This is a genomic window from Secundilactobacillus angelensis (assembly GCF_012641075.1).
Lineage (GTDB): Bacteria > Bacillota > Bacilli > Lactobacillales > Lactobacillaceae > Secundilactobacillus > Secundilactobacillus angelensis.
The window spans coordinates 1-211,974 of record NZ_JAAXLJ010000002.1; the positions used below are offsets into that span (position 1 = coordinate 1).

Genomic DNA, 211,974 nt, shown 5'->3' on the forward strand with positions numbered 1-211,974 from the left:
CTTTTAGCGTAAAAAATAGCCTTAGCAGTCGCATCTGCTAAGGCTATTGGTGTTCACAGTGTTCAACTTTTTACAATATTAATTATATCATCTTTCCCAACTATAGCAAGCAGCCACATGCTACTTTACCGGATGCTTAAAGTACCGTTCTTCGGCTTCCTTACGCAACCGCACCGCTTCTTCAAAGTCGGGCGTCATATGGTTCAGCACGTATCTACCATGAAACATGAGCCGGGCGACGAACCGCTGAGCGTTGTTATCAAATGATACGCCGATCACGCCCGTTCGATTCCGCTTCCCCTTATACAAGCTGGAATAGGCAATGCCATCTTCGTTGTACATAGGATTGCCCTGATTGGCCACAAAAGCTTCATTACACTTCGCGGCTTGACTGGACATTTCTCGCCGTAAGCAGCCGCAACTTCGAGTAATGCCGTGGCGCAGGGAGTAACCATCCGCAACAATGTGTTTACCGCAATCGCATACGCAGTTCCAACGAGCGTTACCATTCGCCCCCTTGTCGTAAGCCCGGGTAACCACTAACAAACGACCAAATTTTTGGTTTACCATATTAATCACTTTACTCATGCCAATCAAGTCCCCTCAAGATAGTAATGAACGGGTCTGGTGTTATTGGTAGCAGATCCTTCCCTCCAGAACAAAAAAGCGATTAAAGATAATCGTTTTTTTGCCGGCTGAATATAAAGCGTTAGTTACTGTCTGATCACTTCGCCGCCACTTGCAAGAGCTTGATCTGATCCACCAAGAAGGCCATCAGACTAGCTTTCGTCAATCCCTTATAGGCTGGCTCAGTGGCGAGTAAATGATCGATCTGATTCCCCACCAAAGCACTGACGTTGGGCCAGATGCTGGCAAACTCCCGAACTAGCTGGGCGTGTTCCCGCTGAAAAGTTTCCTGGTCCGCTGCAGGAAAGCGTTGCGCGCGAAGGTAAATGTCGGCGAAATACGCCACCGCGCGAGGCACCAGCTGTTCAGGCCGCTGATCACGAATCTTCTCTAACAGATAACGGTTGACTTCGACCCACTGATCAAGCTGACCAGCAAGCGCCCGTTTAATGGCATCCTCGTGCCACAGCCAGATATAGACCACTTTATCCAGGTACGAAATATCGGTGGCCATGGCACACGCCAGCCCCACAAAGTAGGTGTCTTCATTGAATTGCAGATCTTCCCGCCACGTGAGCGACAGGCTGGAAATATACTTCCGGTTAAACCATTTAGCGGCAACCGTCTGCCAGTTATGCTCAGGATGAGTGACGTACTGGTACGTGCCGTCAGCATCGCGGATTTCCTCTACATAGCGCGCGATAATGACTTGATGGTCCCCCGCTTTGACTGCGTTGAAGAACGACCACAGTGCTTGGGTATTTTGCAGCTCATCGTCGGCGTCCACGAACATATAGTAATCCCCACTAGATATGTCCATACCGACCTGCCGAGCCACGCCAGCACCTAGGCTGTCTTCATAGCCGTAATAGCGGGCGTCTAAGTTTTCAAATTCCTCAAACAGCGCGTCCCCATCGATGGCTTCAGCCCCATCACCAATAAGGATGACTTCCACCTGGGTAAAATCGATCCCCGTTTGATTGTTGATCGACGATAATACCCGTCTGAGCTGGTTTAACGTCTCGTTGTGATACGGGATAATAATTGATACTAGCTTACTCATCGTCCATATCCCCCTTAATTTTGCGCGACGTTAAAGGAAAAGCCCAACTGTTTCAAATAAACCGTGAAGCCGTCCAGATACTGATTGAACTGAGCGGTCTCAGCGTTCCAGGGTGCCTTTGGTGACTGGTCTTGACGCTTCAAATCACCGATAAACCCAAGGACGTACCCCCAAGTCAGCGCGTTCTTCCCTACTAGCGACTGCATCAGCTGCTGCATGGTTCCCTTAGCCGTTTCTGGCAGCTGTTTGATCTGGCTGTAGAAACGAACCACGAAGCGGGCAAATTCATTCGCGTAGGTCTGCTGATTCAAGTTCTTGAGTTTCTCAAAATATTGTTCCTTCATGGTCAGCCATTGGGGGTCGACCGGCCGCTTGAAGCCAGCTAAGACACCGGCTGGTAAGTGGCGGTTCGTGAACTTAGTGTAGCCGATTTCGTTGACCGCCACATCTTCGTTAGCAAATAGATGAACGAGGTTGCAGAAATATTCTTCTGCGTGTTCAGGTACGCCAACGGGGAAATTAATCTGCTGTTCACTGAGAAAGCCCCGTCGAAACAGTCGGCCACGAACCGTTCGCGTGTTTTGGCCAACTTTATAATCAAACTGCAGATCAGGTGAAAACGCCTGTTCCAGCAGTAACGGTGAAATGACATCGGCTCCCGCATGCGCCTTCATCTGCCGCAGGAAGGTCTGCAAAATATCGGTCTGGTTCAGCTGACCATTGACCCCCATAAACATCACGTATGTGCCTGTGGCCTGGCCCAAGCCAAACTGCAACGCTGCCACCCAATCCAAAGCTTGATTCGTTTTGAGGTAGGTCATTTCAATATTGGCAAACAGTTCCAGTAGTTTGGGCTGCTTCAGCTTGTACGTGCCGTTATCCACCAAGATCACTTCGATCTGGGCTAAATCCACCCCGATTTGATTGTTAATGGATGATAACGGGACTGCCAAATCGCTCTCCTGTGCGTTGTTAACTGGGATGATAATACTGATCTGCTTTTCCATTGCGCCTACCTCCTAAAATATTAGTGTTGCTATGTATCCCCAGCGGTCAGGCTCCGCCGGGGAATCGAGATGAACTCATCTCGATGAGTGCTGATTATGATTAGCAGTCAAGAAACGTTGGGGGCCGCCGTGACCGCTATGAGGAAGAATCAGCTATGGGAAATCTTGGTTCAATTCGTGACTTTCGGAGAATGAATTAACCGGTTTCAATTAATACAGAGCATCCTCGTCATCATCGTGACGTTTCTTACGCTTCAATGCACCGTAGACCATTGCGGCCTCCAGAACACTTGCGCCGATACCTAACATGACTGCTGCTTCGCCATCGTTGGTCTCGCTGGTTTGTGGCAACGTCTTAGCAGCTACACTAGCCTGCTTAGTGTTGCTGGTGCCAGAGAGAACTTGCGTGGTGGCGGTTGGGGCAGCCTTGCCGCCTTCAGTATCGTAACCCGTTTCAGTCACCACACCGCCGTTGTCGGTATCAGTACCGTTGTCGCCGATCAGGCTGTCACCATCGACACCGGTAGAATCGCCATCAGTCGTCGTGGTTTGACCGTTATCGCCGCCTGGAACAACCGTATTGTCACCAGTTGTCGTCGTGGTATTGTCACCTGTTGGTGTGTTGCCCGTTGGGGTGTTACCGCCTGGGGTATTGTTACCTGTTGGTGTGTTACCAGTTGGGGTATTACCATCTGGTACATTGCCATTTGGTACGTTGCCGTCTGGTGTATTACCACCTGGCTTGTTACCATCCGGTGTGTTGCCATCTGGGGTATTGCCATTTGGTGTTACACCGCCAGGAACCTTTTCAATCGTGTCCGTGGTGGTCGTTGACTTAGAACCGTCTGGGTTGGTAATCGTGGTAATGATAACCGTCTCAGTCGTCTTCGAACCATCTGGGCCATTGGTGATCGTGACCGTCTTATTCGTGGTGGTGTTAGAGTTATTGCCACCATTGTTATCCGTGTTGTCTTTACCCGGAGTCGTCACAATTTCGGTCGTGGTCGTCGTGGTCTTATTGCCGCTAGGATCCGTAACGATCGTGACAATAACCGTCTTGGTGGTCGTTGAACCATCCGTGTTATTAGTGATCGTCACCGTCTTAGTGGTGTTCGTTGAAGACCCGTCAGTACCAGTATTGCCGCCATTGTTATCACTTGGCTTCGTGTTATCAGCAGGTGTCGTTACGATGTTGATCGTGGTCGTAGAATCGGCACCATCTTCACCTGGCGTCGTCGTGGTGGTTGTCTTAGTCGTCTTCGAGCCATCTGGATTAATAATAATCTCAACGGTCTTAACGGTCTTTGAACCATCAGGATTAGTCGTGGTGTTGGTGGTCGTCGACGTATTCGAAGTCGTCGAACTATCGGTTCCTTGACCATCACTACCGCCGCCGTTGTTGATATTGTTGTTGGTAATGTTAATGCCACCGTTACCAGTACCCGTACCATCACCAGTGGTGCTGCCACCACCGTTTGGCACCGTGATTGAACCAGCATTGCTGCCGTCTGGGTAAGTGAAGTAGTAAGTGGTTGTGCCGGCTTCTTTATTGACTACCGTCTTGGAAGGATCGATTTGTGGTGTTTGACCATCTTTACCGTCAGCACCATCTTTGCCGTCTTTACCATCCTTAAGGGTGTAATCAATACCGTTCAGGGTGAAGGTCCACCCATCGACATTGCCGTCAGCATCGTAGTGTGGCGCAACCGTTGGCGTTTGACCATCTTTACCATCCACACCATTCTTCGGTGCGTCTACGCGACCAACGGAAACCTTGTCGCCGTCAGCGTTAGTGTAGTAGAAGTTGTAAGCAACGATGTTACCGTCGCCATCTTTGATAGCTTCAACGTGCGGTGTCTTACCATCCACACCATCTTTTGGTGCGTTAACCTTACCAACAGTAGTGGTTGAGCCGTCTGGGTTAAGGACGTAGAACTCGTATGAAGTCGTGCCGTCAGTGTTCTCAACGGCTTTGACTTGAGGCGTTTGACCGTTCTTACCGTCTTTGCCGTTAGGAATCTTAACTTGACTGCCATCGCTGAAGGTAACAACCGTATTACCATCTGCATCAGGTGCTTGGCTAACAACGGTGATGCTTTGACCATCTGCACCGTCTTGACCATTCTTAACGGTGTAATCCTTACCATTCAAGGTAAAGGTCCAGCCGTCAACGTTGCCATCACCATCAGTGTGCGGTGTAACTGTTGGGGTTTGGCCATCCTTAGGTGCAGGAACCATCCCAAGTGTGACTTTCTCGCCCTTATCGTTGGTGTAGTAGAAGTTGTAGCTAACTGTATTGCCGTTAGCGTCAGTGATTGGTTCGACTGATGGGGTCTTGCCATCTTGACCATCCTTAGGTGCGGTGATCAAGCCAACCGGCGTCTCAGAGCCATCTGGGTTGTTGACGTAGAACTCGTATGAAGTCGTGCCGTCTTCGCCCTTAACCACTTTCATTTGAGGCGTGAGACCATCTTTACCATCCACACCATCTTTACCATTCAAAACGGTGTAGTCCTTACCGCCGATCGTGAAGGTAAAGCCGGTTTGACCATCTTTATCGTATGGTGTAACCGTTGGCGTCTCGCCATCTTGACCGTCCTTAGGTGCCGGTACATTACCAACCGTCTTTTCGGAGCCATCTGGATTAGTGATGTAGAAGACGTATGACTTCGAACCATCATTATTCGTGACTTCCTTAACCTGTGGTGTTTGTGCATCTTGACCGTCTTTAGGTGCGTCAACCGTACCGACGTCAACTTCCTTGCCATCTTCACCAATGGTGTAGAAGACGTATGAAGTCTTGCCGTCTTGGCCAACAACCGCTTTCACTTGAGGCGTCTCACCTGGTTCACCTTGATCACCTTTGTCGCCTTTATCACCCTTAGCACCTTTATCAACTGTGACGGTTGAGCCATCGCTGAAGATAATGACAGTGTTGCCATCCTTATCAGTAGTTGAACTCTTGATCGTCAAATCTTTACCGTCTTCACCATTCTTAACGGTGTAGTCGTGACCGTCGATAGTAAATGTGTAACCATCAACATTGCCTTCGCCGTCAGTGTGTGGTGTTACTGTAGGCGTTTCACCATCTTTACCATCCTTAGGCGCTGGAACGTTACCCATATCGGTGGTAGAACCATCTGGGTTGGTGATGTAGAACTCGTATGACTTCGAGCCATCTGAGTTCGTTACTTCCTTAACCTGAGGTGTTTGAGCATCCTTACCATCGACACCGTTAGTCCCGTTGATACCATCTTTAGGTGCCTTAACTGTACCAATTGTCGTGGTTGAACCGTCTGGGTTAACAACGTAGAACTCGTAAGCATTCGTGCCGTCTTCACCCTTCACAGTTCTAACTTGAGGTGTTGGCGCATCCTTACCATCAGTACCGTTAGTGCCATCTTTACCTTTGTTAACAATGATTTGTGAACCATCGCTGAAGGTAACGACCGTGTTGCCGTCGGAATTGATAAGTTGGCTCTTAACGGTTAATGCTGCGCCGTCTTTACCATCCTTAGGTGCCGGAACGATGCCCATGATCTTGTCGTCAGAACCATCACCAGTAGGACCTGGAATGTAGAATTCGTATGAAATGGTGTTGCCGTCAGCATCCTTAATTGGTTTAACTGTTGGCGTCTGACCATCTTTACCATCCGTACCGTTAGTCCCATCCTTAGGTGCATCAACCTTGCCGAGAACTGTATCATCGGAACCATCACCTGCAGGACCTGGAATGTAGAATACCAGTGACTTAGTCCCATCAGGGTTAGGAACTTCCTTAACCCGTGGTGTTTGACCATCCTTACCAGCAGCGCCGGCAGGAATCTTGACGTTATGGCCATCGGAGAAGGTAACAATGGTGTTGCCATCCTGATCAATGGTTGAGCCGGTGACGGTTAAGTCTTTACCATCGGTACCGTCTTCACCATCTTGACCATCAACACCGTTAGTAACGTTGTAATCAACGCCGTTCAGCGTGAAGGTGTAGCCAGTCTTACCATCAGTACCAGTGTAAGGTTTAACCGTTGGCGTAGAACCGTCCTTAGGTGCCGGAACAATACCAGTTGAAACCTTTTCACCCTGGTCGTTAGTGTAGTAGAACTGGTAATTTGTAACGTTGCCATTATCATCCTTGAGTGGTTCAACCAATGGTGTGTGCCCGTCTTTAGGAGCAGGAACGTTGCCAACGACCTGGTCGTCAGAACCGTTTTGACCTGGAATGTAGAAGACCAGCGTCTTGTTACCATCACCATCGGTAACTTCCTTAACTCTAGGCGTCTGAGCATCCTTACCATCAGCACCCTTATCGATCGTTGCTTTAGTACCATCAGAGAAGGTGACAACCGTGTTACCTTGATCATCTTTCGAAGTGTCGGTAACGGTGATTGACTTCCCATCCTTAGGTGCGTCAATGGTACCAAAGTCGTGTTCCGTACCATCCGGGTCAATCGTGTAGAAGACGTACGATGTCTTGCCATCAGCGCCCGGAACGGCTTTAACCTGTGGTGTCTTACCATCGGTACCATCTTTACCGTTAGAAATGTTAATGGTTTGAGCTGGTTGATCAGAACCTGGCGTGGTAATGGTGATGGTTGTGCCAATAGTCTTGCCGTCAGTATCCTTTTCAGGCGTCTGGGTAATCACTGGTGTCTTACCATCAACACCGTTCTTGATGCTGCCGACCGTCTTGCCGTCAATGGTAATGTTGTAGCTGATGATATTGCCCTGATCGTCTTTAACTGGCGTGAAGTCAGGGGTCTTACCATCTACACCATTGTGCAGTGTGCCGACAGTCTTACCATCGATAACGATATCAAGCGTCCCAGTTGGGTTGCCGTTAGGATCTTTTTCAGGCGTGATAACTGGTGAAGCACCATCTTTACCATTCAGGATCGTATCGCCGTCTTTGCCATCGATCACAATGGTGACACCAATTTGGTTGCCGTCCTTGTCAAGCGCTGGCTTAGTCGTGACAACAGAACCATCCTTACCATTCTTAAGCTCACCGGCTGGGTTGCCGTTGATGGTAATTGCGTAACCAATAATGTTGCCATTATCGTCTTTTTCAGGCGTCAGTACAGGCGTTGAGCCGTCTTTACCATTAGTAACGTTGATGGTTTGAGTCTTATCAGAACCTGGCGTGGTAATGGTAATTGTGGTCCCAGTAACGTTGCCATCGCCATCCGTTGTCGGCGTCTGGGTAATGACTGGTGTAGCACCATCTTTACCATTGGTGATAGAGCCAACCTTGGTGTTGTTAACCAGAATGTCGTAGCCAGTGACGTTGCCGTCATTGTCCTTGACTGGGTTGAACTGTGGTGTTGCACCATCTTTACCACTGCGCAAGGTTCCAACCGTTTGCTCGCCTACCGTAATGGTAAAGTTGCCAGTTGGTTGACCATTTTCATCAACTTCTGGTGTGATGACTGGTGAAGAACCTGGATCACCCTTATCACCTTTTTCACCTTGGGGACCATTCAAGATGGTACCGGAGTCTTTACCATCAATGACCAGCGTAACGCCGATTTGTTTATCGCCATCCATTAATGGCTTAGTGGTTACAACTGAACCATCTTTACCATTGGTAATGGTACCGACCGTCTTGCCATCAATCGTAATGGTGTAACCGAGAACTTTACCATCAGTATCCTTGTTTTCAGTAAATTCAGGTGTCTTACCGTCTTTACCGTTTTGCAGGGTACCAACCGTCTTGTCGCCAACTTTAATGACGAAGTTGCCAGTTGGGTTGCCACTGTCATCAAGTTCTGGCGTGATGACTGGTGAATCACCCGTGTCACCCTTAGGACCGTTCAAGATCGTACCGGAGTCCTGACCATTGATAACCAGTGTGGTTCCGATTGGCTTGCCATTTTCATCAGTAGCTGGCTTAGTTGTAACCGTTGGCGTCTTACCGTCTTCACCATCCTTAAGTTCACCGACCTTGGTACCATTCAGCATGATATCGTAGCCAGTTTCAGTCTTGGTAAATGTTGGTGTTGCACCGTTAGAAATGGTTACAGTTTGTGGTGCGTCAGTTGAACCTGGAGTAGTGATCGTTAGTGTGTTGCTAATGACGTTACCCGCGTCATCTTTGTTAGGCGTTACGGTAATCTCTGGTGTCTTACCATCTTCACCATTCTTGATTGTCGCCACATCTTTGCCACCGATTGAAATGGTAAAGCTCTTACCGTCTTGAGATGGTGTAATCTCTGGTGTAGCACCGTCATAGATGTAGGAAATGGTATCCGGATCGCCATTGGCATGGGTAACCGTAATCTTAACACCGCTTACACCTGGCTTATCAGTATCGGTTACCCGTTCGCTGGTGATCGTGTCACCCGTATTTGGAACTGGCAAAGTGCTGATATCAGTATCATCCGTGCCATCGCCCTTTGGACCTGGAATGTAGAAGACCAACGTTGGTTTCCCATCTTTATCCGTACCAGGTTTAACTGAAAGTGGCGTACCATCCTTGCCATCATTACCGTTCTTGACGGTAAATGAACCGGCTGGCTGACCGTTGACAGTCATGTTGTAAGTGGTTGTGCCGTCGCCGTTATCAATCCCCTTTGGATCAACAACTGGTGAAGCACCATCGTTACCATTCCAGATGGTTTGGGTCGTATCATCACTGCCATCACCATGTTTGATGGTCAACAGCGTACCGCCGTTTGGATGATCAGCGTCGCCATCGATTGGTGTTGCTGTGATGGTGTCACCATCTTTTGGTTGAGGAATCGTAACCATATCGTTTTCAGGTATATCATCATGAGCAGGCGTAAAGAAGATGATGACTGGGTTACCATTAATATCCATCCCAGTCTTAGCTTGAACCGCTTGTCCATCAGCACCATCTTTACCATCCTTAACGGTGAATGAACCAGTTGGTTTGCCGTTAACAGTGAACTGGTACGTGGTCGTGCCATCACCGTTATCCGTCCCCTTTGGATCAACGACTGGTGTAGCACCGTCGTTACCATTCCAAATGGTCTCGGTGGTATCTTTGCTGCCATCACCGTGTTTGATCGTGATCAAAATGCCGCCGTTTGGATGGTCAGCATCGCCATCAATTGCACTTGTGGTGATCGTGTCGCCATCCTTTGGTGCAGGAATGTTGCCTAAGTCTTGTTCAGGTGTGTCGCCGTTAGCTGGAATAAAGAAGGTCAAAACTTTATTACCTTTTTCATCCGTCCCAGGCTTGACACTTGGCGTTTGGGCATTCTTCCCATTTTCACCATCGTAGAGATAAGTGATGGTTGGGTCGCCTGTAGCGTGGGTAACCGTGATCTTAACACCACCGATACCTGGCTTATCAGTATCCTTGACCCGTTCGGCAGTAATCGTGTCACCGGCACCAGGTAGTGGAACTGTGCCAAGGTCTTTTTCAGGAACATCGTTGCCATCAGCATCTTTACCAGCAGGGATAAACAGGATTAAGTTGCCACCCTCTTCTTTGATATGAGGGTCGCCGTTGGTGTTGCTGCTGCCATCCGTACCATTCTTAATCGTGAAGTTTTCTTTCGTTGGATTACCATCATTGTCGTAACTGGTAATGGTGATCTCTTCGCCAGTAACTTTGTCCTTGTTGGTTGGATCATCTTTGACATCAGCGTGAGTGATAATCGGTGGATTCAACACAACGAAGGTTTGAACATCTGGTGTCCCATCATCCTTAAATGAGTTAACTGTAATCGTCTTACCAATAACAGTCGTACCATCCTTGGCATACTTATCAGCCGTCTGAATCGTTGGTGTTTGACCATCCTTAGGAATTGGAATCGTCCCAACTGATTGATGGTGGCCATCAGGTCCAGTGACATAGAAGCTGTAAACGTTCTTGGTTGAATCATCAGGATCCGGAATCGTTTCGATTTGTGGTGAAACCCCATCAGAAACAGTCACTTCACCTACTTTAGCTCCTGCTGGAATATCAGCTGGTGTCAGCGCATCTTCACCTTCTGCAGGTTTGAGTACATCACCGGTGTAGAAGTAAGTCGTGTGCTGAGTTGGTGTACCAGTAGTAGCATCGCCTAACTTATCGACTGTAAATGAGTGAATAGCTTCCGGTGTTGGTTCTTCAACCGTACCGATTGACTGGTGTGAATTATTAGGGCCAGGAATATAGAAGTTATAAACGTTCTTGCTTGGATCGTCAGGATCCGGAATCGTTTCAACTTGCGGTGTCTGACCGTCTTCACCATCATGAGTCTCCACATCCCCAATGATTGGGTTCTTAGCATTTTGAACATCTTCATAGGTTAATGGCGATTCAGGCGTAATCGCTGTACCGTCTGTATGAGTTGCTGGCACATCACCCGTGTAGAAGTAAGTGGTGTGGGTACCCTTATCAGTATCATTAACAGTGACGGAGTGAATGGTTGGGGCTTTGGTTGGAAGAGTGATCGGTGTACCAGTACCTACCCCGTTAATTGTAAGTTCAAATGTACCGTCATGATTATCTTGAAGATCCAGATCTGGTAAATTACCGGCTGGTGCATCCGGAATATCAACTTCTGTTCTATTGCCACCAGCAGTGTTCGTCGTATCACCATCAGCAAAGATATAGATTGGCGTGTAACCATTGGCTGTGTCAGTCTTGTCAACGTGGTCACCAGCTACAAACGCTGGAATATTTCCCTTTGGCATTGCGACCGCAGTACCACTCGGTTGACCGTTAACAGTGAGTGTAAAGGTCCCGTCATGGTTATCCTGAGCGCCAATCAGCGGATCATCAACAGTAACATGGCCGATTTCTGTATCCTTATTCTTTTCGATATCAGCTTGTGTCAGCTGAGTACCTTGAGCGGGATCTGGAATCTTGTCACCAGTGTAGAAATAAGTTGTGTGACTTGCTGCTTGGGTGATTGTACCGTCTTGGCCTTTAGTAGCTGGTGTGTCCACAGTAAATGAGTAGATATTTGGTGCTTTACCATCTTCACCATTCTGAGCATCGAAAGTACCAACCTCGGTTGTACCGTTATAGATAGTGTAAGTGGTCTTATTATCTTTAGGGTCAGTATCGGTATTCTTGACATTCAAATCAAGTTTTGGCGTTTCACCATTCTTAACAATAACTTGACCAATCATATCGTCTGCTGGAATGTCCTTAAGATCTGTGACTTTAGGACCCTTGTAGAAGTATACCGTGTTGCCAGTGCCAGTTTCATTACCCTGATCATCTTTGTCAGGAACCGTCAATGATTGAATAGCACTTGCACTTGGTGTGTACGTTACCGTAGTCTCCAAATCTTCAGGGTTACCTTCGACATCCAAAGGTACATTTTGGTCATCAACCATTGCGTTGTCTGGTGTTAAGTCAGCGACTGTAGGTGATGCAAGTGATGTGAAGATCTTCTTGACTGTAGTATCAGCAGTCCCTTTGCCATCTTCGGAAGAACCGGTAACAACATAAGATACAGTCTTAATAACATTACCTTTTTCATCCTTAATGACCTTTGGCGTTAACGTCAAAGTTTGAACAGCATCAGGAGCCACACTAACGGCCTTAGGATTACCATCCGACTGTACTTCATTCTTCACATAGTGAATCGTCCGCTTAACTGTAACTGGCGTGCCATCCTCTACCTTGGAGTTATCAATACCTGGCTTAGCTGTGTAGATTACCCAGATATCTTGACCATCCGTTTTGTACTGAGAATCTGGACCAATATTATCAGGCAAAGCGTTGAACTGACCGCCGTTAACATCAGCAGTTGCATAGTAGTACAGGGTACTGGTATCTAATGTACCGTTGCCGTTATCCAGCGCGGTACCGTCAGTGCCTTTGCCATCTGTTGTTTTAATGGTCGGCGGTACGGTGATTTGACTAGTGTAGTCATCACCAACATCACCGCTGATAGGCTTATCAGGTGCGACTTCTGGACCGTCAACATTCTGGTAAACGTAGTGAACGGTTCCGGCTGCCTTTTCTTTCGTGTAGTTAACCGCCCGATCAATCTCAATCGGCGAGTTATTCGCGTCCTTAGCAATCTTCAGCGAAACATCAACGTTAGCTGCCTTCTGATCATCCGTCAGCGTAGCGCCGGTTGCAGTGTTCGCGAAGGATTCCGTGTAGCCGGGCTGCTTTTGCAGTTCGTTCGTGGTGAGCTTTGCGACGTTGATCGTATCAGTCCCATCAGAAACGTTACCGTCAGCATCAAGCTTTACATCACCGTTAGTGTTGGTTGTCCATGGACTGTAAGTGATGGTTGGATCTGTCTTACCCTCTGTATAGGTAACCGTTGCCGTCCGATAAAGGTCGTAATCCTTCAATTCTTCCTTAGTCGTCCCATCACCAACTGGAGCGCCATATGTGACGTATTCGGTGACTGCCTTAGTCAGCGCATCGTGATTAGTTTGATCCGTATCGCCAGGATTGTCTGGAGTATACGTCGTGTTAGCCTTGCGCAGATAAGTGTAGAATTCTGCAGGTGTCGTAGCGTCATATGTTTTATCAGTAAGATCAGCTTTTTGTACAGCAACGTAACCGTCTTTAGCGTAATCATACAGCTTGGCACCATCAGTTGAAATCTTGGCACCAGTGTCACCATCCAGAACAACTGAAGCAACCTGATTACCATCGTTAGGTGCAAAGCCTGACGTCTTCTTGGTGTTGGAAACATCAATATAGTGAATTTCAGCACCGGCTGACTTAGTCGCACTCAACGTGATGGTTACTGTTTGATTTGCTTTGCTTGCGATGTCTTTAACGTCAACGCTACCATCAACAGTAACGTCACTGGCACCAACAGTAGCATCAACTGGCGTTGCGCCGGCCTTTGAAGCACTTAAGGTAGCACCGTTATTCGCAGTTGCCTGGTGGTTTTCTGGAATTGCAAATGTACCTGAATCACCGTAACCAGCGGCAAGTAGTTTCGCAGCATCAGTATCGTTGTCTGGATTGGTATCAGACATATCAGTAACGTAGGTCTTAGCGTTATCTTCGCTGGCAAATGCTAACCACGTGCTGCTTGGCGTAATGCCTGTGACCTTACCACTAGCATCTGTCGTAGCCTTGTTCGTTGTTTGCTTTACCCAGTAAAGGGTTTGGTTATCCAATTTAAGCCCAGTTGAACCATCACCTGTAAAGGTAAATGAACGTGTAGACTGGTGTTCTGCATCGCTAGGATCAGTAGTATCAAATGCAGTCTTCTTAACCAGGTATACATAACCATTAGCACTCTTATGATCAAGCTGATCCTGTGTGAACTTGCCACTTGGCAGGTTTTCCTGAACAACAAAGTAGTCAGGATACTTCGCTAAAACAGTAGGTTCATCTGTATAGGTGATTGGATCGTCAACGTTACCAATTGGCACTGGATCAGTTGTTAATACATTTGTTTTACCTGTTGATGAATCTTTTTTAATATCATCTGGAGTAAATCCTGATGTTTTACCAGAATCAGTCACATCAACATAACTGACTTCACCAGCATTCAACGTTGGGTCATTCAGCTGGAAAGTAACATCAACTGTATCAGTTGCTTTATCCAACTTATAGTTAATCTTGGCAGTAACTACACCAGTTGCCGCACCTGAACTATCCTTTGCAATGTCAATTGATGCCGGCTGACCACCCACACCTTCGTCATAGACTGAAGGTGTGATTAGTTTATTAGGATCAGCAGCTTCTGGATTACCAGCAGACGGGAAACCAATTATCGGCTGCTTATTCGGATTTGCCCAAGTGTATGTGGTCTTCGCAGCATTGATTGTCTTAGTAATCGTCTTTGTTGCATCATCTGGGTCTGGAACGGTGTACGAGTATGATTGCCCACTCAAAAGAGCGTTCAAAGCTTGTGAAACGTCAATACTGGGAATATCAGCTGTTTCTGCTGTTAACGTCTTATCATAAGGTGCTTGAGAAGTATACGTTACATTTCCCGTACCCTCTTGTGAGTACACCGTTTGATTATTCTGATTAACGATTGATACTTGCACATTAGCTGAAGTTGTATTTTGAGCCAACAAACTATTCCAAGTGACTTGGTGACCGGTAATTCCCGTAGTGGAATCATCAGTAAAACCAACTGTCTTCCCGTTTGTTTTAGCGTCAGCAAGCATATTCAACAGCATATCACGTTGAGCATCAGTAAAGTGATACGTATAAACTGATTCCCTACCAGTATTATTACCATATAGCGGTGCGGTCGTTGCACTTACTTGCCCCGTCATTGTTGCTGTTGACTTATCAGCGTCAGTTAGCGGCTTATTGGGATCACTTATGGCAACATAGAAGTGTTCATTGGGTTTAGGCAAAGCGACCCAAACCTCTGTATCGGGATATGCTTGGTTATCTGTACCGATTCTAACCGAGGATGTCAAGAATAATCCGAAGGCATTGCCGTTGTCACCGTCTGGAAAGTCACCACCTATATTTTCCATATCAATATGGTTATACACTAGAGGATCACTCGAAATAGAGATTCTGTTACCCAAACCATCCTTACTATTCGAAATGAAGAACGATTGCCCGGTAATTGTCATTGGAGCGGTGGTATTACTGCCAGTCCCTGACCAGCCGGCAAATTGTTTGATTGCAGCAACTTGGCTTTGTGTTAACTCATAGTCGTTAGCCAGATTAATAGTCAACGTATTAGTTGCTTGATCATAGGTAACAGATCCTTTAGCAGGAGTGTCTACCTTAGTTGGGTCAGTCTTATCATAAACCGCCTGTGGTATCCCAAATTGGTTATCCAGATTAAACTCTGAAGTATCCGTCGAACCTGATTCAGCTGGATCTAAAGCCGTAATCTCTTGGGCTTTACCGGTTTTAGCAAACTCAGCAGCTGCAGCAGTCTTAACCGCATCAATAAGTTGCGTGTCTGTACTGCCTAAGTCAGTCTTTTGGATATCCGCACTCTTGGCTGAAGCATCCGTCTTGGTATCCGTTGCGGATTGCTGTGCGCTTGCGTCAGCAGTCTTGCTACTGTCGGTAGTAGGTGTCTGCATTGCGTCCGTCTTAGCGGCAGTTTGGGCAGCGACCTTAGTATCAGTTGCTGCTGGTGCAGCAGTCTTTGAACTGTCTGTTGTAGCCGCCTTAGTCGTTGTCTGCGTTGCAGTCTTACTATCAGTAGTAGGAGTTGCAGTACCTTGAGTCGTTGTTGCTTGAGCGGTACTGTCAGCTGAAGTACTCTTTACGGCTGTCCCCTGTTGAGTCTGGGTTGTAGCTGGAGTACTGGTCGCAGTACTTGTATTGTGTAACGTGACCTGCTTAAGCGCGGTCGCTGATTGATCGATGGTAGTAGTGTTGCTGTTACTACCATCCGTAGCTACTGTGTCCGCTTTAACTTCTTGCGGTAAAGCAAACGCAGAGATTCCAAAAGTCAGTGTTGCCATTCCAGCAACTAGCCAACGTGTTCCCGCTTTATAGAGCTTGTAATGTACTTTTCGATCAGCGGAATCACGTTGCAACTTCTGCCTGTTGAACTTATATTTTTCCAATGAAATTTCCCCCCTCGTAAATTTTCGATGTACCTTTTCGGGTACACCCCAAAAAGTATAAAATTTGAAGTGAGGCCATTGGGTCTCACTTCATTTTTTGTAGGAGGATTTTTCATGATATACGGTTATGCGCGCGTCAGTACTAAAGACCAAAACCTTGCTCGGCAGATCCAAGCATTGTCCGATTTGGGCGTTGATAGAATATTCAAAGAAAAGGCTTCAGGGTCTAATCTATCCCGGCCAATCTTAAAGAAACTGCTAGCGTTATTAAAGCCAGATGATGTGATCAAAGTCCTTAGTCTGGATCGACTAGGCCGCAATGCAAATGACGTGACCAATGTGATCATCGAAATCCGAAGTAAAGGCGCCAACATTGACTTTCTGGACATCCCATCATACGAAGATGTTCGAGATGAAAACACCCGCAACTTACTCAGTTCAATTACCATTGAACTGCAGAAATACCTGGCAGCTGAGGAGCGCAAAAAGATCCTTGAGCGCCAACGTCAAGGTATCGCACTCGCTAAGCTAAGGGGCGTCTATCAAGGACGGCCTATTCTTTATGGGCCAAACGTCTCAAACTCGGATAGAAGGAAAACTTACTTTGAAATCAAACGTTTATTAAAAGCTGACACCCCCGTCCGCAGGATTCAACAGCTCACGGGAAGAAGTATCACCCTGATTCAGCGCATCAAGAGAGAGTTGTAATTCGCTTTGTAAGAGTTAAAAAATTATAAATATTGTTTATGGGGTTAATCTTTCTATGATTCATATTTGTAATTATGTTTATATAAGTGTTTTAAATATCCACTTTGCTTTATAAATAATCATATTTTCAGATGTGTCCCATCTGGCGCGGGTTGTACATTTATGTATCCGGTGCTATATTGCTATTGAGTTTAGCGAACTAGAAATTCTATCTCGGGGGAGGAAGAAATTGCTAGGAAAACTGCTAGTTTACTGAACAACTTGCAAAGAAGTTTTTGTATGTTTATGGGTGTACCCTAAAAAGTTATGCGCTTATTTTGCCCTTAATCAAATCTTAATATTTATACAATCGAAAAAAGTTTCACCATTTTTTTCAATTTTTACTAAATTTTTGGGATTTGTAGAGTTCTCCCGGCTTATACGTCAGTAATTTCGCTGTGGATGTCAATTACTAGACAGGTAAAATTTGACTGTTGATAATGACTTGCCCAGAGATATACATTAATCAGAACTCGGTTTCCGGAATCTGATCATATTGTTGCTTGTTGAGTTCCTTATCGACCTGCTCGTGGAACTCCAGGAAACCGACTTTTTGTAACACTTGTGCCCGCTTCAGCCGATCTTCTTCCACGATGGCTTTCTTCAAGTCTGCTGGGCTGAGTCGGAACTCCTTGTCGTCTAGGATGGGACACATGAGGATTAGCTTCTGCCTGAAGTAACTGGCGATCTGCTTGCACCTCTTTTGCCGGTGTCGAATGGCAAATTCGGATAGTTGCCATTCCAGCACCATCTGATTAGCGACTACCACCCTGCTGACATTATCGAAGTGGTACCAAAAGTCGCGGCGGTGATGCCAGCGAAACCAGCTCCGATTCTCGGATATGCGCTGATTCATCGGCATGAGCCAAAAGTCTTGGCAGATGAACGGTACCGACTTTTTGATCCCCAGTGCCCGGCCGGCGGTGCGCCTGATATCGTTATAGAAGTCGACAGCGAAGGTTTCTCGCAGGCGCTTCATCATCTGGCAAGTGGTTGTCCTGGCCTTGATGATGCGCTGATTATCATAGATGACGATCGTGTTATGAATGTCTTGGGTTTCGATCTTGTTGATCAGGGCGACCACGTGGTGCCAGTCTGGTACGAAGATCAGGTCTTCATTGCTGACGACCACGTCTGCAAGTTCCAGCTTCTCTGGTACCAGGTACCCTTGCTCTTCGACTTTTGCGCGGCATTCCGGCGTAAGGTCCATATAGTGCATCTGTGTTGTTTCCTCCTACGGAAGTTTTATATTTGTTACTCGTGCATAGTAACCCACATTTGCCTGAATTGTAAGTGAAACGAATCGGGTGAGTTGGACGCTGGGTACCCTGTTACGTCGGCATTTATAAGGTGTGCGGTATGGCAGATTGGGCGGTGGTTTATACCCTTGGTTATGGTTGGCTAGTTAGTATTGGACTAGACCACATGGTGTGCCTGTTCGCCCTTTTGCTTACTGGTTAGTTGCCATTTAAAGACTCACATTTTACGACTTGGGTCTTTTGGTAGGCTTATTTTGGCTGTAATTTGTTAAAAGTTTTTTTAACTTTTTAATGTTTGGGACTGGATCGTGGCAGATGCCCCTTTATTTTCCTTGATGAGATATTTTGCGGCTTCCGAGTGATATAACTTGGGATATTATTGGTCACATGCTATACTGCCTGCGTAGTCGAAAGACTACTACTCGTTGATTGTCGAAAGACAACCTCTGTTTGACGTCGTTCTAGTGCTTGCTAGATACGAAAGCACTTCGGTCCATCTCACCGAGGCGTTTTTTTAGTGGGCTCATTTAGTGCTCGTTGCGTCTATCCTACGACCGTCAGGGCGTTTCCCCTCACTTGTCACCTAGGATGACTGGCATTGAAAGTCTGGTGGCTTTCGTCGATCGACTGAAATTGGACGGCCATCATGCTGCCAATTTGACGCGGTGTTTGACTGAAACCATTGGCCATTGATGAGTACGTTTCGTCTGGGCTGTTGCTTGACTTGGTTTATTTCTCTGGTAGAATAAGAGATGAATAAACGTTGTCATTGATGACACAAGAAAAGAGAGCCGGTGCTGGCTCTCTTTTTTGGTGCCTTTCGCTGGTTTTCATCGCCCGTTGCCTGCTAGTGTTTTCGGCCCAGCCAATTAGCGAATAACGCTACAAGGATGCCAGATATCACACTAGCAAGGATCGTTAGAATAAACGCTGTCATTAATAACACCCCCCTTCTCCGTAATCAGATGTGCATTGCTTTGAAAGTCGGGCAAGCGTAGTAGTCTATAGAACTTGGGTGGCTGATACAAGATTTGAGGGGAAATTGACACAATGGGGGTAATTATTGTGGAGAATACAAACATTACATTTAGTATTGAGCACGCAGATTTAAATATCCAACCTACTCATCTTTCGGAGGAGGAAAAGCAACGTATTATTGACGCATCAGCGGCTGAGATATTTGGGCAACCCGTCGTACGGGACATACTACGAGAACTTTCTAAGCTTTAATGTCGCCAAAATGCCGATGGTGAAAACGACCTCACTCCTTTGATAGGAATGAGGCCGTTTTTTAGTGTTTACGGTTATATTTAAACAATTCACTATCTTTGTCCCTATTTGGTGATTGGGGTATTTCAGGGGAACATATGTGCTAGAATGATAGCTGGAATAATACAAGGTTGAGGATATACTCCAACCAAGAGTAGTAACTTAAATTCAACCTAATCTATAAGAGTAAACAATTTGGGTGAAGAGCGTATGTAACTTACGAACTAAAGTACTACATTACACTTTTATTTACTTACTTGGGAAAACATTCTTATAAAGTCTCCAAAAGCGGAAATTTTACCACATAAATCACTAAATCATAATATTACTTGAAAGTTCTTTTATTAATACTCAAAAGAATCTTCCATCGGAAAACTATTTCAATATGTAAGGAGAGTTTATTTTGTCACAAACACCATTCATTACTAATTACCCCAAAACTAGCATCGTTGAAATTAAATCACCCAATTATGGTCAAATTGACTGTTCAATTGAAGTTCCTAATTACTGTGCATTTGAAAATCTTCCTAGTAATTTTTCCGACATACACCACGGTACAATTGAGGAATTTGTCGATAACTATAGTCAATCAACATATCACTTCCCTATACTATATGAATGTAATTCGTGTCATGCATTTTTTGTATTAGACTACTTTTTCAATAGTTTAGATAGTTCTGTGACAACGAACATTGCACCGTATGATTATGATTTCGGCCATTATGAATACAACTTCGATGAATTAATTGCAGACGTATCCCCAAGGTTTAAAAGTATTTATTTACAAACTGAAATGGCTGAACAAAAGGACCTTTCCGAAATCGATGAGTTTGGTTATAGAAAGGCACTTGAATTTCTTGTAAAGGATTATTTAATAAAATACACTCATGAAACAGATGAGAATATTGGGGATCTCCCTTTGGGAGCATGCATAAAAAAATTAGATTCTAAAGACCTAGAAATAACTGCCACTATTGCATCATGGATAGGCAATGATGGCACGCATTATGTACAGAAGAATCCTGAGCTGACTATAAGCGATGAAAAGAACTACCTTGAGGCTGTGGTGGCTTTTATTACTTACAAAGTTCGAGCGCAGAAAGCTCGTGACTACAAAAAATCACATTCCTAGATTAGGAATTCACTCACAGCAGTCCGTTTAGGTAACCCATTGATTCAAATTACTATTACAACGACAAAGTAGATGAACTACCTCCACCTTGTATTACAATTAGCCTGTACATCATTGCAAATAATTCAGTAAGAAGTTTACAAAAGCGGGAACGCTACACCTGTACTTCTCGGAAACCTTTTGGTTGAAAGATAATTAAGCTGCTAAAAAAGTAAATAGCTCGACTCAATTCAATCGTGATCCGCATATTTTCTGGGTCTGAAAGGAAACTTACATTGACATTAAAAGAAATAAAGCCTATGTATTCAACCACCATGCTCATTGCACACATGAAACAAAAAGGAATTAAGTTCAACATTGCAAGTGAAGATGATGCTCGCTTAATGCTTGAACAAAAGAATTATTACTTTAAGCTCACTTCGTACCGTAAAAACTTCCCTAAAATCGATGATCAATATCAAAACTTGGACTTTGCCTATTTAACTGATCTTGCTTCAATTGATATGCAATTACGCGAATACCTACTAAATCTTTCACTAGATATTGAACACGGCATTAAAGTTAAATTAATGTCATTAATTTCAAATGATCCCTCAGAGGACGGTTACTCAATCGTTCAAGATTTTAAAGCAGCAAACGAGCAGAGCTACCAAAAAACTATTAGCTACTTAAAAAAGAATCGGTATCTTCACGATTTATATGAAAAGCATCATGCCGAACCGTCTATTTGGGTTTTTTTTGAAGTTATGACCTTGGGAACGTTGTCTATGTTCGTTGATTTCTACGTAAAACGTTCCCCTGTAAAAGCTGTTAAAAGGATTCATAAATTTCTGAAATTCACCAAAAACATCCGTAATGCGTGCGCACATAACAACCCCCTTTTAGTCAATTTATTCAGTGAACGTGAATTTCTCAGACAGCCATCGGCTCCAGTTAAAAGTGCTTCAAATACAATAGGAATCTCTTCACAATATTTGAATGATTTAAAGGTTAATGACTTAGTTTCTTTATTCTATTTACATCAAACATTACAAAGTCCTGCTTTAGGTAAACACCGTGTTCACCAAGGAAAACGACTGATAAACAGATTCCATCGACATAGTGATTGGTATGCAGACAATGTCAATATCACAACTTTTATTAAAATACTTACCGTTTTGGTTGACTACATTGATTGCAACTAGTAACATGTGAATTAAGGAAAAGACGGTTCGACCGTTTGCTAACTAAGGTACTGCTGAACGTTAGTTATTGAAAAGGCTAGCTGACGTATTTATACGTTGGCTGGTCTTTTAATTTACCCATAATTAAAAAGCCTGAAAAGTATTTTACATTTGTTGATCTTTTCGTGCTGAAAAACAAAAAGTCTTCTAACCTATGTAGGTCAGAAGACTTCATTATCAGATTATACTTTAATATGTGACTTTTCCCTCACTGCAGCTTTAGCAAGCTGGTGCTTCTTGCGCTCATTCAGCCAAAGCAAAATGAAGAATATTCCACTGCTGATGCCCCAAGCAATACCCGTTATCAGCGATAGCCAAAGCGGGTGAAAAAAGATGGTGATCATCATTAGAATAAACGCAACAGAATTAAATCTGTCATTAATTTTGTTCCATTTGTCGTATGGGGCAATCCATACCTTTGCAGTTTTCATTATTCGTCATCGGCTTTCAGAGATTTAGTGGTCGTCACGGTCTACATTAAATATGATCTTCCAACTGTTTAATGGCGTCAAATTGAGTCAAATTACGGATATGCAGTGCATCAGTACGGGCTTCATCAACATCGTCTGGAATCAGAGTCGACTTGTCGAGTGGCCATGAGTTGTTGATGACCGTTTGCGCTAAGAACATATTAACTGCCGTGCTCAGATCAAGCCCCAGCGCAGCATAGATTTTCTGAGCTTCTTCTTTTGTTTGCTTATCCACTCGTACGTCTATCCGAGCATTCTTATTCTTTGGTTTGAACATGTCAGCACCTCATGGATTATTTTAGTATATGTGCGCTTACTATACATAATATAAGCAAATTACTGGTGACATAAATTTCAGAAACTAAGTTAATTTGCAGTGATTCTGGATAGATGATGAATACTTAATTTAAAAATACAAAGGAGTCTCTTATATGATCAAGAATAATTAAAATAAGTTAAAATTTCAAATCCATGGGAAAACGGGTAATATGATAACTTTAATTTCATCAAAGATTTTGAGATGGTTGTTGGTATGGGTAATACATTCAGGTGTTAAGTTCTCATAATTTAATGCTAATTACAAAAAAACAACACTTTACAATCTGAAGTGCTGTTTTTAACTTAAGAAATTACGGAATTACAATCAATGATTTTATTATATTTGTGATCGTACTTTTTCCAGTGATTCTATCAAGTCTAGCCCCATGTCGCCATCAAATTCCCAATTAGTTCTTGAGACAGTCTGTTTGTCATTTGTTTTTAGCTCATTAATGCTTTCATCAAGCGAATTCACCGAATTATCAGCAACTTTTTGGTAGCTAATTGATTGATCCCAAATTGGTTTTTCAAAATGCTTTTGATTTCTTATTCGAAGATAATTTAACGTAAACAAATATTTTCGTAACAAAAATACACTTTCAGATTGTTCAGTCACAAATTGCCTATCAATTATCATTTCCCTAGTATCAAAATTTTGTCTTATACAGGCTTCTCTTATTCTAAGATTCAGTTGTCCACGAATAGTTTCTATCGCTTGCACGACGTCTGTAACTTTATCAATTTTGTTATCAAACTTTTCTTTTTTATTCCTTTTTTCCGCAAGTTTATTATTCATCCATGGTGCAAAAAGCCCAGTAACAGCTAGTGCTACTGTGAATGAAATACCCCCAGTAATAAAATAGTTCAATAAATTATTCATCTTTATTTTCCTTTCTTAAAAAAGTCACTCTACGTTGAACGGATAATGAGAAATTTCAATAAATTCAGTTTTCTTAGCGACTTTCAACTTCAAAAGAACATGAGAATTCACCCAGTACGATTTGCTGAAGTAACTTTTACTTTGTAACTGTTAATACATTTTATTACTGTCATATTCACTAAGCGCTGGAACTCCAGTAAAATTACCGAAGCGAGTAAATTCGTTATACTCCTTAGCTGCTTCTAACTCTTCTTTACTTAAACCAGTGAGTGATAACAATATATTCATATTTTCTGACATGTCTAAGTTATCGAGCAGTGGGAAGTCCGGAACTGGTACCCACACATCCCCAATTTGAATTTTAGGAATCCATGTCCTCGAAACCGAATCATCACGGTGAAAGCGTAACCTTCCAATATAAAATAGTAAGATATCTGCTGACCACAATTGATTATTATCCGATTTATTTCTTTGGGACAGTAGTTCGCCCTCAGGACTTAGAAATGGCTGTTTGAGACTCGAGTTATGATCATAGATACTCATCGACGGTTTGTTTAAGGCTTCAAAATTAACCTTATAATTCGAGCTCTTATACTTGATTTCAACTAAATACTTCAGCTTGTCCCATTGACGCTGTTTTATCAATTCACCGCAAACAATCAAGAATTGCTCTAATAAGATAAACTTAATAGCGTCAAATCTTTCTTCTGGGTTATGAGGTTTATCAATGAATTCATTTACCTTGCTAAAATATTCAGCCAGATAGGCAATATCCGCTTCACCACTTCTGATATATAGCCGCACGCATTCCTTAAACTTTTCTTCTACCGAATCAAAACTGGCTAACTTATCCATCACCATCTGGTAAATTTCTTCTTTTGAGTGCCATTCCTTAGTAATATCACACTGTTTTACCAGCTTAAGCAGTTCTGAAATAAATTCATTCTCAAATAAGTTGGCCAAACGGTGCGGTGTGTCAACGTAACTGTTGATTAACGTTGCGGCCCTTCTAAGTGGATAGTCATTTGCTTCATGGTTAAGAATTTTTTCTGGTACCGGTCCAAGCATGGGCTTTTCGATTACCGTTTGATCATAGATAACATTGACTAGCTCCTCGAACATTTCTGCATGTTTCTGGGGATTGGAAAAATCGAGGTAAAATTTTGAACTCAGAAAAGTTGGAATGCAAGCTTGTTGATTCTCATCGAGCTCCTTTAAGATTGGAATATACTTTCTTGGGGAAGTTCGCTTATATATCTCGGGGGTTAATATTTGCGTCTCTGTGCCCACACCACCTTGACGATTATTAGCTTTTTCTTTGTACTGTTTATCACACACAATTAACACTTTGTCTATGGATTTATCATTAACCTCCTTCTCCATATATACATACATATCATCGCCTTTCTGTAAATCCCAGAAGTCAACGGCTACATCAATTCCGTTATTTACCAGTTCTTTGGCAAGAGCATTGACCCATGCTTTACTTGACCAAGAATAGGAAATAAACACCTTTTTTCGAGGATATGCTTGTTTAGCTGGTTCAACTACATTTTCTTTTTCCATTTAATTCTCCTATCCAGTAAATTTAGCAACTATATATGCTCAAAACTGTTACTCCAAATCAATATCCTCTTCCGCCTGGTTATAAACTTCAACCCGGTTCTCAACATCGATGCGATTAACCAGCCAGCCTTTTAAGCTGGCTTGCTGAATAAAATCGTCAATGCGGTTTACCCCATTCATTTCCTTAAGTGTGATAACAATGCCGAATCGAGTGTGTTCACCATCGCGATTATCCAAACGTTCCTTAGTTTTTACACTAATTGCCCACATTGGGTTGTCATAAACTTTCTTGGGCCGTGGATTTGACTTCAATGTTTCACTGACATGTTTGACGTTATCCCATTTTCTGAAGAGTTTACGGGCATCTTCTTCTTTAATACGACTATTAATTTCAGTTTGGGTGTTTTGATTGATGTCGTTGATTGTAGATTTGTTATTAATTCGGCCAAATTTGAAATCAAACTCGGTATTGGTATAATCTACACCTTGATTGCGAGAGCACTTTGGAAAGTAACAAAGTGTGGCTTTCGCATTAAACGGTTGTTTATCGTTAACGACAGGCACAGGTAAATCATACGTATAGGTATCCCACATTTCCGAAACACCTTCGATGACAAATTTGATTTCATCGTCTTTACTATGCAGGACATCCTCAATTCTGACTGGAACCACGCCATTACCGCGTAGGCTGAGTGTCTCAAAATCCGTTTCATTTTCCCAGCCGATTGCTGCGTCAATCAACAGTGCTTTAGCAACTTCCCGGCTAAGACCTAATATATCGATCATATAGGCCATCTTTCTGGCAATCCACGGTGCTGAGAAAGAAGTTCCAGAAACCAAGGCCTCACCATAAGAGTTGACTGTCCGCATTGGGTTTATCTGATCACCACCGTAATAACTGGCATCCGGCTTGGTAAAGAACGACAATACAATGCCTTCTCGGGAATATTTTTCAGGTAACTTATCCATACCTACTGAATTAACCACTACTGAGTTGATTGAATCAGCTGGTGCACCAATTCGTCGCATCTCTTCTTCTGGATTTTTATTGGTTCCTGCAATGACGAAAATCACGTTATGTTCGTACTGGATTTTATCCAGAATAGCTCCTTCAGCTGAAATAAAGTTTTGATTGACCTCGGCATTGGACCCTAACGACAAATTCCAAACGTGAATTTCGGGATTCTCAATTACTGCGCTTTGAATGGCTTTGACTACCGAAAACGAGCTGAATTGACGGTGGGTTGAAACCCCGAAATGCTTAACTTTAAATCGGCCGCAACCATCATCCAGCTCTGGGTTTAAAGTCGGACCATCAACAATAATCGAACTGACTTCCGTACCATGTCGATAATCATCTGGCTCACGAGGAATACTAGGATCTAACAAGTCCTTATAACTAACCCACTGATTAAAGTAGACATTTTCATCGAATAATGTGTCGATAACACCAATTGTTGGTTCATCACTTGGTGCCGGAATCTGAGCCGTTGGCTGTTCATTTGTATCACTAAAATCACTAGGAGCTAGTTCAGACATATCCTCAGTGGACATCGAAATTAAATAAGGTGCCTGCTGCATCAAAACACTTAGTGAATCTCGATCTAAGAGCACGGTTTGGTCATCCAACATACGACTGTTGTAAACCTTGATTCCTAATTCCCCTAGCAGTGAAATAGCATTTTTACCTGTGTCGTACAATGTAATAATTGCACTTTGTTCAGTTGAAATATCGGCTTCTTCTACGTCAAAGCGTTCAACATAATAGGCGTCTACAACATAGTCCCGAAACTTCGATTTGGAGATATCGTACCGACTAAAATCAATCTGTTTGTAGGTATCATCTTTATTAAAAACGTCTGCAGTAGCTTTCCCGGCAAAGTGATCATCCAAAACTTTCACTGTTTCACGGGCGTAATCAATAGTCTGATTAACATCTTCAGCAGATACAAAGTATGTGATGATGTGTCTTTTATTTCCATCGGTATTTTTACCAAACTTAGCACCGACAATCTTAGAGTTAGCTGATATCCCTTGGCCAAAAAAAGCTTGAAGCCTATTTGATTTGGCAGCTATTTTAGTATAGTAGGCACTGATCAGCATCTTCGGTAGAACATCTTGTTTTGCCCAATATTCCTTCATCTGCTCCAAGTCGTTAATGAGTGATAAAATGCGTTTCGTGTCGACTGACTGTTTCGCCGGTAATTGTGAGGCTCCAGGACGACTATTATTTTTACGCTGCTTAAATTTTCCCTTTAGAGTTAAAACATCATTCATTTTCTGTTCCTCTTAATTCTCTAGCAACTTGGCTTTTTGAAGTGCCAGTCAATACTCCAATTTCTCTCACAGTAAAACCTTCATCTTTTAAGTCAACCATGCTAATTTGATCAACCTGATGAGTGTCCTTGTATATTCTGATAAGATAATCAAACGGCTTGCTAGGATCACTAAATGCTAGTGCCACTTTAATGATATTTTTTAATTCACCTGGATTGGGAAGCTTTTTAGCTGTATCAAGTATCTTTCTGAACAGTTTTGTATCTCTGCCAGCTTCCTTAAAGCTCTTAAGATCATTTGTGAGTAATACCTCTGCCACCTCTAGCAAATCTGATTTTGAGTAACGATCAAAACTGATGACTGTATCAAAACGGCGTCTAAACGCCCTATCCAGCTTATTGTACAAGTTAGTGGTGGCGATAATGACCACGTCACTATTGACGTTATCCAAGGCTTTCAACATGCTGGAAGTTGCCCGGCCCATTTCCCGGATATCGTTATTATTTACTCGATCCAATGCGATTGCATCAATTTCATCAAACAGAATTACGGCATTTGAAGGGTTAGGCATCCGATTGATTTCATTAAAGACAATTGCGATATTTTTAGCTGTCTGTCCCATCTTGCTATCGATCAATTGATTGAAATCAACCAAGTAAAGTGAACGGTTCAGCAATCTCGCAACCTGTTTGGCAGACTCAGTCTTACCAGTACCTGGTTCACCTTCAAAGAGAAATTTATTAATTCCAACACGATGATTTACAGCATTGATAATCCCCTTAATGTCCTCAGCAATTAAAGTCGGCAATGGTAAGGAAGAAGTCCCAACATCCACCGCGTTAACAAACTGACTTTCAAACGTAACCGATTGAGGCACAAAAGTATTCACATCAGACAGAAATGACATGACATATTCAGCTAGTTGATGATCGCCATTTTCATCAAAGCTTCTAGCAATATCATTGGCAGTTGCCCGAAACTGAATTTCGTCCTTGTCATAGTGATACTGGATTAATTTGATTATGTCCCTTTTCTTCATCTCCATCACCTCTCTAAAAGAGTAACACGGTCTGGGACAAAAAACAATAATTTGGGACAAAGGATACAAAAAAGCATCCAGAATGTTGAAAATTCTGGATGCCATTTTACGTAAAATCTCGTTATGAACCTGATACTTTTCTAAGCGAACTACTCAACCCAAAATTGGAGCCTATTGATTAAAGGTTCAGGCAGCCTTACTGGTACCCGTCCGATAATTCAGCCGAAAACCTGGTTGAACGTTAAAGATATAGACGTTGAACCGAATCGCACGGCTACCAATTGATTCAGCTTGCATCTCTACCCCGTTTGCTAACAAGTTATTACCAGCAAATACCGGTTTAACTTCGTAGCGGACGTAATGTGACCGGCTGCTTCGTAAATAGCTAGCCACCTGATTTTCATACTTTTCCATACCGGGAGCGTTCAGTGATCGGGTCCCCGTCATGAGATTTTTCAGATTGTTATTTTGACCCGTGAGTTGATAGCCAATTAAGTGACTTCGGTTGTAAAGCCAACCACCATGACCATGTTTATTGTGCCAGCCGGTAGGGTTAACGTATAACGGTTGCCGTTCAGTATGTGGCATCAGCCGTTTGTTCAACATCGCATCCGCCGTAGTCACCCTGTTTAACCGATCCAAATTACCATAATGTTGCCAAGCACCCTTCTTAATGCTCAATCGGTTTAACTTTGGCTGATTATGGTTAATGATCACGATCTGCTGCCCGTGATAGTTGAGCTTTTGCAGTCCTGAAGCACTGGCTTTAGCCTGCTTGATATGTTTAACGGATACTCGTTTAACAACTGGCCGACGCTTAACGTGACGATGATGCGTCGACTTATGGTGAGCAGTGGCTTGATCCGTTGCAGCTAGCGTCAAGCCCCTACGTTTAGCGGTTTGCAAACTAACCTTAAATACTTTTCGGGCTCGGTTTAGTCCACGGTTATGCCGATGATAAAAATAATGCTTACCTGTCCTTGTGACGTAAACCATCGTGGCTGCATTGGCATTGCTTGGTTCTCCAGTAACGCTTACTGGTACTGCTAAAATTGTGACGGCCACAATCAATGACAGTACCGTCTTGAACACTTTCGACATTTTATCTTCTCCCAAACAGACGAGTAATAATCCGTTATTATTAAATTAGTAACTGATTAATTATACAAGTCATGATATGTTGGGGTCAATCTTAAATGTGTTTAAACTATAACTATTTATCTATGCAAGTGTTTTAATTTTAGCGTACGCCAGATCAGTAACTTTACCTTTATGGAACCAAAGCCAAAATTTCCACAACAAAAAACCAGCCTGAGCCTCCGCCGCTCAAGCTGGTATTTGATTTCAGTTTCATTAATAGCGTATCTTAATTATATCACTTTTGACCTTATTGTCGAGTAACACGGCCAGACTGGGCTAGCCGGGCCTTAGACCAATTGAGCATCAACTACTTAACGATTAATTGGTTAAGATCGCCAAGGCGTAAGATCAAGTCAGACAGCTGGCTTAACTGGCTAAGACGGTTATTCTTAACGGCTTCATCATCCGCCATGACCATGGTTGCTTCAAAGTAATCATTGATCACTGGCTTCAGGGCTGCTAAGGCGTTGTAGTAAGCCGGAATATCTAATTCTGAGGCTTGCTTTGCAACTTGATCCACAGCATCGTGAAGCTTGGGTTCACTATCATTATCAAACAAGCTGGTATCAACCGCTGTTACTTTGGCCTTATCTGCCTTTTGAGCAATCCGCAGAACCCGAGTCAATGCTTCGATGGTGCCCTTGAAATCATCATCGTTTTGGTGATCAGTCAGCACTTGAGCAACCGTGAAGTTATCCAGTAAGTCGGTGTTGGGTCCGCCAATAACGGCGTCCACAATATCATGTTTAACCTTCTCACCGAGCAACGTCACTTTGATCCGGTCACGCAAGAAGTCACCAACCGCTTTGATTTGAGCCTTTTGATCCAAATCAGGGGCCACGTTAGCGCTCACTTCAGCGTCAATAGCGTCTGCCACCATTTCCTGATTGAAGTGCCACTTGTTGGTGCGGATAATCCGCACGATACCGGTAGCCTGACGACGCAGTGCGTAAGGATCGTTAGAACCGCTTGGAATCATCTCAGCTGCGAAGAACGTCAGAATACTGTCGATCTTATCAGCAATGGCTAAAACCGCACCAACGGTTGATTCTGGTAAATCACCATCGGCTGAAATTGGCATGTAATGTTCGCGGATTGCTTGAGCAACCACTGGGTTTTCGCCGTTTAATAAGGCGTACTTCTCACCCATGACCCCTTGTAATTCCGCAAATTCGCCGACCATCCCGGTCACTAAGTCGAACTTGTAGATGTGCGCTGCCCGGACGAGATCTTTGATCTGGGTATCATTCAAGCCAAGCTTTTGACCTAGATTAGCGGCGATCACAGCGACCCGCTGCATCTTGTCATACATGGTGCTGATCTTATCGTGGAAGCTAACTGTCTTCAGTCGTTCAACGTAGTCGTCAATCGTCTGCTTTTGATCTTCTTCATAGAAGAACATCGCATCAGACAAACGGGCAGCCAGCACACGTTCGTTACCAGCAATCACGTTTTGAATGTGATCAGCGTTCCCGTTACGAACGGAAACAAAGTGCGGCAATAATTTACCGTTTTGATCCAGCACGTAGAAGAACCGTTGGTGATCACGCATTGAAGTAATCAGCACTTCGTCTGGAATCTTGAGGTACTTTTCATCAAAACCGCCAGCAAAAGCAGTTGGCCATTCAACTAGGTTAGTCACTTCTTCCAGCAGATCTGGATTTAATTTGATCACCCAGTTATGATCCGCAGCCAGCTTTTCGATTTGCTTTTGAATCTCTGCCTTACGCTTCTTAGCGTCGGCAATCACAAATTCGCTGGTTAAAGCGGCTTCGTAATCGGCAGCTTGCGCTAATGTAATGGTCTTACCCAAGAACCGGTGACCGCGAGTTTCCCGGTCAGTCGTCACGTCCAAGATCTTAAATGGAATGACTTTGTCATCTAACAGTGCAACCAGCCACTTGATGGGACGGATATATTCAAAGTGATAACTGCCCCACTTCATCATCGTTGGGAAAGTCATGCCGGTAATGACGTCCTTCAAACCAGCTAAGACTGATTCCACGGGCTGACCAGCAATGTGTTTTTGAACGTAGACGTATTCGGTTCCCTTTAATTCCTTAAAGGTAATGTCGTCCACCGTGACCCCTTGGCCACGAGTAAATCCTTGAGCAGCTTTCGACCAATTACCCTCTTTATCCAAGGCAATTTTCTTAGCTGGTCCCTTGACTTCTTCATCGATATCAGGCTGCTTGTTAGCTAAACCGCTAATTTGAACGGCTAACCGGCGTGGCGTTGAAAACGACTTGATGTCATCAAAGCTAATCCGTTGTTCTTTGAGGTACTTCTTGGTTTTTTGAACTAATTGCTGGATGCTTGGCGTCACAACGTGAGCGGGCATCTCTTCCAAACCAATTTCAAGTAAAAATGTATGTGCCATTACTTCTTGTCCTCCCCGTCTGCTAATAATGCTTGCCGTTTTTCTTCATCCTTGATCAACGGGAAGCCAAATTCCTTCCGTTTAGCGACAAAGGCTCTGGCAACACTGTGCGCCATCCGACGAATCCGAGAAAGGTAACCGGCCCGTTCAGTAACGGAAACGGCACCCCGGGCATCTAACAGGTTAAAGGTGTGTGAACACTTCAAGATGTAGTCGTATGCTGGGTGAACCAGACCATTCGCAATCTGCTTTTTAGCTTCAGCTTCGTAGTCGTCAAACATCTGCAGCAGCATTTCTTGGTTGCTCTTTTCAAAACTGTAAGTTGAATGTTCGATTTCGGGTTCACGGAAAATATCGCCGTACATGACACCGTCGCCCCATTCCAAGTCGAAGACACTGTCAACGTCTTGGATGTATGAAGCTAGCCGTTCGAGACCATAGGTGATTTCTGAAGTGACGGGATCTACTTCTAGACCACCAACTATTTGGAAGTAAGTGAATTGTGAGACTTCCATCCCATCAAGCCATACTTCCCAACCAACACCGGCACAGCCCATTGATGGGTTTTCCCAGTTATCTTCAACGAAGCGAATATCGTGTTCCAAGGGATCAATACCCAATTCCTTTAAACTGTTTAAATATAAGTCCTGAATGTTTTCTGGTGACGGCTTCATGACCACTTGGAACTGGTGGTGTTGGTACAACCGGTTAGGGTTTTCAGCGTACCGGCCATCCGCTGGCCGCCGTGATGGTTCTACATAAGCCGCGTTCCAAGGTTCTGGGCCGATTGCCCGCAAAAAGGTGTAAGGGCTCATGGTCCCGGCACCCTTTTCGGTATCGTAAGCCTGCATCAGCATGCAGCCCTGTGCGGACCAATATTGCTGCAAGGTCAAGATAATTTGTTGCATTGACAATTTCTTGGTCAAAATGAATATCCTCCTATTGTGTGATGGCAATGACGAGGGACAAACGGCACAAAAAAACGTCCCAATGTAGTCTTGTAGACCTACATAGGGACGAAAGTTTATTTTCGCGGTTCCACCCTACTTCTGGGAATCTCCCAGCAGCTTCGTTTGCGCCAGCTCTAAAAGTGCCAATTGGTTCACGATTACTCCGGCTTTCACCTATCCCGAAGTCGCTGTTTAACCGTTGAACCAACCCTCTTTTTTCATTGCCGATCACTATTCAATTCCTCATTATTCTAAGCGTCTACAAAATAAAAGTCAATCGGGATTGCAGAATTACTTTAAGTCTAATTCGCCCTGCTTTAGCGAAAGCAAGATGGCCAGCACAATAAAAATGAACGATCCGGTAAACGCCACGTGCATCCCGGTAATAAATAGTTGTGGCTGACTCGGCAGATACGTGGTGACCTTAGTGTGAGCAATGAAGCTCATCACGCTGAACAGCACCGTGGTCGACAGCGCGGTCCCCGAAACCATGCCGACGTTTCGCGCCAGCGCATTAATACTACCAGCGCTGCCCAGCTGATCCTTATCCACCACTGACATGACAATATCACTGTTTGGTGACTGGAATAAACCGGTCCCCGTCGCCATGATCACCGTAATGATTCCGTAAACCCACAGCGAACTGTGGAGGTCCAAAAACCAGTATCCAAGCTGTGACAGCGCCACGGTACTGAGTCCCAGCGTGACAATTTTTGCTGGATTAAACCGGTCAGCTAGCACGCCGCCGATCGGTCCAGCAATCATCGTGACAACTGGGAAAATAATCATGAGTAATCCTGCCTGACCAGCACTTAATCCACGCGCGTCCTCAAGATAAAATGGCATGAGTACTACGGTGAAAAAATTGGATAAGAAAATTAAAACAGCAGCACCAACGCCATAGGAGAATGGTTTAATTTTGAAAATACTCAACGGCATCAATGGTGTCGTGCTGCGACGCTCCGCCCGAATGAACCAGATGATTGAAAGCAACGCAATCACGTAACCGGCCAGTGGTACGGGCTTGAAGTAGCCCACCTCTTGGCCCCAAAAAATTGCTAGAAATAAACTGACGATCAGTAGTGCAAAGGAAACCGAACCCGGCCAATCAATTTTTTTATCTGCTGATTCCGGTGTGGATTTGGGCAGTACAATTTGACCCAGAATAATCGCAAAGATTCCCAGTGGAACGTTGATCCAAAAGATATAGCCCCAACTAAAATGTGACAGGACTAATCCACCAACACCTGGACCAGCAACTGCACCAAAGGACACGAAAGTTCCAATCAACCCCATCGCTTTGCCCCGCTCCTTCAAATTAAAGGTCGCGGTGGTAATGCCATAAGTGTTTGATAAAGTCATTGCGGAGCCGATTCCTTGGATCACCCGACCTAAAATCAGGAACTCGAAGGTCCACTGAAGTCCTGAGATGAAGGAACCGAGAATAAAAATGGCAGTCCCAATACGAAAGATTTTAATTTTGCCGTACATATCACCTAATTTACCGAAAAATAGCAATAATGCGCTTACCACGATCAAATAAATGGACACTACCCATTCAATTTTATTCATGGGAATGACCAGCTGTTTTGCCATCACCGGCATGGCAACGTTAACGATACTGGAATCCAAATTGCTCATAAAGGCAAAGATTCCAATTGAAAGCAGTATCCACCACCGGCGTGGCTGAGTGTCACTCATTTTAACAACCCCCAATCTACTCTTATTGCGTTGATTATAACTGGTATTTGAGGTTGAGGGTGAATTAAAGCTCACCTTGAGACCGACATCTTCGTATGAACTATACCAATTAATTTCATTCTATCTATTGCTTGAGTAAACCATTTAACGTTGATTAGTTATATTGTGAAATATTTTTAGTGTGTTTTAATTGTCATAAAGCCATTTTGTATTTAAAATCACAAGCTAAAGAATTGTAAGCGACTACAATAAAGCGTATTTTTAAATCGTATCAAAGGCCTTATCCATGGATAACCAATTTTATTTATGACTAGTTTTCTTACGAACTAGAAGGAGGAATTTTCAAATGGCTTATGCAACTATTAATCCTTACAACAATGAAGTCGTCAAAGAATATCCTTATGCTACTGAAGACGAATTACAGGCTGCGTTAGCAACTGGCCACGCGCTTTATAAGCAAAACCGGAAACAGCCAGTCGCAGAGCGAGCCGCTATTTTACACAACGTTGCCGCTAAGTTACGTGAGCATTCCGCAGAATTGGCACGCGCCTGCACGATCGACATGGGTAAACTGCTTCGCGAATCCGAAGGTGAAGTTGAACTGGTTGCCATTATCGCCGACTGGTTTGCTGATCACGGTGAGGCAATCCTGACACCTGAAAAAATCGAGACTATCGCTACTGGTCAAGCTGAAATTCGCCATTCAGCAACCGGTATCGTCATGATGGTAGAACCGTGGAACTTCCCATACTACCAAATCATGCGGGTCTTCGCGCCAAACTTTATCGTAGGTAACCCAATGATTTTAAAGCACGCTGCTAACACACCAACTAGTGCTCAAATGTTTGCTGATATTGTGGCTGAAGCTGGCGCACCAGCAGGTTCATTGACTAACCTGTTTCTGTCATATGATCAAGTTACTGAAGCTATTGAAGATCCACGGGTTCAAGGTGTTGCTTTGACTGGTTCAGAACGTGGCGGTACTGCCGTTGCGGAAGCAGCTGGTAAGAACTTGAAAAAGAATACCATGGAACTTGGCGGGATGGATCCATTTATCGTTCTAGGTGATGCTAACATGGATGATGTCATTGATATTGCATGGCGCGCCCGTCTTTATAACACCGGTCAAGTATGTACGTCATCCAAACGGTTTATTGTGATGGACAACGTTTACGACCAGTTCGTGGACGGCTTAAAAGAGAAATTTAGTAAAGTGGTTCCTGGTGATCCACTAGACCCCGCAACTTCACTGGCCCCAATGAACCGCGAAAAGGCGAGAGTTAAACTACAGAAACAAGTTGACGACGCCATCGCTGCTGGTGCGACACTGGTTTATGGTAACGAACCAATCGACTTACCAGGCCAATTCTTCATGCCAACCATTTTGACCGACATCGACAAGAATAATCCTGCTTACTCAGAAGAAATGTTTGGTCCGGTTGCTGCCGTTTACAAAGTTCATTCAGAAGAAGAAGCCATTGAATTGGCTAACGACAACCCTTATGGTCTGGGTGGAATCGTCTTTGCTGGCGATGCTGACCACGGTGCAGAAGTTGCCGCCCAAATCGAAACTGGAATGGTCTTTGTTAACAACTTCATGGTGACGCTCCCAGAATTACCATTTGGTGGTGTTAAACTATCTGGTTACGGCCGCGAAATGAGTCACATCGGTGAAATGGCCTTCGTCAACGAGCAACTGATTGTTAAGACCGACAAGCCTAATATGGACAACGTCGCTGGTGGGTTAGTTGCAACTGACCCAGCTTAAAAAAGTATTTTGCCATTAAAAAACGCCTGCAGTTGAAAAATTGCAGGCGTTTTACTTTATTCATTTTTCGAGTTATCTAGCGGTTTCCACTTCATCATTTGATCAATAAACCGTTTAGACTTGGGATAAACACCAATGGTATCAGAATAAATCATGTCCAACGCACGGCGTAAATGCTGCTTAGTTTCCTCATGGACACTAATGTTCTTTAACTTGGTTAGATCAATTGCTGAAAATTGGCGCAAATAGTAAATCGTCCGCTGATCCAAATCCAAGCGATTAGGGTCTAAATGCCAATGAGCTTGACACAGCAAACCGCCATAAGACTCAGAGTAATCAAAGGGCAAGTCTGTCCGACCACAAATCACGCATTGCCGTAAATTAGGCTGAACGCCGAATAAACCCATGATTTGAACCTCAAAAATGTTGCAAATAATGGCTTCATCTAAGCCGTCGTTAATCAACGACAGCGCATGGAATAAGCGCTGATACCAGCCACCAAGTAACTGATCATCAGGGATTGCCATATCTAACAGTGACATGATGTATGTGGCGTAGGCGTTCTTAGAGATATCCTGGCCAATGTGAGTAAAGTTAGCAGTATCCTTGGCCGCATTGATGAAGGACAGTCCCGGTTGACGAATATCCCCCGCGTACACCCCATACGTAAACGGCAGCAAGTCAGCCGTCATTTTAAAGCCGCGCTTCTTGGCACCGCGAATAAAGAACATCCGCTTACCGGCTTCTTCAGTGAAAAATTTGATCAGCATATCTCTCTCGCGGTACGCTTTTTGATACATGACAATGCCATGAAAGTTCATGAGTTGTCCAGCCATTGGATCACCACATTCTAATAATCGTCTTTACGGTAACCGTAAGATTGTAAAGCTGACGACTTATCCTGCCAGTCTGGCACAACCTTGACCCAAAGTTCCAGGTAAACTTTATCACCTAGCAGGTTTTCAATGTCTTGCCGAGCTAACGTACCAATCTTTTTCAGCATCGAGCCGCCCTTACCAATCAAAATACCCTTTTGCGTTGGTCGGTCTACGATAATCGTCGCTTGGACGTGAATCTTCTGTTCGTTTTGCCGACTCATCTTATCGATGACAACCGCAACTGAGTGAGGAATTTCCTGACGGGTCAGCTGAAAGATTTTTTCGCGGATCAATTCAGAAACAATAAATCGTTCTGGGTGATCGGTCACCTGGTCTTCAGGATAATATTGAGGCCCTTTTGGTAGCTTACCAGTCAATTCGCTAAGAAGTTCTTCAACGTTGTTGCCTTCTAAGGCTGAAATTGGTAGCACTTCTTGCCAGTTTAAAGCATCTTTGTACTGATCAATGACCACTAACAAATCGTCTGGTGTAATCTGATCAATCTTATTAACCACTAAATAGACCGGTTTTTTAACGGTCTTCAACCGATCAATAATAAAGTTATCACCCGCACCACGCCGTTGCTCAGCGTTGACCATCATGATGACTGCATCAACCTCATTCAAGGAAGATAAAGCAGACTTCATCATATAGTCACCTAATTCGCTCTTGGGCTTGTGAATTCCTGGTGTATCAATGAACACAATCTGAGCATCGTCAGTCGTGTAGATACCTTGAATTTTGTTACGTGTTGTTTGTGGTTTATCTGACATGATGGCCACTTTTTGCCCCACCACCCGATTCAGCAAAGTTGATTTACCAACGTTAGGGCGACCAACAATGGCCACAAAACCACTACGGTAATTTGGATTATCCAAAATTTTCGTTCCTCCTATAAGTGAATATGAAATTCGTGCATCAGTTCCGGAATAAAAATCAAACAGCCGATCACCAAGGCAAAGATGGCTGCAATCAATACGCCACCAGCAGCAACGTCTTTAGCTTTCTTTGCTTCATCATGATAATGATGACCAACAATTAAATCAACGATAGACTCCACCACGGTATTTAAGACTTCGGCAACGACTACGACGAAAATAGCTAGGGTAATCCACAGCCATTCGTTAATGGTTAATTGGAGCCAAATACCCATGATAATTGCAATAACAGCTAAAGTAATATGCTTGCGGAAATTCCGCTCGGTGGACACTAAACTATAGACCCCACCTAAAGCATGCATGAGTGACTGAAAAAAATTGCGATTTTTATTCACTTGTTTATCGTTTAAGCCCATAAGCGTCGAGTATATCCCTTTGTAGTTTGAACATCACTTTTTCGTCTTCTGGCTCCATATGGTCATAGCCGTTAAGGTGCAGAAAGCCATGCACAACCAAAAAGCCTAGTTCCCGTTCATAGGAATGTTCAAGGTATTCTGCCTGTTCGCCAACTTTATCAACAGAAACAAAAATATCACCAATGTTTTCGGGAATTTCTTCTTCTAATGCTTCGTCCATGACAATTGGAAATTCATCATCTTCCGCACTATCCTCAATGGCAAAACTGATCACATCGGTAGCCCGGTCAACGCCACGATATTCACGATTAATTTCTTGAATTCGGTCGTTATTGACGAACGTAACTGACATTTCGGTGTTTTCTTTTAACTTAATATACTTACCGGCATATTCGAGAATATTTTTCACTAACTGAACGTGTTCTTCGGGAACCCCATTTTTAGTCTCATCATAAATTTCTAAATCCATATTTTATCTACTCGTCCTTATTTATTTTCCACGGCTTCATAAGCGTTAATGATTGCAGCAACAACTGGGTGACGAACAACATCATCCGAGGTAAATGTGACAAAGTTGATATGGTTAACGTTCTTCAATATCCCCATTGCTTGAACCAGTCCGCTTTGACTATGACGTGGTAAATCAATTTGGGTAATATCACCATTAACAATCATTTTTGAGCCAAAACCAAGTCGGGTCAAAAACATCTTCATCTGCATATTCGTCGTGTTTTGAGCCTCATCCAAAATCACAAACGCGCCGTCCAAAGTTCGGCCACGCATGTAGGCCAGCGGTGCGATTTCAATGACACCACGTTCCATCAAACGATTAGTGTGTTCAGCACCAAGAATTGCATACAAGGCATCATAGATTGGCCGCAAGTAAGGGTCAACCTTTTCCTTCAAATCGCCTGGCAAAAAGCCTAAGCTCTCGCCTGCTTCAACGGCCGGACGGGTTAAAATGATCTTTTCCACATCACCGCGTTTCAACGCAGCAATTGCCATCACCACCGCTAAATAAGTTTTACCGGTACCGGCTGGGCCGACGCCAAAAGTCACATCATTGTGTTTGATGGCATCAATATACTGTCGTTGACCGTAGTTTTTGACCCGAACTGCCCGACCTTTAGCATCTTTGATCAGCGTTTCGGTGTATAAATCTAAAAAGTACTCCAAAGTACCATTATCAGCCATTTTCATAGCACTAACCACATCGGCACTATTCAGCTGAATGCCTTGCTGGATGAGCTGATCCATATTTTTTAAAATGGCCATGGCCTTTTGAACCTGAAACGGCTCGCCGGTAACTTTAATGGAATTACCAAATGGATGAATCGTCACGTTTAACCCTTCTTCTAAGAGTGAAACGAAGTGATCTTGCGCACCCAAAATGGCGACTCCCTGTTCCGGATTGGCTAGGATATATTCTTTTTCAGTTTGCGTATTGTCAGCCAAAAACTATTGACCCCTTTACATTAAAATAGATTTCTTAGACCATTATACGACAAAGCAACCAGAAAAGCTCGAACAAGTGTTACATAAGCGATTGGACCGCTGTTAACTTCTTGATAAGCACTATTTCACTTATCACCATATAACAAAATTATCACACCAAATATAACATTTTTGAGTTATGATATTGCCTAGATAGGAGGGACTATTTTGAAAATACTTGGGATTCTTGGGGCTCACAAGCAAACCGGCTTAACTGCTCAAATGCTGTCGGCCGTTTTAGAGGGTGTGCCCGCACCCCACACAACCGAAACCATTTACTTGGAGGACTACGATTTTCACCCTGATCAAATTAATCACCGCGATCCCATATTGGATCAACTGACTGACAAGCTTCTGGAAAGTGACGTCTGGATCTTAGCAGCGCCCACTTATTGGGGTGGCCTGTCGGGTAGAATGAAAGATTTTCTAGATTGCATGCGGGGGCGCCTAGTCCGTTTTGATCACAAAGGTGGCACTCATCCTGATCGATTCGAAAATAAGCACTATATGAGCATTACCAGCTGTTATGCCGGAACATTTGAAAATTTTGTCTCTGGCATTACCGATAATAGCTTTCGGACCATAGACAAAATTATGTCTGCTGCAGGTCTAATCAAAATTAAAGAGTTGGTTCTACCAGGTACTCTGTTTATGAAACAAATTCCAGCTACTAAGTTAGCAGAATGTAAGCGTTTGGGCAGCAAACTAATCACTAAACCGAAACGAGATGATAATACATTGAAACGTTATATTGAACTTTTCTGCATGATTGCCGTAATGGCCTTTTTAACAATGGGTATCCAGTTTTTATTCCACTTGGTCTCCGCCAGTGAGTTTTGGGTCGTCTATGCTAGCTTTGTCCTGATTTTCTTTGTGTTGTTAGCCAGTATTTTACACTTCTTTACGGTTGTTAAACATCGCCGCCGCTAAGGATTATTGTATCTAGCAATTATACGTTTGTATATAGCAAATAGTCACTCATTATACTAGTTGAGTGACTATTTTTTAATGTGTAATTGCGGTTACTTTTTGTCGTAACTGTTGAGTGGCAGTCAATGGATCATCAGCCTTCATGATTGCCGAAACAACCGCCACTCCGTCAACACTAGCTGGCTTTACCGCTTCTACGTTGTTTACGTTTAACCCGCCAATGGCGTAAACCGGAATGTCGACCGCTTGTTTGATTGCTGCCAGCATAGTAACACTCGTTCGAACGGTTTCGACGTGAGTAGTCGTTGGAAAAATGGCACCGACTCCCAGATAATCAGCCCCCTGTTCAACTGCTGCATAGGCCTGATCGAGCGTCTTTGCTGTAGCGCCGATAATGGCATCCGGTCCCAAGATCTGTCGAGCTATTGCCACCGGCAAATCCTGTTGACCAAGGTGCACACCTGCCGCCTTGACTGCCTGTGCAATATCTAATCGATCATCGATGAGTAAAGGAATGTGATATTTGTCGGTAATCTGTTTGACAGCATATGCTCGCTGAAAATATTGCAAACTGGTTAAGTCTTTTTCACGCAGTTGGACAAGATCCACGCCACCCTGACAGGCTGCTTCAATTCGCTTTAAAAAATCACTCTCCGAATAGTTCAATGCATCTGTGACTAAATACAACGGTCGATTATTAATTGTCATGATGTCCTCCTGATTGACTGAATTTCGAATACTCGCAAACAGTCTAACCAAAAGTTACGTGCTTGTCACGTGAATATTTCTTGCTTGACTTCCACAACGTTCTAGCTTATAAATATAACCAACGGGTCGCAATCCGGCTCAAAACTTAAAATTAAATAACGTTAGTTCGTCTGGGGTGCCAATTGGCTGAGAATATACCCATCGAACCTGATGTAGTTTGTACTACCGAAGGAAGACAACTTTTACTGACTTATCAGTCCAAAGATCTTCCTGTGCGAAAGGTCTTTTTTCGTGCAGGAACGGACCATGAGCCTAAATTGATGAACCCCCTTCCTCGTAGACAAACGGAAAGGGGCTTTTTTATGGTTACTGTAAACGGCGAGCCATTAGCGGACGCTGCTGGCCAAAACCTACTCACCTTTTTACAACAACGTCAGACACCGGTAGATAACGTTGTTGTGGAGTTGAATGGGACGATTATTCATCGTCCAGAGTACGAGCAAACACTAATTCAGCCGAACGACAAACTGGAACTCATTTCGTTTGTCGGCGGCGGTCGTTAAAGGAGTGATGTGCATGCAGCCAACTATTCAAGGAATGTCCATCGATAGCGTTTATCAAGGGATGAAGGACCGCAACGTCGCAGATTCCACGGACCGCTTAACCGCAGCTCACGTTACCATTGCCGGTGCTGGTGGTTTAGGTTCCAACATCGCCATTGCACTGGCTCGAATTGGTGTTGGCCATTTGACCCTGATCGATTTTGATCAGGTCGAACTCAGCAACTTAAACCGCCAGCAATTTAAGCTTAGCCAGGTCGGTATGGATAAAGTCACCGCCCTTAAACAAAACTTGCAGGAGTTTAACCCATTTGTCACCATCAACGCACTGGTAAAAGAGGTCACTCATGATAACGTTGCTGAGCTCTTTTCCGACGCAGACATTATCTGTGAAGCCTTTGATAATCCCGGTGCTAAAGCGATGCTGTTAGATTCAGCCAGTGAATTTTTCCCCGACAAGCCGATGGTGATGGCTACTGGAATGGCTGGTACCCATAGTTCCAATACAATTACAACTAAGCAAGTTCGCCCCAACCTGTACATCACAGGCGACGGTACGACTACTGGTGCTGAAGGTCTCATGGCACCACGGGTCATGATTGCTGCTGGTCATGAAGCCAATATGATTACCCGTTTGATTTTAGGCGAAACAAATATTTAGGAGGAAAACACATGTCAGAAGAAGCAGATTTACTCACCATTGGTGGGCACACGTTCACCTCACGTTTTATCCTTGGATCCGGTAAGTATTCCTACGATTTGATTGATTCCGCCATTAACCAAGCTAAGGCGCAAATCATTACAATGGCCCTACGCCGGACAGACTCAGCAGAGGAGAACATCCTCAACTATATTCCTGATGGGATCACCATTTTACCCAACACCTCAGGATCAACTAATGCTGAAGAAGCCATTCGGACGGCTCGATTAGCTCGAGAGCTTAGCGGCAGCAATTTTATAAAATTAGAAGTTGTTCCAGATAAAAAATATTTGATGCCTGACAACCATGAAACCGTTAAAGCCACCGAAGTATTAGCTAACGAGGGCTTCATTGTGATGCCATATGTCTTACCTGACTTGAACATTGCTAGACAGTTAGTTGACGCGGGTGCTGCTACGGTAATGCCTTTGGCGGCCCCAATCGGCACGAACAAGGGGCTGGCTACTAAAGACTTGATTCAAATTTTGATTGACGAAATAGACGTTCCAGTGATCATCGATGCGGGAATCGGTCGACCAAGTGAAGCGGCTGAAGCGATGGAGATGGGAGCTGCTGCGATTATGGCTAATACTTCCATGGCGACTGCGGAAAACATTCCGCTGATGGCAGAAGCCTTTCGCCTTGGTGTTGAAGCTGGCCGTAAAGCTTATTTGGCGGGTCCTGGCCGGATTATTGAACGCGGAGCCGTTGCCTCATCCCCACTTACCGGCCTCAGCAAATGATTCGCGAAACCAACGACTGGCTGACGTTTAAACACCAGTTTCTGCAAATTATTCAACTTTCTGATGGTACAGAGGGGCAAAATCGCTTGGTCTATTCTCCAAATTGGATTGCTGCACAGTCGGAACTCATTGGATTTGGTCAGCAAATTGGCCTCACGTCGATGGTTGACACCTACGGAAATGTCTACCTGGATCTTCCTGGCAAGGATGACCAAGTAATTGCTGCCGGTTCACACATGGACACCGTGGTTAATGGTGGCAAATATGATGGCTTATACGGTGTTCTTGGTGGTCTGCAAGCAATCAGGACACTAAAAAAACAATTAGGAACGCCGCAACACACCCTTCGTCTCATTTCTTTTAGCGAGGAAGAAGGCAGCCGTTTCAACGCGACCTTCACTGGTTCCAAATTCTACGCATTGCATGAATCGGCGGGTTCATTGGAAGATGGTACTGGTTGGACCTTTGATGATGCTAGACAACAGGCCGTTACCAGGCTGCAATCTCTCAAAAATGTCCTTATCAAACACCCATCGCTTCCGAAAAGCTTTACCGAACTGCACATTGAACAAGGTCCAAGACTCATTAACAATCATGCACAAATTGGCTTAGTTGCCGGTATCGTCGGTCAGCGACGTTGGCTGATAACGATTCAAGGTGAGTCTAATCACGCGGGAACCACACCGATGAACAATCGCCACGATGCTCTGCAAACCACTGTGACGATGATTTCGAAATTAGCTGAGTTTGCACAGCAGATCGGCGATGGTTTAACCTTTACAGTTGGCCAATTAAACGTGATACCCAATGCCGCCAACGTTATCCCTGGCAAAACTCAGTTTACCATCGATGCTCGCCATGCTGACAATCAAGTCTTAGACCAATTTGAACAAGCTATTAACAAAACAAGTGACCAGCTTGAAGATGGCCAGATTACAGTGACTACTGAACAATATGTCAAGGATGAACCGGCAACCTTTGACGCAACCCTGCTTTCACAAAATGAGCAAATCGTTCAACGATTAGGACTCACATCACAGGTCATGGTTTCAGGTGCTGGCCATGATAGTTACGTTATGAATCAAGTGTCACCTACGACGATGATTTTCGTACCTAGTGAAGGCGGGATCAGTCACGCACCTAATGAATATACCTGTTCAGCCGATTTAAAGGCTGGCATTGAAGTACTAATGGCTAGTCTGCAAGCCCAGGCATACTAGTGATTAAAACACTTTCCGATTAATTAAAAAGGGACCAAGTAGTTGTGCTTAACAACCACTCGGTCCCTTTTTAGTATCGCTTATTTACTTAATAATGACTTAACGGTCTGATTCACTAGACTGCCATCGGCCTTACCCTTAAGTTTAGGCATCACAGCACCCATCACTTTACCGAAGTCGCCCATTGAACTGGCACCAACTTCGCTAACAGTATCTGCGACGATTTGCTTAACTTCATCTTCGCTCAACTGCTTTGGGGCATATTTCTCCACCAATTTAATTTCAGCATCCAAGCCATCCACTAAATCCTGACGACCTGCATCCGCAAATTCTTGGCGAGATTCCTTGCGTTGCTTAAGTTCACGAGACAGCACCGTTAATTCCTCGTCATCGCTTAAATCATGACCTAATTTGACCCGTTCGTTGGTCAGGGCTGCCTTGATCATTCGAATGACACTTAACGCAACCTTGTCGCGAGCCTTCATAGCTGTTTTTAAATCTTCAGTAAGCGTGTCTGATAATGACATGTGAAAAACCTCCTAATAATGATTAATTGGTTCTGAATCCTCAAAAAAAGACCCCTGTCAAGCAGGAGCCTCGATGCAACTTAGAAACGCTTCTTGTTCTTGCGCTTTCTTGCTGCTTCTGATTTTAATTTCTTTTTAACGCTTGGCTTTTCATAAAACTCACGTTTACGGTATTCTTGTAAAGTACCGCTTTTTGAAACGGTTCGTTTGAAGCGCCGAAGAGCATCGTCAAGAGACTCGTTTTTGCGAACGACTGTCTTTGTCATGTAAATCCCTCCCTCCGAGCTCTAGTAGTAACCGTTGAAATGAACAACAAAAGAAGCCCTTTCCAATAGTTCCTTTTAATTATACCTACCTAACGCCCACACGTCAATCATTTCAATTAACTTTTACCATATAAATTCAAATATCCGCTGGTGGTTCTGACCTGTGCTAAAATTAGACTAACTATTGAATAACGGAGGTCTTATTATGCCTGAAAATTCAGATATCGACATCTTTATTATCTCAGATTCATCTGGTGAAACTGCATTAACGGTAGCTCAAACTGCGGTGGCGCAATTCCCTGATATTCAAGTGAAGTACCAACGTTTTCCTTTCATTCAGACGGAGTCAATTCTAGCAGGCATTTTAAAAATGGCTGCCCGTAAAAATGCCGTTCTATATTATACCCTAGTTACACCTTCGTTGAGCGAACTGGTCAACCATTTTACAGATGAAAACCAACTTCAAGCTTTCGACTGCCTTCAACCAGCAATCAAAGCGCTAACTAACCGAACTGGTGTCCAGCCCGCTTCCATCCCAAGCATCAACCATAGTCTCACGGATACTTACTTTGACCGGATTGGTGCCATGGAGTTTGCCGTAGCCTATGACGATGGTAAGGATCCCACCGGGCTGTTGAAAGCTGACATTGTCATCCTTGGAGTTTCTCGAACCTCGAAAACACCCTTATCACTGTTTCTTGCAAACCGTGGCATCAAAGTGGCTAACCTGCCACTATCACCACAATCACAACTTCCTGATGAACTCTGGAAAGTTGACCCGGCAAAAATCATTGGTTTAACTAACAGTCCCAAGGTATTACGGCGGATTCGTCAACAACGAATGATTTCCTATGGTTTACCTGCAGAGAGTGCCTACTCAGACGCTGAGAAAATTAAGGCAGAACTTCAATACGCAGACGAAATCTATAAAAAGATTGGCTGTTTGGTGATCAATGTTTCTAACAAGTCGATTGAAGAAACTGCGACACTAATCCTGGAAAATCTGAATTTGCAACCAACTGAAATTGATACGATCAAAGATTAGCTCCCACAGTTTTCAACTAAAAAAACATGTTTGTCAAAACTCACGGTTCACACAAAGGAGTGATTGTCTTGACTCAGATTGGAATCATTGCTGGCAGTCTTCGCAAGGCGGCTTATTCTAAAAAAGTGGCAACCGAACTGACAAATTTACTACCAGTTCAGTTCGAACCCGTTTTTATTGATATCAGCCAATTACCGCTATATAACGCCGATTTAGATGAGTCAGTCGCGGTTCCCGCTTGGGAAACTTATCGTCGGCAGTTGGACAACGTAGCTGGTTTCATCATTGTCACACCAGAATATAATCGAGGTACCACAGGGGCGTTGAAAAACGCCTTAGACATCGGTTCTAAACGCCACAACCACTGGAAACACAAACCAGCCCTAGTGGTTTCTACCTCACCCGAAGCAACTGGCGGTTTTGGCGCAAATCAACAAATTAGACAGTCTCTGGTCACTTTGAATGTCACTCCAGTGCAACGACCCGAAATCTACTTAGGTCACGTTGATCATTTATTCGACGATCAAAACTTAATTACCAACCCTGACACGATTGCATTTCTGCAGACCGCAATCAACGCTTTCGTTAAATTGCAGGCTAAGTTTCAAATTGGGGAAACAGAAGCGCCAACTTCTCCATTAACCAGGTATGAGCCAGGTCGTTTTTATATTAATGATGAAACCGGCCAGCTGTTGGCAGAAATTATTTTCCGTGATCAGCAGAATAAACGAATTAAGATTACCGACACCCGGGTTAACGAACTACTGCGTGGCCAAGGGATTGCTAAACAACTGACGTTAAGAGTCATTCGCTTCGCACAGCTTCATCAACTGACTATCATACCGGAATGTACGTATGCACAACGCTTTGCTGATAAACACCCGGAATATCAGCACCTCTTTACTACCAATTGATTAATAAAAACAGCGTGAGCAATTTCACGCTGCTTTTTTAGATTAATCGTCAAACCCAAGACTAGCGTCGAAAGGCTTTTGAGCCAGTACATCCGCTTCGATATTTGGATTGAAGGTTTGCTGTTTGAGCATTTCAACTTCGTAGCCATAAGGAGCAAATTTATGCTTTTTGTCAACTACCACCCATGGCGTTTCCATGACTTTAGGCACATTGATCAAACTTGGATGATGAGCAACCGCGTTTAAGGCATCAAAGCCGATTGTCCCGTTACCCAGTAATTCATGCCGGTCTTTATGACTACCTTGAGGATTTTTCGAGTCGTTTAAATGAATCACCTGCAAACGATCAAGACCAATGACATCATCGAACTGCTTCAATACACCATCAAAGTCATCTTTAATCGCATAACCAGCGTCACTGGTATGGCAAGTATCAAAACAGACTGATAATTTATCATTATCGGTGACCTGATCAATAATGGCGGCCAACTGCTCAAAGGTGATTCCCACTTCAGTCCCTTTGCCAGCCATGGTCTCCAACGCAATTTTAACGTGTTGATCTGGCTCAATGATTTCGTTTAAGCCTTTAGCAATTTGCGCAATTGCGGCTTCTGGACCGGCACCCACGTGAGCTCCAGGATGCAGGACAATTTGAGTAGCGCCAATTGCTTCAGCTCGCTTAACTTCTTCTCGCAAGAATTGAACCGCAAAGGGATAATTTTCAGGCTTAACCGTGTTACCCAGGTTCACTACATAAGGTGCGTGAACCACAATTTGCTGTAAATGATGGTCCTTCATGAACGCATGTCCCGCGTCAATGTTTAACTCATCGATTGGCTTTCTTCTGGTATTTTGCGGTGCGCCTGTATAAACCATGAAGACATTTTCACCATAGCTGGCAGCTTCTTTAGCTGACCCCAGCAACATATCCTTACCCTTCATGCTAACGTGTGACCCGATTAAAAAAGTCATTATTTCTTTCCCCCTATAATAACCTGAACAACTTTGGTCGAGGCTGATCCATCTTCCCACTCACAATACTTTTGGTTGAATCCTGCCAACTGAGACTGGTAGCCAGAAAAACCGCCTTGCTGAGTAAACTGTTTTAAATACCCATCCAACTCAGCTTCGGTGGTGGCTAACGGCCCCGGAATTTCTGCTTGATAGTCAAAGTAAAACCCTCGCAATTGGTCTCGATAGTGTTCTAAATCATAAGCATAAAATAACATTGGCCGATTAAGATTGGCAAAATCAAACATCACTGATGAATAATCGGTTACCAATAAATCGGTGATCAAATACAGATTAGCGATGTCTTCGTCTGCGATGATTTTTACCCGATCTTCGAACCCGGTAATATCAATGTGATCCTTCACCAAATAATGCGGTCTCAAAACTAGGATGGTTTCTGCACTTACTTGCTCAAAAAAGCGATGCAGGTCAAACGGCAGTTCAAAATGATACTGGCCTGTTTTAATCGCATCATCATCGCGCCAAGTTGGCGCATAGGTGATCACTGTTGCATCGGAAGAGCCAACCAAACGCTGCTTCAACAGGCGAATCACCGCTGAATTATTTTCATGGTAAAGCACATCGTTTCTCGGGTAGCCAATATCTAAAAACTGATTGTGAAATTGAAAGGCTGATCGAAAAATTTGTTTGGAATAGTCATTCGGCGCAATTAAATAATCCCATCTGGCAGCTTCCCTAATAAACTGACAGTAGTAATCAGCAGTTTGGGTTCCCGGAATCGCCACGTGTTCAATATCAACACCCAAATGTTTCAAGGGTGTCCCATGCCAAGTCTGAATGTAAACTGTCCCCTTATTCTTTCGCCACCAATTTGGTAACCTAGAATTTAAGACCCAAAAACCGGCATGAGCCATCAACCAGACCCACTTAAACGAAAAGCGTTTAACGAGCTGAATGTCTGGATACTTGGCATGTAGCTCACGATATCGCCGGGGTTTAACGCCGAAGTATGCAGAAGTTTGAAACTCTGGTTGTTCAGCAACCAATTGACGGTAAATCGCTGCCGGATTATCGTTGATATCATTGCCGTTAAAGCTTTCAAACATGATCAGATCTTTTTTTGCCGGGATACAAATAAACCCATCGTTTAAAACGATGAGTCCATAGCGAATCACGATTTTTAGACCTTTTATGACTTGGTTTTTAAGTCCAGTCAATTTCATCGTAATTCCTCCTTGTTTATTTACTAAATTAAATCAACAAACCGTGAACGGAACTTATAATGCAAGTGTGAACCCACTAGCAAGAAGAACAGCACAATCAACCAGAATTCAATGGTCAACGTTGGCCGTTGCCAGAACCAGCCTTGTCCCAACATTGCTTCTCGGAAGCCAGAGACCACGTAGAAAAATGGGTTTAGCTGTAAGAGACGGGTTGCAACTGGCGGGAAACTACCGGTTTCAAAGTTAAACAGCACACCGGAAATGTAAAACAACATCCGCATCAGTGACTGCAATAAAACGTGATAATCCCGAATTAAAATCGATACCGCAGAGTTAAAGATCCCAAAGGCCAGCAAGAACATAATCATGCAGAAAAAGTAGTAGATCCACTCAATCCAATAGATGCTAGGGCGAATGCCATATATTAATCCCACAACGATTGATACAACCAACATCGTCCAAAACGAACTTAGATTCGACACAATTTTAATTGAAGGTAAGGCCGAGACCGGAAACTTCATCTTAGAAACCATGCTGACACGCTGATAAATACTCTTAGACGCGTCTAGCGTTGCCCGGTTCATGAAGAACCAAGGGGTGATCCCAATCACCATCCACGGCAGGTAATCGATACCACTACTTTGACCGTGCTTTAAACCAACACCAAAGACTAACCAGTAAATACTGATTTGAATCAGCGGGTATAAGTATTCCCAAACCAGCCCTAAATAATGACTTTGATAACTGGCACGATCTTCGTATTTTGAAATTCGGAAAATCATACCTAAACTCTCAAATTGTTCTTTAAATAAGGTAACGACCTCTTTCAAAGGTAACACTCCTTTACGCCAACTATTTTGCTAAATAGTGACAGTAATATTCCACAACCCGGTGGGTCGCATGACCATCATTATAGGTATTCCAATGATGGTTAAACCTAGTAAAATCAGTTTGGCTGTCCGCCAATATTGCTTGCTTTAATTCCGATGGTGTTCGCAAGGGTGCTGAAGGCAACCACTTTAAAAAGTGGGGTTGAATACCAGGATTTTGCTGGTATTCTTCTAAATCAGACATGTAAAAAAGCAAACTATGCGCGTGTGATAATAAACTATAATCAAACGCAATTGATGAATAATCTGTAATCAAAGTCTCCGTCACCATGAGTAGATCCGTTGTTGAAAGTTGCGGATAAAACCTGACTTGGTGAGTAGTTGACCGACTAAATCGCTGTTCGTACTTTTGAAGCAACGGGTGAAGTTTAATCACTACTACCGCATTAGGGTCAGCCACCAGCGCGTCTTTTAGTTCTGGTGTCAGCTCAAAAGTCATGGAATCTCGATAAGTTGGCGCGTATAAAATCACGCGGTGCTTAGTTAAGCCAGGAGCTAACCGGTTAATTCGATTCAAAGCCCCTTTTTGCCACTTATCTGAAAAGAAGCGGTCAGAACGCGGATAGCCCATAAGCTTCATCCGCGAGCGTGGCACGTGGTAACTATCTTGAAAAACGGTTCCCATGGCATCAGAAGCCACCACATAATCGTCAAACTGATTATAAACCCGCTGAAAACGTCGCTGATCAGCTTTCGACCGCCGACTGGTTGTGGGATCTCCCCACCCAAAGCGCTTAATAGCACCATTAGCATGCCATAACTGAACGATTTTAGCATGGCGCGGATGTATTAAGCCACCCAAAAAGGCATAGTAGTTATCACAGAAAATCAGGTGTGAACTCATGATAACTGGAATGTCCCAAAGGACAAAATGCAAGTTATCCTGAAATGGAATAACTTTTACACCATAAGCGGCAAGTTGAGTTGCTTCCACCTCAACATCAGGCCGATAAAAAACGACCAGTTGCTGATTTTCAGGTAATCTATCAGCCAGAGCAAGTATAAACTTCAAATTATTGCCAAAACTCATCAGGTAAATAACTGAATGAACCTTGCTTCGCTTAAAAAAGTTCAGCACAGATATCAACCGGACCAGCCAGATATATATGACTTTCACAGCAAACCACCAATTCTATTATTCTCCCGTGTTCCGCCACCATTCAACCAGTGTCGCAACGCACATCATGGTATTATACCACATTCAAATTTCAAGTAACTGGCTTTTATGAGAATTTAAGAATTTGTCCCGAAAGAGCTTGTGCTGTAAATCGATACTGGTAATTGTTTCTTGAGCGAAAGACAACCAATAATTGGTGTTCGTTCACTGTCTTAATTTGTTCCAGAACTCAAATTCTCGTCCGTAATACTAAACAACGCCACCCCGATGATTATCGGAATGACGCTATTTGGAGTTATTCTCTGAAAGTTACTCAGTTGTGTTAGACTTTCACAGCTTCGGCTCATAAAAATGACCTAACACTTTATAAATCTCTGAAACACTCACGAAAGCACTAGAGTCGGCTTCATCCATAGCTTCTTCTAAATCGGCCATTTCATAGCGTGAGATAACCGTGAACAAAATGGTTTTCGTATCATGATGATACGCACCTTCCGCATCGTGAACGATGGTAATCCCCCGCCGGATATGATTTTGAATCGAATCAATCACCGTTTTAGGCCGGTCAGTAATGATCATAACCTGCATCAACTGCTGGCGTGTGTAAGTCATGTCCATGACTCGTGCGTTGACCACTAACCCAATGGCGGAGTAGAACGCGTGCGGCCAACCGTAAAGAAAACCGGCAGCCAAAATAATTAACGAATTAAACGCAATGTTAATGGTGCCAATGGAACGTCCCGTTTTCCGGCGAATGACGATACCAAGAATGTCGAGACCACCAGTGGAAATCCCATTTTTAAGGGCCAAACCAGTCCCAAAACCATTAACCGCCCCGCCAAAGAGTGCACAAATAATCGGATCAGTCGTCAAATGCACTGGATGCAACATCTTGATCATCAAACTGGCTAGAAAAACCGTGATGACCGTGTATACCGTGAAATTACGACTGATCTGCCGCCAAGCCAACACAAACAGCGGCACGTTGAGTAGGAATAAACCTAAGGCAGTCGAGACGACAAAGGTGAGGTGTCGTTCCGTCAAGGTTGTCACAATTTGAGCCAAGCCGGTAATTCCAGACGAATAAATGTGCCCTGGAGTCCAGAAAAAATTCATGGCCACAGAAACTAAAATACCATATATGAAAGCAGTGGAAATTTTGCCAATTGATTGATGGCGTTTGACTAACCGCTGTACATCATCCATAACAAACCCTCTTATCCAATCGTAGGTTACTATCCAGTATCTTAGCATAGCATATCTTTGACTGTCGTACAGTCTTCCTTTTACATTCTAAGTGATTGTTCATTTAGCTGTGGATTTACGCCAATGTTTGCCAACAAATTTTTCTCGACCGCCAGCTTCTTGCTCCTCATATCGTTCAGGGTTCTTCCGGTAAAAATCTTGGTGCTCTTCTTCGGCTTCATAGAATGGCTGGGCGTCCTCAATTTGAGTCACAATTGGTTCGTCAAATTGACCACTGTTAATCAGATCTTGACGTGATTTTTCCGCAATTTTTCGCTGATAGTCATCCTTGACAAAAATCACGGGACGGTAATTATCCCCGCGGTCTTGGAATTGCCCCATAGCATCCGTCGGGTCAGTCTGCTGCCAGTAAATCGAAACCAGTTTTTTATAGGACATTACTTTAGGATCAAAAGTAATCTTGACGGCTTCCGTATGCCCTGTAGTATGGCTTTTAACCTGTTCGTACGTTGGGTTGGCAACGTGCCCACCAGTATAACCAGAAACCACCTTTTCGATTCCGGGCTGAGTATCAAATGGCTTGACCATGCACCAAAAACAGCCACCGGCAAAAATGGCCGTTTCAAAGTGTTTTGTTTGTTCGCTCATTTATTTCACCTCTAAATTTAATGAAACTAGTATAGTGCAATCAGTAGTAGGAAACAAGCAAGTCGCACGTTATTAACTTAGCAAGCACAAACTTTTTTAAAAAAAGGACTTTACAAATGATAAATTAACCAGTAAGATTGCTTTAAATTAAAAAATGATTAAAGCAATGATGAGCAAGAGTAAATTTTTTATCACTTTTAGAGAGTCTGTGGCTGGTGCAAACAGACAGTGATTAAGGTTGAAAGTAGGCTCTGAGCTGTAGATGCGATGTCTGAGTGTCTACTGGGTGCCCCCGTTATCAAGGCCAGCGAATACGATTTAATCGTGCTCGTTAAGGTTACGTATGTAACGAAGACAAGGTGGTACCGCGCATTGTAAAGCGCCCTTCGAAGATTTAACTTCGAAGGGCGCTTTTCTCATTTTATTTTAATTTTACTATTTGATCAGGAGGAATGATATATGACAGCATCTTTGATTCACAAACTAGCTTCCATGGACCAGCCCATTATTCCAGCGGCTGGCGATGGCCAAACCATGACTTTATTAAGTCAATCAACGTTTCCCGCTCTTTTTTTGGATGGTACGTTAACTACCCAAACATTATTGGACGAGAACAATCAGGGCTTACTGACCTTATCAGAATACGCCAAGTTTTGCCGTGACATGGCCCTTAAGAAAACGACCCCACTGATTGGTGATCTCCAATCCGGCTTTGGTAGCCCACTGAATACCTACTACGCAGCTCAAGAGCTGGAACGGTCAGGCGCAGATACTATCATTTTAAATGATCAAACTTATCCATCCCATTCACTTAACCGACCAACAACGACCACGCCGGCTGATTTACTTGGAAAAACCAAAGCAGCACAGGATGGCTTAGAAAACGATGCCACCGAATTATGGATCAAGTTGGAGGGTATTTGGGATTATGGCACCGAGGGCTTCCAACAGCGACTGCATTACCTCGCTAATATCGGTGCGGATGCAATTATCATCGACCACTACACCGATGATCAATTAAACGCCATTATCGCCTCAACGCCAGAACTGCCTATTATCGCAACTTGGACGCCTAATACCCCACATAAATCAGGCATCACCGCTTGGTTAGATACGGGTTATCTGGCCCGTCAAGCTCAACAGGCTCGACAACAGGCTCTGACTGAACTCAAGAAAGGAGCAATTGAATATGCTGAAAAATGATCGCATGCGTCACCAATTTAAAACCGATGTCATGAGCGGCCACATTGTTCGAATGATGGTTGCACCAGATGCCCTAGCCGCTAAAATTGCTCAATCTTGTGGCGCCAAAGCAGTCTTTAGCGCCGGTTACGCCACCAGCGCATCCGCGCTAGCCATGCCAGACCGGGGCATCAGCGATTTTGGTTTTGCACTAGAACGCTGCCGAGAAATCATTAACGCCGTCGATATCCCCGTATTCGCCGATGCCGATACCGGCTATGGTGACCTAGACAACGTTAAACGAACCGTTGAATGTTACGAAGCCATCGGTGCCACCGGAATCTTCATCGAAGACCAGGTTTGGCCAAAACGTTGCGGCCATATGGATGGTAAAAAAGTTGAACCTACTGAAGTCCTTGAAGCAAAGATCAAGGCAGCTAAGGCAGCGCGCAAGCATGACGATTTCCTGATTATGTCACGAACGGATGCCCGAGCCGTTTACGGGTTGGACGATGCCATTGAACGCAGTAAGCGTTACAAGGCAGCTGGTGCAGACCTCATCTTCATTGAAGCACCCCAAAGCAGCGAGGAACTAGAAAAAATCCATGAAGCTTTCCCCGATACACCTATGATGGCCAATATGATTGAAGACGGTAAGACTCCCTTGACGAAGACAGAGGACCTGGAGCGTCTAGGTTTCAACATCGTGGTTCATCCGAACGCCATGACTTACACGCAAACCTACGCTGAAGAACAGCTGGTTAAAACACTGCAACGCGACGGCACCACCAAAGCTTATAAAGATCACATGATCACTTTTCCAAAGTTCAATGAATTTGTCGGCTTAGATAAAGTCAATGCTCGAGACGCGATGTACGCACCAGAAAAAATGGCCCAATTCATGACTGACTAACCCAGCATTTAAAATCATAGGAGGCAACGCCAATGGAAGCATCTGCAATGAATCTAGAAACTCAACTCAACACAGCAAAGGAGACCCCACTATTTTATAAAGTTTTCGGCTTAGCGGGTGCCGGCATCATGTTAGATGCCGCTGACGTTTACATAGCTGGCGCAATCAACGGTGCCATCACTAGTTCGGGATTTGCGAGTATTCAGCAAGGATCAATGTTCCTATCCAGTGGCTTTTTAGGCCTCTTCATTGGCTCATTGCTCGCTGGTTACATCGGCGACTTTTATGGCCGCAAGAAATCCTATCAGTATAACTTACTCTTATTCGGTGCCTTCACGCTACTGTCAGCCTTCGCACCGAATATCATTATCCTAACGATTTTCCGTTTACTAGCGGCAACTGGTCTAGGCGCAGAAATTGTTACCAGCTACGCCATTGTCAATGAGTTTGCACCGATCAAACGTCGTGGTCACTGGTCTGGTATGACGGCGATAGTTGCCAACAGTGGCGCACCATTTACGCTGTTGATTGCCACCTTCATGATTCCCAAGTTTGGCTGGCGCTCAATGTTCCTATTAATCGGTATTCTGGCACTCATCTTGTGGTTCGCCCGTCGTCATTTCCCCGAATCACCTCGTTGGCTGCTCTCTAAGGGACGTAACGAAGAAGCTAATGCCATCATCAAACAACTTACCACTCGCGGTTTGTACGAAGAAGGCGAACTTCAAGATAAAAACGAAGCCATCAGCCACATTAGTTTTGGCAAAGGTTTGTTTATTGCTATTATCGCGGTTAGTGCCACCCTGCTTTGTCAATACACCTTCACCACTTGGGTACCAACCTTACTGCTCAAACGTGGTATCAGTATCGTTAGCTCCATTGGTTTCTCAGCCATCATGATGATTGGTGCCCCAATCGGCTCGGCTATCGGTGCTGGTTTGGTTGACCGTGCCGGCCGCAAAAAGGTCATCATCCCCGGCTTCATTGCTGTAGCAATCCTCGGTATCGCTTATGCGTACGAGACCACAACCCTTGGTATTATCATTAACGGGTTCTTGCTGACAGTGACGTTGTACATTCTGGTTGCTACTGTGGTTAGTATTTATACCAACGAATTATTCGAGACCAGTCACCGTTTCCGCGGCGCCGGTATCGCTAATGGTATCTCAAAATTATTAAACGTTTTGATGCCAACCTTAGTGGCTTTTATCATCACCACTTCATCACCCTCGTTCCTGTACTACGGCATTGCAGCAATCGCCGTTGTTGCTGCCATCATCATCGCGGCCTTTGGTCCTGAAACAGATCAAAAAGCGATTAAATAACACTCAAAAAGCTGCATTTCCTTCAATCGGAAATGCAGCTTTTTTGATTTAAAGTAAAGGGTTATTTCTCATCCTTACCTTCATCGTCATCCTTAGTAACAAACAGGCTTAAATCTTGCAATTGTCTGTCTGAAACCGTGGTTGGTGCTGAAGTTAATGGTTCGATTGCCTTGGAGTTCTTAGGGAAGGCAATTACGTCTCGGATGTTGCCACGCTTAGCAAGCAAGCGGGCAAAGCGATCCAAGCCGATTGCCAGACCACCATGAGGCGGAAAACCGTAATCTAAAGCATTTAGCAGGTAACCAAATTGGTCTTCTGCCCGTTCTTTAGTGAAGCCTAATGCCTTAAACATCTTCATTTGGAGGTCACGGGTGTGGATACGAATCGATCCGCCACCTAATTCCAAACCGTTCAAGATAATATCATAGCTTTGAGCATAGGCTTTATGAGGATCTTCACCTTCGTCCAAGTAATGCTCGTCGCCGGCCTTTGGCATGGTGAATGGATGATGGGCTGGCACCCAACGCTTCAAATCCACATCGTAGTCAAACAGTGGCCAGTTAACGACCCAGAGAAAGGCAAACTTGGATTCGTCGATTAAACCGAGCTCTTCAGCAATCGTCCGACGCAGGTAATCCAAAGTCTGTGCGACTACTCGGCTAGAATCACAAGCAAATAACAGCATATCACCTGGTTTGGCACCAGTTCGTTCGGTAATTGCCTTGTATAATTCGGCATTATCCTTGAAGAACTTAGCAATTGGCCCGGTAAAGTTATCTTCAGTAACCTTCAACCAAGGTAAGCCCTTAGCACCGAAACGATCGATATGTTCAACAAACTTATCAATATCCTTCCGTGAGTACTTGTCAGCACCACCTGGAACGGCAATGGCTTTAACTTGGCCACCATCTTTAAGCACGTTATTGAAGACGTTAAAGCCTAAGTTATCGACTAAATCGCCTAAATCTTTCAGTTCCATGCCAAACCGGACATCTGGTTGGTCGGTACCAAAGCGAGCCATAGATTGATCCCAGTCTAACCGATCGAATGGTAATTTAACATCAACACCCAAAGTTTCCTTCATGACCTTAGCAATCAAGCCTTCAGTCAGATCCTGAATTTCTTCAGCATCTAAGAAAGAAGTTTCCATATCGATTTGGGTAAATTCAGGTTGACGGTCACCACGTAAATCTTCGTCACGGAAACAACGCGCGATTTGGTAGTATCGGTCAAAACCAGCACCCATCAGCAATTGCTTAAACAGTTGTGGGGATTGTGGTAAAGCGTAGAAATGACCTGGGTAAACCCGTGAAGGTACCAGATAATCCCGGGCTCCTTCTGGCGTTGACTTGGTCAAATCTGGGGTTTCAATATCGATGAACCCTTGTGAATCAAAGTAGCTGTGAACCGACTGAGTGATCCGGTTACGAATCATCAGCCCACGCTGCATCTCGGGCCGACGAAGATCCAAGTAACGGTACTTCAACCGCAGATCATCGGAAACGTTGATGTCGTCTTGAATGTAGAATGGCGGGTTTTTAGCCTTGTTTAACAGGTTGATTTGAGATACCCGAACTTCAATTTTACCAGTCCGCATCTTGTCATTAACTTCATGTTCCGCACGATGAACCACGTGGCCCTTTACTTCAATGACGTATTCGTTTCGTAACTGATCAGCAACAGCTAGTGCATCCTTGTCGAATTCCTCGCTGAATACTAATTGAACGATGCCTTCACGATCCCGTAAATCAATAAAAATTAAACCACCTAAATCACGACGCTTTTGAACCCAGCCCTTGAGGACGACATCTTGATCAAGATATTTTTCGTCCACTAGACCAGCGTATGTTGTTCGCTTCATCTTTTTCTCCTCTTATTCAATATTTGAAATCACACTGGCAAAGTTATTCATAACGTCTGCCATCGGCGCTGAAACTTCATTACCAGAGTCCATATTCTTAACGTGAATCGTCTTAGCAGCCAACTCGGCTTCACCAACGGTCAATGTATAAGCGGCACTTAGACGATCGGCCGTCTTAAACTGTGCCTTGGGTTTACGGGCCAGGTAATCTCGGTCCGCCGAATAATCCTGTGCACGTAAGGCTTGAACCACTTGTAAAGTCGTCGCATTGGCTTCATCACCGATGCCGACAACGTAAGCATCAAGATGATGTTCCTCTGGAAATTCAACACCCTCAGCTTCCATCAGTAAGATCAGTCGTTCCATTCCTAGACCAAAACCGACGCCAGAAACCTCCGGACCGCCTAACTCTTCAACCAGACCGTTGTACCGACCACCGGCACACACCGTAGTGTAACCGTGGCCTAACGCTTTGGAGTCGACCATGAATTCAAAAATGGTGTGGTTATAGTAATCCAGGCCACGAACCATCGTTGGATCAACCACGTAGTCGATGTTTAAAGCCGTTAGCAGACTTTTAACTTGGTCAAAATGATCCTTAGCCGCTGGCGTCAGATAATCCAGAATCGATGGTGCATCCGCCACAAACTGCTGATCCTTTTGATCTTTGCTGTCCAATACTCGTAACGGGTTCTTGTGCAGCCGAACTTGGGAATCTTCACTCAGCTCATCATAATGTGGCTCCAAATAATCGATCAAGGCTTGACGGTAATTATCCCGAGTTTCTTTATCACCAAGCGTGTTAATGGCCAAACGCAGGTTAGGAATCCCGAAATGCTTAAACAGATCCTTTCCCATAGCAATAACTTCAACATCGAGTGCCGGTTCATCCGAACCAAAAGCCTCCACACCGATTTGATGAAATTCCCGTTGCCGACCAGACTGTGGCCGTTCATAGCGGTACATCTGACCCATGTAGTAGGTCTTGAATGGCTTTTGAACTTCCGGACCATAGAGCTTGTTTTCTACGAACGCCCGAACAACTCCAGCTGTTCCTTCTGGCCGCAAGCTAATGTGACGGTCACCCTTGTCTTTAAAATCATACATTTCTTTGGTGACAATATCTGAAGTGTCCCCAGAAGTTCTAGAAAAAACTTCAAAATTTTCAAATAACGGTGTCCGGATTTCTTCGAACCGATATTTTTTGAATACTTGACGCGCAACGGTTTCCACGTATTGCCAGTGCTGACTCTCACCGGGCAAAATATCCGCAGTACCTTTAGGTCGCTGATAACGCATAGTATCTTCCTTTCCGATTTTCGTTCTCGTGCAAAAAAATAAAAAGCACCCTTGTTTTCACAAGGGTGCTTCGCACGGTACCACCTTAAATTAACTCATCCATAACGTTGGACACGAATAATCACTTATTCACCTCAAAAGTGTCTTCAACTTCCCGCCTGCTATATCTTCTCATCAACCAGATATTTTCTGAAAGTCACGGGTTATTTACTCATCTTTTTCATCGGTGTTTCATTTATTTAACTAACAATAAGACTACTCAGTTCACATCCAAAAGTCAAGGACGTTTTGGCTAGAGACTGTATCTTTAACAAAAAATATCCTATAATTAAAATCAAAAAACTAATCGAGGAAACCAATTTGAACTACCTTAAACAACACTGGCAACAAATCGCAATATCGTTTGCTGTGCTACTGACCCTCGGCATTGCCGTCTTTCAAACAGTGCGTCAAGACCGATTAACGACACCGATTGCAAATATCAATGTCCGAACGGGCCCTAACATTAATTACCAAACGAAGGCAATCTTGAAAAAAGGTCAAGCCGTTTACATTGTTCAAAAAAAGAATAACTGGTACAAAGTCCGCTATGATGATCATCAGTTCGGCTGGGTAGCCAGTTGGCTGATCAACCAATCGGGCAAAATTCAAACGGCAACCAACCTTTCTGAAGCCACCATCGTTTTGGATCCTGGCCACGGTGGCAGCGACTCTGGCGCACTATCAATTGATCAGCATCACGATGAGAAGACTTACACTCTGCAACTAGCAAAAAAGGTCCGCGCACAGCTCACCGCTCGTGGGGCTCACGTTATCATGACACGTACTGGCGACCAAACCGTGTCGCTGGGCGCTCGACCAGAAATGGCAACGGATAATCATGCGGATGCCTTCATCAGTTTTCATTATGACTCTAGCCCTAGCAATAACCTAGGCTCTGGCTTCACCACGTACTATTACCATGCCAATACCTCATTAAAACTAGCTCACACAATTAATCAGCATTTAACTGGCTTGCCGCTGGAAAATAAGGGTGTCGAAGTTGGCAATTTTGAAGTCATTCGTGACAATTTAAGACCCGCGCTACTCCTCGAGATGGGTTACATCAATACTGCCAAAGACTTCAAAGAAATCGAAAATCCAGCTTATCAAAACCAGGTTGCCAAGGATGTTACAAACGGTTTAGCGGCCTACTTTAACAATAAATAATTTAAAGAAAGGATCGATGATATATGGATCATACATGGCTTCAGCAATTGCCAATTAAGTCAATTACCAGCGTCACACCAGTATCCGGGGGTGACATTAATCAAGCTTATCGCCTGGAAACAGCTTCTAAACCCTATTTCCTACTGGTCCAACCAAACCGAGAACAAACTTTTTATCAACACGAAATCGAGGGCCTCAAGTTATTGGCTCAAGCAGCTCTTGTCCCAGAAGTCATCGCCTCAGGTCAAATCAATGGCGATGCTTACCTGATTTTGTCTTGGCTGGATGCTGGAAACGGCAACCAGTATGACCTTGGTCAGCTGGTTGCTCATGTGCACCAGATTCATCATGATCAGTTCGGGTTCGACCACGATGTGACAGGTAAATTACCAAAGATCAATACTTGGCAAGCCAATTGGGGTGATTTTTACGTCCATCAACGGCTTGAAGTGCTTGCGAAACGGGCAGCTGAACACGGCCTGTGGAATCAAAATAGACAGGGCCACTTACAGCGGCTCTGCCAAATCATTCTTGATTATTATCAAACTCACGAAAGCATGCCAAGTTTATTGCATGGTGATCTCTGGTTTGGCAACGTCATGTTTACCGCAGATGGTAAACCCGCGTTAATCGATCCAGACGTCCTTTACGGTGAGCGAGAATTCGATCTGGCAATGACAACCGTTTTTGGTGGTTTCAATGACCAGTTCTACAAGGGATATAATGATACTTACCCACTAGAAGCCGATTTTCAGCAGCGATTGCCATGGTATCAACTTTACTATCTCATGGCTCACCTGAATTTATTTGGCGAAAGCTATGGTGGATCTGTAGACCGAATCCTCAGTGCTTACTGAAGTAACGCCTGCTGTAATCCCACTACGTTAGTTACATCAATTTTCGGGTGACTGGCACGCGCATCAATTAACCGACCGGGGTCAAATAAAGCGCCAGCAATACCAGCGTTGTGCCCTGCATCGATGTCTAACGTCCGGTCACCAATCATAATTGCAGATCCTCGTTGAATATTATGGCGTTCAATTAAAGCATTCAGAGAAGCCGGATCCGGCTTCCTGGGAAATGGCTGTTCACTGGTGACTGCATCAGTGAACAGCTTTTTGATACCTGCTGTCTGCAATAACTGCATGGCACTTTGATTACGGTGAGTCAATAAGTAGTGTTGCCCACCTTGATCTGCCAGTCGTTGCAGCAATGCTAACATCCCGTCAAAAGGCTGGGCCTGGGCAATATGTCGTGGTTCAATCTGACGGTAATCTTTTTCTAAACGGCCTGCATCAATACTAAACAACGCACTGAATTTCTGTAAAGCAGTTCCCATTGAATGCTGACGCATGGTCTCGTAAATTTCCTGTTCGTCCAGCTCAATTTCGGATACCCGTTGTTGAATTAGCGCCTGCATGAAGGCTCGGACCATAATGGGATACGTGTCGAAAATTGTGCCATCAAAGTCCCAGAAAAATGTTTGGTATGTCATCTTACACTCCTTATAAGTCTGCACTGTCAAAAATAATCGTCACGGGGCCATCGTTAACCAAGCTGACTTGCATATCAGCGCCAAATTCACCGGTTTCAACTTGAATACCGGCTTGCCGTAATTTTTGATTAAACCGTTCGTAGATTTCTTTCGCGTGATCCGGTGCCCCCGCTTTAGTAAAACTTGGCCGGTTACCCTTCTTGGTATCCGCGTACAAGGTAAACTGGGACACCGACAGAATAGCGCCACCGATATCTTCAATGGATAGATTCATTTTCCCAGCATCGTCAGAAAACACGCGTAACTTTGAGATCTTATGGACGTAGTAATCAATCTCGTCTTCGCCATCAGTATCTGATGCGCCAAATAATATGAGGTACCCCTGCTTGATTTTTCCAACTACTTGATCTTCAATTGCGACCTGTGCTGAGGTCACCCGTTGTAATACAATTCGCAAATTAAAACCTCCCTACTGACATCAAAACGACACGGCTGACCGTGTCGTTTTTAAACTGTTATCTAAATGGTCGCTTAACAACGTAAACATCCTGAACATTCTTCAGATTATCCATCAGCCGTTCCAGTTGCTCAGCATTTCTGATTCCCAGAGAAATGGAAACGGTGACCATCTTATCATGATCGACCCGACCATTGACGAGATTCAGCTGCTTGGTGGTGCCGTTGACGATTCGTAAGACATCATTCAACAAGCCCTCACGGTTATAGCCTTGAATTTCAAGGTCAGCGTTATACATGGTCGTCGTTTCATTAGGATTGTCCCAATAAACTTCAACAATCCGTTCGCCATTAGCTTCGGCGTGTGCCACGTTCGGACAATCTGAACGGTGGACTGAAACGCCCCGGCCCTTGGTAATATAACCAACGATCTTGTCACCGGGTACTGGTGCACAACAGTGGCTTAAACGAACGAGCAGGTTATCAACACCTTCAATGATGACCCCTTCTGACGGTTTCAGCTTCCGCTTACGCTGCGAATCGGTCTCAGACTCGGTGTTATCGATGGTTTGATGTTCTTCAAGCAGTTCGTGTTCTTCTTGTCGCTGACGTTGTTCTTCGCGCTCTTGACGAACATCTTCAGTCAACCGGTTGGCAACCCCAACCGGTTGGAGATCACCAAAACCAACAGCAGCAAACAAATCATCGATGTGCTGATAGTGCATTTTATCAACAACTTTTTGTAGTTGATCCTTAGTCATTAATTCCTTAGGGTCAAACTTGAAGTCGCGCAACTGCTGGGCGATAATTTGCCGACCAGCTTCAATGTTTTTCTCACGGTCTTTTTGGCGGAAAAACTGCTTGATTTTATTGCGCGCCCGCCTTGTTGAAACCAACTTCATCCAGTCACGGTTCGGCCCAGCTGAGTTAGATGACGTTTTGATATCGACAATATCGCCGTTTTTAACTTCATAATCTAGGGGCACAATTTTCCCATTAACTGTGGCGCCAGTGGTATGGTTACCAACTTCGGTGTGAATTTGGTACGCCATGTCCAATGGTCCGGCACCCTTTGGCAGTTCCAGCACATCGCCCTTTGGTGTAAAGGCATACACGTGGTCGCCAAAGAGTTCGCCTTTGACACTGTCCATAAAGTCAGCGGCGTCATCAGTGTCTTCTTGCAGTTCAATGATCTGCTTGAACCAGTTCAGCTTATTGCCAGTATTGGTAGTTTCAACCTTATCCGTCTTACCTTCCTTATATGCCCAGTGAGCGGCCACACCAAATTCAGCCACCCGGTGCATCTCCTCGGTCCGAATTTGGACTTCTAGCGGCCGTCCTTCTGGGCCGATCACTGTCGTATGTAAGGATTGGTACATGTTGGGCTTTGGCATCGCAATGTAATCTTTAAACCGTCCGGGCATTGGCTTCCACTTTGTATGAATGGCGCCAAGCACGGCATAACAATCACGAATGTTATCGACAATCACCCGGATAGCCAACAAATCATAAATCTGGCTAAACTGTTTATGCTGATCACGCATCTTGCGGTAGATTGAATAAATGTGTTTTGGTCGACCATAGATTTCAGGGTCGATATGCAAATCACCAATGGCGTTTTTAATATCTTGAATCGCTTCAGCAATATAGCTTTCCCGTTGATCACGACGAGAGTTCATCAAGTGAACGATCCGGTAATACTGTTGTGGATTCAGATAACGTAAAGAAATATCTTCTAGTTCCCACTTAATTGCACTAATACCAAGTCGATCAGCTAATGGCGCGTATATTTCCAACGTTTCATTAGCGATGCGTCGTTGTTTATCAGGCCGTAAATGCTGCAGAGTCCGCATATTGTGCAGCCGATCCGCTAACTTCACGATCATGACACGGATATCCTTAGACATAGCTAACAGTAGTTTCCGGTGGTTTTCAGCCAACCGCTGCTTATTAGACTTGTACTTGATCTTGCCAAGCTTAGTCACACCATCGACGATCATAGCGACATCGTCACCAAATAATTCCCGTACGTCATCTAAGGTGACACCAGTATCCTCAACGATATCGTGCAGGAAACCAGACGCCACCGTAGTCGGATCCATTTTTAAGTTGGCTAAAATCCCCGCAACTTGAATCGGGTGCATAATGTAGGGTTCACCCGATTGACGAATTTGATCCTTATGTGCAACAGCCGCGAACTTGTAGGCCCGCTGAACAATCGCAACGTGATCCTTATTCATATATTCTGATACAGCGTCGATCACGCCTTGAGCAGTCCAAGTTTGATCTCTAGACATCCGATCACTTCCCCTCTGTGGCACTAAGACCATAGGCTAAATAACTAATACATAGATAAACCAGAGCAAAATAGATGACATATTCGGGACCTGATAGTTGAATGCCTAACGCAAACAAGACCGGGAAAAGGAACAATTGCCACCAGTTATCGTCGCGGCGTTTAATAAAAGAACCAATCAATCCCGCCGCAACGGAATAAATCAAACCGTAGATGACACCGGATCGCCACATTTCGCTAATTGGAACGATACTTAAAATCATCGGTAAAACCGCTCCCAAAATAATGCTGAGTACCCAATAAGGCCAGCCAATTCGTTTTAAAATTGTCGTCATTTGCTTCACTCTCTTATTCAATGAATGACTTACATTTTAGCATTATTTTACACCAATGGATAGCATTCAATCATTGTAATTCTAATATCGTCGAAACAGCGGCAAGAAAGTACAAGGGCGCCGTTTCAGTTCTTAAAATTCGTGGGCCAAGACCCGCAACTGTAGCCTGATTTTGTGCCAGCAATTCCATTTCGGCAGGTGAGATGCCACCCTCTGGACCAAATACAGCTACTAGGCGTTCATGGGGCTTCACTTGATTCAATAATTTCACCAACCGTGCTTGCTCGCCTTGTTTAGCGGCTTCTTCGTAGGCGACCAGTAAATGGTCAAAGCTTAGCTCGGCTATTGCTTGTTTTAACGTGTTAAAGTAGTTCACCGTCGGAATATGGGTTCGGTGGGCCTGCTCAGCAGCACCCTGGGCAATTTTTTGCAGCCGAGTCAGCTTTTTACCCAATTTATTAGGCTGCCATTTGGCCACCGACCAGTCAGCGCCAAAAAAGCAGATGCTATTAGCGCCCATTTCGGTGGCTTTTTGAACGATCCATTCGGCCTTGTCCTGTTTCGGCAGACCAGACAAAATAGTCACCTCTACCGGCAATTCAACGTGTGACTCCAACGCTTTGACCACCGTCACTGAATGATCGTCGTTGAGTTGACCGAGATAAAGCGCTTCTTGACTGTCCACAAACTCCGCTTGATCGCCCGCAGCACCACGCATCACTTGCAGCCAATGTTTCGATACATTACTATCTAACTGGAATTGGTCGCCCGTCTTTAAAACTGATTTGATAAAATACCGTTGCATCTATTCATCGTCCCCTGGCTTTTGAGCAATGACACCATACCAATCGCCCATCTTTAGTGTTTGCCGAATCTTAAAACCTTGCTTGCGTTGGGCATCAAGAATTTGGTCAACTTTTTCTGAAATGATTCCCGAAGTGATAAAGTAACCGTGAACTGGTAGTAACCCCCAGGCTTGCGGAATCAACGGGATAATAACCTCAGCCAAAATATTAGCCACGATGATGTCTGCCTCGCCAGAAATTCCCTCAAGCAGGTTGTTCGCCGCAACCTTAACATCAGCTGCAACTGGATTTAACGCCAAGTTTTTCTTGGCTGAATCCACTGCCACTTGATCCAGGTCATAAGCTCGAATACTGCCTGCCCCCAATTGTTTAGCCGTAATGCTTAGCACACCGGACCCGGTTCCAACGTCGATCAACCGTTCGCCACCATGAACGACTAGTTCCAAAGCCTGCATCGACAGCTTAGTTGTGGGATGCGTGCCAGTTCCAAAAGCCATTCCCGGATCCAGCTTAACAATGCATTCATCTGAGTTTTGAGGCTGATAATCCTCCCAGCTCGGAACCACCGTCAAAAAGCGGGTAACCTGCACTGGATGGTAGTATTTCTGCCACTCAGTTGCCCAATTGGCCTCGTCAACCTTATTTGTGGTAACTTCTGCTGGTGCAACTTCCAGGTTAAAAGCGGTTAACCCATCGACCTGACGTTTGATTTCTGGGACAATCTCCGGCACGTAAATTGTTGCCGGAAAATAGGCGGTCACTTTTGCGCCACTTTGAACGTGCGGAATCTCATCCACGTTCAAAATTTCGCCCTGCTGAGCCCAATCAACTTGACTTAATTGCTCATAATCTTTTTCGTCATCAATTTGAACCCCTGAAGCACCGTGTTCCATTAAAATATTACTAACGGCTTCTACCGCTTCGTTCGTTGTTGTCACTGTCACTGCTGTCCAATCCATATGATGCGCCCTCCATTTTCAGATCAAGTTTCAAAAAAAGAACGCCAAAGTTACTTAGCGTTCTCCTCATCAGTCTGATGTTCCTGTTCCTCTTTTTGTTCCCGTTGCGGCAAACGAGATTCAAGATAGTCTAATAAATCTTTTTCAGTTCGGAAGATCCGTGGATGCTTTTGTTTATGCAGTCGAAGATCAATCTCATTGATCTTTCGACGACCAGTCCACGTGTGACTGTATCGGATGATTACCCGATTATTCAACGCCCCCCGACCAAACTTGAATACATAAACACTCTCAGGAGTCATCAGTGGCCGAATGTATGATTTTTCATACTGATAATTTCGGCTCTTCAAATACTGCTTAGTTTGATTTAGCACGGTAATCACCTCCCAACGATTTTTTTAATAACCCGCTAACATACTATTATTCATATCATATCATATTTCGCCCGCATGCAACAGACAACGGGGTTATTCCGCTCTTTAAAGTGAATATACTACTGGACTTTGATAAAAAAGTCAATACAATTATTAAATTATTCACATAGAAGTCTGGTTCTATTTTCATCATACTTCTGGCGCTTGCTTTTATAGGTAGAAATAGTATTCTGGAATCATAACAGCTTTAAAATTAGAAAACATAGAGGAACTCATTTCATGATTAAACCAACCAAACATCTAACTGGCTTTGATTGGGTTGAAACTACGGCCTTAACAGAAGCCGAGCAACAAACACTCATGGCAGAATACGGCATCACCGATGACATCATCACTTATGTTACTGATAAAGATGAAACCGCCAATTATGTCTATGATCCGGCCAACAATCAGCAATTGATGATCGTTTTGGTCCCTTACCAGTTGAAAAATACGGCAACTCCACGATACATTACGCGACCAGTCGGTTTTTTGATCCATCAAGGCGTGTTATTTACCTTTAACGAAAGCCGCTTGAATTTTGTCGACCAAGCATTTCAAAAATCAGCAAACGATACTGACATTGAAACAACCTCTGCTTTCATTTTGGAATCCATGTTCGATTTAGTGGATAGCTACATTCCAATCGTCAAGTTCGTCACCAAACAACGTAATCAACTGGATAAAATGTTAAATAAAGACGCTAAAAATTCCAATTTGATGGCACTTTCGTATTTAGGTCAAACTCTGACCTTCTTCAATAGCGGCGTGGAATCTAACAACGATCTGTTCACCCGGATTCCGCGAACTTACTTCGGTGTCAATAATTCCAGTGTCGAAAATGATTTACTGGAAGACGTTTCCATTGAATCTGATCAGGTTCAACACATGATTGAAAACGAGGAACAGGTGGTCAACCGGATCACCGATACTTTCGACAGTATTATCAATAATAACTTGAACGACACGATGAAGTTCTTAACGATTTGGTCGCTAACCATGGCAGTACCAACGATTGTGACCGGATTCTTTGGGATGAACGTTAGCCTACCATTCGAACACTTTAACCTTGCGTGGATCATGGTGATTGCCTTGTCGACTGGTTTAATCGCCTGGTTATTGTTGATTTTCAAGATGCATCATCGCTTATAGTGGGCTAACGTCCTCATGATTGATAAGCTGACAAGTCTTTGGTATGCTCAAAACAATTTAATGGTCTAAAAAGCTAAGGAGCGTGACTTAATGAAAATTGCCGTTGTAACTGACTCAGCCAGTTATTTAACGCCTGAACAGGTAGCGGATAATGATATTCACGTGGTGCCCATCACCGTTATCTTTGGAAAAGAAACCTATTTAGATAACGTCGAAATCACCACTAGTGAATTCTACCAGCGGTTAAAAGCCGATCCTCAGATGCCCTCAACTACTCAAGTAACCCTTGGCCAGATGCAAACGATGTACGATCAGTTAGCTGATGAAGGTTACGATGCTGTGATTAGCATTCACTTGTCATCTGGGATCACAACTTTTTACAGTAACCTCGTTAATTATCTGCCAAACGTGACTAACATCAAGGTCTACCCATTTGACTCACGGATTGCCTCAGCTGGCGAAGCCGACTTAGTCATGCTGGCCGCGAGATTAGTCCACGCTGGCCGCTCACCCGAAGAAATTATTCAAGCGCTCACTCAACTGCGCGAAACAATTCAGGCCTACTTTGTGGTGGATGATCTCTCCCACCTCGTCCGAACTGGGCGCTTATCCAACGCTTCTAACTTTGTTGGCAGCCTATTACGCATTAAACCGATTTTAACCTTCAATGATCAGGCTCAGATTGTTGCGATTGAAAAGGAACGAACCATGCGCCGGGCCTATCTGCGAATTAAACAAAAATTTCAATCAGCTTATGAGCAATCTGATTATCCTCTACGTCTAACCATCATTGACGCTAACAATGCGGAACTACAAAGGGAATGGTCAGCTGATTTGGAACAGCAATTTCCTAACCTATCAATCGCTCATAGTGAAATTGGCCCAGTGCTCGGCGTTCACGTTGGTGCGGGGACCATGGCGCTACTCTGGGACTATGATTGGGAACAACTACCGGATTCAGCGTTTAAGTAAGGAGCACGCAAAATGAACTTCTTTTCTATTGGTGGCAAAGGTGACACAACCTATATTTCCCGGCATGATTTTATTGCCCGTTTGAATCAAGATCTTGACCACCCTGACTTTGATTTTTCACAGCTGCCAACCCCTAAAAGCCAAGCGGAGTATCAGCAATTATTACTTTTTATACAAAAACAAATTCTACCCCGTCTATAAGACACATTCAAAGAGAAACCAGCACGCCAATTCGGCAGCTAGCTTCTCTTTTTGCAACCCTATAAATATTTTTTGATCAGTATTTCAAATTCCGTCGCTGATCGCGGTCCAATCACTGCATCGACAATTTGGCCATTCTTTTTCAAAATAACCGTTGGTGTGCTTTGAACTCCCAATGCTTGAGCAATCAACGGTTGTTGGTTGACCGTTAGTGATATAAATTTAACCTGCTGAGCGAAGGGTGTCACAGTTGCTAGATAATTTAACGTGCGATCCACAGCCGTACACGGTGGGCACCAATCAGAACGAAAATCAATCAGTACCAAACCATCCTGAGTTTCTACAGCATAAGCTGTGTCTTTAATTGGTTTAACTGATCCCATCGATGCTCACCTCCATTTACACACATTATATAGTAAATTCTCTGGGTTGTTATCTTTTTCGCATCAACGTTGCAGCTAGCTAAATATTAAGCCTTATCATTTAGACTCTTTAGTTATTACCCAGTGTTTTCCTCGTAATACATAAAATGCTATGAATTTATGTTGGTAAAGGCCCTTCAGACTTGATATATTGGAATCAGGATAACGCGTCACTTATTCTAGTATATTTATTTGGGAGGATACATACTATGTCTTCACTGGGAACTGTCATACTGCTCCTTAGCATCATCTTGTTCGTTTATTGGGGAATCCGCCGATTTAAACGGCATCCCATTAAACATTTAGGCCTCATGACACTAATTCTATTTATTGCCGGCTTCGTGATGGTTAGTTCATCTGGAAATAGTTCGGCCAGTAAATCGGCCAATGATCAATCCAACAGCCGATCTGAATTTAAGAATTCCAGCTCTGCTTCTAGCCACCACGTCAAAACCAAACACCATCGTGTTAAGCCGAAAGCACAACCAGTGGCTAGTCAAAGTCACTCCAGTGTCTTGAAAAAGTTGGTCAGCTATACGGATAAACAATCAGCTGGGCCCACTGGTGATTACTACTGGCACGTGGGGAAGGCCTGTTTAACCGGGTTTAGTCATCTTAAGGCTGGCGATTATCACTTCGCCAGTGATTCACAACAGCGTCCAGCCATGGCTCGGGCGAAACTCACCTATCAGGAATACGCTGCTTCAAAGGGTGGCCGCCAAGGTGATCCGCTAGAGCCGTATGCTTGGCCAAGTAACAACCCAATCGTGGCAATTTCATACACCGCCACGGGTCGCACTTATCATGGTTACCTCTGGAACCGCAGTCACTCCATCGGCGATAGCCTGTTAGGCGCCAAATCATACACATCGAGCAACAACTTCACCACTGGCACCCGACCACAAAACGTTGGCGCTGATCAGGACGGCGGTATGCGGTATGGTGAAGAAACGGTGGAAGATTACTGGGCAAGTCATCCCGGCACCCGTCACACCGTTGAGTATCAAACTACCCCGATTTATAAGGGCAACGAAAGTATCCCCCGTGGGTCACTAGTAGATATTAAATCTTCAGATGGGGCAATCAACACCGAAATTGCCGTAATTAACGATGCTGAAGGGATTAAAATCGACTATAGTACCGGCGATAACAACGCCAAGCCATACCACCGTGCCGCCACCACAAGTTATCCAAAACACACGACAACTCAGCCAGAAAAGACAGCCCCTGCTAGCACTAAGGGCACGACTTCTGGCAAATGGCATGTTGCCAAATCTGGATACGTCTACGTTTCGGACAGTCATAAATTTTATACTCGGGTAGTTAATCCCGGAAATTATACTTACGAATCTAGATCCAAAGCGGAAAGTTCAGGTGCTACTGAGGCCCTTCGTGGTAACCAATACGCACAACCTTAATGACGTAGCGATTACACGAATGCATTCAAAGAAGGCTCATTCCATTTACGGAATGAGCCTTCTTTACTTCGCCTGCTTAGATCATTTATTCGGCATCCTGACTTAGACGTAGGATATTGGTAGGATAACAGCAGAGGCACTACTGCATAAATGCCTATTTACCGGTATTTTCTTCCTCGTCCGTTTGCAATACCGCCATAAAGGCTTCTTGGGGGATGTCAACTGTTCCAACAGACTTCATCCGCTCTTTCCCACGCTTTTGCTTTTCCAGCAACTTTGCACGCCGGTCAGGGTCACCAGTATGGATTCTAGCAGTCACGTCTTTACGATAAGCCTTGATCGTTGTCCGAGCAATAATCTTAGCACCAATGGCCGCTTGAATTGGAATTTCAAAGTTTTGACGAGGAATAATGTTCTTCAGTTTAACTGCAATGTCGCGACCACGCTTCTCAGCAAACTGACGGTGAGAAATAAAACTCAGCGCATCGACTTTATCGCCATTTAGTAAGATATCAATCTTAACCAGGTCACTTTCACGATAACCATCCAGTTCGTAATCCAATGAAGCATAGCCCTTTGTAGATGACTTCAATTTATCGAAGAAATCAAAGATGATCTCAGAAAGCGGCATCTTATAGATCACATTAACCCGATAGTCGTCCAAATATTCCATTGTAACGAACTGGCCGCGCTTTCTTTGGCAAAGTTCCATGACTGCTCCAACATAGTCGTTAGGGGTCATAATGGTTGCCTTGACGTACGGTTCTTCAATCGTTTTAATCGCAGCAACATCAGGCATCTCTGAGGGATTCTCCACTTCCTTGACCGTGCCATCAGCTAAATTAGCATGGTACGTTACGGAAGGCGCCGTGGTGATCAAATCAAGGTTGAATTCACGCTCCAGCCGTTCTTGAACCACGTCCATGTGCAGCATGCCCAAGAAACCACACCGAAACCCAAAGCCCAGTGCTTGTGAAGTTTCTGGCTCGAACTCCAATGCGGCATCGTTCAACTTCAGTTTTTCCAGGGCTTCACGTAGATCCTGATATTTGGCGTTGTCAGTGGGATACAGTCCTGCGTAAACCATTGGCGCCATCTCCCGGTACCCAGGCAGGGCCTTTTCTGCTGGATTAGCCGCGTTAGTCACTGTATCACCAACTCGAGTATCCTCAATGTCTTTAATGCTAGCGGTGATATAACCAACTTCGCCGGCAATCAGCTGATCGCGCTTGATTGGTTTAGGCGAGTTAACCCCAACTTCGGTGACTTCGTATTCCGCGCCGGAGTTCATCAGACGAATCTTATCGCCAGGTTTAACGGTACCTTCGAACAGGCGAACACTTAACACAACTCCGCGATAATCATCGTAAATTGAGTCGAAGATCAATGCTCGCAATGGTGCTTCAAGGTCGCCATCTGGTGCAGGCACTTTGTTGACGATCTGCTCCAAAAGGTCCTCAATCCCAATACCCTTCTTGGCACTGGCCATGACGGCATCAGAAGCATCAATACCGATGACATCTTCAATTTCTTTGCGGACTTTCTCTGGTTCAGCAGACGGTAAATCAATTTTATTGATCACTGGTAAAATTTCCAGATTATCATCGATTGCCAAATAAACGTTGGCTAGCGTTTGGGCTTCAACACCCTGAGCTGCATCAACAACCAGCACTGCCCCTTCACAGGCAGCCAGACTCCGTGAGACTTCATACGAAAAGTCCACGTGTCCTGGCGTATCGATGAGGTGAAACTCATATGTGCGGCCGTCTTTGGCATCGTAAGTCAGTTCAACAGCATTCAACTTGATCGTGATCCCGCGTTCTCGTTCCAGGTCCATATTATCGAGGATTTGGTCTTGCATATCACGCTTAGCAACGGTATCCGTCATTTCCAAAATGCGGTCAGCTAAAGTCGACTTACCGTGATCAATATGAGCGACAATTGAAAAATTCCGGATATCTCGTTGGTGCGCCTTCATTTGTTCAAGATCCATTTGTATTCTCCTACCTTTTAATTTCAAACATATTAGCTATTATAACAGAAACAGACCATCCCTACTCAAACTGGTTGAAATTCACTCTGCAACATCAAAAAGTCGCCTGGTCAATGATCGACCATGCGGCTTTTTTTGTCCGTTGAACTAATTATCAAATGCATCTTTCATCTTGTCAAAAAAATTACCTTTGCCATTCCCAACTTGTTCACCGCTGGCTTCAGCGTAAGCTTTAAGAGCCACCTTTTGCTTCTTATTAAGGTTCTTTGGCGTCACAATTTTAACGGTCACCCGTTGGTCACCATTACCATTGCCACGAAGCCGTGGTGCGCCTTTACCTTTCAGACGGAACACTGAACCCGTCTGTGTACCGGCTGGAATTTTCAACTTGACGTCACCATGAACAGTTTGAACCTTAATCTCGTCACCGAGAGCAGCTTGCGTAAAACTGATATCTTTGTCCAAATAAATGTCTGCGCCATCACGCTGAAAGACCTTGCTTGGCGTCACTCGGAACAAAATGAACAAATCACCGTAAGAGCCGCCGTTCTCACCAGCTTCGCCCTGGCCCTGAAGCCGCATTTGTTGACCATCATCCACCCCAGCAGGGACGTTGACTTCAACCTCATGCCGCTCTTCTTCGTGACCTGAGCCACCACAGGTTGGGCACTTTTCCTTAATTTCTTTACCAGTACCATGACATACTGGGCAGACTTGCTGGCTGCGCATCCGGCCCAGTGGAGTATTGGTTTCAGTTGTCACATAGCCAGAACCGCCACAGTTATGGCAGGTCTCTGGGCTAGTGCCTGGCTTGGCACCACTACCATGACACGTATGACATTGTGCTTGACGATTATACTTAATTTTCGTTTTCTTACCGAAAATAGCTTCCTCAAATTTCAGTGTCATCTCATACTGCAAATCACGTCCTGGTTGTGGTGCATTGGGGTTGCGACGACGACCGCCGCCAGCTCCGCCGAAGAACGAATTGAAAATATCTTCGAAACCGCCACCACCAAAACCACCAGCATCGCCGAAACCACCGAAGCCACCACCGGCTCCGCCAGCACCACCGCCGAAGCCTTGAGGGCCATCAGCTGAACCGTACTGATCATAGTTGGCACGCTTTTGTTCATCGCTTAGAACTTCATAAGCTTCAGTGATTTCCTTGAATTTCTCTTCTGCACCAGGTGCTTTATTGATGTCGGGATGGTACTTCTTTGATAATTGGCGGTAGGCCTTTTTAATTTCAGCTTGGGAAGCATCTTTTGAAACTCCCAGCACTTCATAATAATCTTTACCAGCCATGTAATTCCTCCTAAAAGTAAGCATTGCATCTGTCTGCTGTCTGTTTAACATTGCAAGGCCGTTACAATGTATGTGGCCTATAAGAAATGATCATTAAACTGTCATTGACCATTCAAGCCAAAAATCGTTCACTCAAGTAGAATAGCATAATTCCACCAAAACAAAAAGCCAAAGCCCGCGTTTGAGCCTTGACTTCCTGTCTACTATCCTAGTTAATCATTACTTTTTATCGTCATCATTAACTTCTGAGAAGTCACCGTCAAAGGTCTTACCGTCACCCTTGCCGTCATCGGTCTTGCCTGAGTCATCAGTTGCTTTTGCACCATCAGCACCGGCAGCACCCTGTTGGTCTTGAGCTTGTTGATAAAGTTTAACTGAAAGGTCTTGAACAATCTTGTTCAAGTCGTCCTTCTTAGTCTTCATTTCTTCAACGTTGTTATCATCTTGGGCCTTCTTCAGAGCATCGCGTGCGTCCTTGGCCTTTTGAATTTCATCGTCAGAAACCTTACCCTTAACTTCATCCAAAGTCTTGTCTACCGTGAAGAGTAATTGGTCAACTTCGTTCTTCAAGTCGGCTTCTTCCTTACGCTTCTTGTCGGCAGCTTCGTTTTCTTGAGCTTCCTTCATCATCTTGTCGACTTCTTCGTCTGACAGACCACCTGAACTCTTGATGGTAATCTTCTGTTCCTTACCAGTCCCTTTATCCTTGGCAGAAACGTTAACGATACCGTTACGGTCAATATCAAAGGTAACTTCAATCTGAGGAACCCCACGTGGTGCAGCTGGAATGTCAGTCAGTTGGAAATTACCCAAGGTCTTGTTATCAGCAGCCATTGGCCGTTCACCTTGCAGCACGTGAATATCAACGGCTGGTTGGTTGTCAGCGGCAGTACTGAAGACTTGTGACTTGCTGGTTGGGATGGTCGTGTTACGATCAATCAACTTAGTGAAGACACCACCCATGGTTTCAATACCAAGTGAAAGTGGGGTAACATCAAGCAAAACAACGTCCTTAACATCACCAGTTAAGACACCACCTTGAACAGCGGCACCCAAAGCAACGGCTTCGTCAGGGTTGATTGAGTGGTTAGGTTCCTTACCTGTCCACTTCTTTACAGCTTCTTGAACGGCTGGAATTCGAGTAGAACCACCGTTTAAAATAACAACATCCAAGTCATCAGCTGACAACTTAGCATCCTTCAAGGCGTTTTCAACGGGGATCCGGGTCTTTTCAACTAAGTCAGATGTTAATTCATTGAACTTAGCACGGCTCAAAGTGGTCTCCAAGTGAAGTGGGCCATTGTCGCCGGCTGAGATGAATGGCAGGCTGATTTGAGTCTCAGTCACACCCGACAAGTCCATCTTGGCTTTTTCTGAAGCTTCCTTCAGACGTTGCATTGCCATCTTATCTTTAGAAAGATCGATACCGTTATCAGCTTTGAATTGTTCGATCAACCAGTTCATGATGCGCTTATCGAAGTCATCACCACCAAGGTGAGTATCACCGTTAGTAGAAAGAACATCAAACACACCATCACCTAAATCAAGGATGGAAACATCAAAAGTACCACCACCAAGATCGTAAACCAGGATCTTTTCATCAGCATCCTGCTTGTCAAGACCATAGGCTAATGAAGAAGCGGTTGGTTCGTTGATGATCCGCTTAACATCCAAGCCAGCAATCTTACCGGCATCCTTAGTTGCTTGACGCTGAGAATCATTGAAGTAGGCTGGCACGGTGATAACCGCTTGGGTAACCTTGTCACCAATGTAATCTTCAGCGAAGTCTTTGATGTACTGCAAAATGTAAGCAGAAATTTGTTCTGGTGTATAATCCTTGCCTTCGATGTTAACCTTGTAGCCTGCTTCACCCATGTGGCTCTTAATAGATGAAACCGTGTTAGGGTTGGTGATTGCCTGACGCTTAGCGACGGCACCAACGGATGGTTTACCGTCTTTGAACGCTACAACTGAAGGCGTTGTACGGCCACCTTCAGGGTTTGGAATAATTTTAGGTTCTTTACCTTCAAGAACAGCAACTGCTGAGTTTGTAGTCCCTAAGTCAATACCAATAATTTTATTACTTGCCATGAATAATATACCTTCTTTATTTTAAGTTTGATTCAAGCGATGACGTTATTGCGCGACCATTACCATTGCTGGACGTAAAACCCGATCCTTCAAGCGATAACCCTTTTGGAGAACCTTAGTCACATGATCTTTTTGATCATCCGACTCTGCCGGTACCGTTTGAACAGCTTGATGAATATTCGGATCGAATCGTTCGCCCTCAGCCTTAATTTCAGTCACACCATTGCTGGTAAGTGCGTCCATTAAGTGCTTTTGGACCATTTCAATTCCCTTTTTTAAGGATTCGGCCTGCTCACCTTCAACTGGTGTGCTCAATGCACGTTCCAGGTTATCCAGTGCCGGTAAAATATCATGAGCTAATTGCTGTCCATCATATTTGATCAATGCAGCCTGATCCTTCTTGTTGCGATTTTGAATGTTTTGAATCTCAGCTTCAGCTCGTAGATATTGATCAGAAGTCTTGTCCAACTGCTTTTGCAAGCTGTCGACCTGTGCTAACGCCTTTGCTAAAGCATCTTTACCTGAAGCCTTCTGATCTCCTGCTGGAGCTGCTTGATCTGCTGACTTAACTGCGTCAGTATTTGGTTGTTGCTTGTCAGTCTTTGCGTTTTGCTCAGCGGACTGCTGCGTGTCTTTTTGCTTGTCCGCGTCGTTGTTTACTGCTTTGTTTTTCTTATCTTCAGCCACTGTAACACCCCTTTACTACTGATCAAAATAGCGATAATAATCGATGAGCCGTTGCGCTAGTTCTTGCCGAAACGCACCAACCAAGCCAATCATCCGCGAATACGGCATCCGGGTCGGTCCCAACAGAGCAATAACTCCTTTGCCATGATCACCAGCCTCATAGGTTGCAGTAATTAAACTGTAGTCCTTTAAGATATCGTTAGTCATCTCGCTACCAATCTTCACCTGAATGTGATCAGATGGCTGGCCTAAAACGTCCGCCATATCATCACTATGATCCATTAAGGTATACAACGACTTTAATTCATCAACGTCATTACTATCAGAAAAGCTCAACAGATTGAGACGACCACCAACGTAAAACCGTTCTTGCGCGGCTTGCGTCAACACATCGCCAAACACCTTTAAGAATCCCTCGGGCTGTTGCAGATAGTTAGTAATTTGCATCGGAATCTCTGACTTCAATGCATCGAGCACTTCATCCAATGGTTTGCCGATCAACTGATCATTGATCAAACGAACAACAGCTTCGAGTTGGTCACCAGTAATCTTGGGAGTGATATTAAAAGTCTGAGACTCAACATCCCCATTATCGGTTACCAGTACGGCCATCACTTGACGCTTTCCCAACGGTACTAACCTAAAGCCACTCAGCCGGCTCTGTTTATGCTCCGGCTTCAGCGAAAAGGCAGTGTAAGACGTTAAATTAGATAAAATTTTCGCCGATGTTTCAATAATCTCGTCAATTTTTAGAAATTGACCTTCAAGTGAAGATTTGATGATATCAATGTCGTTGGCTTTGATTGGATCTGGCTGAACCAAATGATCCACGTAGTAACGATATCCCTTTACTGAAGGGATCCGGCCCGATGAAGAATGGGTCTTGGCAATCAAGCCCAACTCTTCCAAAGCGGCCATTTCGTTACGCACCGTCGCGGAACTGACGTGCATCGGCAACTGTGCTGCTAGCGCTTTGGAGCCCACGGGGACACCACTGCTCGTATAATCACGAACAATCGCCTTTAAAATCATATTCTGTCTGTCCGTTAACGTGATCATCACCTCTTTTTAGCACTCAAACAGTTCAAGTGCTAAGACACATATATAATGTATCAAACGCAGATTTTTAAGTCAAGCATTCAGCTAACATTTTTAGCAATTAATTCATTCGAGTGCTAATTTGGTGATTGGATGTGCTTCAAAATAGTTTTTGGTGTCTTCTGCATCCTGATTTAATTGTTGAATTAAGCCCTCAACGGTATCAAATTTTACTTCGCCACGCAAACGATAATCCCATTCAACGGTGACAACTTCGCCATAAATAGCTTCGTGAAAATCCAATAAAAAGGCTTCAACTGTCACTGGACGACCCTCACCAAACGTCACGTTACGACCAATCGATGTCATGGCTTGATGCCACTTCCCGTTAACTTTAACACGGGTGACGTAAACACCGATTCCTGGCAACCAGTATTTTGCATCATGACTAATATTGGCAGTAGGAAATCCCAGTGTTCGGCCACGCGCTTCACCATGCATCACCGTACCAGTGGTCTGATAGCGATAACCCAACAGGCTGTTTACCGTTTTAATATCACCTTGGTTAAGGTTGTGACGAATTCTTGAGGACCCAATTTTTTGTGATTGTGATTCTTTCTCGCCCACCGTCACGATCTCAAAACGATCTTTCGCATACTTAGGAAGGTTAGCCATTGTGGCAATGTTTTTTGGCCCGTATGTATGATCATAACCCGCCACAACGACCTTGGCGTGGAGCCCGATAAGATAACGATCCACAAACTGCTGTGGTGTTTGTGCAGCAAATTGACTGGCAAAATTAATTTCGTAGACAATATCTACTCCAAGCTGCTCAAAAAGTGCCATCTTTCGATCACCAACAGTTAAATAACGGTTTCGTTCTGGACTCAACTTTTCATAAACCAAGGCTGGATGATGATCATACGTCAGTACTGCCAGTGCCAAATCCCGTTCATTTGCAATGCTGCGAGCACGGTTGATCACCGCCTGATGGCCTAGATGGACACCATCAAAGAAGCCCATGGCTAAAACAACCGGCATGTCAACCACGTCGGCCGTTGTTAATGGATGATGAATTTTAATTACTCGCATTTTACTGCCCCAACTTTCTACTTAGTACTAAACATTTTTAACGGTTTATAGCGATTTTCAACCCGTTGATACAAACACTTGATTTGATTTTGATATTTTAACGCAATAATCGGCGCGTCTGTGTTGACTTCATCTGGCAGCAACCAGACACCATTCTTCACCACTGCCCAAATCTCATCTGAGATGACGATGGTGGGATATTGGCTCAAAACTCGGTCAATGGGGTAAAGAAAGTCTTCTGAGCCACTGTCGACTTGTTGCCTAAGCGTTGCCAAAGACACCGTTTCATCCATGGTAAAGCCCCCGCTTTCAATACGCGTTAAGGAAGACATCACTGCTGGCAACCCCAATTCCGTTCCAATTTGGACGGCTAAGGTTCGCACGTAAGTTCCTTTAGAGCAAACCACCTCAAAATCAAAGCGCTGAGTACCCGTTTCAACATCAAATTGACTGGCATGGGTGCGCTTAAATGACTTGATTGTCACGGTTCGAACCGGACGATCAACAGTTTGACCAGCACGAGCGTACTCATAGAGTTTACGGCCATTGACTTTTACCGCAGAATACATGGGCGGTACCTGCGATAATTCACCTTCCATGCCTGCCATGATCGTGTCAATCTTATCATCGACAACCGGCTCATGCATGATCACTCGCTTAACTTCAGCGCCGTCTAAATCTTCGGTCTCAGTGGCAAATCCTAACGTCACGCTACCACGGTAAACCTTTTTATGGGTCATCAAATAATCAACGACCTTGGTAGCACTGCCCACACAAATTGGCAGCACACCGTCAACGTTTGGATCCAATGTACCCGAATGACCAACTTTTTTCATATGGAGAATCTGACGTACATGGTTCACACAGTCATGACTCGTCATGCCGCGCTCTTTATATAGTGGAATAATGCCATCCATTACGATCGCTCCGTTTCGTATAAACTGTCTAACTTTGCTATTATATCACGTGTTACCACGATATCGACACCCCAAAAAGCCGTCTGCAGAAATTTCTGCAGACGGCTTTTTTAAACTTACAGATTAGAATCATCACGATGAAGCTTATTTAGCAACTCATCGATATGACTTCCATATTGGACGGATTCATCACGTACAAATGTCAGTTCTGGCACCTTGAAAATATTCAAGCGAGAACCTAACTCACTACGGATCAACCCGGTTGCTTTTGTTAATCCCTGAGCGGTCTTTTCACCATCAGATGCCTTATCAGACAAGATACTGTAATAAATCGTTGCTTGTTGATAATCACCCGTAACTTCAACACCCGTCACGGTAACATCTTGTACTCGTGGATCACGAACGCGTTTCAGCAAGATGTCGTTAACTTCTCGCTGGATTTCTTGTTCAAGCCGTCCTTGACGATAATGTGCCATCTATCTAACACCTCGTTAGCTCTTTATTCTATTGGAACTTCCTTCATGATGTAAGCCTCGATCACATCACCGACTTTGACATCGTTGTAGTTCTCAATGGTCAATCCTAATTCGTGACCTTGCTTAACATCATTAACGTCATCTTTAAAGCGTTTCAAACTGCCTAATTTGCCTTCATAAACAACGACTGAATCACGAAGTAAACGAACATCACTGGTACTGGAAATGTGACCTTCAGTCACCATTCCACCAGCAATGGTACCAATCTTAGAAGCTTTGAAGATCTCACGAACTTCAACTTCACCGATCACTTCTTCTTTATAAGTTGGTTCAAGCTTACCCTTCATAGCGTGTTCAATCTCATCGATAGCATTGTAAATGACCCGGTGCAAACGAATGTCCACGTTATCTTGATCAGCTTGGGCTTTCGCTTGCGGTGTCGGCCGAACGTTAAACCCGATGATGATGGCGTTACTTGCTTCTGCCAGTGTAACATCACTTTCATTAATGGCACCAACGGCCGTATGAATGATGTTAACCCGAACGCCTTCAACTTCGATCTTCTTCAATGAGTTAGCCAGTGCTTCAACAGAACCTTGAACGTCAGCCTTGATGATCACATCTACTTCCTTCATTTCCCCTTCTTTCATTGTATCAAAGAGGTTATCCAGAGTAACTGTGTTCTTGGTACGACGTTCTTCCATTAAAGCATTCTTGGCCCGTTCCTCACCAGCAGCACGCGCGGTCTTCTCGTCATCAAAGACGACGAACCGGTCGCCGGCTTCAGGGACATCGTTTAAACCAGTGATTTCAACTGGTGTCGATGGCAAGGCCTTTTTGATTTCCTTGCCATGTTCGTTTTCCATTGTCCGAACCCGACCAAAGGTATTACCAACAACGATTGGATCACCAACGTGCATTGTCCCTTGCTGAATCAGTAAAGTGGCAACGGAACCCTTACCTTGATCCAACTTAGCTTCAATAACGGAACCAGCAGCGTGTTGTTGTGGGTTAGCCTTTAATTCCATCACTTCGGACTGTAACAGGATCATGTCCAATAAGTCATCAATGTTCTTACCAAACTTAGCTGAGATTTGAACAAAAATGGTATCGCCGCCCCAGTCTTCAGGAATCAGACCATATTCGGTCAGTTGTTCCATGACGTGGTTCGGGTTAGCACCTGGCTTATCAATCTTGTTAACTGCCACAATAATTGGTGTTTTAGCTGCTTGAGCATGGTGAATAGCTTCAATGGTTTGAGGCATAACCCCATCATCAGCTGCAACCACTAAGATGGTGATATCAGTGATATCAGCACCACGCGCCCGCATTTCAGTAAAGGCCGCATGTCCTGGAGTATCCAAGAAAGTAATGGTCTTGCCTTGATGTTTTACTTGGTAAGCACCGATTGCTTGAGTAATCCCACCAGCTTCACCAGCAGTAATATGCGAATGGCGTAAGTGGTCAAGTAAAGTGGTCTTACCATGGTCAACGTGTCCCATGATAGTCACAACTGGAGGCCGTGATTCAAGGTGATCCGTATTGTTGGCTTCCTCTTCAAAAGTCTTATCGATATCAGCAACATCGACTTCAACCTTTTCTTGAGCCTCGATACCATAATCAGCAGCTAAGATTTCGATGGTGTCCTTATCCAATGACTGGTTTTGGTTGGCCATTACACCAAGCATGAATAACTTCTTGACGATTTCTGATGGTTCACGGTGAAGAATTTTACCAAGGTCTTGGGCGTTCATCCCAACTTGATAAATCAACGTATCTGGCAAAGCCTTATTCTTACGTTCAGGCGTTCCCTTTTGATGATTGGTTTCTTTGATCCGTTGGTTCTTCTTACTGTACTTCTTAGTGAAGTTGTTGCGACGCCGGTTATTATTCCGGTTATTACGGCTGTTTCGACCGTTACCACTATTCAAGCTACCACCGAAACGACCCGATCCACCGCGGTTGGAATTGTTGTTATTGCCTTGTGAACGATTACTATTTTGGCTACGGTTGTTCGACTGGGAACGATTATTGTTGCTTGATTGTGAACGGTTATTTGAGTTATTAGACTGTCCACGATTGCTCGACTGACTGTGGTTAGCCGATTGGTTACGGTTGTTCGACTGACTGCGATTAGTCGACTGATTATGCGTCGTTGACTGGCTGCGGTTAGCTGTCGAATGAGCCTGACCACTTGAATGGTTCCCATTACTAGTCGATTGTGACCGTGGATGTGCACTGTTAGTTTGGTTATTACGACTGTGTGTCGCCTGACCGTTACTGGTGTTTTGATGCTGATCACGGTTCTGAGCTGGTTTAGCAGGTTGCGCTTTTGGAGCTGACTTAGTCTGACTCGTCGAGCTCTTACTTGGCGCCTTACCCTTACTTGAGAAACTTTCTCGCAGTTGTCGTTCCTCGTTACTGCCTAATGATGACATATGATTTTTTACGTCGAAGCCTTTTTCTTGAGCTTTATCAAGAATAGCCTTACTTGAGACGTTGAGTTCTTTAGCTAATTCATAAATTCGCTTTTTGCCCATATCTTCACTCTCCTTTGGTATTAACTAGTTCATTTAATTTCCTAGCAAATCCAGGATCCTTTACGCCGTAAGCTGACCGATTCATACCAGTCGCTTGGCTTAGTTGTTCCTTTGTAAATGCGGTAATTAAGTCAACGTGGTAAAACGTGGCCTTATCACTTAACTTTTTCATGCTGCTGGGACCAGCGTCACTGGCTAAAATCACCAGTGAAATACTCTGATTCCGAATCGCTTTTAAAACAAATCCTTCTCCTGTCACTAACTGATTAGCCCGGCGAACGAGTCCTAAAAGCTGTAGAAAAGGGTTAGGCTTTTCCATTTTTAAATAATTCACGACGAGCTTGTTGATGGTCCACGTATGCCACCAAATCATCGTAAAATTGAGAATCGACTTTGGTTTCAAAGACCTTATCGAAAGTTCGTTCCTTTTGAGCCCGTTTAGCAATTTCAACGTTCAGTGAAATGTAGGCACCACGGCCTGATTTCTTTCCCGTTGGATCAACCGACACGTTATTATCCTTATCACGAACGATGCGGACCAAGTCTTTTTTCGGCGCCATTTCACCGGTCACAATGTCTTTTCTCATTGGTACCTTACGTTTCTTCATGTACGCTTACCTCCTTAGTCTTCAGTACCGTCATCCTCAGAAGTTTCTGGGGCATCTTGGGCTTCTGAATCTGCGGCTGAATCAGCATCTTCAATAGGTGCATCAACTGGTTCACTGGATTCTTCCGCTTGCGGTTCTTCACTATCATCGCTGTCAGTCGTGTTAAAAATCGTCTCAGCCTCAGTTTCAGACTTAATATCGATCTTATAACCCGTTAACTTAGCAGCTAACCGTGCGTTTTGACCACGCTTACCGATTGCCAGTGATAACTGATAATCTGGCACAATAACGGTACATGCCCGCTCATTGTTTTCATCAAAAACGACGTCGATCACTTCAGCTGGGTTCAAAGCGTTCGCAATAAACTTAGCTTCGTCATCCGTCCATTCAACAATGTCCATGTTCTCGCCATCAAGTTCTGACACAATGGACTGAACCCGTTGTCCACGGGGGCCAACTGAGGTCCCAACTGGATCAACATCTGGATTATTTGAACGAACAGCCACTTTAGCTCGGTCACCCGCTTCACGAGCAATCGACATGATTTCAACGGTGCCATCGTAGATTTCCGGAATTTCTTCTTCAAATAACCGTTTAAGCAGGCCTGAATCAGTTCGACTGACGAACACTTGGGGTCCCTTAGCGGCATTCTCAACTCTGGTCACATACACTTTAATCCGGTCGTGCATCCGGTATGTTTCGTTAGGCATCTGATCCTGACGACTCATTACGGCTTCAACGTTACCTAGATTAACGTAAACAAACCGGTTATCCTGACGTTCAACTTCACCAGTAATAATTTCGTTTTCATACTGGCTATATTGATCAAAGATCAGTGACCGTTCTGCTTCACGAACCCGTTGCATAATGACCTGTTTAGCTGTTTGGGCAGCAATTCGGCCGAAGTTTTTGGGGGTGACTTCAAACTTGATGTCATCGCCTAGTTCATAACCGCGACTAACTTGCAGTGCGTCATCCAGACTAACTTCCAAACGGGAGTCATAGACTTGGTCGACAATCTTTTTAACCGCGAAAACGTGCACGTCACCCTTTTTTTCGTCGAAATTAACTTCAACGTTTTGTGCTTGACCATAGTTCCGCTTGTATGCAGAAGTCAATGCGGCTTCAAGCGCATCGATCACGATTTCCTTTTTGATACCCTTTTCTTTTTCCAGTGTATCAAGAGCACCTAATAGTTCTTTACTCATTACGTATAGTCTCCTTTAGCTGTTAAAACTTAATTGCTAATCTTGCTTTGGCAACGTTTGTTCTTGGTATGACCAAATCTTTCATGCGACCCTTTAGGTTGATTTTCAAACCTAACTCATCGTCATTAACCGAGGTCAACGTGCCTTCGAATGCTTTTTCACCGTTCATTTTCTGATAAAGAGAAACGTGAATGTAATGGTCGACCGCCCGTTCATAGTCAGCTTCTTTTTTCAACGGCCGTTCAGCACCCGGTGAGGACACTTCCAAGAAATATGCTTGGGGAATTGGATCGGGATCGATATTATCCAGTTTTTCGCTTAACTCATCGCTCACTAATGCGCATTCATCAATCGTAATGCCACCAGGTTTGTCGATGTAAAGCCGTAAATACCAACTTTTACCCTCGCGAACAAACTCAACGTCCACCAGTTCAAAATGATGAGCATCCACAATCGGTTTCGCTAGAGCCGAAACAATGTCTACGACGTTATCCAATCTTTTACCTCCAATACCATTTTTCCAATAAAAAGAGCGAGCATCGCTGCTCACTCCTTTCCGAAATATCTACAAAATGTATGATAGCACAAAGTCAATACAATAGCAAACTTGAAAGCCCGTTGCAGTGCTGGCTCAGCATCATTTTACTACATCATATCAAATAGGCTCAGTTGATTTTCGTCCGGTAAACCATCAAGAACACCATTATCAGTCATAAATTCAATCAACGTTTTAGAAACTTTACCACGTTTAGCCAGATCTTCCTTCGATAGAAACGGCTTGTCTTCACGGGCAGCAACGATTTGTTTGGCCACGTTCAAACCTAGCCCGGGGGCGGCATCAAATGGTGCAATTAAGGTGTCACCATCAATCAACCATTCACTGGCGGCCGATTTATCGATATCAATCATCTTAAACTTAAAGCCGCGCTCCAGCATCTCATTAGCTAATTCTAGGACAGTTAATAAATTCTTGTCCTTCGCTGAGGCATCCATACCTTCATCGTTAATTTCCTTCATTTTGGCTTTCACGGAGTCCTTGCCACGAGACATCGCAACAACATCGAAATCGTCAGCCCGAACTGAGAAGTAAGCTGAGTAGTACACCAGTGGAAAGTAGACTTTGAAGTAGGCAACCCGCAAGGCCATCAAATCATAGGCAGCCGCATGGGCACGGGGGAACATGTACTTGATTTTTAGACAAGAATCAATGTACCAGTCCGGCACCTCAGCTTCCTTCATCTTCGCTTGCCATTCATCTGGAATCCCACGGCCTTTACGAACGTGTTCCATAATCTGAAAGGCAATTTCAGAATCCATTCCCCAGTTGATTAAGTCGGTCATGATGTTATCACGACAACCGATAACGTTAGAAATGGTTGCAGTGCCGTTTTTAATTAACTCTTCAGCATTGCCCAACCACACGTCAGTCCCGTGTGATAATCCGGAAATTTGCAGCAGTTCTGAGTAGTTTTTAGGGTGGGTTTCTTCCAGCATGCCGCGAACAAACCGCGTTCCGAATTCTGGCACACCCAGTGTCCCAGTCTTGGATTGAATTTGTTCCGGCGTAACATGCAAAGACTCAGTTCCGGAGAACAGCGCCATGACACCGGGATCATCCATCGGAATGGTCTTGGGATCGATACCACTCAAATCTTGCAGCATCCGAATCATAGTGGGATCATCATGTCCCAGGATATCGATTTTTAAAATGTTGTCATGAATTGAATGGAAATCAAAGTGGGTGGTCTGCCAGGCGGCATTTTGATCATCTGCTGGGTATTGAATCGGTGTGAAATCATATATATCCATATAATCTGGCACAACGATGATTCCGGCAGGATGTTGTCCGGTAGTCCGCTTGACGCCAGTGGCACCCTTCGCTAGCCGATCGATCTCAGCGTTTCGGAAATGTTCTTCCTTATCACGTTCATAGGCTTTTACGTACCCATAAGCCGTCTTGTCAGCGACGGTCCCAATCGTTCCAGCTCGGTAAACATTCTTTTCGCCGAACAGCACTTTGGTATAGTTATGGGCAATTGGTTGATAGTCCCCGGAGAAGTTTAAATCGATATCGGGAACCTTATTCCCAGTAAAGCCTAAGAAGGTTTCAAACGGAATGTTGTGGCCATCGCCAATCATTAACGTCCCGCACTTTGGACAATTCTGTTCCGGTAAATCAAATCCTGAACTGTATTCACCCTTTGTGTAAAACTTTGAATACTGACAATTTGGGCAACGGTAGTGTGGTGGTAACGGATTAACTTCTGTGATTCCCGTCATAGTCGCCACTAAACTGGAACCGACAGAACCACGGGAACCAACCAAATAACCATCTTTATTACTTTTTGCCACCAATCGTTGGGCAATCAGATAAATCACGGAGAACCCATTACCGATAATACTCTTCAATTCGCGGTCTAATCGGTGCTGAACCAGCTCTGGTAACGGATCACCATACCATTCGTGAGCCGTATTCATGGTTCGTTCGCGAATTTCGTCCTCTGCGCCTTCCATCCGTGGCGTGTAAAGTTTATCTTTCAACGGGTGCACATCATCAATTTGATCGGCAATGGCATTACTGTTGGTCACCACGATTTCCTTAGCTTTGTCTTCTCCAAGAAAATTGTAATCAGCCAACAGCTCATCGGTCGTCCGGAAATGCACGTCCGGTAGTTCTTGACGGTTCAGTGGATTTGCGCCACCTTGCGAGTTAATTAAAATCTTTCGGTAAATGGCATCTTCGGGATTTAAGTAGTGAGTATCACCGGTGACCACCACCGGCTTGTCGAGTTCTTCACCCAGCTTCACCATATTTGTCAGGATCTCTTCGAGGTTTTTACGGTTTTGAATCAACCCAGAATCAATCAGTGGCTTATAAGCTGCCAATGGCTGAACTTCAAGGTAGTCATAGAACTTGGCCTTACTGCGAGCCTCAACATACCCCTTTTGCATCATGGCGGTAAAGACTTCACCAGAATCACAGGCCGAGCCAATCATCAAACCCTCTCGCAGTGCCTCAATTCGGCTTCTTGGCATTCGTGGAACCCGGTAAAAGTAATCCACGTTTGACTCCGACACTAACTTGAACAGATTCTTCAAACCCGTTTGTGTTTGAGCCAGAATAATCGCGTGAGATGGCCGAGCATGTTTATAGGCATCGTTTTCGCTCATATGATCATTTAACTGATCATGAAACTGGATATCATAACGATCTTCGGCATCCTTTAAGAAGAGGTAGTTCAAATGTCCCGTGGATTCAGCATCGTAAATTGCCCGGTGATGATGTTCCAGAGAAACGTGAAACTTCTTAGCCAGTGTATTCAGCCGATACCCTTTTAGGTTTGGATACAAGAATCGTGCCAGGGTTAAAGTGTCGATGATGGGATTGGTGATTTCGGGTAAATCATGCCGCTGATAACCAGCATTCATGAACCCAATATCAAACGTGACGTTGTGCCCAACAATGATGGCGTCTCCATAAAATTTTCTGAATAATTCAAAAACTTCTTTTTCAGACTTTGACCCATGAACCATTTCGTCGGTAATACTGGTCAAATTAGTGGTTTGGTCGGACAAATGAAACCCAGGGTCAATAAATTCTTCAAACTGATCAATGACTTCTTTACCCTGCATCTTAACAGCCGAAAGTTCGATCACGCGATCATAGATGGCGGATAGGCCCGTTGTTTCAGTATCAAAGACAACGTAAGTGGCGTCCTTGAGTGGTCGGTGTTCATTGTTATAGCCAATTGGCACACCATCGTCAACCAAGTTTGCTTCCACACCGTAAATCATTTTGATTTCACTTGCCGATGCAGCTCTAAAAGCTTCAGGGAAACCCTGAACCCCAGAGTGATCAGTGATGGCAATCGCTTTATGTCCCCATTTTTTGGCCTGCTTAACGTAATCCGTGATGGAATTAGTGGCATCCATGGTACTCATATTGGTGTGCAGGTGCAGTTCCACCCGTTTTTCACCCTCTGGCGCTTTATCCTTACGGCCTGGAACGGTTACCTGATTGATATCATAGGCATTCAGCACCAGATCACGCATAAAGTTGTCTTCTTGAATGCTACCACGAACCCGAATCCAGTCACCTTCGTTTAGACCTTCAAACTGGGCTTCATCACTCTCATCACGAGAAAACTTTTTGACGGCAATTGAAGAGGTATAGTCCGTAATTTCCAAAATCATGAGTTTCCGACCCGAACGCAGGTCACGAATTTCTTTGTTAAAGACGTAACCCTGCACGATGACTGACTTTTCTTCATCTTCAATTGATGCAAGTTGAACTGGTTCTTCATCAGCCTTAATTTTCCGGCCAATGACGGTTGGTCCACTAGCAGCTGCCACCCCTTGCTTTTCTCGTTTCTGATTGGCAACTTTAATCGCTGCAACCGCCTTTTGAGCCAGCTCAGCATCCGACTGTGCCTTCTTCTGTTTAAATTCCTGGATTTTCGCCTGAGATGCTGACTCATCAATCATGGTATGAATCGCAAACTTCGGGAAACCAACTGACTGGTAGCTATCCTCAATTGGACCAAGAGCTTGATCCACTAAGAAATTTTTCACGACTTCGTTTTCGGCCATGAAGATGACCCGGTTATCCTCAACTTTTGGGACTTGATCACGGCAAAGTTCCTGTAACAATGGCGAGGTCACGCCACTGTGCTGAACGACCCAATTCCAATAATCCCCAATCAGCCGATTATCAAGGTCGTTTTGCCCTGTATGAATTTCGAAATCAACCTTGGCAATTGACTGAAACGCTTTTTCAAGCTGTCCCTGAAACGTAGTAAAAGTTTCAAAAGGCAAGATTGTTGGTAACTCAAAGTTAAAGTGCCAACGCTTAGACTTTTCGTGTACCGTCAGTTTTTCAAGTGCTGCCCCCTTAAAGAATGGCTGGTCAGCTAAATCTGATAATTGCAGTTGCTGTAATAATTTTTCAAATAATGCCTGATGATCTAAGGCCACACCAAACTGCCCCCTTTTTTTATGCTTAATGCCACTATTTTAACGTAAAACGGGCTCGAGACAAAACAAAAGTTGTTTTGTTTTCTCGAGCCCGTCCCACACTTAAATTTAGTCGTTAGTGGATGCTGGATCAGTTGGTTCAGCATCTGTTTCTTTCAATAAAATGGCTACCGTGTTGCCGACTTCATCAGCTTTGACTTCGACGGTTTCACCAGTTTTACGAATCTTGATCTCAACGATGCCATCACTGGCTTTCTTACCAACCGTAATTCGAATTGGTAACCCGATTAGATCAGAATCAGCGAACTTAACACCGGCACGTTCCTTACGGTCATCAATGAGGACGCGGTAACCTGCAGCTGTCAAATCAGCCGTTAACTGATTTGCTAAATCGACTTGGGTGTCGTTCTTCATATTAACGGGAATAACGTGCAGATCATACGGTGCAATTGCCCGTGGCCAAACTAGGCCATGTTCATCAGATTGCTGTTCGCTAATTGCTGATAATAAGCGGCTAACACCGATCCCATATGACCCCATGATAACGGGTACCGAACGGCCATTTTCGTCAAGAACCTTGGCGTTCAACGCCTCTGAATAACGGGTTCCAAGCTTGAAAATATGCCCGATTTCAATTCCACGAGTGAACTTCAGCTTACCAGCGCCATCAGGTGAAATGTCGCCTTCCTTAACCGTCCGAATATCGGTAAAATCATCCACACGGAAATCACGTTCAACGTTAGCATTAATGTAATGATAGCCATCTTCATCAGCGCCAACGACAGCGTTGACCATGTCTTGAACATAGCGGTCAGCCACGATGGTCACATCTTCACCAACGCCTACTGGGCCTAAAGCGCCAAACGATGCGCCAAGATATTTTTCGGCATCATCATTAGTTGCAGGGGCTAAGAAGTCAGCATGCAAGAAGTTCTTGAGCTTAACTTCGTTTAATTCATCATCACCACGAAGCAATGCCATTACTGGCTTTTCATCAGCAATGTAGAGCATGCTCTTGATCAAGTTATCCGTATCCACGTTTAGTTTTGCAGCAACGTCATCGATGGTTTTTGCATCATCCGTCGCAATCTTTTCCAAATCTTGCTGAGCGGCATGGGACTTCTTTGGCGTGTATAAATTAGTCGCCATTTCAATATTGGCAGCGTAGTCGGATTCGTCAACGTAAACAATTGTATCTTCACCAATTGGCGCGATGGCAGAAAATTCTTTTGAATCTTTACCACCCATGGCGCCGGCATCACCGATGATTGTCCGGTACTTCAAACCAATTCGATCGAAGACCCGTTTGTAAGCACCTTCCATCTGGCGATAAACTTTGTCCAGATCATCATAATTAGTTGAAAATGAATAAGCGTCTTTCATAATAAATTCACGGCCACGTAACAACCCATAACGAGGGCGCTCCTCATCCCGGTACTTAGCTTGAATTTGATATAAAGTCAGTGGTAATCGCTTATATGATTTAATGCTATCACGAATAAGCGTCGTAAAAGTTTCTTCATGAGTTGGCCCGAGAATAAAGTCTGTGTCATGACGATTTTTGAACTTAAATAGTGTCGGGCCGTATGTATCATAACGACCGGAATCCTTCCAAAGCTGGGCTGGCAACACCGTTGGAACAACCATTTCAACGGCGTCAATCTTTGCCATTTCTTCGCGAATAATTGTTTCAATATTAGTCAGCACTTGAAATGCCAATGGTAAATAAGCGTACATTCCTGCAGTTACCTGGCGAATATAACCCGCTCTAAGCATCATCTGATGACTTAGCGCTTCGGCGTCACTAGGCACCTCTTTCAGTGTTGGAATCAGTAATCTTGACTGTTTCATACTCATTTAAACCCCTTTTACCGTTTTAATTTAACTTATCTGATGAAGTAACGCTCGATATCATTCCATGTTACCAGCAGCATTAAGACGACTAAGAAGACAACCCCAATAAGGGTAATCACCGTTTCAACGTTTTCCGAGAGCGGTTTTCGTCGAATGCCTTCGATCACATTAATTAATATTTTACCACCATCTAAAGCTGGAATTGGCAATAAATTAACAATCCCTAAGTTTAACGACAAAAATGCCAGAAAACTGAGCACCCCAAGTACCCCTTCAGACGCAGCGGTTGATGTAGTCGCAAAGATTGCTACGGGACCACCTAGATCATTCAAGCTAAAATGTCCTGAAACCATGGACCAGATTGCGGCTAGAAGCTGAACCGTCATTTGCCAGGTCTGAGTGAAGCCGGAAACTAACATTGCACCGATATCATGATTACGGTATTGCGTAATTCCGATGACACCGATTGTTTTATTGTTGGTTTTATTCGCCGCAGGAGTCATTTTGATGGTCTTCGTCTGACTGCCGCTTTTAACTTTGAACGCCGTTGGTTTATGAGCGCGATCTTGAATCTGGGTGGCAATTTGGTTCCAATCACTCACTTTTTTACCGTTCACGGCGGTTATGTAGTCGCCGTTCTTAATCCCAGCTGAACGAGCAACCGTCACATCCGTAGTTGTGGGGCTGACCCGATTACTGTTATTGGTCACGCCACCAGCCACAAACGTCAAAATTGTATAAACAATGATCGCCAAAATAAAGTTATTCATTGGACCAGCAAAGTTGGTCATCAAACGATGGCCTAGACTAGCAGACTGAAATTGAACGTCTCGCGGCGCGATTCTGACTTCAGTGCCATCATTTTCAATGATGGTGGCATCATGCGCAACATGATAGCGTTTAACTTCACTTTCATCGCCATTTTCGTATCCTTCAATCCAGAGTTCATCCTCCAGATCGGTAGCCGTAACAGCCATGGGAATCCCATTAAACAACGTGGACTTCTTACTCGTATTGATTCGGGTCACCTGATCATTATTACCAACATACAGGCTTACTGGTGTTCCTGGTTTCAGTTCATCTTCATCGTCTTCGGCTCCAGCCATCCGGACATAACCCCCAACCGGTAGGAGTCGAATCGTATAGGTCGTGTCAGTTGTCCGATAATTAAACAGTTTTGGTCCCATACCAATCGAAAATTCACGAACGAGAATTCCCGCCCGTTTCGCAAAGAAGAAATGACCAAATTCGTGGATAAAGACAATCAGGCCAAATACGATAATAAAGGTAATAATGGTCGTAATCACAGACGTCGATCCTTTCGTAATAGACTAATTTACTAGTCTTAGATAAAGCCTAGTAAATGTAGAGCAGGTAACACCAACAAGAGACTATCAAAACGGTCTAAAATACCACCGTGTCCCGGTAGAATCCGACCCGAATCCTTCACACCATAGTAACGCTTCAAAGCTGACTCCACTAAATCACCAATTTGGCCAATGACTGATAGAACAATGGTCAAGAGAACCGTGACTAGCCAACTGTAATCGCCTTGTGGATAGAAATGAACGTAGATAGCAACAATAATCGTCGCAACGATTGTACCGCCGATTGACCCTTCCCAGGTTTTGTTGGGACTGATATGTGGTGCCAGTTTATGGCGACCAAGCTTTCTGCCAATCATGTAGGCACCACTATCCGTGATCCAAACGATGAAAAGGGCGAAGAAAATCGTTGAAAGACTAGCTGCATCAGCCAAAATAAAGTAGTGGAAACCTGACCCAATATAGATTGCGCCTGCAGTTAGTACCGCAGCGTCATCGAAAGAGAACCGGTTTTTTGAAAAAACAGTGTACATCAAAAGTAACACGATCAGACAGTAAATCACAAATCTGACATCTAATTTTCCTGGTAGAATATCATGCCAAAAATCAGGCAAGATAATCAGTAACACAGTAATTCCTGATAACAAAGCTTCCCAAGATACCACCAGTTTTTTTCTCATAACTAAAATTTCAGAAAGTGCAATCAAGCCAAGAACTGCAGCCGCGATATCAACCCAGATACCCCCGGCAATAATAATTGGAATGAAGATGATCAAAGCGATCACCGCCGTAATAACCCGTTGTCTCATTTATAAACTCCTTTTCATGAAACTATTTCGTTAAACCACCAAAGCGACGTTTACGATGTTGGTACTCATAAACTGCCTGATTCAATAAATCAGCTGTAAATTCAGGCCAGTGTGGCGCCATGAAGACAAATTCTGAATAAGCGATTTGCCATAGTAAAAAGTTAGAAATCCGTTCCTCGCCTGAGGTTCTAATCACCAAATCAGGATCCTGATATTGACCCAATGGTGCCGTCATCAAATGCGCGCTAATCATTTCAGAAGAAATATCTTCTGGCTTCAATTCTCCCTGTTGCACAGACTTAGCAATTGTCTGCACAGCGGTAGTAATTTCGGCACGACTCCCGTAATTTAAGGCAAAGTTTAACACCATGCCATCACAATCTTGAGTATCTTTAATGGCATTAGCAACAGCTGTCTGAGTCTTTTGTGGTAGCTGATCAGTGTAACCCATGACGTTTACGCGCACATTGTTAGCAATTAGTTCTGGCACAAAATCATCAAAAAAATCCACTGGCAATTTCATCAGATAATTGACTTCATCTTCCGGACGCTTCCAGTTTTCAGTGGAAAACGCGTAAAGTGTCAATACCTTAATACCTAGATTACTCGCAGCTTTTGTGATGGTCTTGACAGTATTCATTCCCTGCTTATGACCAGCAACTCTTGGTAAATGACGTTTTTGAGCCCAGCGACCATTACCATCCATGATAATCGCAACGTGTGCTGGAATATTATCAGGATCCAGTTCTTTTTTTTCAGGCATCTCTGACTGATTGTTATTATTGAGCCAAGAAAACAAAGTGGCACCTCCAATTAAGCTTTCAAACTCTAATCATACCAAAAAACAGAGTTGTCGACTATCCCAACTCTGCTTAAAGCGATTATTTAACAGAATCTAAATCAGCTACTGAAGTAAACGCCATTCACCGCGATTAGCGTCAGATAACGTATTAAAATACTGTAGTAAATTATTAGCATCATCCGGACTCACTTCACCAAGCATGTTTAACCCTTCACCCGTTGGGATGGGTTCACTTAGATCGGTAATTTCAGAGTCGTTTTCGATGGTCGCTTTTGAAAAGGCGATAATCCAATCTTCTTCAATCAACTGCGTGATGACAAAGAATAAATTAAAATCGTCATTTACAAAAGCTGGCTGAGCGTAAACACCTTCGTCAATTTGTGTCAGCTCATTGCCGTTATAATTCAAAACCGCTAAGTTTTCATCGGTCACTGCATCATTAAGTTTGAAAACCATTTTGGCAAATTGTGGAGTGCCAGGCGTGATTTCAACTGTTTCGTCGTCATTTGCCATGTTTAATAATATCCTTTCATTCAAACGTGACTAGCCAGAAATAATTTCCTGTTCCTTGTCATCCGTCAACTTATCGATTTGCTTAACTGCTTCGTCAGTCACATTTTGGACTTGCTTTTCAAGATCATGAATTTCATCATCGGTGAAATCGCCGTTCTTATGGCCTTTCTTCAACGCATCCATGGCTTCACGACGGACGTTACGGACAGCAACTTTCCCCTGTTCAGCAACACCTTTAACCTGTTTAGCAAGTTCTTTACGTCGTTCTTCAGTTAATTGGGGAACCACCAACCGAAGCGCCGAACCATCGTTAGCTGGTGTGATACCTAAGTCTGATTCCAAAATTCCCTTTTCAACATCTTCCAGAGAAGACTTATCAAAAGGAGTCACCAAGATAACCCGTGGTTCTGGAACAGAGATAGCAGCCACCTGATTGATGGGTGTCTCTACACCATAATACTGAACGGTGACCCGGCTTAACAAACTAGCGTTAGCACGACCGGCACGAATTGTACCGAACTCGCGGCTTAACACCTCTTCAGCCTTCTTCATTTTTGTTTTTGCTTCATCAATAATTGGGTTTGCCAATACTATTTCCCCCTTACCGTTGTCCCGATGTTTTCACCGAGTACAACCTTCTTAATATTCCCAGGATGATTGAGATTAAATACAACCAGCGGAATGTCATTATCCATTGACAGTGTGCTTGCTGTTGAATCCATCACGTGGAGACCCTTATTAATAATATCCATATGGGTCAAGTGGTCGAATTTAACGGCACTCTGGTCAACGTTTGGATCGGCCGAATAAACACCGTCAACACCATTCTTAGCCATTAAAATGGCGTCCGCATTGATTTCAGCTGCACGTAACGCTGCGGTGGTGTCCGTCGAAAAGTATGGACTACCTGTACCACCAGCGAATATCACAACGCGATCTTTCTCTAAATGACGAATCGCTTTGCGCCGAATATAAGGTTCAGCAATGGCGCGCATTTCAATCGAAGTTTGAACCCGGGTTGGCACGCCAATGTCTTCAAGATTATCTTGGAGGGCAAGACCATTCATAATGGTTGCCAGCATACCGATATAATCGGCCTGGGCACGTTCCATACCCATCTGGGCACCTGATTCGCCCCGCCACATGTTACCGCCACCAACGACGATACCAATCTGAAGGCCTAAATCAAATACTTCCTTAACTTCCTTTGCCACAGTTTTGATGACTGGCGGGTGAATACCAAATCCTTGATCGCCTGCCAGAGCTTCACCACTCAGCTTCAAAACGATGCGCTTATACTTTAAATCGGTCATCATGAACCTCCTATTAGTTTCCTCAGGTAATTCTATCATAAACCGGTATCGACCAACAGTCGTATCACCGTTAAATTCCATAAAAAAAGGATGTACGCTACACGTACACCCCCCTTTTTAAAGTTAGTTTAGCCGTTAATTTGACTATTTACTTCATCTTCAAAGTTCTTGGTTTCAACTTCGATACCTTCACCAACTTCATAACGAACAAAGCTCTTCAGCTTGCCGCCTTTTGAAGCAACGTATTGGCTAACGGTTTGGTCGGAATCCATGACGAATTCTTGGTCTGCAAGACTGATTTCAGACAAGAACTTACGGAGACGGCCTTCAACCATTTTCTCCACGATGTTTTCAGGCTTGCCTTCGTTTAAGGCTTCCTTCTTCAAAACTTCGCGTTCGTGGTCTAAACGATCTGCTGGAATATCGTCACGAGAAACAAATTCTGGGTTAACAGCAGCAACGTGCATGGCAACATTCTTAGCAACGCTTGCATCGGCACCATCAAGAACCACCAAGGCACCAATTTGACCACCATTATGCAGGTAGGCACCAAATACTTCACTGTCGCTCTTTTCAACAACTTGGAAACGACGAAGTGTCGTGTGCTCTGAAGTAACTTGTGTCTGTTCGATGATCATTTCTTGAATCGTCTGACCAGCATCGTTCTTCAGTGCTAATGCAGCATCCATGTCAGCAGGCTTGTTAGCAGCAATCAAATCAGAGATCGTCTGAACCAGGTTTTTAAACCGGTCGTTGGAAGCAACGAAGTCAGTTTCTGAGTTAACTTCAACGATTGCAGCCACGTTACCGTTTTCGGAGATGTGTGCTAAACCGTTAGCAGCAACGTTGCCGCTCTTCTTTTCTGCCTTAGCAATTCCTTTTTCACGCAGAAAATCGATTGCCTTGCTCATGTCACCTTCAGTGGCAACAAGCGCCTTCTTAGCGTCCATCATACCAACGCTAGTCTTATCACGAAGTTCTTTAACCATTTTTGCAGTAATGCTTGCCATTTTATGGCCTCCTTAATATTAATACAGATAAGTCGCTTAACACCAACACAAAAGGCTGACCTGAAAATAATCAGGCCTCGCGGGTCCACATTTTCAAGCCAGCCTAAGCACTGATGGTTTTTAACAAATATTAGCTACTTATTCAGCAGCGTTTTCTGAAGCATCCTTGTCATCAGCGGCGTCCTTAGCATCTGCCTTGGCGGCTTCAGCTTCGTCTTCGCCTTGACGGCCTTCGATAACGGCATCGGCCATCTTGCTTGTAATCAAGCGAACGGCACGAATAGCATCATCGTTAGAAGGAATAATCACGTCAACGTCATCTGGGTCAGTGTTAGTATCAACCATAGCGACGATCGGAATGTTCAACTTTTGAGCTTCCTTAACGGCGATTTGTTCCTTACGAGGATCAACAACAAACATAACGTCAGGCAACTTAGGCATATCTTCGATACCACCTAAGAAACGTTCCAACTTGTCAGTTTGCTTCTTCAGTAAAGAAACTTCCTTCTTTGGTAAACGGTCAAAAGTACCGTCTTCAGCCATCTTCTTAAGATCTTTCAAACGCTTGATACGAGTTTGAATAGTGTTCCAGTTGGTTAAAGTTCCACCCAACCAACGGTGGTTAACGTAAAATTGACCAGCGCGAGTAGCTTCTTCTTCAATAGAATCTTGGGCTTGCTTCTTAGTACCAACGAAAAGCACTACAGCACCCTTAGATGCTTCATCCTTAACGAAGTTGTAGGCGGTGTCGATCAACTTAACCGTCTTTTGTAAGTCGATGATGTAGATCCCGTTACGTTCAGTGAAGATATAATCCTTCATCTTAGGGTTCCAACGACGAGTTTGGTGACCGAAGTGGACACCTGCTTCAAGTAATTGTTTCATTGTAATAACAGCCATGAAATAGCCTCCATCAAAGTTTTTTCCTCCCCTGAGATCATCTATACTAAGAACTCTCCCGAGCACTGCTTAATATATCACCCAGAGTGTGAATTGTGGCAATCAGCCGAAATTTAGTATACCCGTTTTAAGCGTCCATAGCAACCCTTAGAGCGCGAGAAAGTAAAAAATATTTGAAATAAATGTTACATTCATGTTACACTACATTTCACGGAACTCCGAGGAGGAATCAATTATGCTCAAAGCAATCGTTTTTGATCTTGACGATACGCTCTACGATCAACAACGACCGTTTCAGCAAGCACTATTTTCCGTTTGGAACGACCCGGCCGTTTCTGGTCACGTGCTAACCGATCTTTTTAAGACCTTTAAACACATGAATGACCGAGTCGCAAAACTTGAAACATTGACGATGAACCACGTTTTTAGTCACCTTAATGACGTGTTAACAAAATATAACCTGCCAACCTTGGCAAATTCGGTCTGGCTTGCCTTTTGGGATCGTTATCAAGCAGAAGCACAAACAATCAGTTTATTCTCTGATATTCAAACTCAATTGCCACTGTTGAAAGATCATTACGAATTAGGTGTGATCACTAACGGCGAAAGCAATACGCAATCCGAAAAACTATCACATCTCGATCTTCATCGTTGGGTGAATCACGACAACGTCGTTATTTCTGACGAAGTTGGTATCCGAAAACCAGACCCGAGAATCTTTACCCATTTTAACCGTAAACTAAGCTTACAGGCTAACGAAGTGGTTTACATTGGCGATAATTTTGAGAAGGACATGGTCGGTGCAAAAAAAGCCGGCTGGCACGCATTCTGGTTTAACCATCGCCACTTAGAAATGCCTAAGTCCGATTTTATTCCGGATCAAACGGTAGAATCATCAACTGAGCTAGCAGAACTTTTACAAGCCATGTCGGTGACTAACTATTAGTAGATTCACAATGAATTATGAAAGCAGCTCATTTGGTTTTAATCAGATGAGCTGCTTTTTTAGTGTGAAATTTTTCCAAGGTGACTGGCCGTTCATTTTCGATAACCAACGACTAATGAACCAACAGAATCAAGTAACATAATGACCGCCATCATCCACATTGCAGCCATATTGTTCATGGTAATCAGAAACCCAATTAAGATAATATTTAAAAGTAACAGTAGCCACAGCAACCATTTTGGCATCGTATTCATGTAATCATCCCTTCCCCAATTACATAGTATAATACAAATTGTTTAGGTATCCCTTAATAAAGTTTCATTTTTTGAAAAAGGGGTATAATTAAATTGATTATGAGAGGAGAAAAACTTATGAGTGAAGAAATCTATCATGACTATTTTTTTGACGAACCTGCTTTTAATACTCATGACGGTGGCTATGTACCACTTGAGGTAGCTGACACACCGGAAAAGCCGCTGGCAGTTCCGCCCTTGCTAAAACCCGATAAGGAAACTGATACCGATATCTGGTATACGGTAACCGCTCAGGCGGGTGAAACTCAAATCTTACCAGGCGAAAAGACTAAAACCTGGGGCTACAATGCCACGATTTTGGGACAAACTATCAAGTACCCAGTTGGCAAACACATCCACGTGGCACTAGAAAATCATTTACCTGAACTAACCACTTTTCATTGGCACGGTCTGATTGTTTCTGGACCTTACGTTGACGGTGGCTGTCACGCACCCGTCTATCCCGGTGAAACCAAACACATTGATTTCACCTTGGACCAACCCGCAGCAACCACTTGGCTGCACGCCCACCCTTGCCCATCAACGGCAGAACAAGTTTGGCACGGCTTAGCTACTATGGTGCTGGTGACTGACGATCACATCAATAGTTTGCCGCTGCCGCACAACTACGGCGTGGACGATATTCCATTGGTCTTACAGGATCGCCGTTTCCATGAAGGCAACCAATTGGATTATCACGCGGACTACGATCCAGATGGTGTTCAGGGACCCACAGCACTCATTAATGGCACCGTTAATCCCGTCTTCGATGTGACCACTCAAAAATTGCGGTTGCGGATCTTGGATGGCGCAAACCGTCGAGAATGGCGCTTGCACTTTTCAGACGACTTAAAGTTCGCTCAAATTGCTGGCGATTCTAGCTTGTTACCAGAACCCGTTTACATGGATCACCTGATGTTAACCTGTGCAGAACGGGCAGAAATCGTGGTTGACTTTGCTGGCTATCATGACGGGCAGACAGTCACCTTATTCAGCGACGATGTTCCAATCGTTAAATTCAAAATTCATCAATTCGCCGCTGATAACACAACCCTACCGAATCATCTGCTGACGATTAATAAACCTGAAGTGGATCCTAAAACACCGGTTCGCAAAATTGAAATGAGTGGCATGGACGAAGCGGTCATGTTAGACGGCAAGAAATTTAGCATGCAACGAATCGATGCCACGCAACCAGTTGGTCAAAGTCAGTATTGGGATATCACCAACTCAAACATGAAGGATTCCGGGATGGTTCACCCCTTCCACGTACATGGAACTGAATTCCTGGTTATTTCCCGTAACGGTCACGCGCCCTATCCCAACGAACACGGCTTTAAGGATACCGTTGGGGTCAACCCAGGAGAAACCGTCCGGCTACTGGTTCGTTTTGATTTGCCTGGCGTTTATATGTATCACTGCCACATTATTGAACACGAAGACGGCGGCATGATGGCTCAGATTCAAACTTATGATCCTGGAAAGCCAATGCCAAAATACAAATTAATGGACATGGATACTTTAATGAATGCATTTGCAAAAGAACGCGGTATCGATCCAAAAGATTTATGGATGGCAGGAATGGATTCCTATAGCAAATATGGAATGGAAATGTAACGATTCTCTGGTACTACCATTTAAATAGCCAATATTAAAAGCTCTCGAATTTTTCGGGAGCTTTAATATTGGCTATTTAATTTTCGACCAATCAATCTCGCGACCCTGATGATAATAGTGACGATCGCGTTCGTTGATATTTCTCATCACGTGACACGGTGTTCCCACGGCAACGACATTAGCTGGGATGTCCCTGGTGACAACACTGCCCGCACCAATGACTGAATTATCACCAATGGTCACACCTGGCAAAACGATGACACCGGCGCCTAACCAACAATTACGGCCCACTCTAATAGGAAGATTATATTGGTACACTTTCTCCCTCAACTCTGGCAAAATCGGATGGGTAGCCGAATCCAAAGTGACATTGGGGCCAAACATCGTGTAATCCCCCACAAAAATATGAGTGTCATCAACCGCCGTCAAATTATAGTTAGCGTAAACATGGCTGCCAAAGTGCAAGTGTTTACCGCCAAAGTTTGCGTGCAACGTTGGTTCAATATACGTATCCACCCCAACCTCAGCAAACATTTGTTTAAGCAACTGTTGACGTTTGTCATGGTCACCCGGGCGTGTTTGATTATAGTCGTAAAGCAATTCCTGAGCGGCTTCTTGCTCCTTTAAAATGGCCTTGTCCATCGGTAGGTAAAGGTTTCCATTGTGCATATCTTCTGTCATATGAATGTTATCCTCCTTACATTCGGCCATCTCATTATAACAAACCTGAAAGCGTTTAACACGCTGTAATAGCAGTGCTTTTGTCTGAACTAAAGTTGTGGTGAAATTGCAAGCCAATTACATGTCATAGTCAAGCAAACGTGCTATTATGTCCTTGCTTTGAGAGAGTGTTTCATTTATGAGAGAAAGGATTGATTACAATGACAAAATACCATTTAAACCATTCATTTAACCGATTCCCCAGTCATTATTTTTACGTTGTTGCATTAGTTTCAACTGGCCTTTTTTTCGGTCACACGGTCACCACCGCAAAAGCCGCAACGCCAGAAAATGCCACACCAACTTCCGATACCACGGATTCAACTGATCAATCAGCCAGCAGTACTATATTACGAACAGCTGGCACTGTTCAGACGGAAAGTACAAAACAGCAAAGCGCTGGTAATGAGTTTTCTGAAGTTAGCACGAATTCTTCTGTTGATAATACTAGCCAAGCATCAGCAGCAAATCCAGAAACAGTTACAGCAACTGAAGATACAACTGCATCTGGGACTGATGACCCGAGTCATTCTGACACTGATATCCCGGAAACAACGGCTAATTCTGACCCTTCAACAAGCACTTCAACCGCTACTTTAACAATCACACCTGCCAGCGGGACAATCCCGTTAGACAATGACGCAACAACGCCGACTATTGATGAAAACGGCAATCTGACTACTACCGCAGCAACCACGGAACCCGTCACAGACATCACTATTGATCCACAAAATGCTACGGTGGTTGCACCCGATGCCTTGGGCGTCAAACCGGTTGGCGGCATTAAGTTAAACGTCCCCGTTCCCACCGATGGTAAGGACGCTATTAAGGCAACGAATGCATATTACTACACCATTGATGGTGACATTAACATTTACAACCAGATGGCAAACTATCATGGCAGCTTAAAAGACGCTTCCGATGGCGCTTGGCAAGGTAGTGACTATGCAGCGAAAATACCGACAACCGCTAATGGTGTCGATCCAGCAACAAAGCAGTATTATATTGATGAATGGATGCCTGATATTTGGTTTCAGTACCTCCTTTGGACCACACAATACTCAACTCAGTACCAAAGTTGGGGAACGTTTAAAACCACATTTTCAAAATCAAGTTTGAGTAACCTAACCAATTTCACGGTAACCGAAGCCTCACAGCAAACCAGTTCAACAGACTTAACTGCCACACCTATTTACACAGCATTGGTTCAGACTCAATCTTTGGAAGGACTTCAGTATGCTCAAAATTTAAATACCATTAATTTTACAGTGAATTCTGACGTTTCTGAATCCCTTTATGGCGGCGACATACAAAGTCACCTATGGGACATTAGTGCCTTAGGAGAAATTTCCAGTCTAAGAAGTGTTCGGTTTATAGATACTTCTATACAAGATATTTCTGCATTGAGAGCTAACTCTCTCTTAAACAATCTCGAATTAAGTTTTAATCAAATTAGTGACATCAGTGGCTTTACTGCCCCCTGGACACACGTTAACTCACCAGGAAACCCGCTTGGTAGTGCACGCTATAGTAGCATCAGTATGCCATTGCTGGTTCTTCAGCCTGGGACCACAAGTGTGGAAGTCAGTTATAACGTCAAAGGAGTTGATGGCTCCTTTAGCCATATGATTCCCTCAGATGGTAATGACTTCGGTAATGAAGTATGGGGACAGTTTAAAGCGAGTACAGCAGATGCAGTGAGTGAAGATAACCACACCATCGTTTTTTATAATTTACTTACACCACCAGCAGGTAACGTTGGTTGGCTTTCGGCGGCCCATACCTTCTACATGGATGGTGATGATGGGTCAGCTTTCGACGTTTGGGTATTCATCCCCTACATTATCAGTAACAATTACGGCACAACAAAAGTGAATTATGAGAATTTACTACCAAATGGTCAACAAGAAGAAATCGCCACTTCGACACCATTAAGCGGCCCTGTTAACAATCCGTTTGACGTTTCCACCGATCCCAACACGACTTACCCATTGGAATGGCTGACGGATAAATATGGTAGTAACTATCTCGTACTGGATGGCACCGGGAACTACTCTGACTTTGTAGCGAATAATGGTCTTGCTAAAGCGGTGCCAGTTTCTGGCAGCTACACAGCGGATCCGCAAACTTTAACTGTTTTATTTGCGCCCACCACTCAACTCACCGTGCAACGCGGCTATTACCAGTCAGATGGCCAGTTCATCACAATTAGTCCAGATACACAAGTGGACCAAACACTGACTACTAATTTGGTGGTATCCGATCAAGTGACAACAATACCCAATTTCCACTTTAAGTCAGCAGAGTTGGTTGCCACTAATGGTACGTCAACCCCCGTTACCACGCCGACATTACCATACCTGACGGCAGACAATCAGTTACGACTCGTTTATGATCCAGATCAGGTGACCATCCCAATCACCTATGTTGATAACCTTAATCACGTCATTCATCCCGCTGCAACGTTCTCTGGCACAGTTATTGATACTGTTTCGCCATCAAGCACGACTTCACAGTTACCGATTCCAGACTATACTTTTGACCACTACGCACTCAACGATGGCACGCCGATCACGTCAGCCGTAACCTTGGCAGAGTTAAAGGCCGGCCTGAAGCTTGTTTACACAGGCAACAGCCTAAGCATCACCGTCAATTACGTTGATGATCTTGGTCAGCCACTCCAAACATCGCAGATATCTGGTGCGGTTAACACCACGTTACCGGACACCTTCACGACTGATCAGCAAATCAATATTCCGGACTACACCTTTAGCCGAATTGAAACTCTCAATCATCAACCGATTCCAGCAGATGCTACCTATAATACGATTCGTGAAGGTATCACCGTGGTCTATCAGGGCAACGAAATTTCAGTACCAATCGATTATAAGGACGCGAACGGAAATTCAATCGCTGATGAGTCTACATTCAATCACGCTATCAACTCCCCGCTCACGGCAGCACAGCTGGCTGATCTCGTACCAACTATCAAATACTATTCTTTCGTGGAAGCCCAAGATAAAGCTAGCAACACATTAAACTTACCCGTTACTATTGCATCAATCAGGGACGGCATTCAGCTGATTTACAGTGAAAACAGCACCTCGGTCACCATCGAATACGTCGATCCTGCTGGTAACCCTATTCAGCAACCTACTTTCATTGAAGGTAAGCCAAGTGAACAGCTGACTGGCGAGCAAATTGCGGTGCCCGAGTTACCAGGTTATACCTTTGATCATTTTGAAGACAACAATGGTAATGTACTCACATTACCGATTACCATCAGTCAAGTCATCGATAACGGTTTTCAAGTTGTTTATCAGCCAGTAAAAGTCAGCATTCCCGTTTTCTACGTTGATACTTCTGGTCAAACGATTGCTGCTACCCTGCAAGTTCCCGGAAACTATCAAGATCCGTTCACTGGTGATAGTTTGACCGCACTCCAGCAAGCCATCCCCGGGTATACTTTCTCAAGAATGCAAGGCGCCAATGGTGCAGCGATTTCATTACCAAATATTCTTGGTGAGCTTCAAAATGGTATTTACCTGATTTACACGTTAAACAGTATCAACGTGATTCCACCGGTCACCCCGCCAATTGAAACTCCTGCTGACAACAATCACGAGGTCGTCCCACCAAAAGTGATTTATGCGATGAAACAGTTGAGCCTGCACAGCGAGGTTAACTTCACTGCAGATAACATCATCATGACTTACGTGAAGAAACCACGGATTTACCGACCACGTTTTATCGTCTTGGGTACTGCTCGTGACAGTCAAAATCGGCTCCGCTACCTGGTTCGCGATATTAACCCCAAGAGCGATACTTTCGGGTTAGTCGGTTACGTCACCGCGAACCCCGAATACGTTCGTAGTGCCTATTACCATATCGTTCCAACCACGATTACCGTCATTAATTCCAAGGGAATCAACGGTTATTCGACTCCAAATCTCACAGGAAAATTAGCCCATTATCGTCAAGGCACTGTGTTACAAGTAGCAAGCATTATTCAAGATCGCACTGCCACCCGCTTCGTGCTCAACAATGGGCAAATCGTGACAGCTAGCAAGCTATTGGTTAAAATGGGCACTATTCCACAGCCAACAAATGCTACTAAACTTAACGCTTTAAATCGGTACAGTGACCTCAATTTAACCGTTCGAACGGCACATTTCAAAGCAGCAACAGCAAAATCCTTTCCTATTATCAGTTGGGACTACAGTAACGGAAGCAACTACCACGTTAAATCACTGAAACGCTATCAGATCAACGGTGGCTACATTACCGCTTATAGTAAACTGGTTAAAACCAATTACTGATGAATAGAACTTTAGCAACAGTTTTAATTAACGACACTATTTTATAGAAAAAAGAACCTCAGACAATCAATAATTGATTGCCTGAGGTTCTTCATTGTTACCAATTACCCATGAATCCCTAAAGCCACTTTAGCGAACCGGCTCATACGATCCATGCTCCAAGCGGGTTCCCAAACGAGATTGATATCGCAGGCAGTAACACCATCCACCGACAAAACCGCGTCGTTGATCTGATCTGCCAAGAGATTACCCAGTGGACAGCCCATGGTGGTCAGCGTCATGGTCACCACGCACTGACCCTGATCATCCACGTTGATATCATAGATCAACCCCAGATTAACCATATCAATACCCAGCTCTGGGTCGATCACGTCTTCCAGTGAAGTCATGACTTTGTTTTCAATTGGTGAAAATGCTGCTCCAGCTTCTTCTGACATACTTGCTTCCTCCTCGTTACTGTGCGAGAACGCCATGGACCACCATGACTTCGCCAGCCTCATCTGGTGCTTCCAGCCAATGGAATTCGCCAGGTTGCATCACAACAGCCTTTCCCGGTACCAGTGTGGTAACATCGTCATCCGTATGAAACTGAATCGATCCTTTGATGGCCACCACCGTAACGGTCATCAACGATCGGTGCCGTTTAATGGTCTTACCCTTTGGCAAAACTAACCGGACGATCGACAAATGACGCTCCGACAGCATCCGATCCGGTCCTTCTGAAACTGTTGTATCTGGTGTTAAAACCTTCATAACCTAGTGACCTCCAACGACAAAATTTTATTTAACAATGTGCACGTCGCCCTTAATGAAACGGCGACGGAGAACGTACCAGCAAATTAGCGCGGTCAATACCAGCAACGCGATACCCAACTGATAACTGCCTGTCCAGCCTTTGATCCAGCCAACGACCAGCGGCGGGAAGAAACCACCAAGACCACCCACTGCACCAACGAAACCAGTAACAGCACCAGTGTTACCCTTTGAAACGTAAGGAACCATTTTAAAGACAACACCGTTGCCCCAACCAGCAGCCAAGCCGGTTCCCACAATCCCCGTCACAAACAGGATCTGGGAATCAAATGAGAACATGATGACTAATGAGAATACCGCAATGAGGATGAAAATCCACTGCAGCATCGACATTGGCCTAAACTTATCCGCAGCGGCACCACCGATTGGCCGGATGATTGTACACAGAAACGCGAACAAGGCCGCGTATAGACCCGCAGTCACCGCGTTGACCCCAAAAATATCACCCAAAAACATTGGCGTCAAATTGGTAAATGAAACAAACAGCCCGAAAGTTAAGAAGTAAAACAATGACAGGTACCATGTACTGCTTTCCTTAGCAACGGAAAGTGCACCGCTGACAGACTTCGTTTTATCCGTCGGCATTTCCTTACAGAAAATCGCGAATAACACCATAATGATCACGGTTAAAATCATCAGAAAGTGATAAACACTGTTAAATCCGCTGGAAGCAGATATTCGTGGCAACGTCAAGGCTGCTACGGCATTCCCCATGTTACCCATGGCAACGATTCCTAACGCGAATCCCTGCTTTTCTGGCGGGAACCAAACCGAGGCGTACGAAACACCCACAGCAAATGACGTGCCGGCCATCCCGACTAACAACGCAGCGAACAGTAACATACCGAACGTATGAACTTGAGTGATCATAAACAGTGGAATGAGAATAAAAATCATTAAAATAATGTATACTTTCTTGCCACCGTATTTATCACTTAAAATACCAACTGGAATCCGCATAATCGATCCCAGTAAAACGGGTGTTGCCAGTAACAGCGTCTTTTGGCCAACTGATAAATGGAACATCGTTGCCACTTGAGCAGCTAGCGGCGCAAAGTTAGACCAAGACATGAAACAAACAATCATTGCAATAGTGGACAAGGTCAACGCCATGTACGCGTTGTACCGTGATCCATGTGCGACATCTTCTTGAGTAGCCATAACATTATCCTCCTATCTGACTCATGTGACGCCAAGTCGGCGCCTTATCGATGATGCGATCAGTTTCAGCCATTGCCATTTCATGATTCAGCGGCTTATTATCCAATGCTTTTTGAATTAATGCTCGAAAGGCTGCTTTATCAGGTATCGCTTTTCGAATATCGATTTCTTCATTCCAGTACAGACAGGCTTTAACGTAGCCATCCGCGGTGATTCGCAACCGGTTACAATTCTCGCAGAACTTTGAACTGATTGGATGAATCAAACCAAAACTACCCTCGTACCCTTCAATTTGGTAGTTGTCTGAGGGTCCGTTACCCTTCAACTCAATGGGATGATAAACCATCCCTGCTTCGTCGGCAGTTTCGAAAACGTTCTTGAGCCCTACATATTCTTTTTTCCAAGTTCGCATGGAATTGCCAATCGGCATAAATTCGATAAAGCGTACATTAACGTCATGGTCTTTAGTATAACGTAGAAAATCCAGGACTTCATCATCGTTTTGCCCACGAATCAGGACAATATTCAGTTTAATCTTCTTAAAATGAAGCTTACTGGCAGCAGCAATGCCTTCCAGCACCTGATTGATGTTACCGCCACGAGTAATTTTCTTGTAACGGTCGGGTTTGAAAGTGTCCAGACTGATATTTAACCGATCCAGTCCCGCGTCTTTCAAGTCCTTAGCTAACTTAGCCAGAAACAAACCGTTAGTCGTGATAGAAACGTCATTGATGCCATCGATTGCTTTGATACGCCGAACGATTTCAACAACATCCGTACGCAGCAGTGGTTCGCCACCCGTGATCCGGACCTTTGAAACACCCATGTCAGCGAAGTTCTGAATCAATTGAACAATTTCATCCTGTGAAAGCACCCGATCCGTGGGGAAAAACGGTAATCCCTCTTTTGGCATGCAGTACACACACCTCAAGTTGCAGCGGTCTGTGATTGATAATCGTACATAATCGTGCAATCGATCGTACCTATCATAAAGTTTCTCCATACTTACTTCCTCCTACTCGTCAACTTAAAAATCAACCTAGCCGCCACTTACCGGTGGAATCAATGCAACTTCATCTGTCGGACTCACATCAAGTGAACCGCTGGAAGTAAACTCCTGATTCACAGCTAGCCGAGAAGTCCCAATAAGTTGCTGCAAATTCGGTGAACTGACTGAGACTGCCTGCTTAATTTGATCAGCAGTTGGCTTTTCGGGCACGTCCACCGTAACCACATTGCCAAGCTGCTCCTGGAGCATTGCAAATAATTTGACGTTCAGTTTCATTTTCAGTCCCCCCATCTTACAGCATCCGTGTCAGTTTCCTTTTTCCAAATCGGGACGTCTTTTTTCAGAGTGTCTATTAAGTACTCGCACCAACGAAAAGCATCGCCACGATGTGCAGCTGCCACACCAACAAAAACGGCTTCGTCGGTTAATTCAAGATGGCCAGTCCGATGTTCAATAACGACTCGGGCACCTTGGGCCTCAATTGGTGCAGCTAACTTTTCAAGCTGTCTTTCAGCCATCGGATGATACGCCGAGTAATCAATAAAACGCGTCTCAATATTACCCGTCCATTGACGAACCGTACCAATAAAGGTCACGATACCGCCATACTGAGGATCCTTTAATTTTTGATAGAGCGCGTTCACATCAATTGGTGAATCGCTGATATTAAGGTAATACATACTGACCACCCGTTTTTCATAATGTTGATTACAGTCCCTATTATTTCAAAAGAATATTCCTAATTGAATTAGTCAAATCCCTAATTAATTCCAAAATTCACAAAATGGTATACTAATATTAGTAAGAAAGGCGGAGAATACCGCCATTTACGTGGGTTTCCATTCTGGAATGGCCGTACAGTAGCATCTGGTTATATCCTAAAGTAATCAGTCGTCTTGATTGAATCTAGCGAAGGGAGTTGAACACTATTTCGAGATCAAAGCATCAGTATCAAATTATCTTTCTGGCATCCATTAGTCTCATTTTACTGGCACTTATTTCGCTTTGTTTTGGTAACTACCAAATTTCAATCAACCATTTGTATAATGCAATCATTGGTCAGATCAGTCAACGGACGCTAGTGAGCCCAATCGAATCAAACATCATTTTTAGTTTGCGACTGCCCCGTATGCTGGCTGCTATTGGTATTGGCGCAGCATTGGCAATTTCGGGAACGGCATATCAAAGTATTTTTCAAAATCCGCTAGTTTCGCCAGACCTACTCGGTGTCTCGAACGGTGCTGCCGTTGGCGCTGCACTAGCAATTTTACTCAATTTACATAGTTTTGGTACTCAGGTGCTCGCACTGATTTTTGGGCTAATTGCAGTCATGTTAAGTGTCACGATTCCCCGAATGATGGGCCGTTCAACCAATCTGACATTGGTCTTGGCTGGTGTGGTCGTGAGTGGCTTGATGCAGGCCATCCTCGGATTGATGAAGTACTTAGCTGACCCTGATTCACAACTGCAAAGTATCGTTTACTGGCAGTTAGGCAGCTTGGCTAAAGTCACCGTGGGTAATCTGGTATCGGTACTGCCAATGTTGCTCGTAGGAATGGTAATTCTATTAGTCATGCGCTGGCGACTAACGGTGCTTGGGCTGGGTGATGCTGTCGCTCAGACTATGGGGATTAACGTTGCTCGAGAACGGCGCTTAGTTGTTTTATGTGCAACTTTATTAACCGCTGCCTCCGTCTGTCTCAGTGGCCCGATTGGGTGGATTGGACTAGTGGTACCGCACATGGCACGCATGGTCATTGGACCTAACACGCGGTACTCTCTACCACTCTCAGGACTAATTGGTGCCATCTTTTTGTTGTTAGTCGACACCTTAGCCAGAACCCTCTCAGCGGGTGAAATTCCACTCAGCATTTTAACAGTCTTCATCGGCACACCAATCTTCATTTATATTTTGGCAACTAAGAAGGTGACTTTACGATGAATTTACTGAAAATTAATCAGCTAAGTTTCCACTATCCTGATCAACCAAATCTTTTTAACCATCTTAGCTGTAGTCTACAAGAAGGCGAGATTCTAACAATTCTTGGCCCTAATGGAATCGGTAAGTCAACTTTACTAAAATGCCTGATGGGCTTATTGAAGCCTACTGCTGGCAGTGTCACCGTTAATGATCAACCACTATCTAAGCTGTCACCTCGACAGTTAGCACAATGGATTGCCTACGTTCCACAACACGTGCCCGACCCTGGTAGTCTCACGGTTAGTGATTATTTAGTCACTGGTCGTACACCCTATCTGGAATTTACACAAACACCAGGTGATAGCGATTATGAGTTAGTCCAGGATGCGCTTGCCAAACTTAGTTTAACCGCGCTGAAGGATCAGGAAGTTAACACCTTAAGCGGCGGGCAATTTCAGATGGTCACTATTGCTAAAGCCTTAGTTCAAAGTCCAAAACTGATCATTTTAGACGAACCAACCGCCGCTCTTGACTTTGGTCGACAAAAACAAGTCATTGAACTGATTCAGTCGCTGGCAAAGCACCACTTTGCCGTGCTGCACACCACACACAATCCCAATCACGCGTTCATGTTGGGTCACCAAGTTGGTTTATTTTCACCGGATGGCCACTTTGAATCAGGTGAAGCTGATCAACTGTTGACAGAAGAGCGGCTGAAACAGACGTATGGGACCGATTTAAAGCTGATCTATGAAGCTGAGTTGGGACGTTATGTTTGCGAACTGGTTTGAAAGAGCTCCCACCAGAAACCCAGGGTCGGGACTGTTCACTTTTATATTGCCTAATCGGGCTACAGAAGGCAGTGACCTGCATACAACAAGCTCCCACCAGAAACCCAAGTTCAGGGTTTCCAGTGGGAGCTTATTGTATTACGGTCGCTTAGCGCCTTCCTTGCGCACCTTGCTTATCCAATTGACCCCTCCATCTCAAAACTAATCAACCGGTTCAACTCAACCGCATATTCCATTGGTAACTGCTTCGTAAATGGTTCCACGAAGCCCATAATAATCATTTCCGTCGCCTTTGATTCCGAGATTCCTCGCGACATCAGATAATACAACTGCTCCTCTGAAATCTTGGAAACTTTGGCTTCATGTTCCATGGCGACGTTGCCATTATAAATCTCGTTGTACGGAATTGTATTTGACGATGACTGATCATCCATGATGATCGTGTCACATTCAACGTGGGCCTTTGAACCATCCGATTTCTTCGTAAACCGAACCGTCCCACGATAATCGGTAGCGCCACCCGTCTTTGCAATTGACTTTGAAACAATTGAACTCGACGTATTAGGTGCGTTATGAATCATCCGAGCACCCGAATCTTGATGAATACCGTTCGAGGCAACAGCGATGGATAACATCGTCCCACGGGCATTTTCACCATCCAAATAAACACTAGGATACTTCATGGTAACCTTGGAGCCTAAGTTGCCATCAACCCACTCCATCGTGGCATTTTCTTGTGCAGCAGCCCGCTTGGTTTCCAAACTATACACGTTATTAGACCAGTTTTGAATGGTGGTGTAACGGCAATAAGCATCCTTTTCAACGTTAACTTCCACTACCGCCGCGTGCAGGCTGTCTGATGAATAGTTTGGTGCCGTACAGCCTTCCACGTAGTCGACCCGGGCACCCTCATCCACAATAATCAAAGTCCGTTCGAACTGACCGGAGTTTTCGGCGTTCAACCGGAAATATGACTGAATTGGGGTCTTTGTTTGAACACCCTTTGGCACGTAAATAAATGACCCGCCGGACCAAACAGCGCCGTTTAAAGCGGCAAATTTATTATCCGTTGGCTTAACCAACTTACCAAACCACTTCTTGAAGAGTTCGGGATATTCACGTAGCGCAGTATCCGTATCGGTGAAAATAATCCCCAACTTTTCGAAGTCGTTGCGCATGTTGTGGTAGACCACTTCGGATTCATACTGGGCTGATGACCCAGCCAGATAACTTCGTTCCGCTTCCGGAACACCCAACCGGTCAAAAGTTTTTTTCAAGTCTTCTGGGACGTCATTCCAATCCCGGTATTTTTTATCGGTCATTTTTTGGTAATACAACATATTCTTTAAATCAAGGTCACTCAAATCTGGACCATAATCCGGCATGGGTAACTTTTTATAAGCTTCATAAGACTTCAGCCGATAATCCAGCATCCACTTTGGTTCCTTTTTTTCTGCTGAAATTTGACGAACCGTTTCTTCTGTCAGACCCCGACCAGTTGAATAGGCTGGTTGGATATCATCATGAAAACCATATTCATAATCTCGATCGTCAGCAACAATGTCTGGGACGCCTTGTGCGCCAGTTCCTTCTGCCATTTGCTACTCCTCCTTTTCGGAATCAATATCGCCATCTGGTTGTTTCAGTAATGCTCGTTGCAACGCCCACCAAGCCAATGTCGCACATTTAATTCGGGCTGGAAACGTCATGATATTGCTTAAAATCGCTGCGTCTTGCAGTTCATCCAAGTCCTTTTGCGGGTGCTTTTTACCCATGACCATATCTGAAAAGGTCTTTGCCATGTGTAAGGCTTCATCCTTGGACTTGCCCATGACGGCATCCGTCATCATGCTGGCACTTGATTGGCTGATCGTGCAGCCGTCACCAGTGAAACCAATATCACTGATATGATCTTGATTATCCAGTTCAATATCCAGATTAATGACGTCACCGCAAGTTGGGTTTTTCAAGGTAATTTTGTGAGTGGCATCCGGTAACGCATGCTTATGATGAGGATGATCCGAATGATCCAAAATCACTTCTCGGTATAAACTATTTAGCTTCTCTAGACCCATGATTGAAGAACTCCTTTGTTTCCTGAAGTGCCGTCAGCAGACGATCAGCATCTGCTTGGGTGTTATACAGATAGAAACTCGCACGAGCTGTGGCAGTCAAGCCCAGGTACTCCATAAGCGGTTGCGCACAATGATGACCAGCTCGAACGGCTACACCCTCCATATCCAAAGCTGTTGCCACGTCATGTGGGTGTAGCTCTTCCAGGTTAAATGCAATTACACCCGTATGCTTGGCAGGATCTTGCGGTCCGTAAACTGTCAGACCATCCATCGCCTCTAACTTAGGTAACAGATAGTTCACAATTGCTTGCTCATGAGCTTGAACCGCTGTCATACCAATCTGAGTTAAGTAATCAGCAGCGGCGCCTAAGCCAACTGCACCAGCAATGTTTTGCGTCCCAGCTTCAAACTTGTAAGGTAATTCGGCCCAGGTACTTTCCTGCTGGTGAACAAAGCCAATCATTTCACCACCGAATTGATACGGTGGCATGGCTTCTAGCAACTCGCGTTTACCATATAAAATGCCAATTCCAGTTGGACCCATCATTTTATGCCCGGAAAAAGCGTAGAAATCGACGTCTAAATCTTGCACGTCAACTGGCATGTGAGGGACGGCCTGCGCACCATCACCAACAAAAATAGCACCGTGTTGATGAGCTAATTTTGCCAACTGCTTGATGGGATTAACCGTCCCCATCACATTAGAAGCATGCGCTACAGCAACGATTTTCGTCTTATCAGTAATTAGCTGGGTGGCTTCGTCTAAGTCCAATTCACCGTCATCAGTCAGGTGAATGTACTTCAGTGTTGCGCCTTTTCGAATGGCCAACTGCTGCCAGGGAATTAAATTACTGTGGTGTTCCATGATTGAAATCACGATTTCATCACCAGCAGATACATTGGCTTCACCATAAGTGCTGGCAACTAAGTTCAAGCCATCCGTACAACCCTTAGTAAAAATGACTTCCTCGGGCTCAGCGGCATTGATGAACTTCTGCATCTTCCGTCGAGCAGCTTCGTAATCAGCGGTTGCCCGTTCAGCCAGTGTGTGCACACCACGATGCACGTTAGCGTTATCGGTTTGATAGAAATGGGTTAGCGCTTCAATTACTTGATTTGGGCGCTGTGCAGTGGCGGCGTTATCTAAATACACCAGATGCTCGTCGTTCACTTTTTGATCTAAAATTGGAAAATCACGCATCAATTTAGTTAAAGTGCTGTCCATCTTCAAGCTTCCTTTCAATCACATCAATCATTTCCTGTCGAACTTCCGGAAGCGGAATTTCTTCAAGCACTGGTCCTAGGAAGCCACGAATCACTAACCGTTGGGCTAATTCTTTATCAATCCCACGACTCATCAGGTAATACAACTGATTTTGATCAACTTGGCCAACACTGGCTGCATGACCTGCAATCACGTCGTTTTCATCAATCAACAAGATTGGATTAGCATCACCATGCGCTTGATCTGACATCATCAAGACCCGATTTTCTTGTTCGGCGTTAGCACCAGAAGCACCATGGATAATATCGCCAATCCCATTGAAAATCAGTTCCGATTTTTCGAGTAACACCCCACGTTGAGAAATATTAGCGGTGGTATGTTTACCACGGTTGACCACCCGGTTGTTTATACCGTTGCTTTGCTTCCCGGTAGTCACCGCAATCACCTTTGATTCTGAGTGGGCGCCTTCACCGACTAGTTCGCTGGTGATATCACCTAACGTATTTTGAGCGTTAACGATTCCAACTGCCCAATCAAAACGGGCGTTGCGACTGAGGTTAGCCCGGCGATGAAGGACTGAATAAGTATGTTCACCCAATTCATCAACACTGGAGAAATGAACGTGACTATTAGCACGACTCAAAACTTCAACCATGCAATGAGCAGCATTTTCGACGACGCCTTTAGTATTCAAATGTTGAATGAAGGAAAACTGACTGCCCTCTTCGGCAATAATCAAAACGTGTGAGACCATCGCCTGTTTAACGGTACTATCCTGAATCAAATAAGCCTCAATTGGTTGTTTAATGACCACATTTTTAGGCACGTACAAGAACACGCCCGAATTAAGGAACGCTTGTTGATAGGCGGTTAATTTATTTTCGTTGTACTTTGTCACTTTGTCCATAAAATACTTTTCGGTTAAACGTGGATGTTCCCGAAAGGCACTAAAAATATCGGTTAAGATAACCCCTTGATCTGCGAGTTCATCTGGTAAATTTACAGCAACGGTAGTTTGACCCACTTGAACAAACCGGATGCGGCCATCAGCATCAGGCAAGTCATCCGCAAGACTTTTATCGCTGCGTCTAAAATTCAACTCCAAATTATCCATCAACGGCCAGCGGTGAAAATCATAGCGCTGCATCTCTGGTAACTGGAGATCCTGCATCGCGTCGATTGCTGCGAGGCGGCGTTCCACGAACCAGTGTGGCTCGCCGTGCTCGTTGGCAGCAGTCTCCACTGCAGTTTTTATTGCTTCATAATCCTGAACGGCACTAATCAAAACGACCCCTCCTTAACGATTATCATCAACTAAGCTAACATCCAGCCCTAATTCGTCACGTAAGCCAGCATAGCCTTCGTTTTCCAACTTCTTTGCAAGGTCTGCGTCCCCGCTTTTAACGATTCGGCCATCCATCATAACGTGAACAACGTCTGGCACGATGTAGTTCAACAGTCGTTGATAGTGAGTGATGATCAATGAGCCAAAGTTGTCGCCACGCATTGAGTTGACACCCTTTGAAACCACTTGTAAAGCATCGATATCCAAGCCAGAATCAATTTCATCCAGCAAGGCAAAAGACGGCTTGATCATGAGTAGTTGCAAAATTTCGTTACGCTTTTTCTCACCACCGGAGAAACCTTCATTTAGATAACGCTCAGTCATTTCTTCGCTCATATCCAGAAGTGCTAAATTCTTATCAAGCTCCTTTAAGAAATCCATGACTGAAATTTGATCATCTTCTGGGCGACGTGCATTGATTGCCGCACGCAGGAATTCAGCGTTGGTGACTCCTTGAATTTCAGCGGGATACTGCATGGCTAAAAATAGGCCCTTACGTGCACGTTCGTCGACGGGCATGTCCAAAATACTTTCACCATTGAGCAAAATATCACCCTGAGTAACGTGATAGGCACTATTGCCCATAATCGTCTGTGACAGTGTTGATTTACCGGTCCCATTTGGTCCCATGATGGCGTGAATCTCGCCCGTATTCATGGTGAGGTTTACACCCTTTAAGATTTCTCGGGTCTGTTCTTTTTCTTCTTTGATCTCAACGTGCAGATCCTTCACTTCAAGTGTCGCCATATAAATCATCCTCCATTGATTAGTTATCGCTGGAATATCGTCTTGACTGAATTCACCAATTATTCCGACGCGAATATTGTTCATTACATCTCTAGATTATAGTTGTTTTCTCATGCTATTCAAAGTAGGCATTTCCCTTATACCTAAAAATTTCATATTATGTGATACTATATGGTAAAAGATATTCTTTGTCGACCATGAATAATTAACTGATATTCGAATATTATTGGGGAAACTTGAAAGGTAGGTTGAGCCATCATGAATCACTTTATGATTAAGCAGTTTAACGGTCTCGATACTGCCACTTTGCAGCGACTGCACAGTTTGGGCTTGCAAGTGGGCAGCGATGTACAGGCTGTGCGCTTTTATCCATTTCATGGACCAGTCATCATTCAAGTAGATCACCAAAGAATTGGTATTCGATATCAGGTATTCAAACTGCTGACGGGAGGCGATCCATCGTGACAACCGTTGCCCTACTTGGTAATCCGAATACTGGTAAAACCACTCTTTTCAATGAGTTGACCGATAAATACGCCTACGTTGGTAACTGGACTGGTGTGACCGTTGAAAAAAAGGTCGGTCAAATTCGTCATTCTCATACTGAAGTGATTGATTTACCAGGGGTTTATTCCCTAAATCCGATTACTAAAGATGAATCGGTGGTGACCAATTATTTGTTGGGAAACTCGCCGGATTTAATTTTAAACGTAACAAATGCCAGTCAACTAAAGCGCAATTTATTATTGTCTGTGGAAGTCCTAGAATTAGGCGTTCCAGTCATTATCACCCTGAATATGATTGATGATTTAAAGCGTAGCGGTCATTACTACAACTTGGACACGCTATCAAGCAAATTAGGCTGCCCCGTTCGCACCACTAATGCCCGAAATAAAGAGGGCTTGACTGAACTCAGAGCGGATTTAGTTTGCGAGCAAAGTGAAATAAAACCCAATTCACCGTTAAAACTCAATTATCCGATGATGGTGAATCAGGCCATTCGTCAGGCAGCCGATTCATTAACAAAAGATTATAAAATTGACGCTAAGTTTGCTCACTGGATTGCAATTCAATACATTAATCATAATAAAGTGGTCCGAAAATACGCGACAATCCATCAACTCAAACCACTATTATCTCAGAAAGCCTATTACGATGCCCAAAAGTTTGAAGACCAAATCTTTGAAACTCGGCTCTCTTTCATTGAAAATACTTTAACGACTGCAACGGAACAGCTGCAATCAACGAAACACGTTGCGCTGACTTCCAAAATCGATAAAGTGGTCACTCATCCGATCCTTGGTCTTCCCATCTTTGTGGGGATCTTTTACTTGATGTTCAAGCTTTCCTTCGACTGGATCGGGACACCATTATCAGGCTACCTTGATGGCTTTTTATCGGGTCCCGTTTCCACCTGGGCCAACCAGTTTTTAACACAAGTTGGGGCACTGCCCATGCTTCGCTCATTGATCGTCAATGGCCTGATTGCTGGTGTTGGTGGCGTTCTAGTTTTTATCCCTCAAATTTTTGTCTTGTTTGCATGTATCACCATTTTGGAAGATTCCGGCTACATGTCTCGAGCGGCCTTAGTCACCGACCGGATCATGGAGATGATCGGTCTGAATGGGAAGGCTTTTATCCCGTTGATCATCGGTTTTGGTTGCAACGTCACTGGTATTATGGCGGCTCGAACGATTGAACAGCCTAAAGAACGCTTGATTACCACCCTCATTTCACCCTTCATGAGCTGTTCGGCTCGGTTACCGATTTACAGTTTGTTTGTGGCTGCACTGTTTCCTCGTCATCAGGCGCTAATCGTGCTATCACTTTATTTTCTGGGCATTGTGGTCGCTTTACTAATGGCCAAGGTCTATCACATTATTTTCCAAGCTGAAGAGCACTCAGTCTTTATTGTCGAATTACCGCAGTACCACATTCCTCGTCTAGACATTGTTTGGCATGGTACTTGGGATAAGGGTAAGGGCTTTATCAAAAAAGCCGGCACAATTATTTTTGCGGGTACCGTTCTGATTTGGTTGCTCTCTAACTTCGGTGTCAGCGGCTACGTTACACAAATTGACCAGAGTTTTGCCGCTAATTTGGGTCAAATCTTATTACCGATTTTTAAGCCGATGGGTATTTCAACTTGGCAACCAATTAGTGCGCTGTTGACTGGGGTTTTAGCTAAAGAAGTGATCAGTTCCAGCATGATGGTTCTATTCCACACGAGTAATCAAGGTGCCTTAATTGCCATGATTGGCGGCAGCTTTACCACCCTTTCTGCATATGCTTTGCTGGTCTTTATCTTGCTATATATCCCATGTTTCGCTACAATTGGGACAATTAAATCCGAGACCGGCTCAGCTAAATGGGCGGCATATTCCGTCGTGTCAGGCTTAGTCATTAGTTATACGTTAGCTTTCTTGATTTTTCAGATTGGTTCACTGTTAATGTGAAAAGAGGTCATGAGCAATGGGATTACTCATTAATATTTTTGTTTTAGCCCTGATATTCGGTTTTGCAGGCTACCAAATTTACCGTGCTGTAAAGCGTTCTAAACAAGGTAAGTGTGCGGCCTGTGATTACGATTGCGAAGCAAAGAAAATGTTAAATCAATCAAAGAAACACCCAGTTTAAACTGAAAAGAGCCCTGAACCTTCGCCATAGCGTTCAAGGCCCTCTTTGATTAGCATTAACGCTTTAGAAGGAGAACTTTTTATGAAACGTGGAAATTACGTCATAACTGCCTTAATTGGCTTGCTGTCAGTCACCCTAATTGCCTCAGGCTGCAGCAATTCCCACCAGTCTGCAAGATCCACAGCCAAACCGGCAACCAGGACAGTCACGGACATGAGTGGTACCAAGGTTACGATTCCAAAGAAGGTCAATCGAGTCGCTGATCTTTGGCACGCCAACAACCAAACCGTCATGCTTTTAGGTGGTCAAAATAAACTAGTGGCAACTACGCAAATGATTAAAAAACAGCCGTGGTTCAACACCATCTATCCCAGTATTAAACAGGTTAAAGCGCCCTTTTCTGGTGATACCATGCAGGTTGAGTCCTTGTTGAAAGTCAAGCCGGACGTGGTTATCTCCGCAGATCCTGGTCAAATCAAGCAAGCACGCAACGCTAAAGTTCCCGTGGTTAATGCGATGTATCAAAACTTTGACGGTTTACGCCGATCAGTCAACTTAACGGCAAATGTTCTGGGTGGCAATGCTCCCGCCGTAGCCAAGACTTATCAAAAGGAACTTAGCGCCAACTTAGACCAAGTTAAAACCCAGCTCAACGGCGTATCGTCACGACCAAGCGTGCTGCATATCGTTAACGACACTAATTTAAACGTTGTTGACGGTAGACAAACCATTGTTGATGAATGGATCAAAGCCGCCGGTGGACAAAACGCTCTTTCTCAGAAGGGAAATATGATTTCCGTCACGACTGAAAAACTAGCTAAGTCAAATCCAGATATCATCATCGTCGGCAATACTACTTCAAAGGAAGCGTTGAAAGCACTACAAAAAGATCCCGTATTAAGCAAACTTTCCGCCGTTAAAAAAGGCCGGGTATACGGCAATCCACAGGGCACTTTTCCGTGGGACCGGTACAGTGCAGAAGAAGCGCTGCAAGTACTCTGGGCAGCTCAAAAATTACACCCGGCACAATTTAAGCATCTCAACATGACCAAAAAGACACAGGCATTTTATCAAAAATACTATCACTATCAATTAACAGCTAAACAAGCCAATTTAATTTTGACAGGATCAACGGCAACTCAGTAAAAAAGAGCGGCAACTATCAAGTGTTTCAGAGATAGTTACCGCTCTTATTTTACTTTCAAACTTGTTTCCACAAATTTTCATCAAAGTGTCCAAGTCCATTGGCTGCTAGTGTTTTGAAATAAGCCAATAATTCAATCGCCCCACTCTTACTAATTGAAGCAATGGCGTTCAGTCCCGTTCCGGTCGGTACCACGTTACTCATGTGGGTGATTTCATTCCCATTAACAATCTCAACTTGTGCACAAGTGATCGTCCATCTATCCAACACGTTGGGTGCAAATATCAAAAAAATATTATAATCATCCGATAAATAGCCTGGCATCGCCCAAGCGACGTCATCGAATGGCTCTGGATTGAGGTTTCCCTGCATGGCAAACGCGTCAATATTGTCTTGGGTAGGAACTTTATCCAGCACAAACAACGTGTTCTCAAATGCTGACGTCCCCATCTTAGCTTCTGGACCACTAAGCGGTTCTTGATTCATCATGTTTGTTCACCTCCTATGCAAAGTTTTCCCGGTAATATCGATACTTATTTTTGATCTCTTCAAGTGGTCGATCCATCACGTGTTCTCGACCCTGGTCATCTAGTTTGAAATGTTCTGCTATTTTGGCAGCAAATCGAATCTTTAGTCCAGGATGCTGCGTCACCAGTGGACGCAGATCCGTTGACATAATTTCAAATGACGGCACAATATCGGACACCAAAATTTTGGTGAAATCTTGAAAGTTATCAGCCAACACTTCTGAGTAAATATGGTCGGCATACTTGAGCTCAATCGCCTCTAATTTATCAAAGTAATCCGACTGTGAAAGCCCCTTTTGATTCTTCACAATGTGTTGTTCATCATATTCATGGGTCAGATACGCATCCCAATCCCGGTAAGCGTATGTAGTCATGCGAACTACCAGCTGGCGCCCTTCCTTCGTAACATTAGCCGGTACCATCCCACCTGCAGGATCAATTAAGTACGGCTTAACGAGCTGTTCGGTAACATAATGATAATAAGTTCCAGGAATCAACTCCTGATCCTGATCGGCACGATAGAGTTCACCTTCACCAGCTAACTCTGGCAACCCAATTAAACTTAACCGAGTCTGGTTGATGGCATAGATCATATCCTCCAACTCTTCATCAATCTCGTCAGTTCGACTGATCACTTGCAGAATTTGAGTAAAAAGGCGAACTAATTCGTTACGTTCACCCTTTTGATTATCATGAATGCCAAGCTGACGGGCATACTTACGTGTTTCACGTTCTAATTGTTCTTCAAGGCTGGTCGTCATCCGCTCCACCTTAACTGGCAGAACTGGTTGATCAAACGCCTCGCGGGCTACAGTTCGCACAGCCTCCCGTAATTTTGGCCGCATTTCTATAAAATCAGGAAACTCGAATACGTTTTGAAAATCATAGTGCCCGCTAGCATCTAACCGGGCTGCATTCACGTTAAAATTAAATTTGCCCAATGGTGGCCCCTCCATTCTTGCACTTTATTTCAGTGTAAGTTTTCCCGTATAAAAAAGCTATTAGGGAAAGGGCGCAGTTCGGAAATCCTTCCCCCAAAAAAATAAAGGGCACATCAACAATAAGAAGCATTGCTGATGTGCCCTTTATTTGTATACCACAAAATAGGATTAAATTTAACCCTGTAACAACAAACTACTGGACATGATACTGTTTCAGATAAGCACTTAAGGGTGCCAGTTTTTCTGCATAATACCGTTTCTTGAAGGCGTCAATCGTAGCTTCATCGAACTTATCCGGGTCAAGCGCCAACTTTTCAACTGGAATTGGCCGTTCATTTGTCATTCGGATGTCGATTAAGACGGGCTTACCAGACTGAGAAATCTTTAGTGCTTGGTCAAAAGCATTCGGTACTTCGCTAATTTTAGTGACGGTCATACCAGTTAACCCCTGGGCTTCCGCAACTTGAGCAAAATCAGTCTTTGGCAGATCGATACCGAACCATTCCTGCCCATCATCTTCCTGTTCATCTTCAATATAGCCTAATGCTAGATTGGTAAAGACCACGTTGATCACCGGCAAGCCATAGGTCACTTCTGTTGCCAGGTCTTGCATCACCATGGCAGCAGCCCCGTCACCCACTAAATTAAACACCTGCCGTTGCGGGTAATCCAACTGAGCAGCAATAGCACCAGGTAAGCCAACACCCATGGTTGCAAACAAACCCGATGTAATCCAAGGCTGCTTACCATTGACTTTTAATAATCGAACCGCGTTTTGAGTAACGTCCCCAACGTCAATTGAGAAGATCGCATCGTCTGTTGCAATCCGGTTAATTTCCTTAAAGGCCGGTTCAAACCGAAGATCACCGCTAGTACGATTCATCATATCATCATTGTATTGATGCCAGTTGGCAACGTTTGCGACGTTGGCAGCATACCAAGGAGACACCGGTGCATCTTTCCCTAAGTCCAATAAGCGCTGCAGGGTCTGTTTTGCATCTGCCAAAATGGCGACGTCAGTATGGTGTCGCTTGCCCAAAATTTGAGGATTAGTATCCACCTGGACGAATTTAATATTTGGTTTAAACATTGCCTCAGCAAACGGGTAATTGGACCCAACGAAGAGAATTAAATCGGTTTCTTGCAGTGCTTCGTTAGCCGGTTTAGAAGCAACCCGAGCCGCAGACCCGAGTAACGCTTCGAAATCATACGGAATGATTTCCTTTCCTAACGCCGTTGTGATAATGGGCACTTGGAATTTTTGGGCGAAAGCCATCACTTCAGAGGCGGCATTGATTGTTCCCTGGCCAACGTAGATCAGCGGTTTTTTAGCTTGCTTCAATAGTGCCAATACTTGTTTGACCTGATCATCAGCCGGTGGTGCCAATTGTGGCCGGGCAAAGTTTGCCGCTGAACTATAATACCCATCGGCCGGAATTGGCTTATTCGCTAAATCATTAGGGATCGTCACAAAGGCTGGTCCATGTTGGGCAAACGCCCGCCGAATAGCTTCGTCAATCACGTGAGGTAAACTTTCTGCAGTGGTTACCGTGCGGGCATAGACCCCAGGATCGTTAAACCACGGATCTTCATCAAATTCCTGAAAGAAGTCCTGGTTCATGAGTCCCTGCGGATTTTGACCAATCAGGAATAACACGGGCACCTTATCTGCCATGGCATCATAAGCCCCCTGGTATAAATGGGTTGCACCTGGCCCGGCTGAACCAAAGGCCACCCCAATATGCCCGGTTAACTTTGTGTCAGCCACCGCCGCCAAAGCCCCCACTTCTTCGTGGCGAACGTGGATGTACTTGATTCGTTCCTGCTCTTTGTCTAACGCATACATCAAATTATTGATCGTACCACCAGGAATCCCGTAAATATGATCAACGTGCCAACTTTCCAATGTCTTAAGGGCTGCAACACCCGAATTAATTGTCTCTGCCATTGCTCTTTCCTCCTCCAAAGCAAACTGTAATTGCATCACTTATTGCTTACCAATTAAGCGCCATTATCATAAAAGATTTGTGATTTAATAGCAATTAACTTGACTTGGTAAAGTAGTTTTGACGAAATTTATCCAAAACACAATGATTAGATAACGAATACTTCACGTTAAAGCCTTTCATGGCAACAAATAAAGCGTGTAAGTTGCGCCATAAGTCAATATTGGTAAGTATTTCGACCGTATCACACAAACTAGCACCATCCCGACAAAGGCCATCGGAATGGTGCTAGTTTGTGTAATATTTTAGAATCTACCAAGTTGCGTCACAGCTGCACGCTTTAAGCGATTCAATATTTTAATACCTCGGTTTTCTCCGATAAACAATGTAACGACGGAAAATGTACTGCCATGGTAAGGTTAACGCGTGAATCAACCGGGTATACGGGAAGAACCCGAAGATGGCAAAACCACAGATAACGTGAACTTTATAGATCCACGGTACATCAGCCATCAGATGCCACTGTGGTTGCAAGTAAAACAGTGACCGGGCCCAGACAGATAAGGTTGACCGGTAATCGAAATCTGGTAAAAACGGACTGGACAAGGTGGACGCCAACCCTAAAATAATGGTGATCAAAAGCGCCACGTTAACAATCAGATCACTCCAGGAACTGGTGAGAAACACCCGAGCGTTGGTAAATCGACGATAGGTCAGAATGGTCATTCCGGCTAGCGCCAGTAACCCGGCACCAGTCCCCATCATCAGAGAACCAAACAAGTGATACATTTCATCCGAAATCCCGAAAAAAGCGGTCCAGGTTTTGGGAATCAAGATCCCTAGGATATGCCCAAAGAAGGCTAAAATAATCCCCACGTGGAAGAGCAGACTTCCCACCATCAGCTTACGTTTTTCCAGCATTTCACTGGAAACAGCAGTGATTCCCGCTCTAAACCAGCCAAACCGAATGATTGTCCCGAACACGAACGACAACAGCATCACGTATGGGTAAATCACCCACAACAGGATCGAGCCAAAATTACTCATTTGGAGGTCACCTCCATCTCAACACAACTGCGTAATTCTTCACGAATCACTTGAATCATCCGGAAGTACGGATCTTCAATATCGCCAGCCGCGTTTTTCAATAATTCATAGGTGCCGTCTTCAATCACTTGAAAAGCCAACTTCAGATCCTGGCGGCGCTCATCGCCGTCAAAGCTGCCAAAGGCTAAGAATTCTAGCAGCATCGGCAGAAAATCAGCCAGCTCGTTACCGTCGATGGTCACACCAAACATTTCATAGAGCATCTTGAGCTTTGCCAAAATCGTGCCCCGCTCCCGGGAATCAGTCATCTTGTAATAGCTCATGTATAAGGTGTAACGCTTGTTCATTTCAAATAAATTCGAATAGTGAGCCTGTTGCTGCAGCAAATCTTCTCGCCGCATTTCGTCCACGGCTGCCAACAGTTTTTGCTTCTGCGCGGTTTCCGGATAGTTCTTGACGAAGTCCACATAGGCTTCATCGCTGAAGGTGTCTGCATCTGGATAATCGATGAACCGGGAAAGATCCACGAAGGCATCGGAAAGCGCATGTAATTGTTTAAAATTAATCACGCCAAATCCCCCCATAGAAACTTTCTGCGTAAATCTGGTTAGTCGATTCGCCAGCTTCCGCCTTCTTGAACATCGAACCGTGTTGAGGTGCTAATGAGCAGCCTTCGCATTCGTCGTAGCCCAAACCACCCTGTTCACTTTGAACGTCTTCGAACTGCTCCTTGTGACTCTTTGGAATCACGAAGCGGTCTTCGTACTTGGCAATGGCCAGTAAACGATAAAGACTGGTAGCAGTGTTTTCAGTCAACCCAACTCGTTCAAGCTTAGAAGTATCGAATTCTTTGCCGCTAGTTTGCGCGCGCATGTATAATCTCATCATCGCTAATTTGTATAAGGCATACTTGATAGCATCGACATTACCGCCAGTCAGCAGACTAGCCAAGTAATCAACAGGTACCCGCATTTCATCAATTCCTGGGAAAATCATGTCAGGATTTTTGATGGAATCACGGCCTTCAAAGTAGCTCATGATTGGTGACAGCGGTGGAATGTACCAAACCATTGGCATCGTCCGGTATTCAGGGTGCAGTGGGAAAGCAATCTTCTCCTCTACGGCCATCCGGTAAATTGGTGATTTCTGAGCGGCATCGATCATTTCTTCGGTGATGCCATCCGCTAACGCCTGTTCAACCACTTCTGGATCGTTCGGATCAAGGAAGAGACCTAATTGGGCTTCATAGAGTTTGCTTTCATCCTCGGTTTCGGCTGCTGCTTCAACCTTGTCAGCATCGTATAGCATAGCGCCAATGTAACGAATTCGGCCAACACAGGTTTCGGAGCAGACAGTTGGTTCGCCTTCTTCAATCCGTGGATAACAGAACGTGCATTTTTCGGCTTTGTTAGTCTTCCAGTTAAAGTAAACCTTCTTGTAAGGGCAGCCGGTCATGCAAAAACGCCAGCCACGACAGCGTTCTTGATCAACCAGCACAATACCGTCTTCATCACGTTTATACATGGCACCTGATGGACATGATGCCACACACGGTGCATTCAAACAGTGCTCACAAAGACGGGGTAAATACATCATGAAAGCTGACTCAAAGTTGGCCTTAATATCCGTTTCAATTTTGTCCATGTTAGGATCTTTTTTGAAATATTCAGGCGAACCAGCCAAATCATCATCCCAGTTAGGCCCCGTTTTCAGGTCCATATTCAGGCCGGTGATCTGTGACTTGGCGCGGGCAACTGGCTGATGTTTGCGTTCCTTACCAAACAGGGTTTGATAATCATAAGTCCAAGGTTCGTAGTAATCATCCAACTCCGGCATATCAGGATTCCAGAAAATCTTACCGAGGCCGACCTTGTTGATCTTGTTACCGGCTTTTAGCTGCAATTTTCCTTTGCTGTTGAGCTCCCAGCCGCCTTTGTAGTGACCTTCGTCTTCCCAGCGTTTAGGAAAACCAACACCAGGCTTGGTTTCAACGTTGTTAAACCACATATATTCAGCTCCTGGACGATTGGTCCAAGTATTTTTACAGGTTACGGAACAGGTGTGGCACCCGATACATTTATCCAGGTTTAACACCATTCCGATTTGGGCTTTAATCTTCATTCCAGTTCACCTTCTTTAACTTGCGAACGTTCACGTACAGATCCCGTTGATTCCCAATTGGACCGTAATAGTTGAACCCGTAACTCAGTTGTGCGTAACCACCAACCATTTGAGTTGGCTTGATGTGAATCTGAGTTGGTGCGTTGTGTGACCCACCACGATTACCCGTAATGTTTGAGAGCGGTTCTTGAATTTCCATATCCTGCGCGTGATACATGTACATCGAACCTTCCGGCATCCGGTGAGAAACAACGGCACGGCAGGTCACAACCCCGTTCCGGTTGTAGATTTCCAGCCAGTCATTATCTTTGATGCCGATCTTGTCCGCGTCTACCGGGCTCAGCCAAACGTTTGGCCCACCACGGAACAGTGTCAGCATTTCCAGATTATCGTAGTACATCGTATGGATATTCCACTTCCCATGGGGCGTCATGTACCGCAACGTCAGTTCTTGATCGTCTTCAGCTGGGGCGATCTTGGTATCAGCTGGCCCCATGACTTGCGGTGGCAAGGTTGGCTTGTAGCTGGCCAGTGATTCGCCGTATTCTTGGAAAATCTCGTGATCCAAGAAGAACTGCTGGCGGCCAGTTAGGGTTCTAAATGGTACCAAACGCTCGATATTCACCGTAAATGGTGAGTAGCGATCGCCGTCATGTTTTGATGACGTGAAGATTGGCGTTGGGATAGCTTCGGCAGGTTGAACGGTGATGCTCTTGAAGGTCATCTGCTTTTCAGCTTGCCCCGCCGGAATATCACTGAGCTTTTGGCCGGTAACTTCTTCAGCATTCTGCCATGCCTTCACGGCTACGTGACCGTTGGACGTACTTGAGAGGTGCAAGATAGCTTCGCAAACCTTCTTGTCCTCATCCAATCGTGGGCAACCTTCGTTCAAGCCGCGATCAAAGGTGCCGTTCATATCTTTGAGTTCGTCATACTCGGGCGAAACATCGTATGAGTAACCTAAACCACCCACTTTACCTCGAGCGTTAGGCCCTAAAGCGACGTACTTGTCGTAAACGGCGGTGTAGTCCCGTTTGATTAACGCTAATGACGGCATGGTCTTACCTGGGATCGGTTCAACCTCACCCTTCTTCCAGTCCTTGATGACGCCCATTGGCTGGGTGATTTCACCCTTAGAATCGTGGCCTAGAGGCTGGGTCTTCAAGTCATATTGTGGTTCGGCGTAATACTTCTTGGCCATGTTGGAGAAGGTCTTAGCCAAAGTCTTGAACTGCTGCCAATCACTCTTTGATTCCCACATTGGACTGATCGCCGCGTTAAATGGGTGAATGAATGGGTGCATATCAGTTGATGATAAGTCTTCTTTTTCATACCAAGTTGCTGCTGGCAAAATCACATCGGAGTACATCGGTGTTGCCACCATCCGGAAATCCATGTCGATAACAAGATCTAATTTACCGGTAATCGTATCGTCGTTCCAAACCATTTCTTCCGGCTTATTGCGTTCATTAGTCTTCGCCAGTAAGCCGTTTTCGGTGCCCAGTAAGTGCTTCATAAAGTATTCTTGGCCCTTCCCTGATGAGGTGAAGAGGTTTGACCGCCAGATGAATAAACTCTTTGGTGAGTTCTGCTTAGCGTCAGGATTTTCAGCGGCAAAATGCAATGTTCCCGCTTTCAGTTCTGCAACGACTTTCTTAGCAATTTCAGTCACATCAGTAGTGCCGTACTGTTCGCTAAAGGACAGGTTGCTGCGGTCGAATTGCGGATATGATGGCAGCCAGCCCAGCCGAATGGCCAGCTCGTTGTAATCAGCCGTGTGATCGTAGCTGTGAGACGACTTGGCAACCGGTGACTTCAAAGCTTTGTTATCCAGTTCGTCGTACTTCCATTGATCCGAAGCAAAGTAGAAGAAGGAGGTTCCGTTCTGTTGACGGGCACCACCCTTTTGCCAGTCATTAGCAAAGGCAATCGTTGCCCAGCCCTCTTGCGGCCGCAGCTTTTCTTGACCAACATAGTGGGCCCAGCCGCCACCTTGAACCCCTTCGCAGCCGCACAGCATCAAGTTGTTGATGATAGAACGGTAGGTCATATCGGAGTTGAACCAGTGGTTGATCCCGGCACCCATGATAACCATGGTTTTACCGCCGGATTCCAAGGCGTTTTGGGCAAATTCACGGGCGATTTGAACCACTTGGCTTTGCTTAACGCCGGTGACTTTTTCCTGCCAGGCCGGAGTGTAGAAGCTATCGGCATCGTCGTAACCCTTGGCAGCCAGTTCGTCATTGTCATCCCGTTTGATCCCATACTGACTCATCATGAGATCAAAGACGGTGGTGACGAGATGTTCGCTGCCATCCGCGAAGGTCAACTTCTTGGCGTTGATGTGGCGTTTCAGTACGCCGTTCCCCTGGTTATTAAAGGTTGGAAAATCAACGGTGACCTGCTGTTCGGCATCGATGGATAATTGTGGATCAATATCGTGACCATCAGCGTCCTTCAGCGTTAAGTTCCACTGTTTGCCAGCTTCCCAGCGCTGACCCATGGTCCCGTTTGGCACCACGATCTTTTGCTGGTTGGCATCGAAGACGACTGGTTTCCACTCAGCGTTTTCAATCGTCTCGGCAGTTAAATCTGAGATCCGCACGAAACGGTCTGACGTGTAATCGTCACTGTTAGCAGCACTGGGCTGTAACGTGATCAAGAATGGTAAATCAGTGTACTGTTTGACATAATTGCGGAATTCCGGCACGTTCTTTTCCTGATAGTACTCATTTAAAATGACGTGAGTCATCCCTTGCGCTAAAGCGGCATCGGTACCAGGATTTGGTGCGAGCCAGTTATCAGCAAACTTGACGTTTTCAGCGTAATCTGGGCTAACTGCCACGATCTTAGCACCGTGGTAGCGGGCTTCGGTCATGAAATGAGCATCAGGCGTCCGGGTCAATGGCACGTTTGAGCCCCACATCATGATGTACTGGCTGTTGTACCAGTCGGCTGATTCTGGAACGTCGGTTTGCTCACCCCAAATTTGCGGTGAAGCAGGCGGTAAGTCAGCATACCAGTCGTAGAAACTGAGCATTTCGCCACCCAGCAATGAAATGAACCTCGCGCCAGACGCATAGCTCATCATGGACATGGCTGGAATTGGTGTAAAACCAGCAATCCGGTCGGGACCATATGTTTTAATGGTATACAGCAGTTGTGCTGAAACCAGCTCTAAGGCTTCTGGTCGGTGGACCCGAACCATGCCGCCATGACCACGAGCGGATTTATAGGCCGCACTCTTTTCTGGATCTTCAACAATACTGCCCCAAGCATCGATGGGATTGTCATGCTGCTGTTTAGCTTCGACCCATAACCGCCATAATTTACCGCGAACATACGGATACTTAATACGAACTGGGCTATATTCATACCACGAAAAACTAGCCCCTCTAGGACACCCACGAGGTTCATAACCGGGCATGTTGGCACCACACTCAGGATAGTCAGTTGCCTGATGTTCCCAAGTAATGACGCCTTGCTTCACGTACACATTCCAGCTACAAGAACCCGTACAATTTACACCGTGAGTTGTCCGAACAACTTTGTCATGAGCCCAACGTTGACGGTATAACTTCTCCCAGCGACGGTTGTGTTCTTCTAACTGGGTGAAGGTCCCGTTAAATTTCTCAACGCGGTTAAAAAAGCGGGATTTTTTCACTTTTTACTACCTCCTTGTGTTCGAATTCAATGGTGCATTACTTTCGCGAGAACTGGTGAATTTAAAAGTAAGCCATTTCCCTAATACCAACATTAGCATGTGAATTGTTATACTTCGACTAGGGAAAGTCCTATATTTCATAGCGTGAGTCCAAGCGTTTAGAGACTGGAGTATAGGGGGCTTCTCCCGTAATAACGCGGTTTTGGCGGTGTTGCGGGAGAAGTCCCCTATATGCAAGTCTCTGCTTGGGTGAACGCGTTTAGGCTATGTTGCACAATAACCGCAAGTCTCTGCTTAAACGAACTCATTTAAACGATGTCGTCAAAAAAGTGACCACAACCCCAATTAAAAAATAATTTATATTAAACAAAATCACTGAAAGGAGTCCTCCACATGAACCGTTACGATCGCCAAGAACGCGTCAAAGTCATCGGCAAAGCTGGTCAGCAAAAAATTGCTAAGGTGACCATCCTAATTGCTGGGGTCGGTGCCTTGGGCAGTTACACTGCCAGTCAACTCGTGAGAGCCGGTGTGGCGCACCTGATTCTAATTGATCCAGATGTGGTTTCGATGACGAATTTACAGCGCCAAGCTCTTTTCACGGAACAGGATGTAGCCGATGGTGTGTTTAAAGTCGACGCTGCCAAGAAACATTTACTTGCCATTAATCATGCCGTGACAATCGACGTCTATCCAGAACCACTGAACGAATCCCATTTGACAGATCTCAAATTTGACCTTGTATTGGACTGTTTGGATAATTTTCGAACCCGCGATTTTCTCAATAAAATGGCATTGAAACAACACTTTGACTACATTTTTGCCAGTTGTGCTGGGACCTTTGGCAGCGTCATGCCCGTTTCTCCATCTAGTCACGCTTGTTTAAGCTGTCTGTACCCGAATTTGGAAGAACTCAAACAAACTGATTGTGATTTGATTGGCGTCAACACCGCATTAGTACCATTGGTTTCCGGACTCCAAGTTTCATTGGCAATTCACTATTTAGTTGATAAAGTATCCGTAAACTTCGAACAACTTTCAACAATAGATAACTGGCAAATGACTTTCCAGAATTTCAGAGTCAAGAAAAATGCTAATTGTCCAATTTGCCAGCAAAACAATTGGTCAATTTCAACAGCCGAAAACTCGAATCAAGTGACCGTGCTTTGCGGCACCAAAACCTACGCCGTACAAATGAGTTCTTCACCGACTCTAGAAAACCTTAACGGCTGGCTGACGCAACACGGCATCGCTTTTCGCCAGTTCAAAAGCTTTTCCGCTTTTACGTGGAGCGGCTACTCAGTAAGTGTCTTCAAAACGGGTAAAGTGCTGATGTATGGCGTTCCCAACCTTAAAGACGCCACTGCAATCTATCAGAGTCTAACGCAGGCATTACGGCCCGGCGCAACCCAGGAGGCGACGTCGCTATGACAACAGCAATGATTTTAACTATAAGTGATACCCGTGACTTAACCTCTGATAAATCGGGTCAATACTTAGAAACAACGCTCCGAGCACATGGTGTCTCCGTCACAGATCGACAAGTAGTCATTGACGACACGGTTGATATTCAGTCACAATTTTTACAATTTGAACAGCAATCACCGGATTTAATTATTACTAACGGTGGTACTGGAATTGCTCAAAGAGACGTGACAATTCCTGCCTTGACACCATTATTACCTACCCTAGTTGAGGGCTTTGGGGAGACTTTTCGTCAACTCTCATTTGCCGAAATCGGCACCCGCGCCTTGGCTTCACGGGCTGTGGCTGCGTTTAACCAGCGCAACCAGCTTGTTTATTGCCTTCCAGGTTCAACTAACGCGTGTCAGACTGCGATGGAAGAACTCATCCTACCTGAATTTGAACATCTCATATTTGAACGACATAAATAAAGGAGAACCACTATGCTAACCAAAAGAAACCCCATTTCAATTGATGAAGCTCAAGAAAAAATAAACCAAGTTAAATTACCCATTCAAACCGAAACGATTCCCGTGGAAGAAGCGAACCACCGGGTGCTGGCAACAGCTATCACGTCACCTTACGCTTACCCTCATTTTCGACGGTCAGGCGTTGATGGTTTCGCCATTCGTGACTCGGATGATCACGACTACCCCAAAACGTTTAAAGTCGTGGGTAACATTCCAGCCGGTGAGACTTTTGATGGGCCACTAGGCGAAAACGAAACAGCACGAATCATGACGGGTGCTTTCGTTCCAGACAACGCTGATAAAGTCATCATGTTGGAAAAAACGACCGCAGTTGATAATAATGAACAGCTCATCAAAATAATGGGCACTGAAAAGCACAGCAATATCTCTGAAATTGGGAGTGAGTTTGTGCAAGGCCAAGAACTCATTGCAGCTGACACAGAACTGAACCCAGGCGGACTTGCGATTCTGTCCGCATTTGGTATTCGTGAGGTCACCGTATTCAAACGACCAACCGTGGCTATCATTACCACTGGCAGTGAATTAATACAGCCCGATGAACCCTTACAAGCAGGTAAAATCTATAACAGCAACGGTCCCATGATCAAGAACTTAGTTGCTGAAAGTGGCGGTGAAGTCACTCGTTACGAGCAGTTGGTGGATGATTCAGACTTGCTGAAAGCCTCGTTACAAAAAGCCATCGCTGAAAACGATATTGTGATCACGGACGGTGCGGTTTCGGTTGGCGACTTCGATTTCGTGGGTGACGCCGCGAGAAGTGCTGATATCCTGCTATTCAACAAAATAAAGATGCGGCCAGGCAGTGTCACCACCGCTTTCGTAGAAAATAAGACGCTAGTAATGGCTCTTTCTGGCAATCCTGGTGCCTGCTTCACCGGTTTTTACCTCTACGTCGAACCAGTCCTACGTCGATTTGTCCACCAAAAGACCCGCATCCAACAGACCACGGCAATATTAGCCGCACCCTACCATAAAACCAATAATTTTGACCGAGTTCTTCGCTGCCAATTCCAAATGAATTCTGATGGGCTAAAAGTCTATCCCAATGGTTCAGATCAATCAGGTGCACTGGGAAACTTACAGACCACGACTTGCCTAGTTAAAATCCCACATTCAAAAACACCCATCGAAGTAGACACAGAGGTGACAACATGGCTGCTACCCTTCAAATAATCGGTTATAAAAACAGTGGTAAAACAACAGTGACTGAAGCGCTCATTAAAGCGTTAAGCCCTGACTACCAAGTGGCTGCGATCAAGCACGATGCACACGTTGCCGCCATGGACAAAAAGGGCACTGATACTGACCGGTTCGCACGAGCTGGTGCACACAGTGTTGTTTTACAGTCAGATGATGATTTGTTTCTCCACCAAACAAAAGACGCCCCAACTTCTGCAACTAAAATTGCTAACTGGTTGCCAGACGCGACGGATATTTTACTCATTGAAGGGTTTAAACCGGACCCATTTCCCAAAATTGCAATGCTTCGAGCCTCTGACTCCCGAACTGACTTCAATGATTACAAACAAATTCAAGCCTTCGCGAGTTTGACCCCACATGCTGAAGCTGAACTCGTTGGTTTGCGAGCTATTATTGACTGGGTAGCTGCCAACATTTTGAAAGGAACTGATCACATGACAGTCGAATTGACCCACTTTAACGATCAAAACCGCGCTAAGATGGTGGACGTCACAGACAAAGAAATTACCCACCGAGTTGCGATAGCCACGGGGGAAATCACGATGCAACCTGCCACTTTAGAGCGAATTCACCAAGGTCAAATCAAAAAGGGAGATGTATTGGCGGTTGCTCAAGTCGCCGGGATTATGGCTGCCAAACAAACCAGCAGTCTAATTCCCATGTGTCATCTGATTCCGCTGACTGGCGTGGACATTCATTTTGAAGATAATGATCAAGACACGATCACGGTGACCGCACAGGTGAAGACCAAACACGTGACGGGGGTGGAAATTGAAGCCCTTCAGGCCGTTCAAACCACCCTCTTAACCATTTATGATATGTGTAAAGCCATTGACCGCGGGATGCTCATTTCTAACGTCCACTTAGTTGAAAAGGACGGCGGCAAGAGCGGGCACTTTATTTATCAAGGCTGAAGAAGGGGACAGTATGATGATTGGCGTGGTGTTAGCTGGCGGTGAATCCCGCCGATTCAAACAAGATAAAGCCTTGTATCGGCTACCTGGTCAGTGTGTGAATAATGCCCAACTGGCAGTCGACAAACTCAGTCTGTTGTGTGACCGCGTTTTAGTGAGTGCAAACGCAAAAAACGTATCGACACTGACCAGACAATTTGCTCATTCTCAAAATGTCGAGGTAATCTCAGACCTGCCACCATTTGATAAACGCGGTCCGCTCAGTGGCATCTACGCTGCTGCCTGTCAGTTCAACACGCCAACTGACCTGCTAATTCTGGCGGTGGACTACCCCTACGTTTCAATTGAGGTCCTATCCCGCCTCGCGGATCATGATAACTGCTACGCCCGGACACCCGATGCCGATCACTACACCCTTGCCCATTTCTCAACGACTTCACAAATTCTGCACGATTTTTTAATGCTGGATGACTATCGTTTACGCCATTTCATTACTGAAGTTCAGCAGTGTGACCCAATTTCATTTGCTAACGCTGAGCTTTTTATTAATTTCAATACTCCGGAGGCTGATTTCCATGCTCACTAAAAACCAAATGTCCGATTCAGATTTTCAAAAGTTGCTGCAAGTTGCGCTCACCGACCTCACCATTAGACGAACCCTAGTCGAAAATACCGTGGCCGAAGTCAACGAGGAAATGCGGTCGTTGGAAAAAGATGACCGCCTGGATAAACTAGATATGCAAATTCAAGCCATCGCCCACGACTACGATCATTACAAACAATTTGTGAACCCAAATTTCAAGCTTGATATCAATCAGGAATATTCAGAATAGTAAAAATATTCCGTTTTTATGTGAATAATATGAATTTTTAGAGTCAAAGCGCTTCCAATTAGGGACAAAAATGTTATCATAGGAGGTAATCAACTTGAGTCTGGAAAACGTGGATACACAGCACGATTATCAACACTTGGTTAACCATATTTACCAGGTTGATGACTTCGATTTCGTCGGCGTTGCACTGTATGCTACCGATCAATCAACCATCAAATGGTACTTCGTTGCTGGAAACCAGAACGAGCAATTTCGAAAAATCGTACTTCGAAGTGGTATTGGTATTGCCGGATTAGTCGTTAGAACAGGTAAGCCCTTTTGGAAGAACAGCCTCCAAGATTACGAGTATACTGACAAGATGTATACGCCAATCGCGCGAGTGGAGTCGCTGCAAAACGCGGCTGCTGTTCCCATTTATCTGTCTGCGGTAAAGTTAGTCGGTGGTGTGCTTCTTGCCGGCTACCGGTCAAATCACCCCGTCTCAAACGAAACAACCAGTCGGCTTTCCCAATACCTGGACACTTTTTAAAGTGCGGCGTTGGGAGGTCGGCTTTTTTGTTAGAAACACTCAATTGGATTGAACGTTACTTCGATGAGGTTACGGATGCAGTCTTTATTTTTAAAGAAGAACAGTTATTGGTCAGCAACCAGTTGGCTAAAAGTCTTCAAACTGAACTGAACATCGATCCAAACTACTTAGCAGAAGTGGCTAATACGTCCGTTAAGCAAAAGCTTTCCCCCACTGACGACTGCTTTAAATGTTCAATCCGCAATCTGATGAAAGAAATTTCAATTCCCATCACGCTAGCAAACGATAAATTACACCCGTTGGAATACTTCCTGATCTACCACGTCATCGATGCGGATAACCACATTTTTTCACTAACGCTCAAGAGTCGCGGCATCATTGAACGAATGGACCAAGTGGCGGAACAGAAGCAACTTAACCAATACGTCAACCGGGCACATGAAGAAGAACGCAAGAAGATTTCGGCTGACCTGCACGATAGCATTGCCCAAGGTGTTTATTCCGCCATTATGGGCGTTCGACGCCTGCAAGAAGAATCACTGGATGAGGCCAGTACTAAAGCACTGGCTCAAATTATTGAACGTCAGCTAAACGACACCTTAACCGAAGTCAAAGGGATGGCACTAGATATCCGCCCATCCGTTCTGGATAACTTTGGTTTGTTGCCGGCACTTCGTGTATTGGCCCAACGAACTGAAGAAAACTCGGGCGTCGACGTTGAAGTTGTTGGCAAAGCTGAGACGGATCAATTATCGACGAACGTGCAAAGCGTGCTTTACCGAATTGCGCAAGAATCCATTCATAATGCATTAAAACATGCCCAAGCCAGTGAAATTAGTCTGCTACTGGTGGCACACGACCATTTCATCAATCTAGAGATCATCGATAATGGCGTTGGTTTTGATATTCCTAAACATCGGCAATTTAACGGTCGATCACTTGGCTTAATGAACATGAATGAACGGGTAAAGGCACTCAACGGTTCTTTTGAGATCTCGTCTGAGCCGGGAAATGGCACCACGGTTACTGCCAAATTTCCTATTACCCACCTAAAGGGGGCACATTGATGTACAAAGTATTAATTGCCGATGACCACGCCGTTGTTCGTTTTGGCCTATCAACATTAGTGAATAAACAACCTGAGTTTCAAGTGGTCGATGAAGCCGCTAACGGTACAGATACTTATTTGAGGGTGGAACAAGGCGACATTGATATTTTAATCATGGATCTCAGTATGCCCCCTGGCGAAAGTGGTCTGATTACGACTAAACGAATTCACGATAATTTTCCTAAAGTCCGTATTCTGATTCTGTCCATGCATGAAGAACAGGAATACATTAATCAAGCGCTCCATAACGGTGCCATGTCATACGTTTTGAAGAGTTCCTCTGATGACGAGCTGCTTCATGCCTTGCATCATTTGATGAACGGTCAGCAGTACGTTGATCAAAATATCAAACTGACAACCGATGATTTAGCCAAAATCAACCAGGACGGCGCAAACGTTAATTTGGAGGGCTATAAGGGCCTGTCAAAACGCGAGAGTGAAGTCTTACCACTCATCACCCTAGGCTATTCTAATAAGGAAATTGCCTCAGAGCTCTTCATTTCTACCAAAACCGTGGAAGCTCATAAGGCCAATATCATGGCTAAGCTGCATTTGAAAAACCGGGCAGAATTGATTCGCTACGCAATTCATAATAAATTAATTGATTTATAACTCATTTTAAGATTGCATCATTGTGAGGCTGTGACACAACTCGGTAGATTCCAGAATATAAAGCCAAATAACGTCATTCCGATGGTTTTTATCGGGATGGCGTTTTTGGTGTTATATGGCCGGAATCTGAGTCGTAGAACAGGCTAAGCCTATATGCAAGTCACGGATTAAAGCAAATTTTATGATGTGTGTGTGTCAAGAAATTGAACTAAATCCTTGTCCATATAGACTTATATCACAAGCCCATTTTATTAATAATGTGTCTGAAAACCGTCAGCATGTTTATCTGCTGTGTCGGTGCTGACTGCTGAAGGTCATTTCATAACAAGCGTTCACTCTTTAGGCCTTTTCCCTATATCTCCCATACCATTATTCAGCTAGAATAAATATAAGCAGTTTAAACTGGAAGGAGTAATAGCTTATGGCACACAACGTTAGTCACGATGCAGAATTACTGGGGATTTTAAACGATGTCAATAATCACCGATTTCGGCAAGGCCGTCAACTGAATCCAAACTCAATGCTCTATACCACGATCAAAGCAGCAAACGATGCTGGTTATTTGAACGACGCTGTTTTAGACGATACTTATAGTGCAACTCTTGCCAGTGCAGATTTATCAACCGCAACGCTTACTGAGAGCGGTGAACGAAAATTACAAGCCTTGATCAAGGCTTCTGAAGCCTAGGAGGCAGCCATGATGGATATGGACGCTAAACAAAAATTAGCTGACAAATACGATAATATTGCAATTTACACATCGGGTTTTTACGCCGACCCGGAAGATTCTTTGGGCTCTCGCAGCAAGTTAATGGAAACTTTGAAATCGCTGACGATGAACCAACACGCTGACACCCCGTTTTCTCTGCAAATTATGACTACCAATGGCGAGATCAACGTGATGCCCTTAGGACTTTTAAGCTTGGATGAACTTAAACAATATGAAAATGAGCACCGTCAGGCAGTTGGCCTAAATGATGACGATGATCGCATCCCGATGGTGATTCAATTTGCGCCGCACACAGAACACGGGAAAATACAGAAGCAAATTGTCGGCACCACCAATGATCTATTTGATCACTTTAATGATCAGTTTCCAAAGATTTGGGCAGTTGTACAAGATTATTTAGCGGCTAATCAAGAAATTCTGATTGGGATTGAGCGCGATCTACTGACGGATGCTAAGGACGTGCAATCAGAGTACCTCAATAATTTTAAAACTATGACGCCGGAAGAACGAAAGCAAAACGTTGGCTATGAATTGAAAAACGAAGAACTGGAACATTTCAGTTATTTTATGGCTGATATGCACGAAATTCAGGCAGTGGTTATGTCAGCCGCGTCATTTACCCAACACGAGATTATGGGCGATAATTTATTTGCCGCTGTGATGAATGACCGGGTATTACGGAATACGTTTTTCTGGGTACTTGATAATACTTTTTATGAAATTATGTATTACTTCATTGAAAAGACCCGTGCAATGTCCGACAGTGATAAAGCCATCAAACATTTACGCCATCAAAAGAAACTCATGATCATTAATATGCGAAACGATGCCTTTGAACGGGCGCAACAAGCACTGGATGACCCCAAGCAAACCATTGATCTCAATCATTATTTCACGGATATCTTTATCCCAGTAGCAGAACAGTTCTCTGCCGAATTGGATAAATTTAACTAACTAATGAGGAGATGCTGATATGGCCTTTAACGCCAATAATTATACCGTTGATGTTGCACTGGAAGATGATTTTCAGTCGTGGCTAAGCCAACAACCCGCTGTCGTCAAAGAGCCAGCTAAAACCGTGGCCAATGACCAACACCGCCATTTTCGACAAGCCCTGTGGACCCTGTTTTGCCAATCTAAAACTGATCGTCATGACAGGGCTGAACAATCATCGGGAACAGTTGAAGCCCTGGCACTAGCCAGCGGTTTAATCCCAGCTACGTTCAGGCCACGGCAGCTTTCGCTCAGTGATGTGGCTATGGCCAAAGCTCAGGCTTATAGTAGTCAATACTTATATGGATACGTTGTTGCGAACATTGCAGCCGCCGAACTCCCTCACACAGAAGCCACCACCCTACTCCAAACGGCACAAAACTTCTGGTTGGCAAGTACGGCACGTCTGCAGCTCAATTTCAACCAGCGTGAGCGGGTTGCTGACTATTTGAAAGATGCTAAAGCTCGGTCCGGTGCGCTTGGCGCCATGACTTGTCGATTAGCCGCCGTGGTGTCGGGCACTACTGACAGAGCTATCACTGACTTGATCAGCACGATTGGTGAGACGCTGGGTGTGATTGAGCAAATCTTGACAACCGTTAATAAATGCCATGACAGTTTGGATTTCAAAACACTGATTATGAGCGGGAACTACCCACTGTCGTTACTTTTCGCCTTAGAGGAAGAAGGCGACTGGTTTGATACTTTCTTTAAGGCCACTACCAAGCCAACACCAGATCAATTTGAAATTGCACGAAAACTAACGATTCAAACTGGCGAACAATCAGCCATCCAACTGGCCAAAGAATTGGTTAACCAGACCCAATTGGATGCCAAAGCTTTACCTGAAGGGTCTCAACGTGAACCATTGACCAACTTGTTACAGCAATTAGAAAATGACTGTCACTATGAATCAAGTCACCAGTAAGGTGGAAAAACTTCTGACTATAAAAAAACGACCCTCACAGGTCGTTTTTTTGCTTATTCATTCGATTTAGAATTTAACTTGGCTATCGTCAGAACCCTTTTCGATTAAGTTAACGTTGCTGTTCAACGCAAACTGAACCATGTTCTTAACAGCAGTTTCAGTATAGAAGGCAACGTGTGGTGTAACCAAAACGTTATCACGCTTGAGCAAGTTCTTCAAACGTTCGTCTGGAATAGCATCAAAGCTGCCAAAGTCGGTGTTAAAAATACCAACTTCGTCTTCGTATACATCAAGAGCAGCCCCGGCAACTTTACCTGAATCCAAGGCACGAATCAATGCATCAGTATCAATCAAAATACCACGTGCAGCGTTGATGATGAAAACACCATCTTTCATCTTGCCAAAGGCTGCATCGTTAAGCATATGTTCGTTTTCCTTGGTGGCTGGTGAGTGAACAGTAATGACATCAGCTTTGGCGTAAAGTTCATCCAAAGTATCAACGTAAATACCGTCTTTTTCTAATTCTGGATTATGATAAACATCATAACCAATGATTTTAGCACCAAAGCCGCGGCAAATATCGATTACTTTGCGGCCAATCCGACCAGTAGCAATCACACCAACAGTCATCTGATCTAATTCTTTAGCAATGGTTGGAGCCCACCGAAGATCACCCTGAGCAATTTTACGGTCAAAGGTGTTCGTCCGACGTAGCAAACGCATTAATTGGGTAACAGCCAATTCGGCAATTGCGCTTGGTGAATATGCAGGTACGTTAGTAACTTTGATGTCGTTACGCTTGATAGCATCTGCGTCAACATTATCAACACCAACGTTACGTAATGAGAGTGACTTGATTCCGAAACTAGCTAACTTGTCCAAAACTGCGCCGGTGTATGGCTTTTGTTGGTAAACAACAGCACCGTCATACCCCTTAGCTTGGTCAACAGTTGATTCATCTAACAACTCGGCAACGGCTTTAACCTCGATACCCTTGTCTTTTGACCATTGTTTCAGATAAGGCATTTCATCATCACGAATACCATATGCAATAATTTTCACAATTGTTTCCTCCATTCACTGATATACAACCATTTTATCATGTTTTCATCAGCTTGATAAGCGTTTCATTGAATTGTGATGAAAAAGCTACCGTTAGTAGTTACATTTTTTAATTGATTTATTGAAAACTCATTCACTCACTTCTCAATTTGGTCAATGGAAAGACCATGCGCCATCAAATATGCAATTTTGGCTCTTCTCGATTGGTGTTTAAACGCATATTCTGCCTTTAAAGCAGCCGATTTATTGTCAAACGTCTCGAAGTAAATCAACTTTAAGGGGTGTCGGCTTTTAACCTTTGTGTACTTGGCACCCTTGCCAGCTTGATGCGCGGCAAACCGTTTGTAAACATCCGTGGAATAACCACCATACAGCGTGTTATCGGCACAAAGCAGCACGTAAAAATAATACGCTTTAATCTCACTAGTCACCGTAAAGCATCTTCTTCACAGGTTCAGAATAATCGCCAGATTCATCATATGTCATTAATGATGGGAGTACTTTTAGCCCGGTCATCTGGCCATCTTTAATCGCCTCAACCAACACAATGTTGGCATCGCGTCCTGGCTTGGGGTAAACGAATTGTAGTCGTTTTACCGCTAAGCGATGGTTGGCCATAATAGACGTCAGATCAAGTAACCGGTCAGGCCGGTAGACGAAAAAAGCCTTGCCAGTCGTCTTTAACAGACCACTGGTCACCTCAACAACCGTCTCAAGCGAGGTGGCAATTTCATGTCGGGCAATCGCTAAGTATTGGTTGGGATTCTTCTTGCTATCTGGTAAGTCCGCAAAGTACGGCGGATTGCAAACCACTGTTTCGACCGAATCTTTACGAATTTGATTATAGATCGTGGCTAAATCTTGCTGATAAACCGTAATCTTATTCTCAAGTTGATTTAACGCAACCGAGCGCCGGGCCATATCAGCCAGTCGCGGTTGAATTTCCACCATGGCAATTGATCCCTTCACCCTCGGTGCCATGAATAAGCCGACTGCCCCATTGCCAGCACATAAATCGACGAGTTCACCTTTTTGCTTTAATGGCGGCTTCGCAAAATTCGCCAGCAATACAGCGTCAAGTGAGAAAGAAAAGACTTGTGGGCTCTGAATAATTTTAATTTCCTGGCTGTAAAGCTGATCGATTCGCTCACCAGGTAGCAGTTTTGGAGTTATCAAATAATCACCCATTTCATTGATGTTTCGACTATTTATCCCTATAATAGCCAGTATTGTAATCGCTTATGCCAAATGACTCGGTTAGATCAACGCCTAACCATCTTACTATTTTATTAAAACATATCAAGTGTTAAAGACCGTTAAAATTTGTATGATTGAACACCTAATCGTCATCGATACCACTATTCAAGATTTTTATGCCCCAGTGGTTTATAATAATTAAGACTATAAACTTTACGTAGGAGAGGAACAACATGTTTTATTCTTTTATGCGAGTTATTGCTCGCCTGGTGGTCTACATCATTAATGGTAAACCACGCTTCGAACACACCGAAAGATTACCCAAGGGCAACTACATTCTGGTCGGTCCGCACAGAACTTGGTTTGACCCAATTTACTACGCCTTAGCTGGCAGTCCTAAAAAATTCAGTTTTATGGCAAAAATCGAATTATTTAAGAACCCGATTTTACGTTGGGTACTGGACCATGCCAATGCTTTTCCAGTCGACAGAAAGAATCCTGGTCCTTCAGCCATTAAAACGCCAGTCCGTCTGTTAAAAAACAGTGACTTGTCGTTAATCATGTTCCCGTCTGGCACTCGTCATTCCAAGGAGTTAAAGGGTGGTGTGGCCGTCATTGCTAAATTATCGAAAGTACCAATTGTGCCCACTGTTTATCAAGGTCCCTTAACGTTTAAACAATTGTTTACTCGTCAAAAGATTACCATTTCCTTTGGAGAATCATTTACGGTCGATCCAAAAATGAAGTTGAACGATGAAGGATTCAAACTGATTGAAACCAAAATGCAGGAAGGATTCGATCAGCTTGATAAGGAAATCGATCCTAACTTCCACTATGTGGATCCAAAAGCAAAGAAGCAGGCATAGTGCTGGTCGCATGTTTACGAAAGTAGGCCAATTATGTTTAATTATCAGCATCAGACTGCTTGGCAACCAATTACTGGCCGGCAACAATCTCCAATTGATTTATTAACTGATCAAGCGACGAAAGTGCATGCGCTTTTACCAATCAAAACTATCGCACCTTACCACCTGGACTTAGACACCGATGACCGTACAACGATCAAGGTATCGGGAACTGGCCGTATAACACTGTTTCAACGTGAGTTCAGCTTCACCCAACTACATTTTCACCGCCCATCAGAACACTTGATCAATGGCAAAAAGTCACCATTTGAAATTCATTTTGTGCATCAAAACGACATTGGTCAATTAGCTGTAATCGCTCTGTTGGTACCCGTTGGTAATCAGAATTTGCCACTGCAGTACCTAATCGAACACTTTCAGCAAGGCCAGCAAACACCGATTGATTTCCATTTAAATGACTGGCTGCCAAGTGTCCCTGAAGGTTTCCATTACCTAGGTTCTTTAACCACTCCACCGTTAACCGAGGGCGTTGAGTGGGCTGTTATAACCAATCATCGAATAACCATCAGTCAACAACAGTTGGACTGGTTCAAACAAGTTTTTCCAGCAAATAATCGACAGGTTCAAGCTTTGAATAAGCGATCACTCTTTTATTACCAGAAACACTAAAAGGACAGGCTTCACGCGTAGTTGCGTGGCAAGCTTGTCCTTTTGCTTTAATCTAAATGTGCTGTATTTTGTAATTGAATCATATCGTAGTAGGCACCCTTCTTGGCCATTAACTGGTCATTCGTACCCCGCTCGATAATTTTACCATGGTTGAGCACCAAGATCATGTCGGCGTTTTGAATTGTCGATAACCGATGGGCAATCGCAATGGTCGTACGCCCGGACTGCAATTTGGCTAAACTTTTTTGAATTTCCTGTTCGGTTTCCGTATCAATATTTGCAGTCGCTTCATCCAAAATTAACACTTTGGGGTCGGTGACCACCGTTCGGGCAAATGAAATCAGTTGTTTTTGACCACTGGAATAACCATTGCCGCGCTCGATAACTTTGGAATCGTAACCACGCGGCAGAGATTCAATCATATCATCCGCATTTACGAAGGCCGCTGCAGCACGAACTTGTTGATCGCTAATCGACCGATCAAACATTCTGATATTTGAAGCCACCGTGCCATAGAAAAGGAACGGCTCTTGAAGAACTAATCCCATTTTTTGACGTAAAGCTGCATAATCATATTCGCGAATGTCGTGACCATCGATTAAAATCTGACCAGACTGAAAATCGTAAAAACGCATTAAAACGTTGATAATCGAAGACTTACCGCTACCAGTCTCGCCAACCAGTGCAACAGTTTGGCCCGGCTCAGCAACAAAAGAAATATCCGTTAAAATTGGCGTTTCACTATCATATGAAAAACTAACGTGGCGAAATTCAATTTTACCAGCTGTAATCTGCCTCCCAGCTACCGGTCGCTGCTTTGGAATGGCAGTCTTATCTGCCATCAACTTCATCACTCGCGATCCAGAAACGATTCCTTCTTGAAAGTCACTAAGATTGTCCATCATGCTAGTCATTGGGTTAAATAAATTATTTAAATAAGTGACAAAAGCATAAATCATTCCGGCTGGAACAAAACCATTGAGACCGCGAACACCAAGAAGCGTCAGTACAAAAATAACGCCTAGAGAATAAAACAAATCGATCAGGGGACTCAGTAAGAGTGAATTAACCCGAATCATGGCCTGCCGCGACTTGAAATACGCGCTGTTGGTTTCATCAAACTCATGGTTCATCCGCTTTTCTTGCCGGAATTGTTGAATAATACTAATTCCCGTAATTGCTTCTGCAAGCCGAGCATTTAGTTCACTCAACCGTTCACGCATCCGACGATAAACCTTTGAACTGTATCGCTGATAGTACCAAATTGTGAGCAGCAAGAGCGGTAATAAAACTAATAACCACACGGCCACTCTGGCGTTTAGGAAAAACATCGCAATCACTGATGAAATCACGGAAAATAAAGCGACAATCAAGCTACTGAACAGCTGCCAAAATGTGCTAAAGGACATCGTGTCGTTGGTCAGCCGTGACAAAATTGATCCACCAGGAATTTGATCATAAAACCGCATTCCTGAGTGGTGCAATTTTTCAAACAACTGACGCCGAACGCTTTCTAGCATGTACTCGGCACCCATACTGTAGAGGTAAGTTTGAAAGAATTGCATGACGGCACGGGTAATCATTGAAAAGAAGTACAAGCCAGCAAATAGCCACATGACCTTCAAATCAGCTCGACCCACTTTAAGGTAATTATCCATATAATTGCTTAAAATCATCGGTAGCATAATATTGACGACGCTGACAAGAGCAGCTAAAACGATGGCAACAATAAAGTGCCGCCAGTATGGCTTAGCGTACCCAATCAAACGTGAAACAATGCTCATCTGCTCCTTCACTGGGATAGTCTTCGCCCAGGCGGATTCACGTCCATTATTTTTCACCATTAGCCCCCCTTACCCGCATTTCAAGCTCTTGCCGTTCAAACATCTGCCGGTACCAGCCGTCATGCGCCATTAATTGATCATGAGTACCGCGTTCTGCAACCATCCCGTGGTCCATCACGATAATCTCATCTGCTCGCATCACTGAACTCAACCGGTGTGCCGCGATAATCGTTGTTTTTCCAACTCTCTCACGATGCAAGTTGGTTAAAATTTTACTTTCGGTTTCAGCATCCACAGCTGAAAGGGCGTCGTCCAAAATGAGCAATTCCGGCTGGATCAGTAACGCCCGGGCAATTGCTACCCGCTGGCGCTGTCCACCAGACAGCGAAACGCCCTCTTCGCCAACTAATGTGTCATAACCATTTTCAAGCTGGTCAATCTGCGATGCCAAATCAGCATCTTCAACCGCTTGTTCGACTTCTTTATTAGTTGCTTCAGGCTTGGCAAAAGCAATGTTTTCACGAACCGATTCTGAAAACAGGAAACTGTCCTGAGGCACGTAGCCAATCGCTGGTAAATAACTATCTAATTGATAATCAAGAATGTTAGTATCGCCGTACTTGATCCACCCTTGATAACGTTCAAATTGCCTAAGCAGCAGCCGCATGATTGTAGTCTTCCCAGCACCAACTCTGCCAACGATACCCAGTGTTTTGCCCGCTGGAATTGTAAACGAGACATTCTTAAGTGCCACTTGCGGGTCATCTGGATAATGGAAGTTGACCACGTTAAAATCTAAATCCCCCTCTGGCCGGTGACCAACACCTTCTGTTTGATCAACCACTTGAGACTTCTCGTTAATCAGGTTCATCACCCGGTCGTAGCTGGCATTACCACGTTCCATAGTGTTAAACAGCATTCCCACGGCAAAAATCGGCCAAATCATCATCGAAAGGTAAGTAATGAACGAAACCAAATTACCAATCGTAATCACGTGACTGACGACCAATGATCCCCCCATGACGATGGTAGCAACGTATGCTAAAGCAATAATCACCGTTGTAATAGGATCAAATAACGCATCTAACCGGTTAACCCGACGATTCACGTTAATTGTTTGATCAACCTGTTGATTAAAATCATCGATGTCTTCTTGTTCTTGGCCGAGACTCTTGATGACCTTGACACCACTGATGCTTTCCTGGGCCTTATTATTTAAGCGAGAAAAAGCGGCCTGCGAATCACGGAAGGCGATGTTGATTTTCTGACCCAAATAGTACGCCATCACGGCTAATAATGGGAAAGGCAGAACCGCAATTAACGTCAGTCGCCAATTAACTAAGGTCATCATCGCGATCAACGTTGTTCCACCGGTGATGATGGAGTCGGCAAATTGTAAAATACCGCCACCAGCAACACGCTGAACAGCCTGCAAGTCATTGGTAGCACGAGCCATCAAATCCCCCGTACGATACTTCTGATAGAAGGTTTGATCCATCGTCATGTAATGACCAAAGAGCCGCTGTCTCAGCGTTTTTTCCAGTTTTGCGGCAGCACCCCAAATCGCAGTCCGCCACATGTAGCGGGCACCATACTGGCCAAGTGCTGCAGCCAAAAGAATCAATAAATCAACCACTAAACTTTTGACTGTTAACTGATGTCCATGAATCAAATCAACGAGAATACCAATCATCCGTGGCGGAATAACTGCTAACAGAGCAGTGATTAATAACCCAAGTAAGCCGAATAAATAAGTCTTCCATTCTGCCTTGAAATACCAACCTAATTTTTTAAAGATACTCATATGGTCCCCACCTCCTGTATGCCTAACGAAATTAAAAAAGACTCGGGATCACCCAAGCCTTCGCTTCAAGAATGCGTATTAGCGCTTTTCTGATTGCTGCTGTTTCATGCTGTTCATCATCTGATGCAACTTCTTTTCTGAAGGACGTTGTCCCATTTGCATCATCATCATGCGCAATTGGTCTTCGTTGATCGGCGGGTTCTCACGAATGTACTTCTCCATGTACCGACGAGCTCCAAAGAAACCAAGTGCTAAACCAGCTAATAAAGCAACGATTACAATTAGAATCCAAATTCCAGTGCTCAAGTGGCTGTGCCTCCTTTACAGTAACTTCCAGTAATCAATATTACACAAGTTTAGACCATTTTAAAAGGGATTCTGAAGGAATCTATCAAACGGTTACCGTAAACCCTTCTTTTTTTGAATTTCCTGAACCTTTTTCGGGGTAACTTCCTTACCGGATTTATCGAAAACACGTAACATTTCAATATCGCTTTTAAAACCTTCACGGAACTTCTTCAGATACTTTTGCCGAAGGTCTTTGCGTTCGATTTTTTCTAACTCTGTTAAGCCCTCTGCTTTTGCTTTTTTTGCTAATTCATTGATGCGGGCGATTAACTCTTTCATTTCAGTTTCTGCCATTAATCTCACTCCCTTGTACAAACATGCTTTAACATAATAACTCGAAACCCTTATTGGTTCAAGGAAGAAAGCTCATATATAGTAAGGAATTTTAAATAACGTGATGAATGGTCGATTAAAAATGCTAAATATCGCCAAAAAAGCGAACACTTGTTTGAAATAGGCCGTCAACTATGCTATGATAGCGTTAAATCAAACGGAATGTTCGAGGTGAAACCATGACAAAATCTTCAGACTCAAAGCAACTCGCAATTCTGCGATTTATTTATAACCAGACACAATCACACGGTTATCCGCCAACAGTGCGTGAAATTGGTGAAAAGGTTGGTTTAAGCTCTACTTCAACCGTGCATGGTCACATCGCAAGATTGGCCAAAAAGGGGTTATTAATTAAGGATCCTACAAAACCGAGGGCCTTGGAAGTCACAGAATTAGGTGTCGAAGCTCTGGGTATTGTGAACACCCCCACCAAGATCCCTGTTTTAGGAACGGTGGCTGCTGGAGAACCGATTTTAGCAGTTCAAGAAGCGACCGATTACTTTCCGATTCCCGACGAGTTAATGGATGAAGCTAGCGACTTATTCATGCTTCAAATTCGCGGTGAAAGTATGATTAACGCTGGTATTTTGAACGGTGACAAAGTGATCGTCAAAAAACAGCACTCTGCCGAGAATGGTCAGATTGTGATCGCGATGACCGAGGAAAACGAGGCTACCTGCAAACGATTCTACAAGGAAGATCACTACTATCGCCTACAACCTGAAAACGATACAATGGATCCAATCATCCTAAATCAGGTCACTGTCTTAGGCAAAGTCGTTGGGCTGTACCGCGACGAAATTTTTTAAAGAACCCGGTTTCACCGAAACTCAAAAAGTCGATTTCATCATTGAAATCGACTTTTTTGTTGCATTTTACTTGTTATTCCGATCTAAATATTGTCGCTGATCATGCTGTATCCCCGTCAAAACAAACCGGGCGTCATCATCACTTAAATCAAGTAACACATCATGATTTGGTAGTTGTTGCGTAAACAGCCGCTCATACTGTGTCATGTCCAACCGCTGACGACTTTTAAAATAGGTCGAAAACCACTTTTGTGATTCAGTAGCATCGAATTCATCACTCACTGTACCGCTGAAAAATTCACCTTCTGCACCTGATCCATAACTAAACAAACCTAATCGCTGTCCTGGTTTCAAAGCAGCGTTGTCGAACAGCGAGCGTAGACTCAAATACAATGATCCTGTGTATAGGTTCCCTACTTGCCGGTTATACTGCCGACTAGCTTCAAAGTTTGCCATGAGTTCTTTTTGCTGTGACTCACTTGCCTCAGGTAGAATCGCACGCAAGGCTTTTAAGCCCATCTTCGTAAAGGGGAGGTGGAAAGCAAACGCCGTAAAGTCCCCAATGCTGCGTTTGCTTTGCGCTTGATAATCGCGCCAAACGGCTTTAAAGAAATCAATGTAAACATTTTCCGAAAACCGACCGTCCACTAAAGCTTCAGTCCGGTAAAGGGGGCGCCAGAAGTCCATAATATCTTCAGATCTAAAAGCCGTTTCATCATCCAGATTGAATAGTTGAGGGTTTGCGCTGATAGTCATAGCGACTGCGCCACCCCCTTGAGTCACCTCACCTGGCGTGTTCAACCCATAGCGAGCGATGTCGGCGCCGATAACTAACACTTGTTGATCTGGATGTAGTCGAACGAAATCATGTGCGAATTGAACACCCGCTGTGGCACCGTAACAAGCTTGTTTAATTTCCACGGCCCGAATTGCATCTGGTAATTTCAATAACCGTTTAAGATAAATGGCTGCTGACTTAGAGTTATCAATGCCAGATTCAGTACCAAATAATACCATGGCAATCTTATCGCGATTAGCATCTGTAACTACCCTAACCGCTGCATTAGCAGCCAGTGTCACAGCATCTTGAGTCACTGGAATGACAGCCTGCTCAGACTGACCAATGCCAATTTTATATTTATCCGGTTCCTCGCCCCTTGCATGTGCTAAGTCGACGAGGTCCAAATAAGTCTTGGGCGTATAAAACGCCAACTGGTCGATTCCAATTTGCATAATATTCTCCTTACTGCAGTTTTCGTTAGTCTCCTAAATAGTGATAATTATAATCCATGCCTTGCTTATACAACTGATAGGAGGCCTCAGTTTCATCCGCAAAGATCACCGAAATGGCAGGTGTTCCCCATGATGAATAACCCCAAAAAACGGTGTCATCATAGTCGTAACTGTCATTAGGTTTACGGTAAAATCCCCGTGTACGGTCCCAGACCGTGCCATGAGTCCGTATCCAGTCCTCTGCGATGCCGGCTTTGACTTCATCCAGCCGTTCGTCGTTATCTAAGATCAGCTGTCGCAACTGATCCCAGTCAATCTGCCAATCATGCTGCTTGGGCCGGGGCTTCCCCGGTTGATAAACCGTTGAAGATTCAATAACGTTTAATTCAATCGGGACCAGGTCTTGAAAACGCATTTGAATCACTCCTTATAATTAAATTCACTAATTACTGCTTCTGCTTTTCATTTATTCCCATACCATGCTATCATAGTATTAACCGCTTACCAAGCAGTGTCTTCACAACGAACGGCTGTTACAAAGAAACGCAAACTAATTTTATCTAAGATGGGGTGTTGAGATTGGTAAGTACTACAATTAAGGTCGTTGCATCAGATGGATTAACAGGCGATGTTGTCAATCAACTGACCAATGAATTATCAAAATATCAATTTAAAATCATGCTTAAGTATCAGGGAACCACCACGATTGCCACTAGTTCACTTGGCGTCATGAGTTTAGGCGTCCCCAGTGGTGCTAATATAGAATTGAGTGTTGATGGTACCACTGATCAATTGGAAAAAGTTATTCAAACTTTGATAGATAAACAGCTGGTTGCCAAAATATAACCTCCAATCATTAACCGATTGCCGATGAAGCAGTCGGTTAATTTAATAAAAAATAAATTTTATCCGAGTTATACTATTACTACAACCATTACAACGAAAATGTTTAAGGGGATTTTATTAATGCAATTATCAAAACAATTATTAACTGGGCTGGTTACAGCTGGTGCCGTCTTTTTTGTCGGCGCACATAGCGCCAGTGCCGCTCTTAGTCCTAACAGTTCACAGCCACGAACTGATATGGTCGACTTATCCAGTTGGCAGTCCAATCTGGGGGCCAGCGATTACCAAAAAATGCACGATGCTGGGGTTAAAGCGGTGGCTATCAAAGCTACTGAAGGCACATCTTATAAGAGTCCCGTTTTGTCTTCACAGACACAGAATGCGCAAAACGCAGGCTTGTCCGTTAACTATTACCATTTCGCTCATTTCACCTCCATCGATAGTGCTAAAGCAGAAGCTCAGAACTTTATTAACGCTGTTCAGTCTGTCACCAGCTCAAAGAGTATGGTCATGGTAGTAGACTTTGAATCCAGCGAACTTTCAGGCCTATCCAAGAGTCAAAACGACGCTGACCTTGCAGCCTTCGACAGTGTCTTAAACGCAGCTGGATACAATAAAACTGACTTATACACAATGGCCAGCTGGGTTGGCAGCAAAATTGATACCAACGATAGTAATAAGGGCTGGATCGCACAGTGGCCTTCAAACCCAACCGGCACTGAGTATCCTTCTGCTAACGCATGGCAATGGGCTTCCGACTATCGCTTCAATGGTGAGTCTCAGAACCTAGACGTCAGCCAGCTAAATAACGATTTCTACGTTAATGGTGATGCCAACACTGCAGCGCACACCAGTTCAAGCAGTTCAACACCAAAAACGACTCTGGTTAAAGTGCCAGCGCCAGCGCCAACTTCGACTTCCAGCTCAACTTCTAACTACTCGGCTAGTCGCTCAAATTCAGTTAAGTTAGTTTGGCGGGGTTCAATGCATCGCCACGCTTATTGGACACTTTCTGGTGCCCGCTACTCAAAGCATTTAGGGATTAAGTATGCTGAGATGAAGAACTTGCCACACACGACCTGGTACACAGATGGTCATGAAAAATTATACCGAAAAGCTTCAAACAACTCGGCAATTTACTACCACGTTAGAAGTGGCAATGGCAAACATGCCGGATGGATTTGGCGCGGATATCTCCATGCTGGCGTTAATCCAAACGCATAAATCAACCATTCAATCACAAAACGGCGGAAAACCTGAATTGGGTTATCCGCCGTTTTAAGTATTTTCAGCAGCGTTCCCCACTCTCTTTTAAAGGGAAAATGCTATACTATTCTTTGAGAAGGAGTGACAAATATGACTGAAAAACCCGAAAAGCCGAAGACGACATTTAAAAAAATTCGTCGCGGTATGCCTGGCAACTGTCCTCAATGTCACCACGAAATGACGATTTATTACGGCATGAATCACTGCCCTTCATGTGGTTATCTATTCAGATCAAATTTCATTGTCAAATAGTTTAGGAGCATGCTGATGATTCAAAACTACCTCGATTACTGGTCGAAAATGACTGTCTTCAATGCAACTGCAACGAGGAGACAATACTGGACAGCCTATATCATAAATGCTTTCGTCATCTGGCTTTACGCACTGCTCACCCATCAATCTCAATATTATATGAGTGGGCACTATCAAATTGCAACTGACGCGAATTCAATCATTTTCGGGCTCATTTTAATGCTTGTGTGGCTCGCCAATTTTACGATCCGTGCTCGGCGACTCCACGACTCCAACCACAGTAATTGGTGGCTGATCATTTCGATTATCCCCGTGATTGGTGTGGTGTGGCTGTTTATTCTACTTCTGATGCCAACAGTAGATAATCAACGTTGGCCATTAAATCAGTCTCAAGTTCAGTAATATTGTCTAAGCACTTAATCTACACAAAATAAAACATCAGTCACATTTTCTCAAGGTAAATGGCTGATGTTTTGTCGTTTCATTATTCAGTTTTCTCTTCGTCATTAACAACTAAAACTTGGACGTTTGCATGCCGCACAACGTAAGCGGTAGTAGATCCAATCAGGATGCGGTTCAACGCATCCGCACCCGATTTACCAATAACGATTAAGTCAAAATCTTTTTTATTAGCCGTCTCAACAATAACATTCTTTGGTGACCCATGATCAATCACTGTTTCGGCGTCAATTCCAGCCGCTTCAGTGGTCTTTTTCCCCGCGGCGATGACCTCTCTGGCATGCTGCCTTAATTCACTTTGGATATCCATCGGAACGTTTCCAGCAGCTAACGTCATTCGAGCCTCATCAACCACCGCCATTAACGTAATCTTAGAACCAAAATAACGACTGATCTTAATCGCAACATTTAACGCCGACATTGAATTATCACTACCATCAAGTGGAACTAAAATATGTGAGAACATGGTCATCGCTCCTTTGACGAGCCCTGCTAGAGCTCCATGGCAAATCCGACTTCCAACTACTTATAGTATGAATCATAAATTTAATGAAATCAATTGATATGCCCAGTAATTGTTAAACATCAAACAAAGTGGAAATAATCCGTGGGTTTCAGTAGTCGTGATATCGAAATTATCGCAGTTTTGTCACCAAACAGAATAAAAATTGAATTAATTGAAATCTTTTACTGGTAATTAGTTCCAACTTAGCGTAATCTTGTAAAAGTGATTTTAAGTAAGGAGTCGATATTGATGAAATTAAAAAAAGCAACCTTAGCAGATCTTGATACAATTATTGCGATTCTAAAAGATGGCAGTAACCAATTAGCAGAATCCGGTGTTGACCAATGGCAAGGCGATTACCCTTCCCGTGATCAGATCACCTACGATATCAACAACGGTTTCGCTTACCTGGCACAGTCAGACGACAGTGAAACGGTTGGTGCCATAGCCGTTGTCACTGCGCCAGATCCTTCGTATGACACCATGCAAGGCACGTGGCTGAATAACTCGGAGGACTACATTGTCATTCACCGGGTAGCGATTCATTCTGAACACGCTGGTCATGGTTATGCCACTCGCTTATTTGAAGCAGTGATTGACCACGTGATTTCGGATCACCCAGAAATCAAGAGTATCCGAATCGACACACATGCTGATAACAAGCCAATGCAACATTTGATCGATAAGATGGGGTTCACCAAAGTTGGCGAAATTTTTGGTGTCTACCACCCCACCGATCAAAGTTTTGTATATGAAATGCTGCCTCATGAAGATAATGCGGCAAAACACCAAGCAAGTTAATTTAAGTATCTGAAAAAGCAGGTAAGCCGTCCTCTCGGTTTACCTGCTTTTTTTAATCTGTGAAGCATTTTTATACGGATGAGGTTCGCCCTTTATTTCGTGTGAAACGTGGCCCAGCATCGCGTCCACCATTTCAAGGATATGCGGATCATCCAAGCAATAGAAAACGTGAGTGCCCATTTTATTCCGATTTACCAGCTGGTACTGATATAAAATTGCTAATTGATGTGATACCAGCGGTTGCGGCAAATTGACGTTATCAACAATTGTCGACACATCCGCCTCATTATCTTCCAAAAAATACAGAATTTTAATGCGGTTAGTATTGCTTAAAACCTTATAAATTTTAGCGGCTTCCTCTAAAAGCGCATTGCTGACTTCCACGTCGATCACCTCAACTTTAACGGATTAATTATCTCTATTATGGTACAACTATCAGAAGAAAGCCATGATATGACTAATTAATCCACTATCCCAGAATACCCATAGACCAATCAAAACGTAGCAAACCTTCATTAACTTTTCACCGTATCGTGTCATTAGATTAGTAATAACGGGAATTTCCGCTACTAATTTAATGATTAAAACAACTAGCAACGTTAATGAGCCGATGAAAACAAGCGTCAGTAAGAAATGTGTGAAAGATTCACCAACTAATACGGGCAGAAAAATGGATAAATTACACCCTGCACAGACCGATAAGTAAGTCATTGTCACACTCAGAATCTGAGACCGCTGGTGCTTATCACCAGTCTCATCGTCATTATCATGAAACGCCAGGTAAATTGGCAGAATTCCTAAGATACCTAGCAGCCATTCTGGTAGAAAGACTAACAGCGCCTTACCTACTGCATAGCTTAAAATCAGCAAAATCAAGTTTCCAAACAGATAGCCGAGCATCACTTTGACAACCTGATATTTCTTGAGTAGAAAAATCAGCATAAAGAAAAAATCAAGGTTCACGCTTAAAAACGTTAACGTTAATAACCAATAATTCAAATTATTATCCTTCTCTCTTATTACGAATATATTATATGCCACATATAACATATTTAAAAGTAAATTCATAAAAAAACATCTCCAAGACGACTGGTCGTCATGAAAATGTTCTTTGGCTCTATTTCAAAATTTGGTTCAACTGCTGATATTGACTTAACATCCACTGCTTGTACGTTAGATTTTGGGGCAGCGTTTCAGTGACCTTCAAAACCGGAACGTGATTCTGCTTGGCTATCGCCACCAGATTATTAACCGTCTTACTATCAACTTGCTGATTGAAAACAAAGAACGCCACTCGCTGTTTCTTCAGGCCATTTTGCATTTGCCGAATCGATTTGGGCGACGGATCACTGCCATTTTCGATTGCTTCTTCAAAACCATGGTTAGCCACTTTAAATCCTAGTGCTTGAATCGCATAGTCAAAAACGGGTTCACTGACATAAACTTGTTTTTGTCCCCGCTTAGCACTGAGCCGTTTAATTTCAGTGATTTCATTGTTGATGGGTCTCAGCGATTGAATGTATCGGGCAGCATTTTTATCAAAATACGCTTTATTTCGAGGTTGTTTCTTACTAAACTGCTTGGCCAATGCTCGAGCTAAAGTCGGCATAGTTTGCGGTCGATACCACAGATGCGGATTATCACCGTTTTGTTTATTTAACAAATCATTGCCGACCCGAATGTATGTCACCTTCTTGCCCGTAACTAACCGGTCCATCCAACGATCATAACCAATACCATTAGCCACCACCACGTTGGCTTGGTGAACAATCTTCGCAACCTTTGGTGTGGGTTCATAATCGTGCGGATCAGTTGCTGGCTGGTTAATTACCGAATGCACAGTTCCCTTATTACCGACCACCGCACGAGCAACTTCACCATAAAAATCCGTGCTAGTGACCACCTGAATTTTACCAGCTGACGACTGCTTTGCGGCATGACCGCATCCACTTAATAATGTCCCAGCACCGACTACCGCTAATCCTATCGCCACTACCATTCTCGCTCTCTTAACACCAAACATATCATTGCCTCCAAAAAAAATAAATAGTAATAATTACTCTTTAAACCATACAGTAAATTTGTTTACATGTAAATGGTAATTATTACTGTTTCCGTAAATTACGTTGATATTTGCCTATTCATGGCGTCGTTTGGTTTCTTATGATCCGGTTTAAACCGAGAATCAATAACAGTGAAATCAGCGAATAAATTGCGGCACCGAAACTGATATCCCTTAACCCGATCACATCAAACATGATGGAAGCAGTCGCTGACCCCAGCGAAATACCGTAGTTAAAAAAGATTGAGCTCAAAGAAGACGCCAATAACAACGCCTGAGGATAATCCGTTTCCGCGATACTTAAGAAATAAACCTGAAGCGGTGCGCTCAACAAGGTTACGATCATCGTTAAAATCAGTAATGCACCGAAGCCAAATACCTGACTGTTCAGTGCTTCCGGTAATAACATCAAAATCACTAAATCAGCTAAATAGTACTTCGGCAACTGGTTAAGTCCCCCGTGTTTTGCCAGATGACCGGACCAACGATTAGAGGCAATGCTCATGAGCCCAATGGCAAATAAAAGCAAGTTTAAATCACTCCGGTGAAAACCTAAACCACTCGTTAATAGTGGCCGAATATAAGTGTAATAACCATACATAGTAGCTGCTGTAAACAAGGCTAACAGGATACCAATTTGAATCCGGCGATCTCGTAATAATTTCATTTGATCCGAAAATGTGCCGGTGGCTTGCATAACGTGTTTCGGCAATAGCCATATTAATAGGCCATATGCAATAACAGTCAACATCGACACCAGCATGAAGGCATTTCGCCAGCTAGATTGAATACTAATCATGGTGCCAATGGGAACCCCAAAAACTGACGCAATGCTGTACCCCGCAAAGACCCAGGCAACTAAACTAGCACGTTTTTCTTTTGGCACAATGACGGCCGTAAAAGTCATCAGAAATGAAATAATGGCGCCCGCAACACTGGCAGCTATCATCCGTGACAGCAGCATCCAAAAATAGTTCGGTGCCATTGCAGTTATGGTATTCCCAATCAGAAAAATGGCCATTAACACCAAAAGTGTCTGGTACCGATTATATTTACTGGTAAAGATTGTGATCAATGGTGTGCTGATCGCGTACACGACGGCAAAAACGGTCACTAGATCACCCACCAAAGTGAGTGAAACGTGCAAATGTCGGGCAATTTCGGACAGGATTCCCACTACCATAAATTCATTACAACCAAGTAGGAAAGTGACCAAAATAAAAACAAGTGCCCTCAACCGATCCTTATTCATCCCCATCACTCCCGGTATTTAATAGTTGATGAGTGGCTCCCCGCCTCCGTTTCAATCATGACCTACATCTTAATCAAAGGCAGTATAACCTATTTTCCCGCGAAATACTTAAACAACAAGCGAAACTAATTTCTCAATCATTTTCACAGACAAGTCGTTTGCAATCGTTAATCATTTTCACCATAATTAATGGTGAGCAACCAAATTTAAAATCAAAAGAGGGATTATTATGTTCGATGCAAAAGTTGCAATTGGTACCTGGTCTTGGGGATCAGGTCTAAACGGCGGTGATCAAGTTTTTGGTAACCATTTAACTCAAACTGATCTTCAAGCCGTGGTTGATTCGGCAATGGCAAACGGCTTAAATCTCTGGGACACTGCTGCCGCATATGGTGAAGGCTCTTCCGAAACGCTATTGGGTAATTGTTTGAAGGCATACAATCGCGATGAATACTTTTTATCTACGAAGTTCACACCACGCTTTGCTGGCGATGGCGAGGATCCCGTGGGTGACATGTTGGCAGGCAGTTTAAAACGGCTGCACACAGACTATGTTGATTTGTACTGGATTCATAATGCTGAAGGCGTTGAAAAATGGACGCCAATGATTGCACCGCTCGTTAAAAAGGGACTGATTAAACACGTTCGGGTTTCCAATCACAACCTGAAGCAAATCAAACGTGCCAGAGAAATTTTGAACGCAGACGGTGTCGAACTTGACGCAGTTCAAAATCATTACAGTCTACTCCACCGGAATTCTGAAGATGATGGCATTTTAGATTATTGTCATGAAAATGGGATTACCTTCTTCCCGTACATGGTACTGGAACAAGGCGTTCTCACCGGCAAGCACGATGCTGCTCATCCGTTTGAAGGCGACAGTAATCGGGCAAAAAAGTACAACCCCATGTTGCCAAAACTGAACGAATTGCTGGCCAAGATGATTGAATTGGCTGGTAAATACCACGTCGCAGTGGCCGATGTGGCAACCGCTTGGGTGATTCAAAAAGGCACCACCCCAATCATTGGTGTGACAAAGCAACATTATATTGCTGATACCAAACATGCAATTTCACTTAGTCTAACACCGGACGAAATGAAGACATTAGAAACTTTGGCCGATCAAGCACAAGTTAATACACAGGGTAGCTGGGAACATAGTATGGATGAATAACTAAAAATCAGACAACCAAAAACGGGTCGGCACACCTCTCAAAAGAGGCATACCGACCCGTTTTTAATCATCCGCTTTTACGGACTCTAAAGCACGATCAATGATTTAATTGCTTCACGCTTAGCCATCGCTTGGTAAGCGTCATCGATATCATCTAACTTAAACGATTTCGTGAAGACTTTGCCGGGATGAATGTCGCCATCCAAAACAGCTTTCAATAAAATTTGCTTGTCATAAGTGGTAACTGAAGCAGGACCACCCGCGATAATGGTGTTCTTGTAGAAGGAACTAGACATATCCATTTTAGGCTCATGTGGTAAGCCGACGCGACCAACAATTGCGCCTGGGCGACCAACCTTCATAGCTGTATCATTAGATTGTTCTGTCCCGACACATTCTAAGACGGCATCTGCGCCAGCATTATTGGTCAGCACCATAACCTTTTCAACCGCCTCATCGCCCCGTTCTGCAATGATATCCGTCGCGCCAAACTCGATGGCTAATTGCTGACGATCTTCATGACGGCTCATAGCAACGATACGCTTGGCACCACGTAATTTAGCGGCAATCACACCGCAAAGACCAACGGCCCCGTCACCAACAACGACCACGGTGTCACCCGTTTTGACATTAGCAACCCGAGCAGCGTGATATCCCGTAGCCATCACGTCAGCAAGGCTCAACAATGACTTCAGCATTTCATCGCTATAATCAGCTGGTTGCCCTGGAACTTTAATCAAAGCCCAGTCAGCATGCTGGAAGCGCACATACTCCGATTGAACCCCTTCACTGAAGTTATCTGTATGACTTTGGCAATCACCGTCAAAACCTGCGAGACAAGCCGCACAATGGCCGCAACCGTGGGTAAATGGTGCAATGACAAAATCCCCTGGTTTGACCGTCGTAATGTCACTACCAACAGAGTCAACAATGCCAATGGCTTCATGACCTGAGTTAGCCGAATGAGCAGCTTTATCTTCTAACCCGCGATAGGCCCACAAGTCAGACCCACAAACGCAAGTCCTCACGACTTTGATGATTGCATCATCACCGGCTTTAATCACTGGCTTATCCACGTTTTCGATTGCAACTTTACCTGCTTGTTCAAAGATGGCAGTTTTCATTTAAATATCCCCTTCCGACACATAGCTAGGATCGAATAAATCGCTCCACTAATAGTTCAATGTCAGTATATCAGTTAGAGTGCAGTCGAAGTCAAGATATCTTGAGCAGAACTGAACAAAAACCTAGGTGAAAAATAATGGTAGAATGAACTCATTAAATGATAAGGAGTTGGTATTTTGACAATCAAAAATAAAGTTGTTGTCATCACTGGTGCTTCAAGTGGTATTGGTCGCGCAACAGCAGAAAAATTAGCACATGCTGGTGCCAAGGTAGTTATTGGTGCCCGCCGTACAGACCGACTGAAAGAGATCGCAGGTAGCTTTCCCACAAATAACGTTCTATATCAGCAAACAGATGTCACGGATCGCGATAGTGTTGCCAACTTGGTTAAGCTAGCCACTGATACTTTTCAACGGGTTGACGTACTCTATAATAATGCCGGCCTCATGCCCATCTCTAAGATGGCTGAACTGAAAGTCGATGAATGGGAGCGAATGATCGACGTCAACATCAAGGGTGTGTTGTATGGTATTGCGGCTGTCTTGCCCGTCATGATTCGCCAGCAGAGTGGTCAAATCATCACCACCGACTCTGTTGCTGGACACGTTGTCCATCCGGGTACAGCGGTCTACGCTGGCACTAAGTACGCCATTCAGGCAATTATGGATGGTCTGCGTCAAGAGCAAATCACTAACCACATCAAAACGACCATGATTTCACCTGGTGCCGTCAACACTGAACTGTTCAGCACAATCAGTGACCCGCAGCAGCGCGCCCAAACGGAAAAGCAGGAAAAAGAAAATGGGTTAAACGCTGAAGACGTTGCGAATGCTGTTGCATACGCGATCGATCAACCAACTGAAGTCGCCATCAACGAAATTTTAATGCGACCATCTTCACAATCCATTTAAGCTTATAATGCTAATCGTATTCATCAATAAAAGAGCGATAGACATCCCCGTTATGGAAGAGATGTTTACCGCTCTTTATGACGTCGGGTGTAGTGGACCGACATCTGTAGTGTAGTTGAGAAATGTATTTCGAAAGAAAGTACAGTATTGAGTCTACTAAAAATGTCTATTAATTACAATACTTTTTTGTAAATTTGTTTAAAATTTGTGAAGTCTTATTCAATTGAAAGGCCTATATTGTGATTTAGGATACAATTGTTATTACTGTATAAATCTTTTTGAATGCCAAATGATTCCATGATTGTGAAGATAATAGTCTAACGAAATATGATTTTTGAATTGCTGATTTAAAGTAAATATATTATAAATCCGCAATAATTGTAACGTGAATTTGTTGTCAATAACAGCTATTGACAACAAATGATACAACTACAACCATTACAATTGATATCATTACCTTTTATGACTATTATGATTAATAATAGCAATGATGCGTACTTTGATTTTGCATTGATTGAACAAGTCTTTATTGTACGAGCTCAGTGTCCACAGCATTTAAATTTTGTCAGTGTAAACAATCGTCCAAACCTGATCGACGCAAAAAGCTGAAATTTGATTGGAGGTAATGATGTGGTACAAGTATTATCGTTAATTAGTGTTGGGCTAGGATTGTTCGCAATCACTGGTGCAATCATTGGTTTTTTCGTTGCAGAATGGTCAGGTTCAGTGACGAAATATTGGGAGATTATCGTTGGATTGCTAGTAGTTTGGCTGATTGGTGTGTTCCAACTCTTTTCCTTATTCACCGGATATAGCAAGAATCTTGATTTAATCGGTAGCTGCGTTTTCTTGATTTTAGCAATTCTTCTAGTGTGGGGCCTGTTCAGCCAAGGGTTCAACAAACATCTCTCATCTGGGAGAGGTTTGAAAATTCCTGTTATTTGGGTCCTAGGTACTTGCTTGTTCACCGTGGTCGTTGGCGGACTGGGGACTCATTATTACATTCAACACGAAGTGAATCAATTCGAACAAAAGTTGAATCAAGAAATTGATAAAGCCAATCAAGAATTGAACAAATAATTATCAAAAAAGCTGTTAACAAATTGTTAACAGCTTTTTTGATAATTATTCTCTTATTGTATCCATAAGGAGAGTACAGGATTTGAACCTGCGCGCCGGTATAAGCCGGTTCGCCGGATTTCGAGTCCGGTGCATTACCACTCTGCCAACTCTCCATAACACACTAAACAATTATAACAAAACTAGACAAACTTGCAACTGCTAGCCGCTAATATTCAGTGTGATGATGTGCTTTTAAAATTCCATCAAACTAAAGATATCATAATCTTTAATCTTATCCCGGCCATGAAGATCCTTTAATTCAATGATAAAGGCTGTCCCAACGACAATGCCACCTAGATCTTCCACAAGATCAATGGTTGCACCAATCGTGCCACCAGTAGCCAGTAAATCGTCGGTGACTAAAACTCGTTGTCCCGGTTTAATGGCGTCTTTGTGCAGGTAAAGCGCAGATTGGCCATATTCGAGATCATAGGTTGCTTTAACCGTCTCACGGGGTAACTTACCCTCTTTACGAGCTGGAGCAAAACCAATCCCTAATTCATAGGCTACTGGACACCCAACAATAAATCCCCGAGCTTCAGGCCCTACAACCATATCTACATTCTTACTGCGAGCATAATCAACCAACTGATCGGTGGCGTAACGATATGCTTCCCCATCTGACATCAGTGGCGAAATATCACGAAACATGACACCAGGCTCAGGGTAATCCGGCACTGTTGCAACGTACTTCTTTAAATCAATGGTCATCTTAAATAGCAACTCCTTTAATCTTCTGCAATTAGCGAGGTCAACAATGTTTTCAAATCAGCCGTTTCGCTATACAATAGTTGTTTTTCAGTTTCAATCTGCTGTTGTCGTTTTTGGTAACTCGGTGCGTCAGTAATTTGCCGATGGGCTGGCTGCTTAACCTCATTCAGCTGACCATTGGAAATAGTGACGAATTCAAGCTCACGAAAAATCTGCAACATCAAGACCAGCTGTGCCGGAGCAATTTGTAAATACTGCGCCAACTCATTCAATCGATGAGAGACATCGACGTCTTGGTGTGTTTGAACGAACCTAAATAGTTTAGCATATTGTGCGCGATCTGGCATCCCCAAAAGATAATGACTTTCTTTTAAATAAAAATAAGCAACAATTTGATCTGCCTGCACAGCTTTTAATGCTGCTTTCAAATCGCTAATTTGAGCTGGACAGTCCACCAAATACATTGTGGGTGTGTGGACCTCTCCCAAACGTTTGGCATCCGTCAACAGCCAGGAATTGGCTGTTGCTGGAATTTGTGACTGTATCTTTTCATAAAAGCGTTGATTAAAGAAGACATAAGTTGCATTGACATCCTGAAACATTTCCTGACGTAACTTCTGAGTTCGCTGGTCGCTAATCACTAACCCGTCTACTGCTAAATCTTTCACCATGACTTGCATTGAAGTCCGACCCTGCCAGACATTAATATCGATCTGACCGACGACTTTGACCTGCTCAGGTGCACTTTGCAGGACTGGAGCCAGTTCACCTGCACCAAAATCAATTGCACTAAGTTGACTATTTTGGTCACTTAACTGAAATTTCAGGTGCTTACCTTCAGCACCAATCGCCTTCACATTTTGAACAGTACTGGGTTTGAAAACAAACATCGGCACTGGATTGTCGGTTCCAAATGGTCCCAATTGACGTAATTGATGGTATAGCTCTTCTGAAACATCACCAACTGACATCTCCGAAGCCACTGGTAATGGCGTTTTCGGCTGATCAGCTAAATTTTGATCAAGGGCAGCTTGATCAAAGCCAAGCTGTAATTGACTTAATTCATCAGCCTTTGCAGTCATCCCAACAGCGGCAGCGTGTCCACCAAAGTTAACTAGAAGGTCACGTTGACCATCAAAAGCATCAAATAAATTGAAACCTGCAACACTACGGCCAGATCCTTTGGCCGTGCCGTTTTCCGAATTAACGTCCAAAACAACCGTTGGCTTACCAGTCGCTTCAACTACCTTGCTGGCTACAATACCGAGAACCCCTTCATGCCAGCCCTTACCAGTGATTAACATGGTGGGATGGTCACGGTGATTTTCGTCTTGGGCTTGTGCTAACGCGACTTCGCTAATATCAGCAACTAACTTTTGACGATACTTGTTTTGTTTTTCGGTTAATGCCGCTAATTTCTGCGCACGCTCTTCGTCCAATGTTGTCAGCAATTCAACTGCGGGCGCCGCATCGTCGAGCCGACCAAGGGCATTTAACCGAGGAGCGATACCAAAACCAATCGACTGTTCATCAAGTTGGTCGGGCTCAAGTCCGGCTTCTTTAATCAGTGAAACCAATCCCAAGCGATCCGTTTGAGATAACAACTGTAAACCAGCCGTCACTAAGACCCGGTTCTCATCAACCAGCGGAACCAAATCGGCCACTGTTCCAATTGCTGCTAAATCAAGCATCTCTTGCGGCACTTCATCTAGCAGTGCTGTTGCAACCTTAAAGGCCACTCCTGCTCCGGATAAGCCGCCAAAAGGATACTGCCCTTCCGGATGGCGAGGATGAATAATAGCGTAGGCGTTGGGAAGCTCAGTGGGCAATTCATGGTGATCAGTGACCACTACATCACAACCCAGCTCGTTGGCGCGAGCAATGGCATCATTACCAGAAACCCCGTTATCGACAGTCACGATTAACTGAGTCCCACCTTCAATCAAACGCTCAAAAGCCGCAACATTTGGCCCGTACCCATCGACAAAACGATTGGGAATAAAGTAATCGACGTTGGCACCAATCTGATCCAGTGTTTCGTATAGGATTGAAGTACTTGTTACCCCATCAGCGTCATAATCACCATAAATCGTAATATGATCACCGTTAGCAACAGCGTTTTGAATCCGCTCAACACCCTTTTGCATGTCATGCATGGTCATCGGATCATGTAATTGGGATAAATCGGGATTCAGAAATTGGGTCGCTTTTTCTTGGTTATCATAACCGCGATTCAGCAATATCTGTGCAACCATCGGCTCAATAGAAAGTGATTCTGCTAAATGGGTCGCCGCATCACTGGGACGATCAACGTGTTTTATTTGCCAATCATAATGTGACTCAATCATGAACATCATCCTTTACTTCTGGTTGACTGCTGTTGGACTTCATCGATGCGTCTGGGTGAGTCTTTCCAGCTACACGAGTCTTATTTTGGTCCAACCGGGTCTCTAAAGTCTGAATCCGGCTGCTCTGCTGTTTGATCATTTTCTTATTTTGATAATTAGTAATCGTTGCAAAGAGAAACATCAAAATTGCACCCAAAAAGACTGCCGCTAACAACACCAGCACTAGTGGCCATGATACGGTCGCAAAGCCAAAATGGACTGGAATGGATTCCGTATTCATGACCGAAAAAACGGCAATCAAAATCACAATTAAGATGGCGATAATCACTTTACCTTGACGCTTCATTGAATTGCCCCCTATTTCCGTTCCTTATCAAACGGAATATCAATTACATCAAAATCCTTCACAACTTTCGAGTTACTGAAGACGGCTTGCGCCTGTTTTTCAAGATCATGAGCCAGTTTGCCCGTATAACGAGCGGAAATATGATTCAGCAATAATTTCCCAACGTGGGCAGTCTTAGCGATGTTGGCTGCCTGCACGTTCGTTGAATGATAATAACTATGAGCCATAGCCGCTTCGTCCTTAGCGAACGTACTTTCATGAACCAAAACATCCGCATTCTCTGCCAGATGATAACTGTTAGCCGTTTTTCGAGTATCACCTAGAATCGCGACTACTCGTCCCTTTTGGGCATGACCAATGTAGTCTTGTCCGTTGATCTCACGACCATCTGGCAGTGTCACGGTTTTACCCGCTTTCAACTGACCATATAGTGGCCCTGATGGCACGTTGTCTTCTCTAAGTTTATCTACCATTAATTCACCCGGATGATCCCGTTCTTCGACCCGATAGCCAAACGTTTCTATTTTATGATCCAAATGTTCAGCATATACAGTGAACTTATCATCCTGGAAAATCTCGCCACCGTGTGACAATTCCACAAACTCAATAAAGTAGGATAATTTTGTTTCAGAAACTTTCAAGCTGGTCAACACAAAGTTACGAATTCCCTTAGGGCCGTAAATGGTTAACTTGTCATTACCGCCCTGAAACGAGCGGCTGCTCAGTAAACCTGGTAAGCCAAAAATATGGTCACCATGTAAATGAGTAATAAATATTTTATCGATTTTACGTGGCTTGATTGTTGTTCTCAAAATCTGATGTTGAGTACCTTCGCCGGCATCAAACAGCCAGATTGAATTACGTTCTTCTAGTAACCGTAATGCTAAACTACTGACATTTCTAAACTTTCCAGGAGAACCAGCACCGGTTCCTAAAAATTCGATTTGCATATTTGTCGTCCTTTTCTATCTATCTTGCACCACACATCTGGCCAGTGCGAACAAATCCTTTTTAGCGGATTCCAACTCTATAATTGTATCAGATTCATGGTGGGATTGTTTGATTATTTGCCTAAATGATAAAGCTTACGGATAAATCGCCTAGTCACCAATAAATGATATTGTCACCAAAGATAAGGTATAATAGCATTAGAGGAAGTGAAAAACTTGCGCCTAGGAGAATTGATCACATTAATGCACCAACTAGATCCTAGCCTGAAGCTCGGAATTGACAGTCAATCGATTTTACCCGTTTCTGGTATGTCAGCCTCTGACAATCGTCTCTTGTTCCATACCGCTACCCAGACGCCCTTAACCGTTGGTACATTTCAACAACATGCCGTCCACTTTGATCAACAATTAATCGTTTTCCGCTCTAATGATGATCGACTGTATGGGTTTCGCCAATCTGAGCACTGGCTTTTATTCAAATAACGGAGGTTTTACTATGTTAAATAAGCGTCTGATGCTGACTACCATTCTAGTAGTGAGCTTCATACTAACCGGCTGTAACGGTCAAGGAAAATCAAACCATCAAGCTCAGTCGAACTCGACAAGTTCATCTAGCCAACAAGTCAAGACACCAGAAAAATCGGCCTCAGATCAAGCAACCATGAAACCGTATAAAGTACCAAGTGCCGAAAAAAATAACCGTAATTATCGAAAATCAGGTTTATTGTCATTCCCAGGTCAGTTTGCCTACGACCAAGCCGGAACAAAGTTGACTTTATCCCAAAATAAACGGCTCAATCAAAAAACCACCAGTCAGGGAATTAATTATCAAATTACTGATATCAAACGATTTAAAAACAATGCCAAGACCAAGCGGGCCTTACAAATGGCACAACAAGCCTTTAATATCGGACAAATTCCGAACCCTTATCAAACGTTGCAAATTAAATTTAACGTGAAAAACACCTCTTCCCATGCAGTCAAAATTGATGGCATCCAAAAAATCAGTCTGAATGGTTCCCGAAGTGTTGCTGCGAATGGCATCAGTGACCCAAGTGCCGGCCAAGTAATCAATAAAAACAGCACCCGGACCTTTTCAGCAATGATTCTAGTTGGGCCGACTAGTTTTAAAGTAGGCCAAGTAAGTGTTCAATTTTCAGGCAGTTTCAATGATTCCGGTCAGTCCGTTGCCAAAGCTCCTGCTCCAATCATCGTAAACCTATAATTATACTTCCGCCGTCAAAAACACCGTGTATCCAAGCTGAAACGCTTGTACACGGTGTTTTTTAATGTTATTTCGGTTCAGAGGCTGCATTAGAGTCAGTAAGCCGTGTGACTAACAAATGAGTATAGTAGCGGTTACCAGTTGGATTAGGATGGACATTATCAGAATAGAACCAGGATTTATGATTTTTACTCAAATCATGCCAATCAACTAGCTCAACATTGGGATAACGTCTGGCTGCTTTTTCAATTGTCTCGTTAACTGAAGTTTCCCAGTTCCGGGTGGGAACGTGGGTGTTAACCCAAAAGATATGCCGTTTAGGTCCCACCATCCGAATAACTTTATCGATTTGATCATCAGTCATTGGACTATTGGTTCCTAAATTAATTACAACTGTGTTCGCTAACGCTCCCTGCGCTTTAAGCGACTCGATCTGCCTAGGTGCTTGCCAAATTTGACGGCCGACACCCGCGGAGACATAAGTGTTTGGAACCACCTGACGAACATCTCTCGAAACATCCACCATAACAGAATCCCCAATGGCCGTCACAGCAAGGTCCTTTGCTTGAACGACTTGACGCTTGGACAAACCATACGTCTGGGCCAATTCCTTTTGATGAGGGTTTAACTTTACTTTTCGCCATGCTTCTTGACGTTTCTTCTCAGCAGCGGCCTTTTTTTCAGCTTCGTGCTGCTTTTTTAAAGCTGCTTTATTAGAAGACGCATCCTGCTTTTGATTATGCTTGATATTGGTTTGAAGTGCAGAATCATTAGCTTCCGAATGTGCAGGACTCGTAAATGCACCAACCAGTGCAACCCCTGTTACTAATACAGCAGGAATCACTGCGTATCGCTGCCAGCCAAAGTTTTTAGGGCTCTGGAAAAACTGTTTCAGCATCACCGGTAATTGACCGTAATCATAATGGCGTAAAGGCCGTTCCAAATATCGATAGGACAGATCACTAACGATTAGAATTAAAATAGTCTCAACAAGCGCATTAAATACTGGATGAGCAGCAATATTGGTCACTTTCGCTTCATAAAAAATCATGATTGGAAATTGATATAGGTAAATCCCATAACTCCGAGTACCCACCCAATCAAAAACCTGATTAGTAAACAATCGATTCATAAAACCGGCTGGATGAGCGACAGTTGCCACTAGAATGGTGGACATAAAAGTAAAGAAGAACATCCCGCCATGGTAAGTTAAACTGGATTGACCTGACATCTTAAAAAACATGACGATTAAAAGTATCAGGCTCAAAATTCCAGTACCGTTTAATATTCGCTTAGCTTGGGGCTTCAGTTCACTTTTTAGCTTGGTTGCAGGCCAAACAAAAGCTAGCGCAACCCCCAGTAGAATCGCAAACATCCGTGTATCAGTACCGTAATAGACTCGGTTGGTCATAGCTGTACCCGTATACAAGTACCCCATCCAAACCGCTGACAGTGCTGACAGCCCTAAGACAAAGTAAAAAATAGGCTTTCGGGCTTTAAAAATAAACAGCAGGATGACCAAAATAAGTGGCCAAAACGCATAAAACTGCCCTTCAATCGAGAGTGACCAAAGGTGTGTAAACGGAGATTCACCATTAAACCGGTCAAAGTATGATTGGCCGTGGCCGATTTCCCACCAGTTGTACACATAAAGTAAATTGGTCCCAATAATGGCCTTCAAACTGACAAACAGCGACCGTTGAAACAGGGTAATGTATGCCGCTGTAGTTAGTACCATCGTGACCAAGGCTGGATAAAGCCGTTTCATCCGTCGAACATAGAAACTAACAATATCGATCTTACCGTTTTGTTCATATTCTTGTAGCAACAAATCAGTAATTAAATAACCCGAAACCACAAAGAATATCGGAACTCCCAAATAGCCACCCTGCAAGCTGTACGGCAATAGATGATAAACAATAACACCAATCACCGCAATTGTCCGGATTCCGTCGAACCCAGAAATGTAACGACTATGCTTAAGCCGCTTGCTCCCCGCGTGCTGCATCGATTCTCCCTCGTTTCATCTCTTAAATTAAGCTCTAAAATTATTCCACGAATTCAAAGGTAAAGTCGTCGATTTGAACTAAATCGCCATTATGAGCACCCTTTTCTCGTAAGGCATCATCGACTCCCATTCCTCTTAATTGACGTGCAAAACGCAAAGTGCTTTCTTCATGATCCATGTTCGTCATCTGGAATAATCTCTCCAACTTGGCTCCAGAAAGAACCCAAGTTCCATCTGCATCGCGATTAATTTCAAATGCTTCAGATTCAATCGGTTGATCATCAGTAATCAGCATCTTCTCCAAATCGTCTACACCCTTCACAGGGAATGCAGGCGTCTGGTCGAGAATTTCTACCGTCTTTTGAATCAACGGCGTTAAGCCATCATGGGTAACGCTAGAAATTGCCATGACAACCGGTGGGGTAGCAAGCGTTGTATCACTAGCCAACTTTTCTTTAAGCGTTTCGAGGTTTTCTGCTGAATCAGGAAGATCCATCTTGGTTGCCACAACGATTTGTGGTCGTTTCAGCAAATCTGGATCATACTTGTTTAATTCAGCGTTAATCTTCAGAAAATCATCGTATGGATCCCGGTCTTCAAAGCCACTAACATCAATCAAGTGAAGCAAGACTCTAGTTCGCTCGATGTGCTTCAAAAATTCGATCCCCAGACCGATACCACTGGCTGCGCCTTCAATCAAGCCAGGTAAATCAGCTACCGCAAAATCACGGCCATCACTAAGTTTGACCATCCCTAGATTAGGAGTGATCGTCGTAAAGTGATACTCGCCGATTTTAGGCTTCGCACTGGTAATTGCTGCCAGTAAAGTAGATTTTCCAACGGATGGGAATCCGATTAACCCAACGTCTGCCAGTAATTTTAATTCCAATCGAACGCGACGCTCTTCTCCTGGAGCGCCGTTTTCAGCTAATTCTGGTGCGGGATTCTTAGGCGTAGCAAAATGAACGTTGCCACGACCACCACGGCCACCCTGAGCAACCACGACTTGATCACCAACATCAACTAAATCAGCAATAACCATGTTGGTTTCATCGTCAATGAGAGTAGTGCCTTGGGGGACTAAAATCACACGGTCTTCTGCACCGCGACCAGTCATCCCTTTGATACCACCATTTTGACCATGATCAGCCTTAAATTTTTGATTATAACGGAAGTCCATCAGGGTACGAAGCCCCGTACTTACTCTAAACACAACGCTACCGCCGCGGCCACCATCACCGCCGGCCGGTCCGCCGTTGGGCTCATACTTTTCCCGCCGGAATGCAACCATCCCGTTGCCACCATTCCCAGCCTTAACATTAATTGTAACGTGATCTACAAACATATCATTTCTCCATTATTCCAATTCATTCGGACATTCCTAACTTTGCTATTATCTAATGAATACCGTTAAATTACCACCGTTTATTGAAACTTTTTTAACTTTAGCGTCAATCAGTTTCGGCAGTCTTCGCTAACGTCAGATGAATTGTATCTGCCACTGCCTTGGAAATACCTAATTCATGCATCTCTTCAGGAGTTGCTGCAGCAATTTTTTTCATTGAACCAAACTTGCGAAGTAATTTATTCCTGGTTTTTGGACCAACGCCGTTAATATCATCCAACCGTGAACTGAGAGAGTTTTTTGCGTGAACCTTGCGATGAAAAGTGATGGCAAAACGGTGAACTTCATCTTGGATGCGTTGAAGTAAGTAGAAGCCCTGTGATTTTGGATCGAGATGCAATGGCGTATCGTTAACTTCCGAAAGTAAATCAGCGGTCTTATGCTTGTCATTTTTGACCATTGCAGCTACCGGTACAGTCAAACCCAGTTCATTTTCCATGACGTCTTTAGCGGCTTCCAATTGAATCGCGCCACCATCCATTAAAACTAAATCCGGCATGGCTTCGTGTTCCTTAAGCAACCGGGTATACCGCCGTCGAATGACCTCACGGGTGCTGGCAGCTTCATCAGCATGATCCACGGTTTTTAGCTTGTACTTTCGATAAAGGCTTTTATTTGGCTGACCATCAACAAAAACGACCATCGCGGAAACTAAATCAGCACCTTGAATGTGTGAGTGATCAAAAGCCTCAATTTTATGTCCAGGAGCCAGTCCCAATGCATCGGTAATTTCCTTCATTGCACCGGTTGTCTTTTGTTCATCCAACTCCAGCAAACGGAACTTCTCTTCCAAAACTAACCGGGCATTTTTTCCGGCCATCTCCAGTAACGCACGCTTCTCACCACGTTGCGGCGTTCTCACGGGCATCGGTAACATCTCTTCCAGAATATCCTTCGGCAAACTATCCGGAACTAGGATTTCCTTTGGAAAAACACTATTCTTACGGTGATAAAACTGAATAATAAAACTGGTCATTTCCTCAACGGCATCATTGACGATTGGAAATAACCGCTTCTCCCGCTTGATTAACCGTGCTTGTCTAATAAAGAAGACTTGCACAGACAGCCAACCTTTATCCATGTAAAAATTAAAAATGTCTCGCGGCGTCTGGTCGTTTGAAATAATCTTCTGTTTTTCGACGGTCACTTCAATATAATGCATCTGATCCCGGATTTCAGCAGCTCGTTCGAATTCCAAATTATCTGATGCCTTCTTCATTTGAGAATTTAAATGACGCTTCACAGTGGCAACATTGCCATTCAAAAACGACTTGATTCGCTCAATCTGCTTATCGTACTGCTCTTTGGGAACTTCTTTAAAACAAGCGCCCAAACATTGCCCCATATGATAATACAAACAAGGCCGGTTCTGGTAACCATTACAACGCCGCAACGGATAAACCTTCTGTAAAAAATGCAAGGTCTCTTCTGCCGCGTAAACGTTAGGATACGGACCAAAGTAATACGCACCGTCTTTGCGTATCGAACTCACGATCAACATTGTTGGATCTCGCTCATTGGTAATCTTAATGTAGGGGTAGCCGGTGCCCTGCTTCAGTTTAATGTTGTAATGCGGCTGATGCTTCTGAATCATCGTGATTTCGAGCAAAAAAGCTTCTTTATCAGTAGAAGTGACAATCGTCTCAAAGTCCGCAATTTCTGAAACTAACCGTGCCGTTTTGCCTTCATGACTGCTCTTAAAGTAGGAACGCACCCGGTTTTTTAAGTTTTTGGCTTTACCCACATAGATAATATGCCCATTGATGTTTTTCATCATATAAATTCCTGGCATGTCGGGTAATAGCGCCAATTTATGTTCAAGATATTCGGTGGCCAAAAAAACGACCTCCTTCCGATTCATTATCTGGCTATATCAATCATGTGATATCCAGTTTCGACGTTTCATTATAACCCCGAATGCGTGTTTGGGGCAAGCTACGTGCCTAGCTATGGCACTGCTCTATTTTCACTCAAAAAAACACCACCATTCAATTTGAATGATGGTATTCGTGTATCTATTAACTATTGATAATTTTGCTGATAAAATCTTTGGTCCGTGCATTTTGAGGGTTACTGAATATTTCGTCCGGTTTGTTCTTTTCAAGCAGATAACCATCAGCCATAAACCAAACTTCATTGGCAACTTCCCTAGCAAAGCCCATTTCATGAGTAACGACGACCATCGTCATCCCATCTTCAGCTAACTCCTTCATTACAGCAAGCACTTCACCAACCATTTCGGGATCCAAAGCACTGGTTGGTTCGTCAAACAGCAAACATTCAGGATCCATGGCTAAGGCTCTCGCAATAGCAACACGTTGAGCTTGGCCACCTGACAAACTGCTTGGATAAACATTAGCTTTTTCATCCAGACCAACTCGTTTAAGAAGTGCTAAAGCTTTTTCCTCAGCATCTTTATCAGACATTTTTTTGACCCGAATTGGTGCTAACTTCAAGTTTTCAAGTACTGTCAGATTAGGGAACAAGTTAAAACTTTGGAAAACCATTCCCATCCGTTCACGTAAAGTCGTCAATTCTTCTTCCGAAAACTTCTGGGTATCTTTGCCTTCAAACAGGACTTGTCCGGCAGTAGGTGTTTCCAGCATGTTCAAGCAACGTAAAAACGTACTTTTACCAGCACCTGAAGGGCCAATCACACAGATAACTTGACCAGGCATAACCGTACCATTAATTTCTTTTAGGACTTCGGTATCGCCATAGCTTTTTTTCAGCTTTTTAACTTCAACTAACGGTTTATCTTGCATGTTTCATTCTCCCCTCAGCATAGTTTAGAACTCTCGTTAAAATAAAGGTGATCACGAAGTAAATGATCATGGCAACAAACACTGGCATAACACCACGATACGTATCGGCACGCACAATGTTTAATTGGTAAATCAAATCAGTAACACCAATGATAGAAACGATTGAACTTTCCTTGATCAGTGAAACGAATTCGTTACCCAGTGCTGGCCAAATATTCTTCAAAGCCTGAGGTAAGACAACGAACCGCATGGTATCACCCTTCGCTAATCCAAGACTTGCAGATGCTTCTGTTTGCCCTTTATCAACGGAATTAATCCCGCCACGAATAATTTCCTCAACGTATGCACCACTGTTCAACGAAACGGCAATGATACCCGATAATAACGCCGGTAAGTTAACTATTATCCCAATACCGAAGTATACAAACATCACTTGAACCATCAAAGGTGTACCACGGACGAATTCAACGTAGGCAACAGAAATGGCTTTAAGAATCTTGCTTCGACTAAACCGCATTAGAGCAAGGATAGTACCTAAAAGTACCCCCAAAACAACTGAGATAGCCGAAATAATCAGCGTATATTCGATCCCTTTAGCAAAGTAAGTCCAGTAGTGGAACATTGAAGTATTATTGGTATTAACCTTCATATACTTCCCTGCATCAGCCAGGTATTGTGTGGTTAAGTGCTTTGCCTTGATCTTATCAATACTCTTGTTAACGGCTGCGGCTAAAGTACCAGAACCCTTCTTAAAGGCCATGGCAGAACCAGTTTCGTTCTTATTCAGCTTATAACCGGATTTGATCATTGCTAAATCATGGTCATTCTTAACGTAGGCTTCAGCTGAAGGTGTTTCAATACCCAGTGCATCGATTTTGTGAGTCTTTAATGCCAGCACTAAGTCGGTGTTCTTGTCCATTCCTTTAACGGTAGCACCAGGAATCTTGGATTTGGCTAAGTTGTATTGCAACGTCCCAGTCTGAGCACCAATCTTCTTATGTGCCAATGCGGCTTTGTTCTTATACTTACCCACGTCGGTCTTATTGATCAGGAAGCTTTGACCACCATTGTAATAAATTTCCGAGAAATCAACACTTTGGCGACGCTTAGCTGTTGGGTTGATCCCACTCATAGCCACGTCAGCTTTACCAGTCTCGACGGCGACTAAAACGGAATCATATGACATGGACTTGATTTCTAGTTTAACGCCCAAATCCTTAGCAACTTGTTTCATAATGTCGACATCCATACCAACAATTCTGGATTTTCCATTTTTGCTGACTTGGAATTCATAAGGTGGATAATCTGGCGAAGTCGCCATAACGATTTTGCCCCGATCCTTAATCTTTTGAAGCGAATCATCCGCTGCGTATACAGTATGATGAGTTGGTTGAACAGTAAATAAAAATAATAATGACAAACACAATGTCATGATGGTGAGTAAGACGTTTCTCCCCTTGACTTTCATTCGCGGTAACTCCCTCTCTAAATTATTTAAGTAACACCTACCTTACACCAAAATCATTCTTTATGCAATAAAAAACAGGAAAAAGTCTCATTTATACAATAAATATTTTTATCCACCACAAATATTCATTTTTATATACATTATTCATTAAATGATGACTTTGTCTTAAACTAAAAATTTGAATACTTTCCTCAGTTGGCTTAGGCATCTGCATCCGACTTGCATTTTCCCCTTTCAACATGATAAACTAGGCGCAATAAAGGAGTTGACTGCATCATGGGATTGAAAGTGAAACGTCAGAATAATCTCGACGCAATGTTCGGTAAATTTGCCGAAGCCGATATTAAAGATGAAAAACGTGATAAGTTTTTAAAACACGATGAACAAAAAGATGACTCTAAAAAGGCCAAAGCATTAATCAAAGAACATCGCAAATATCATAAGTAAGACAAAAAACGGCGCCCATTTGGGTGCCGTTTTTTTATGATTCAATTTCCTTTTTGGCTTGTTCAATCTGCTTACGAACCTGATCAAAGCCTGTCCCGCCTTCAGAATGACGACGTTCAACAGCAACCTCTGATTTCAGCTCATTGTAGACATCCGCTTCTATCTTTGGCGATGCCTCTTTCAGTTCGCCTAACGACATATCCTGCAAGTTTTGGTGGGTTTGAATTCCCTTCAAAACCAGTTGCCCCACAATACCGTGTGCTTCCCTGAATGGGACCCCCTTAGTTGCCAAATAATCAGCCAGTTCAGTCGCATTAGAAAAGTCATTTTCCGTAGCAGCTTTCATATTATCTGCCTTAACGGTTACCGTTGAGAGCATCCCATTAAAGACCTTTAGTGCTGGCAGCAAAGTTTTGACTGTATCAAAAACGCCCTCTTTGTCTTCCTGAAGATCCTTATTGTACGCTAGCGGTAATGATTTCATGGTTGCTAATAACCCCATCAAATGACCATAAACCCGACCACTCTTACCGCGAATTAGCTCCGCCATATCCGGATTCTTTTTCTGTGGCATGATTGAACTACCGGTGGTGTAAGCATCCGATAACTCTAAGTACTGAAATTCATGGCTGACCCACATACTAAGTTCTTCACAAAATCTGGATAAATGCATCATCAAAATCGAACTGTTGCTGAGAAATTCCAACGCAAAATCACGGTCAGAAACAGCATCCAGCGAATTGGCGTAAACTTGGCTGAATCCTAAAGTCTTCGCAGTCATTTGACGATCGATTGGAAAGGTTGTCCCAGCCAAAGCCGCCGCACCCAGCGGTGAAATATCCGTGTGCACTTCATTAAACGTAAAACGTTCCTTGTCACGTTTGAACATTTGGTAGTAGGCCATGAGGTAATGACCGTATGAAATCGGTTGGGCGTGCTGTAAATGCGTATACCCTGGCATAATGGTCTCAACGTTTTCCTCTGCTAACCTAATTAGCGTTTGTTGAACGGTAGTGATCTCATCAATAATTTTCGGCAGTCGTTTCTTCAAATACAAGTGAAAATCCGTAGCCACTTGGTCATTACGTGATCGAGCAGTATGCAACTTGCCCGCCACTGCACCAATCCGATCCGTTAAGATACTTTCGATATTCATATGAATATCTTCGTTTTCGACGCTAAAGGTCAGCTTACCTGCCTCTAGGTCTTTTTGAATACCTTCCAATCCGGCAATGATCTGATCACAGTCGTTAGATGGTACAATCCCAGTTTTTTGAAGCATTTTAACGTGAGCCAAAGAACCTTCGATATCTTCTTCAGCCATTAGTTGATCAAAGGAAATGGAAGCCCCAAAAGCATCGACCCAAGCGGCCGCCTGTTCTTGAAATCGGCCACCCCAGAGCTTTTTGGTTGCCATTACTTAGTCGCCTCCGTTTGGTGCTCTTTTTCGGCCTTCACAGCTACCTTCACCTTACTCTTAGTGTTCTGGGTAACTGCATTAACGAACGCCGACTGCTGGTTCTTCATCTTGACTTGTGAGTAAACCGTTGTTGGTAAGCCCCATAGCTTGATGAAACCCTTGGCAGCTTCTTGATCAAATGAGTCAGCTGCGGTATAAGTTGCCAAATTCTTGTCATACAGTGAACTTTCTGACTTCCGGCCTAAAGTGATCACGTTGCCCTTGAACAACTCAAGCTTGATTACACCGCTAACAACTTCTTGACTCTTCTTCAAAAAGGCAAGTAAGGCGTCCATCAATGGTGAGAACCAAAGCGCGTTATAAATCATCTCACTCAATTGCTTTTCAATAACCGGCTTGAAGTGGGCTAAATCCCGCTCAAAAGTTAAATCTTCAAGTTGCTTATGGGCCTTCATCAGGACCGTCGCAGCTGGTGCTTCGTATACTTCACGAGACTTGATGCCCACTAACCGGTTTTCAATGTGGTCGATCCGGCCAACACCATTCTCACCGGCAATCTTATTCAATTCCTGGATTAAATCAGCCAACTGCATTGATTTGCCATTTAACTTAGTAGGTACACCTTTTACAAAGGTAATTTCAACATCCGTTGGTATATCCGGCGTTTTGTCAATTGGGTTAGTCAATGCGTATGCATCCTCGGGAGCGCTGACCCATGGATCTTCAAGCACGCCAGCTTCATTGGCACGACCCCAAATATTGGCATCGATTGAATATGGTGAATCTAAATCGATTGGGATTGGAATATTGTGCTTCTTAGCGTAATCAATTTCTTCTTCCCGTGACCAGTGCCAGTCACGAACTGGGCTCAGTACTTCAAGTCCTGGGTTCAACGCATGGATGGCCACTTCGAACCGCACTTGATCGTTTCCTTTACCGGTACACCCATGTGCAACCGCTTGGGCATTTTCCTCTTGAGCGACTTCAACCAACTTTTTACTAATCAGTGGCCGTGATAATGCTGAAATCAGTGGGTATTCACCTTCGTAGTATGTGTTACCTTGCAGAGCAACCATTGCGTAATCTTCAGCAAACTCTTCCAGGGCGTCAATCACATAGACTTTAACCGCACCGACATTGAGTGCTTTTTGCTTGATGAAGTCTAAGTCTTTACCTTCACCAACATTGATGCAGCAAGCGATAACATCGTAGCCCTTATCCTTCAACCAAGGAATTGCAACTGAAGTATCTAATCCACCTGAATATGCTAAAACTACTTTTTTGTTATTTGTCATATTAACGCCCTCTCATTTCTTCTTTTAACTTAATGATACGAGATTACCACCTGTATTCAGTAAATGCAAGTGTTTTTTATTATTTATACATAAAAATCGTCAATATTACAGTTTATATACATATTTTCCACATAATTTCATTTCGTAAAAAGAAGTGCTTAGACAGTTGACACCGCTCGTAACCAAAAAGCGCGAGTATCAGTTAATGACTCAACTGACACTCGCGCTGATTAATCATATTTAAGGTTTAAAATTCTTTGTTAATGATTATTAGGTGTATCCGGGTAACGTTTATTCAATCGATCAATATTACCACTTGCAACGTCTTCAAAGGGAATATCTGCCCATTCGGCCACTTGTGATAAATACCAGAGTACGTCACCCATCTCTTTGACCAATTGCTTTTTATCAAGAGTTTCGCCCTGAAAAGTATACTGTTTAACTAAGTCCACCACTTGACCAGTCTCACTAGAAAGTCCAAGCGCACAATTCGTTAAAACCTGTTCGCTACCGAAGAGAGTTCGGTTAGCAGCTTTTTGATAGTCGTTAAATTCCATTATGCTTTTCCCCCAAACGCGTGTTGTTCAATCCATTGCCAAACTTCTTCTTTACCAGACTTGGTCTGAGCTGAAAACGGCAACAAATCATCTTGTGGACTGATCTGTAACGTTTTTTTGACCAAACTAAGCTGTTTGTTCCACTTGGCCCCTGGAATTTTGTCCATTTTTGTTGCCACTACCAAAGTGGGAATATCATAATAACTCAGCCAAGTATACATCGTTAGATCATCGGCGGTAGGTGCATGACGCCCATCAACCAATGAAATCACACCACGCAGAGTGTCTCTAGAAGTCAGATAAGTTTCAATCATCTGACCCCACTTCTCACGTTCCGTTCTGGAAACCTTGGCATAGCCATAGCCGGGAACATCCACGAAATAGAGCTTTTCTTCTACATGGTAAAAGTTTAGGGTTTGGGTTTTCCCCGGTTGACTGGACGTTCTGGCGTAACTGTTCCGATTGATCAACACGTTTGTCAGTGATGATTTACCGACGTTGGAGCGCCCAACTAACGCAATCTCTGGCTGCCCTGTTTTAGGATACTGTTTGGGATCAACCGCACTCATGACTAATTCAACATTGTGTACTTCCATGGTTACCTCCGTTCGGTTTTAAGTTAAATAAAAGCCGCATGCTCCATAACGCGGAACATACGGCTAAAATGTCAGTGACATTAATTGCAGATCAGCGGGCCCCTAAGAAGCTTTTTGATCCTTTAAAATTAGCTCAGGTTCTTGATGATCTTTGACAGTATCACCCGTAACAATGACCTTATCAACATCATCTCGACTTGGTAATTCAAACATAATATCGCGCATAACATCTTCAATAATTGATCGAAGACCACGTGCACCAGTATTCCGTTTTAATGCCAGACGAGCCATTTCCCGTAAAGCTTGGTCTTCGAAGTCCAGTTCAACGCCATCAAGCGAGATTAATCGCTGATATTGCTTAACCAGTGCATTCTTAGGTTCCGTTAGGATTCGAACCAAATCGTCCTCAGAAAGCTTCTCTAAGGCTGTCAAGATTGGTAAACGACCGATAAATTCTGGAATTAAACCAAATTCCAGCATATCTTCAGGAACAACCCGTTGCATCAGGCTTTCTGATTTGTCAATTGGTTGGTGAGTTGAGTCGGCACCAAAACCAATAGTTTTATCACCAAGACGGTTTTTAACAATAGTTTCGATACCATCGAAAGCACCACCAACAATAAACAGAATATTTGTGGTATCAATTTGAATAAATTCTTGTTGAGGGTGCTTACGACCACCCTGAGGCGGAACGTTAGCAATTGTTCCTTCAAGAATCTTCAAAAGTGCTTGTTGAACACCTTCACCGGAAACATCACGAGTGATCGAGACGTTTTCAGCTTTCTTAGCGATTTTATCAATTTCATCAATGTAGATGATACCCTTTTCAGCACGCTCCACGTCATAATCAGCGTTCTGTAACAGCTTCAGAAGGATGTTTTCAACATCTTCACCAACGTAACCTGCTTCAGTCAAAGTCGTGGCATCTGCAATCGCAAACGGCACGTTCAAAATTTTAGCAAGCGTCTGTGCCAGGTAGGTTTTACCTGAACCAGTCGGCCCAATCATAGTAATGTTACTCTTTTGTAATTCAGGACCATCATTTTGGTTAGTGGTCATTTCATTCACACGTTTGTAGTGATTATAAACAGCAACTGATAGCGTCTTTTTAGCTTCAGTTTGACCAATAACGTACTGATTTAAAGAATCAACAATTTGCTGTGGAGTTGGCACATCAAACACGGTTTGTGAGCTTTCTTCACTAAATTCTTCATCGATGATTTCTTTACATAAATCGATACATTCATTGCAGATGTACACGCCAGGACCAGCAACAATCTTCTTGACCTGATCCTGCGACTTACCACAAAAAGAACAATTTACGGGGCCAGTTGTATCAGTATTTTCAAACAATTAAGAGTCACCCCTCTTTAATTTCTATAGTTATCATTTTCTTTAACGCAACTGCTACTATACCATACAAAGACGGGAGTGGGAAAGGAAAAGCTCAATTGAAATCACCCGTAATCACTGATAGGTGTACGGTTTAGAACCTGACACATTTTTCTCACTTAGGAGCAATCTCTAGTTTCTCAATCGTTCTGGGGACACAAACAAAGGCCCTAACAAGAATTGAACGTCCTCGTCTTTAGGGCCTTTGTTGGCAATACTAACGTCAAAAACTACTTTTCGTCTTTTTCGTTTTCTTCGTCTTTTTTAGACTTGTCTTGTTTAGCTGAATCAGTAATCAAGTCAACAGCCTTCTTAACGGCAATATCATGCTTCAGCATGTCGTCTGAAAGTGCTGAGCGAACAGCGCTTTCTTCCATACCGTATTGGCCAGCAAGATCTTTAACTTCAGCTTTCAGATCGTCTTCTGAAGGTTCAATTTTTTCTGCTTCAACGATTGCTTCCAGAACTAGATTGGTCTTTACACGACGTTCTGCGTCGGCAGCAAACTGCTTGTGCAAATCGTCTTCGCTGGTACCAGTCAACTGGAAGTAAGTCTTAGGATCGATACCTTGTTGTTGCATGTTAGCTAAGTATTGATCCATTTGACGATGAATGTCGTCTTCCTTCATTGCTTCAGGGATGTCCTTGACTTCAGCGTTATCAACTGCTTCGCTAATTGCTTCATCTTCAATAGCGTCATGAGCAGCTGTAACTTTCTTTTCCTTCAGTTCATCCTTGATCTTAGCTTTCAATTCGTCTAAGCTGTCAACCTCTTCATCGACATCCTTAGCAAATTCGTCATCAAGCTTAGGTAATTCCTTTTGCTTAACTTCGTGAATAGTTGTTTTGAAAGTAGCTTCCTTGCCTTGTAAGTCTTCAGCTTGATAGTCGTCTGGGAAAGTAACCTTAACCTCAACATCTTCACCAGCTTTGTGACCAACTAATTGATCTTCAAAACCAGGGATAAATGAGTTAGAACCCAATTCTAGTGAGTAGTTATCGGCTTTTCCACCATCGAATTGCTTACCATCAACGTAACCATCAAAGTCGATAACAACAGTATCGCCCTTAGCAGCTGGTTCGTCTTCCTTAAGAACCAATTCAGCTTGTGATTGACGACGGCTCTCCAACTCTGCATCGATATCTTTTTGATAAACACGAGTGTTTTGTTTAGTAACGCTAAGATCTTTGTAGTCGCCAAGTTTAACGTCAGGCTTAACCGTAACAACAGCCTTTAAAACCCATGGTTGGTTCTTTTCCATTGATTCAACGTTAACTTCTGGTTGATCAACTGGTTCGATTCCTGCTTCTTTGATTGCTGCCTCATAAGCATCTGGTAAAACAATGTTCAAAGCATCTTGATAAAGTGCTTCTTCGCCATACATCTTGTTAAAGATTTGACGAGGAACCTTACCCTTACGGAAACCAGGAACAGCTAAGTTCTTCTTGGTCTTTGCGAAGGCTTGGTCTAAGCCCTTCTTAATTTGGTCGGCATCAATTTCAAAGGTTAATTCACCCTTGTTGGTGTCATTTTTTTCCCATTTTGCAGCCATTATATTCCCTCCGAAATTAAATATATCTTCGAATACGATCATATTCAAATTGCGTACAGACTTTAGTTTAACGTAAGGGAGCTAAAAAGTAAACATTAGAGTGCATCGCAACCCATGGAAGACATTCATTTTATATCAATTTAAGTTTCTGTGAAATGCTTGAAATTCGTTACAAACAATTCTTCACTCAAATAAAAAAGTCCGAAAAGGAAACCTTCTCGGACTTTTTATGTTCATTTAGGTAGGTATTAGTCCATGATTTCTGAAACAACACCAGCACCAACAGTGTGGCCACCTTCACGAACAGTAAACTTAGTACCCTTTTCAATGGCAGCTGGAGCAATCAAGTCAACTTCGAAAGTGACGTTATCGCCAGGCATAACCATTTCTACGCCATCAGGCAATTCAATAACACCAGTGATATCAGTGGTGTGGAAGTAGAATTGTGGACGGTAGTTTGAGAAGAATGGCGTATGACGGCCACCTTCTTCTTTAGAAAGGATATAAACTTCACCCTTGAATTTACTGTGGGTTTGGATCGAACCTGGCTTTGCAAGAACTTGGCCACGTACGACTTGTTCACGGTTAACACCACGAAGCAAGACACCAACGTTATCGCCGGCTTCACCAAATTCCAAAGTCTTACGGAACATTTCCAAACCAGTAACAGTACTCTTAAGAACTTCTTCCTTAAGACCAACGATTTCAACTTCATCGCCGACCTTGATAGTACCACGATCGATACGACCAGAAGCAACAGTACCACGACCAGTAATGGTGAAGACATCTTCAACAGGCATCAAGAAAGGCTTGTCGTTGTCACGAACTGGAGTTGGGATGTATTCATCAACAACATCCATTAAGTGTTCGATAACTTTTTGTTGTTCTTCATCACCTTGGAGTGCTTTAAGAGCTGAACCGCGGATAACTGGAATATCATCACCAGGGTAATCGTATTCTGAAAGTAATTCACGGACTTCCATTTCAACCAAGTCAATCAATTCATCATCGTCAACTAAGTCGGTCTTGTTTAAGAAGACCACGATGTATTCAACACCCACTTGGCGAGCCAAAAGGATATGCTCACGGGTTTGTGGCATTGGACCATCAGTTGCCGCAACAACTAAGATAGCACCATCCATTTGAGCGGCACCAGTGATCATGTTCTTGATGTAATCAGCATGTCCTGGGGCATCAATATGTGCATAGTGACGCTTCTCAGTTTCGTATTCAACGTGGGCAGTGTTGATCGTGATACCACGTTCACGTTCTTCAGGTGCCTTGTCGATATCAGCGTAATCTTCTTCCTTAGCTAACCCTTTTTGAGCTAAAACCTTGGTGATTGCTGCGGTCAAGGTAGTCTTCCCATGGTCAATATGGCCAATAGTACCAATGTTTACATGGGGCTTAGTTCGTTCGTATGTTTCTTTTGCCATTAATGAAACCTCCTGTATTTTTCACAAAGATCATGCCAACAAACGAGTTGTTGGCAATCCTTTGATGTAAATTATACTACTTCTTCTCGAAAAGGTAAATCGAGAATCCCTCAAGAAGAATCCTTAAATATTATATAGATTAGGTTATCGTTTGTAAACAATAAACTCTAAATTTAGGTGAACTTTTTTACGCGCCTGTCATCTCAGACATAATCTGAGATAGTTTTCGTTGCCACCATTCGAGACTATATGAAACTGGCAACGCCGCTGACTGAACTTGATCTCCCTGAATTAAACGGGTTACCCAAGCTTTAGGATCTGGAATTGCCCGATCTATAAACGGGTATAAAAGTGTTACTTGTAACCCTAACTCATTTTGATATAACTGCTGAGTCACAGGGTCGTGCCCGCCAATCATCTCCTGGAGACTGTCCTCTAGTATACCAACTTTTTCAAATTCCGCCAGTGCTTTTAGCTGACTGCCCACAATTTCATAGGTTTTATTATCCAGCCAGCGAAAATTCATGGGTGTGGTCAGTTTAAGTTTTTGAACCATTTCCAGTAAACTCACCCGAATAATCGGCTTAACAAACGGATCCACTAGTAACGCTTCCGTGGCTGTTTCCCACTCTTTCAGTGGTAACTCCTGGCCTTTCTTAAATGCCCGTTGCTGCTGTGTCAACGTTAATGCACTCAATTGATAAAAGGTTTGATAAGCCTTCTGAAAATCGGGTTTCTGGCGGGCTTGTGATTCAGCCTGTTCAATCAACTGGGTAACCGCCTCGGGCAACGGCGCAACGGTAGCCGTCAGCACGTGTGCCATTAACAACTGCTGATTGGCCAATAACACCTGGACCATCAGAATCACGTGCTGCTCATCCATCAGATAACTATTTAAGTTATCCATCATTACAGTGTACGCCAGGTTATTTTGATGATTTTCAAACAGGCTTTTGACTAACAAATGATTAATTTTTTCACTTGGTGCAGTTTGATATTCCTGTTCGTAAAGCTGAGCAGCCTGCCCCCACTGCTGATTTTTAAAGGCTTCATTTGCTAGTTGTAAATTTCTGTCCACGTGATCGCCCCCATTAAACGAAAATCCCGTACGTTTTGATTCAAACATACGAGATTTGAAATTATTCTTGTTCAGCTTGATGATTCTTCTGGGCCGCTTGTTTTTTGTGCTTGCTCTTTGGCTTGTGACGACGTGGATCGACTTCCATGATGACAGGTAAAATCACTGGATGACGCCGAGTCTGGTCAAACAAGTAGTGGTTAAGTTTCTCACGCACATCTTGCTTCAAATGAGTCCAGTCAAACTCCTTATTATCCAAGTTGGTCTGAACCGCCTTCTTAATAAGCTCTGCACTTTCATGCATAAGATCCTTATTTGCTTTGACGTAAACAAAGCCGCGAGAGGTGATTTTAGGTTCGCCAATAATCTGTTTCTTCTTGTGGTCGATCGTGATGACCGCAACAAAGATACCATCTTCAGATAGTACCTTCCGATCACGGAGAACAATATTGCCAATATCTCCAACACCAATACCATCGATCATCGTATTACCCACTTCGACGCTACCACTGAGTACCATATTTTTGCCATCGTACACCAGCTGGTCGCCTTTAGCAGTCATGAAAATCTGGTCAGTAGTCATGCCAACTTCTTCAGCGGCCCGTTGGTGCGCAGACATGAGGCGATATTCACCTTGAATAGGGATTAAGTACTGAGGATGAAGAATATTGATCAACAATTGCAGATCATGCTTGCTAGCGTGTCCAGACGAGTTTAAATCATCAGAAATCGACTTAACCTCACCTCCAGCACGATAAATCATATCCCGGGTTTTAGCGACATTAGTTTCCATGGCATGAGAAGGCGTCGTTGTAATAAAGACTAAATCGCCTTCCTCAATGTTAAGGCCCTTCTCCTGCTTATTAGCCATGCGTTGAAGCGCTTTGATTGGCTCGCCCATTTTACCGGTCTGAATAATGACTACTTGGTCCCCAGACAACTTTTCAAGTTGATCTTCTGAAATCAGTAAATCATCTTGAGGCAAAACAAGTTTGTTCAGCCGCATAGCTGTATCAACAATCTTTTCGATGTCCCTGCCCGTTAAATAAACTTTACGACCCGTTTTAGCAGCCGCATCAAAGACTTGTTGTAAACGTAAAATATTTGAACCAACACTCGCCACCACGATGCGACTCTTAGCGTAATTGAATGTCTCTTCAACATTCTCTGCGATGTCACGTTCGCTGGCAGTTTCGCTCGGATTCTCAGCGTTTGCCGAATCACTTAATAAAGCTAGCACACCGTTCGTTCCGATCTGTGCCAATCGTGCATAGTCGGTTTGATAACCTGGTTTTGCGGTCTGATCAAACTTGAAATCGCCAGTATAAACAACACTCCCTGAACTGGTATTAAGTACAATACCCATGGATTCAGGAATCGAATGGGTGGTTTTAAAGAACGAAACAGTCACGTCACCAAAATCAATTTCGGTCTGAGCATCCACCACGTGAAAGTCATCAAAGTCCTTCACATTTGGATCTGACTGACAATTCAGTTTTGCGAGTTCAACCGTCATCTCGGAACCAAAGACGGGCACTTTAAATTCATTTAGAAAATATGGCAGTGCACCAATTGCATCTGCGTGACCATGGGTTAAAAACACCCCAACGATCCGGTCCTTATTCTCACGCAAATAACCGAAGTCGGGAATGACAATATCAATCCCTAATAATTCGTTCTCCGGATACTTTAACCCGCAGTCTAAAACGTAGATACTGTCATTAACGTCAACAATATACATGTTTTTGCCATTTTCGCGAACGCCGCCCAGTGGCATAATCTTTACATTTGCTTTATCCATAATTCACCTCAAAATAAGTTGTTCTGGTTCACTGGTTCACCAGCGAAATTACCTCACACTGATAACCATGAATCGTTACTTTTTTCCTAAATTCTAAAAATTTAGGCACGACTACAAACTGTTTACAGTTTATCACACTTGATTCAACTATGTAACATCCCAAGCTATCTGAGGCAAATAAAAAGCCCTCCCAAAAGGAGAGCTCCAAGTAATCGATATTAACGACGTAGACCTAATGAATTAATCAAATCACGGTAACGTTGGATGTCAGTCTTACGTAAGTAAGCCAACAAGTTACGACGATGACCAATCTTCTTCATCAAACCACGTTGTGAATGGAAGTCCTTCTTGTGAACTTTCATATGGTTGTTCAATTCGTTGATGTCTGCTGTTAATACAGCGATTTGAACTTCTGCTGAACCAGTGTCGCCATCATGACGAGCGTATTGCTTCATAATCTCGGTTTTCTTTTCTTGTGTAATAGCCATGAAAAAATTCCCACCTTTAATATTATTTGTCCACCCGTTACTGAGTTGTCGTGAGTGAGATCGCAGTCAACTAAGTAAGGGCAATTTAAGAACCTTTGTTATTATATCCGTTATCACACCGAATAACAAGTCTTTGAGTAAAACAGCTTATCAAGTATTTTTACTTTACAATTAATGGAGAACTGTTGCAATCGGTTATTTTATTCTGTATAATGACATTCGTTGAATATTACAGGGCCATCTGGCTTATGAGTGTGGAGGTGAATTCATTGCCAATTATCAAATCTGCGATTGAACGTGCAAAAACGAACGTTAAAGCTAACGAACGTAATTCTGCACAGCTTAGCAGTATGCGAACAGCCGTTAAGAAGTTTGAAAAAGCTGTTACGAATCACGACGATAACGCAGCTGACTTATACAAAGCTGCATCTAGCGCCGTTGACCGTGCTGCTTCAAAGGGTTTAATCAAAACTAACAAAGCTTCCCGCGACAAGTCACGTATGGCTGCTCGTTTAGCTAAAGCAAACGCCTAAATTAAACCAAATATTAAAGGACCGATTCGATTATGAATCGGTCCTTTTTTGGGCTTTACGCAACTTCATCCAAATATTTAAGCATGAAAAGTTCAAAGAGCATCATCGGTTCTTGGCTAGTAGACTTTAATGACCGTTCGATTTGGATTAAGCCGAGATAAGCTCGCCGTAAATGGTTCAATTCTAACTGGCGCACGCTCTGCATCGCTAGTTTAACCCGGTAAGGATGAACCTTGAGTGCCGACGCAATGCTCCCCTGACTATAGCCATTACGCGTTAGAATCTTGGTTTGAATCAACAGTCTAAATTGGCTGACCAACACCGCATTGATGCGAAGTGGTTCTTCTTTGGTTAGAATCAATTGGCGATACAAATTTAAGGCAGCTTCAATTCGTTTTCCCATGACGTCGTTGACCAGATCAAAAACGTTTTGATCTAGAGACTTCGAAACTAATTCTGCAACCACCGGTGCTTCAATTTGCTTCGATTCGGCAGAAGCTAACTTTAACTTGGGTAATTCGTTCATGATTAGCGACAAGTCAGTTCCTGTACGTTGGAGTAACAGGTTCAATGCTTCTGATTGAATTGTAAAATGATCTTGCTGAAGATTCCGTTCAACCAATGAACGAATTTGCCTCTCACCTACCGCTTCCAAACTAATCACTTCAGCACTTTTTTTAATCGTCTTGACGACTTTCTTGCGGCTATCCAGTTTACCACTAGTCGCAAAGAACACGACAATGGAGGTTGGTTCTGGATGAGCTAAATAACTTAACAACCCATCAATATCGTGATCAATTTTATTGCCCCGATGAGTCTCAGTAGTCAAAAAATAGGCACGATCAATAAAAACCAATCGCTTCTCACCGAAAAACGGAGCTGACATGGCATCATTCAAAGCTTGTGCAAGCGGTGTTGATTCCATATCATAACTCGCATAATTCATCGTTCGCTCTGAATCTGGAATGAGATTCATGAAGGCCTGTTTTAGCCGCTGCGTTAGGTAAGGCTGATCACCAGTAATCAAATAAACTGGCTTGGTAGTCCCCTTTGCTAATTGTGCCATTGTCGTTTCGTAAGTCAAAATGAATTCTCCTTTAAAAAAGTCTCCCAACGGCCGATACTGCTGCTGATGTAACGATAGCGAATCATTCCGTTAACTTGAGTGTTAAAAACAGGAATATGATTGTTTGCTAAAGTCACCAATGTTTCTTGATTGGGATGTCCATACCGGTTATTGCGGCCAGCTGAGATAATCCCGATTTTCGGTTGCAGTTGTCGAACTACCTCCGGATCAGTCGATGTCTTACTGCCATGATGTCCTAATTTTAACACGTCCGTGCGCAATTCAGGATAGCGGGATAAAATATCCCGCTCACCCGCTCTATCCAGATCGCCGGTAAACAGCCAGCTTAAGCCACCCATTTGACCAGCTAGGACCATTGAATCTTCATTAGTTCCCAATCCGGGTTTGAAAGGGTGAACAACTTTTAGTGACGAGTCAGCAATCTGTTGCCCGGCTTGCACGGGAATAACTTGGGTGCCCTGAATGTAAGGTCGGATTCGTTTCATAAATTGGGGATTTTCAGTCATCCCCAACGGAACGTATAACCGTTTTACCCTGACACCTTGTAATACATCACCAACATCCCCAACGTGATCCGCATCTTGATGGGACAAGCACAGATTATCAAGGTGGGAAAGTCCCTGACTTTTTAGATAGTTAAGACTAATTCGTTGCGCACGACTACGCCCGCTTAATTTTTTACCGCCAAAATTCACCCGTCCACCGGTGTCGATCATAGTCACCTGTCGATTGTATGGTGTTCTCACCAAAAAACTATCACCTTGACCGATATCAAAGAAAGTGACCTCACCCGATGTGGGAAAATGAATCATCAAGAAGCTTGCCAGATACAACGTTCCTAGAATAATCACAATTCCATGCTTAAACCGCTGTGACATCAGTAGCAATGTCAAAATCGTCAACAAGCCTATTACCCATGCGTTGGGCTTACCAAATACAACCATGCCAGGTAAGGAGTCAATCATGTTCAACCCGCTGGTAAAGAGCCCTAACAGCCTCTCAGTGAAGTCTGCTAGCCATGGCATCAGTTGCCCGCCGCACCCTGCAACTAACACTAACGGAAAAATGCAGATGCTAAATATCGGTAATATGAGTAAATTAACAAACATAGTCAAAACGTGCCACTGGTAAATATGATACAAAATGAGCGGTAAACTGAGCAAGTTCAGCATCAAAGTGGTTTTGAACACCCCAAATTGCTTGGTAAACAAAAGCCCGAAAGCCAAAAGGTAACTTAGCTGTCCACCTAAATGCATTAGCATTGCTGGTTGAACCAATAATCCTAATAACAGGCTAATCCCCCAAGCAGTCAGTCCTGCTAACCGGAAACCAAACAACTGCGCTAATAGCCCTAAAATCACCACAACAACAGCACGTAAAAGACCAACTTGGGAACCGGCAAGAATATAATATGTCGGTAACAGTAACAATAAAATCACTGCAATTGGTGTCTCAGTGAAACCAATCCGACGAAGAAGCCAGCTTACCAAGACGACGATCCAGACGATATGAAAGCCTGAAATACTGAATAAATGAATCAAGCCTAAATCAGTAACCGCACTTAACGACTCGTAAAAATCGGTGGCACGCCAGCCTAAAAACAGTCCTTGAACATATAATTGAAGCGTCTTAGGCAGCGCTTGCGTACGTTGTATCAGACGCGCCCGCAGTGCATGACAAGTATCAATCCACCAGACTAGCGGATTATTGGTCCGAACGACTGCTACGAGTGTTAACCGATCAATCTTAATGGTATTAAAAATGCCTTGATCGGCTTGATACTGACGAAAATCAAACTCGTTAGCATTCGTAGCTGGTTGAGGTCTTAAAAGATCGCCATGAACCAGTATGCGAGTTTTCTTTTTAAGGTGGAAAGTTTGAAGCAGTTCCTGATCATCCGAAAAGTATTGACCCTGAATCGTACGGCCATCGTTAGTCCGACCACTAAGTTGAATTCGACCATCCTCAACCCGTAGATCATCGGGTTGTACCGTTAATTGGAGCGATGCGCCCGTTTGATCAGGCATCTTTTTTTCTGTCACCTGTCGTTCAGCTTGCCAAAACAAGCCACCAAAAAAGAGGAGTACCATCGCTGTCCAAATGATCAGTATTCGGTCACGTAGGCAGATGATTCTAATCAGCCAAAAAAAGGTCAAAGTCACCGATAGCCAGGTCAAGCCAAAGTAACAGCCACTTAAACATCCTGCTAAAATGGCTAACCAAATTATATTATGATTGATGATCCTGCAGATAAGCATCAACCGAAGCACGTTGAATGGCTTCTGAGTCAAGAATTACCTGATTAAGTTCAACATTTTTCATTTTAATTAAGGACATGGCATAAGGATCATTATGATAGTTGTGAAGATATGAAATCTTCTTGATACCAGCCTGTAAAAGCATCTTGGTACACTGTAAGCATGGAAAATCAGTCACGTAAATCTCGGCACCATCAGTTGCTTCGCCAAACTTAGCACACTGTAAAATAGCATTCATTTCAGCGTGAATCGTTCGCAAGCAATGACCGTCCACAAGATAGCAACCTTCATCAATACAGTGAACGTCTCCGGAAACTGAGCCGTTATAGCCCCCTGCAATAATCCGTCGATCACGGACAATCGTTGCCCCGACCGAAAGCCGGTTACAAGTGCTACGACTTGCCAATAAAACAGACTGCATCATAAAATATTGATCCCAAGGAATTCTTTTATTAGCCATAAACAGCGCTCCTTTATCATCTAATTGTCTGGTTAAGTATACCAAATTTAATTGAATCTTGATAATGTTAGATGATGATTTGCGGCTTTAGTCGTTCGAGAGTTTTATCACCAAACCCATTGACGTTTTTGAGATCATCAACCGATTTAAACCCACCATGTTCTTGTCGATATGCCAAAATCTTTTCAGCCTTTTTCTCACCCACGCCATCTAATTGCTGCAGAGCCGTTGCATCCGCGGTATTAATATTCACCTGGGGTGCTGCACTTTCAGAACTAGCAGCTCCACCAGTCGTGGCCGTTCCTGCTGAAGAAGCTGGTATCTCTTCACCATGTTTTGGGATGTACACAACCTGCGAATCAGTTAATTTTTGTGCCAAATTCACTTGTTTCTGATCAGCTCTACTGGTGAATCCCCCTGCCAATTGAACGGCATCGATCACTCGCATTGTCGACTCAACTTTCTTCATGCCAGGCTGTTTAACTTCACCTTTGACGTCCACATACATCGTCGTACTGACACTCGTTTGACTAGTCGTGGCAGCAGAACTTGCTGTTGTGGTTCCTTCAGCGCTAGACATAATTGATTCTGATGCAAACGCAGGTTGTGAGTCAGCCACTGGTTGCTGACCAAAAAATAAAAAGCCCACTGTAATCAAGGTGGTAAGACCCAACCCGATGATGATCCATGTTTGGCGAGTACTGTTTTCTAGCAATTCCTTTAACCTATCCACTTTTTTCACTCCCTTCTATACTAAAACTAACTACGAAAGGCCAGACAAAAACGTTCCAAGAAGATCAATTTCTTCTTGGAACGTTTTTTAACGATGCGTATTCAAATAGTGAACAGCTTGATTGAAGGTTGAAACGGGAACAACCTTCATGTGTGGTGCGACTTTTTTAGCCGTCTTTTTGGCTAACTGGTAATTTGTGACATGACCAGGTTCAAGTTGCAAAACCGCTTTAGTTGGCTTCAAATACGGGGCGAAAAAGATTGTTGCGCCAGCTTTTTTAGCCGCGACAACTTTTTTATCGATACCGCCAATTTCACCCACAGTACCATCAGGATTAATCGTTCCAGTTCCAGCAATGTTTTGCCCATGACGAATATTTTGCTTGGTCAACTGACCATAGATTTGCAAGCTAAACATTAACCCCCCTGATGGGCCGCCAATTTGACCTGGATCGACTTTCACATCAGGATTGGTTTTGATCTTCACATTATCCGTCAGAATAATGCCAATGCCAGTCTTGCCACTTGATAGTTTAATCAACGGTGCGGTGGCAGTCCTTAGCTTGCCATCATGTTGATACTGAACCCGCAAGCGATCTCCAACCGCTTTTTTGGCAATATACTTTTGAAAACCGAATGCACTTTGGAAGTGGTGCCCATCAACTTTAGTAATGGTGTCTCCCACCTTCAGCTGATGCTTAAACTGTGAATTTTTCTGCACTTCCATGACATAAATACCTAAATAGTCTTTAGTCACCTTTTTATGGGCAGCTTTGACTGCCACCGCTTTTGCTTCATTAATTGCACTCTGCATGTAAAAATCCTGCATTTTGACATATGTATCGTTACTTTGTCCACCAGTAACGCTTTGTTCACTTTCAACAGAAGCATACGGTGAAATTTTTGCCATTAGATAGGTCACAGGATGTGCTTGAGCCAATTTAACCGAGGTGATCATAAACTTACCTGGATGCTTATCAGGATAATTCTTAATCTTAACAAATGATTTTAAATTATCCGCTGAGCCAGGTGATTCAATGTATGATGGCATCGGCCAAAAGAAGGCAGCCAGAATCAAAATGGCTAAAACGATGCCAATCCCATTTCGAAGAAATCTTTTTCGCGTTTGTTTATTCATATTATTCTGACCTTTGTCTTTGATTTAAAGCTTCGGCGACCGCTGGCGGCACCAGCTTAGAAATATCACCGTGAAAATGAAGGACTTCTTTCAGTAAAGAAGATGAAATAAAGGCAAACTTCGGATCGGTTACCAAAAAAACGGATTCAATAGAATCGTCCAGGTAGTGGTTCATGTTAGCAATCCCCGACTCGTACGATAGATCCTTTGAGTCCCGGAGGCCACGCACAATAACGCTAGCACCAACCTTTTTAACGAATTGAACGGTCAGACCAGATTCTGTTTGAACGGTAACGTTAGGTAAATGAGCAACACTTTTTTTAATCAAAGCAACCCGTTCTTCTGGCGCAAACAACATGTTTTTGCTGATGTTGATCCCCACTGTAACGATTACCTGATCAAAAAGTTTGCTTGCCCGTTCAATAATATTTAAGTGTCCTAGCGTCAATGGGTCAAAACTACCAGGATAAACTGCAATTGTCATTACTGGACACCCCCTTGATAACGGTAAACCGTAATTTTGGTAATCCCATAAGACTTCTCAACTATGCGGGTGCAATCGCCAATTTCTGCTGGTAAATCAGCTTCTTGATTGGTTTCACACATGATTCGACAATCTGGGTTGAGTAGTTGACTACTAATCAATTCCAAGATTTCTTTGACAATTTTTTGTTCACGGTAAGGCGGATCAAAATAGATTAAATCGAAGGATTCATGCTGCGCTTGAAGCTGTTTCAAAGCGATCTCTGCATCTCGTTTGATCACCGTAAACTTATCGGGCTCTTTGGTCACTTCAATATTCTGGTCAATTGTTTTGATTGCGGCAGCTTGCCGGTCAATTAACACGGCATGGTCAATACCACGAGACACGCCTTCAATGCTAAGCCCGCCAGAGCCTGCAAAAAGATCCAAACTTCTACCGCCATCAAAATAAGGACCAAGAATATTGAACATGGCCTCTTTAACCTTGTCCGTCGTGGGCCGAGTTTTCATTCCGGGAACCGCTTTTAGACGGCGACCCCCATACTCTCCTGCAACAACCCGCATTACTCTTCATCCTCCTCAAAATTAATTTGATCTTCCTGTACTTTTTGCTCACCGGATAGCCCCAGCAGCGCCATTAATTCATTTCGAGGTGATTCAATGATTCGCTTCACAAAACGAAGCTGTTTCAACCGGCCAATGGTCTCTTTTGCCTCATCTTCGTTCACATAAATAACGGCATACCGCATCCGTTTTGAAACGTACTCAAGATGACCATATCGTTTGAGTTGCCGAACTTGCCGCAAACTTGAAACGTACACGACCAAGCTCGTTCGTGCTTGCACATCCATATTTTTAACCCCGCTTTCGACGTTCTTGTGCACTTATATTTAAAATAATTCCTAATGAAAGTGTCAGTGAAAACATACTGGATCCACCATAACTGATAAACGGAAATGTAACACCAGTGATGGGTAGCCAACCGACGACCCCGCCGACATTAATGAATGCTTGAACAGCGAAGTAGGTTGCCACACCATAGCAAACTAGTGTATTGAACGAATCAGTTGATTGAATTCCAATCCGAATAATTTGCCAAATGATGATCCCTAATAAAATCATTATGGTCACGACCCCAATCAATCCGAGTTCTTCACTGGTGATTGCCATGATAAAATCGGTATTGGGTTCGGGCAAGTACCCACGTTTCTGAATTGAATTACCAAGTCCGACGCCGAAGAGTCCACCATTGCTCAGGGCATAATAGGAATTGACCAGTTGTTGACCAGAACCATTAGCATGCCCAAATGGATCAACAAAGGCCACTAATCGAGCCAGCTTATACGACTTAATCGTACCTGACTCAGAAAGCTTCAACGCAATCGGAAAAATAACCACAGCGATGACTGCTGCAACCCCGGCTAATATTCCATAACTCTTGATGAATGAATACCCGCTGCTTAAACAGACAATGAACACAATGGCGGAAATAATGACAGCACTTCCCATATCCGGCTGAATAAAGACTAAACCAATCAAAATAGCACTCATGAGTACGGGAAACCACATGCTGCGCCACCAATGACCATCGACAATGTCATCAGGCGTATCGGACATCGTGAGCGTCCTGGCCATGAAAAGAATCAGCACAACTTTAACCAATTCAGCTGGCTGAACGCTGAACGGTCCGAGTCGAAACCACCCAGCAGCCCCATTAATGGTTTTACCAACGATCAGTAACCCAAACAGGGCAAATACTAAAACCAGATATAATGCACCCATTACCTTGCCACTTTTGATAAAGTGCGGTGGCAACATAAACATGAATAACACGATAACAAACCCGATCAGAACAAAAAGGAGTTGCTTAAATAGATAACTGATTGGTGTTGACCCCATCTGAACCGCAACGTTTGAACTGGATGAGTAAACCATGACCACACCAATACCGCATAAAATTAAATAGGGTATCAGTAACCAGTAATCCAAATCTTTTAACTTTCTCACGCTGAATGCGTCTCGTATTTCCATTAACCTCGTAGCTAACCAATTTTGCATCTAAAAAATCCCCAAACTACTCCACTAAATTTTCTGAATAAACTCACTTGATTATAGCATATTGGCAGGTTTTGAGGTAAATCCATATAAAAGCTTTAAAATTTCACTAACGAAAACTAGAATTAATACGCAAAAAAATCCCATTGTAGTAGCAAAATGATTAATTCACTTTGCAACTACAATGAGATTACATTATTTATTAACTTAAGTCGAAGATCTAGTTGTGACGAGCCCGCTTAGCAGCCTTTTCACGTTCGTTAGTATTCAGAATTTGCTTCCGAAGACGAACATGATTAGGGGTAACTTCACAATATTCGTCAGTGTTCAAGAATTCAAGTGATTCTTCAAGTGACAAATGAGTAGGTGTCTTGATACGAGCCATGTCGTCAGAACCAGCAGCACGGACGTTGGTCAAGTTCTTACCCTTAGTGATGTTAACGGTAATATCGTTTTCACGGCTATTTTCACCAACGATCATACCTTCGTACACATCAGTACCTGGATCAATCAGCAACGTACCACGAGATTCAATACCCATCATGGCATAAGTGGTTGCCTTACCAGAATTCATTGAAACTAGAGTACCCTTCTTACGACCAGGGTTCCAGTTCTTAATTACTGGCGCATACTTTTCGAAAGTATGGTTCATGATTCCATATCCACGAGTCATTGACATGAATTCAGTTGAATACCCGATCAAGCCACGTGAAGGTGCTAAGAAGGTCAAACGAGTTTGACCATTATCAGTACTCTCCATATTTTGCATCTCACCCTTACGTTGTGAAAGGGAATCGATAACGCTACCGGTGTATTCGTCAGGAGTATCGATTTGAACTTCTTCAAATGGTTCTGACTTAACGCCTTCAACATCACGATAGATAACTTCTGGACGTGATACTTGAAGTTCAAAGCCTTCACGACGGAGGGTTTCAATCAAGATTGATAAATGCAATTCACCACGGCCAGAAACAACCCATGCACCTGGTTCATCAGTATCATCAACACGGAGCGAAACATCAGTTTCAAGCTCAGTCTTCAAACGTTGTTCCAATTGACGACTGGTCACAAACTTACCGTCTTGACCAGCAAATGGTGAGTTGTTAGTCCGGAATGTCATCTGCAAAGTTGGTTCGTCAATCCGTAAAATTGGCAATGCTTCTTGAGTATCAGAAGCGGTCACCGTTTCACCAACGTTGATATCTTCCATCCCAGATACGGCAATCAAGTCACCGGCTTTAGCTTCGTTGATTTCAAGACGCTTCAAGCCAAAGTAACCAAACAACTTAGTTACACGGAAGTTCTTAGTGCTACCGTCTAACTTCATAACTGTAACGTTATCACCAACCTTGATGCTGCCACGGAAAATCCGGCCAATACCAACACGACCAACGAAATCGTTGTAGTCTAGTAAGGCAACTTGGAATTGAAGTGGTTCGTCTGAGTTGTCAATTGGTGAAGGAATCCGGTCAATGATGGTATCAAAGACTGGCTTCATGGTGTGTTCTTGAGTTGCAATATCAGGATCGTAACTGGATGTCCCGTTCATAGCCGAGGCATAAACCACTGGGAAATCAAGTTGATCTTCGTCGGCACCTAATTCAATGAATAGGTCCAACACTTCATCAACAACTTCTGAAGGACGAGCGCCTGGGCGGTCAACCTTGTTGATTACAACAATTGGTGTTAAATGTTGATCTAATGCTTTTTTCAAAACAAAACGAGTTTGCGGCATTGTGCCTTCAAAGGCATCAACAACAAGCAAAACGCCATCAACCATTCGCATGATCCGTTCAACTTCACCACCGAAGTCAGCATGTCCTGGGGTATCCAAGATGTTGATCTGCTTATCCCCATAACGGACTGCGGTGTTCTTTGAAAGGATCGTAATCCCACGTTCCTTTTCGATATCGTTAGAGTCCAACGCACGGTCTGCAATCTCCGTGTGTTCATCTAAAGTATCTGATTGTTTCATTAATTCATTAACCAAGGTAGTCTTACCGTGGTCAACGTGGGCAATAATTGCGATGTTACGAATGTCATCTCTGGTTTTCAAAATCTTGTTCTTCCTTTCATAAACGCGTGAATCTTCATTATTTAACGGTCAAACTGTAGCGCAGTCTCCACACTCTACACCTTGACTTAACGCCATAAAAAAACTGTGACCAGCGTCACAGTCAGACGTTTGAACCGATGATTGGCAGAATGTCTTGTTGTGCTTGTACCGTTGCTACCATTACGAAGTCTGATGATAGCATATCTAGAGGCTTCCCGTCAACTGTTGTCACCGCAAGTCCAAGACTTTCTGCAAGAATCTTGCCGGCACCAAAATCCCACGGTTTCAGGTAAGAAACGTATGCAACCGTTTCACCCTTTAATACATGAATCATTTCAATTCCAGCTGAACCGTAAATTCTTAAACCCGAACTCGTCTCCACGACGGTCTGAAAATTATGATAATTGTGCATCACCATTGGGCCACTGACACAAATCAACCCATCCCGCAAACTCACATTGGCAGGTGCTGCTAAAACCTCATCGTTGTTGAACACCCCTAAATCAGGACCACCCGAGAGAAGTTGATCCCCAATCACATCATAAATATACCCTAAAACACCTTGTCCATCGATATAAAGGGCGATCATGATGGCAAAATGATCCCGCTGTTTAACAAAGTTCATTGTCCCATCAATAGGGTCAACAACCCAAACCCAGCCTTTAGTCTGACGAATTTGATCACCAAAACCCTCTTCACCTAAAATTTGGCTATCCGGCGCAAACGTTCGAATTTTACTGATAAGGAATTTTTCGTTTTCCTTATCAACATTTGTAACAAGGTCTTTACGACCCGTTTTTTCTGAGACGTTCAGGCTTTCTTCCATCTTCTTGAGAATAAACTCTCGTGATGTATGCAGCCAACGTTTAACGGAGCGATCAATCCGATGAAGTTCTGACTCATTCATTGCTTCAACCCCCTATCGTCATTTTAACCGACTTTTTACTAGTCTCACGCGCCGTTTTGAGCGTCTGATACCAACTATACCCAGTTAGCCGTTCAAACTGCTTACCCAGCCGTTTTTCTTGTGATTTCGATGGCACAATCTGTTTAAATGCCGAATACGCTGATAACAAGGCATCTACCGTCACTCCCTGTGAGAGTTCATACGCATCTTCAATTTGCCGATAAAAAGTCGTCACGGTAACAATTTCATCCGTCGACCAATCTTGCTCCAAGGGATAACTAAAATTTTTCAAAATGGCACCCCATCTATTCTTTATTATTTCTTCCAGATTATTATACAGCAAAAAAGGACCAGGCACATAGCCTGATCCTTCCGTTAATGTCAAGTTTAGATGTGGGTTGGGAAACCAATCGCAACATCTGCAGCTTCTTGAATTGGTTCACTCAACGTTGGATGTGGGTGAATGGTTAAAGCAATGTCTTCAGCGTTCATACCGCTGTTAACTGCTAAACTCAATTCAGCAATCAAATCTGATGCACCTGGTCCAACGACCTGCGCACCAAGAAGGTTATGATCGTCATCCTTAGTGGTTACCAAACGAACGAAGCCATCTGGCTGATCCAATGAAACGGCACGTGCATTACCTGCAAATGGGAACTTAGCGGTGCTAACCTCAATGCCCTTATCCTTGGCTTCACTTTGTGTCAAGCCAACAGTAGCAAGTTCAGGGTCAGCAAAGCAAACGGCTGGCACACCAACCCAATCATTGGCGGTCTTGTTACCAGCAATTGCGCCGGCAGCGGTCTTAGCTTCAAAGAAGGCTTTGTGAGCCAAGGCTGGGCCTGCAACAATATCACCAATAGCAAAGATGTTTGGAACTGAAGTACGACCTTGTTGATCGACTTCAATCAAACCATGGTCACCCACTTTAACATCGGTCATTTCAAGACCAAGGTCATCGGTGTTAGCTTTACGACCAACAGTTACCATGCAGTAATCAGCTTTGATCGTTGCTTCTTTGCCATCTACAGCGTAAGTAACAGTAACAGATTTGTCATCTTGTTCTGCTTTCTTAGCCATAGCACCAGTGATGACGTCGATGCCCTTCTTCTTCATTTGACTAAGAACAACTTTGACCATGTCCTTATCGAAGTTAGGCAAGATTGAATCCGTACCTTCGACGATTGTAACGTGTGAACCTAAGTTAGCGTATGCACCAGCTAATTCAGTTCCAACGTAACCTCCGCCAATAACAACGAATTCTTTAGGAATTTCTGGTAAGTTCAAGCCGCCAGTCGAATCAATGACTCGACCTTCAAACTTGAAGCCAGGAATTTCTACTGGACGACTACCAGTTGCAATGATTAAGTTCTTGAACTCAATGGTCAAGCCATCGTCAGCACTCATAAATTGCTTTGGACCGGTGGACACAACGCGTAACTTGGTGTTTGAATCAAGTACAGCTTCGCCTTCAACGACCTCCACTTTGTGCTTCTTCAACAACATTTTGACACCGCTGGTCATACGGTCAACAACCTTTTTTTGTTTCCAATCTTGCGTCTTACTAAAATCAATTGAAGGCGCCTGAGTTGTAATACCAAAGGTTGAGGCATCTTGAGCTTCCTTAAAGCGGTGGCCTGCATTGATCAATGCCTTCGAAGGCACACAACCAACGTTTAAACAAACACCACCAACATTGCCTTTTTCAATTACCGTCACGGTTTGGCCAAGTTCTGCGGCCCGAATAGCAGCTACATAGCCGCCAGGACCGGCACCAATAATGACAGTATCACGTTTTTCAGCATCTGACATATAAGGGTCATCCTTCCATTAATAACAATTCTGGTTCATGAAGTAAATCATTTAACATGTTCAAAGCACGTTGTGCTAAAGCACCATCAATCAGACGGTGATCATAACTCAACGATAACTTCAACATATTGCCAACTGCGATTTCGCCATCTTCGTTGACATATGGTTCTTTAGCAATCTTACCAACACCTAAGATTGCAACTTCTGGTTGATTAATAACTGGAGTGAAGAAGCCACCACCAATCGAACCAACGTTACTAATGGTGATTGAACCGCCAGACATTTGAGCAGCACTCAATTTGTTATCTTTAGCAGCTTGGGTGTTGTCAGAAATTTCCTTAGCAATTTCGAACAAACCTTTTGAATCTGCGTTCTTAATATTTGGAACATACAGACCATGATCAGTATCAGTTGCAATTCCAATGTTGTAGTAATGCTTGTAAACAATTTCTTCTGAAGCACTGTCAATTGAAGCATCGAATTCTGGGAATTCTTTCAAAACAGCAACCAGTGCTTTGACAATGTATGGCAAGAAGGTCAAATGAATTTCCTTATCGGCAGCCATTGCCTTGTACTTCTTCCGGTTAGCCATCAAAGCAGAAACTTCAACGTCTTGGAACGAAGTAACATGAGGTGAGATATCCTTTGAAGTCCGCATAGCCTTAGCAATAACTTTACGAACCATTGACATTGGCTCACGAGTTTCAAGATCAGGTTGTGCTTCCTTGTAAGGCTTGATTGGTGCGGCTGCTGGTGCAGCGGCTGCAGCAGGTGCGGCTGCTGCGGCAGGAGCTGCAGCGCCATTAAAGTTATCAATATCAGCTTTCACAATCTGACCGTGTTTACCGGTTGGCGTAACTGCTGTAATATCTACGCCCTTGTCACGTGCATATTGACGTACAGAAGGCATTGCTAAGACCAACTTGTTTGGATCAGATTGTGCAGGAACACCAGTTGGTGCTGCTGGAGCAGCGGCTGCAGCTGGAGCGGCTGCTGGTTCTGGTGCTGGGGCAGCTTCTTCTTTAGGTGCTTCGGCAGATGAACTATCCGCTGAGTCATCCTCAGGTGTATCAGGTGAACCATCATCAATGACAACTAAAGTATCGCCAATTTCAGCGGTTTCACCCTCCTGCTTAACAATTTTCTTAATCGTACCGTCGACAGGTGATGGCAGTTCAGAAACGGATTTATCGTTTTGGATTTCAACTAAAACGTCGTCTTCCTTAACAGTGTCCCCTTCTTTAACATCCCATGATGCAACTTCACCTTCGGCCATACCTTCACCAAGCTCTGGGAGTTTGAATGCATAAGCCATGGAAAAACTTCCTTTCTTTTACAAAATAGTCGTTAGATTAATAGTTCAATATTTCGCGTGCTTTTTCTTCGATATCGTCTGCGTTTGGCAGCCAGTCGTTTTCGACCTGTGCCCATGGGTAAACGCTATCTGGAGCAGCTACACGGCCAATTGGTGCATCCAAGTTCATGATAGCGTTTTCAGCAATCTCAGCAGTAACCTGAGCACCAACACCAGCCATCTTTTGAGCTTCTTGGACGACAACTACTTTGTGAGTTTTTTCAACTGACTTGAAGATCGTATCAGTATCGATTGGTGACAGTGAACGAAGGTCAATCACTTCAGCAGAGATGTTGTCCTTTGCCAATGCGTCAGCAGCTTTTAATGATTCGTTAACTTCAGCACTGTAAGCCACAAGTGTAATATCAGTACCTTCACGCACAACCTTGGCTGTGTCTAGCGGTACAGTATACTTACCTTCTGGAATTTCATCCTTCATTGAACGATAAAGCTTCAGGTTTTCCATGAAGAGAACGGGGTCGTTATTTTCAACGGCTGAAATGATCATGCCTTTAGCATCATATGGGTTAGCAGGTGTAACCACCCGTAAACCTGGTGTGCCAACGAAGTAGTTTTCAAGGTTATCAGCATGCATTTCAGCGGTATGAGTCCCACCACCAAATGGTGTCCGCACGGTGATTGGCATCGCACGTTTGCCACTGAACCGGAACCGGTTACGTGACATTTGACCACCTAATGAATCAACGGCTTCAAATGTAAAGCCCATAAATTGAATTTCAGGAATTGGCCGCCAGCCAGTTGCAGCTAACCCAATGGATAACCCTAAAATTCCTGATTCAGCTAATGGTGTATCGAAGACACGATCTTCGCCATACTTGTCTTGCAGACCTTCAGTAGTCCGGAAAACACCACCGTTTTTACCAACATCTTCACCGAAGATCAAAGTCTTTGGATCTTCGCCTAAGACAACGTCTAAACCATCTGTAATTGCTTTAATATAAGTTAATTTAGCCATGGTTACTTCGACTCCTTTGCTTCGAATCTTGCAATGTCAGCTTTGATTTGTGGAGTTGGTTCTTCGAACGTGGTCTTCAACATATCAACAACTGATTGCGTAGGTGTATTTTCAGCTTCTTTCATTGATGCTTTAAAGCTGTCCTTGTATTCCTCAACAAGTTTGTCTTCTTCATCTTGTGACCATAATCCCTTGTCGCCTAAAATCTTACGCATCCGAATCAAAGGATCGGCATCGAACCAAGGCTTTTCTTCTTCCTTAGTCCGGTAACGGCTAGGATCATCACCAGCACTTGAGTGAGCACCATAACGATAGGTCAAGGTTTCAACTAATACAGGACCGTTACCGGCAGCAGCAAATTCACGTGCTTCTTGAGTTGCAATGTAAACTGCCAATACATCCATCCCATCTACTTGAATAGAAGGAACACCAGATGCAACGGCTTTTTGAGCTAAGGTTTCAGCAGCGGTTTGCTTGTAACGTGGAACTGAAATTGCCCAGCCATTATTTTGAACCATGAATACAGCAGGAGCTTGGAATGAAGATGCAAAGTTAACACCTTCGTAGAAGTCCCCTTGCGAAGTACCACCATCACCGGTATAAACGAATGATACGGCATCTTTTTCGCCGTTCTTCTTAATACCCAATGCGGCGCCGGCAGCTTCAACGTATTGCGCACCAATGATAATTTGTGGGAACCAATTACGTTGTTCACCATAATCATCACCAACTGCGTTACCTTTCGACCATAAGAAGCCTTGGGTAACTGAAGCACCATGTTGAATTAATTGTGGCAAGTCACGGTAGGCAGGGAACAGGAAATCTTGGTCTTTAAATGCTGAAACGGACCCCATTTCACTTGCTTCCTCACCAAAAGTCGGTGCGTAGAATCCTAACCGGCCTTGACGAGAGAAGTTCATTGTTTGTTCGTGCAATGTACGCTCCCAAACCATCTTTTTCATAAAATCAACTAACTGATCATCTGAAAAAGTATCGAAAAGTTCTTGATTCACGATCTTCGCATCTTTGTCCACAATTTGGAACGTTTTCTTATACGGATCGCTCATCGTGGCTTTAATTGATGCAAAATCAATTACTTGCCCAGTTTTCTTCGCCATAACTAACACTTTCCTTTCCGTTTGTATGCAATCAGTTTCAAAACCACTTTCATAGTTTTGAAACCGTTTGCTTTTCTCAACTACACTCTTAAATTACCACGCTTTCACAATTCGTGCAAGCCCTTACATTACTTTTAAAACGCAAAAGTTATTCAGTTGCCCATGGGAACTGGAATCTATTTTTCTGAAAAAATGTTTGTATTTTCTTTCACATTTTTTTGATTTCATTTTTACCCGTCAATATGCTAAAATTAATCGTTAAAGCATTCGTTTATTGATCTTGGAGGTAATTTTCGTGATTTTAATGAAAGACATCACCAGAGATGGCAATCCCGTTCTTAGACAAGAGGCTGCCAAAGTCGAATTTCCGTTGTCAAAAGAGGATCAAAAGCTCGCTTCTGATATGATGGAATACTTAAAGGTTAGTCAAGACCCAGAGTTATGTAAAAAGTACGGTTTACGTGCAGGTGTTGGTTTAGCAGCACCTCAAGTAGGTGTATCTAAAATGATGGCAGCTGTGCTGGTTCCTGCCGAAGATGGCGAAAAGTCACCCTTTACCGACGTGATTATCAATCCAGTGATTATTAGCCATTCAGTGCAAAACGGTGCATTAACCGAGGGTGAAGGTTGCCTATCGGTTGATGAAGAAGTGCCCGGATTTGTGCCACGACATGACCGGATTACCTTACGTTATCAAGATACTAAGGGTGAAACACACAAGGTCCGGCTTAAGAATTATCCTGCCATTGTGTGCCAACACGAAATCGATCATCTGCACGGAATTTTATTTTATGATCATATCAACAAGGAAAACCCATATGAAGTAGATGATAATACCGTCATGTTTGAGTAGTTTAACACTCAGCTAAAAAACGTCCTGAACAGTCAATGCCGACTGTACAGGACGTTTTCTTGTTGTTTAAGTTTGTTCATTCAACTGGCTTAGTCTTTGGATTCAGCCGGTGTAAATCTTGAATGTATTCAATAGTTGCTTCATTAACTAGATAAGCTACCCCAAGATGAATCCGCTTAGTATGTCGCCAGGCATCCGTCACCAAGAAGGCTGATTCGCCAGGCTGAACCGCTGATGGTATTTTGTGATCCTGACAAAACTCGGCTAAAATATGGTTTAGACGCTGCCTTAAAATCGGCAACTGGTCGGCTGTGACTTCATCAATGAGTAACAGGTACTCAAACGCCATCACGCCCCTACCCCACCCATCTGGGATGATATTAGCATCAAGCACCGTTGCAGGACTTGAAATAAAGTGTTCATCAGCCAACCGTTGAAGGGCTGCCTTCACAGCGACATTAGTCTGCTCAAGCGCTGCACTTTGAGCTTTCTTGGTGTTTCGCTGTACAATTGCATGGTGAATAATCAAGTACAGTCCAACGGCTATCACGACTGCAATTAAAATCGTTATCGTTCGATCCATGGCTTACCCTGCTACTGATAACTTACAAAAAGTTATAGATTATTCTTGCTTCTCCCTATCCTGCCTCGCATCAAACTCGCTAATACAGTTGATATGATAGTCCACAAGCGTTAATTCCCGGCTAGCCACCGGTACATGCTTTGAAGCCTGTGTTAGTAGGCTAGTTCAAAGTTTTCAGTATCCCTAATATTCAGGGCCGCATTAATATCACGATCTGCGGTATAACTACATTTAGGACATTGATAGGTTCGCTCACTTAGTTTTAAATCAACTTTTTTATAGCCACACCGATGGCATAACTTAGAAGTTGGTTCAAACCGGCCAGTTAAGTGCACCGGAATGCCTAACTGCTGGCATTTAGCAATCAGTTTAAGCCGAAAGTTATAGAAGCCTTGGTAACTGATTGCTTTGGCTAAATGCCGATTTTTCATCATACCTTTAACATTCAAGTCTTCTAAGGCTACCCACCGCGGTTTGGCTCTCACCGCAGTGGCAATAATCTTATTTTGATAGTCTGATTGAATGTTGGTTAATCGTTGATACAAGCGTTGTACTTTCCGCTGAGTTTTGGCTAGATTTAAATCAGTAGCAGATCTCCCTTCTTTCTGTTTTCAAGCTTTCAGCGTGCGATGCTGACGGGACAACTTTCTTTGCAGCCGGCGCAGGCGTTTTCTGATGCGCCTTACCCGGCTACTTTTATTCTGATTATGATACAAAGTACCATCATTCAGAATGGCAAATTCTTTTAGGCCAAGGTCAATTCCAACAGGCTCACCCGTTAATTCTGACTTTGGCAATTCAACCTGTTCCACTAAACAAGTCAAATAATACCGACCAGCCTTAAATTTGATTCGGCCTTGTTTGATAACGAAGTGTTCTGAGTCTGTAGGAATATAACCAAACTCTTTCAAACGTACCCAGCCAAGTTTTGGTAGTTTGATTCGGTGACGCTGACAAAGAATGATTTGCGTTTTGCTGTTTTTAACAAAGTAGTAACTGCCCTGACCGCGCCTAAACGAACGCCAATGCGGGAAACCGCTCAGTTTCTTAAAGAACCGTTTCATGGCTGCGTCAGCATCAATAAAGGCCTGCTTAACCGATTTGGCATATAAATCTTTGATCCATATGTCATCAGGATTAGCTTCAAAGTACTCATGGTTAAACCACTTACTGAACTCATAAGCGCCCATATAGTGATAACCGCACTCATAACGCTGCCGGTTGATATCCAAAAACAGGTTATAGGCCCAACGACTGCCGCCAATATGACAGTCAATCAGCCAGGCCTGTTTTTCTGTCGGCTTAATTTCGATCTTTCGGCTTAATTTCGACCTTATAGGTGAGTAACATCAGTTCTTCCGCCTTATGGAATTTAATCACCAAGGTGAGGTGTCTTTCAAGTATACGGGATGGATTTATCCCCAAAGGCCTTTTAATGAAATTCATATAAATCACTACTTATAAGCTATCAACTAAGACGGAATAGGATAGAAACACCACTTTACAAATATTTATATGCTTTTACAGCCAAACAGTTATCGTTCATTCCTCCCTTTTCAATTTATATTACCACATTTCATCTGTCGGCCCGTAAACCATGTGAAAAAGCTTGTCAAAACAGAAACATAAGGAATCCATAGAACATTGCAAAACTATACAATTTTATTCATATATGATAATATGTTAGCAACTGTTGTTCATTAACAACGAGACGTTCGGTACAAATAAAAGATCGGTTATCGATCAATACAGTTATTTGCTGTATCTATAGAAAGGAAGTAGACAATTTCACTATGATTTTTAAAGTTTACTATCAGGAAGATCAGATTCGTAACCCCAAACGTGAGGATACGAAATCACTTTATATCGATGCTGCCACTGAAGTCGAAGCACGTGCTTTAGTTGCCGAGAACACTGACCACAACATCGAATTCATCGAACCACTTGAGGGCAAGTTCCTTGAATATGAGCAGGAAAACCCGGACTATAAGTTGACGGAGTTTAATAAATGAAAAAACTAAACGTCAAAAACAACGAAACAGCAATTTTTGGCGTTGGTGGTTTAGGCGAAATCGGGAAGAATACATATGGTATTCAATTCCAGGATGAAATCATTTTGATTGATGCCGGAATCAAATTCCCAGAAGATGAGTTGCTCGGAATTGATTACGTCATCCCTGACTATCATTATCTAATCGCTAATCAGCAAAAGATCAAAGCACTAGTCATTACCCATGGTCACGAAGATCATATCGGTGGTGTTCCTTACCTATTAAAGGACTTAAACGTGCCCGTCTATGCTGGACCACTAGCGCTCGCGCTAATCAAAAATAAGTTGGATGAACACGGTTTACTCCGTTCAGCCGAACTTCACGAAATCAGCGATGATACCGTGTTAAAGTTTCGAAAAACAAGTGTGGAATTTTTCCGAACGACCCACTCGATTCCGGATACTTTGGGTGTCGCCGTGCATACACCATCTGGCGTGATTGTCCAGACTGGGGATTATAAGTTCGATCTGACTCCAGTCACTAATCAGCCGCCTGATTTACAAAAGATGGCGCGTCTTGGTGCAGAGGGCGTTCTTTGTCTAATGTCAGATTCCACCAACGCTGAACGGCCAATTTGGACGAAGTCTGAAAAATGGGTCGGCAAATCTATTCGCCGCATCTTCGACGAAGTCGATGGTCGGATTATATTTGCGACCTTCGCCTCAAATATTTCCCGGATGGAAACCGCCTGTGAAACAGCACTTGCCCACGGCCGTAAAATTGCGGTCTTTGGTCGTAGCATGGAAGCTGCCATCGTCAACGGTCGCGAACTGGGATATCTAAATATTCCGGACGATGCCTTGATCGATGCAAACGAATTACGGTCCACCCCAGCCAACAAAGTCATGATTCTTTGTACCGGCTCTCAAGGTGAACCAATGGCAGCCCTTTCACGGATTGCCAACGGTACCCACCGCCAAATTTCCATTCAGCCTGGTGACACCGTGGTCTTCTCAAGTAACCCAATTCCTGGTAACACTGTGAGTGTGAACCACGTGATCAACGAGCTTGAAGAAGCTGGTGCCAATGTTATCCATGGTAAGGTTAACAACATCCATACTTCCGGTCATGGTGGCCAAGAAGAACAGAAGTTAATGCTGCGTTTGATGAAGCCGAAGTACTTCATGCCAATTCATGGTGAATACCGAATGCTCAAGATTCACACAGAATTAGCCGAACAATGCGGCGTACCGCTTGATCACAGCTACATCATGGAAAATGGTGATGTTCTTGCCCTCACCAAAGATTCAGCAAGAATTGCCGGGCACTTTACTGCTGGTGATGTTTACATTGACGGTAGTGGCATCGGTGATATCGGTAACGTTGTGTTACGTGATCGTCAGCTACTCTCTGAAGAGGGCCTGGTTGTCGTCGTTGCAACGATCAACTTGAATGACAAGATCATTCAAGCCGGTCCAGATCTCCTTTCACGTGGTTTTGTCTACATGCGTGAATCCGGTGAGCTGCTAAACGAAGGTCGCCGCTTGGTATTTTCGACTATCCGACGGGCAATGCGTTCTAAGAAGGCTAACGAAGCTTCAATTCGCAACGCAATTATTGACGATCTACAGAATTTTCTTTATGAAAAGACTGAACGTCACCCCATGATTTTACCAATGTTAATTATGGATTAATAACTATCAAAGGTCATCTGCTTTTGCAGATGACCTTTTTCGGCTCTTTGGCAACTGTTGTTGGTAAATTTATAAATTAGTTCTAATCACTACTTTGTGATTAGGACTTTTTTAGTTTTAATATGCAAAGTATAAAGT

General features: G+C 43.8%; 192 protein-coding genes, 1 tRNA gene, 2 pseudogenes, 1 riboswitch and 1 other annotated feature. Of the genes and pseudogenes, 59 read left to right on the forward strand and 136 right to left on the reverse strand.

Going from position 1 to position 211,974, the window contains the following annotated elements:
- Nucleotides 1–120: 120 nt before the first annotated feature.
- From HC026_RS00925 to HC026_RS00940, 4 genes are all read right to left on the reverse strand, one after another.
- Nucleotides 121–588, reverse strand: coding sequence for an AP2 domain-containing protein (locus HC026_RS00925; RefSeq protein WP_168924107.1), 468 nt, complete (start codon nt 586–588; stop codon nt 121–123).
- A 136-nt stretch (nt 589–724) separates the two neighbouring features.
- A complete protein-coding gene (locus tag HC026_RS00930; protein WP_168924108.1) occupies nt 725–1,690 on the reverse strand; it encodes a glycosyltransferase family 2 protein in 966 nt (321 codons plus the stop codon).
- Nucleotides 1,691–1,704: 14 nt separating this feature from the next.
- Nucleotides 1,705–2,697 carry a glycosyltransferase gene (locus HC026_RS00935; protein ID WP_168924109.1) on the reverse strand — a complete coding sequence of 331 codons (993 nt, stop codon included), beginning with the start codon at nt 2,695–2,697 and terminating at the stop codon, nt 1,705–1,707.
- Nucleotides 2,698–2,907: 210 nt separating this feature from the next.
- Nucleotides 2,908–16,140 (reverse strand): KxYKxGKxW signal peptide domain-containing protein, encoded by a 13,233-nt coding sequence (locus HC026_RS00940; protein WP_168924110.1) that lies wholly within the window; start codon nt 16,138–16,140, stop codon nt 2,908–2,910.
- A gap of 114 nt (nt 16,141–16,254) precedes the next feature.
- Here HC026_RS00940 and HC026_RS00945 point away from each other — a divergent pair, with 114 nt between their 5' ends.
- Nucleotides 16,255–16,848 (forward strand): recombinase family protein, encoded by a 594-nt coding sequence (locus HC026_RS00945; RefSeq protein ID WP_168924111.1) that lies wholly within the window; start codon nt 16,255–16,257, stop codon nt 16,846–16,848.
- Nucleotides 16,849–17,353: 505 nt separating this feature from the next.
- On the opposite strand, the gene HC026_RS00950 is transcribed toward HC026_RS00945, so the two are convergent.
- Both HC026_RS00950 and HC026_RS00955 read right to left on the reverse strand, forming a co-directional pair.
- Nucleotides 17,354–18,106 (reverse strand): competence protein ComK, encoded by a 753-nt coding sequence (locus HC026_RS00950; RefSeq protein WP_168924112.1) that lies wholly within the window; start codon nt 18,104–18,106, stop codon nt 17,354–17,356.
- 887 nt (nt 18,107–18,993) lie between these two features.
- Entirely contained in the window at nt 18,994–19,083 is a 90-nt protein-coding gene (locus HC026_RS00955) for a type I toxin-antitoxin system Fst family toxin (protein WP_168924113.1), read from the reverse strand.
- A gap of 735 nt (nt 19,084–19,818) precedes the next feature.
- On the opposite strand from HC026_RS00955, the gene HC026_RS00960 reads away from it, so the two are divergent.
- Both HC026_RS00960 and HC026_RS00965 read left to right on the forward strand, forming a co-directional pair.
- Nucleotides 19,819–20,547, forward strand: coding sequence for a DUF4145 domain-containing protein (locus HC026_RS00960; RefSeq protein ID WP_168924114.1), 729 nt, complete (start codon nt 19,819–19,821; stop codon nt 20,545–20,547).
- A gap of 275 nt (nt 20,548–20,822) precedes the next feature.
- On the forward strand, nt 20,823–21,731 hold the full coding sequence (locus HC026_RS00965; protein WP_232843554.1) for an Abi family protein: 909 nt from the start codon (nt 20,823–20,825) through the stop codon (nt 21,729–21,731).
- A 221-nt stretch (nt 21,732–21,952) separates the two neighbouring features.
- Here the strand turns inward: HC026_RS00965 and HC026_RS00970 are convergent, their stop codons facing one another.
- From HC026_RS00970 to HC026_RS01015, 10 genes are all read right to left on the reverse strand, one after another.
- Nucleotides 21,953–22,201 carry a DUF2628 domain-containing protein gene (locus HC026_RS00970; protein WP_168924115.1) on the reverse strand — a complete coding sequence of 83 codons (249 nt, stop codon included), beginning with the start codon at nt 22,199–22,201 and terminating at the stop codon, nt 21,953–21,955.
- Between the two features lie 46 nt (nt 22,202–22,247).
- Nucleotides 22,248–22,517, reverse strand: coding sequence for a type II toxin-antitoxin system RelB/DinJ family antitoxin (locus HC026_RS00975; RefSeq protein ID WP_168924116.1), 270 nt, complete (start codon nt 22,515–22,517; stop codon nt 22,248–22,250).
- A gap of 378 nt (nt 22,518–22,895) precedes the next feature.
- Complete coding sequence (locus HC026_RS00980; protein WP_168924117.1) at nt 22,896–23,438, reverse strand: hypothetical protein; 543 nt, start codon at nt 23,436–23,438, stop codon at nt 22,896–22,898.
- Between the two features lie 150 nt (nt 23,439–23,588).
- Complete coding sequence (locus tag HC026_RS00985; RefSeq protein WP_168924118.1) at nt 23,589–25,004, reverse strand: SEFIR domain-containing protein; 1,416 nt, start codon at nt 25,002–25,004, stop codon at nt 23,589–23,591.
- Between the two features lie 48 nt (nt 25,005–25,052).
- The gene (locus HC026_RS00990; RefSeq protein ID WP_168924119.1) at nt 25,053–27,281 is read right to left on the reverse strand and encodes a S8 family peptidase; all 2,229 of its coding nucleotides are present in this window, start codon (nt 27,279–27,281) and stop codon (nt 25,053–25,055) included.
- The gene (locus tag HC026_RS00995; protein ID WP_168924120.1) at nt 27,274–28,320 is read right to left on the reverse strand and encodes an ATP-binding protein; all 1,047 of its coding nucleotides are present in this window, start codon (nt 28,318–28,320) and stop codon (nt 27,274–27,276) included. The genes HC026_RS00990 and HC026_RS00995 overlap by 8 nt, the downstream gene beginning before the upstream one ends.
- Nucleotides 28,321–28,506: 186 nt before the next feature.
- The gene (locus HC026_RS01000; protein WP_408640959.1) at nt 28,507–29,421 is read right to left on the reverse strand and encodes a DNA/RNA non-specific endonuclease; all 915 of its coding nucleotides are present in this window, start codon (nt 29,419–29,421) and stop codon (nt 28,507–28,509) included.
- 346 nt (nt 29,422–29,767) lie between these two features.
- Entirely contained in the window at nt 29,768–31,840 is a 2,073-nt protein-coding gene (glyS, locus tag HC026_RS01005; protein ID WP_168924121.1) for a glycine--tRNA ligase subunit beta, read from the reverse strand.
- Complete coding sequence (glyQ, locus tag HC026_RS01010; protein ID WP_168924122.1) at nt 31,840–32,766, reverse strand: glycine--tRNA ligase subunit alpha; 927 nt, start codon at nt 32,764–32,766, stop codon at nt 31,840–31,842. Before glyQ ends, glyS begins: the two co-directional genes overlap by 1 nt.
- Nucleotides 32,767–33,081: 315 nt before the next feature.
- Nucleotides 33,082–34,491, reverse strand: a complete 1,410-nt coding sequence (locus tag HC026_RS01015; RefSeq protein WP_168924123.1) for an MFS transporter — start codon at nt 34,489–34,491, stop codon at nt 33,082–33,084.
- A 346-nt stretch (nt 34,492–34,837) separates the two neighbouring features.
- Here HC026_RS01015 and HC026_RS01020 point away from each other — a divergent pair, with 346 nt between their 5' ends.
- On the forward strand, nt 34,838–36,259 hold the full coding sequence (locus tag HC026_RS01020; protein ID WP_168924124.1) for an NAD-dependent succinate-semialdehyde dehydrogenase: 1,422 nt from the start codon (nt 34,838–34,840) through the stop codon (nt 36,257–36,259).
- Nucleotides 36,260–36,315: 56 nt separating this feature from the next.
- Here the strand turns inward: HC026_RS01020 and recO are convergent, their stop codons facing one another.
- The 5 genes from recO to HC026_RS01045 are packed head-to-tail and all read right to left on the reverse strand — an operon-like array spanning nt 36,316 to nt 39,886.
- Entirely contained in the window at nt 36,316–37,095 is a 780-nt protein-coding gene (gene recO, locus HC026_RS01025; RefSeq protein ID WP_168924125.1) for a DNA repair protein RecO, read from the reverse strand.
- 14 nt (nt 37,096–37,109) lie between these two features.
- Nucleotides 37,110–38,015: a GTPase Era gene (gene era, locus HC026_RS01030; RefSeq protein WP_168924126.1), complete on the reverse strand. Its 906-nt coding sequence runs from the start codon at nt 38,013–38,015 to the stop codon at nt 37,110–37,112.
- 14 nt (nt 38,016–38,029) lie between these two features.
- Complete coding sequence (locus HC026_RS01035) at nt 38,030–38,431, reverse strand: diacylglycerol kinase family protein (RefSeq protein ID WP_168924127.1); 402 nt, start codon at nt 38,429–38,431, stop codon at nt 38,030–38,032.
- Complete coding sequence (gene ybeY, locus HC026_RS01040) at nt 38,415–38,900, reverse strand: rRNA maturation RNase YbeY (RefSeq protein WP_168924128.1); 486 nt, start codon at nt 38,898–38,900, stop codon at nt 38,415–38,417. The genes HC026_RS01035 and ybeY overlap by 17 nt, the downstream gene beginning before the upstream one ends.
- A gap of 17 nt (nt 38,901–38,917) precedes the next feature.
- Nucleotides 38,918–39,886, reverse strand: a complete 969-nt coding sequence (locus HC026_RS01045) for a PhoH family protein (protein ID WP_168924129.1) — start codon at nt 39,884–39,886, stop codon at nt 38,918–38,920.
- A gap of 207 nt (nt 39,887–40,093) precedes the next feature.
- Here HC026_RS01045 and HC026_RS01050 point away from each other — a divergent pair, with 207 nt between their 5' ends.
- The gene (locus HC026_RS01050) at nt 40,094–40,855 is read left to right on the forward strand and encodes a flavodoxin family protein (RefSeq protein ID WP_168924130.1); all 762 of its coding nucleotides are present in this window, start codon (nt 40,094–40,096) and stop codon (nt 40,853–40,855) included.
- 75 nt (nt 40,856–40,930) lie between these two features.
- On the opposite strand, the gene thiE is transcribed toward HC026_RS01050, so the two are convergent.
- Nucleotides 40,931–41,563, reverse strand: coding sequence for a thiamine phosphate synthase (gene thiE, locus HC026_RS01055; RefSeq protein ID WP_168924131.1), 633 nt, complete (start codon nt 41,561–41,563; stop codon nt 40,931–40,933).
- A gap of 161 nt (nt 41,564–41,724) precedes the next feature.
- Nucleotides 41,725–41,814, forward strand: a riboswitch (TPP riboswitch).
- A 111-nt stretch (nt 41,815–41,925) separates the two neighbouring features.
- Between thiE and thiS the strand changes: the two genes are divergently transcribed.
- From thiS to HC026_RS01075, 4 genes are read left to right on the forward strand one after another with little or no spacing between them, the layout of a single operon-like run.
- A complete protein-coding gene (gene thiS, locus HC026_RS01060; protein ID WP_168924132.1) occupies nt 41,926–42,126 on the forward strand; it encodes a sulfur carrier protein ThiS in 201 nt (66 codons plus the stop codon).
- Between the two features lie 13 nt (nt 42,127–42,139).
- Nucleotides 42,140–42,784 carry a sulfur carrier protein ThiS adenylyltransferase ThiF gene (thiF, locus tag HC026_RS01065; protein WP_168924133.1) on the forward strand — a complete coding sequence of 215 codons (645 nt, stop codon included), beginning with the start codon at nt 42,140–42,142 and terminating at the stop codon, nt 42,782–42,784.
- Nucleotides 42,785–42,795: 11 nt separating this feature from the next.
- Nucleotides 42,796–43,566, forward strand: a complete 771-nt coding sequence (locus HC026_RS01070; protein ID WP_168924134.1) for a thiazole synthase — start codon at nt 42,796–42,798, stop codon at nt 43,564–43,566.
- A complete protein-coding gene (locus tag HC026_RS01075) occupies nt 43,563–44,786 on the forward strand; it encodes a Zn-dependent hydrolase (protein ID WP_168924135.1) in 1,224 nt (407 codons plus the stop codon). Before HC026_RS01070 ends, HC026_RS01075 begins: the two co-directional genes overlap by 4 nt.
- Nucleotides 44,787–44,866: 80 nt before the next feature.
- Here the strand turns inward: HC026_RS01075 and HC026_RS01080 are convergent, their stop codons facing one another.
- Together HC026_RS01080 and rpsU are read right to left on the reverse strand one after the other, a co-directional pair.
- A complete protein-coding gene (locus HC026_RS01080) occupies nt 44,867–45,313 on the reverse strand; it encodes a GatB/YqeY domain-containing protein (protein ID WP_168924136.1) in 447 nt (148 codons plus the stop codon).
- A gap of 80 nt (nt 45,314–45,393) precedes the next feature.
- Nucleotides 45,394–45,579, reverse strand: coding sequence for a 30S ribosomal protein S21 (gene rpsU / locus HC026_RS01085; protein WP_054655423.1), 186 nt, complete (start codon nt 45,577–45,579; stop codon nt 45,394–45,396).
- 205 nt (nt 45,580–45,784) lie between these two features.
- On the opposite strand from rpsU, the gene HC026_RS01090 reads away from it, so the two are divergent.
- On the forward strand, nt 45,785–46,624 hold the full coding sequence (locus HC026_RS01090) for a pyruvate, water dikinase regulatory protein (protein WP_168924137.1): 840 nt from the start codon (nt 45,785–45,787) through the stop codon (nt 46,622–46,624).
- 68 nt (nt 46,625–46,692) lie between these two features.
- Nucleotides 46,693–47,538 carry a GNAT family N-acetyltransferase gene (locus HC026_RS01095; RefSeq protein WP_168924138.1) on the forward strand — a complete coding sequence of 282 codons (846 nt, stop codon included), beginning with the start codon at nt 46,693–46,695 and terminating at the stop codon, nt 47,536–47,538.
- Nucleotides 47,539–47,580: 42 nt separating this feature from the next.
- On the opposite strand, the gene HC026_RS01100 is transcribed toward HC026_RS01095, so the two are convergent.
- The 6 genes from HC026_RS01100 to msrA form a co-directional block, all read right to left on the reverse strand.
- Nucleotides 47,581–48,510, reverse strand: coding sequence for a deoxyribonuclease IV (locus HC026_RS01100; RefSeq protein WP_168924139.1), 930 nt, complete (start codon nt 48,508–48,510; stop codon nt 47,581–47,583).
- Entirely contained in the window at nt 48,510–49,733 is a 1,224-nt protein-coding gene (locus tag HC026_RS01105; protein WP_168924140.1) for a CDP-glycerol glycerophosphotransferase family protein, read from the reverse strand. The genes HC026_RS01100 and HC026_RS01105 overlap by 1 nt, the downstream gene beginning before the upstream one ends.
- Before the next feature lie 23 nt (nt 49,734–49,756).
- Entirely contained in the window at nt 49,757–50,563 is an 807-nt protein-coding gene (locus HC026_RS01110) for an ABC transporter permease (protein ID WP_168924141.1), read from the reverse strand.
- A 22-nt stretch (nt 50,564–50,585) separates the two neighbouring features.
- Nucleotides 50,586–51,740, reverse strand: a complete 1,155-nt coding sequence (locus HC026_RS01115; RefSeq protein WP_240890952.1) for a CDP-glycerol glycerophosphotransferase family protein — start codon at nt 51,738–51,740, stop codon at nt 50,586–50,588.
- 330 nt (nt 51,741–52,070) lie between these two features.
- Nucleotides 52,071–52,946, reverse strand: coding sequence for a YitT family protein (locus HC026_RS01120; protein ID WP_168924142.1), 876 nt, complete (start codon nt 52,944–52,946; stop codon nt 52,071–52,073).
- A 99-nt stretch (nt 52,947–53,045) separates the two neighbouring features.
- On the reverse strand, nt 53,046–53,594 hold the full coding sequence (gene msrA, locus HC026_RS01125) for a peptide-methionine (S)-S-oxide reductase MsrA (protein WP_168924143.1): 549 nt from the start codon (nt 53,592–53,594) through the stop codon (nt 53,046–53,048).
- A 157-nt stretch (nt 53,595–53,751) separates the two neighbouring features.
- Nucleotides 53,752–53,984, forward strand: a binding site (T-box leader).
- A 69-nt stretch (nt 53,985–54,053) separates the two neighbouring features.
- Here msrA and HC026_RS01130 point away from each other — a divergent pair.
- The 3 genes from HC026_RS01130 to HC026_RS01140 are packed head-to-tail and all read left to right on the forward strand — an operon-like array spanning nt 54,054 to nt 57,014.
- Nucleotides 54,054–54,797, forward strand: coding sequence for an isocitrate lyase/phosphoenolpyruvate mutase family protein (locus tag HC026_RS01130; RefSeq protein WP_168924144.1), 744 nt, complete (start codon nt 54,054–54,056; stop codon nt 54,795–54,797).
- Nucleotides 54,784–55,689 (forward strand): isocitrate lyase/PEP mutase family protein, encoded by a 906-nt coding sequence (locus HC026_RS01135; RefSeq protein WP_211089359.1) that lies wholly within the window; start codon nt 54,784–54,786, stop codon nt 55,687–55,689. The genes HC026_RS01130 and HC026_RS01135 overlap by 14 nt, the downstream gene beginning before the upstream one ends.
- A gap of 32 nt (nt 55,690–55,721) precedes the next feature.
- Entirely contained in the window at nt 55,722–57,014 is a 1,293-nt protein-coding gene (locus HC026_RS01140; RefSeq protein WP_168924145.1) for an MFS transporter, read from the forward strand.
- Between the two features lie 61 nt (nt 57,015–57,075).
- On the opposite strand, the gene aspS is transcribed toward HC026_RS01140, so the two are convergent.
- Together aspS and hisS are read right to left on the reverse strand one after the other, a co-directional pair.
- On the reverse strand, nt 57,076–58,875 hold the full coding sequence (gene aspS, locus HC026_RS01145) for an aspartate--tRNA ligase (protein ID WP_168924146.1): 1,800 nt from the start codon (nt 58,873–58,875) through the stop codon (nt 57,076–57,078).
- Between the two features lie 12 nt (nt 58,876–58,887).
- Nucleotides 58,888–60,174 carry a histidine--tRNA ligase gene (gene hisS / locus HC026_RS01150; RefSeq protein WP_168924147.1) on the reverse strand — a complete coding sequence of 429 codons (1,287 nt, stop codon included), beginning with the start codon at nt 60,172–60,174 and terminating at the stop codon, nt 58,888–58,890.
- A 360-nt stretch (nt 60,175–60,534) separates the two neighbouring features.
- On the opposite strand from hisS, the gene HC026_RS01155 reads away from it, so the two are divergent.
- A complete protein-coding gene (locus HC026_RS01155) occupies nt 60,535–61,383 on the forward strand; it encodes an N-acetylmuramoyl-L-alanine amidase (protein ID WP_168924148.1) in 849 nt (282 codons plus the stop codon).
- A gap of 23 nt (nt 61,384–61,406) precedes the next feature.
- Nucleotides 61,407–62,240, forward strand: coding sequence for a fructosamine kinase family protein (locus HC026_RS01160; protein WP_168924149.1), 834 nt, complete (start codon nt 61,407–61,409; stop codon nt 62,238–62,240).
- Here HC026_RS01160 and HC026_RS01165 read toward each other — a convergent pair.
- The 7 genes from HC026_RS01165 to HC026_RS01195 all read right to left on the reverse strand — a co-directional run bounded on the left by HC026_RS01165 (nt 62,234) and on the right by HC026_RS01195 (nt 68,113).
- A complete protein-coding gene (locus tag HC026_RS01165) occupies nt 62,234–62,878 on the reverse strand; it encodes an HAD-IA family hydrolase (protein ID WP_168924150.1) in 645 nt (214 codons plus the stop codon). The two genes, HC026_RS01160 and HC026_RS01165, sit on opposite strands and share 7 nt — an antisense overlap.
- A gap of 10 nt (nt 62,879–62,888) precedes the next feature.
- Nucleotides 62,889–63,335 (reverse strand): D-aminoacyl-tRNA deacylase, encoded by a 447-nt coding sequence (dtd, locus tag HC026_RS01170; protein WP_168924151.1) that lies wholly within the window; start codon nt 63,333–63,335, stop codon nt 62,889–62,891.
- 58 nt (nt 63,336–63,393) lie between these two features.
- Complete coding sequence (locus tag HC026_RS01175; protein WP_168924152.1) at nt 63,394–65,631, reverse strand: RelA/SpoT family protein; 2,238 nt, start codon at nt 65,629–65,631, stop codon at nt 63,394–63,396.
- Nucleotides 65,632–65,635: 4 nt separating this feature from the next.
- Complete coding sequence (locus HC026_RS01180; protein WP_168924153.1) at nt 65,636–65,965, reverse strand: hypothetical protein; 330 nt, start codon at nt 65,963–65,965, stop codon at nt 65,636–65,638.
- A gap of 70 nt (nt 65,966–66,035) precedes the next feature.
- Nucleotides 66,036–66,770 carry a 16S rRNA (uracil(1498)-N(3))-methyltransferase gene (locus tag HC026_RS01185; protein ID WP_168924154.1) on the reverse strand — a complete coding sequence of 245 codons (735 nt, stop codon included), beginning with the start codon at nt 66,768–66,770 and terminating at the stop codon, nt 66,036–66,038.
- Nucleotides 66,771–67,730: a 50S ribosomal protein L11 methyltransferase gene (gene prmA / locus HC026_RS01190; protein ID WP_168924155.1), complete on the reverse strand. Its 960-nt coding sequence runs from the start codon at nt 67,728–67,730 to the stop codon at nt 66,771–66,773.
- A 50-nt stretch (nt 67,731–67,780) separates the two neighbouring features.
- Nucleotides 67,781–68,113: a hypothetical protein gene (locus HC026_RS01195; protein WP_168924156.1), complete on the reverse strand. Its 333-nt coding sequence runs from the start codon at nt 68,111–68,113 to the stop codon at nt 67,781–67,783.
- A gap of 270 nt (nt 68,114–68,383) precedes the next feature.
- Here HC026_RS01195 and HC026_RS01200 point away from each other — a divergent pair, with 270 nt between their 5' ends.
- From HC026_RS01200 to HC026_RS01210, 3 genes are all read left to right on the forward strand, one after another.
- Nucleotides 68,384–69,295, forward strand: a complete 912-nt coding sequence (locus tag HC026_RS01200) for a magnesium transporter CorA family protein (RefSeq protein WP_168924157.1) — start codon at nt 68,384–68,386, stop codon at nt 69,293–69,295.
- A 90-nt stretch (nt 69,296–69,385) separates the two neighbouring features.
- Nucleotides 69,386–70,267, forward strand: a complete 882-nt coding sequence (locus tag HC026_RS01205) for a DegV family protein (RefSeq protein WP_168924158.1) — start codon at nt 69,386–69,388, stop codon at nt 70,265–70,267.
- A gap of 12 nt (nt 70,268–70,279) precedes the next feature.
- Complete coding sequence (locus tag HC026_RS01210) at nt 70,280–70,468, forward strand: hypothetical protein (protein ID WP_168924159.1); 189 nt, start codon at nt 70,280–70,282, stop codon at nt 70,466–70,468.
- Between the two features lie 59 nt (nt 70,469–70,527).
- Here the strand turns inward: HC026_RS01210 and HC026_RS01215 are convergent, their stop codons facing one another.
- Complete coding sequence (locus tag HC026_RS01215; protein ID WP_168924160.1) at nt 70,528–70,851, reverse strand: thioredoxin family protein; 324 nt, start codon at nt 70,849–70,851, stop codon at nt 70,528–70,530.
- A 350-nt stretch (nt 70,852–71,201) separates the two neighbouring features.
- Between HC026_RS01215 and HC026_RS01220 the strand changes: the two genes are divergently transcribed.
- Entirely contained in the window at nt 71,202–72,308 is a 1,107-nt protein-coding gene (locus HC026_RS01220) for a DNA/RNA non-specific endonuclease (RefSeq protein WP_408640964.1), read from the forward strand.
- 154 nt (nt 72,309–72,462) lie between these two features.
- On the opposite strand, the gene lepA is transcribed toward HC026_RS01220, so the two are convergent.
- The 23 genes from lepA to rpsB all read right to left on the reverse strand — a co-directional run bounded on the left by lepA (nt 72,463) and on the right by rpsB (nt 99,766).
- On the reverse strand, nt 72,463–74,301 hold the full coding sequence (gene lepA / locus HC026_RS01225; protein WP_168924162.1) for a translation elongation factor 4: 1,839 nt from the start codon (nt 74,299–74,301) through the stop codon (nt 72,463–72,465).
- Nucleotides 74,302–74,448: 147 nt separating this feature from the next.
- Nucleotides 74,449–75,609, reverse strand: coding sequence for a molecular chaperone DnaJ (dnaJ, locus tag HC026_RS01230; protein WP_168924163.1), 1,161 nt, complete (start codon nt 75,607–75,609; stop codon nt 74,449–74,451).
- 219 nt (nt 75,610–75,828) lie between these two features.
- Nucleotides 75,829–77,700: a molecular chaperone DnaK gene (gene dnaK / locus HC026_RS01235; protein WP_168924164.1), complete on the reverse strand. Its 1,872-nt coding sequence runs from the start codon at nt 77,698–77,700 to the stop codon at nt 75,829–75,831.
- A gap of 45 nt (nt 77,701–77,745) precedes the next feature.
- A complete protein-coding gene (gene grpE, locus HC026_RS01240) occupies nt 77,746–78,387 on the reverse strand; it encodes a nucleotide exchange factor GrpE (protein ID WP_168924165.1) in 642 nt (213 codons plus the stop codon).
- Nucleotides 78,388–78,402: 15 nt separating this feature from the next.
- Nucleotides 78,403–79,446, reverse strand: a complete 1,044-nt coding sequence (gene hrcA / locus HC026_RS01245) for a heat-inducible transcriptional repressor HrcA (protein WP_168924166.1) — start codon at nt 79,444–79,446, stop codon at nt 78,403–78,405.
- Nucleotides 79,447–79,551: 105 nt separating this feature from the next.
- Entirely contained in the window at nt 79,552–80,517 is a 966-nt protein-coding gene (gene ribF, locus HC026_RS01250; protein WP_168924167.1) for a riboflavin biosynthesis protein RibF, read from the reverse strand.
- A gap of 17 nt (nt 80,518–80,534) precedes the next feature.
- Nucleotides 80,535–81,434, reverse strand: coding sequence for a tRNA pseudouridine(55) synthase TruB (truB, locus tag HC026_RS01255; RefSeq protein WP_168924168.1), 900 nt, complete (start codon nt 81,432–81,434; stop codon nt 80,535–80,537).
- A gap of 116 nt (nt 81,435–81,550) precedes the next feature.
- Nucleotides 81,551–81,910: a 30S ribosome-binding factor RbfA gene (gene rbfA / locus HC026_RS01260; protein ID WP_168924169.1), complete on the reverse strand. Its 360-nt coding sequence runs from the start codon at nt 81,908–81,910 to the stop codon at nt 81,551–81,553.
- Nucleotides 81,911–81,933: 23 nt separating this feature from the next.
- Complete coding sequence (gene infB / locus HC026_RS01265; protein ID WP_168924170.1) at nt 81,934–84,450, reverse strand: translation initiation factor IF-2; 2,517 nt, start codon at nt 84,448–84,450, stop codon at nt 81,934–81,936.
- Nucleotides 84,451–84,454: 4 nt separating this feature from the next.
- Nucleotides 84,455–84,769, reverse strand: coding sequence for a L7Ae/L30e/S12e/Gadd45 family ribosomal protein (locus HC026_RS01270; protein ID WP_168924171.1), 315 nt, complete (start codon nt 84,767–84,769; stop codon nt 84,455–84,457).
- Nucleotides 84,756–85,058: an RNase P modulator RnpM gene (rnpM, locus tag HC026_RS01275; protein ID WP_168924172.1), complete on the reverse strand. Its 303-nt coding sequence runs from the start codon at nt 85,056–85,058 to the stop codon at nt 84,756–84,758. The genes HC026_RS01270 and rnpM overlap by 14 nt, the downstream gene beginning before the upstream one ends.
- 14 nt (nt 85,059–85,072) lie before the next feature.
- Nucleotides 85,073–86,266, reverse strand: a complete 1,194-nt coding sequence (gene nusA / locus HC026_RS01280) for a transcription termination factor NusA (RefSeq protein WP_168924173.1) — start codon at nt 86,264–86,266, stop codon at nt 85,073–85,075.
- A 22-nt stretch (nt 86,267–86,288) separates the two neighbouring features.
- Nucleotides 86,289–86,762, reverse strand: a complete 474-nt coding sequence (rimP, locus tag HC026_RS01285; RefSeq protein ID WP_168924174.1) for a ribosome maturation factor RimP — start codon at nt 86,760–86,762, stop codon at nt 86,289–86,291.
- Between the two features lie 149 nt (nt 86,763–86,911).
- A complete protein-coding gene (locus HC026_RS01290) occupies nt 86,912–91,240 on the reverse strand; it encodes a PolC-type DNA polymerase III (protein ID WP_168924175.1) in 4,329 nt (1,442 codons plus the stop codon).
- 108 nt (nt 91,241–91,348) lie between these two features.
- Nucleotides 91,349–93,091 (reverse strand): proline--tRNA ligase, encoded by a 1,743-nt coding sequence (locus tag HC026_RS01295; protein WP_168924176.1) that lies wholly within the window; start codon nt 93,089–93,091, stop codon nt 91,349–91,351.
- 35 nt (nt 93,092–93,126) lie between these two features.
- The gene (gene rseP, locus HC026_RS01300) at nt 93,127–94,401 is read right to left on the reverse strand and encodes an RIP metalloprotease RseP (RefSeq protein ID WP_168924177.1); all 1,275 of its coding nucleotides are present in this window, start codon (nt 94,399–94,401) and stop codon (nt 93,127–93,129) included.
- Between the two features lie 38 nt (nt 94,402–94,439).
- Entirely contained in the window at nt 94,440–95,228 is a 789-nt protein-coding gene (locus HC026_RS01305) for a phosphatidate cytidylyltransferase (RefSeq protein ID WP_168924178.1), read from the reverse strand.
- A 22-nt stretch (nt 95,229–95,250) separates the two neighbouring features.
- On the reverse strand, nt 95,251–96,027 hold the full coding sequence (locus HC026_RS01310; RefSeq protein ID WP_211089360.1) for an isoprenyl transferase: 777 nt from the start codon (nt 96,025–96,027) through the stop codon (nt 95,251–95,253).
- A gap of 105 nt (nt 96,028–96,132) precedes the next feature.
- A complete protein-coding gene (locus tag HC026_RS01315) occupies nt 96,133–96,543 on the reverse strand; it encodes a hypothetical protein (RefSeq protein ID WP_168924179.1) in 411 nt (136 codons plus the stop codon).
- A gap of 30 nt (nt 96,544–96,573) precedes the next feature.
- Nucleotides 96,574–97,095, reverse strand: coding sequence for a ribosome recycling factor (frr, locus tag HC026_RS01320; RefSeq protein ID WP_211089368.1), 522 nt, complete (start codon nt 97,093–97,095; stop codon nt 96,574–96,576).
- Between the two features lie 38 nt (nt 97,096–97,133).
- Nucleotides 97,134–97,856: a UMP kinase gene (gene pyrH / locus HC026_RS01325; RefSeq protein WP_168924289.1), complete on the reverse strand. Its 723-nt coding sequence runs from the start codon at nt 97,854–97,856 to the stop codon at nt 97,134–97,136.
- A 128-nt stretch (nt 97,857–97,984) separates the two neighbouring features.
- Nucleotides 97,985–98,866: a translation elongation factor Ts gene (gene tsf, locus HC026_RS01330; RefSeq protein WP_168924181.1), complete on the reverse strand. Its 882-nt coding sequence runs from the start codon at nt 98,864–98,866 to the stop codon at nt 97,985–97,987.
- Between the two features lie 138 nt (nt 98,867–99,004).
- Nucleotides 99,005–99,766 (reverse strand): 30S ribosomal protein S2, encoded by a 762-nt coding sequence (gene rpsB / locus HC026_RS01335; protein WP_168924182.1) that lies wholly within the window; start codon nt 99,764–99,766, stop codon nt 99,005–99,007.
- A gap of 235 nt (nt 99,767–100,001) precedes the next feature.
- Here rpsB and HC026_RS01340 point away from each other — a divergent pair, with 235 nt between their 5' ends.
- Nucleotides 100,002–100,712, forward strand: coding sequence for an HAD family hydrolase (locus HC026_RS01340; protein ID WP_168924183.1), 711 nt, complete (start codon nt 100,002–100,004; stop codon nt 100,710–100,712).
- A gap of 92 nt (nt 100,713–100,804) precedes the next feature.
- On the opposite strand, the gene HC026_RS01345 is transcribed toward HC026_RS01340, so the two are convergent.
- Nucleotides 100,805–100,966: a hypothetical protein gene (locus HC026_RS01345; RefSeq protein WP_168924184.1), complete on the reverse strand. Its 162-nt coding sequence runs from the start codon at nt 100,964–100,966 to the stop codon at nt 100,805–100,807.
- 117 nt (nt 100,967–101,083) lie between these two features.
- On the opposite strand from HC026_RS01345, the gene HC026_RS01350 reads away from it, so the two are divergent.
- On the forward strand, nt 101,084–102,622 hold the full coding sequence (locus HC026_RS01350) for a multicopper oxidase family protein (protein ID WP_168924185.1): 1,539 nt from the start codon (nt 101,084–101,086) through the stop codon (nt 102,620–102,622).
- Nucleotides 102,623–102,694: 72 nt separating this feature from the next.
- Here HC026_RS01350 and HC026_RS01355 read toward each other — a convergent pair whose 3' ends face one another.
- Nucleotides 102,695–103,303, reverse strand: coding sequence for a sugar O-acetyltransferase (locus HC026_RS01355; RefSeq protein WP_168924186.1), 609 nt, complete (start codon nt 103,301–103,303; stop codon nt 102,695–102,697).
- A 200-nt stretch (nt 103,304–103,503) separates the two neighbouring features.
- Here HC026_RS01355 and HC026_RS01360 point away from each other — a divergent pair, with 200 nt between their 5' ends.
- Nucleotides 103,504–107,661: a DUF5776 domain-containing protein gene (locus HC026_RS01360; protein WP_168924187.1), complete on the forward strand. Its 4,158-nt coding sequence runs from the start codon at nt 103,504–103,506 to the stop codon at nt 107,659–107,661.
- A 104-nt stretch (nt 107,662–107,765) separates the two neighbouring features.
- On the opposite strand, the gene HC026_RS01365 is transcribed toward HC026_RS01360, so the two are convergent.
- Genes HC026_RS01365 through HC026_RS01390 form a run of 6 tightly spaced genes read right to left on the reverse strand, consistent with a single transcriptional unit; the run spans nt 107,766 to nt 111,324 of the window.
- Nucleotides 107,766–108,098: a metal-sulfur cluster assembly factor gene (locus HC026_RS01365; RefSeq protein WP_168924188.1), complete on the reverse strand. Its 333-nt coding sequence runs from the start codon at nt 108,096–108,098 to the stop codon at nt 107,766–107,768.
- A gap of 16 nt (nt 108,099–108,114) precedes the next feature.
- Nucleotides 108,115–108,414 (reverse strand): cupin domain-containing protein, encoded by a 300-nt coding sequence (locus tag HC026_RS01370; RefSeq protein ID WP_168924189.1) that lies wholly within the window; start codon nt 108,412–108,414, stop codon nt 108,115–108,117.
- 27 nt (nt 108,415–108,441) lie between these two features.
- On the reverse strand, nt 108,442–109,635 hold the full coding sequence (locus HC026_RS01375) for a nitrate/nitrite transporter (RefSeq protein WP_168924190.1): 1,194 nt from the start codon (nt 109,633–109,635) through the stop codon (nt 108,442–108,444).
- Between the two features lie 4 nt (nt 109,636–109,639).
- Nucleotides 109,640–110,638 carry a GTP 3',8-cyclase MoaA gene (moaA, locus tag HC026_RS01380; protein ID WP_168924191.1) on the reverse strand — a complete coding sequence of 333 codons (999 nt, stop codon included), beginning with the start codon at nt 110,636–110,638 and terminating at the stop codon, nt 109,640–109,642.
- 36 nt (nt 110,639–110,674) lie between these two features.
- Nucleotides 110,675–110,920, reverse strand: coding sequence for a MoaD/ThiS family protein (locus HC026_RS01385; RefSeq protein WP_168924192.1), 246 nt, complete (start codon nt 110,918–110,920; stop codon nt 110,675–110,677).
- A gap of 2 nt (nt 110,921–110,922) precedes the next feature.
- A complete protein-coding gene (locus HC026_RS01390; protein WP_168924193.1) occupies nt 110,923–111,324 on the reverse strand; it encodes a molybdenum cofactor biosynthesis protein MoaE in 402 nt (133 codons plus the stop codon).
- A 248-nt stretch (nt 111,325–111,572) separates the two neighbouring features.
- On the opposite strand from HC026_RS01390, the gene HC026_RS01395 reads away from it, so the two are divergent.
- Nucleotides 111,573–112,586 (forward strand): FecCD family ABC transporter permease, encoded by a 1,014-nt coding sequence (locus tag HC026_RS01395; RefSeq protein WP_408640965.1) that lies wholly within the window; start codon nt 111,573–111,575, stop codon nt 112,584–112,586.
- Entirely contained in the window at nt 112,583–113,356 is a 774-nt protein-coding gene (locus HC026_RS01400; protein WP_168924194.1) for an ABC transporter ATP-binding protein, read from the forward strand. The genes HC026_RS01395 and HC026_RS01400 overlap by 4 nt, the downstream gene beginning before the upstream one ends.
- Before the next feature lie 173 nt (nt 113,357–113,529).
- On the opposite strand, the gene sufB is transcribed toward HC026_RS01400, so the two are convergent.
- The 5 genes from sufB to sufC are packed head-to-tail and all read right to left on the reverse strand — an operon-like array spanning nt 113,530 to nt 118,748.
- Nucleotides 113,530–114,954, reverse strand: a complete 1,425-nt coding sequence (gene sufB, locus HC026_RS01405; protein ID WP_168924195.1) for a Fe-S cluster assembly protein SufB — start codon at nt 114,952–114,954, stop codon at nt 113,530–113,532.
- Nucleotides 114,955–114,957: 3 nt separating this feature from the next.
- Nucleotides 114,958–115,431 (reverse strand): Fe-S cluster assembly sulfur transfer protein SufU, encoded by a 474-nt coding sequence (gene sufU / locus HC026_RS01410; RefSeq protein WP_168924196.1) that lies wholly within the window; start codon nt 115,429–115,431, stop codon nt 114,958–114,960.
- Nucleotides 115,409–116,656 carry a cysteine desulfurase gene (locus HC026_RS01415; protein WP_168924197.1) on the reverse strand — a complete coding sequence of 416 codons (1,248 nt, stop codon included), beginning with the start codon at nt 116,654–116,656 and terminating at the stop codon, nt 115,409–115,411. Before HC026_RS01415 ends, sufU begins: the two co-directional genes overlap by 23 nt.
- On the reverse strand, nt 116,637–117,938 hold the full coding sequence (gene sufD / locus HC026_RS01420; protein WP_168924291.1) for a Fe-S cluster assembly protein SufD: 1,302 nt from the start codon (nt 117,936–117,938) through the stop codon (nt 116,637–116,639). Before sufD ends, HC026_RS01415 begins: the two co-directional genes overlap by 20 nt.
- Nucleotides 117,939–117,953: 15 nt before the next feature.
- Nucleotides 117,954–118,748 (reverse strand): Fe-S cluster assembly ATPase SufC, encoded by a 795-nt coding sequence (gene sufC / locus HC026_RS01425; protein ID WP_168924198.1) that lies wholly within the window; start codon nt 118,746–118,748, stop codon nt 117,954–117,956.
- 258 nt (nt 118,749–119,006) lie between these two features.
- Here sufC and HC026_RS01430 point away from each other — a divergent pair, with 258 nt between their 5' ends.
- From HC026_RS01430 to HC026_RS01445, 4 genes are all read left to right on the forward strand, one after another.
- Entirely contained in the window at nt 119,007–119,213 is a 207-nt protein-coding gene (locus HC026_RS01430; RefSeq protein WP_168924199.1) for a FeoA family protein, read from the forward strand.
- Nucleotides 119,210–121,204 (forward strand): ferrous iron transport protein B, encoded by a 1,995-nt coding sequence (gene feoB / locus HC026_RS01435; protein WP_168924200.1) that lies wholly within the window; start codon nt 119,210–119,212, stop codon nt 121,202–121,204. The genes HC026_RS01430 and feoB overlap by 4 nt, the downstream gene beginning before the upstream one ends.
- A 16-nt stretch (nt 121,205–121,220) precedes the next feature.
- Complete coding sequence (locus HC026_RS01440; RefSeq protein WP_168924201.1) at nt 121,221–121,385, forward strand: FeoB-associated Cys-rich membrane protein; 165 nt, start codon at nt 121,221–121,223, stop codon at nt 121,383–121,385.
- A gap of 81 nt (nt 121,386–121,466) precedes the next feature.
- The gene (locus HC026_RS01445; RefSeq protein ID WP_168924202.1) at nt 121,467–122,531 is read left to right on the forward strand and encodes an ABC transporter substrate-binding protein; all 1,065 of its coding nucleotides are present in this window, start codon (nt 121,467–121,469) and stop codon (nt 122,529–122,531) included.
- Between the two features lie 55 nt (nt 122,532–122,586).
- Here HC026_RS01445 and HC026_RS01450 read toward each other — a convergent pair whose 3' ends face one another.
- The 7 genes from HC026_RS01450 to HC026_RS01480 all read right to left on the reverse strand — a co-directional run bounded on the left by HC026_RS01450 (nt 122,587) and on the right by HC026_RS01480 (nt 132,775).
- Nucleotides 122,587–123,018: a hypothetical protein gene (locus tag HC026_RS01450; RefSeq protein ID WP_408640961.1), complete on the reverse strand. Its 432-nt coding sequence runs from the start codon at nt 123,016–123,018 to the stop codon at nt 122,587–122,589.
- Between the two features lie 13 nt (nt 123,019–123,031).
- Entirely contained in the window at nt 123,032–123,997 is a 966-nt protein-coding gene (locus tag HC026_RS01455; protein WP_168924203.1) for a hypothetical protein, read from the reverse strand.
- 193 nt (nt 123,998–124,190) lie between these two features.
- The gene (gene spxB, locus HC026_RS01460; protein ID WP_168924204.1) at nt 124,191–125,945 is read right to left on the reverse strand and encodes a pyruvate oxidase; all 1,755 of its coding nucleotides are present in this window, start codon (nt 125,943–125,945) and stop codon (nt 124,191–124,193) included.
- A gap of 355 nt (nt 125,946–126,300) precedes the next feature.
- Complete coding sequence (narI, locus tag HC026_RS01465; protein ID WP_168924205.1) at nt 126,301–126,990, reverse strand: respiratory nitrate reductase subunit gamma; 690 nt, start codon at nt 126,988–126,990, stop codon at nt 126,301–126,303.
- Nucleotides 126,987–127,559 carry a nitrate reductase molybdenum cofactor assembly chaperone gene (gene narJ, locus HC026_RS01470; protein ID WP_168924206.1) on the reverse strand — a complete coding sequence of 191 codons (573 nt, stop codon included), beginning with the start codon at nt 127,557–127,559 and terminating at the stop codon, nt 126,987–126,989. The genes narI and narJ overlap by 4 nt, the downstream gene beginning before the upstream one ends.
- Nucleotides 127,552–129,111 (reverse strand): nitrate reductase subunit beta, encoded by a 1,560-nt coding sequence (gene narH, locus HC026_RS01475; RefSeq protein ID WP_168924207.1) that lies wholly within the window; start codon nt 129,109–129,111, stop codon nt 127,552–127,554. Before narH ends, narJ begins: the two co-directional genes overlap by 8 nt.
- Nucleotides 129,101–132,775 (reverse strand): nitrate reductase subunit alpha, encoded by a 3,675-nt coding sequence (locus tag HC026_RS01480; protein WP_168924208.1) that lies wholly within the window; start codon nt 132,773–132,775, stop codon nt 129,101–129,103. The genes narH and HC026_RS01480 overlap by 11 nt, the downstream gene beginning before the upstream one ends.
- A gap of 393 nt (nt 132,776–133,168) precedes the next feature.
- On the opposite strand from HC026_RS01480, the gene HC026_RS01485 reads away from it, so the two are divergent.
- From HC026_RS01485 to HC026_RS01540, 13 genes and pseudogenes are all read left to right on the forward strand, one after another.
- Nucleotides 133,169–134,206 (forward strand): HesA/MoeB/ThiF family protein, encoded by a 1,038-nt coding sequence (locus HC026_RS01485; RefSeq protein ID WP_168924209.1) that lies wholly within the window; start codon nt 133,169–133,171, stop codon nt 134,204–134,206.
- A complete protein-coding gene (locus tag HC026_RS01490; RefSeq protein ID WP_168924210.1) occupies nt 134,203–134,670 on the forward strand; it encodes a MogA/MoaB family molybdenum cofactor biosynthesis protein in 468 nt (155 codons plus the stop codon). Before HC026_RS01485 ends, HC026_RS01490 begins: the two co-directional genes overlap by 4 nt.
- 12 nt (nt 134,671–134,682) lie before the next feature.
- Nucleotides 134,683–135,903, forward strand: a complete 1,221-nt coding sequence (locus tag HC026_RS01495; protein ID WP_168924211.1) for a molybdopterin molybdotransferase MoeA — start codon at nt 134,683–134,685, stop codon at nt 135,901–135,903.
- Nucleotides 135,882–136,238, forward strand: a pseudogene (gene mobB / locus HC026_RS12780) (molybdopterin-guanine dinucleotide biosynthesis protein B); the annotation flags it as partial. The gene HC026_RS01495 and the pseudogene mobB, both read left to right, overlap by 22 nt.
- Before the next feature lie 126 nt (nt 136,239–136,364).
- The gene (gene moaC / locus HC026_RS12785; protein ID WP_232843561.1) at nt 136,365–136,844 is read left to right on the forward strand and encodes a cyclic pyranopterin monophosphate synthase MoaC; all 480 of its coding nucleotides are present in this window, start codon (nt 136,365–136,367) and stop codon (nt 136,842–136,844) included.
- A 13-nt stretch (nt 136,845–136,857) separates the two neighbouring features.
- Complete coding sequence (locus HC026_RS01505; protein WP_232843556.1) at nt 136,858–137,430, forward strand: molybdenum cofactor guanylyltransferase; 573 nt, start codon at nt 136,858–136,860, stop codon at nt 137,428–137,430.
- Nucleotides 137,420–137,677, forward strand: a complete 258-nt coding sequence (locus HC026_RS01510; RefSeq protein ID WP_168924213.1) for a hypothetical protein — start codon at nt 137,420–137,422, stop codon at nt 137,675–137,677. Before HC026_RS01505 ends, HC026_RS01510 begins: the two co-directional genes overlap by 11 nt.
- A gap of 94 nt (nt 137,678–137,771) precedes the next feature.
- On the forward strand, nt 137,772–138,206 hold the full coding sequence (locus HC026_RS01515) for a GAF domain-containing protein (RefSeq protein WP_168924214.1): 435 nt from the start codon (nt 137,772–137,774) through the stop codon (nt 138,204–138,206).
- Nucleotides 138,207–138,232: 26 nt separating this feature from the next.
- Nucleotides 138,233–139,273 carry a sensor histidine kinase gene (locus HC026_RS01520; protein WP_168924215.1) on the forward strand — a complete coding sequence of 347 codons (1,041 nt, stop codon included), beginning with the start codon at nt 138,233–138,235 and terminating at the stop codon, nt 139,271–139,273.
- The gene (locus HC026_RS01525) at nt 139,273–139,926 is read left to right on the forward strand and encodes a response regulator (RefSeq protein ID WP_168924216.1); all 654 of its coding nucleotides are present in this window, start codon (nt 139,273–139,275) and stop codon (nt 139,924–139,926) included. Before HC026_RS01520 ends, HC026_RS01525 begins: the two co-directional genes overlap by 1 nt.
- 421 nt (nt 139,927–140,347) lie before the next feature.
- Nucleotides 140,348–140,614: a hypothetical protein gene (locus HC026_RS01530; RefSeq protein WP_168924217.1), complete on the forward strand. Its 267-nt coding sequence runs from the start codon at nt 140,348–140,350 to the stop codon at nt 140,612–140,614.
- Nucleotides 140,615–140,632: 18 nt separating this feature from the next.
- Nucleotides 140,633–141,610: a hypothetical protein gene (locus HC026_RS01535; protein WP_168924294.1), complete on the forward strand. Its 978-nt coding sequence runs from the start codon at nt 140,633–140,635 to the stop codon at nt 141,608–141,610.
- 19 nt (nt 141,611–141,629) lie between these two features.
- Nucleotides 141,630–142,577 carry a polyprenyl synthetase family protein gene (locus tag HC026_RS01540; RefSeq protein WP_168924218.1) on the forward strand — a complete coding sequence of 316 codons (948 nt, stop codon included), beginning with the start codon at nt 141,630–141,632 and terminating at the stop codon, nt 142,575–142,577.
- A gap of 66 nt (nt 142,578–142,643) precedes the next feature.
- Here HC026_RS01540 and HC026_RS01545 read toward each other — a convergent pair whose 3' ends face one another.
- From HC026_RS01545 to HC026_RS01555, 3 genes are all read right to left on the reverse strand, one after another.
- The gene (locus HC026_RS01545) at nt 142,644–143,639 is read right to left on the reverse strand and encodes a D-2-hydroxyacid dehydrogenase (protein ID WP_168924219.1); all 996 of its coding nucleotides are present in this window, start codon (nt 143,637–143,639) and stop codon (nt 142,644–142,646) included.
- A gap of 137 nt (nt 143,640–143,776) precedes the next feature.
- Entirely contained in the window at nt 143,777–144,070 is a 294-nt protein-coding gene (locus HC026_RS01550) for a GIY-YIG nuclease family protein (protein ID WP_168924220.1), read from the reverse strand.
- Complete coding sequence (locus HC026_RS01555; protein ID WP_408640966.1) at nt 144,063–144,812, reverse strand: tRNA1(Val) (adenine(37)-N6)-methyltransferase; 750 nt, start codon at nt 144,810–144,812, stop codon at nt 144,063–144,065. The genes HC026_RS01550 and HC026_RS01555 overlap by 8 nt, the downstream gene beginning before the upstream one ends.
- Nucleotides 144,813–145,069: 257 nt before the next feature.
- On the opposite strand from HC026_RS01555, the gene HC026_RS01560 reads away from it, so the two are divergent.
- The gene (locus tag HC026_RS01560) at nt 145,070–145,702 is read left to right on the forward strand and encodes a lysophospholipid acyltransferase family protein (protein ID WP_168924222.1); all 633 of its coding nucleotides are present in this window, start codon (nt 145,070–145,072) and stop codon (nt 145,700–145,702) included.
- A 33-nt stretch (nt 145,703–145,735) separates the two neighbouring features.
- The gene (locus HC026_RS01565) at nt 145,736–146,371 is read left to right on the forward strand and encodes a carbonic anhydrase family protein (RefSeq protein WP_168924223.1); all 636 of its coding nucleotides are present in this window, start codon (nt 145,736–145,738) and stop codon (nt 146,369–146,371) included.
- 47 nt (nt 146,372–146,418) lie between these two features.
- On the opposite strand, the gene HC026_RS01570 is transcribed toward HC026_RS01565, so the two are convergent.
- From HC026_RS01570 to HC026_RS01585, 4 genes are all read right to left on the reverse strand, one after another.
- On the reverse strand, nt 146,419–148,215 hold the full coding sequence (locus HC026_RS01570; protein ID WP_168924224.1) for an ABC transporter ATP-binding protein: 1,797 nt from the start codon (nt 148,213–148,215) through the stop codon (nt 146,419–146,421).
- Nucleotides 148,202–149,959 carry an ABC transporter ATP-binding protein gene (locus tag HC026_RS01575; RefSeq protein ID WP_168924225.1) on the reverse strand — a complete coding sequence of 586 codons (1,758 nt, stop codon included), beginning with the start codon at nt 149,957–149,959 and terminating at the stop codon, nt 148,202–148,204. The genes HC026_RS01570 and HC026_RS01575 overlap by 14 nt, the downstream gene beginning before the upstream one ends.
- A 78-nt stretch (nt 149,960–150,037) precedes the next feature.
- Nucleotides 150,038–150,265 (reverse strand): YneF family protein, encoded by a 228-nt coding sequence (locus tag HC026_RS01580; RefSeq protein ID WP_168924226.1) that lies wholly within the window; start codon nt 150,263–150,265, stop codon nt 150,038–150,040.
- Nucleotides 150,266–150,358: 93 nt separating this feature from the next.
- Nucleotides 150,359–150,601, reverse strand: coding sequence for a DUF896 domain-containing protein (locus HC026_RS01585; RefSeq protein WP_168924227.1), 243 nt, complete (start codon nt 150,599–150,601; stop codon nt 150,359–150,361).
- Nucleotides 150,602–150,819: 218 nt separating this feature from the next.
- Between HC026_RS01585 and lexA the strand changes: the two genes are divergently transcribed.
- On the forward strand, nt 150,820–151,449 hold the full coding sequence (gene lexA, locus HC026_RS01590; RefSeq protein WP_168924228.1) for a transcriptional repressor LexA: 630 nt from the start codon (nt 150,820–150,822) through the stop codon (nt 151,447–151,449).
- 66 nt (nt 151,450–151,515) lie between these two features.
- Here the strand turns inward: lexA and HC026_RS01595 are convergent, their stop codons facing one another.
- A complete protein-coding gene (locus HC026_RS01595; RefSeq protein WP_168924229.1) occupies nt 151,516–152,682 on the reverse strand; it encodes a hydroxymethylglutaryl-CoA synthase in 1,167 nt (388 codons plus the stop codon).
- Between the two features lie 25 nt (nt 152,683–152,707).
- Nucleotides 152,708–153,097, reverse strand: a complete 390-nt coding sequence (locus tag HC026_RS01600) for a hypothetical protein (RefSeq protein WP_168924230.1) — start codon at nt 153,095–153,097, stop codon at nt 152,708–152,710.
- A gap of 164 nt (nt 153,098–153,261) precedes the next feature.
- On the opposite strand from HC026_RS01600, the gene HC026_RS01605 reads away from it, so the two are divergent.
- From HC026_RS01605 to HC026_RS01615, 3 genes are all read left to right on the forward strand, one after another.
- Nucleotides 153,262–153,528: an HPr family phosphocarrier protein gene (locus HC026_RS01605; RefSeq protein ID WP_168924231.1), complete on the forward strand. Its 267-nt coding sequence runs from the start codon at nt 153,262–153,264 to the stop codon at nt 153,526–153,528.
- 120 nt (nt 153,529–153,648) lie between these two features.
- Nucleotides 153,649–154,752: a GH25 family lysozyme gene (locus tag HC026_RS01610; RefSeq protein WP_168924232.1), complete on the forward strand. Its 1,104-nt coding sequence runs from the start codon at nt 153,649–153,651 to the stop codon at nt 154,750–154,752.
- Nucleotides 154,753–155,055: 303 nt separating this feature from the next.
- A complete protein-coding gene (locus HC026_RS01615; RefSeq protein ID WP_168924233.1) occupies nt 155,056–155,448 on the forward strand; it encodes a DUF805 domain-containing protein in 393 nt (130 codons plus the stop codon).
- Nucleotides 155,449–155,530: 82 nt separating this feature from the next.
- Here HC026_RS01615 and HC026_RS01620 read toward each other — a convergent pair whose 3' ends face one another.
- The gene (locus HC026_RS01620) at nt 155,531–155,971 is read right to left on the reverse strand and encodes a universal stress protein (protein ID WP_168924234.1); all 441 of its coding nucleotides are present in this window, start codon (nt 155,969–155,971) and stop codon (nt 155,531–155,533) included.
- Nucleotides 155,972–156,259: 288 nt separating this feature from the next.
- Here HC026_RS01620 and HC026_RS01625 point away from each other — a divergent pair, with 288 nt between their 5' ends.
- Entirely contained in the window at nt 156,260–156,811 is a 552-nt protein-coding gene (locus HC026_RS01625; protein WP_168924235.1) for a GNAT family N-acetyltransferase, read from the forward strand.
- Between the two features lie 39 nt (nt 156,812–156,850).
- Here HC026_RS01625 and HC026_RS01630 read toward each other — a convergent pair whose 3' ends face one another.
- The 4 genes from HC026_RS01630 to HC026_RS01645 all read right to left on the reverse strand — a co-directional run bounded on the left by HC026_RS01630 (nt 156,851) and on the right by HC026_RS01645 (nt 160,125).
- Nucleotides 156,851–157,195 (reverse strand): ArsR/SmtB family transcription factor, encoded by a 345-nt coding sequence (locus tag HC026_RS01630; RefSeq protein WP_168924236.1) that lies wholly within the window; start codon nt 157,193–157,195, stop codon nt 156,851–156,853.
- A gap of 51 nt (nt 157,196–157,246) precedes the next feature.
- Nucleotides 157,247–157,810, reverse strand: coding sequence for a cadmium resistance transporter (locus HC026_RS01635; RefSeq protein ID WP_168924237.1), 564 nt, complete (start codon nt 157,808–157,810; stop codon nt 157,247–157,249).
- Between the two features lie 118 nt (nt 157,811–157,928).
- On the reverse strand, nt 157,929–158,834 hold the full coding sequence (locus HC026_RS01640) for a metal ABC transporter solute-binding protein (protein ID WP_168924238.1): 906 nt from the start codon (nt 158,832–158,834) through the stop codon (nt 157,929–157,931).
- Between the two features lie 118 nt (nt 158,835–158,952).
- Nucleotides 158,953–160,125: an MFS transporter gene (locus tag HC026_RS01645; protein WP_168924239.1), complete on the reverse strand. Its 1,173-nt coding sequence runs from the start codon at nt 160,123–160,125 to the stop codon at nt 158,953–158,955.
- A gap of 229 nt (nt 160,126–160,354) precedes the next feature.
- Here HC026_RS01645 and HC026_RS01650 point away from each other — a divergent pair, with 229 nt between their 5' ends.
- Entirely contained in the window at nt 160,355–161,299 is a 945-nt protein-coding gene (locus HC026_RS01650; protein ID WP_168924240.1) for an aldo/keto reductase, read from the forward strand.
- An 86-nt stretch (nt 161,300–161,385) separates the two neighbouring features.
- On the opposite strand, the gene HC026_RS01655 is transcribed toward HC026_RS01650, so the two are convergent.
- Complete coding sequence (locus HC026_RS01655) at nt 161,386–162,423, reverse strand: zinc-binding dehydrogenase (protein ID WP_168924241.1); 1,038 nt, start codon at nt 162,421–162,423, stop codon at nt 161,386–161,388.
- 177 nt (nt 162,424–162,600) lie between these two features.
- Here HC026_RS01655 and HC026_RS01660 point away from each other — a divergent pair, with 177 nt between their 5' ends.
- Nucleotides 162,601–163,335: an SDR family oxidoreductase gene (locus HC026_RS01660; RefSeq protein ID WP_168924242.1), complete on the forward strand. Its 735-nt coding sequence runs from the start codon at nt 162,601–162,603 to the stop codon at nt 163,333–163,335.
- 630 nt (nt 163,336–163,965) lie between these two features.
- Nucleotides 163,966–164,415 (forward strand): hypothetical protein, encoded by a 450-nt coding sequence (locus tag HC026_RS01665; RefSeq protein WP_168924243.1) that lies wholly within the window; start codon nt 163,966–163,968, stop codon nt 164,413–164,415.
- Between the two features lie 67 nt (nt 164,416–164,482).
- On the opposite strand, the gene HC026_RS01670 is transcribed toward HC026_RS01665, so the two are convergent.
- The 5 genes from HC026_RS01670 to rnz all read right to left on the reverse strand — a co-directional run bounded on the left by HC026_RS01670 (nt 164,483) and on the right by rnz (nt 168,812).
- Nucleotides 164,483–164,570 (reverse strand) — tRNA-Ser (locus HC026_RS01670).
- A gap of 79 nt (nt 164,571–164,649) precedes the next feature.
- Complete coding sequence (locus HC026_RS01675) at nt 164,650–165,168, reverse strand: adenine phosphoribosyltransferase (RefSeq protein WP_168924244.1); 519 nt, start codon at nt 165,166–165,168, stop codon at nt 164,650–164,652.
- Nucleotides 165,169–165,185: 17 nt separating this feature from the next.
- Complete coding sequence (gene recJ, locus HC026_RS01680) at nt 165,186–167,516, reverse strand: single-stranded-DNA-specific exonuclease RecJ (RefSeq protein WP_168924245.1); 2,331 nt, start codon at nt 167,514–167,516, stop codon at nt 165,186–165,188.
- Entirely contained in the window at nt 167,509–167,862 is a 354-nt protein-coding gene (locus HC026_RS01685; protein WP_168924246.1) for a LapA family protein, read from the reverse strand. The genes recJ and HC026_RS01685 overlap by 8 nt, the downstream gene beginning before the upstream one ends.
- A gap of 11 nt (nt 167,863–167,873) precedes the next feature.
- Complete coding sequence (gene rnz / locus HC026_RS01690; protein WP_168924247.1) at nt 167,874–168,812, reverse strand: ribonuclease Z; 939 nt, start codon at nt 168,810–168,812, stop codon at nt 167,874–167,876.
- A gap of 216 nt (nt 168,813–169,028) precedes the next feature.
- Between rnz and HC026_RS01695 the strand changes: the two genes are divergently transcribed.
- Nucleotides 169,029–169,295 (forward strand): hypothetical protein, encoded by a 267-nt coding sequence (locus tag HC026_RS01695; protein WP_168924248.1) that lies wholly within the window; start codon nt 169,029–169,031, stop codon nt 169,293–169,295.
- 13 nt (nt 169,296–169,308) lie between these two features.
- Nucleotides 169,309–170,037 (forward strand): hypothetical protein, encoded by a 729-nt coding sequence (locus tag HC026_RS01700; RefSeq protein WP_168924249.1) that lies wholly within the window; start codon nt 169,309–169,311, stop codon nt 170,035–170,037.
- 67 nt (nt 170,038–170,104) lie between these two features.
- On the opposite strand, the gene HC026_RS01705 is transcribed toward HC026_RS01700, so the two are convergent.
- From HC026_RS01705 to HC026_RS01725, 5 genes are all read right to left on the reverse strand, one after another.
- On the reverse strand, nt 170,105–172,045 hold the full coding sequence (locus HC026_RS01705) for an acyltransferase family protein (protein ID WP_168924250.1): 1,941 nt from the start codon (nt 172,043–172,045) through the stop codon (nt 170,105–170,107).
- A 40-nt stretch (nt 172,046–172,085) separates the two neighbouring features.
- Nucleotides 172,086–173,390, reverse strand: coding sequence for a GTPase ObgE (gene obgE / locus HC026_RS01710; protein WP_168924251.1), 1,305 nt, complete (start codon nt 173,388–173,390; stop codon nt 172,086–172,088).
- A 106-nt stretch (nt 173,391–173,496) separates the two neighbouring features.
- A complete protein-coding gene (gene uvrC / locus HC026_RS01715; protein WP_168924252.1) occupies nt 173,497–175,287 on the reverse strand; it encodes an excinuclease ABC subunit UvrC in 1,791 nt (596 codons plus the stop codon).
- 181 nt (nt 175,288–175,468) lie between these two features.
- Nucleotides 175,469–176,215 carry an amino acid ABC transporter ATP-binding protein gene (locus HC026_RS01720; protein WP_168924253.1) on the reverse strand — a complete coding sequence of 249 codons (747 nt, stop codon included), beginning with the start codon at nt 176,213–176,215 and terminating at the stop codon, nt 175,469–175,471.
- The gene (locus HC026_RS01725; protein ID WP_408640967.1) at nt 176,205–177,647 is read right to left on the reverse strand and encodes an ABC transporter substrate-binding protein/permease; all 1,443 of its coding nucleotides are present in this window, start codon (nt 177,645–177,647) and stop codon (nt 176,205–176,207) included. The genes HC026_RS01720 and HC026_RS01725 overlap by 11 nt, the downstream gene beginning before the upstream one ends.
- A 312-nt stretch (nt 177,648–177,959) precedes the next feature.
- On the opposite strand from HC026_RS01725, the gene HC026_RS01730 reads away from it, so the two are divergent.
- Nucleotides 177,960–178,130: an SPJ_0845 family protein gene (locus HC026_RS01730; protein ID WP_168924255.1), complete on the forward strand. Its 171-nt coding sequence runs from the start codon at nt 177,960–177,962 to the stop codon at nt 178,128–178,130.
- Between the two features lie 34 nt (nt 178,131–178,164).
- Here HC026_RS01730 and argH read toward each other — a convergent pair whose 3' ends face one another.
- The 10 genes from argH to rpsO all read right to left on the reverse strand — a co-directional run bounded on the left by argH (nt 178,165) and on the right by rpsO (nt 189,746).
- Nucleotides 178,165–179,547 carry an argininosuccinate lyase gene (gene argH / locus HC026_RS01735; RefSeq protein ID WP_168924256.1) on the reverse strand — a complete coding sequence of 461 codons (1,383 nt, stop codon included), beginning with the start codon at nt 179,545–179,547 and terminating at the stop codon, nt 178,165–178,167.
- Entirely contained in the window at nt 179,547–180,845 is a 1,299-nt protein-coding gene (locus HC026_RS01740; protein WP_168924257.1) for an argininosuccinate synthase, read from the reverse strand. The genes argH and HC026_RS01740 overlap by 1 nt, the downstream gene beginning before the upstream one ends.
- A gap of 260 nt (nt 180,846–181,105) precedes the next feature.
- Nucleotides 181,106–181,402: a nucleoside triphosphate pyrophosphohydrolase family protein gene (locus tag HC026_RS01745; protein WP_168924258.1), complete on the reverse strand. Its 297-nt coding sequence runs from the start codon at nt 181,400–181,402 to the stop codon at nt 181,106–181,108.
- Entirely contained in the window at nt 181,402–181,998 is a 597-nt protein-coding gene (gene yihA, locus HC026_RS01750) for a ribosome biogenesis GTP-binding protein YihA/YsxC (RefSeq protein ID WP_168924259.1), read from the reverse strand. The genes HC026_RS01745 and yihA overlap by 1 nt, the downstream gene beginning before the upstream one ends.
- Before the next feature lie 102 nt (nt 181,999–182,100).
- Nucleotides 182,101–183,351, reverse strand: a complete 1,251-nt coding sequence (gene clpX / locus HC026_RS01755; protein WP_168924260.1) for an ATP-dependent Clp protease ATP-binding subunit ClpX — start codon at nt 183,349–183,351, stop codon at nt 182,101–182,103.
- Nucleotides 183,352–183,620: 269 nt separating this feature from the next.
- The gene (gene tig / locus HC026_RS01760) at nt 183,621–184,943 is read right to left on the reverse strand and encodes a trigger factor (protein ID WP_168924261.1); all 1,323 of its coding nucleotides are present in this window, start codon (nt 184,941–184,943) and stop codon (nt 183,621–183,623) included.
- A gap of 248 nt (nt 184,944–185,191) precedes the next feature.
- The gene (gene tuf / locus HC026_RS01765; RefSeq protein ID WP_168924262.1) at nt 185,192–186,379 is read right to left on the reverse strand and encodes an elongation factor Tu; all 1,188 of its coding nucleotides are present in this window, start codon (nt 186,377–186,379) and stop codon (nt 185,192–185,194) included.
- A 187-nt stretch (nt 186,380–186,566) separates the two neighbouring features.
- Nucleotides 186,567–187,457, reverse strand: a complete 891-nt coding sequence (locus HC026_RS01770; RefSeq protein WP_168924263.1) for a hypothetical protein — start codon at nt 187,455–187,457, stop codon at nt 186,567–186,569.
- 61 nt (nt 187,458–187,518) lie between these two features.
- Nucleotides 187,519–189,258, reverse strand: a complete 1,740-nt coding sequence (locus HC026_RS01775) for a ribonuclease J (protein ID WP_168924264.1) — start codon at nt 189,256–189,258, stop codon at nt 187,519–187,521.
- A gap of 218 nt (nt 189,259–189,476) precedes the next feature.
- A complete protein-coding gene (rpsO, locus tag HC026_RS01780; protein WP_168924265.1) occupies nt 189,477–189,746 on the reverse strand; it encodes a 30S ribosomal protein S15 in 270 nt (89 codons plus the stop codon).
- A 269-nt stretch (nt 189,747–190,015) separates the two neighbouring features.
- Here rpsO and rpsT point away from each other — a divergent pair, with 269 nt between their 5' ends.
- Entirely contained in the window at nt 190,016–190,279 is a 264-nt protein-coding gene (rpsT, locus tag HC026_RS01785; RefSeq protein ID WP_168924266.1) for a 30S ribosomal protein S20, read from the forward strand.
- 55 nt (nt 190,280–190,334) lie between these two features.
- Here the strand turns inward: rpsT and holA are convergent, their stop codons facing one another.
- The 16 genes from holA to pdhA all read right to left on the reverse strand — a co-directional run bounded on the left by holA (nt 190,335) and on the right by pdhA (nt 206,715).
- Nucleotides 190,335–191,363, reverse strand: coding sequence for a DNA polymerase III subunit delta (gene holA, locus HC026_RS01790; protein ID WP_408640963.1), 1,029 nt, complete (start codon nt 191,361–191,363; stop codon nt 190,335–190,337).
- A complete protein-coding gene (locus HC026_RS01795) occupies nt 191,360–193,624 on the reverse strand; it encodes a DNA internalization-related competence protein ComEC/Rec2 (RefSeq protein WP_232843563.1) in 2,265 nt (754 codons plus the stop codon). Before HC026_RS01795 ends, holA begins: the two co-directional genes overlap by 4 nt.
- Nucleotides 193,596–194,084 (reverse strand): ComE operon protein 2, encoded by a 489-nt coding sequence (locus HC026_RS01800; RefSeq protein WP_168924268.1) that lies wholly within the window; start codon nt 194,082–194,084, stop codon nt 193,596–193,598. Before HC026_RS01800 ends, HC026_RS01795 begins: the two co-directional genes overlap by 29 nt.
- A 67-nt stretch (nt 194,085–194,151) precedes the next feature.
- Nucleotides 194,152–194,817, reverse strand: a complete 666-nt coding sequence (locus HC026_RS12790; RefSeq protein WP_168924269.1) for a helix-hairpin-helix domain-containing protein — start codon at nt 194,815–194,817, stop codon at nt 194,152–194,154.
- 87 nt (nt 194,818–194,904) lie between these two features.
- On the reverse strand, nt 194,905–195,954 hold the full coding sequence (locus HC026_RS01810; protein ID WP_168924270.1) for a SepM family pheromone-processing serine protease: 1,050 nt from the start codon (nt 195,952–195,954) through the stop codon (nt 194,905–194,907).
- A gap of 1 nt (nt 195,955) precedes the next feature.
- Nucleotides 195,956–196,438, reverse strand: coding sequence for a pantetheine-phosphate adenylyltransferase (coaD, locus tag HC026_RS01815; RefSeq protein WP_168924271.1), 483 nt, complete (start codon nt 196,436–196,438; stop codon nt 195,956–195,958).
- Entirely contained in the window at nt 196,438–197,001 is a 564-nt protein-coding gene (gene rsmD / locus HC026_RS01820; protein ID WP_168924272.1) for a 16S rRNA (guanine(966)-N(2))-methyltransferase RsmD, read from the reverse strand. The genes coaD and rsmD overlap by 1 nt, the downstream gene beginning before the upstream one ends.
- Entirely contained in the window at nt 197,001–197,288 is a 288-nt protein-coding gene (locus HC026_RS01825; RefSeq protein ID WP_168924273.1) for a YlbG family protein, read from the reverse strand. Before HC026_RS01825 ends, rsmD begins: the two co-directional genes overlap by 1 nt.
- A gap of 4 nt (nt 197,289–197,292) precedes the next feature.
- Nucleotides 197,293–198,495 (reverse strand): FtsW/RodA/SpoVE family cell cycle protein, encoded by a 1,203-nt coding sequence (locus HC026_RS01830; RefSeq protein ID WP_232843558.1) that lies wholly within the window; start codon nt 198,493–198,495, stop codon nt 197,293–197,295.
- A 217-nt stretch (nt 198,496–198,712) separates the two neighbouring features.
- The gene (gene typA / locus HC026_RS01835; RefSeq protein WP_168924274.1) at nt 198,713–200,548 is read right to left on the reverse strand and encodes a translational GTPase TypA; all 1,836 of its coding nucleotides are present in this window, start codon (nt 200,546–200,548) and stop codon (nt 198,713–198,715) included.
- A gap of 121 nt (nt 200,549–200,669) precedes the next feature.
- Nucleotides 200,670–201,455, reverse strand: a complete 786-nt coding sequence (locus HC026_RS01840; RefSeq protein ID WP_168924275.1) for an inositol monophosphatase family protein — start codon at nt 201,453–201,455, stop codon at nt 200,670–200,672.
- Between the two features lie 4 nt (nt 201,456–201,459).
- Nucleotides 201,460–201,747, reverse strand: coding sequence for a UPF0223 family protein (locus tag HC026_RS01845; protein ID WP_232843559.1), 288 nt, complete (start codon nt 201,745–201,747; stop codon nt 201,460–201,462).
- Nucleotides 201,748–201,842: 95 nt separating this feature from the next.
- Nucleotides 201,843–203,267, reverse strand: a complete 1,425-nt coding sequence (lpdA, locus tag HC026_RS01850) for a dihydrolipoyl dehydrogenase (protein WP_168924276.1) — start codon at nt 203,265–203,267, stop codon at nt 201,843–201,845.
- Nucleotides 203,268–203,274: 7 nt separating this feature from the next.
- A complete protein-coding gene (locus HC026_RS01855; RefSeq protein ID WP_168924277.1) occupies nt 203,275–204,582 on the reverse strand; it encodes a 2-oxo acid dehydrogenase subunit E2 in 1,308 nt (435 codons plus the stop codon).
- Between the two features lie 37 nt (nt 204,583–204,619).
- Nucleotides 204,620–205,597, reverse strand: a complete 978-nt coding sequence (locus HC026_RS01860; RefSeq protein ID WP_168924278.1) for an alpha-ketoacid dehydrogenase subunit beta — start codon at nt 205,595–205,597, stop codon at nt 204,620–204,622.
- Nucleotides 205,598–205,599: 2 nt separating this feature from the next.
- Nucleotides 205,600–206,715 carry a pyruvate dehydrogenase (acetyl-transferring) E1 component subunit alpha gene (gene pdhA, locus HC026_RS01865; protein ID WP_168924279.1) on the reverse strand — a complete coding sequence of 372 codons (1,116 nt, stop codon included), beginning with the start codon at nt 206,713–206,715 and terminating at the stop codon, nt 205,600–205,602.
- A gap of 295 nt (nt 206,716–207,010) precedes the next feature.
- Between pdhA and def the strand changes: the two genes are divergently transcribed.
- A complete protein-coding gene (def, locus tag HC026_RS01870) occupies nt 207,011–207,568 on the forward strand; it encodes a peptide deformylase (protein ID WP_168924280.1) in 558 nt (185 codons plus the stop codon).
- A 76-nt stretch (nt 207,569–207,644) separates the two neighbouring features.
- Here the strand turns inward: def and HC026_RS01875 are convergent, their stop codons facing one another.
- Both HC026_RS01875 and HC026_RS12795 read right to left on the reverse strand, forming a co-directional pair.
- Entirely contained in the window at nt 207,645–208,151 is a 507-nt protein-coding gene (locus HC026_RS01875; protein WP_168924281.1) for a hypothetical protein, read from the reverse strand.
- 152 nt (nt 208,152–208,303) lie between these two features.
- Nucleotides 208,304–209,488, reverse strand: a pseudogene (locus HC026_RS12795) (RNA-guided endonuclease InsQ/TnpB family protein).
- A 456-nt stretch (nt 209,489–209,944) separates the two neighbouring features.
- Between HC026_RS12795 and HC026_RS01885 the strand changes: the two are divergent.
- Nucleotides 209,945–210,163: a DNA-directed RNA polymerase subunit epsilon gene (locus HC026_RS01885; RefSeq protein WP_168924282.1), complete on the forward strand. Its 219-nt coding sequence runs from the start codon at nt 209,945–209,947 to the stop codon at nt 210,161–210,163.
- Nucleotides 210,160–211,836, forward strand: coding sequence for a ribonuclease J1 (gene rnjA, locus HC026_RS01890; protein WP_168924283.1), 1,677 nt, complete (start codon nt 210,160–210,162; stop codon nt 211,834–211,836). Before HC026_RS01885 ends, rnjA begins: the two co-directional genes overlap by 4 nt.
- Nucleotides 211,837–211,974 lie beyond the last annotated feature (138 nt).

Bases quoted from the DNA above. Each gene is read 5' to 3' on its own strand.
- HC026_RS00925 (WP_168924107.1), bottom strand. From the start codon at position 588: ATGAGTAAAGTGATTAATATGGTAAACCAAAAATTTGGTCGTTTGTTA.
- HC026_RS00930 (WP_168924108.1), bottom strand. From the start codon at position 1,690: ATGAGTAAGCTAGTATCAATTATTATCCCGTATCACAACGAGACGTTA.
- HC026_RS00935 (WP_168924109.1), bottom strand. From the start codon at position 2,697: ATGGAAAAGCAGATCAGTATTATCATCCCAGTTAACAACGCACAGGAG.
- HC026_RS00945 (WP_168924111.1), top strand. From the start codon at position 16,255: ATGATATACGGTTATGCGCGCGTCAGTACTAAAGACCAAAACCTTGCT.
- HC026_RS00950 (WP_168924112.1), bottom strand. From the start codon at position 18,106: ATGCACTATATGGACCTTACGCCGGAATGCCGCGCAAAAGTCGAAGAG.
- HC026_RS00955 (WP_168924113.1), bottom strand. From the start codon at position 19,083: ATGACAGCGTTTATTCTAACGATCCTTGCTAGTGTGATATCTGGCATC.
- HC026_RS00970 (WP_168924115.1), bottom strand. From the start codon at position 22,201: ATGAAAACTGCAAAGGTATGGATTGCCCCATACGACAAATGGAACAAA.
- HC026_RS00975 (WP_168924116.1), bottom strand. From the start codon at position 22,517: ATGTTCAAACCAAAGAATAAGAATGCTCGGATAGACGTACGAGTGGAT.
- HC026_RS00980 (WP_168924117.1), bottom strand. From the start codon at position 23,438: ATGAATAATTTATTGAACTATTTTATTACTGGGGGTATTTCATTCACA.
- HC026_RS00985 (WP_168924118.1), bottom strand. From the start codon at position 25,004: ATGGAAAAAGAAAATGTAGTTGAACCAGCTAAACAAGCATATCCTCGA.
- HC026_RS00990 (WP_168924119.1), bottom strand. From the start codon at position 27,281: ATGAATGATGTTTTAACTCTAAAGGGAAAATTTAAGCAGCGTAAAAAT.
- HC026_RS00995 (WP_168924120.1), bottom strand. From the start codon at position 28,320: ATGAAGAAAAGGGACATAATCAAATTAATCCAGTATCACTATGACAAG.
- HC026_RS01000 (WP_408640959.1), bottom strand. From the start codon at position 29,421: ATGTCGAAAGTGTTCAAGACGGTACTGTCATTGATTGTGGCCGTCACA.
- glyS (WP_168924121.1), bottom strand. From the start codon at position 31,840: ATGGCACATACATTTTTACTTGAAATTGGTTTGGAAGAGATGCCCGCT.
- HC026_RS01015 (WP_168924123.1), bottom strand. From the start codon at position 34,491: ATGAGTGACACTCAGCCACGCCGGTGGTGGATACTGCTTTCAATTGGA.
- HC026_RS01020 (WP_168924124.1), top strand. From the start codon at position 34,838: ATGGCTTATGCAACTATTAATCCTTACAACAATGAAGTCGTCAAAGAA.
- recO (WP_168924125.1), bottom strand. From the start codon at position 37,095: ATGGCTGGACAACTCATGAACTTTCATGGCATTGTCATGTATCAAAAA.
- HC026_RS01035 (WP_168924127.1), bottom strand. From the start codon at position 38,431: ATGGGCTTAAACGATAAACAAGTGAATAAAAATCGCAATTTTTTTCAG.
- ybeY (WP_168924128.1), bottom strand. From the start codon at position 38,900: ATGGATTTAGAAATTTATGATGAGACTAAAAATGGGGTTCCCGAAGAA.
- thiE (WP_168924131.1), bottom strand. From the start codon at position 41,563: ATGACAATTAATAATCGACCGTTGTATTTAGTCACAGATGCATTGAAC.
- thiS (WP_168924132.1), top strand. From the start codon at position 41,926: ATGGTTACTGTAAACGGCGAGCCATTAGCGGACGCTGCTGGCCAAAAC.
- thiF (WP_168924133.1), top strand. From the start codon at position 42,140: ATGCAGCCAACTATTCAAGGAATGTCCATCGATAGCGTTTATCAAGGG.
- HC026_RS01070 (WP_168924134.1), top strand. From the start codon at position 42,796: ATGTCAGAAGAAGCAGATTTACTCACCATTGGTGGGCACACGTTCACC.
- HC026_RS01075 (WP_168924135.1), top strand. From the start codon at position 43,563: ATGATTCGCGAAACCAACGACTGGCTGACGTTTAAACACCAGTTTCTG.
- HC026_RS01080 (WP_168924136.1), bottom strand. From the start codon at position 45,313: ATGTCATTATCAGACACGCTTACTGAAGATTTAAAAACAGCTATGAAG.
- rpsU (WP_054655423.1), bottom strand. From the start codon at position 45,579: ATGACAAAGACAGTCGTTCGCAAAAACGAGTCTCTTGACGATGCTCTT.
- HC026_RS01090 (WP_168924137.1), top strand. From the start codon at position 45,785: ATGCCTGAAAATTCAGATATCGACATCTTTATTATCTCAGATTCATCT.
- HC026_RS01100 (WP_168924139.1), bottom strand. From the start codon at position 48,510: ATGACTTTTTTAATCGGGTCACACGTTAGCATGAAGGGTAAGGATATG.
- HC026_RS01105 (WP_168924140.1), bottom strand. From the start codon at position 49,733: ATGAAATTGACTGGACTTAAAAACCAAGTCATAAAAGGTCTAAAAATC.
- HC026_RS01120 (WP_168924142.1), bottom strand. From the start codon at position 52,946: ATGGATGATGTACAGCGGTTAGTCAAACGCCATCAATCAATTGGCAAA.
- msrA (WP_168924143.1), bottom strand. From the start codon at position 53,594: ATGAGCGAACAAACAAAACACTTTGAAACGGCCATTTTTGCCGGTGGC.
- HC026_RS01130 (WP_168924144.1), top strand. From the start codon at position 54,054: ATGACAGCATCTTTGATTCACAAACTAGCTTCCATGGACCAGCCCATT.
- HC026_RS01135 (WP_211089359.1), top strand. From the start codon at position 54,784: ATGCTGAAAAATGATCGCATGCGTCACCAATTTAAAACCGATGTCATG.
- HC026_RS01140 (WP_168924145.1), top strand. From the start codon at position 55,722: ATGGAAGCATCTGCAATGAATCTAGAAACTCAACTCAACACAGCAAAG.
- aspS (WP_168924146.1), bottom strand. From the start codon at position 58,875: ATGAAGCGAACAACATACGCTGGTCTAGTGGACGAAAAATATCTTGAT.
- hisS (WP_168924147.1), bottom strand. From the start codon at position 60,174: ATGCGTTATCAGCGACCTAAAGGTACTGCGGATATTTTGCCCGGTGAG.
- HC026_RS01160 (WP_168924149.1), top strand. From the start codon at position 61,407: ATGGATCATACATGGCTTCAGCAATTGCCAATTAAGTCAATTACCAGC.
- HC026_RS01165 (WP_168924150.1), bottom strand. From the start codon at position 62,878: ATGACATACCAAACATTTTTCTGGGACTTTGATGGCACAATTTTCGAC.
- HC026_RS01175 (WP_168924152.1), bottom strand. From the start codon at position 65,631: ATGTCTAGAGATCAAACTTGGACTGCTCAAGGCGTGATCGACGCTGTA.
- HC026_RS01180 (WP_168924153.1), bottom strand. From the start codon at position 65,965: ATGACGACAATTTTAAAACGAATTGGCTGGCCTTATTGGGTACTCAGC.
- HC026_RS01185 (WP_168924154.1), bottom strand. From the start codon at position 66,770: ATGCAACGGTATTTTATCAAATCAGTTTTAAAGACGGGCGACCAATTC.
- prmA (WP_168924155.1), bottom strand. From the start codon at position 67,730: ATGGATTGGACAGCAGTGACAGTGACAACAACGAACGAAGCGGTAGAA.
- HC026_RS01200 (WP_168924157.1), top strand. From the start codon at position 68,384: ATGATTAAACCAACCAAACATCTAACTGGCTTTGATTGGGTTGAAACT.
- HC026_RS01205 (WP_168924158.1), top strand. From the start codon at position 69,386: ATGAAAATTGCCGTTGTAACTGACTCAGCCAGTTATTTAACGCCTGAA.
- HC026_RS01210 (WP_168924159.1), top strand. From the start codon at position 70,280: ATGAACTTCTTTTCTATTGGTGGCAAAGGTGACACAACCTATATTTCC.
- HC026_RS01215 (WP_168924160.1), bottom strand. From the start codon at position 70,851: ATGGGATCAGTTAAACCAATTAAAGACACAGCTTATGCTGTAGAAACT.
- HC026_RS01220 (WP_408640964.1), top strand. From the start codon at position 71,202: ATGACACTAATTCTATTTATTGCCGGCTTCGTGATGGTTAGTTCATCT.
- lepA (WP_168924162.1), bottom strand. From the start codon at position 74,301: ATGGATCTTGAACAAATGAAGGCGCACCAACGAGATATCCGGAATTTT.
- dnaJ (WP_168924163.1), bottom strand. From the start codon at position 75,609: ATGGCTGGTAAAGATTATTATGAAGTGCTGGGAGTTTCAAAAGATGCT.
- dnaK (WP_168924164.1), bottom strand. From the start codon at position 77,700: ATGGCAAGTAATAAAATTATTGGTATTGACTTAGGGACTACAAACTCA.
- hrcA (WP_168924166.1), bottom strand. From the start codon at position 79,446: ATGATCACGTTAACGGACAGACAGAATATGATTTTAAAGGCGATTGTT.
- ribF (WP_168924167.1), bottom strand. From the start codon at position 80,517: ATGCGAGTAATTAAAATTCATCATCCATTAACAACGGCCGACGTGGTT.
- truB (WP_168924168.1), bottom strand. From the start codon at position 81,434: ATGGATGGCATTATTCCACTATATAAAGAGCGCGGCATGACGAGTCAT.
- rbfA (WP_168924169.1), bottom strand. From the start codon at position 81,910: ATGGCACATTATCGTCAAGGACGGCTTGAACAAGAAATCCAGCGAGAA.
- infB (WP_168924170.1), bottom strand. From the start codon at position 84,450: ATGGGCAAAAAGCGAATTTATGAATTAGCTAAAGAACTCAACGTCTCA.
- HC026_RS01270 (WP_168924171.1), bottom strand. From the start codon at position 84,769: ATGGAAAAGCCTAACCCTTTTCTACAGCTTTTAGGACTCGTTCGCCGG.
- rnpM (WP_168924172.1), bottom strand. From the start codon at position 85,058: ATGAAGAAACGTAAGGTACCAATGAGAAAAGACATTGTGACCGGTGAA.
- nusA (WP_168924173.1), bottom strand. From the start codon at position 86,266: ATGAGTAAAGAACTATTAGGTGCTCTTGATACACTGGAAAAAGAAAAG.
- HC026_RS01295 (WP_168924176.1), bottom strand. From the start codon at position 93,091: ATGAAACAGTCAAGATTACTGATTCCAACACTGAAAGAGGTGCCTAGT.
- HC026_RS01305 (WP_168924178.1), bottom strand. From the start codon at position 95,228: ATGAGACAACGGGTTATTACGGCGGTGATCGCTTTGATCATCTTCATT.
- HC026_RS01315 (WP_168924179.1), bottom strand. From the start codon at position 96,543: ATGGCAAATGACGACGAAACAGTTGAAATCACGCCTGGCACTCCACAA.
- frr (WP_211089368.1), bottom strand. From the start codon at position 97,095: ATGAAGAAGGCTGAAGAGGTGTTAAGCCGCGAGTTCGGTACAATTCGT.
- pyrH (WP_168924289.1), bottom strand. From the start codon at position 97,856: ATGACCGATTTAAAGTATAAGCGCATCGTTTTGAAGCTGAGTGGTGAA.
- tsf (WP_168924181.1), bottom strand. From the start codon at position 98,866: ATGGCAAGCATTACTGCAAAAATGGTTAAAGAACTTCGTGATAAGACT.
- rpsB (WP_168924182.1), bottom strand. From the start codon at position 99,766: ATGGCTGTTATTACAATGAAACAATTACTTGAAGCAGGTGTCCACTTC.
- HC026_RS01340 (WP_168924183.1), top strand. From the start codon at position 100,002: ATGCTCAAAGCAATCGTTTTTGATCTTGACGATACGCTCTACGATCAA.
- HC026_RS01345 (WP_168924184.1), bottom strand. From the start codon at position 100,966: ATGAATACGATGCCAAAATGGTTGCTGTGGCTACTGTTACTTTTAAAT.
- HC026_RS01350 (WP_168924185.1), top strand. From the start codon at position 101,084: ATGAGTGAAGAAATCTATCATGACTATTTTTTTGACGAACCTGCTTTT.
- HC026_RS01355 (WP_168924186.1), bottom strand. From the start codon at position 103,303: ATGACAGAAGATATGCACAATGGAAACCTTTACCTACCGATGGACAAG.
- HC026_RS01360 (WP_168924187.1), top strand. From the start codon at position 103,504: ATGACAAAATACCATTTAAACCATTCATTTAACCGATTCCCCAGTCAT.
- HC026_RS01365 (WP_168924188.1), bottom strand. From the start codon at position 108,098: ATGTCAGAAGAAGCTGGAGCAGCATTTTCACCAATTGAAAACAAAGTC.
- HC026_RS01370 (WP_168924189.1), bottom strand. From the start codon at position 108,414: ATGAAGGTTTTAACACCAGATACAACAGTTTCAGAAGGACCGGATCGG.
- HC026_RS01375 (WP_168924190.1), bottom strand. From the start codon at position 109,635: ATGGCTACTCAAGAAGATGTCGCACATGGATCACGGTACAACGCGTAC.
- moaA (WP_168924191.1), bottom strand. From the start codon at position 110,638: ATGGAGAAACTTTATGATAGGTACGATCGATTGCACGATTATGTACGA.
- HC026_RS01385 (WP_168924192.1), bottom strand. From the start codon at position 110,920: ATGAAACTGAACGTCAAATTATTTGCAATGCTCCAGGAGCAGCTTGGC.
- HC026_RS01390 (WP_168924193.1), bottom strand. From the start codon at position 111,324: ATGTATTACCTTAATATCAGCGATTCACCAATTGATGTGAACGCGCTC.
- HC026_RS01400 (WP_168924194.1), top strand. From the start codon at position 112,583: ATGAATTTACTGAAAATTAATCAGCTAAGTTTCCACTATCCTGATCAA.
- sufB (WP_168924195.1), bottom strand. From the start codon at position 114,954: ATGGCAGAAGGAACTGGCGCACAAGGCGTCCCAGACATTGTTGCTGAC.
- sufU (WP_168924196.1), bottom strand. From the start codon at position 115,431: ATGGGTCTAGAGAAGCTAAATAGTTTATACCGAGAAGTGATTTTGGAT.
- HC026_RS01415 (WP_168924197.1), bottom strand. From the start codon at position 116,656: ATGGACAGCACTTTAACTAAATTGATGCGTGATTTTCCAATTTTAGAT.
- sufC (WP_168924198.1), bottom strand. From the start codon at position 118,748: ATGGCGACACTTGAAGTGAAGGATCTGCACGTTGAGATCAAAGAAGAA.
- HC026_RS01430 (WP_168924199.1), top strand. From the start codon at position 119,007: ATGAATCACTTTATGATTAAGCAGTTTAACGGTCTCGATACTGCCACT.
- HC026_RS01440 (WP_168924201.1), top strand. From the start codon at position 121,221: ATGGGATTACTCATTAATATTTTTGTTTTAGCCCTGATATTCGGTTTT.
- HC026_RS01445 (WP_168924202.1), top strand. From the start codon at position 121,467: ATGAAACGTGGAAATTACGTCATAACTGCCTTAATTGGCTTGCTGTCA.
- HC026_RS01450 (WP_408640961.1), bottom strand. From the start codon at position 123,018: ATGATGAATCAAGAACCGCTTAGTGGTCCAGAAGCTAAGATGGGGACG.
- spxB (WP_168924204.1), bottom strand. From the start codon at position 125,945: ATGGCAGAGACAATTAATTCGGGTGTTGCAGCCCTTAAGACATTGGAA.
- narI (WP_168924205.1), bottom strand. From the start codon at position 126,990: ATGAGTAATTTTGGCTCGATCCTGTTGTGGGTGATTTACCCATACGTG.
- narH (WP_168924207.1), bottom strand. From the start codon at position 129,111: ATGAAGATTAAAGCCCAAATCGGAATGGTGTTAAACCTGGATAAATGT.
- HC026_RS01485 (WP_168924209.1), top strand. From the start codon at position 133,169: ATGAACCGTTACGATCGCCAAGAACGCGTCAAAGTCATCGGCAAAGCT.
- HC026_RS01490 (WP_168924210.1), top strand. From the start codon at position 134,203: ATGACAACAGCAATGATTTTAACTATAAGTGATACCCGTGACTTAACC.
- HC026_RS01495 (WP_168924211.1), top strand. From the start codon at position 134,683: ATGCTAACCAAAAGAAACCCCATTTCAATTGATGAAGCTCAAGAAAAA.
- moaC (WP_232843561.1), top strand. From the start codon at position 136,365: ATGACAGTCGAATTGACCCACTTTAACGATCAAAACCGCGCTAAGATG.
- HC026_RS01505 (WP_232843556.1), top strand. From the start codon at position 136,858: ATGATGATTGGCGTGGTGTTAGCTGGCGGTGAATCCCGCCGATTCAAA.
- HC026_RS01510 (WP_168924213.1), top strand. From the start codon at position 137,420: ATGCTCACTAAAAACCAAATGTCCGATTCAGATTTTCAAAAGTTGCTG.
- HC026_RS01525 (WP_168924216.1), top strand. From the start codon at position 139,273: ATGTACAAAGTATTAATTGCCGATGACCACGCCGTTGTTCGTTTTGGC.
- HC026_RS01530 (WP_168924217.1), top strand. From the start codon at position 140,348: ATGGCACACAACGTTAGTCACGATGCAGAATTACTGGGGATTTTAAAC.
- HC026_RS01535 (WP_168924294.1), top strand. From the start codon at position 140,633: ATGGACGCTAAACAAAAATTAGCTGACAAATACGATAATATTGCAATT.
- HC026_RS01540 (WP_168924218.1), top strand. From the start codon at position 141,630: ATGGCCTTTAACGCCAATAATTATACCGTTGATGTTGCACTGGAAGAT.
- HC026_RS01560 (WP_168924222.1), top strand. From the start codon at position 145,070: ATGTTTTATTCTTTTATGCGAGTTATTGCTCGCCTGGTGGTCTACATC.
- HC026_RS01565 (WP_168924223.1), top strand. From the start codon at position 145,736: ATGTTTAATTATCAGCATCAGACTGCTTGGCAACCAATTACTGGCCGG.
- HC026_RS01570 (WP_168924224.1), bottom strand. From the start codon at position 148,215: ATGGTGAAAAATAATGGACGTGAATCCGCCTGGGCGAAGACTATCCCA.
- HC026_RS01575 (WP_168924225.1), bottom strand. From the start codon at position 149,959: ATGAGTATCTTTAAAAAATTAGGTTGGTATTTCAAGGCAGAATGGAAG.
- HC026_RS01585 (WP_168924227.1), bottom strand. From the start codon at position 150,601: ATGGCAGAAACTGAAATGAAAGAGTTAATCGCCCGCATCAATGAATTA.
- lexA (WP_168924228.1), top strand. From the start codon at position 150,820: ATGACAAAATCTTCAGACTCAAAGCAACTCGCAATTCTGCGATTTATT.
- HC026_RS01595 (WP_168924229.1), bottom strand. From the start codon at position 152,682: ATGCAAATTGGAATCGACCAGTTGGCGTTTTATACGCCCAAGACTTAT.
- HC026_RS01600 (WP_168924230.1), bottom strand. From the start codon at position 153,097: ATGCGTTTTCAAGACCTGGTCCCGATTGAATTAAACGTTATTGAATCT.
- HC026_RS01610 (WP_168924232.1), top strand. From the start codon at position 153,649: ATGCAATTATCAAAACAATTATTAACTGGGCTGGTTACAGCTGGTGCC.
- HC026_RS01615 (WP_168924233.1), top strand. From the start codon at position 155,056: ATGCTGATGATTCAAAACTACCTCGATTACTGGTCGAAAATGACTGTC.
- HC026_RS01620 (WP_168924234.1), bottom strand. From the start codon at position 155,971: ATGTTCTCACATATTTTAGTTCCACTTGATGGTAGTGATAATTCAATG.
- HC026_RS01625 (WP_168924235.1), top strand. From the start codon at position 156,260: ATGAAATTAAAAAAAGCAACCTTAGCAGATCTTGATACAATTATTGCG.
- HC026_RS01640 (WP_168924238.1), bottom strand. From the start codon at position 158,834: ATGTTTGGTGTTAAGAGAGCGAGAATGGTAGTGGCGATAGGATTAGCG.
- HC026_RS01645 (WP_168924239.1), bottom strand. From the start codon at position 160,125: ATGAATAAGGATCGGTTGAGGGCACTTGTTTTTATTTTGGTCACTTTC.
- HC026_RS01650 (WP_168924240.1), top strand. From the start codon at position 160,355: ATGTTCGATGCAAAAGTTGCAATTGGTACCTGGTCTTGGGGATCAGGT.
- HC026_RS01655 (WP_168924241.1), bottom strand. From the start codon at position 162,423: ATGAAAACTGCCATCTTTGAACAAGCAGGTAAAGTTGCAATCGAAAAC.
- HC026_RS01675 (WP_168924244.1), bottom strand. From the start codon at position 165,168: ATGACCATTGATTTAAAGAAGTACGTTGCAACAGTGCCGGATTACCCT.
- recJ (WP_168924245.1), bottom strand. From the start codon at position 167,516: ATGATTGAGTCACATTATGATTGGCAAATAAAACACGTTGATCGTCCC.
- HC026_RS01685 (WP_168924246.1), bottom strand. From the start codon at position 167,862: ATGAAGCGTCAAGGTAAAGTGATTATCGCCATCTTAATTGTGATTTTG.
- rnz (WP_168924247.1), bottom strand. From the start codon at position 168,812: ATGCAAATCGAATTTTTAGGAACCGGTGCTGGTTCTCCTGGAAAGTTT.
- HC026_RS01700 (WP_168924249.1), top strand. From the start codon at position 169,309: ATGTTAAATAAGCGTCTGATGCTGACTACCATTCTAGTAGTGAGCTTC.
- HC026_RS01705 (WP_168924250.1), bottom strand. From the start codon at position 172,045: ATGCAGCACGCGGGGAGCAAGCGGCTTAAGCATAGTCGTTACATTTCT.
- obgE (WP_168924251.1), bottom strand. From the start codon at position 173,390: ATGTTTGTAGATCACGTTACAATTAATGTTAAGGCTGGGAATGGTGGC.
- HC026_RS01720 (WP_168924253.1), bottom strand. From the start codon at position 176,215: ATGCAAGATAAACCGTTAGTTGAAGTTAAAAAGCTGAAAAAAAGCTAT.
- HC026_RS01725 (WP_408640967.1), bottom strand. From the start codon at position 177,647: ATGACATTGTGTTTGTCATTATTATTTTTATTTACTGTTCAACCAACT.
- HC026_RS01730 (WP_168924255.1), top strand. From the start codon at position 177,960: ATGGGATTGAAAGTGAAACGTCAGAATAATCTCGACGCAATGTTCGGT.
- argH (WP_168924256.1), bottom strand. From the start codon at position 179,547: ATGGCAACCAAAAAGCTCTGGGGTGGCCGATTTCAAGAACAGGCGGCC.
- HC026_RS01740 (WP_168924257.1), bottom strand. From the start codon at position 180,845: ATGACAAATAACAAAAAAGTAGTTTTAGCATATTCAGGTGGATTAGAT.
- HC026_RS01745 (WP_168924258.1), bottom strand. From the start codon at position 181,402: ATGGAATTTAACGACTATCAAAAAGCTGCTAACCGAACTCTCTTCGGT.
- yihA (WP_168924259.1), bottom strand. From the start codon at position 181,998: ATGGAAGTACACAATGTTGAATTAGTCATGAGTGCGGTTGATCCCAAA.
- tig (WP_168924261.1), bottom strand. From the start codon at position 184,943: ATGGCTGCAAAATGGGAAAAAAATGACACCAACAAGGGTGAATTAACC.
- tuf (WP_168924262.1), bottom strand. From the start codon at position 186,379: ATGGCAAAAGAAACATACGAACGAACTAAGCCCCATGTAAACATTGGT.
- HC026_RS01775 (WP_168924264.1), bottom strand. From the start codon at position 189,258: ATGGATAAAGCAAATGTAAAGATTATGCCACTGGGCGGCGTTCGCGAA.
- rpsO (WP_168924265.1), bottom strand. From the start codon at position 189,746: ATGGCTATTACACAAGAAAAGAAAACCGAGATTATGAAGCAATACGCT.
- HC026_RS01795 (WP_232843563.1), bottom strand. From the start codon at position 193,624: ATGCTTATCTGCAGGATCATCAATCATAATATAATTTGGTTAGCCATT.
- HC026_RS01800 (WP_168924268.1), bottom strand. From the start codon at position 194,084: ATGGCTAATAAAAGAATTCCTTGGGATCAATATTTTATGATGCAGTCT.
- HC026_RS01810 (WP_168924270.1), bottom strand. From the start codon at position 195,954: ATGAATAAACAAACGCGAAAAAGATTTCTTCGAAATGGGATTGGCATC.
- coaD (WP_168924271.1), bottom strand. From the start codon at position 196,438: ATGACAATTGCAGTTTATCCTGGTAGTTTTGACCCATTGACGCTAGGA.
- rsmD (WP_168924272.1), bottom strand. From the start codon at position 197,001: ATGCGGGTTGTTGCAGGAGAGTATGGGGGTCGCCGTCTAAAAGCGGTT.
- HC026_RS01825 (WP_168924273.1), bottom strand. From the start codon at position 197,288: ATGGATGTGCAAGCACGAACGAGCTTGGTCGTGTACGTTTCAAGTTTG.
- HC026_RS01830 (WP_232843558.1), bottom strand. From the start codon at position 198,495: ATGCAAAATTGGTTAGCTACGAGGTTAATGGAAATACGAGACGCATTC.
- HC026_RS01840 (WP_168924275.1), bottom strand. From the start codon at position 201,455: ATGAATGAGTCAGAACTTCATCGGATTGATCGCTCCGTTAAACGTTGG.
- lpdA (WP_168924276.1), bottom strand. From the start codon at position 203,267: ATGTCAGATGCTGAAAAACGTGATACTGTCATTATTGGTGCCGGTCCT.
- HC026_RS01855 (WP_168924277.1), bottom strand. From the start codon at position 204,582: ATGGCTTATGCATTCAAACTCCCAGAGCTTGGTGAAGGTATGGCCGAA.
- HC026_RS01860 (WP_168924278.1), bottom strand. From the start codon at position 205,597: ATGGCTAAATTAACTTATATTAAAGCAATTACAGATGGTTTAGACGTT.
- pdhA (WP_168924279.1), bottom strand. From the start codon at position 206,715: ATGGCGAAGAAAACTGGGCAAGTAATTGATTTTGCATCAATTAAAGCC.
- HC026_RS01875 (WP_168924281.1), bottom strand. From the start codon at position 208,151: ATGGATCGAACGATAACGATTTTAATTGCAGTCGTGATAGCCGTTGGA.
- HC026_RS01885 (WP_168924282.1), top strand. From the start codon at position 209,945: ATGATTTTTAAAGTTTACTATCAGGAAGATCAGATTCGTAACCCCAAA.
- rnjA (WP_168924283.1), top strand. From the start codon at position 210,160: ATGAAAAAACTAAACGTCAAAAACAACGAAACAGCAATTTTTGGCGTT.